This is a genomic window from Sphingobacterium sp. FBM7-1, from assembly GCF_020687765.1.
Classification (GTDB): domain Bacteria; phylum Bacteroidota; class Bacteroidia; order Sphingobacteriales; family Sphingobacteriaceae; genus Sphingobacterium.
Map to the genome: position 1 here is coordinate 1 of NZ_JAJEWJ010000004.1, position 230,686 is coordinate 230,686.

The 230,686-nt window shown below is 43.1% G+C and carries 215 protein-coding genes, 1 tRNA gene, 1 rRNA gene, 1 pseudogene and 1 riboswitch (1 of these 219 cut by a window edge); of the genes and pseudogenes, 135 read left to right on the forward strand and 83 right to left on the reverse strand.

Features of this window, described 5'->3' with window-relative positions; all coding sequences use genetic code 11:
• The first annotated feature begins 196 nt into the window (after positions 1 to 196).
• The 5 genes from rrf (at position 197) to ybeY (ending at position 4,429) form a co-directional block, all read left to right on the forward strand.
• A 5S ribosomal RNA gene (gene rrf / locus LKO28_RS08475) occupies positions 197 to 308 on the forward strand.
• A gap of 120 nt (positions 309 to 428) precedes the next feature.
• Entirely contained in the window at positions 429 to 2,411 is a 1,983-nt protein-coding gene (dnaG, locus tag LKO28_RS08480; protein ID WP_227694368.1) for a DNA primase, read from the forward strand.
• A 56-nt stretch (positions 2,412 to 2,467) separates the two neighbouring features.
• Complete coding sequence (locus LKO28_RS08485; RefSeq protein ID WP_227694369.1) at positions 2,468 to 3,538, forward strand: glutaminyl-peptide cyclotransferase; 1,071 nt, start codon at positions 2,468 to 2,470, stop codon at positions 3,536 to 3,538.
• Between the two features lie 37 nt (positions 3,539 to 3,575).
• Positions 3,576 to 3,992: a Holliday junction resolvase RuvX gene (gene ruvX / locus LKO28_RS08490; RefSeq protein WP_227694370.1), complete on the forward strand. Its 417-nt coding sequence runs from the start codon at positions 3,576 to 3,578 to the stop codon at positions 3,990 to 3,992.
• Between the two features lie 2 nt (positions 3,993 to 3,994).
• A complete protein-coding gene (gene ybeY / locus LKO28_RS08495; protein ID WP_227694371.1) occupies positions 3,995 to 4,429 on the forward strand; it encodes an rRNA maturation RNase YbeY in 435 nt (144 codons plus the stop codon).
• Positions 4,430 to 4,490: 61 nt separating this feature from the next.
• On the opposite strand, the gene LKO28_RS08500 is transcribed toward ybeY, so the two are convergent.
• Positions 4,491 to 4,910, reverse strand: coding sequence for a nucleoside-diphosphate kinase (locus tag LKO28_RS08500; RefSeq protein WP_227694372.1), 420 nt, complete (start codon positions 4,908 to 4,910; stop codon positions 4,491 to 4,493).
• Between the two features lie 317 nt (positions 4,911 to 5,227).
• On the opposite strand from LKO28_RS08500, the gene LKO28_RS08505 reads away from it, so the two are divergent.
• From LKO28_RS08505 to LKO28_RS08535, 7 genes are all read left to right on the forward strand, one after another.
• The gene (locus LKO28_RS08505) at positions 5,228 to 6,130 is read left to right on the forward strand and encodes a sulfite exporter TauE/SafE family protein (protein WP_227694373.1); all 903 of its coding nucleotides are present in this window, start codon (positions 5,228 to 5,230) and stop codon (positions 6,128 to 6,130) included.
• Positions 6,131 to 6,565: 435 nt separating this feature from the next.
• A complete protein-coding gene (locus LKO28_RS08510) occupies positions 6,566 to 9,157 on the forward strand; it encodes a TonB-dependent receptor (RefSeq protein WP_227694374.1) in 2,592 nt (863 codons plus the stop codon).
• A 44-nt stretch (positions 9,158 to 9,201) separates the two neighbouring features.
• Positions 9,202 to 9,624, forward strand: a complete 423-nt coding sequence (locus LKO28_RS08515; RefSeq protein WP_227694375.1) for a hypothetical protein — start codon at positions 9,202 to 9,204, stop codon at positions 9,622 to 9,624.
• A gap of 43 nt (positions 9,625 to 9,667) precedes the next feature.
• Positions 9,668 to 10,738: a formylglycine-generating enzyme family protein gene (locus LKO28_RS08520; RefSeq protein WP_227694376.1), complete on the forward strand. Its 1,071-nt coding sequence runs from the start codon at positions 9,668 to 9,670 to the stop codon at positions 10,736 to 10,738.
• A gap of 9 nt (positions 10,739 to 10,747) precedes the next feature.
• Positions 10,748 to 12,181 (forward strand): phytoene desaturase family protein, encoded by a 1,434-nt coding sequence (locus LKO28_RS08525; RefSeq protein WP_227694377.1) that lies wholly within the window; start codon positions 10,748 to 10,750, stop codon positions 12,179 to 12,181.
• The gene (locus tag LKO28_RS08530) at positions 12,178 to 13,092 is read left to right on the forward strand and encodes an epimerase (RefSeq protein WP_227694378.1); all 915 of its coding nucleotides are present in this window, start codon (positions 12,178 to 12,180) and stop codon (positions 13,090 to 13,092) included. Before LKO28_RS08525 ends, LKO28_RS08530 begins: the two co-directional genes overlap by 4 nt.
• A 45-nt stretch (positions 13,093 to 13,137) precedes the next feature.
• On the forward strand, positions 13,138 to 14,394 hold the full coding sequence (locus LKO28_RS08535) for a YeiH family protein (protein WP_227694379.1): 1,257 nt from the start codon (positions 13,138 to 13,140) through the stop codon (positions 14,392 to 14,394).
• A gap of 521 nt (positions 14,395 to 14,915) precedes the next feature.
• Here LKO28_RS08535 and LKO28_RS08540 read toward each other — a convergent pair.
• Positions 14,916 to 15,653, reverse strand: a complete 738-nt coding sequence (locus tag LKO28_RS08540) for a hypothetical protein (RefSeq protein WP_227694380.1) — start codon at positions 15,651 to 15,653, stop codon at positions 14,916 to 14,918.
• A 958-nt stretch (positions 15,654 to 16,611) separates the two neighbouring features.
• Here LKO28_RS08540 and LKO28_RS08545 point away from each other — a divergent pair.
• Both LKO28_RS08545 and LKO28_RS08550 read left to right on the forward strand, forming a co-directional pair.
• Positions 16,612 to 17,160: an RNA polymerase sigma factor gene (locus tag LKO28_RS08545; protein WP_227694381.1), complete on the forward strand. Its 549-nt coding sequence runs from the start codon at positions 16,612 to 16,614 to the stop codon at positions 17,158 to 17,160.
• Entirely contained in the window at positions 17,150 to 17,791 is a 642-nt protein-coding gene (locus tag LKO28_RS08550; protein WP_227694382.1) for a hypothetical protein, read from the forward strand. Before LKO28_RS08545 ends, LKO28_RS08550 begins: the two co-directional genes overlap by 11 nt.
• A gap of 852 nt (positions 17,792 to 18,643) precedes the next feature.
• Here LKO28_RS08550 and LKO28_RS08555 read toward each other — a convergent pair.
• On the reverse strand, positions 18,644 to 19,018 hold the full coding sequence (locus tag LKO28_RS08555; RefSeq protein ID WP_227694383.1) for a DUF3127 domain-containing protein: 375 nt from the start codon (positions 19,016 to 19,018) through the stop codon (positions 18,644 to 18,646).
• Between the two features lie 70 nt (positions 19,019 to 19,088).
• On the opposite strand from LKO28_RS08555, the gene LKO28_RS08560 reads away from it, so the two are divergent.
• The 5 genes from LKO28_RS08560 to LKO28_RS08580 are packed head-to-tail and all read left to right on the forward strand — an operon-like array spanning position 19,089 to position 23,580.
• Positions 19,089 to 20,420 carry a class I SAM-dependent RNA methyltransferase gene (locus LKO28_RS08560; RefSeq protein ID WP_227694626.1) on the forward strand — a complete coding sequence of 444 codons (1,332 nt, stop codon included), beginning with the start codon at positions 19,089 to 19,091 and terminating at the stop codon, positions 20,418 to 20,420.
• On the forward strand, positions 20,413 to 21,066 hold the full coding sequence (locus tag LKO28_RS08565; protein ID WP_227694384.1) for an HD domain-containing protein: 654 nt from the start codon (positions 20,413 to 20,415) through the stop codon (positions 21,064 to 21,066). Before LKO28_RS08560 ends, LKO28_RS08565 begins: the two co-directional genes overlap by 8 nt.
• 53 nt (positions 21,067 to 21,119) lie before the next feature.
• Positions 21,120 to 21,881, forward strand: a complete 762-nt coding sequence (locus LKO28_RS08570) for a glycerophosphodiester phosphodiesterase family protein (RefSeq protein WP_227694385.1) — start codon at positions 21,120 to 21,122, stop codon at positions 21,879 to 21,881.
• Positions 21,882 to 21,887: 6 nt separating this feature from the next.
• Positions 21,888 to 22,727, forward strand: coding sequence for a phosphodiester glycosidase family protein (locus LKO28_RS08575; RefSeq protein WP_227694386.1), 840 nt, complete (start codon positions 21,888 to 21,890; stop codon positions 22,725 to 22,727).
• A gap of 16 nt (positions 22,728 to 22,743) precedes the next feature.
• On the forward strand, positions 22,744 to 23,580 hold the full coding sequence (locus LKO28_RS08580; protein WP_227694387.1) for an endonuclease/exonuclease/phosphatase family protein: 837 nt from the start codon (positions 22,744 to 22,746) through the stop codon (positions 23,578 to 23,580).
• Positions 23,581 to 23,604: 24 nt separating this feature from the next.
• Here the strand turns inward: LKO28_RS08580 and LKO28_RS08585 are convergent, their stop codons facing one another.
• Complete coding sequence (locus LKO28_RS08585) at positions 23,605 to 24,462, reverse strand: M23 family metallopeptidase (protein WP_227694388.1); 858 nt, start codon at positions 24,460 to 24,462, stop codon at positions 23,605 to 23,607.
• A gap of 205 nt (positions 24,463 to 24,667) precedes the next feature.
• Here LKO28_RS08585 and mutY point away from each other — a divergent pair, with 205 nt between their 5' ends.
• The 22 genes from mutY to LKO28_RS08695 all read left to right on the forward strand — a co-directional run bounded on the left by mutY (position 24,668) and on the right by LKO28_RS08695 (position 48,954).
• A complete protein-coding gene (gene mutY / locus LKO28_RS08590) occupies positions 24,668 to 25,735 on the forward strand; it encodes an A/G-specific adenine glycosylase (RefSeq protein WP_227694389.1) in 1,068 nt (355 codons plus the stop codon).
• An 82-nt stretch (positions 25,736 to 25,817) separates the two neighbouring features.
• Positions 25,818 to 26,261 carry a single-stranded DNA-binding protein gene (locus tag LKO28_RS08595; RefSeq protein WP_227694390.1) on the forward strand — a complete coding sequence of 148 codons (444 nt, stop codon included), beginning with the start codon at positions 25,818 to 25,820 and terminating at the stop codon, positions 26,259 to 26,261.
• Between the two features lie 92 nt (positions 26,262 to 26,353).
• Positions 26,354 to 27,391: a phenylalanine--tRNA ligase subunit alpha gene (pheS, locus tag LKO28_RS08600; protein ID WP_227694391.1), complete on the forward strand. Its 1,038-nt coding sequence runs from the start codon at positions 26,354 to 26,356 to the stop codon at positions 27,389 to 27,391.
• 14 nt (positions 27,392 to 27,405) lie between these two features.
• Positions 27,406 to 27,987 carry a TetR/AcrR family transcriptional regulator gene (locus LKO28_RS08605; protein ID WP_227694392.1) on the forward strand — a complete coding sequence of 194 codons (582 nt, stop codon included), beginning with the start codon at positions 27,406 to 27,408 and terminating at the stop codon, positions 27,985 to 27,987.
• A gap of 785 nt (positions 27,988 to 28,772) precedes the next feature.
• On the forward strand, positions 28,773 to 30,185 hold the full coding sequence (gene rlmD, locus LKO28_RS08610; protein WP_227694393.1) for a 23S rRNA (uracil(1939)-C(5))-methyltransferase RlmD: 1,413 nt from the start codon (positions 28,773 to 28,775) through the stop codon (positions 30,183 to 30,185).
• Positions 30,186 to 30,200: 15 nt separating this feature from the next.
• Positions 30,201 to 30,593 carry a hypothetical protein gene (locus LKO28_RS08615; protein ID WP_227694394.1) on the forward strand — a complete coding sequence of 131 codons (393 nt, stop codon included), beginning with the start codon at positions 30,201 to 30,203 and terminating at the stop codon, positions 30,591 to 30,593.
• A 64-nt stretch (positions 30,594 to 30,657) separates the two neighbouring features.
• Entirely contained in the window at positions 30,658 to 31,422 is a 765-nt protein-coding gene (locus LKO28_RS08620; RefSeq protein ID WP_227694395.1) for a hypothetical protein, read from the forward strand.
• Between the two features lie 96 nt (positions 31,423 to 31,518).
• Entirely contained in the window at positions 31,519 to 32,208 is a 690-nt protein-coding gene (locus LKO28_RS08625; protein WP_227694396.1) for an OmpA family protein, read from the forward strand.
• A 131-nt stretch (positions 32,209 to 32,339) separates the two neighbouring features.
• Entirely contained in the window at positions 32,340 to 33,773 is a 1,434-nt protein-coding gene (gene miaB / locus LKO28_RS08630) for a tRNA (N6-isopentenyl adenosine(37)-C2)-methylthiotransferase MiaB (RefSeq protein ID WP_227694397.1), read from the forward strand.
• 11 nt (positions 33,774 to 33,784) lie between these two features.
• A complete protein-coding gene (locus LKO28_RS08635) occupies positions 33,785 to 35,044 on the forward strand; it encodes a sigma-54 interaction domain-containing protein (protein ID WP_227694398.1) in 1,260 nt (419 codons plus the stop codon).
• Positions 35,044 to 35,574, forward strand: a complete 531-nt coding sequence (locus LKO28_RS08640; RefSeq protein ID WP_227694399.1) for an LptE family protein — start codon at positions 35,044 to 35,046, stop codon at positions 35,572 to 35,574. The genes LKO28_RS08635 and LKO28_RS08640 overlap by 1 nt, the downstream gene beginning before the upstream one ends.
• Before the next feature lie 5 nt (positions 35,575 to 35,579).
• Positions 35,580 to 36,647 carry a hypothetical protein gene (locus LKO28_RS08645; protein ID WP_227694400.1) on the forward strand — a complete coding sequence of 356 codons (1,068 nt, stop codon included), beginning with the start codon at positions 35,580 to 35,582 and terminating at the stop codon, positions 36,645 to 36,647.
• A 12-nt stretch (positions 36,648 to 36,659) separates the two neighbouring features.
• Entirely contained in the window at positions 36,660 to 37,031 is a 372-nt protein-coding gene (secG, locus tag LKO28_RS08650) for a preprotein translocase subunit SecG (protein ID WP_227694401.1), read from the forward strand.
• 207 nt (positions 37,032 to 37,238) lie between these two features.
• A complete protein-coding gene (groES, locus tag LKO28_RS08655; RefSeq protein ID WP_227694402.1) occupies positions 37,239 to 37,514 on the forward strand; it encodes a co-chaperone GroES in 276 nt (91 codons plus the stop codon).
• A 73-nt stretch (positions 37,515 to 37,587) separates the two neighbouring features.
• Entirely contained in the window at positions 37,588 to 39,228 is a 1,641-nt protein-coding gene (groL, locus tag LKO28_RS08660) for a chaperonin GroEL (protein WP_227694403.1), read from the forward strand.
• 231 nt (positions 39,229 to 39,459) lie between these two features.
• On the forward strand, positions 39,460 to 40,929 hold the full coding sequence (locus tag LKO28_RS08665; RefSeq protein WP_227694404.1) for an ATP-binding protein: 1,470 nt from the start codon (positions 39,460 to 39,462) through the stop codon (positions 40,927 to 40,929).
• Positions 40,930 to 40,935: 6 nt separating this feature from the next.
• Positions 40,936 to 44,532, forward strand: a complete 3,597-nt coding sequence (locus LKO28_RS08670; protein ID WP_227694405.1) for a response regulator — start codon at positions 40,936 to 40,938, stop codon at positions 44,530 to 44,532.
• 20 nt (positions 44,533 to 44,552) lie between these two features.
• Complete coding sequence (locus tag LKO28_RS08675) at positions 44,553 to 44,924, forward strand: response regulator (RefSeq protein WP_227694406.1); 372 nt, start codon at positions 44,553 to 44,555, stop codon at positions 44,922 to 44,924.
• Positions 44,925 to 45,749: a CheR family methyltransferase gene (locus LKO28_RS08680; RefSeq protein ID WP_227694407.1), complete on the forward strand. Its 825-nt coding sequence runs from the start codon at positions 44,925 to 44,927 to the stop codon at positions 45,747 to 45,749.
• Positions 45,750 to 45,753: 4 nt separating this feature from the next.
• The gene (locus LKO28_RS08685; RefSeq protein ID WP_227694408.1) at positions 45,754 to 46,332 is read left to right on the forward strand and encodes a chemotaxis protein CheB; all 579 of its coding nucleotides are present in this window, start codon (positions 45,754 to 45,756) and stop codon (positions 46,330 to 46,332) included.
• Between the two features lie 16 nt (positions 46,333 to 46,348).
• Entirely contained in the window at positions 46,349 to 46,717 is a 369-nt protein-coding gene (locus LKO28_RS08690; protein WP_227694409.1) for a response regulator, read from the forward strand.
• Positions 46,718 to 46,740: 23 nt separating this feature from the next.
• Positions 46,741 to 48,954: a mechanosensitive ion channel family protein gene (locus tag LKO28_RS08695; protein ID WP_227694410.1), complete on the forward strand. Its 2,214-nt coding sequence runs from the start codon at positions 46,741 to 46,743 to the stop codon at positions 48,952 to 48,954.
• A gap of 383 nt (positions 48,955 to 49,337) precedes the next feature.
• Here LKO28_RS08695 and LKO28_RS08700 read toward each other — a convergent pair whose 3' ends face one another.
• Positions 49,338 to 49,745, reverse strand: coding sequence for a hypothetical protein (locus LKO28_RS08700; RefSeq protein WP_227694411.1), 408 nt, complete (start codon positions 49,743 to 49,745; stop codon positions 49,338 to 49,340).
• Between the two features lie 432 nt (positions 49,746 to 50,177).
• Here LKO28_RS08700 and LKO28_RS08705 point away from each other — a divergent pair, with 432 nt between their 5' ends.
• Positions 50,178 to 50,420 carry a hypothetical protein gene (locus LKO28_RS08705; protein WP_227694412.1) on the forward strand — a complete coding sequence of 81 codons (243 nt, stop codon included), beginning with the start codon at positions 50,178 to 50,180 and terminating at the stop codon, positions 50,418 to 50,420.
• Between the two features lie 88 nt (positions 50,421 to 50,508).
• The gene (locus LKO28_RS08710) at positions 50,509 to 50,754 is read left to right on the forward strand and encodes a hypothetical protein (protein ID WP_227694413.1); all 246 of its coding nucleotides are present in this window, start codon (positions 50,509 to 50,511) and stop codon (positions 50,752 to 50,754) included.
• A 26-nt stretch (positions 50,755 to 50,780) separates the two neighbouring features.
• Here LKO28_RS08710 and LKO28_RS08715 read toward each other — a convergent pair whose 3' ends face one another.
• Complete coding sequence (locus LKO28_RS08715; RefSeq protein WP_227694414.1) at positions 50,781 to 53,024, reverse strand: inorganic phosphate transporter; 2,244 nt, start codon at positions 53,022 to 53,024, stop codon at positions 50,781 to 50,783.
• A gap of 220 nt (positions 53,025 to 53,244) precedes the next feature.
• Here LKO28_RS08715 and LKO28_RS15580 point away from each other — a divergent pair, with 220 nt between their 5' ends.
• On the forward strand, positions 53,245 to 53,427 hold the full coding sequence (locus LKO28_RS15580; protein ID WP_227694415.1) for a Na+/H+ antiporter NhaA: 183 nt from the start codon (positions 53,245 to 53,247) through the stop codon (positions 53,425 to 53,427).
• Here the strand turns inward: LKO28_RS15580 and LKO28_RS08725 are convergent.
• Positions 53,350 to 54,192, reverse strand: coding sequence for a universal stress protein (locus tag LKO28_RS08725; protein WP_227694416.1), 843 nt, complete (start codon positions 54,190 to 54,192; stop codon positions 53,350 to 53,352). The two genes, LKO28_RS15580 and LKO28_RS08725, sit on opposite strands and share 78 nt — an antisense overlap.
• A 380-nt stretch (positions 54,193 to 54,572) precedes the next feature.
• On the opposite strand from LKO28_RS08725, the gene LKO28_RS08730 reads away from it, so the two are divergent.
• The 11 genes from LKO28_RS08730 to LKO28_RS08770 all read left to right on the forward strand — a co-directional run bounded on the left by LKO28_RS08730 (position 54,573) and on the right by LKO28_RS08770 (position 63,524).
• Positions 54,573 to 54,728, forward strand: a complete 156-nt coding sequence (locus LKO28_RS08730; RefSeq protein ID WP_227694417.1) for a hypothetical protein — start codon at positions 54,573 to 54,575, stop codon at positions 54,726 to 54,728.
• Positions 54,729 to 54,818: 90 nt separating this feature from the next.
• Positions 54,819 to 54,953 carry a hypothetical protein gene (locus LKO28_RS15445; protein ID WP_262906058.1) on the forward strand — a complete coding sequence of 45 codons (135 nt, stop codon included), beginning with the start codon at positions 54,819 to 54,821 and terminating at the stop codon, positions 54,951 to 54,953.
• Positions 54,954 to 55,049: 96 nt separating this feature from the next.
• On the forward strand, positions 55,050 to 56,333 hold the full coding sequence (locus tag LKO28_RS08735) for a dicarboxylate/amino acid:cation symporter (protein ID WP_227694418.1): 1,284 nt from the start codon (positions 55,050 to 55,052) through the stop codon (positions 56,331 to 56,333).
• 190 nt (positions 56,334 to 56,523) lie between these two features.
• A complete protein-coding gene (locus tag LKO28_RS08740; protein ID WP_227694419.1) occupies positions 56,524 to 57,648 on the forward strand; it encodes a Re/Si-specific NAD(P)(+) transhydrogenase subunit alpha in 1,125 nt (374 codons plus the stop codon).
• A 16-nt stretch (positions 57,649 to 57,664) separates the two neighbouring features.
• Complete coding sequence (locus LKO28_RS08745; RefSeq protein WP_227694420.1) at positions 57,665 to 57,952, forward strand: NAD(P) transhydrogenase subunit alpha; 288 nt, start codon at positions 57,665 to 57,667, stop codon at positions 57,950 to 57,952.
• 17 nt (positions 57,953 to 57,969) lie between these two features.
• Entirely contained in the window at positions 57,970 to 59,361 is a 1,392-nt protein-coding gene (locus LKO28_RS08750; RefSeq protein WP_227694421.1) for an NAD(P)(+) transhydrogenase (Re/Si-specific) subunit beta, read from the forward strand.
• A 280-nt stretch (positions 59,362 to 59,641) separates the two neighbouring features.
• Positions 59,642 to 59,932 (forward strand): hypothetical protein, encoded by a 291-nt coding sequence (locus LKO28_RS15585; protein ID WP_411028038.1) that lies wholly within the window; start codon positions 59,642 to 59,644, stop codon positions 59,930 to 59,932.
• A gap of 87 nt (positions 59,933 to 60,019) precedes the next feature.
• Positions 60,020 to 60,850 (forward strand): helix-turn-helix domain-containing protein, encoded by an 831-nt coding sequence (locus tag LKO28_RS08755; RefSeq protein WP_227694422.1) that lies wholly within the window; start codon positions 60,020 to 60,022, stop codon positions 60,848 to 60,850.
• Between the two features lie 93 nt (positions 60,851 to 60,943).
• On the forward strand, positions 60,944 to 61,735 hold the full coding sequence (locus tag LKO28_RS08760; protein ID WP_227694423.1) for a glucose 1-dehydrogenase: 792 nt from the start codon (positions 60,944 to 60,946) through the stop codon (positions 61,733 to 61,735).
• 29 nt (positions 61,736 to 61,764) lie between these two features.
• Positions 61,765 to 62,637, forward strand: a complete 873-nt coding sequence (gene ygiD / locus LKO28_RS08765; protein ID WP_227694424.1) for a 4,5-DOPA dioxygenase extradiol — start codon at positions 61,765 to 61,767, stop codon at positions 62,635 to 62,637.
• Positions 62,638 to 62,678: 41 nt separating this feature from the next.
• Entirely contained in the window at positions 62,679 to 63,524 is an 846-nt protein-coding gene (locus LKO28_RS08770) for an SDR family oxidoreductase (RefSeq protein WP_227694425.1), read from the forward strand.
• Positions 63,525 to 63,740: 216 nt separating this feature from the next.
• On the opposite strand, the gene LKO28_RS08775 is transcribed toward LKO28_RS08770, so the two are convergent.
• Positions 63,741 to 64,328, reverse strand: a complete 588-nt coding sequence (locus LKO28_RS08775) for a DUF4202 domain-containing protein (protein WP_227694426.1) — start codon at positions 64,326 to 64,328, stop codon at positions 63,741 to 63,743.
• A gap of 369 nt (positions 64,329 to 64,697) precedes the next feature.
• Between LKO28_RS08775 and nhaA the strand changes: the two genes are divergently transcribed.
• From nhaA to LKO28_RS08795, 4 genes are read left to right on the forward strand one after another with little or no spacing between them, the layout of a single operon-like run.
• Entirely contained in the window at positions 64,698 to 65,876 is a 1,179-nt protein-coding gene (nhaA, locus tag LKO28_RS08780; protein WP_227694427.1) for a Na+/H+ antiporter NhaA, read from the forward strand.
• A gap of 1 nt (position 65,877) precedes the next feature.
• Positions 65,878 to 66,354 carry a dicarboxylate/amino acid:cation symporter gene (locus LKO28_RS08785; protein ID WP_227694428.1) on the forward strand — a complete coding sequence of 159 codons (477 nt, stop codon included), beginning with the start codon at positions 65,878 to 65,880 and terminating at the stop codon, positions 66,352 to 66,354.
• Positions 66,355 to 66,361: 7 nt separating this feature from the next.
• A complete protein-coding gene (locus LKO28_RS08790; protein ID WP_227694429.1) occupies positions 66,362 to 66,613 on the forward strand; it encodes a hypothetical protein in 252 nt (83 codons plus the stop codon).
• Positions 66,610 to 66,999: a hypothetical protein gene (locus tag LKO28_RS08795; protein ID WP_227694430.1), complete on the forward strand. Its 390-nt coding sequence runs from the start codon at positions 66,610 to 66,612 to the stop codon at positions 66,997 to 66,999. Before LKO28_RS08790 ends, LKO28_RS08795 begins: the two co-directional genes overlap by 4 nt.
• Before the next feature lie 45 nt (positions 67,000 to 67,044).
• Here LKO28_RS08795 and LKO28_RS08800 read toward each other — a convergent pair whose 3' ends face one another.
• Positions 67,045 to 68,478 (reverse strand): alanine/glycine:cation symporter family protein, encoded by a 1,434-nt coding sequence (locus LKO28_RS08800; RefSeq protein WP_227694431.1) that lies wholly within the window; start codon positions 68,476 to 68,478, stop codon positions 67,045 to 67,047.
• A 273-nt stretch (positions 68,479 to 68,751) separates the two neighbouring features.
• On the opposite strand from LKO28_RS08800, the gene putP reads away from it, so the two are divergent.
• Entirely contained in the window at positions 68,752 to 70,257 is a 1,506-nt protein-coding gene (gene putP / locus LKO28_RS08805; protein ID WP_227694432.1) for a sodium/proline symporter PutP, read from the forward strand.
• Between the two features lie 128 nt (positions 70,258 to 70,385).
• Here putP and LKO28_RS08810 read toward each other — a convergent pair.
• The 5 genes from LKO28_RS08810 to LKO28_RS08830 all read right to left on the reverse strand — a co-directional run bounded on the left by LKO28_RS08810 (position 70,386) and on the right by LKO28_RS08830 (position 74,603).
• Positions 70,386 to 70,457 (reverse strand) — tRNA-Glu (locus LKO28_RS08810).
• A 92-nt stretch (positions 70,458 to 70,549) separates the two neighbouring features.
• Positions 70,550 to 71,275 carry a hypothetical protein gene (locus LKO28_RS08815; RefSeq protein WP_227694433.1) on the reverse strand — a complete coding sequence of 242 codons (726 nt, stop codon included), beginning with the start codon at positions 71,273 to 71,275 and terminating at the stop codon, positions 70,550 to 70,552.
• 36 nt (positions 71,276 to 71,311) lie between these two features.
• Positions 71,312 to 71,803 (reverse strand): 6,7-dimethyl-8-ribityllumazine synthase, encoded by a 492-nt coding sequence (ribH, locus tag LKO28_RS08820; protein WP_227694434.1) that lies wholly within the window; start codon positions 71,801 to 71,803, stop codon positions 71,312 to 71,314.
• 73 nt (positions 71,804 to 71,876) lie between these two features.
• Positions 71,877 to 72,548: a tetratricopeptide repeat protein gene (locus LKO28_RS08825; RefSeq protein WP_227694435.1), complete on the reverse strand. Its 672-nt coding sequence runs from the start codon at positions 72,546 to 72,548 to the stop codon at positions 71,877 to 71,879.
• Between the two features lie 129 nt (positions 72,549 to 72,677).
• On the reverse strand, positions 72,678 to 74,603 hold the full coding sequence (locus tag LKO28_RS08830; protein ID WP_227694436.1) for a polysaccharide biosynthesis protein: 1,926 nt from the start codon (positions 74,601 to 74,603) through the stop codon (positions 72,678 to 72,680).
• 118 nt (positions 74,604 to 74,721) lie between these two features.
• On the opposite strand from LKO28_RS08830, the gene LKO28_RS08835 reads away from it, so the two are divergent.
• Both LKO28_RS08835 and LKO28_RS08840 read left to right on the forward strand, forming a co-directional pair.
• Complete coding sequence (locus LKO28_RS08835; RefSeq protein WP_227694437.1) at positions 74,722 to 75,933, forward strand: alanine dehydrogenase; 1,212 nt, start codon at positions 74,722 to 74,724, stop codon at positions 75,931 to 75,933.
• Positions 75,934 to 75,936: 3 nt separating this feature from the next.
• Positions 75,937 to 76,773, forward strand: a complete 837-nt coding sequence (locus LKO28_RS08840; protein ID WP_227694438.1) for an alpha/beta hydrolase — start codon at positions 75,937 to 75,939, stop codon at positions 76,771 to 76,773.
• Here the strand turns inward: LKO28_RS08840 and LKO28_RS08845 are convergent.
• The 4 genes from LKO28_RS08845 to LKO28_RS08860 form a co-directional block, all read right to left on the reverse strand.
• A complete protein-coding gene (locus LKO28_RS08845; RefSeq protein WP_227694439.1) occupies positions 76,754 to 77,821 on the reverse strand; it encodes an ABC transporter ATP-binding protein in 1,068 nt (355 codons plus the stop codon). The two genes, LKO28_RS08840 and LKO28_RS08845, sit on opposite strands and share 20 nt — an antisense overlap.
• A 67-nt stretch (positions 77,822 to 77,888) precedes the next feature.
• Complete coding sequence (locus tag LKO28_RS08850) at positions 77,889 to 78,677, reverse strand: outer membrane beta-barrel protein (protein WP_227694440.1); 789 nt, start codon at positions 78,675 to 78,677, stop codon at positions 77,889 to 77,891.
• Positions 78,678 to 78,699: 22 nt separating this feature from the next.
• Positions 78,700 to 79,110, reverse strand: coding sequence for a tRNA (adenosine(37)-N6)-threonylcarbamoyltransferase complex ATPase subunit type 1 TsaE (tsaE, locus tag LKO28_RS08855; protein ID WP_227694441.1), 411 nt, complete (start codon positions 79,108 to 79,110; stop codon positions 78,700 to 78,702).
• 10 nt (positions 79,111 to 79,120) lie between these two features.
• The gene (locus LKO28_RS08860) at positions 79,121 to 80,674 is read right to left on the reverse strand and encodes a bifunctional response regulator/alkaline phosphatase family protein (RefSeq protein WP_227694627.1); all 1,554 of its coding nucleotides are present in this window, start codon (positions 80,672 to 80,674) and stop codon (positions 79,121 to 79,123) included.
• A gap of 331 nt (positions 80,675 to 81,005) precedes the next feature.
• Between LKO28_RS08860 and LKO28_RS08865 the strand changes: the two genes are divergently transcribed.
• From LKO28_RS08865 to LKO28_RS08895, 7 genes are all read left to right on the forward strand, one after another.
• Positions 81,006 to 82,271 (forward strand): HD domain-containing protein, encoded by a 1,266-nt coding sequence (locus LKO28_RS08865; protein WP_227694442.1) that lies wholly within the window; start codon positions 81,006 to 81,008, stop codon positions 82,269 to 82,271.
• 21 nt (positions 82,272 to 82,292) lie between these two features.
• Entirely contained in the window at positions 82,293 to 83,336 is a 1,044-nt protein-coding gene (gene lpxD, locus LKO28_RS08870; protein ID WP_227694443.1) for a UDP-3-O-(3-hydroxymyristoyl)glucosamine N-acyltransferase, read from the forward strand.
• A gap of 23 nt (positions 83,337 to 83,359) precedes the next feature.
• Positions 83,360 to 84,757 (forward strand): bifunctional UDP-3-O-[3-hydroxymyristoyl] N-acetylglucosamine deacetylase/3-hydroxyacyl-ACP dehydratase, encoded by a 1,398-nt coding sequence (locus LKO28_RS08875; RefSeq protein WP_227694444.1) that lies wholly within the window; start codon positions 83,360 to 83,362, stop codon positions 84,755 to 84,757.
• Position 84,758: 1 nt separating this feature from the next.
• Positions 84,759 to 85,553 carry an acyl-ACP--UDP-N-acetylglucosamine O-acyltransferase gene (gene lpxA, locus LKO28_RS08880; protein ID WP_227694445.1) on the forward strand — a complete coding sequence of 265 codons (795 nt, stop codon included), beginning with the start codon at positions 84,759 to 84,761 and terminating at the stop codon, positions 85,551 to 85,553.
• A 12-nt stretch (positions 85,554 to 85,565) separates the two neighbouring features.
• Positions 85,566 to 86,189 (forward strand): ATP-binding cassette domain-containing protein, encoded by a 624-nt coding sequence (locus LKO28_RS08885; RefSeq protein WP_227694446.1) that lies wholly within the window; start codon positions 85,566 to 85,568, stop codon positions 86,187 to 86,189.
• 71 nt (positions 86,190 to 86,260) lie between these two features.
• Positions 86,261 to 86,821: an elongation factor P gene (gene efp / locus LKO28_RS08890; RefSeq protein ID WP_227694447.1), complete on the forward strand. Its 561-nt coding sequence runs from the start codon at positions 86,261 to 86,263 to the stop codon at positions 86,819 to 86,821.
• 43 nt (positions 86,822 to 86,864) lie between these two features.
• Positions 86,865 to 87,437, forward strand: coding sequence for a 5-formyltetrahydrofolate cyclo-ligase (locus tag LKO28_RS08895; protein ID WP_227694448.1), 573 nt, complete (start codon positions 86,865 to 86,867; stop codon positions 87,435 to 87,437).
• A 21-nt stretch (positions 87,438 to 87,458) separates the two neighbouring features.
• Here the strand turns inward: LKO28_RS08895 and LKO28_RS08900 are convergent, their stop codons facing one another.
• Together LKO28_RS08900 and LKO28_RS08905 are read right to left on the reverse strand one after the other, a co-directional pair.
• Positions 87,459 to 88,754 carry an HAD-IB family phosphatase gene (locus tag LKO28_RS08900; RefSeq protein WP_227694449.1) on the reverse strand — a complete coding sequence of 432 codons (1,296 nt, stop codon included), beginning with the start codon at positions 88,752 to 88,754 and terminating at the stop codon, positions 87,459 to 87,461.
• Entirely contained in the window at positions 88,751 to 89,725 is a 975-nt protein-coding gene (locus tag LKO28_RS08905; RefSeq protein ID WP_227694450.1) for an SDR family NAD(P)-dependent oxidoreductase, read from the reverse strand. Before LKO28_RS08905 ends, LKO28_RS08900 begins: the two co-directional genes overlap by 4 nt.
• A 168-nt stretch (positions 89,726 to 89,893) precedes the next feature.
• On the opposite strand from LKO28_RS08905, the gene LKO28_RS08910 reads away from it, so the two are divergent.
• Together LKO28_RS08910 and rmuC are read left to right on the forward strand one after the other, a co-directional pair.
• Positions 89,894 to 91,081 carry a formimidoylglutamase gene (locus LKO28_RS08910; RefSeq protein ID WP_227694451.1) on the forward strand — a complete coding sequence of 396 codons (1,188 nt, stop codon included), beginning with the start codon at positions 89,894 to 89,896 and terminating at the stop codon, positions 91,079 to 91,081.
• A gap of 10 nt (positions 91,082 to 91,091) precedes the next feature.
• Positions 91,092 to 92,411, forward strand: coding sequence for a DNA recombination protein RmuC (gene rmuC / locus LKO28_RS08915; RefSeq protein WP_227694452.1), 1,320 nt, complete (start codon positions 91,092 to 91,094; stop codon positions 92,409 to 92,411).
• Between the two features lie 9 nt (positions 92,412 to 92,420).
• Here the strand turns inward: rmuC and LKO28_RS08920 are convergent, their stop codons facing one another.
• The 3 genes from LKO28_RS08920 to LKO28_RS08930 form a co-directional block, all read right to left on the reverse strand.
• On the reverse strand, positions 92,421 to 92,747 hold the full coding sequence (locus LKO28_RS08920) for a nucleotide pyrophosphohydrolase (RefSeq protein ID WP_227694453.1): 327 nt from the start codon (positions 92,745 to 92,747) through the stop codon (positions 92,421 to 92,423).
• The gene (gene dtd / locus LKO28_RS08925) at positions 92,747 to 93,199 is read right to left on the reverse strand and encodes a D-aminoacyl-tRNA deacylase (protein WP_227694454.1); all 453 of its coding nucleotides are present in this window, start codon (positions 93,197 to 93,199) and stop codon (positions 92,747 to 92,749) included. The genes LKO28_RS08920 and dtd overlap by 1 nt, the downstream gene beginning before the upstream one ends.
• A gap of 80 nt (positions 93,200 to 93,279) precedes the next feature.
• Positions 93,280 to 95,661: a TonB-dependent receptor gene (locus LKO28_RS08930; RefSeq protein ID WP_227694455.1), complete on the reverse strand. Its 2,382-nt coding sequence runs from the start codon at positions 95,659 to 95,661 to the stop codon at positions 93,280 to 93,282.
• 54 nt (positions 95,662 to 95,715) lie between these two features.
• Positions 95,716 to 95,841, reverse strand: a riboswitch (TPP riboswitch).
• 88 nt (positions 95,842 to 95,929) lie between these two features.
• Between LKO28_RS08930 and LKO28_RS08935 the strand changes: the two genes are divergently transcribed.
• From LKO28_RS08935 to LKO28_RS08945, 3 genes are all read left to right on the forward strand, one after another.
• Complete coding sequence (locus LKO28_RS08935; RefSeq protein WP_227694456.1) at positions 95,930 to 97,099, forward strand: amidohydrolase family protein; 1,170 nt, start codon at positions 95,930 to 95,932, stop codon at positions 97,097 to 97,099.
• An 84-nt stretch (positions 97,100 to 97,183) separates the two neighbouring features.
• The gene (locus tag LKO28_RS08940; protein WP_317206623.1) at positions 97,184 to 97,465 is read left to right on the forward strand and encodes an acylphosphatase; all 282 of its coding nucleotides are present in this window, start codon (positions 97,184 to 97,186) and stop codon (positions 97,463 to 97,465) included.
• Between the two features lie 5 nt (positions 97,466 to 97,470).
• The gene (locus LKO28_RS08945) at positions 97,471 to 98,976 is read left to right on the forward strand and encodes a polysaccharide biosynthesis C-terminal domain-containing protein (protein WP_227694457.1); all 1,506 of its coding nucleotides are present in this window, start codon (positions 97,471 to 97,473) and stop codon (positions 98,974 to 98,976) included.
• Between the two features lie 31 nt (positions 98,977 to 99,007).
• Here LKO28_RS08945 and dusB read toward each other — a convergent pair whose 3' ends face one another.
• On the reverse strand, positions 99,008 to 100,006 hold the full coding sequence (dusB, locus tag LKO28_RS08950) for a tRNA dihydrouridine synthase DusB (protein ID WP_227694458.1): 999 nt from the start codon (positions 100,004 to 100,006) through the stop codon (positions 99,008 to 99,010).
• 117 nt (positions 100,007 to 100,123) lie between these two features.
• Here dusB and LKO28_RS08955 point away from each other — a divergent pair, with 117 nt between their 5' ends.
• From LKO28_RS08955 to LKO28_RS08965, 3 genes are all read left to right on the forward strand, one after another.
• Complete coding sequence (locus LKO28_RS08955) at positions 100,124 to 101,020, forward strand: DUF4271 domain-containing protein (RefSeq protein WP_227694459.1); 897 nt, start codon at positions 100,124 to 100,126, stop codon at positions 101,018 to 101,020.
• Positions 101,021 to 101,030: 10 nt separating this feature from the next.
• Entirely contained in the window at positions 101,031 to 101,798 is a 768-nt protein-coding gene (locus LKO28_RS08960; RefSeq protein ID WP_227694460.1) for a uroporphyrinogen-III synthase, read from the forward strand.
• A gap of 145 nt (positions 101,799 to 101,943) precedes the next feature.
• A complete protein-coding gene (locus tag LKO28_RS08965) occupies positions 101,944 to 102,816 on the forward strand; it encodes a cupin-like domain-containing protein (RefSeq protein WP_227694461.1) in 873 nt (290 codons plus the stop codon).
• A 35-nt stretch (positions 102,817 to 102,851) separates the two neighbouring features.
• Here the strand turns inward: LKO28_RS08965 and trpC are convergent, their stop codons facing one another.
• The 4 genes from trpC to trmD all read right to left on the reverse strand — a co-directional run bounded on the left by trpC (position 102,852) and on the right by trmD (position 106,746).
• Positions 102,852 to 103,634 carry an indole-3-glycerol phosphate synthase TrpC gene (trpC, locus tag LKO28_RS08970; RefSeq protein WP_227694462.1) on the reverse strand — a complete coding sequence of 261 codons (783 nt, stop codon included), beginning with the start codon at positions 103,632 to 103,634 and terminating at the stop codon, positions 102,852 to 102,854.
• A 174-nt stretch (positions 103,635 to 103,808) separates the two neighbouring features.
• On the reverse strand, positions 103,809 to 104,381 hold the full coding sequence (locus tag LKO28_RS08975) for an anthranilate synthase component II (protein ID WP_227694463.1): 573 nt from the start codon (positions 104,379 to 104,381) through the stop codon (positions 103,809 to 103,811).
• A 6-nt stretch (positions 104,382 to 104,387) separates the two neighbouring features.
• Positions 104,388 to 105,791 carry an anthranilate synthase component I family protein gene (locus tag LKO28_RS08980; protein WP_227694464.1) on the reverse strand — a complete coding sequence of 468 codons (1,404 nt, stop codon included), beginning with the start codon at positions 105,789 to 105,791 and terminating at the stop codon, positions 104,388 to 104,390.
• A gap of 277 nt (positions 105,792 to 106,068) precedes the next feature.
• Positions 106,069 to 106,746, reverse strand: a complete 678-nt coding sequence (trmD, locus tag LKO28_RS08985; protein ID WP_227694465.1) for a tRNA (guanosine(37)-N1)-methyltransferase TrmD — start codon at positions 106,744 to 106,746, stop codon at positions 106,069 to 106,071.
• A gap of 607 nt (positions 106,747 to 107,353) precedes the next feature.
• Between trmD and LKO28_RS08990 the strand changes: the two genes are divergently transcribed.
• From LKO28_RS08990 to LKO28_RS09000, 3 genes are read left to right on the forward strand one after another with little or no spacing between them, the layout of a single operon-like run.
• Positions 107,354 to 110,485, forward strand: a complete 3,132-nt coding sequence (locus LKO28_RS08990; protein ID WP_227694466.1) for a SusC/RagA family TonB-linked outer membrane protein — start codon at positions 107,354 to 107,356, stop codon at positions 110,483 to 110,485.
• A gap of 12 nt (positions 110,486 to 110,497) precedes the next feature.
• Positions 110,498 to 111,973 carry a SusD/RagB family nutrient-binding outer membrane lipoprotein gene (locus LKO28_RS08995; protein ID WP_227694467.1) on the forward strand — a complete coding sequence of 492 codons (1,476 nt, stop codon included), beginning with the start codon at positions 110,498 to 110,500 and terminating at the stop codon, positions 111,971 to 111,973.
• Between the two features lie 50 nt (positions 111,974 to 112,023).
• Positions 112,024 to 112,497, forward strand: a complete 474-nt coding sequence (locus LKO28_RS09000) for a hypothetical protein (RefSeq protein ID WP_227694468.1) — start codon at positions 112,024 to 112,026, stop codon at positions 112,495 to 112,497.
• A 384-nt stretch (positions 112,498 to 112,881) separates the two neighbouring features.
• Here LKO28_RS09000 and LKO28_RS09005 read toward each other — a convergent pair.
• Positions 112,882 to 114,047, reverse strand: a protein-coding gene (locus LKO28_RS09005) for an IS3 family transposase (RefSeq protein WP_227694469.1) whose coding sequence is annotated in 2 segments (ribosomal slippage) — positions 112,882 to 113,792 and positions 113,792 to 114,047 — 1,167 coding nt in all. Because the reading frame shifts where the segments join, the coding sequence is not laid out codon by codon here.
• Positions 114,048 to 114,117: 70 nt separating this feature from the next.
• Here LKO28_RS09005 and tnpC point away from each other — a divergent pair.
• Positions 114,118 to 114,771 (forward strand): annotated as a pseudogene (tnpC, locus tag LKO28_RS09010) (IS66 family transposase); the annotation flags it as partial.
• 59 nt (positions 114,772 to 114,830) lie between these two features.
• Here the strand turns inward: tnpC and LKO28_RS09015 are convergent.
• On the reverse strand, positions 114,831 to 116,135 hold the full coding sequence (locus LKO28_RS09015) for a hypothetical protein (protein ID WP_227694470.1): 1,305 nt from the start codon (positions 116,133 to 116,135) through the stop codon (positions 114,831 to 114,833).
• 380 nt (positions 116,136 to 116,515) lie between these two features.
• On the opposite strand from LKO28_RS09015, the gene LKO28_RS09020 reads away from it, so the two are divergent.
• The 8 genes from LKO28_RS09020 (at position 116,516) to LKO28_RS09055 (ending at position 129,081) form a co-directional block, all read left to right on the forward strand.
• Positions 116,516 to 117,958, forward strand: a complete 1,443-nt coding sequence (locus tag LKO28_RS09020) for a sialate O-acetylesterase (protein ID WP_227694471.1) — start codon at positions 116,516 to 116,518, stop codon at positions 117,956 to 117,958.
• 184 nt (positions 117,959 to 118,142) lie between these two features.
• Complete coding sequence (locus LKO28_RS09025; RefSeq protein WP_227694472.1) at positions 118,143 to 119,525, forward strand: glycoside hydrolase family 28 protein; 1,383 nt, start codon at positions 118,143 to 118,145, stop codon at positions 119,523 to 119,525.
• Between the two features lies 1 nt (position 119,526).
• Complete coding sequence (locus tag LKO28_RS09030; RefSeq protein ID WP_227694473.1) at positions 119,527 to 121,926, forward strand: glycosyl hydrolase 115 family protein; 2,400 nt, start codon at positions 119,527 to 119,529, stop codon at positions 121,924 to 121,926.
• A gap of 120 nt (positions 121,927 to 122,046) precedes the next feature.
• On the forward strand, positions 122,047 to 123,822 hold the full coding sequence (locus tag LKO28_RS09035) for an aminopeptidase P family protein (protein WP_227694474.1): 1,776 nt from the start codon (positions 122,047 to 122,049) through the stop codon (positions 123,820 to 123,822).
• Positions 123,823 to 123,849: 27 nt separating this feature from the next.
• Positions 123,850 to 125,034 (forward strand): acyltransferase family protein, encoded by a 1,185-nt coding sequence (locus LKO28_RS09040; protein ID WP_227694475.1) that lies wholly within the window; start codon positions 123,850 to 123,852, stop codon positions 125,032 to 125,034.
• 77 nt (positions 125,035 to 125,111) lie between these two features.
• A complete protein-coding gene (gene rpsO, locus LKO28_RS09045; protein WP_227694476.1) occupies positions 125,112 to 125,393 on the forward strand; it encodes a 30S ribosomal protein S15 in 282 nt (93 codons plus the stop codon).
• Between the two features lie 478 nt (positions 125,394 to 125,871).
• Positions 125,872 to 128,058, forward strand: coding sequence for a polyribonucleotide nucleotidyltransferase (gene pnp / locus LKO28_RS09050; protein WP_227694477.1), 2,187 nt, complete (start codon positions 125,872 to 125,874; stop codon positions 128,056 to 128,058).
• 126 nt (positions 128,059 to 128,184) lie between these two features.
• Entirely contained in the window at positions 128,185 to 129,081 is an 897-nt protein-coding gene (locus tag LKO28_RS09055; protein ID WP_227694478.1) for a hypothetical protein, read from the forward strand.
• Between the two features lie 38 nt (positions 129,082 to 129,119).
• Here the strand turns inward: LKO28_RS09055 and LKO28_RS09060 are convergent, their stop codons facing one another.
• Entirely contained in the window at positions 129,120 to 129,452 is a 333-nt protein-coding gene (locus tag LKO28_RS09060; RefSeq protein WP_227694479.1) for a DUF493 domain-containing protein, read from the reverse strand.
• 74 nt (positions 129,453 to 129,526) lie between these two features.
• Here LKO28_RS09060 and LKO28_RS09065 point away from each other — a divergent pair, with 74 nt between their 5' ends.
• Complete coding sequence (locus LKO28_RS09065; protein ID WP_227694480.1) at positions 129,527 to 130,531, forward strand: LacI family DNA-binding transcriptional regulator; 1,005 nt, start codon at positions 129,527 to 129,529, stop codon at positions 130,529 to 130,531.
• Here the strand turns inward: LKO28_RS09065 and LKO28_RS09070 are convergent.
• Positions 130,521 to 130,898: a methionine-R-sulfoxide reductase gene (locus tag LKO28_RS09070; RefSeq protein WP_411028037.1), complete on the reverse strand. Its 378-nt coding sequence runs from the start codon at positions 130,896 to 130,898 to the stop codon at positions 130,521 to 130,523. The two genes, LKO28_RS09065 and LKO28_RS09070, sit on opposite strands and share 11 nt — an antisense overlap.
• Positions 130,899 to 131,292: 394 nt before the next feature.
• Between LKO28_RS09070 and LKO28_RS09075 the strand changes: the two genes are divergently transcribed.
• From LKO28_RS09075 to LKO28_RS09150, 16 genes are all read left to right on the forward strand, one after another.
• Entirely contained in the window at positions 131,293 to 132,576 is a 1,284-nt protein-coding gene (locus tag LKO28_RS09075) for a cytochrome c3 family protein (protein ID WP_227694482.1), read from the forward strand.
• Positions 132,577 to 132,615: 39 nt separating this feature from the next.
• Positions 132,616 to 135,630 (forward strand): TAT-variant-translocated molybdopterin oxidoreductase, encoded by a 3,015-nt coding sequence (locus LKO28_RS09080; protein ID WP_227694483.1) that lies wholly within the window; start codon positions 132,616 to 132,618, stop codon positions 135,628 to 135,630.
• A 28-nt stretch (positions 135,631 to 135,658) separates the two neighbouring features.
• On the forward strand, positions 135,659 to 137,143 hold the full coding sequence (nrfD, locus tag LKO28_RS09085; RefSeq protein WP_227694484.1) for an NrfD/PsrC family molybdoenzyme membrane anchor subunit: 1,485 nt from the start codon (positions 135,659 to 135,661) through the stop codon (positions 137,141 to 137,143).
• A 6-nt stretch (positions 137,144 to 137,149) separates the two neighbouring features.
• Entirely contained in the window at positions 137,150 to 137,686 is a 537-nt protein-coding gene (locus tag LKO28_RS09090) for a DUF3341 domain-containing protein (protein WP_227694485.1), read from the forward strand.
• The gene (locus tag LKO28_RS09095) at positions 137,679 to 138,308 is read left to right on the forward strand and encodes a cytochrome c (RefSeq protein ID WP_317206624.1); all 630 of its coding nucleotides are present in this window, start codon (positions 137,679 to 137,681) and stop codon (positions 138,306 to 138,308) included. The genes LKO28_RS09090 and LKO28_RS09095 overlap by 8 nt, the downstream gene beginning before the upstream one ends.
• A 19-nt stretch (positions 138,309 to 138,327) precedes the next feature.
• Positions 138,328 to 139,563: a quinol:cytochrome C oxidoreductase gene (locus LKO28_RS09100; protein ID WP_227694487.1), complete on the forward strand. Its 1,236-nt coding sequence runs from the start codon at positions 138,328 to 138,330 to the stop codon at positions 139,561 to 139,563.
• Between the two features lie 45 nt (positions 139,564 to 139,608).
• Positions 139,609 to 140,964, forward strand: a complete 1,356-nt coding sequence (locus LKO28_RS09105) for a cytochrome c oxidase subunit II (RefSeq protein WP_227694488.1) — start codon at positions 139,609 to 139,611, stop codon at positions 140,962 to 140,964.
• A 27-nt stretch (positions 140,965 to 140,991) separates the two neighbouring features.
• Complete coding sequence (locus LKO28_RS09110; protein WP_227694489.1) at positions 140,992 to 142,869, forward strand: cbb3-type cytochrome c oxidase subunit I; 1,878 nt, start codon at positions 140,992 to 140,994, stop codon at positions 142,867 to 142,869.
• Positions 142,870 to 142,911: 42 nt separating this feature from the next.
• Positions 142,912 to 143,955 (forward strand): COX15/CtaA family protein, encoded by a 1,044-nt coding sequence (locus tag LKO28_RS09115; RefSeq protein ID WP_227694490.1) that lies wholly within the window; start codon positions 142,912 to 142,914, stop codon positions 143,953 to 143,955.
• A 69-nt stretch (positions 143,956 to 144,024) separates the two neighbouring features.
• Complete coding sequence (gene cyoE, locus LKO28_RS09120; protein WP_227694491.1) at positions 144,025 to 144,933, forward strand: heme o synthase; 909 nt, start codon at positions 144,025 to 144,027, stop codon at positions 144,931 to 144,933.
• The gene (locus LKO28_RS09125; protein ID WP_227694492.1) at positions 144,934 to 145,521 is read left to right on the forward strand and encodes a heme-copper oxidase subunit III; all 588 of its coding nucleotides are present in this window, start codon (positions 144,934 to 144,936) and stop codon (positions 145,519 to 145,521) included.
• A gap of 9 nt (positions 145,522 to 145,530) precedes the next feature.
• On the forward strand, positions 145,531 to 146,268 hold the full coding sequence (locus tag LKO28_RS09130; protein WP_227694493.1) for a cytochrome c oxidase subunit 3: 738 nt from the start codon (positions 145,531 to 145,533) through the stop codon (positions 146,266 to 146,268).
• 32 nt (positions 146,269 to 146,300) lie between these two features.
• Entirely contained in the window at positions 146,301 to 146,681 is a 381-nt protein-coding gene (locus LKO28_RS09135) for a cytochrome C oxidase subunit IV family protein (RefSeq protein WP_227694494.1), read from the forward strand.
• A gap of 22 nt (positions 146,682 to 146,703) precedes the next feature.
• Positions 146,704 to 147,423: a photosynthetic protein synthase I gene (locus LKO28_RS09140; RefSeq protein ID WP_227694495.1), complete on the forward strand. Its 720-nt coding sequence runs from the start codon at positions 146,704 to 146,706 to the stop codon at positions 147,421 to 147,423.
• A gap of 11 nt (positions 147,424 to 147,434) precedes the next feature.
• Positions 147,435 to 147,971, forward strand: a complete 537-nt coding sequence (locus tag LKO28_RS09145; RefSeq protein ID WP_227694496.1) for a DUF420 domain-containing protein — start codon at positions 147,435 to 147,437, stop codon at positions 147,969 to 147,971.
• 23 nt (positions 147,972 to 147,994) lie between these two features.
• Positions 147,995 to 148,462, forward strand: a complete 468-nt coding sequence (locus LKO28_RS09150) for an ABC transporter ATPase (protein WP_227694497.1) — start codon at positions 147,995 to 147,997, stop codon at positions 148,460 to 148,462.
• 51 nt (positions 148,463 to 148,513) lie between these two features.
• On the opposite strand, the gene LKO28_RS09155 is transcribed toward LKO28_RS09150, so the two are convergent.
• On the reverse strand, positions 148,514 to 149,416 hold the full coding sequence (locus LKO28_RS09155) for an LD-carboxypeptidase (RefSeq protein WP_227694498.1): 903 nt from the start codon (positions 149,414 to 149,416) through the stop codon (positions 148,514 to 148,516).
• A 208-nt stretch (positions 149,417 to 149,624) separates the two neighbouring features.
• Here LKO28_RS09155 and metG point away from each other — a divergent pair, with 208 nt between their 5' ends.
• Complete coding sequence (metG, locus tag LKO28_RS09160; RefSeq protein ID WP_411028039.1) at positions 149,625 to 151,688, forward strand: methionine--tRNA ligase; 2,064 nt, start codon at positions 149,625 to 149,627, stop codon at positions 151,686 to 151,688.
• Positions 151,689 to 151,742: 54 nt separating this feature from the next.
• Here the strand turns inward: metG and brnQ are convergent, their stop codons facing one another.
• Genes brnQ through LKO28_RS09180 form a run of 4 tightly spaced genes read right to left on the reverse strand, consistent with a single transcriptional unit; the run spans position 151,743 to position 155,280 of the window.
• Positions 151,743 to 153,035, reverse strand: a complete 1,293-nt coding sequence (gene brnQ / locus LKO28_RS09165) for a branched-chain amino acid transport system II carrier protein (RefSeq protein ID WP_227694500.1) — start codon at positions 153,033 to 153,035, stop codon at positions 151,743 to 151,745.
• A 9-nt stretch (positions 153,036 to 153,044) separates the two neighbouring features.
• Complete coding sequence (gene folP, locus LKO28_RS09170; protein WP_227694501.1) at positions 153,045 to 153,884, reverse strand: dihydropteroate synthase; 840 nt, start codon at positions 153,882 to 153,884, stop codon at positions 153,045 to 153,047.
• A complete protein-coding gene (locus LKO28_RS09175; RefSeq protein ID WP_227694502.1) occupies positions 153,881 to 154,459 on the reverse strand; it encodes an L-threonylcarbamoyladenylate synthase in 579 nt (192 codons plus the stop codon). The genes folP and LKO28_RS09175 overlap by 4 nt, the downstream gene beginning before the upstream one ends.
• Entirely contained in the window at positions 154,459 to 155,280 is an 822-nt protein-coding gene (locus LKO28_RS09180) for a 2,3,4,5-tetrahydropyridine-2,6-dicarboxylate N-succinyltransferase (RefSeq protein WP_227694503.1), read from the reverse strand. The genes LKO28_RS09175 and LKO28_RS09180 overlap by 1 nt, the downstream gene beginning before the upstream one ends.
• A 145-nt stretch (positions 155,281 to 155,425) precedes the next feature.
• Between LKO28_RS09180 and LKO28_RS09185 the strand changes: the two genes are divergently transcribed.
• Positions 155,426 to 155,827, forward strand: a complete 402-nt coding sequence (locus tag LKO28_RS09185; protein ID WP_227694504.1) for an RNA-binding S4 domain-containing protein — start codon at positions 155,426 to 155,428, stop codon at positions 155,825 to 155,827.
• On the opposite strand, the gene mtgA is transcribed toward LKO28_RS09185, so the two are convergent.
• Positions 155,824 to 156,555, reverse strand: a complete 732-nt coding sequence (gene mtgA, locus LKO28_RS09190; protein WP_262906059.1) for a monofunctional biosynthetic peptidoglycan transglycosylase — start codon at positions 156,553 to 156,555, stop codon at positions 155,824 to 155,826. The two genes, LKO28_RS09185 and mtgA, sit on opposite strands and share 4 nt — an antisense overlap.
• Before the next feature lie 111 nt (positions 156,556 to 156,666).
• On the opposite strand from mtgA, the gene mutS reads away from it, so the two are divergent.
• The 3 genes from mutS to LKO28_RS09205 all read left to right on the forward strand — a co-directional run bounded on the left by mutS (position 156,667) and on the right by LKO28_RS09205 (position 161,083).
• Complete coding sequence (mutS, locus tag LKO28_RS09195; protein ID WP_227694505.1) at positions 156,667 to 159,273, forward strand: DNA mismatch repair protein MutS; 2,607 nt, start codon at positions 156,667 to 156,669, stop codon at positions 159,271 to 159,273.
• A gap of 606 nt (positions 159,274 to 159,879) precedes the next feature.
• Complete coding sequence (locus LKO28_RS09200; RefSeq protein WP_227694506.1) at positions 159,880 to 160,587, forward strand: tRNA1(Val) (adenine(37)-N6)-methyltransferase; 708 nt, start codon at positions 159,880 to 159,882, stop codon at positions 160,585 to 160,587.
• Position 160,588: 1 nt separating this feature from the next.
• Positions 160,589 to 161,083: a metallophosphoesterase family protein gene (locus LKO28_RS09205; protein WP_227694507.1), complete on the forward strand. Its 495-nt coding sequence runs from the start codon at positions 160,589 to 160,591 to the stop codon at positions 161,081 to 161,083.
• Between the two features lie 12 nt (positions 161,084 to 161,095).
• On the opposite strand, the gene LKO28_RS09210 is transcribed toward LKO28_RS09205, so the two are convergent.
• The 22 genes from LKO28_RS09210 to LKO28_RS09315 all read right to left on the reverse strand — a co-directional run bounded on the left by LKO28_RS09210 (position 161,096) and on the right by LKO28_RS09315 (position 185,276).
• A complete protein-coding gene (locus LKO28_RS09210) occupies positions 161,096 to 161,431 on the reverse strand; it encodes a MerR family transcriptional regulator (protein ID WP_227694508.1) in 336 nt (111 codons plus the stop codon).
• 119 nt (positions 161,432 to 161,550) lie between these two features.
• A complete protein-coding gene (locus LKO28_RS09215) occupies positions 161,551 to 162,471 on the reverse strand; it encodes a formylglycine-generating enzyme family protein (protein WP_227694509.1) in 921 nt (306 codons plus the stop codon).
• Positions 162,472 to 162,590: 119 nt separating this feature from the next.
• Positions 162,591 to 163,604 (reverse strand): hypothetical protein, encoded by a 1,014-nt coding sequence (locus tag LKO28_RS09220; RefSeq protein ID WP_227694510.1) that lies wholly within the window; start codon positions 163,602 to 163,604, stop codon positions 162,591 to 162,593.
• Between the two features lie 2 nt (positions 163,605 to 163,606).
• On the reverse strand, positions 163,607 to 163,942 hold the full coding sequence (locus LKO28_RS09225; RefSeq protein ID WP_227694511.1) for a hypothetical protein: 336 nt from the start codon (positions 163,940 to 163,942) through the stop codon (positions 163,607 to 163,609).
• 29 nt (positions 163,943 to 163,971) lie between these two features.
• Entirely contained in the window at positions 163,972 to 164,859 is an 888-nt protein-coding gene (locus tag LKO28_RS09230) for a hypothetical protein (RefSeq protein WP_227694512.1), read from the reverse strand.
• 21 nt (positions 164,860 to 164,880) lie between these two features.
• Entirely contained in the window at positions 164,881 to 165,534 is a 654-nt protein-coding gene (locus LKO28_RS09235) for a hypothetical protein (protein WP_227694513.1), read from the reverse strand.
• Between the two features lie 26 nt (positions 165,535 to 165,560).
• Positions 165,561 to 166,946 carry a hypothetical protein gene (locus LKO28_RS09240; protein WP_227694514.1) on the reverse strand — a complete coding sequence of 462 codons (1,386 nt, stop codon included), beginning with the start codon at positions 166,944 to 166,946 and terminating at the stop codon, positions 165,561 to 165,563.
• Between the two features lie 54 nt (positions 166,947 to 167,000).
• On the reverse strand, positions 167,001 to 168,485 hold the full coding sequence (locus LKO28_RS09245; RefSeq protein WP_227694515.1) for a WG repeat-containing protein: 1,485 nt from the start codon (positions 168,483 to 168,485) through the stop codon (positions 167,001 to 167,003).
• Positions 168,482 to 169,162 (reverse strand): OmpA family protein, encoded by a 681-nt coding sequence (locus LKO28_RS09250; RefSeq protein WP_227694516.1) that lies wholly within the window; start codon positions 169,160 to 169,162, stop codon positions 168,482 to 168,484. The genes LKO28_RS09245 and LKO28_RS09250 overlap by 4 nt, the downstream gene beginning before the upstream one ends.
• Before the next feature lie 54 nt (positions 169,163 to 169,216).
• Positions 169,217 to 169,387, reverse strand: coding sequence for a hypothetical protein (locus LKO28_RS09255; protein WP_227694517.1), 171 nt, complete (start codon positions 169,385 to 169,387; stop codon positions 169,217 to 169,219).
• 23 nt (positions 169,388 to 169,410) lie between these two features.
• Complete coding sequence (locus LKO28_RS09260) at positions 169,411 to 170,712, reverse strand: hypothetical protein (RefSeq protein WP_227694518.1); 1,302 nt, start codon at positions 170,710 to 170,712, stop codon at positions 169,411 to 169,413.
• Between the two features lie 61 nt (positions 170,713 to 170,773).
• A complete protein-coding gene (locus tag LKO28_RS09265) occupies positions 170,774 to 172,726 on the reverse strand; it encodes a tetratricopeptide repeat protein (RefSeq protein ID WP_227694519.1) in 1,953 nt (650 codons plus the stop codon).
• A 94-nt stretch (positions 172,727 to 172,820) separates the two neighbouring features.
• Positions 172,821 to 175,625, reverse strand: a complete 2,805-nt coding sequence (locus LKO28_RS09270; RefSeq protein ID WP_227694520.1) for a hypothetical protein — start codon at positions 175,623 to 175,625, stop codon at positions 172,821 to 172,823.
• Positions 175,626 to 175,628: 3 nt separating this feature from the next.
• Complete coding sequence (locus tag LKO28_RS09275) at positions 175,629 to 176,117, reverse strand: hypothetical protein (protein WP_227694521.1); 489 nt, start codon at positions 176,115 to 176,117, stop codon at positions 175,629 to 175,631.
• Between the two features lie 20 nt (positions 176,118 to 176,137).
• Positions 176,138 to 177,559, reverse strand: a complete 1,422-nt coding sequence (locus LKO28_RS09280) for a tetratricopeptide repeat protein (RefSeq protein ID WP_227694522.1) — start codon at positions 177,557 to 177,559, stop codon at positions 176,138 to 176,140.
• A 103-nt stretch (positions 177,560 to 177,662) separates the two neighbouring features.
• Positions 177,663 to 179,189: an Hsp70 family protein gene (locus LKO28_RS09285; protein ID WP_227694523.1), complete on the reverse strand. Its 1,527-nt coding sequence runs from the start codon at positions 179,187 to 179,189 to the stop codon at positions 177,663 to 177,665.
• Positions 179,186 to 180,883 carry a hypothetical protein gene (locus LKO28_RS09290; protein WP_227694524.1) on the reverse strand — a complete coding sequence of 566 codons (1,698 nt, stop codon included), beginning with the start codon at positions 180,881 to 180,883 and terminating at the stop codon, positions 179,186 to 179,188. The genes LKO28_RS09285 and LKO28_RS09290 overlap by 4 nt, the downstream gene beginning before the upstream one ends.
• 70 nt (positions 180,884 to 180,953) lie before the next feature.
• Entirely contained in the window at positions 180,954 to 181,997 is a 1,044-nt protein-coding gene (locus tag LKO28_RS09295) for a hypothetical protein (protein WP_227694525.1), read from the reverse strand.
• Positions 181,998 to 182,049: 52 nt separating this feature from the next.
• A complete protein-coding gene (locus LKO28_RS09300) occupies positions 182,050 to 182,784 on the reverse strand; it encodes a hypothetical protein (RefSeq protein WP_227694526.1) in 735 nt (244 codons plus the stop codon).
• 350 nt (positions 182,785 to 183,134) lie between these two features.
• Positions 183,135 to 184,025: a hypothetical protein gene (locus tag LKO28_RS09305; protein ID WP_227694527.1), complete on the reverse strand. Its 891-nt coding sequence runs from the start codon at positions 184,023 to 184,025 to the stop codon at positions 183,135 to 183,137.
• 49 nt (positions 184,026 to 184,074) lie between these two features.
• On the reverse strand, positions 184,075 to 184,866 hold the full coding sequence (locus LKO28_RS09310; protein WP_227694528.1) for a DUF3575 domain-containing protein: 792 nt from the start codon (positions 184,864 to 184,866) through the stop codon (positions 184,075 to 184,077).
• A 14-nt stretch (positions 184,867 to 184,880) separates the two neighbouring features.
• Positions 184,881 to 185,276 carry a hypothetical protein gene (locus LKO28_RS09315; RefSeq protein ID WP_227694529.1) on the reverse strand — a complete coding sequence of 132 codons (396 nt, stop codon included), beginning with the start codon at positions 185,274 to 185,276 and terminating at the stop codon, positions 184,881 to 184,883.
• 375 nt (positions 185,277 to 185,651) lie between these two features.
• Between LKO28_RS09315 and LKO28_RS09320 the strand changes: the two genes are divergently transcribed.
• From LKO28_RS09320 to LKO28_RS09340, 5 genes are all read left to right on the forward strand, one after another.
• Positions 185,652 to 186,632, forward strand: a complete 981-nt coding sequence (locus tag LKO28_RS09320; RefSeq protein ID WP_227694530.1) for a deoxyhypusine synthase family protein — start codon at positions 185,652 to 185,654, stop codon at positions 186,630 to 186,632.
• Between the two features lie 66 nt (positions 186,633 to 186,698).
• Positions 186,699 to 187,226 carry a hypothetical protein gene (locus LKO28_RS09325; RefSeq protein WP_227694531.1) on the forward strand — a complete coding sequence of 176 codons (528 nt, stop codon included), beginning with the start codon at positions 186,699 to 186,701 and terminating at the stop codon, positions 187,224 to 187,226.
• Positions 187,227 to 187,253: 27 nt separating this feature from the next.
• Complete coding sequence (locus LKO28_RS09330; protein ID WP_227694532.1) at positions 187,254 to 187,832, forward strand: non-canonical purine NTP diphosphatase; 579 nt, start codon at positions 187,254 to 187,256, stop codon at positions 187,830 to 187,832.
• 262 nt (positions 187,833 to 188,094) lie between these two features.
• Positions 188,095 to 188,274, forward strand: a complete 180-nt coding sequence (locus LKO28_RS09335) for a hypothetical protein (protein ID WP_227694533.1) — start codon at positions 188,095 to 188,097, stop codon at positions 188,272 to 188,274.
• A 21-nt stretch (positions 188,275 to 188,295) separates the two neighbouring features.
• On the forward strand, positions 188,296 to 188,586 hold the full coding sequence (locus LKO28_RS09340; RefSeq protein ID WP_227694534.1) for a helix-turn-helix domain-containing protein: 291 nt from the start codon (positions 188,296 to 188,298) through the stop codon (positions 188,584 to 188,586).
• Positions 188,587 to 188,844: 258 nt separating this feature from the next.
• Here LKO28_RS09340 and LKO28_RS09345 read toward each other — a convergent pair whose 3' ends face one another.
• Positions 188,845 to 189,102, reverse strand: a complete 258-nt coding sequence (locus tag LKO28_RS09345; RefSeq protein WP_227694535.1) for a hypothetical protein — start codon at positions 189,100 to 189,102, stop codon at positions 188,845 to 188,847.
• Positions 189,103 to 189,333: 231 nt separating this feature from the next.
• Here LKO28_RS09345 and LKO28_RS09350 point away from each other — a divergent pair, with 231 nt between their 5' ends.
• Complete coding sequence (locus LKO28_RS09350) at positions 189,334 to 189,651, forward strand: DUF1778 domain-containing protein (RefSeq protein ID WP_227694536.1); 318 nt, start codon at positions 189,334 to 189,336, stop codon at positions 189,649 to 189,651.
• 40 nt (positions 189,652 to 189,691) lie between these two features.
• Here the strand turns inward: LKO28_RS09350 and LKO28_RS09355 are convergent, their stop codons facing one another.
• Positions 189,692 to 192,121, reverse strand: coding sequence for an OstA-like protein (locus LKO28_RS09355; protein ID WP_227694537.1), 2,430 nt, complete (start codon positions 192,119 to 192,121; stop codon positions 189,692 to 189,694).
• Between the two features lie 434 nt (positions 192,122 to 192,555).
• Here LKO28_RS09355 and tilS point away from each other — a divergent pair, with 434 nt between their 5' ends.
• The 5 genes from tilS to LKO28_RS09380 all read left to right on the forward strand — a co-directional run bounded on the left by tilS (position 192,556) and on the right by LKO28_RS09380 (position 196,224).
• Entirely contained in the window at positions 192,556 to 193,890 is a 1,335-nt protein-coding gene (gene tilS / locus LKO28_RS09360) for a tRNA lysidine(34) synthetase TilS (RefSeq protein WP_227694538.1), read from the forward strand.
• A gap of 5 nt (positions 193,891 to 193,895) precedes the next feature.
• Positions 193,896 to 194,387 carry a hypothetical protein gene (locus LKO28_RS09365; RefSeq protein ID WP_227694539.1) on the forward strand — a complete coding sequence of 164 codons (492 nt, stop codon included), beginning with the start codon at positions 193,896 to 193,898 and terminating at the stop codon, positions 194,385 to 194,387.
• An 88-nt stretch (positions 194,388 to 194,475) separates the two neighbouring features.
• Positions 194,476 to 194,796 carry a DUF4834 family protein gene (locus LKO28_RS09370; RefSeq protein ID WP_227694540.1) on the forward strand — a complete coding sequence of 107 codons (321 nt, stop codon included), beginning with the start codon at positions 194,476 to 194,478 and terminating at the stop codon, positions 194,794 to 194,796.
• Positions 194,797 to 194,813: 17 nt separating this feature from the next.
• Positions 194,814 to 195,917 (forward strand): DNA replication/repair protein RecF, encoded by a 1,104-nt coding sequence (recF, locus tag LKO28_RS09375; RefSeq protein WP_227694541.1) that lies wholly within the window; start codon positions 194,814 to 194,816, stop codon positions 195,915 to 195,917.
• A complete protein-coding gene (locus tag LKO28_RS09380) occupies positions 195,910 to 196,224 on the forward strand; it encodes a DUF721 domain-containing protein (RefSeq protein WP_227694542.1) in 315 nt (104 codons plus the stop codon). The genes recF and LKO28_RS09380 overlap by 8 nt, the downstream gene beginning before the upstream one ends.
• On the opposite strand, the gene LKO28_RS09385 is transcribed toward LKO28_RS09380, so the two are convergent.
• From LKO28_RS09385 to sucC, 3 genes are all read right to left on the reverse strand, one after another.
• Positions 196,219 to 196,839 carry an L-threonylcarbamoyladenylate synthase gene (locus LKO28_RS09385; RefSeq protein WP_227694543.1) on the reverse strand — a complete coding sequence of 207 codons (621 nt, stop codon included), beginning with the start codon at positions 196,837 to 196,839 and terminating at the stop codon, positions 196,219 to 196,221. The two genes, LKO28_RS09380 and LKO28_RS09385, sit on opposite strands and share 6 nt — an antisense overlap.
• A gap of 69 nt (positions 196,840 to 196,908) precedes the next feature.
• A complete protein-coding gene (gene asnS, locus LKO28_RS09390) occupies positions 196,909 to 198,354 on the reverse strand; it encodes an asparagine--tRNA ligase (protein ID WP_227694544.1) in 1,446 nt (481 codons plus the stop codon).
• A gap of 966 nt (positions 198,355 to 199,320) precedes the next feature.
• Entirely contained in the window at positions 199,321 to 200,514 is a 1,194-nt protein-coding gene (gene sucC / locus LKO28_RS09395) for an ADP-forming succinate--CoA ligase subunit beta (RefSeq protein ID WP_227694545.1), read from the reverse strand.
• A gap of 81 nt (positions 200,515 to 200,595) precedes the next feature.
• On the opposite strand from sucC, the gene LKO28_RS09400 reads away from it, so the two are divergent.
• From LKO28_RS09400 to LKO28_RS09410, 3 genes are read left to right on the forward strand one after another with little or no spacing between them, the layout of a single operon-like run.
• Positions 200,596 to 201,246 (forward strand): ABC transporter ATP-binding protein, encoded by a 651-nt coding sequence (locus LKO28_RS09400; RefSeq protein WP_411028040.1) that lies wholly within the window; start codon positions 200,596 to 200,598, stop codon positions 201,244 to 201,246.
• A 9-nt stretch (positions 201,247 to 201,255) separates the two neighbouring features.
• Positions 201,256 to 201,717 (forward strand): hypothetical protein, encoded by a 462-nt coding sequence (locus LKO28_RS09405; RefSeq protein ID WP_227694547.1) that lies wholly within the window; start codon positions 201,256 to 201,258, stop codon positions 201,715 to 201,717.
• On the forward strand, positions 201,718 to 202,269 hold the full coding sequence (locus LKO28_RS09410) for an HAD hydrolase-like protein (RefSeq protein ID WP_227694548.1): 552 nt from the start codon (positions 201,718 to 201,720) through the stop codon (positions 202,267 to 202,269).
• 46 nt (positions 202,270 to 202,315) lie between these two features.
• On the opposite strand, the gene lpdA (LKO28_RS09415) is transcribed toward LKO28_RS09410, so the two are convergent.
• Complete coding sequence (gene lpdA / locus LKO28_RS09415) at positions 202,316 to 203,704, reverse strand: dihydrolipoyl dehydrogenase (protein ID WP_227694549.1); 1,389 nt, start codon at positions 203,702 to 203,704, stop codon at positions 202,316 to 202,318.
• 274 nt (positions 203,705 to 203,978) lie between these two features.
• On the opposite strand from lpdA (LKO28_RS09415), the gene LKO28_RS09420 reads away from it, so the two are divergent.
• Entirely contained in the window at positions 203,979 to 204,287 is a 309-nt protein-coding gene (locus tag LKO28_RS09420) for a DUF3817 domain-containing protein (protein WP_227694550.1), read from the forward strand.
• 2 nt (positions 204,288 to 204,289) lie between these two features.
• Here LKO28_RS09420 and LKO28_RS09425 read toward each other — a convergent pair whose 3' ends face one another.
• From LKO28_RS09425 to LKO28_RS09440, 4 genes are all read right to left on the reverse strand, one after another.
• Positions 204,290 to 204,694: an acyl-CoA thioesterase gene (locus LKO28_RS09425; RefSeq protein WP_227694551.1), complete on the reverse strand. Its 405-nt coding sequence runs from the start codon at positions 204,692 to 204,694 to the stop codon at positions 204,290 to 204,292.
• Positions 204,695 to 204,754: 60 nt separating this feature from the next.
• Positions 204,755 to 206,161, reverse strand: a complete 1,407-nt coding sequence (lpdA, locus tag LKO28_RS09430) for a dihydrolipoyl dehydrogenase (protein ID WP_227694552.1) — start codon at positions 206,159 to 206,161, stop codon at positions 204,755 to 204,757.
• Between the two features lie 148 nt (positions 206,162 to 206,309).
• A complete protein-coding gene (locus LKO28_RS09435) occupies positions 206,310 to 206,846 on the reverse strand; it encodes a plastocyanin/azurin family copper-binding protein (protein WP_227694553.1) in 537 nt (178 codons plus the stop codon).
• 75 nt (positions 206,847 to 206,921) lie between these two features.
• Positions 206,922 to 208,526 (reverse strand): response regulator, encoded by a 1,605-nt coding sequence (locus LKO28_RS09440; RefSeq protein WP_227694554.1) that lies wholly within the window; start codon positions 208,524 to 208,526, stop codon positions 206,922 to 206,924.
• A 257-nt stretch (positions 208,527 to 208,783) separates the two neighbouring features.
• On the opposite strand from LKO28_RS09440, the gene floA reads away from it, so the two are divergent.
• From floA to LKO28_RS09455, 3 genes are all read left to right on the forward strand, one after another.
• On the forward strand, positions 208,784 to 209,767 hold the full coding sequence (floA, locus tag LKO28_RS09445; protein WP_227694555.1) for a flotillin-like protein FloA: 984 nt from the start codon (positions 208,784 to 208,786) through the stop codon (positions 209,765 to 209,767).
• A gap of 276 nt (positions 209,768 to 210,043) precedes the next feature.
• Positions 210,044 to 210,562 (forward strand): KdsC family phosphatase, encoded by a 519-nt coding sequence (locus LKO28_RS09450; RefSeq protein ID WP_227694556.1) that lies wholly within the window; start codon positions 210,044 to 210,046, stop codon positions 210,560 to 210,562.
• On the forward strand, positions 210,563 to 211,144 hold the full coding sequence (locus tag LKO28_RS09455) for a Maf family protein (RefSeq protein WP_227694557.1): 582 nt from the start codon (positions 210,563 to 210,565) through the stop codon (positions 211,142 to 211,144).
• Between the two features lie 24 nt (positions 211,145 to 211,168).
• On the opposite strand, the gene LKO28_RS09460 is transcribed toward LKO28_RS09455, so the two are convergent.
• From LKO28_RS09460 to LKO28_RS09510, 11 genes are all read right to left on the reverse strand, one after another.
• Positions 211,169 to 213,736 (reverse strand): TonB-dependent receptor domain-containing protein, encoded by a 2,568-nt coding sequence (locus LKO28_RS09460; protein WP_227694558.1) that lies wholly within the window; start codon positions 213,734 to 213,736, stop codon positions 211,169 to 211,171.
• A 102-nt stretch (positions 213,737 to 213,838) separates the two neighbouring features.
• Entirely contained in the window at positions 213,839 to 214,222 is a 384-nt protein-coding gene (locus tag LKO28_RS09465; RefSeq protein ID WP_227694559.1) for a hypothetical protein, read from the reverse strand.
• 350 nt (positions 214,223 to 214,572) lie between these two features.
• On the reverse strand, positions 214,573 to 215,346 hold the full coding sequence (gene trpA, locus LKO28_RS09470; RefSeq protein ID WP_227694560.1) for a tryptophan synthase subunit alpha: 774 nt from the start codon (positions 215,344 to 215,346) through the stop codon (positions 214,573 to 214,575).
• 5 nt (positions 215,347 to 215,351) lie between these two features.
• On the reverse strand, positions 215,352 to 216,536 hold the full coding sequence (gene trpB / locus LKO28_RS09475) for a tryptophan synthase subunit beta (protein ID WP_227694561.1): 1,185 nt from the start codon (positions 216,534 to 216,536) through the stop codon (positions 215,352 to 215,354).
• Positions 216,529 to 217,149, reverse strand: coding sequence for a phosphoribosylanthranilate isomerase (locus LKO28_RS09480; protein WP_227694562.1), 621 nt, complete (start codon positions 217,147 to 217,149; stop codon positions 216,529 to 216,531). Before LKO28_RS09480 ends, trpB begins: the two co-directional genes overlap by 8 nt.
• 1 nt (position 217,150) lies before the next feature.
• Positions 217,151 to 218,140, reverse strand: a complete 990-nt coding sequence (gene trpD / locus LKO28_RS09485; RefSeq protein WP_227694563.1) for an anthranilate phosphoribosyltransferase — start codon at positions 218,138 to 218,140, stop codon at positions 217,151 to 217,153.
• 297 nt (positions 218,141 to 218,437) lie between these two features.
• Positions 218,438 to 218,896, reverse strand: coding sequence for a hypothetical protein (locus LKO28_RS09490; protein WP_227694564.1), 459 nt, complete (start codon positions 218,894 to 218,896; stop codon positions 218,438 to 218,440).
• A gap of 60 nt (positions 218,897 to 218,956) precedes the next feature.
• Positions 218,957 to 219,178, reverse strand: a complete 222-nt coding sequence (locus LKO28_RS09495; protein ID WP_017258669.1) for a DUF2795 domain-containing protein — start codon at positions 219,176 to 219,178, stop codon at positions 218,957 to 218,959.
• A 120-nt stretch (positions 219,179 to 219,298) separates the two neighbouring features.
• Positions 219,299 to 220,057: an ABC transporter ATP-binding protein gene (locus tag LKO28_RS09500; RefSeq protein ID WP_317206625.1), complete on the reverse strand. Its 759-nt coding sequence runs from the start codon at positions 220,055 to 220,057 to the stop codon at positions 219,299 to 219,301.
• Positions 220,058 to 220,090: 33 nt separating this feature from the next.
• Positions 220,091 to 220,831 carry a lysophospholipid acyltransferase family protein gene (locus tag LKO28_RS09505; protein ID WP_227694565.1) on the reverse strand — a complete coding sequence of 247 codons (741 nt, stop codon included), beginning with the start codon at positions 220,829 to 220,831 and terminating at the stop codon, positions 220,091 to 220,093.
• A gap of 51 nt (positions 220,832 to 220,882) precedes the next feature.
• Positions 220,883 to 222,253, reverse strand: coding sequence for a dipeptidase (locus LKO28_RS09510; RefSeq protein ID WP_227694566.1), 1,371 nt, complete (start codon positions 222,251 to 222,253; stop codon positions 220,883 to 220,885).
• A gap of 156 nt (positions 222,254 to 222,409) precedes the next feature.
• Here LKO28_RS09510 and LKO28_RS09515 point away from each other — a divergent pair, with 156 nt between their 5' ends.
• Entirely contained in the window at positions 222,410 to 225,175 is a 2,766-nt protein-coding gene (locus LKO28_RS09515; RefSeq protein ID WP_227694567.1) for an outer membrane beta-barrel protein, read from the forward strand.
• Entirely contained in the window at positions 225,175 to 225,966 is a 792-nt protein-coding gene (locus LKO28_RS09520; RefSeq protein WP_227694568.1) for a GLPGLI family protein, read from the forward strand. Before LKO28_RS09515 ends, LKO28_RS09520 begins: the two co-directional genes overlap by 1 nt.
• 72 nt (positions 225,967 to 226,038) lie before the next feature.
• On the opposite strand, the gene LKO28_RS09525 is transcribed toward LKO28_RS09520, so the two are convergent.
• Together LKO28_RS09525 and LKO28_RS09530 are read right to left on the reverse strand one after the other, a co-directional pair.
• Positions 226,039 to 226,218 (reverse strand): histone H1, encoded by a 180-nt coding sequence (locus tag LKO28_RS09525; RefSeq protein ID WP_227694569.1) that lies wholly within the window; start codon positions 226,216 to 226,218, stop codon positions 226,039 to 226,041.
• A 132-nt stretch (positions 226,219 to 226,350) separates the two neighbouring features.
• The gene (locus LKO28_RS09530) at positions 226,351 to 228,489 is read right to left on the reverse strand and encodes a S46 family peptidase (RefSeq protein WP_227694570.1); all 2,139 of its coding nucleotides are present in this window, start codon (positions 228,487 to 228,489) and stop codon (positions 226,351 to 226,353) included.
• Positions 228,490 to 228,659: 170 nt separating this feature from the next.
• Between LKO28_RS09530 and LKO28_RS09535 the strand changes: the two genes are divergently transcribed.
• The 4 genes in view from LKO28_RS09535 to LKO28_RS09550 are tightly spaced (at most 36 nt apart) and all read left to right on the forward strand, a layout consistent with a single transcriptional unit that may run on beyond the window.
• Positions 228,660 to 229,988 carry a DEAD/DEAH box helicase gene (locus LKO28_RS09535; protein ID WP_227694571.1) on the forward strand — a complete coding sequence of 443 codons (1,329 nt, stop codon included), beginning with the start codon at positions 228,660 to 228,662 and terminating at the stop codon, positions 229,986 to 229,988.
• Positions 229,989 to 229,994: 6 nt separating this feature from the next.
• The gene (locus LKO28_RS09540; protein ID WP_227694572.1) at positions 229,995 to 230,234 is read left to right on the forward strand and encodes a hypothetical protein; all 240 of its coding nucleotides are present in this window, start codon (positions 229,995 to 229,997) and stop codon (positions 230,232 to 230,234) included.
• Positions 230,235 to 230,270: 36 nt separating this feature from the next.
• Positions 230,271 to 230,621: a gliding motility protein GldC gene (gene gldC, locus LKO28_RS09545; protein WP_227694573.1), complete on the forward strand. Its 351-nt coding sequence runs from the start codon at positions 230,271 to 230,273 to the stop codon at positions 230,619 to 230,621.
• Positions 230,618 to 230,686, forward strand: partial view of an EVE domain-containing protein gene (locus tag LKO28_RS09550; protein WP_227694574.1) — the 5' portion only. It continues 339 nt past the right edge of the window; 69 of the gene's 408 nt are visible here — the first part of the coding sequence; it begins with the start codon at positions 230,618 to 230,620; the stop codon falls past the right edge of the window. The genes gldC and LKO28_RS09550 overlap by 4 nt, the downstream gene beginning before the upstream one ends.

The following is a 230,686-nucleotide window of genomic DNA, read 5'->3' on the forward strand; positions in this document are numbered from 1 at the left end:
TACTACGTTGATAGGCCACAGGTGTACAGGTAGAGATACCATAGCCGAGTGGTACTAATAGCCCGAAGCTTTCCGCGCCGGAAGATCCGCTGTCCTCTTTTATGTATTTCTTTTCTATACCTTTATATGTCATTTATGCCGGAAGCATGCTGCCAATAGGTAGGTTGTGTATATATTTTTAATCCGGTGACGATATTCAGGTGCCTATATCGGCGGTGTCTACCTCTTCCCATTCCGAACAGAGCAGTCAAGCCCGCCAGAGCCGATGGTACTGCCGTAACAGGTGGGAGAGTAGGTCGGCGCCAAATTTTATAACGAGCCCCTGCAGGTAACTGCAGGGGCTTTTTTTTGTCTGCTAACCCTTTCATCTACTCGATACTAATCATTACCTTTGTTAGATTATCACGTTGTCATTTTAAGCAGGTTTTATGATAAAAAGGGAGACAATTGAGAGGGTTTTGGATGCAGCTAGGATAGATGAAGTGGTAGGCGACTTCGTCGATCTAAAAAAGCGCGGAACTTCCCTCCTCGGTAATTGTCCTTTTCATAATGAAAAGACACCGTCTTTTCATGTGTCAGTTTCTAAAGGTATTTATAAATGCTTTGGTTGTGGTGTGGGGGGAGATTCGCTCAAATTCATTATGGAATTGGAGAAGTATTCTTATCCCGAGGCAATAAGGTATTTAGCCGATAAATATGGTGTTGCTGTAGAAGAAGTGGAGCGTTCACCTGCTCAGCTAGCGGCTCAGGATAAACGGGAAAGTTTATATGTACTAAGCAACTGGGCAAGTAAATATTTTAAAGAACAGCTTTGGGATACGGATTCAGGGAGGAGTATAGCTTTATCTTACTTTAAAGAACGGGGTTATACAGATGATATTATCAAAAAATTTGACTTAGGTTATTCTCCTGATCAATGGACTGCACTATCGGATGATGCAATCAAAGATGGTTTTCAGAAAGAGTACTTGAAAGAAATTGGGTTGGCTATCGAGCGAGATGACGGTAGCGTATATGATCGATTTCGAGGACGAGTAATCTTTCCGATTCATAATCTTACAGGTCGTGTTATTGGTTTCGGTGGACGTACGTTGAAAACCGAGAAAGCGGTTCCGAAGTATGTCAACTCGCCTGAAAGTGATATATACCATAAATCTGAGGTTTTATATGGTCTTCATTTCGGAAAGAAAGCTATAAAAGACCAGGATGTTTGCTATTTAGTAGAAGGGTATGCAGACCTGCTATCGATGCACCAGGCGGGGGTAGAAAATGTTGTTTCTTCTTCCGGGACGTCGTTGACATCGGGTCAGATTCGCCTCATTTCTCGCTTTACAACCAACGTAGTTATTTTATATGATGGGGATGCTGCGGGCATCAAAGCTTCTCTGCGAGGGACAGATATGTTGCTGCAAGAAGGGCTCAATGTAAAGGTAGTTTTGTTTCCAGATGGGATAGATCCAGATTCTTATGTGCAGATGCATGGCTCGACGGCATTCAAAGCCTATGTTGCTCAAGAGCAAGAAGATTTTATTTTTTACAAAACCAATATTTTATTAAAAGATACGAATGGCGATCCAATTAAACGCGCAGACGTTATTCGAGAAGTTGTTGAGAGTATTGCGCTGATACCTGATGAAATAAAAGTTTCAGTCTTTCTTCAACAATGTTCAGGTTTACTAGATATTGATGAGCGTATTTTGTTGACGGAACTTAATAAAATACGGCTAAAAAAAATTAAAGCACACGATAGGAAAGAACAACAGGCTTCTAAAAATTTAAATGACCCAGCCCCCGACGAGTTGCCGCCTGCAGATCTGTTTTTACTCGACGAAGAGCGGACGAAATTACAACCTTCGACAGAGGGGCCGGCGGTGATAACGGCAGATGTCTTACAAGAGAGAGAAATTGTTCGTGTTTTATTGAATTACGGAGGAGATCTTGCCGAATGGGAAGGTCAGGGTGATGTTCCTATAGCACCCTTTCTTTTAAATGCATTGGACGACATTAGTTTTGAGGATAGAGCTAGTGCCTTTATAGTCGACATCTTTAAGCAAAAAGTTGAACATTTTGAGATTCCCGATATAAAATATTTTTTTTCGCATGAAGATCCCGAGATACAGGATTTAGCTATAACATGTGTCACTACGCCTTATGAGCTTAGTCCCAATTGGAATGATGAAAAGCGGAAAATATACGTCCGAGGTGAACGGGAGCATCTGAAGGAGCTCACTATGCAGGCTATTTATCGGATAAAAAAACGCAAGATAGAGAAAGAGATGATCAAGATAAGAGAGGATTTAAAAGTCATATCGGGCGAGGATGATATAGAAATCTTACTAGCGAAATATCAAAAACTAAAAGATGCAGAGAAGCTGTTAGGAGTTTATCTCGGAAATATTATCGTCAAATAAACCAACGAGGGCGTATCGATTAATTTCAGTAAATTTACGTCGCAAATACGAGAAAGATGAGATTGAAAATACATAATATTTTAGTTTTTGTAGCATTCACTGTTGTTCTAATGGTTGGCTGTAAATCCCAGAAAGGCAAATTCGCCTTTTTTTCGCCGACCTCGGGTGAAATCATAGTTTTGGGTGAAAAAGTCGCTGTACGCATGCAGTTTCCCGATAATGCCCTCGATTCTGTTATATACTCGATTGATGGGCGTGTTGTAGAAAGAAAGAAAGATACCACGCAAATTTGGTTAGATACGGAAGTAATTGGTCTTGGCGCGCGTAATTTAGTTGCTAAACTGTATCGAGCAGGGAAGGAGGAAGTTGCTTTCAGTAATGTAACCATCTTACCGGAATCTCCCAAGCAATATATGTTTGAGGTAATTAATGAATATCCGCATGATATAACAGCATTTACACAAGGGTTGGAATTTGAGAACGGATTTCTATACGAATCAACCGGCGCGGGGAGCGGTCTCGTAACCTCCTTAAGAAAGGTAGATCTTGTCAGCGGGGAAGTTTTACAGAAGAAGGAGATTACAGGGTCGGATGCGTCTGGCGAGCCTTATTTTGGAGAGGGGATGACCATAGTAGGCGATAAGATTGTAATGTTAACGTGGAGGAACAACTTAGGCTATGTTTTCGATAAAAATACTTTCGAGCAGGCAACCATATTTAATTACCAACAAAGCAAGGAGGGGTGGGGAATATGTTATGATGGGGAACGGCTCCTAAAAACAGACGGTTCCAATAAAATATATTTTCTAGATCCTAATACTTATCAGGAATTAGGTTTTATTCCGGTATACGACCATAACGGCGCTGTTGATTATTTAAACGAGCTAGAATATATCGATGGGAAACTATATGCCAATATATATGGAAAGGATATCGTCGTCATCATTAATCCTAAAACCGGCGCCGTCGAAGGTCAGATAAATTTTGTAGGATTGTATAAAAATTCTAAAAGACAGGCGGTAGATGAAGAAATGAACGGTATTGCATATGATCGAGTGGGAAAGCGTCTTTTTGTTACGGGTAAGCAATGGAACAAACTTTACGAAGTAAAAATAGTAGAGCGTTAAACTAGCAACACGTCTTTTCCGTGTAAGATAGATAGATATGCGAATAGTAGCTTTTGATTACGGGACGAAAAGGATAGGCATCGCGGTGACCGATCCTATGAAGCTGATTGCAACTCCTCTAGCGACGGTTCATCCGAAAGATATCTGGACTTTTTTAGATAATTACATTAAAGACGAGGATGTAGAGACATTTGTAGTAGGTAAGCCTTTGCAAATGGATGGCACGGCTTCGCAATCAGCCCAACATATAGTCGGTTTCATCCGTAAGCTAAAGAAAGTTTATCCTGGGATTCAAATCATCGAAATTGACGAGCGGTTTACGTCGAAGATAGCCTCTCGGGTTATAGCAGAAAGTGGATTGAAAAAAAGCAAGCGCCAAGAAAAGGGGTTGGTTGATAGTGTAGCGGCAACCATTATTTTACAAACTTATATGGAAATTAAAACATCGATGTAACAATGGCATTAAGGGATATTTCATTTTTTAACGAAGACGTTGATTACAAAATTAAGGATAAGCAAAAATTAAGACAATGGATCGCCTCTACGGTTGCGAATGAAGGAGGAGGTCGCGTCGGAGAACTGAATTTTATTTTCTGTTCAGATGCGTATTTGTTAGAGATCAATAAAAAGTATCTCGACCATGATACCTATACCGATATTGTGACGTTTGATTCTTCTGAAAAGGACGGAGTAATTGCTGGAGATATTTTTATATCTATTGACCGAACAAAGGAGAACGCAAGCAAATTTGACGTCTCCGAACGGGATGAATTACATCGCGTCATTATACATGGCGTATTACACCTGTGCGGCTATTTGGATAAGAAAAAAGAGGATAAAGCGCTGATGACGGAAAAGGAGAATGAATATCTAAGCCGTCGGACATTTTAAGAGGGCGTTTTAAGGAGATAACCGTGTATAGAAAATGGGTTATCCCCTTTAGTACTTGGTATTAAAATCTCTCAAACTGAGAAAAGAAAAAGTTACCTTCGATTTCTGCGTTCTCATCAGAGTCCGATCCGTGTACAGCATTCGCATCAATAGATTTTGCATATTTATTGCGAATCGTTCCTTCTGCTGCTTCCGCAGGATTAGTTGCACCGATTAATTTTCGGAAATCTTCTACCGCATTATCTTTCTCCAAGATCGCTGCCACGATAGGACCAGAGGTCATAAAATTAACCAAATCAGCATAAAAAGGTCTTTCTTTATGTACGGCATAAAAATTTCCAGCGGTTTCTTTATTGAGGTGGATGTATTTCATCCCAACAATTTTAAAGCCGTCTGCAATAATGTCGTTGAGGATAGCACCGATGTGGCCATTTGCAACTGCGTCTGGCTTGATCATCGTAAAAGTTCTGTTAGTCGCCATAGTGATAGTTTTTTGTGCAAACTTACATAAAAACACACTGATGTGCAATACAGCACTAAGCTTGTAATGCGCTGCCCCAAAAGAAATTTAAACCACAAACAAATGTTCTTAGAGGCAAATAACATCTTCATGTGCGGATAACTTAGGCGACGGTCTATGAACTGACAGTCATTCCTCTCAGTACCCAAGGACGGATTTTTTTGTAAAAAAAAATCTATATATCTGATAGACTTTATGTGGAATGTTTTTATATTTGCACAGTCATTGCGGGAACTGGCGTGAAGGCATTATAAAAAATAGAGTAAACAGAACAACAAATGGAGAAAGCAATCGCAGTTTTAAGATTATATAATGTGAGCAAAAAAATTACATTAAAACACGTGGGCTGGGCTATTATAGCGCTCAAACTTGCAATTGCATGTTATTTTGTTTACCTTTTGGTAGTAGGCTTTAGTTCCAATGCCTTCGAATTTGGCGAGCGGTTTCTCTGGTTTATTTTAGCCGGTTTTGTAGCTCAACTTATTGACGGCGCCCTCGGAATGGCATATGGGGTTAGTTGTACAAGTTTGCTGCTTTGGTTAGGTATTCCGCCAAAGTTTGCTTCTGCCAGCGTCCACACATCCGAGATCTTTACAACTGGTGTTTCTGGTCTATCGCATATTCGTTTTGATAATATTGATAAAAAATTATTTTTTCGTATTGTAATTACAGGAAGCATCGGCGCAGTTATCGGTGCTTATTTTATTTCAGATATCTTTGATGGTGAAATTGTAAAGCCCTTTATATCATTCTATTTACTTTTATTAGGGGTGTATTTGCTCTATAAAGCATTTAAAAAGCAGAAACAGAAGCCAAAGAAAATTAAAAACACCCCGTTATTAGCATTTGTTGGGGGTTTATTAGATGCGATCGGAGGCGGTGGATGGGGGCCCATAGTAACCTCTAATCTATTAAGTCGTGGAAACAGTCCACGGCACACGATTGGTACGGTTAATACCGCAGAGTTTTTCGTGACCTACTTTGCCACTGCAGTGTTTATTTTTGTATTAGGTGTCCAACATTTAGAAATTGTTTTAGGACTAATCCTTGGTGGTGTGGTAGCAGCTCCATTAGGAGCTTATATAGCATCGCGGATTAACCAGCGCCTACTTTTGATTATGGTGGGGGTGTTGGTAGTTCTTACTTCCGGTTGGGGTATTTATGCAGCTCTTTGGCTATAATCCGACCGGATCATAGCATAAAATATCATATGTATTTCTAGAAGAATAGGCTGTATGTGTCTGGTTTTTAATGACATGTCTTGTCAATCTTGTTTTTTAAAAATTAAATCTACTAAGCTTATAGACTTTATATAAAATATTTATATATTTGTGCAGTTCGTTTCAATTGGCGTTGGCAACGATAGTATGAAAACTAAAAAACAAATGATATTAATGAAACAAAACAGACTAAATTTAGACCTCCAAATCGCTTTAGGACAACATCTCGAATACTATACCATCTCAGGGAATATTCGAATGTGTGATTATTAATACTCCCTCTCTATAAAACACAGAAAGGGAAACAACGACGTTTCCCTTCCGTGTTCAATAAGTAAAGTACAAGTTCAATTGGCGTTGGCACTTGTTAGTATTCACTATTAAACACCCGAAAATATGAAAAATTATGGAGTATTACGGTACTCAGCCGTTTTATTGTTGGTTTTACTGTCTCAACAAACCCTATTCGCACAGGCTCAGTCACAGCCCATTATTAATGCTACGTTAGAAGGCGTTGTCGTTGATTCACTCACCAAAGAACCTATCGAGGGGGCCACTATTCAACTTGAGGCTGTTACCCATAGCGTCCGTACAGATAGAAGCGGTAAATTTGTGTTTGTTACCGGTCAGAAATTGCCACTTACCTTGAACATCTCGGTTGTAGGTTACCAAACAAAAAAAATTGTTGCACTTACCTCACCCACTATCATCGAATTATCTGCTAAACAGGAAACCCTAGATCAAGTGGTCGTTACGTCGCGCAGGCGGAGAGAACAACTTCAGGATGTGCCTATTCCTGTCTCGATTGTACGCGCGAGTACTATAGAAGATGCCGGCGCATTTAATGTATCTCGAATTAAGGAGATCGTTCCCACCGTGCAGTTATACTCGTCCAATCCTCGAAATACCACCTTAAATATAAGAGGATTAGGGTCTACATACGGCCTTACCAATGACGGTATAGATCCCGGTGTAGGTTTCTATTTAGATGGGGTCTATCTCGCTCGTCCCGCTGCCACAGCTTTGGATTTTATTGATATTGAGCAGATTGAGGTGTTACGAGGTCCTCAAGGAACGCTATTCGGTAAAAACACCACCTCGGGAGCATTTAACATTACCTCTCGTCAACCGGAGTTTAATCCAAGTGCTAATTTTGAGTTGAGTTATGGAAACTACGGTTATATACAAGGCAAAGCTTCTTTAACCGGTCCGCTGATCAATGATAAATTAGCGGCTCGTGTTTCTTTCTCCGGCACACAACGAGATGGCACATTATACAATGTTTATTCCGATCGACAGATTAACGATATCAATAACCTAGGCGTCAGAGGACAATTATTGTTTACACCGAATTCCGATTTAAAGATATCCCTCGCAGGGGACATGACGGCCCAACGTCCGAATGGATACGGATGGGGTATTGCCGGTGTGGTTCAAAATCAGCGATCAGACTACAGACAGTTTAATAATATTATACAGGACCTAGGTTACGAAATTCCGTATAAGAGTGCTTTCGAACGAAACGTGGATTTGGATACTCGTTCCAAAGCAGACAACGAATTAGGCGGTGTTTCTTTAAATGTAGATTATAAAATTGGAAACGGGACGCTGACCTCTACCTCCGCATGGCGTTACTGGAATTGGGTGCCGCTTAATGATAGAGATTATTTAGGCGTTCCGGCCTATACCGTCTCAGCAGGAAACTCTGTACATGATCAATGGTCGCAAGAATTTAGATATTCAGGCAATATCAGCGAAAAAGTGAGTGCGGTAATGGGTGTGTTTGGATTATGGCAGGATTTAAGAACCGATCCCGTGCATACGGAGGAGGCGGGCGATGCACTTTGGCGTTTCCAACAAAGCAATTCCACACAATCACAATGGGCACCGGGTCTGATAGATCGGGTAGGAATTCGTACAAAGTATGGAATTAAAAGCACTAGCTTGGCTGTGTTCTCTCAATTCGATTGGGCCATTACGCCAGCATTACACCTGTTGCCTGGCCTGCGGTATAACTACGATAAAAAAGTAGCTCATTATGATCGTCAGAAGTACATAGAGAATGATATCACCTATACGCCAGAACAGTTTGCTGCTGTCAATAGTATTTATACAGACCAAACATTCGACGTCGATGCGGATGCCGGAAACCTATCTGGACAGTTATCTTTGCAATACAAGTTTAATCCACAGTACAACGTCTATGCAACCTATTCGAAGAGTTATAAACCTATTGGTATCAATGTAGGCGGATTACCTGTTATAGAAGGCAGGGTAGCGACCGAATTGGCCGAAGTAAAACCTGAATCCGTAAATCACGTAGAGTTTGGTGTAAAAACTAGCCCAAGCCGAACTTCTTTCCTCAATCTAACCTTATATCAAACGAATATTAAAGATTATCAGATACAGGTACAGACCCCGGACCCAGGCGTGAACAGAGGCTACCTGGCAAACGCAGAAAAAGTACGCGTACAGGGTGTCGAACTAGACGGAAGTGTACGCCCATGGGATTTCTTACGCTTAAATGGAGCGCTGGCCTATACCGACGGTAAATATATATCTTTCACTAACGCACCAGTCCCGTTGGAGGAAGTAGGCGGCGCTGAAGCTTTTAAAGATGTTTCGGGCGGTGAATTGCCAGGCATATCCAAATGGTCCTGGTCATTAGCAAGCGAATTAACAGCAAAAGGGCGTCTATTGGGGTTACCGGGTAATTACTTTTTAGGGGCAGATCTATTCTATCGGTCAAAATTTTCGTCCAGCTCTTCTCCGTCGCAATACTTAAATATTGATGCTTATACCTTACTACATGCGCGCGTCGGATTCCGTGCAGCTACCGGCGTGACGGTGATCGTATGGGGTAGAAACCTCACAGATAAAGATTATTACGAACAATTACTCGCTGCACCCGGGAATTTTGGACAATACGCGGGAGTAGTCGGCGATCCACTAACTTATGGTGTCACCCTGCGGTACAATCTCCGGTAACAGCTCCCAGATAAACTATATCATTCAAATGACAAGCACCGACTTTGTATGAGTTGGCAAAAGCGCCCTATCCGAAAACTTATGAAGGGTTGACCGCTAATACCTTACCAGGGAAAAGCTTATTGCCCGTTTTGGCCGGAGAACAAGAAGTCATTGACCGACCTGAAGGTTTGTTTTGGGAGCGGGCTGGTAATCGAGCGGCGCGTGTCGGAAAATGGAAACTGGTGTCGACTTGGCCATCTTATGCCTGGGAATTGTACGATCTGGAAAAAGATCCGGCGGAAACCACAAATATTGCCAAAAATAATCACGAAATTGTGTCTCAGCTTTCGCAGGCTTATTTTAAATGGGCCGCAACAAACGGCGTCGTTGATTTCGCAGAACTGGAAGCGGTGGAGCCCGAGTCGATGAAAGCATTTCGGAAAAGCAAAGAGCAAGAAGTCCCAGCTCCTGCATTTGGATTGTAAGTAGCTAGTCCGATTGGTTCTTGACACCTTAAGTCGCAAAAAAATGATGAAAATAATGAGCTTGTCGCTGTTTAAAATTGTCCTACTGTCTGTGCCGTTGCTCGGCACAGGCCTAGGTGTATTTTCACAACAATTACCGGTTTGCTGTTCGGAAGGCGTGACGTCACGCGCTATGCTGTTTGCGCCGAAGCAGGGGGAACAGACGGGTAGCGATACATCAAAGATGGTGTTTGTCAAAGGCGGTACTTTTGTTTTGGGCTCTTCCCGTTTAGCGGATGCACAACCTGTACACGAAGTATCTATAAGTGACTTCTGGATAGACGAGCACGAGGTAACCAATGCCCAGTTTGCTGCCTTTGTGAAGGCGACAGGCTATCTGACCGTAGCCGAACGCGAACTAAATCCGGCAGATTATCCGGGCGTTGATCCGGATTTATTGGTGCCGGGCTCCGCCGTGTTCTCTCCGCCGCACCACGTACAGGGTTTACATAATTATATACAATGGTGGCAATACGTTGCAGGCGCATCGTGGAAGCATCCGGAAGGGCCGGGCAGTACGCTTGCCGGACGTGAAAACCATCCCGTGGTCCATGTGGCCTATGAAGATGCAGCAGCGTATGCAAAATGGGCGGGTAAGCGGCTGCCTACGGAAGCCGAGTGGGAGTATGCCGCGAAAGGAGGAACGCATATCTATGCGGTATATTATTGGGGAGACACCTTAAAAAAAGATGGGGCATGGCAAGCTAATATTTTTCAAGGAACATTTCCAACAACCAACAGCAAGGAAGATGGTTTCGAAGGTACGGCTCCGGTTAAAACCTTTCCCCCAAACGGCTACGATCTTTATGATATGGCAGGAAATGTCTGGGAATGGTGTTCGGATTACTATCAGCCCAGCTATAATACACAAGATCGCTCGAATCCAAAAGGACCTTCTTCGGCTTACGATCCCCAAGAACCCGGGCAAGTTAAACGCGTGCAACGAGGGGGATCATTTCTGTGCAATGATCAATACTGTGAGCGATACAAAGCGGGGGCTCGTGGCAAAGGTGAAGTGAATAGTCCGACAAACAACGTAGGATTTCGTTGCGTTAAAGATGTACATTTAGAATGATTTCTAGCTATGAAAAGATACGACGCCATTATAGTCGGCTCCGGTCCGAACGGATTTGCGGCAGCGATTACGCTACAGCAACAAGGGCTTTCCACCTTAATTGTCGAAGGCGCAGATACGATCGGCGGAGGGACGCGTACCAAAGCGTTGACCCTGCCGGGCTTTAAACACGATGTTTGTTCGGCCATCCACCCAATGGCTATGGCTTCGCCTTTTATGCGGACGCTGCCCTTACAAGAATACGGTTTGGAATTCATGCATGCATCTTATCCGGTAGCCCATCCTTTAGATAATGGCGAGGCAGCGGTCTTGCATACCAGTATGGACGAAACTGCAGCAGCATTAGGGGTGGATGCACGGTTTTATAAGAAATTGATCCAGCCTATTGTTGAGCGATGGGAAAGTTTGGCACTAGACACCATGGGCCCCTTGCGTTTTCCCGATCATCCCTTGGATTTGGCTAGCTTTGGATTAAAAGCATTGAAGCCGGCTAGCTGGACAGCTGCGCAGTTTAAGACCGAAAAGGCAAAAGCCCTATGGGCGGGGATGGCGGCCCATGGTATACAACCCTTGTCTAACTGGGCCACTTCCGCCATCGGATTGGTCTTGATGGCTGTGGGGCACCGGTATGGCTGGCCAATTCCCAAAGGAGGATCCCAATCCATTGCCGATGCGCTGGCAGCTTATTACGTTTCCCTAGGTGGAGAAATAAGAACGAGCATGTGGGTAGCGGATGTAGCGCAGTTGCCCGAGCACCAAATCTTGGTGCTTAATATGGGGCCACGCCAGATCCGGCAATTACGAGGTACGGGGCTTTCCGAAGCGTATAAAAAAGCCTTGGGACGATACAAACACGGTATGGGAGTTTTTAAAATTGACTGGGCATTGTCCGATCCGACCCCCTTTCAAGATATCCGCTGCCAGCAAGCAGCTACCGTGCATCTCGGTAATACATTTGCCGAAATTGCGCGTTACGAACAGCAGACCCATCACCGCGGTGGTGTACACGCACCCTTTGTATTGTTTTCCCAACCAAGTCTATTTGACAAAAGCAGAGCGCCGGAAAATAAACACACCGGATGGGCTTATTGCCATGTTCCGAATGGAACGACTGAAGATTTTACGAGTCTTATAGAGAATCAGGTCGAGCGTTTTGCGCCAGGTTTTAAAGATACCATTATAGAACGGCATACCTTTAGCCCGAAAGGGATGGAAGCTTATAATCCAAATTACGTAGGTGGCGATATTAACGGGGGCCTGATGGATATCTACCAACTGTATACCCGACCTACGCGCTCGCTTACCCCTTACCGGACATCGAATAAACAGGTGTACATCGCTTCCTCTTCTACACCGCCAGGTGGTGGGGTACATGGGATGGCTGGCTTTCATGCCGCCCGTTTAATTTTAAAGGATCATTTCAATATAGCCATAGCATTATGAAAAAGATTGTGCTGGCCGGGGGATCCGGTCATTTAGGGACACTGTTGAAGCATGCATATGTGAAGGCGGGATGGGAAGTGGTGATCTTATCCAGGCAACGCGAAAAGAAAGAGGTCCAAGTAAGCTATGTGGTTTGGGATGGCGAACATCTCGGAACGTGGGTCCATGCGCTAGAAGATGCCGATGCGGTTATTAATTTAAGCGGAAAAAGCATACAATGTCGCTTTACATCAAAAAATAGAGCTTTGCTCGAAGACTCTCGGATTTTGCCAACCCGCGCCCTTGCCAACGCCATATCCGCCTGTAATAAGCCGCCAAGGTTGTGGATCAATTTCTCGGGTATATCGATATTTTCTGGATTAGACGGATGTCAGGACGAAGCCAGTACAACCGTCGGAACAGGCTATCTGGCCCAATTAACGCAACGCTGGGAAAGTGCTTTTACGGCAGTTGATCTCCCCGATACCCAGCAAGTTGTACTTCGTGTTAGCCCGGTATTATCACCACAATGGGGAATGTTGTCGGAGCTATTGCCCTTGACTAAACGCGGGCTCGGTGGCCAAGTGGCGGATGGTGGCCAATACGTCAGCTGGATCCATCAAGAGGATTTCGTACGGATGGTGCAATGGATAGTCGAACGAGCTCATCCCAGTCAGATTTATCATGCGTGCAGCCCCTATCCGGTTACGAATGCTGCCTTTATGAAGGCGCTCCGCAAAACGGTGGGTGTTTCTTTTGGCCTGCCGCTTCCCCGCTTACTCGCGCACGTAGGTGCGTTTGTCAAAGGCGTCGACCCCGGTATGTTGCTCGATAGTGTACCCGCTACTACAATATTTACACGCAATGAGCGATTTAATTTTGGCTTTTCGCATATAGAAGAAGCCTTGGCTGACCTCTTGAAAAAAAGATAATGCTTATATTGGCTATCATTAGCAAACAACCTTAACTATATTAATATGTCATCTTCTAAATCACGTGTGATGATTAGCGAAGACTGGGTGGTCGTGATCTTAGGGCTAGCCATTATTTTCTTAGCGCTTTTTGGGGTTATTATACCTAAACCAAGTTTTTCTTGGGACAGTACGGACGTCCTTTTTTCGCAGGTATTAGCTGTCGAAAACCTCCAGATCATCGGTGGACAATTTGTGCTGGTATTCGCTGCTGCGCTCCTAGGTGCCCTATTATTGGGAAAGCCCCTGAAGCCTTTACTATTTGTTTTTCCTTTCATTTTTGTATGGACGATCTTCGCGCTGATTTTAGCCGGCAACAGCAGTATACGAGATTACAACCTGGAAGCGGTTATATTCAGCTTAGGTATCGGGTTGCTGATTAGTAACTGTTTTAAGCTGGCCACTTGGTTTAAAGAAGCCTTATCAACGGAATTGTATGTCAAGATAGGCCTGGTGCTATTGGGCACAACGGTTATTTTCGGCAACATCATCACGGCTGGTGCGTTGGGTCTAATCCAGGCGACGGTGGTGGTCTTCGCTGTCTGGTACTTTGCATTTTGGCTCTGCAAAAAGCTTAAAATTGATCAGGAAATGGCGTTGATGCTTTCCTCGGCGGTTTCGATTTGTGGCGTTTCGGCCGCGATTGCCACCTCAGGAGCTATAAAAGGAGACGCAAAGAAACTTTCTTATGTCGTTTCTCTTGTTTTGATTACCGCCATACCGATGATGATTTTTATGCCCTATCTCGCGGAATGGATGGGCTTATCGCAGGAGGTTACCGGAGCTTGGCTAGGCGGGAGTATTGACACCACCGGAGCCGTGGTGGCTTCTGGATCCTTGGTGGGGGATAAGGCTTTAGAGATCAGTACAATTGTTAAGTTTTCTCAAAACGTATTGCTCGGTATTGCGGCTTTTGCGATCAGTATTTACTGGACGTATTCGCATTCCAAAAGCGCTGCGCATGCGGAAAAACCAACCGTAAAAGTTATTTGGGAACGGTTTCCGAAATTTGTCATCGGGTTTGTGTTTGCCTCGCTCTTATTCTCTTTTCTTATTAGCCCAGCGCAGGTCGATAGTGTAAAGGCAGAATTGAAAAGTATACAGGGCTTGTGGTTTGCTTTAGCATTTACGTCCATCGGTCTGGAAACGAATTTCAAAGAGTTATTTGTACATAATAACAAAAAGCCGCTCTATGCTTTTTTAATCGCACAGGGATTTAATATTATCGTGACCTTGATTATTGCTTTAATTTTGTTCGGGTAGGTTAGCATGCTCCACGGTTAATCGGCAACCGTTTTTCTGTGCATATTTTTTTGGCGAAAATATACCCCATTGAGAAAAGCCATTTTAACCGAGAAAACACCCTTTAAAGTTGTTTTAGCATTGTTTTTACGCTCGTTTTTTCGAAATAAGAAAAGTCTTTTTCACCAACAAATGATCTTTATTCCCCAACAAATCGTTCTTAATCCGGAAATAAAGTTCGTAAGCACCAACAAATGATCTTTATTCCCCAACAAATCGTTCTTAATCCGGAAATAAAGTTCGTAAGTACCAATAAATGATCTTTATTCCCCAACAAATCGTTCTTAATCCGGAAATAAAGTTCGTAAGCACCAACAAATGATCTTTATTCCCCAACAAATCATTCTTAATCTGGAAATAAGGTTCGTAAGCACTAACAAATGACTTTGATTCCCCAACAGATCGTTCTTAATCTGGTAATAGGGTTCTTAAGTGCTAACGGATGAACTTTATTCCCTAACCCTTTAATCATATGAAATCACTTATGCAATGTTACATGCGCCTACAAGACTTGCTGGATGAAGGGCTTTAGAATTAATTAATATATCCCTGCCTCGGTCATTATTAAAATACAAGACCGATAATCCAACAAAAATTACGCATCCCCTGAACGGAGTGCAATCCACTGCTATACGCTCAGCTTCATGCCAACCTTCCCACTGCTTGCAATTAATTTCTATTTCTGAATACGAGACTATATGAGTTGCTGCTTTGACGAAATCGATACCCATTGCATTTATGACAACAATCATCTTGCCGGCAGTGTCAAGAAATTTGATATCACGATCTTTTTTAAACCTCGGAATTTCTATAGCGAGTAAGTTGTTCTCGTTCAGGAATAATTCGATGTCAAAATTGAGGTAATCTTGCGTATTACTTTTTTCATTGAATTGGAAGTTGGCCAAACGATGCAGTTTACCGTGTTGAAGAGACATTTTACCCGGTACTTGGTCGGGGTTTGCCCTCATCGCGCGCAATATTTGTCCATTAAGTCGACTCACCATGTTGCTATCGTATAAGTCTAGGTGGGTGTCCGATAAGCCCGCGCGTACAAGGCCTCCAGCATTGCTGGCCCGTCCAAAGTCGGTCGAGGCCTTTTTAGTTGCAACCGTCTGTTTAAATTTACGGGGTCTCGACTGTAGAATTTGTTGATTTCCAATTTTTCGTGCGACGACGTTTCCAACTAAACCTCGAAGGGCACCATTTGCTGCTATTTTCATAATCGTGAAATTAATAAATCAAGTTATTGAAAATCAAATAAATATGAATTTTTTCGAAATTTGAAAATCGTGTTCGAGTGCTTTTGTCATTTTCGTAATGTCTTTTCGAGAAGGCATTACCATTTTTGCAACGGTTTGTAACAAGGCTACGTTGATGTAGAGGGAGATCATCCAAGGACAAATAACTTTCTCACCAAACTAGGAGCAACTTGCCACTGAAAAAGTTGTATATAGCATGGTAGCACGGTGCATGCAGATGTCAAGCGGAAATAGGTGGAATTATGACGTAGTTAACGTGGACTCAACATGGACTCATGGGGAATTTGGGGATAAGTTGGTGGCTTGTTATACACCGTCTAAAGCAAACCCTCTTCGATACATTTTTTTAGTAAGGCTTTGATATATTTGTTGCTCCGTCACTTAAATTCATCGGTGCAGATGAAATATTGAATATACGTTCCGGAGTAAATGTCGCTATTACCAAAGAGGATAAATCTAAAGTAAATATCGGGTTGATAGTTAATTTTAAGAATGTTACTGAACCCTTCAAGGATGCTGTGGACAGACAAAATAGAATAGTTCCAGGATTATTAATAGGTATCCCTATTCCTAACATAAAGTAATAAACTCACTGCTGGCACACAAAGCCCTCTTGTGTCTTGTGTGTCATATTAAAAATGTCTCTAATTAGCGGCTTCTCCGGATAATAATATTGCTAAACTTGCCTTCCTGTGGCAATGGTTACGTTTCAGAAGGCTTGCGTGAGGTTGATTTCTGTTTAGAACGGGTGGAATATTTGTCTATTTTGGCGATGGGGGAGATTTAAAAGGTACGACAAAGTAAAAAAACGCACGAAGATTTGCGTTAACGGTCGACAAAAAGGTTTTGTTGGACGATTGCCGCGGAAAAATTTATGGAATTTGCTATCTTTCAGCATCCTTTTATTGGATAGCAGTGTATGGACGAAAAGGAACAACTCGTATATTATAAGCAGACGGGCAATTTGCAGGTATTGGGGCAACTATATGCGCCTTATATGTCCTTGCTATACGGGGTGTGTTTTAAATATTTCCAAGACCAGGCCGCGAGTCAAGACGCGGTTATGCAGATCTTTGAGCAACTAGTACAGAAGCTTCGTATACACGAGGTGGATAATTTCAAAAGTTGGTTGTATGTGTTTGCTCGAAATTATTGCTTGATGGAACTTCGAAAACAGAAAGGCAAACAGCATGTGGGTCTGGAAGATCATCTGTCAGAAAGTGATCAGAAGCTTGCAAGCAACGAAGAAAGTAGGTGGACGGATGATGATTTTGAGAAGGTGCACGACTGTCTGAACACACTTTCGCCAGAACAGGCCGTCTGTATACGGTTATTCTATTTGGAGCAAAAATGCTATAAAGATATTGCAGAAGAGACCCAGTATGATTTGAATAAAGTAAAGAGTTATATCCAGAACGGGAAGAGAAACTTGAGAATTTGTATGGAGAGCAGGAAACATGGAAAATAATTATCAACTGTCTAGGATACATAATTACATCCACGGCTTGATGAGTCGGGAGGAGATGCATACTTTGGAACGGGAAGCGCTGGAAGACCCCTTCTTGCACGATGCCATTGATGGCTATAAGATGCAGCAAGGCGTCGACGTGAAATCCTTAAGTCTATTACAGCAGCGGCTCGAAAGGCGTATAGCGGAGCATGCGCAGCGCAAGAATAAATTTTACTTTAGTTGGCAGCGTCTAGCTGTTGGGATGGTCGCTGCAGTGATGTTTATCGCCGTTTGTACGCTCTTGTTACTTCGCCATTTTCCTACCCAAAAGCCAGCTAGCATGACGGAAGTCGAATTGATGGATGATAGCCTTACGCAGACTGTCGTGCACCCCTTACCTGGCGGTGATGCATTGCCCCTGGGCGGCTGGGAGGCATTTTCTACGTTTGTTTCGCAACATTATTCCGGTAAAAATCCAGAAAAGCACCTAAAGGTACGCTTTGACGTAGGGCCGGAGGGACGTCCGTATAATATAGAACCACAGGTATCTGCGAATCAACCCATCTATAAGGAAATAATACAAGTCTTAGAAAATGGTCCGAAATGGGAAGGAAAAGTAGGACGTATTGAGATTGTGTTTCCAGAATGATTTTTCATTGTACTTTTTTTTCCGCAAAAAAAGTACACAAAAAAACTCGTCGCTTCGAATGTTTTACATTTTGGATAGTGCTGGGGAGGGTTAGTGCAGTTGTAAAACATCCGCATGCGACCCTCAAGGTTAAGGAGGGGTGGTACAAATGTATGCGTGTTAATTCTTTTTTACCTCAAAAAAGAAACAAAAAAATCGTCGCTTCGAATGTTTTACATTTTGGATAGTGCTGGGGGAGGGTTAGTGCAGTTGTAAAACATTCGGATGCGACCCTAAAGGTTAAGGAGGGATGGTGCAAATGTATGCGTGTTAATTCTTCTTTACCTCAAAAAAGAAACAAAAAAATCGTCGCTTCGAATGTTTTACATTTTGGATAGTGCTGGGGGAGGGTTAGTGCAGTTGTAAAACATTCGGATGCGACCCTAAAGGTTAAGGAGGGATGGTGCAAATGTATAGCGTGTTAATAAAGGATAGTGTAATTCTATGACGCGTAATCTAAAAGCGATTAATAATCGATAGCGGTTAAGCGGGTTTAATCGGCCTTATATGGTTTTGCGGCCATTTTTCAGCAGGTTATTCCGTTAAAACAGCATAATGTCTGAACGAAGTGAGTTTTATACTTTAGGAATAGACAAGGGAAAATAGCAAAACAATATCCAGCCTTGAGTTATGGATTTGTGTTTATTTTGGCATCCATGAGCTCACTTCATTCGGTTTTTTGCTTCGTTTTTTGTGTCAAGACAAAAAATGAAGAAGAAGTATTTTATCAAGAAAAAAGGGAAAGAAAGAACAACTTATAACAAAAAAACAGCCCCGTATGGGGCTGTCTCCTTATTTTATACTTTTTAAAACTTAAAAAGGTAAATCGTCGTCATCGGCTCCCGAAGAGGAGATATCTACAGGAGGCATATCCATATGTCCAGGGCTAGAAGCGGCTTGTGCTGTATTTGCCAGTTTGGTCACTCTCCAGGCCACTAAGGAATTGAAGTAAGTGGTCACCCCTTCTTTATTTGTCCATGGACGGCCACGTAGGTTAAACGAAACTTCAATATCATCGCCTACCGCTAAGTTATCAAATATACTAACGCGATCCTGTGTCGCTTCAAAACGAATGTACTCTACAAATTGTGGGTTTTCTGCGTAAGCAACGATCAAGTCTCTTTTCTTAAAAGATTCCGTAACCTGTTGCGTAGCGCCTATCTCATGAACTTTTCCTCTTATTTCCATATCAAAACGTATTAAACTGTAAAATTACGCATTTTTTGCTAAGCAGAATAAGTAACTTTGCAAAAAGATGATGGAAGTTTTCAACACCCCCAATAAAGTAATTATCACCTGCAACAAACGCTTGTCACCTTATTTGGTGCAAGAAGTAGAAGCACTGGGCTTTAAGATTGTCCGGGCCTTTAATACAGGTGTAGAGCTTAACGCCTCTATAAATCAATGTGTCCGATTGAATTTGAACTTGCGTATAGCGAGCCAAGTACTATACGAGATAAAGTCATTTCGTGCGGCGAATGCCGATGAGCTTTATAAGGCATTGGTAACGGTTGCCTGGGAAGAACTTCTGCCGGTTGATGGCTATTTTTCTGTTACATCAAACGTGCATAACGAAACCATTACCACGCCGCTATTTGCTAATGTTAAGGTTAAGGATGCTATTGTAGATCGTATCAAGGATAAAAAAGGAGTAAGGCCCAATACGGGACCCGAGTTGAGCCACGCCGTTATCCACCTGCATTGGATAGACGATAGAGCCGAGATTTTTATCGATACTTCCGGTGAAACACTTGCTAAGCACGGCTATCGGAAACATCCGGGCAAAGCTCCTATGCTAGAAGCCTTGGCCACCGCGACGATCATGGCTACGCAATGGGATGGGCGCTCACCATTCATCAACCCCATGTGCGGTTCGGGAACACTGGCTATTGAGGCCGCATTACTGGCACAAAAACGTGCGCCGGGCTTACAAAGGATGAATTATGCTTTTATGCACCTCATTGGCTATGAGGAGGAGGTGTTTTTTGAAGAACGTCGCCGGTTGAAGGAGTTGACGGATAAGAAGAATACGCCAGCTATTGTGGCGTCGGATATATCCGACGTGGCCATAGAGATTGCAAAATCGAATGCAAAAACGGCAGGCGTAGAGCATTTGATTACGTTCGAAATCGGCGATTTTGCCACGACGACGATTCCGGAAGGAAACGGTGTTATCATGTTTAATCCCGAATATGGGGAGCGTCTTGGAGTACATACCAAACTCGAGGCTACCTATAAGCGCATAGGGGACTTTATGAAACAGGAATGCAAGGGATACCGGGGTTATATTTTTACTGGAAATCTTGATCTGGCAAAAAAGATAGGTCTGCAGGCATCCCGTAGGTTTGAATTTTTTACTGGAAAGCTGGACTGCCGCTTATTGCAATACGAACTATATGAAGGTTCTAGAGAGCGGCCGGCTGCTGCGACGACGACTACTTCGCGGAGCTTAGCCAGTGTTCGGCAGAACCCTTCCGAAGAGAGAGCAGCCGAAAGAACGTCCGAACGTGATACAGAGAGCGGGATCGATAGACCTACCGGAAATAAAATACATAAACTTATCCGGAGACGGGATCGGGGGAATGAATAAACCGGATATCATAGCGCGCACAGCTGAATTCGTACAGGAAAAGTTAAAAAATGCGGAAGCCGGGCACGACTGGTGGCATATCCAGCGTGTGTGGAATAACACGAAGCTGATTCTAGAAACGGAAGATGCCGATGCACTGGTTTGTGAACTTACCGCCTTGCTGCATGATATTGCCGATAGCAAGTTCTATGATGGCGATGAGCAAATCGGTCCGCGTATAGCCGGGGAATTTTTGCAAGGCACAGGGTTGGACAAAGATCGGATAGAACATGTGCAGCGGATCATATTCAATATGTCTTATAAAGCATCTTTGGGGCAAGTTGATTTCCATTCTAAAGAATTAGAGATTGTACAAGATGCGGATCGTTTGGATGCTATCGGAGCGATTGGTATCGCGCGTGCCTTTCACTACGGTGGTTTCAAAAATCGAGAAATATATAACCCGGCTATTCCGCCGCAACAACAGTTGAGTAAAGAAGCCTATAAAAATACGACCGCACCCACCATCAATCACTTTTATGAAAAACTATTGCTTTTGCGTGCTCAGATGAACACGGATACTGCGAAGAAGATAGCCGAGACACGTCATCATTTTATGGAATCATTTTTGCAGCAATTTTATAACGAATGGGACGGAAAAAGCTGATTTAACATGAGGTTAATATACGTTGGGTATATTCGTGGAAGTTAAATATAGATATGAAACCAACATTAGTAATCCTTACCTTATTAACGGTTATGCACGTGGGCGCTATGGCCCAATCAGAAATGATCGCGCATCGCGGATCCTGGAAAAACACCAAAGTACCTCAAAATTCACTCGCGTCCTTACATAAAGCCATAGAACAAAAAGCTTGGGGTACAGAGTTTGATGTACATTTAACAAAAGATGATGTATTAGTCGTGACCCATGATCAGGACTTTTACGGAATAGACATAGCGACCTCAACTTACCAAGAATTGCTTGTTAAGAAACATCCCAATGGCGAAAGTATCCCTACCGCAGAGGAATATCTAAGGGAAGGACTGAAGCAGAAAAAGACCAAGTTGATCTATGAACTTAAAACGAATAAGCTTGGCACAGAAAGGACATTGAAGGCGGCGGAACTGACGGTGGCTTTGGTAAAGAGGCTGAAAGCCGAAAAGCAAGTGGAATATATCGCATTTAGTTATGACGCTTGTTTGAAATTGAAAGAGCTGGATAAGAAAGCAAAAGTTCATTATCTCAATGGTGATAAATCTCCACAGGAAATAAAAGCAGCGGGTTTAAGCGGGCTGGATTACCATCTGTCGGTTTATAAGAAACATCCAGCGTGGATCGGAGATGCAAAGAAATTACGACTTAAAACCAATGTATGGACGGTGAATCGGGAGGATGATATGCATTATTTTATTGACCAAAAGATTGATTACATCACGACGGATGAACCGGAGTTGCTCAACCGTATTCTAAATAAATAATAGTCAATGTATCATTTAAGAACAGCTGTCTTAGCTTGTATTTTCTTTTTCGTTACGGCCGCGTTTGCGCAGGATAACCAAGATTCCATAGCGGTTGTTACCAAAAGCTGGAAAAAAACCAAAGTAAAAAAAGGGATCGTCTGGAAACAAGGGCACTTTGATAATCTTTTTGATAGCGAACAAGAGATCAATTATGTAGAGATCGACCTTAAAAAGAACTTGAAAAAGCTTTACATGGCGGCGGAACCTTCGACGTTAAAACCTACTTCGCAATTGGCGCTGGAACACCAGGCGTTGGTAGCTGTTAACGGTGGTTTCTTTGATATGAAACACGGCGGTGCAACTGATTTTATACAGGTAGATCATAAAGTTATTAATCGTACGCGACAAAAAACGGATCGTGGTAATGCGCTGTTCTTACTGTCGGGAGAAGAAATAAAGGTCAAAGCGGCGACAGATACCTTGTATGAAGCCGAAAATTATCCGAACGTCATTCTTTCTGGTCCGTTGCTTGTTGTGGATGGGAAACCCTATCCGTTAACCAAAAATGCGTTCAACGACAATAGACATCCGCGTACAGCTATTGCATTGACTGGAGATCATAAATTACTGCTATTTGTTGTCGATGGACGGAGTAAATCGGCGCATGGTATGAACCTTCACGAGCTGTCGAATATATTACGGTGGTTGGGAGCGAAAGAGGCAATGAACCTGGATGGTGGTGGAAGTTCGACTTTGTATATAAAAGGAGCGACCGAGAATGGCGTGGTAAACTATCCATCCGATAATAAACTGTTCGATCATGAAGGTGAACGTGCTGTCGCCAACATTATTTATGTCAGATAATATTAATTTATATAGTATGAAACGACTTTGTTTAGCCATATTACTGCTTGTAGGATTTTCCTATATCTTGTCAGCGCAGGAGCTAACCGTAGCTTCTTTCAATATACGTCTCAAAACTACCGCAGATGTAGGGAATTTATGGGAAGACCGAAAGCAGGCCGTCACTGATCTAATCCAGTTTCATGAATTTGATATTTTTGGCATCCAAGAAGGTTTTTATGAACAGGTGCAGGATATGAAACAGCAACTGCTCGGGTTTGATTATGTAGGCGTCGGACGCGATGATGGTGCTCAAAAAGGGGAGTACTCGGCGATATTTTACAACCAACACCGATTTAAATTAATAAAGGACGGTACGTTTTGGCTTTCCCCTACCGATACCCAGCGCCCTAACAGAGGTTGGGATGCTGCATTGCCCCGAGTTTGTACATGGGCTGTATTTGAAGATAATAAAAATGGGAAGCAGTTTATCTTTATGAATACACATTTCGATCATATCGGTGTCGTGGCACGTCGCGAAAGTGCAAAGCTCATTTTGGAAAGAGCGGAGGACTTAGCCACAGGGCTACCGATTATTTTGACCGGAGATTTTAATATCGATGAAACGAATGAAGCTTATTTTACATTAGCAAAAAGCGGTATCGTACAGGATGCTTATGATCTCGCAAAAATAGTATACGAGCCTAATTCATCGTTTAACGCCTGGGGAAAGGGGCTTAAACCCAAACAGCGTATTGATCATATCTTTCTTACGAAACCATTTAGCGTCCGTAAATACGGGATCTTAACCGATACGTATATGGGAAAATTTCCTTCGGATCATTTTCCCGTTGTCAGTGTATTGCAATGGTAAAGTATACCGGCTAAAATAAAAATCCTACAATGAAAAATAGGTAGAAGGATTGAGTTTCCGGTTGTTCAAGAGCACTTCGTAATGTAAATGAGGCCCTGTGCTTCGTCCGGTGCTACCCAGTAAACCTACAATATCGCCGGCTTCTACATATTGTCCCTTTTTAACCCGTGTGCGGGTCAGGTGTGCGTACCGCGTTTCATATCCATTTCTGTGTTTGACCATGACCACATACCCATATGCACCTTTCCAGCCTGCAAAAGTAACTCTGCCTTTGGCGGTGGTTTTTATAGGGTCACCGGTTCTGCCTTTCAAGTCTACACCATGATGCATTTCCCGACCGCGGTTTGTAAAAGGATTGCGACGGTAGCCATAGGATGAGGTAATCCGTCCGGGGTGCGGACGACCTAATGGTAAACCATCGAGTTTAGCTTCCAAGTCCGCGAGTTGTTTTTTATAAAAAGTGGAAAGCTCTACCAGATCATCTTCTCCCTTTTCAATGGGGCCTCCCATATTGGGATTCATTTTTATTTCCTTCAGGCCTCTTTTTTTCATTTTCTGGTTGATGCGATCAATGGCGCTATCAATAGAATGAAAGGATTTCTTGATCTCTTCTGTGGTGAGCTGATTGTTGAACTCATCGAGTTCTAATAAGCGGTTTTCAGCCTTGAGCTTATTTAATTTTTGATCGTAAACCTTTATGTATTTTTCAGATGTGCGTTGTTTAACAACATAAGCCACAGATGATACCGTTATTGCGGTGAGCGCAATAAAGCAACCTAGGACTTTTTTCCAATGTGCGACGACAAACGTAGGTACTTGCATTCTCTTGGTGGACGTACCGTCTGGTTCGACGAATAGCACGGCGGTTTTTTTCTTTAGCATGAGCGTCAATAATAAAAACTTTTATGATACGAAGGACAAAGGTAATGTATCGAGCTAGTTGTGGTCAAACTTTAACATTTTTTAAGAAACTTTTAACGCTAAACGGTGTTCTAGTGGCGTTGCTCAAAATTAATGTAACAAACGATGGGAATAGCTGCTTTTAAATAGGTCACCTAACTTATCGAAAAAATAACCAACTTTGTGCATGTCTTTCGCTGTAAAACTGATGCAATGGTATGGTGAGCACGGTCGGGACCTGCCGTGGAGAGCTACACAGAATCCTTATATTATATGGCTTTCGGAGATTATCCTGCAACAGACTCGTGTCGAACAAGGCAGGCCGTATTTTTATCGCTTTGTGGATGCGTTTCCCAATGTGGCAGCTTTTGCCGAGGCCAACGAAGAGGATATCCTTCGGCTGTGGCAAGGTTTGGGGTATTATTCGCGCGCCCGCAACATGCATAGGGCTGCGCAGATGGTGATGCAAGATTTTCAGGGAATATTTCCGACGCGGTATGAGGAGGTTATTCGCCTTCCTGGGGTCGGAGAATATACCGCTGCCGCAATTGCTTCTTTTTCGGCAAATGAGCCGAAGGCAGTAGTAGACGGGAATGTTTACCGGGTGTTAGCGCGGTATTTGGGCATAAAAGAACCGATCAATACTTCAACAGGAAAAAAGCTCTTCGCTAGGCTAGCACAGGAGATGCTGGATATCCATAATCCAGGAGCTTATAATCAAGCTATTATGGATTTTGGTGCTTTACAGTGTAAACCCAAAAAACCGCTATGCGAGGCATGTGTTTTTCGGTTAGACTGTCGTGCATTACGGGAAAATAACGTAGAAGTGCTACCGGTCAAGTTAAAGGGAAAAGGGAGTCGAAATCGTTATTTTCATTATTTTATTGTGCGCGAAGCTGACCGGATGTTGATGGCTAAGCGTGGACAGGGAGATGTCTGGACAAGCTTGTATGAATTCCCTATGATAGAAACGGCAGCGGATGTATCCGTACCCGAGTTAATGATAAATCCCGATTTTACCGAATATTTTGAAGAGAATACTATTTTGAAAGTCGTGGACAAACCGGTGAAACAGGTTCTGAGTCATCAAAACATTTACGCCCGTTTTTATATTGTTAGCGAAGCAGGGATGGTAAAGGCGAAAAAAAAGGAGTGGGATTACCATTATTATGAAAAAATAGATAAATTAGCTAAACATAAACTTATATTCTCTTTTCTGGAAAAAAACGGTCATCTCATCTCGGCGACGTTCTAGGGTGAAATTATTGGTGTTCTTTCTAAACGTAGCGTGTATAGGGTCGTGAATTTACAATTGATTACTCCTAAATTATTAAAGTATGGCAAGTGTTAATAAAGTGATTTTAGTTGGGCATTTGGGGAAAGATCCCGAAGTTCGATATTTAGATAACAATGTGTCTGTGTGTAGCTTCCCTTTTGCTACTTCGGAGACCTATACAAAAGATGGCGTACGGGTTAAACACACCGAATGGCATAATATTGTGATGTGGCGTAATCTGGCGGAGATGGCGGTTAAATATCTTCAAAAAGGAAAACTGGCCTATATTGAAGGACGTTTGCGTACCCGAAATTATGAAGATAAAGAGGGGACACGTCGTTATGTCACGGAAATCGTAGGAGAGAGTTTTAAATTATTAGGTAGACCTTCTGACTTTGGACAAACCGGAAAGACGACAGCGGCGGATGAAGAAAAAAATGACGAAAAAGAAGAAGAGGTCGATTTTACCGAAAACAATGACGATACAGACGGTTTACCGTTTTAACGGCTCATTTGTAGGGTGGAAGGGCGTCTACGCCGTTGGATTTTGCGGTTATACGTTGTAATATTTTAATATTTTGCTGTATCTTTGGCACTATGTTGCAGGAGAAGATTAAGCAGTTTACAGCAGAAATAAAATCGTTTGTACCCGCCTCGGCCGCGGACGTCGAAAATTTCAAGTTAAAGTTTTTGGTGACCAAAGGTGTCGTTAAGGCATTGTTTGAAGAGTTTAAAACCGTCTCCGTCGAAGAAAAACGTACGTTGGGCAAGGTTTTGAATGAATTTAAGCAACTCGCTGAAAGTACCTATAACAGCGCGCAGGCCCAGTTTGCGCAGGTGGGAAAGAAACTAGAGCGTGAGGAAGGCGACTTAACGCTTCCTGGGGAGGGGTTCCAGCTGGGATCAAGGCATCCCCTTTCACTGGTTCGAAAGGAAATTGTAGAAATCTTTAAGAAGCTTGGTTTTATCGTTGCCGAAGGGCCGGAAATCGAGGATGATTGGCATAACTTCTCTGCACTTAATTTTCCTCCTGAGCACCCCGCACGAGATATGCAGGATACTTTTTTCGTAGAGAAAAAGACAGGTAATGATATTGCTTTACGTACGCATACTTCTTCGGTTCAAGTACGGATGATGGAAATGGGCAAACCGCCGTTTCGTGCAATCATGCCGGGACGTGTATATCGAAACGAAGCCATATCTGCACGGGCGCACTGCTTTTTTCATCAGATCGAAGGTTTGTATGTAGACGAAAATGTTTCTTTCGCTGACTTGAAACAGACCTTGTTCCATTTCGTACAGGAATTGTATGGAGAGGGGACCAAAGTGCGTTTTCGCCCATCGTATTTCCCTTTTACAGAACCCTCGGCTGAAATGGACATCTCTTGTACCATATGCAAGGGCGATGGTTGTCAATTATGTAAACAATCCGGTTGGGTGGAGATTTTAGGTTGCGGTATGGTGGATCCGAATGTTTTGGAAAATTGTGGTATTGATAGCAAAAAGTATACGGGTTTTGCATTCGGTATGGGAATTGAACGGGTTACAAACTTGAAATACGAAATCCGGGATTTACGCTTGTTCTCTGAGAATGACGTTCGGTTTTTATCCCAGTTTGAGACAGAGCTCGTATAATCTCCGAAGTCTATATGGAGTCTGATCTGGTCATATTATCAATAAAAAAGTCGGCACGCGAACTTTTTAGACGCTACGGATATAACAAAACCAGCGTAAATGAACTGGCAAAACAAGCCCGCATTGCGAAAGCGACTTTTTATAAGCATTTTGCCAGCAAAGAACTTATCCTCCACGCGGTATTGATGGATTATATCCGGGAAAACGTAGAGGATATCCTGAATAAGAATATTCGAGAGAAAGATCTTTCGACTTTTCTGGCCAACACCATCCTTCGGGTAAGTCGCGTGACTTACACCGTGTGTAATGAGTTTGTAGGATGGGAATTTATACGGGAATCCGCCAACGCGCAGGAATATCTGAAAACACTCTCCGATGACTTGGAATTTTTATTACTTAGCTCTTTCATACAAAACGAAACGATAGCCCTCACCGTACCCGAAGAAAGACTCACTTTTCTCATCAAGTCTAGTAAAAATATTGTGTTCTCCTTTGCTTTTACGGCGGTGACCGATGCCGATGTGCGTAAAAATTTCATTTCTTTTCAGAAAGAAATTCTTCCATATCTGGTACAAGCGACATTGCTAGAGTCGTAGTTTTTTCTTTCCCTTTTTTCTTGATAAAAAAAGGAACAAAAAATCAAGGCTTAATATAGTTTTGCTATTTTTCATCGTCTATTCCTAAACCGTTCTTCTTCATTTTTTCCTTGATGAAAAAACGAAGCAAAAAAATCAAGGCTTAATATAGTTTTGCTATTTTTCATCGTCTATTCCTAAACAGCATAAAACTCACTTCGTTCAGACATTATGCTGTTTTTAACGGAATAGCCTGCTGAAAAATGGCCGCAAAACCATATAAGGCCGATTTAATCCGCATCATCGCTTTTTATTACTGCTCGCGTTTATTTCCGCATATGTACGGTCCCTCCTTAACCTCTTGGGTCGCATCCAGATATTTGAGGTCTGTAGGAACTCTCCTTAGTACTATCCCATCCTCTCAAATATCTGAAGCGACGATTTTTTTCGTACTTTTTTCTAAAAAAAGTACAACTCTGTTCAGACATTATGCTGTTTTTAACGGAATAGCCTGCTGAAAAATGGCCGCAAAACCATATAAGGCCGATTTAATCCGCATCATCGCTTTTTATTACTGCTCGCGTCTATTGACGCATATGTACAGTCCCCCCTTAACCTTCAGGGTCGCATCCAGATATTTGAGGTGTGTAGAAACTCATCCTTAGTACTATCCATTATCTCAAATATCTGAAGCGACGAGTTTAGGGACAAGTGTTTGTTTTTTAGTGTCCCTGAGCTCCCTCCGGTCGGTTTGGTTCTTTTCACGGGGAAAAGAACAAACAAAAATCTGTATTTTTGCCCCCATTATGGGTAGAAGAATTCCACAAGACAAGCGGTCGATATCTGATGTGCATATTATCGATATAGCGGAAGAGGGTAAAGGAGTGGCTAAGCACGACGATTTGGTGCTGTTCATCGAGCAAGCGGTTCCGGGCGATATAGCCGATGTAGAGTTGTATCGGAAAAAGAAAAATTTTGCGGAAGGACGCTTGGTGGCGTTAAAGAAGCCTTCTAAGCATCGGGTAGAACCGTTTTGTCCGCATTTCGGTGTTTGTGGTGGCTGCAAGTGGCAGCATATGGATTATAGTGCGCAGTTGTTGTTTAAGCAGCAATATGTCGCAAATGCACTCCAACGCTTGGGTAAAGTCGATGTTTCTGCTATGGAGCCCATTCTGGCTTCAGCGGAGACAGCATATTATAGAAATAAACTGGAATTTACGTTTTCTAACAAACGATGGTTGACTTCCGTGGATGAAGAGGTGCAGCCGGATGATCTGCATGCCCTTGGGTTTCACGTGCCGGGTAGGTTCGATAAAATCTTAGACATTGATCATTGTTTTCTGCAACAGGATCCGTCCAACAGTATTCGGAATGCCGTCCGTTCTTTTGCGGTTGCGCAGGGTATATCGTTTTATGATCTGCGCGCACACGAAGGTGCGCTGCGTAACCTGATTATTCGTACATCTTCCACCGGGGAGGTGATGGTGATTGTCGTTTTTGCCTATCCGGAAGAGGGGCAGGTAGAAGCGCTGATGAATTATGTTAATGAACAGTTTCCAACGCTTACGTCGCTGCTTTATATCATTAACCAGAAACGTAACGACACGATTTTCGATCAGGACATCCATACTTTTAGTGGACGCGACTTTATTTATGAGGAGATGGAAGGGTTGAAATTCAAAGTAGGTCCCAAGTCGTTTTATCAAACGAACTCTACCCAAGCTTACGAACTGTACAAGATAACGCGCGAGTTTGCTGGATTGAAAGGCGATGAACGGGTTTATGATTTATATACCGGAGCCGGAACGATAGCCAACTTCGTGGCCCGTGACGCTAAGGAAGTGGTCGGCGTTGAGTATGTGCCATCTGCAATTGAAGACGCAAAAATCAATTCGCAAATCAATGGAATTGGTAATACTAAGTTCTATGCGGGCGATATGAAGGATGTGCTGACGGCAGATTTCGTACGCGAGCATGGGCGACCGGATGTGGTCATTACCGATCCACCGCGTGCAGGAATGCACGCCGATGTCGTGAAACGTATTTTGGAAATGGAAGCAGAAAAAGTAGTGTATGTAAGTTGTAATGCGGCGACACAAGCACGTGATTTAGCTTTATTGCAGGAGAAGTATAAGGTGGTGCGCATTAAGCCGGTGGATATGTTTCCACATACGCAACATGTAGAAAACGTGGTGCTTTTGGAGCTGCATACGGAATAATTTAATAATCGAATTATGGACATTGAAGATTTAATGGGAAGAGCGGGGTCTGCCGAGGATCCTACAGCAAATAGCCCGCTTAAAAGCTTAAAAGTTGATCTGGATTTTTATAGCGATTCCATCAAAGAAGTAGCTGCCGAATTGATAGCCGAGGGCTATACGTTGTATCCTATTTTTATAGCGCACCAGCATGAAGTTCATATAGGTGAAATGCTGTTAAATAGGGACGAATTAAATACACAGTGGTCTATACATGTGAGTTCGTTTGAGGAATTCGTGGATCGTGGCCTTATTAAAGAAGACCGTAAAGCACATTTTATTAAGCATTTTAAGAATACGAACGAATACATGTGTGTATTCGTTGTGGTGCCAGAAGGGGCAAACTTTGTTTTCTATCCGTATAATTAGGTTTTCGCTCGATTTAGAACTTTTTAACATTGGTTAGTCTAAATGTTTAACTACATTTATGTGGATGTATAGAGCTAGTAGATATATAGGGATACTGGTAAGCGGTATTCTTTTGCTGCTGACAGGATCGACCGGTACATACGCGCAGCAAGCGAGTGGCGTCTCCGGTATTGTAGTCGAAAAGGGGGGGAGCTCGCGGCTTTCTGATGTAAACGTAGTAAACCTACGAACAAAAAAGAGGACCCAGACCAATACCTTTGGTGTGTTTATCATCGAAGCATCGGTGGGGGACAGTTTATCGTTATCCAAAACAGGTTTTGGCCCCGTAAAGACCGTGTTGCATACGACCGAAGATATACTCATAGAGATGCAGGCGGGTTTGACTATCGAGACTGTTGTGGTAAGCCGGATGAGTAAAGAGGCCGAAATGCGCGATATGCTGGACGACTACCGCAAAAAGGGTGTTTATAATGGAGGAAATAATACGGTGGGCACGTATATAGGGAGTCCCGCAACAGCCTTGTATAATTTATTTGGGCGCGACGCTAAAAATGCGCGGCGATTTGCTAATTTGATGGATCGGGAACTGGACGAAAGTCAGGTAGACCGGGTTTTTAACAAAACTACCGTTAGTGCGCTAGTTGATTTGGAGGGCGACGAGCTGCAGTCGTTTATTGATATTTATCGTCCCTCATATAGTATGGTTAAAAACTGGGGCCAATACGATTTTATGCATTATGTGAAGCGCTCGTATGAAGCCTGGGATAGAAATGGGCGTCCTCGTTCGGAACGTTTACCAAAGCTGGAAATTCCCCCGCAGGAACGTTAATATCTTTATTTTTAGTGAATTAACGGATTTCGCGATATTTTGGCATCTGCTTTGTTTAAAGTAAACTAATTAATGTAAAAATAGAAATAATAAGTTATGAAAGTTAATAGAAAAATAGCTGTATATGGCTTGTCAGTAGCCACATCAGTAATGTTGTTTACGGGTTGTGCTGCGATACAAAACACGAGTAATACAACTAAAGGAGCTGCTATCGGAACGGCTGCAGGAGCAGGTTTAGGCGCGTTGATCGGCGGTAAAGCCGGGAATACTGCGGTGGGTGCTATTGCTGGTGCAGCTATCGGCGGTGTAGCCGGAGGATTGATCGGTAAAAAGATGGATAGACAGGCGAAGGAAATCGAGAATACCGTAGCCGGTGCGGAGGTTATTAAAGCCGACGAAGGTATCATCGTGAAATTTGATGAAGGTATTTTATTTGATTTCAACAGTTCGACCCTAAAATCTGCTGCGAAGACTAATATAGCGAAGCTCGTAGAAACATTGAATAAGGAACCTGGTACGAATATTTTAGTGGTTGGTCATACCGATAACGTCGGATCATTGGCTGCAAACCAGAAAGTTTCGGAATCACGTGCTGCCGCGGTAAGATCTTATGCTGTGTCGCAAGGGTTGAGTGGGTCGCGTATAAAAACAGAAGGTAAAAATTATTCGGAACCGATTGCTTCCAACGATACGAATGAAGGGCGTGCAGAGAACCGCCGCGTGGAAATTGTAATTGTTGCGGGTGACGATATGATTAAAGAAGCGCAAGCCGAAGCTGGAAACTAGTCATTTGTTTTTTTGTGTACGTACAAATGGAGAGCGCTGTTCAAGATGAACAGCGCTTTTTTTATATGCCCTGCCAAACTGTCATCAGTTTAAGTTTTTATTCTTAACTTTGTAGTCTTTTAGTTGATGCTATGATCGAATTACAACACACGACAAAAACACACGATGAGTCTCGCCAAGGTGAAGCTTTGGATATGCGGCCCACAGGACAATCTACCGGTAGAAAACTATATATTGAAAGCTATGGTTGTCAGATGAATTTCTCTGATAGTGAGATTGTTGCTTCCATTCTTGTGGATCGCGGTTTTGAAACCACCAAAGATTATAAGGAAGCGGATGTGGTGTTTATCAATACTTGCTCTATCCGTGAAAATGCAGAACAGCGCGTGCGGAATAGGTTGAAGGAGTTTGAATCCGCAAAAGCGAAGAATCCTGGTATGGTAGTCGGTGTTTTAGGCTGTATGGCGGAGCGATTGAAAGCAAAATTCTTGGAAGAGGAAAAATTGGTTGATGTTGTTGTTGGGCCGGATGCATACCGCGACCTTCCCAATCTGATTGAAAAGGTTGATGATGGAAGTAAGGCGGTGAACGTTTTACTCTCTCGTGAGGAAACCTATGCGGACATTAGCCCCGTACGCTTGAATTCGAATGGTATTTCGGCATTCATTTCTATTATGCGTGGCTGTGATAACATGTGTTCTTTTTGTGTAGTTCCTTTCACACGCGGAAGAGAACGAAGCCGCGATTGTGGTTCTGTCGTAAAAGAAGCGCAAGAGTTGTTTAATGCGGGCTATAGGGAAGTTACGCTACTTGGGCAAAATGTCGATTCTTATAAGTATACAAAGCCTGTAGCCGAGGGAGAAGCGCCTGAGCCGGCGGTGAACTTCGCACAGCTTTTGGCGATGGTTGCGGAAGTGAGTCCGGAACTTCGGGTGCGTTTCTCGACCTCACATCCCAAAGATATTACGGATGAGGTGTTGCACACGATGGCTCGTTACGAAAATATATGTAAATACATACATCTTCCGGTGCAGTCGGGAAGTTCACGGGTGTTGGAATTAATGAACCGTACTTATGACCGGGAGTGGTATATGGATAGGGTGGATGCCATCCGTCGTATTATTCCGATGTGTGGGATTTCTACTGACGTGATTACGGGTTTCTGCACGGAAACAGAAGAAGAACATCAGGAAACACTTTCGATGATGGACTACGTAAAATACGATTTTGCCTATATGTTTGCTTATTCTGAGCGACCAGGAACCTTGGCAGCTAAACGTTACGAGGATGATGTGCCCGAAGAGGTGAAAAAAAGACGTCTGACGGAGGTGGTAAATAAACAGCAGGAACACAGTCTTTATCGCTTGCAGAATTTCGTGGGTAAGGTTCAAAAAGTGCTTATTGAAGGATTTTCAAAACGCTCTGATGCGGACTATTGTGGACGAAATGATCAAAATACGATGGTTGTTTTTCCGGTCGATGAGCGTTTCAAGCCGGGACAATATGTAGAGGTGTTAGCGGAACGCTGTACATCCGCAACGTTGATTGGTAGGATTGTAACATAAAGTGCGGTTAGATGGATATTCAAGATATTAAAAATAGATTTGGAATCATCGGTAACTCGCCTTTGCTGAATCGTGCTATTGATGTTGCCTGGCAAGTGGCTCCCACGGATATATCGGTATTGATACAGGGTGAAAGCGGTGCCGGGAAAGAAGTTTTTTCCCATATTATCCACCAATTAAGCGCGAGAAAACATGGTGCTTTTATTGCTGTAAACTGTGGTGCGATTCCAGAGGGTACCATAGATTCTGAATTGTTTGGGCATGAGAAGGGATCTTTTACCGGAGCGCACGAAGCTCGGAAAGGATATTTTGAGGTCGTAGACGGTGGAACGATATTCTTGGATGAAGTGGGAGAGCTTCCACTGGGAACGCAAGCGCGTTTGTTACGGGTGCTGGAAACAGGAGAATATATTCGTGTGGGTTCGTCAAAAGTGCAAAAAACAAATGTTAGGGTCGTTGCCGCGACGAATGTTGACGTATATGAGGCTGTAAAAAAAGGTAAGTTTAGGGAAGATTTGTATTATCGCTTAAATACGGTTCCGTTAAGGATTCCGTCCTTGCGGGAGCGAAAGGAAGATGTCAATCTGCTTTTTCGGAAGTTCATTGTTGATTTTTCGGATAAATACCGATCACCGGGTGTGCAACTGACGCCGGATGCGCAAGAAATGCTCATGAATTATAGTTGGCCTGGAAATGTAAGGCAGTTAAAAAATATTGCAGAGCAGATTGCGGTGTTGGAAAAAGAGCGTGTAGTAGATGCTGCGATCTTATCCAAATACTTGCCGGTGGAACAATCGATGTCTTCGTTGCCTGTCTTTGTAAAAGATACCGGAAAAGAAGATTTTTCAGAGCGGGATTTATTGTATAAGGTTCTTTTTGATATGAAAAAGGATATGGTCGATCTGAAAAAATTAGTCGTAGAACTTCTGAAAGAAGGGGTGACGCCGGGGACGTATGAGCAAAATTCTCCTTATATCAATCAACTATACAATGAAGTCAAGCCTTCGGCCGGATATTTAGGCGAAGAAAGGACGCATCCAACGCTGACAATTCATAATCCGAATCAGGCTGCGAAGGGTAATGACTATATGTCCTACGATGCACAAGATGCGGAAGAAGTAGAAGAATCCCTTTCGCTCGTGGAAAAGGAATCCGATTTAATCAAGAAGGCCCTCAAAAAACATAAAGGGAAACGTAAAGCGGCTGCTCGCGAATTAGGTATCTCCGAGCGTACATTGTATAGAAAAATTAAGGATTTAAATTTAGATTGATGGATACCAAAAAAATGAGCTTTAGGTATATTTATCCTTTATTTGCTGTTGTGATCGGTTTCTTATTGAATGGCTGTGGGGTTAACTATAGTTTTACAGGTGGATCTATTCCTGAAAATATGAAAACGGTACATGTGGCTTATTTTGAAAATATCGCGCCAATGGTTTACCAAACGTTAGGTCAGAATTTTACAGAAGGACTAAAGGAACGTATCCGGAACCAATCCAGATTGAGTCAGGTCAACGGCGAAGCAGACGCCATGTTCGAGGGTGTTATCACGGGCTACGATATTGCACCAGCAGCTGTAGAGGCCAATACAGACCGCGCTGCCTTAAACCGGTTGACCATTACGGTTAAGGTAAAATATACAAACCGTTTGGATGACACAGGGGATAGCGATTTTGAACAGTCCTTTTCACAATTTAGAGAGTTTGCTGGTATGATACAGGGGCAGGAAGAAAATCTGACCCGGGAAATAATCAATTTGTTAACAGAGGATATTTACAATAGAGCATTTGCTAACTGGTAAGAATTATGGAAAATCAGCCGTCGCCACTTATGCACTTATATCACCAAGCTTTGGTTAATCCAAAAGGTGTTGCTTTGATCGACTTTGAGAAATTGCTTGCTCGGTACCCTTATTCGCAACCCTTATACTTTGCTTTAGAAAGACGTCGTTTCTTGGATAATCAATCCGCTAATCCGATAGGTAGCCGAGCTGTTTTATTAGCAGGAAATGCTGGCTGGCTGGCGGAATATGTCCGATCGCCGATAGAAGAAGTGCCTGTGATTGAAGTTGAGGACGATGATTATGTGCCTTACGAAGATATTGAGACTTCCTCAGATGCGGAGAGGGAGCATCCTTTAGAAGAAGAAAGTTTAGCGGGAGAAGAAAGCAAGCAAACCGAGGAACGCCCAGAGGTGGTCGCAACGGCAGCAGATGAGGAAACCGAAGATAAAGATGTTTTAGAAACCTTGGTTCAAGAGGGAATTGGCGGGGGCGATTACTTTGCTTTACACAATCAAGAAGTAAATTCGGAACAGCCGGAAGCGGAAGCGTATGCGCAAGAAGATATCAGTCTTTACAATGATGAGTTAATGCCCTATAGCTTTCGCTGGTGGTTGCATAAAACCCGACTAGAACATGCAGATACGTATCAACCCTTTTCCAGCCCGGTACTTCCGGTGGCCAATAAATCATCATTTGATCCTGTTGAATTGGATCGTGTCATTCTGGATCAACAGATTCGGGAGCATATTATTCATCTCCAAAAGCCCGAAGATAAACTGAGCGACGAAGTTAAACATCGGGAGGCGGCATCGCAGGGGCCAAATAAAATCACGGAGGTGATCGAACGATTTATTCGAGAAGAACCGCAGATACAGCCACCACAACCCGAAAATCTGAATGTAGAAAACAAAGCGAGAAAGAGTTCCGAAGAGCAGTTTGATCTTGTAACAGAGACCCTGGCAGGGATTTATAGTGACCAAGCCATGTACGTGAAGGCGATAGAAGTCTATAAAAAATTAATTTTGAGATTTCCAGAAAAAAAATCGTATTTTGCGACCCGAATTAAGGAGTTGGAAGAAAAATTATATTAACAACATAAAACAATGCAAACATTTTTAATCGTCCTGATCATATTGGCAAGTGCTTTATTGGGATTTATCGTATTGATTCAAAACCCCAAAGGAGGGGGCTTGGCATCAGGGTTCGCAGGTAGCTCAAATTTAATGGGTGTACAACGTACTGGTGATTTTTTAGAAAAGGGAACATGGGGCTTGGCAATTGCATTGATGGTATTTTGTTTAGCAATGAATATTTTGGGACCTTCGACAGGAGGAAGACCAGGTGGTTTAGGGGATCAGATTGATGCGCCGGCGCAAACTTCGCCGCTTAACCTTAACCCGAATCCGGCCTCGCAGGGAGTTGCACCGACAGTAGAGTCTCCTGTTTCGACGGCGCCTGCTGATAGTGCAAATTAAGATAATTTGTTCTGTATGATATTTGATGACCCCACAGTAAGCTGTGGGGTTTTTTGTTGAAATGCTGTCTTGTTTAGCTGACAGGCTGGCACGGAGCAGTGAAAAAATGGCAACAATTTCACTGTTTTTCTATTTGGCATAGTTGGTGATAGGGAAATAACAGAGTTTAAAATTAAATATCAAATAATAAAAATAAACGAGATAATTATGGCATTAAGTATTAAACCTATCGGAGACAGAGTTGTCGTAGAGGCAGCTCCAGCAGAGGAAAAGACAGCATCAGGAATCTACATTCCGGACACCGCAAAAGAAAAACCTTCGCAAGGTACTATTGTTGCAGTCGGATCGGGTAAACCAGAGGAACCCCTAACTGTTCAAGTAGGCGATAAAGTTTTATACGGCAAATATGCCGGTACAGAGATTACCTACGAAGGCAAAGAGTATTTGATCATGCGTGAATCTGATATTTACGCGGTCCTGTAAATCAAAGGATAAGAGCAATATTAAAAGAGGAGTTAGTAGATTGTACTTTAACGACTAAATACGAATTAAAAAAATGGCAAAACAAGTAAGATATAACGTAGAAGCACGTGACGCACTGAAAAAAGGTGTAGACAGTTTAGCAAATGCAGTAAAAGTAACTTTAGGTCCTAAAGGGCGTAACGTAATTATTGAGAAAAAATTTGGTTCTCCAGCAATTACTAAAGACGGTGTTACCGTGGCCAAAGAAATCGAATTGAAAGATGCTTTGGAAAATATGGGGGCACAAATGGTAAAAGAAGTTGCTTCAAAAACAGCTGATCAGGCTGGTGATGGTACAACGACTGCTACTGTTCTTGCGCAAGCCATTATTGCACCAGGATTAAAATCTGTTGCAGCAGGCGCTAACCCAATGGATTTGAAACGTGGTATCGATAAAGCTGTTGCGGCTGTTGTGGCAAACTTAAGAACGCAGTCACAAGAAGTAGGTGCTGACAACAATAAAATCAAACAAGTAGCTACGATCTCTGCCAATAATGATGATGTTATCGGTTCGTTGATTGCAGAAGCAATGGAGAAAGTAGGAAACGATGGCGTTATTACGGTAGAAGAAGCAAAAGGTACCGAGACAGAGGTGAAAACAGTGGAAGGTATGCAGTTCGACCGAGGTTACTTGTCTCCGTATTTCGTGACTAACTCTGATAAAATGGAGGCAGAGTTAGAAAGTCCTTATATCTTGATTTACGATAAGAAAATCAGCAACATGAAAGAATTGCTGCCGATTTTGGAAAAACAAGTACAAACAGGAAAACCGCTACTGATTATCGCTGAAGATTTAGATGGTGAAGCATTGGCTACATTAGTGGTTAACAAAATTCGCGGTTCCCTGAAAGTAGCAGCGGTTAAAGCGCCTGGTTTCGGAGATCGTCGTAAAGCGATGTTAGAAGATATTGCGATCTTAACCGGTGGTACTGTTATTTCGGAAGAAAGAGGCTACAAATTAGAAAATGCGGAACTTTCTTATCTTGGTCAAGCAGAAAAAGTTGTTATTGACAAAGATAATACAACCATTATCAATGGTTCAGGTAACGCAGAAGATATCAAAGCTCGCGTTGCGCAGATCCGTTCACAAATTGAAACGACTACTTCAGATTACGACCGTGAGAAGTTGCAGGAGCGTTTAGCAAAATTGTCTGGCGGAGTTGCGGTACTTTATGTGGGAGCAACTACAGAAGTAGAGATGAAAGAGAAAAAAGATCGTGTAGACGATGCTTTACATGCGACTCGGGCAGCGGTTGAAGAAGGAATCGTTGCTGGTGGCGGTGTTGCTTTCATTCGTGCTACTGCAGCATTAGCAGATGTTAAAGGCGTCAACGAAGATGAGACGATTGGTATTGATATCATCAAGCGTGCGATCGAGGAGCCTTTGCGTCAAATCTGTAACAACGCAGGTATTGAAGGTGCGGTAGTTGTACAGAAAGTAAAAGAAGGTACAGCAGACTTCGGCTATAACGCGCGGACTGATGTATACGAAAACTTGATTGGTGCCGGTGTAATCGATCCAACAAAAGTTTCTCGTGTAGCGCTGGAAAATGCGGCTTCCGTAGCATCTATGCTATTAACAACAGAATGTGTATTAGCGGATGAGCCAGAAGAAGGCGGCGCGGCTGCTGCTGGTGTCCCTCCAATGGGAGGCGGTATGCCAGGCATGATGTAAGGGTTTCCTTTAAATATATAAAAGGCTTCAGAGAACTTTCTGAAGCCTTTTTTGTTTATAGACAGGTGAAAAGTCGTATATATTTCCGTTATAAAGATGATGGCTGCGGAGCATGGGAGGTGTTTATTGTATATGCAGAGGTGATTATATTGCATATAAAAATAAATTTATTTAGGTTTATAGCTATTAATAGAATAGGCACATCAAAATATTGATCCTAAAAAAGAATGCATGATTCTAATCGTTGACGACCAAATAGAAAATATATATTCGTTAGAAAAGCTCTTAAAATCGAAGGGGTTCGACGTTGACTCCGCTCTTTCGGGGGAAGACGCACTTAAAAAAGTACTAAAGAATGATTATGCTCTGATTATCCTCGATGTGCAAATGCCCGGAATCGATGGCTTTGAGGTTGCCGAAACCTTATCCGGCTACAGCAAAACCAAGGAAGTGCCGATCATATTTTTGTCTGCTGTGAATACAGATAAAAAATTTATAACCAAAGGGTACGCTTCGGGCGGGATAGATTATATTACCAAGCCGTTAGATCCTGATATTTTGATGTTGAAGGTGAAAACTTTCTATCGGCTATATGAACAGACCCTAGCGCTTAACGACGCTCAAAAGATATTGGAAACGGAAATTGAGATAAGAAAAAAAGCACAACAGGAACTGAAAGATAAAGTTGAACATCTACATACCACCCTGGAAAGTTTGCCACAAATTGCTTTTACGGCTGATGCCCGTGGCAATATTACGTTCGTTAACAAAAGATGGTATAATTTTTCTCGCTGTCCCGAAACGTTCCCCGAAGTACATCCAGATGATACCTGCATCAAAAAGGTATGGAAACACTGCATCGAAAATAGCCAGCCGTTAGAGTTAGAGGTGCGCATAAAGGAACTGAAATCCGGGCTTTTCTGTTTTCACCTTTTGCGTATTATTCCTGTAAAAGATAAAGCCGTTATACGGAGTTGGGTGGGGACCTTCACGGATATACATGAGCAAAAAGAAGAAGAACGTAAGAAAGATGAATTTCTGAGTATCGCAAGCCACGAACTAAAAACTCCGTTGACGAGTATTAAGGCTTACATCCAATTATTAGAACGTATGCCCGATGTGAACAAGGAGAGTAAATTTGCTACATATATAAGCCGGGCACAAAACCAAGTGAATAAATTGGATAGTCTCATCGCAGATCTGCTGGATATTTCCAAGATTGAGAACGGGAAACTGAAGGTAAATAAGAAGCCGTTCGATATAGAAGCACTGCTGGTGAGCGCGATCGAAACGATTTACTATACCCATAGCCATATCAACGTCAAAATCGAGCGCGAAGGCGAAGTGATTGCACAGCAGGTTAACGGTGATGCGTTCCGCATTGAACAAGTACTGATCAATTTTCTGACAAATGCCATAAAATATTCTCCTGACAGCGAAAAGGTAGTGGTGCATACCAAGGCGAAAGGAGATCACCTCTATATTTCGGTGCAGGATTTCGGCATCGGTATTCCCGAACACAAAAAAAATAATATTTTTACCAAGTTCTATCGTGTGGAAGAATCATCTGTGAAATTTCAGGGGCTGGGTATTGGTCTGTATATCTGTGCAGAGATTATTAAACAACATAACGGAACATATGGCATAGAAAGTTCTTCCTTGCAAGGGACAACGTTTTATTTCACGATACCATTTAACTAAATTAATATGTCAAAAAAACTCGTTCGGAAGCTACAGGTTGGATTTGGGTTTTCGTTGCTCGTGTTGCTGATAAGCGCAGCTGCGTCTTACATTAGTATCCAGACACAAATGAGTAACCGGAGTAAGGTAATAAAAACGCAGCAGACGATAAACGCCGTTAATCAGATTCTGATCGATTTACAGAATGCAGAGACCGGGCAACGTGGATATCTTTTGACGGGCGAAACGGCCTTTTTAGCCCCATATTACCAAAGTCAAACTTCGCTGCCATCTTCCTTGTCTGAAACGCGGGATTTAGCACAAGGCGTACCCGATCAGGCTCGTCGTATAGACAGTATCGCCGATTTGGTAAATACACGACTGAAAACTTTAGAGGCGCTTGTTGATTTGAAAAAAGCAGGCGGATCTCCTACAGTCGAACAATTGGAAAGCGGTAAATTCTACATGGATAGTTGCCGCACGATTATTGAACGTTTTGTAGCGGAGGAAGCTGATAAACTGGGTGTCAATGCAGCTAAAATGCAACAAAATTCGGGGCTAACTTCTTTTTTTATCGTTTTCGCCGCTATGGTTTCGCTCATTGTTACCGTTTTGTTTTACCTGCAAATTCGTAACGAGTTTCGTCGACGAGAGAAAATGCAACAGCAGCTTCGCGAAAAAGACGAGGATACTACGCATCGTTTAAATATCATACATAATATGGCCGAACAGATTGCTGCCGGCGATTATACGGTTAGGCTAGACGATAAGGAAAGAGATACATTGGGATACATTGCTTCTTCTTTGAATGGGATGGCCCTGGCATTGGAGGAGTCTTTTGGCAAGCTTCATGATAACGAATGGCGACAGACCGGCTTGGCGAAAATAAACGATATCTTGGCAGGTAATAAGACAGAGGAGGCCGTGGCTAATGACGCATTGGAGCTGCTTGTGTCTTATACGGAATGTGTGAACGGAGCCTTCTATATATGGGATAAAGGACGCTTGGGGCTCGCGGCCTATTATGGGTTAGAAAGCCATATGAAAAAAGAATATCAGCCTGGCGAAGGAATCGTCGGGCAGGTGTTTAAGGACAAACGCGTTAAATTGCTAGAAAATGTTGGTGATGAGGAATTTGTTGTTAGTTTCTCGTCGGGACAAATTAAAGTCAACCATCTTTTATGGTTGCCGTTGATGCTAAAAGGACAGTGTTTTGGAGTCATAGAATTGGGTAGTGTCGTGCCGTTTGAGAAATTGGATCAGGAATTTTATAGAGAGGCTTGTTATAATATTTCGCTAGAAGTATTAGCGGCTAAAGGAAGAAAGCAAATCCAGACTCTACTTGAAGAAACGCAAGCACAGGCAGAGGAACTGCAAACGCAGCATGCCGAACTAGAAAATCTGAATACGGAGTTGGAAGCGCAGGCACAAAAGCTACAAGCTTCCGAAGAAGAGCTCCGTGTGCAGCAGGAAGAGCTCATGCAGTCTAATCAGGAGCTAGAAGAACGATCGAAACTATTGGAAGAAAAGAATCAACTTATTGCCGAACGAAATTTGGATATCCAGAAGAAAGCTGAAGAACTTGCGTTGAGCACAAAATATAAATCCGAATTTCTTGCCAATATGTCACACGAGCTTCGGACCCCATTAAATTCGATTTTGTTATTATCCCGATTGATGGTCGAGAATGTCGACGATAACTTGACGGAAGACCAGATCGAATCGGCTAAAGTTATACAGAGTTCGGGCTCCAGTTTATTGAGTCTCATTGACGAAATTTTGGATCTCTCAAAAATAGAGGCCGGCAAGATGGAGCTGGAGTACGAACACATGGCTTTGACGGATTTGAGAAATGATCTATTGAATCTTTTTATGCCGATCGTGGACGAAAAGGGGCTTGCCTTGAAGGTGGAGATAGAGGAAGGCGTATCCGCTTATGTGGAGACGGATAAGTTGCGAGTAGAGCAGGTATTGCGCAATCTTCTTTCTAATGCTATTAAGTTTACACCGAAAGGTAAAGTCGCCTTGTCAATCACACAACAACCGCTGAATCCCGATTATATACAATTTATTGTTAAAGACACTGGAATTGGAATCAGTCCCGAAAGCCAGAAAATAATATTTGAAGCTTTCCAACAGGCAGATGGTTCTACACGACGCAAGTTTGGCGGAACCGGATTAGGTCTGGCAATCAGCCGTGAAATTGCCCGATTATTAGGGGGAGAGATTAAATTAAGTAGTACGCCGGGTGAAGGCAGTACGTTTAATTTTATAATTCCTGTTAGGAAACCTTCTGGCTCCTTGATGCCGCCAGCAGATATACTTGTAGAAAATATTGCGCAGGAGGTGGAAGAAATGACCGCGCTCGTTTCGGAGGCCCCTTCTTCATTAGCTGTTGCCAATATTCCCGAAGAGGTAGAAGATGATCGTCATGATATTAAACCGGGTGATAAAATTATTCTCATTGTTGAAGATGATACACCTTTTGCCGAAATATTGCTGAAATATGCGCGCCAAAGCGGCTATAAAGGTATTATTATTGTGAGGGGAGACTGGGCAACAGAGGCGGCAGAGAAATATCAGCCATTGGCGATTCTATTGGATATACAGCTGCCTGTGAGAGATGGCTGGCAAGTAATGGATGAGATTAAGAATAACCCGAAAACCAGACATATTCCGGTACACATTATGTCGTCATTAGAAGTGAAGCGGGAGAGCTTGTCTAAAGGAGCCATAGATTTTATCAATAAGCCGATTGCTTTGGAGCAGATGAGGCAAATGTTCAGTAAGATAGAAGATGCGCTTACCCAGAATCCGAAAAAAGTATTGATCGTCGAAGAAAATCCTAAACATGCTACGGCATTATCTTATTTTCTAAGTAATTTTAACATCGCGTCGGAAATCAGAAGCAATGTGGAAGACAGCATTCGGGCGTTAGCATCCGATAATGTTAATTGTGTGATCTTAGATATGGGTGTGCCGGACGATACAGGGTATGAAACTTTAGAGGCTATTAAGCAAAAAGAAGGTCTAGAGAACTTACCTATCATTATTTTTACCGGAAAAAATTTATCACAAGCCGAAGAACGTAGAATAAAACAGTATGCAGATTCGATTGTTGTAAAAACGGCACATTCTTTTCAACGTATTTTGGATGAGGTGGGGTTGTTCCTTCATTTGGTAGAAGAAAGTAATCTGGAACCTGAAAAAAGAAAGACCAATAAGCTTGGATCTCTCAACGAGGTGCTTAATGGGAAAACGGTTCTGATTGCAGACGATGATGTAAGAAATATTTTTTCCTTGACAAAAACATTGGAACAATATCAAATGGACGTGATTTCAGCCATAGATGGAAAAGAGGCGTTGCAACAATTGGAAAAGCATCCGAAGACATCGATTATCCTCATGGACATGATGATGCCTGAAATGGACGGTTATGAAACGATCAGACAGATTAGGAATATGCATGATTACGCGAAGCTACCCATCATAGCCGTAACAGCGAAAGCGATGACGGGCGATCGAGAGAAATGTATCAAGGCGGGAGCGTCGGATTATATTTCCAAACCGGTCGATAAAGATCAGTTATTATCCCTGTTGAGGGTTTGGTTATATGAGAACTAAGATTAGTACTTAATATGGTGATGGAAACGCAAAAGATAATCTTGCTTATCGATGACGATATCCGGAATATTTTCGCTTTGGAATTAACATTGAAAGCTCGAAAATACAGATTTTTGTCAGCTCAAAATGCTACGGAAGGTTTGCAACTCTTGCAACGCAACTCGGACATCGGTTTGGTTTTGTTGGATATGATGATGCCGGAAATGGATGGTTATGAGGCTATACAGCGGATCCGGAGCTCGGATAAATACGGGCATGTTCCGATCGTCGCAGTTACGGCGAATGCAATGAATGGCGACAGAGAGAAATGCCTGGCGGCTGGAGCGGATAGTTATGTCGCGAAGCCTATTGATGTAGATCGGTTAATGAATGTTATTGAGGAGTTATTATAGATGATCGAGTTGGATATCGTGAAAAACGACGATATGGAAATGTTGTTAAAAGATATTTCTCATTTGTACGGTTATGATTTTACCCAGTATAGTAAGGCGTCTTTGAAAAGACGTCTCAACAGGATATGTATGCTGGATAAATTCACAAGTTTTGCGGAATTAAGGTATAGGCTCATTCATGACGGAGCTTATCTGTCCCGCTTTATTGAGGAAATAACCGTCAACGTGACCGAGATGTTTAGGGATCCCCATTTCTATGCCACATTACGCCATCATATTTTACCTGTATTGAGAACATATCCGTTTATTCGTATTTGGGTGGCAGGATGTTCGACCGGAGAGGAGGCATATTCATTGGCGATATTGCTGAAGGAGACCGATTTATTTGATAAAACGCTGATTTATGCGACGGATATCAATCCTAGCGTGCTCGAAAAGGCCTCTAAAGGTATTTTCCCGCTAAACCAAATGAAGCAATATTCCAGAAATTATATTTTATCCGGCGGGAAACGTGACTTTTCTTCTTACTACATGTCGATGTATGATGTGGTAAAGTTTAATTCCGATCTAAGTAGCAAAATGATTTTTTCTACACATAATTTGGTGTCGGATTCTTCCTTTAACGAATTTCAGCTTATTTTGTGCAGGAATGTCCTTATTTATTTTGATAAAGACCTTCAAAACAAAGTGTTTAAGCTTTTTGACGATAGTCTTCAGCCATTTGGGTTTTTAGCTTTAGGAGCCAAAGAGACGCTTCGGTTTTCCAATGTGGAACATCGCTATAAACAGTGGAACGAGGATAAGATTTGGAAGAAAATATCCTAGTGTAATGGAAAATAGAAAGACGACGGAGATTTTATTGATAGGAGGCTCTGCGGGCAGCATCAGCGTTCTTTTAGAGGTATTGCCTCAACTTCAGGATCATCTTTCTTTTCCCTTGGTCGTGGTGGTGCACCGTACATCACATCCGGAAAGTATGCTGGAAGAACTGCTGCGGTTCCGTAGCCGTCTTCCCGTAGAGGAAGTCTACGACAAGATGACGTTGAAAGATGCGTGTATTTACTTGGTACCAGCGGATTATCATCTTTTATTCGAAAACAAGCGGATGGTATCATTGGATTGCTCTGAAAAGGTCAATTATTCAAGACCATCTATTGATGTTACCTTTCAGTCTGCTGCGCAGATATTTGAGGAGCATACAGCTGCCTTATTGCTATCGGGCGCTAATGCGGACGGCTTAGAGGGATTGCGCTGTATAGCCGAAAAGCAGGGTGACGTGCTTGTGCAAGACCCGGAAACAGCCGAAATCGCTTATATGCCGCGACAGGCTATTCTTAATTTACAGGTTGATGCTGTTTTGAAGCCGAATGAAATGGCTCCTTTTATCAACCATTTAAGTACACAATAATTAACTTTATCAAACTATGAAGAATAAAACCATACTGGTATTCGATGACGATACAAATATTTTGGATGTTTTTACAATTGTTCTTGAGGCCTCGGGCTACCATGTGGAGATTTCCGAAACCTCACATAATATTTTGGAACGGGTCAAAGAAGTAAACCCGGATATGATCATTATGGATAATTGGATCCCGAATATTGGAGGCGTAAAAGCCACGCAGATACTGAAGAGTGAGTCCGCTTTTAAACATATACCCGTCATTTATTGTTCGGCGAACAACGATGTAAGTTTACTTGCAGAACAGGCCGGAGCGGATGCCTACTTAGCCAAACCATTTGATTTGGATGAATTGGAGAGTACCGTGGCGGACTTGCTTCGAAACACTTGAGCCGTATACGGTGTTCTATCAGTATGATTAAGACAGAGAAGAATAGAAAGTCGTTGCAATGGCTGCTCTGGCTCTTCGTATTGTTGCTATACAGTCCTAGCCAGGCTATGGTCCAAACCCAAGATTCCATTCTTTCCCCTTCGCAACAATCCGTTTGGAAAGAAAGGCAGGCGCAGGTGCTGTATTGGAAAGAGGTGCAGGACAGCATTTCAACAACGCTAGACAATATCAAAAAGAACTTCTTGTTCGATCGCGATACGCCGGACTCCACCGGCTTAGACAGTGCTTTGGTTTTTTTAGTCGCAAAAAAGAAAGATATCGCACAGTATATTTACGACATCAAGACGGCTAGATCGACCTGGGTGTCGTCGCCTAGGCAGACGGAAGCCGAAGAGGACAGTCTGGTTATGGAGGGATTGTTGGAGCCAGATTCTACTGAAAATAGAATGAAAGGTTTGGTAGATACCTTACCACAACTTGTTCGAGGTTATGAAAGATTGATCGGCGATGTTGTTTATTTAGAAAGATTGATCGGTAGCCAACGAGTGGAAATGGCGATAACTGATGTAGATTCTGGATCCGTGTCAATGCATCCTTTTCGGCGGCAGATGGTAAGGGCTGTGCAGACCAACTTGGGAAAAGACGGTTCTTCTTCCGATTTTTTTGACTACCCGGCATGGAGTAGCCGACTCTTTTTAATCCTGATAAGCGTACTTTATTTTTATTGGATGTACAAACTGGGTCGGAAAACAGAACAGGAGAACGAAGAATTTCGGCTGTATCGGAATGAACCGTTGTGGATTCCATTCCTAAAGGCCTCGATATTCTTCTTGGTATTATTGCCTTTTTCCTCCTTTTCCGTACCTGTCCTTATTCTCGAGAGCAGTTATTTTCTCGTTTTTGTTTTTCTTTACATCATTCTTTACAACGAGCTTTCGGCCTTTAAACGTAAAGTATTAGGACTAGTTTTCGTTTCCTACGTCATCCTGATAATAGCAAATCTTTTTCTGTCGACACCATGGTGGACGAAGGCTTTGGCTATACTGGCTAACATCTTCAGTATTGCTGTTGTTTGGTCTATGGGCCGCCGCATAGATGTCGATAATCCGATAGGATATATCCACCGCTATGCCCGATGGATGATTGTGTTAGGGCATCTCCTCGCCATTGTATTGACGATATCTGGATATATCGGCTTTGCACGAATGTGGGGGTTGGCGGCAGGTATTGCGCTGCTACAGGTTATTGCATTACGTGCCGTACGCGAAATGTTACTACACGATATCGAACTTCAATATGAAAAGGCGAAGCCGGAAACTTTATTTCGGCGATTCGATCTGAAGCGGGTGTTGCTCAGTTTTGAGCGCTTGTTCCGGTTTTGCTCTGCGGTGTTGATTGTGCTGGTACTGTTAAACAATTTTCACCTCGTTCGTGAAGCAAACTCTTTATTGGAACGCTTGCTCATGACAGAACACAAAATCGGTGGTATTACGTTTAAATATGGAAATCTTTTGCTTGCCGTTGCGGTGATCTGGTTGGCAAATTGGTTCCAGAAAAATCTAAAAAATCTGTTGGACGATACGTCGCCGAGAGGCGAGATGCAGGTGCGAAAGATGACCTTATTCCCCCTGTTCAGACTGCTGATCGTCGTCGTCGGTTTTTTGATCGGTATTAGCATACTGGGGCTTGGTTTAGATAAATTGACGGTTATTATTGGAGCATTAAGTGTGGGGATAGGTTTAGGACTACAGAATATCATCAATAATTTTGTGTCGGGTGTTATTCTGGTTTTCGAAAAGCCGTTCAAGATCGGTGACTACGTAGAACTCGCGGACAAAAAAGGACAGGTGATGGAGATTGGTATTCGCTCCAGTACGTTGCTGACCGACGAGGGATCACGCGTTATTATCCCCAATGGTGACCTGCTCTCGGGCCGACTTGTCAATTGGACATTTAGAGATGCGGATATTCGCGTAAACTTGAAACTAACAGTAGACAGTACCGTTCCGATTGAGCAAATTAAGAAAGAATTGAAGACCAGGCTAACGAGCTTCGAAGAGATTGACCGATCGATCCCAGTAAAAATATTTACAAAGGAAATCACGGCGGATAACTATCAACTAAGTATTCAAGTGGGCGTTCAACATGTTCGTTATATTGAACGTTTTCGGAGCCAGTTTTTAGAGTCCTTTAAAAAAGATATGGACGTACGAGGAGTCAATGTTTCTTCAAGTTAAGGGATACGGTCACGCTGAGTTGGCTGGAAGATGTTTGTGTTTAAAACGAAACAGCAATACTGGATCGTGCTCGATATAAATAAGCGGAAGTTTCCGTTGTGCGGGTGGTAATATTCGTTCCTGGTCGATAAGATAATTTTCATCGCATTGCTAAAGAACGATGTCAAATGTAATGTTTTTGACTTCCTGTGCCGGTATCTCTATAACGTTCGGGCCAAAGGGGTAAGTATTTCGCCTCCCCACATAACGGTCGCTGCGCTTTTCGACGTAAGGTATATAAATATCGTAATCTCCCAGCGCCAGATATTATAAATAGGCTCCGTGGATATGCCATGTAAAAATTCTAAGAGGTTGTTGGCCCGTTATTTTGTTTCTCCTTATTGTTAAATGAACTGTGAATGATCTCTTCCCATCGGGTTTGTTCCCGGTTCGACAACAGGGTCACGATCGATATTGGGTTCGGGAGTAGAGAGCTCGTTAATTTCGGGCTCGGCATCCGGATTGATTTCGTCAATCTCCGGATTAGGTGCCTCAAGCGGGTCGATGTCTGGCTGCTCGTTTGGTTGGTTTTCATCTATTTCATCCAATTCCGGCTCTTCCCGTTCCAATGGTTCTACATCAGGTTGTTCTGGTGGTAGATTCTCAATGCGCTCCCCCTCGTCAGGCAGATTTTCCTCGCCCGGTACGTCTCCTTCACGATTTGGAGTAGCAGGGTCGGTTGTCGGGTCAACTAATGCAAAAGCCAGGATCGGACCTCGTCCTTTCGTAGCAAAAATGTTTTTCGTTTTCATGATATTTTCTATATTGATGTATTAATCGAACATTTCCAAACTCATTAAGTTGCAGCGATAAATACCCGAAAACTGAAATAAATACCTTACATCTAATTCGTGCTCATTAAATAAAAAGACCCGCCGGTGTGGGTTGTATCATTAACTTATCGTTTTTTATTTTTCTTCCTTTAAGGGGAAAAGAGGGATCACTGATTTTTTGATATTGCTTACTAACGCTTCGACGGAATAACTTCACAGAAAAATACGAATGTACGTCAGAGATACGTGTCCTAGCGGAGCAAAATACCCTTATTTAGTTTTGAGCCAACTATTTCGAGGTTCAATCCTTTTATTATGAAAGACATACATCATGATTTGGAAGATATAAGGATAGATCATGTAAATGTAAACAGGGAATAAGTAATAATGGTTTCATTAAACAAGAACAACATGGAAAATTTAGAGAAAAACGTTCATGCAAAAGAAGGAGAAATGACGAAAGAAATTGAGAGCAAGACCGCACAAGTACCCTCAAAAGTATATTTGTGTGTAGCACTTACCGCTATGGCGGCTTCTGCTACCTTAAAATGTATGGGACATAAGCACACCGCCTTGTTTGTAGGGCAATGGGTTGCTCCTTTTCTGCTTTTTGGCATTTACAATAAAATTGTAAAGACACAAGGACACGATTAAGTTCAAGTTAAGAAATAGAAAGGCCGTTCCTGTTTTTGGAATGGCCGTTAATAAGGATTCTGTCGAAACATTATAAAAATAAACAACTATGGCAACTAAAATCGAAAACGAAAAAATCGGTCTAGGCGAAAAAAAGAAAAAAAAGGAAGGGGATACCTATAAGGAACTCGGGTCGGTCATCGAAAAGACAGAGCGCACCAAAGACGGCGATGGAGAAGCTGGCGTAGACCCGCAGGCAGAGCAGCTGAATGACACGCCTAACGATCCAACAGACCGCCCATTGGAACGGCGGAAATCCACGGATAATCGAAATGTACAAAATCAAAAAGAGTAGTGGAAAAACTTTCCCCTATTATAAATTTAATTATTCTCAAAACGGCCGTAAAGCTTGCCGATCCGGAATAATACTGCTTGGATATCACGACTTTGTAGAAACAGGCCAGTTTGTAATAGGGCTTGCTTACTTCCTGTATTATCGCGACGGATAATATTTAACTGCTTTTCGAAATTCGTATTGATGTAATCTCGGATTTGGTTACGCGTCGTTCGCAGTTCATTTATATTCGGTGTTTGCTCTGTTTTCAATTCTTCTACGAGCTGTAAGAAAAACGCTTGCATCATTACATTCAGCGTATCTACAATCGTGGTAAACTTTGGATGTAAGGGTTGGTGTAGATTCTCAAAATATTGTAAGCTCTCGATACTCAAAGCATTGGCCGACTGAATCAAGTCTTGCAATAAGTCAGTGCTATGAACGACAACTTCGGAGGTTTTTTGATCGGTTGCATTAAGCTCCCGGATAGCCCGAAGGCTTTTCCGCTTGAGTTTATTTGTATACTTATGTAACTCTTTGAGCTCCTCATTGGTTTGCTTCAGCAAATGAATGTTATTATCGCTGATACCATTAAGGATCTGACGGTACTGCTGAGCCAAATCAATCACGAAAGCTACCGTCATTTTCTTGCTGCGCACATAGACATCCAGATCTTCGCCATCTAGCAAACTGAGCTTAGTTTTCTCGGATTTCGCTTTTTTCTCTTTCTTCGCAAAGTTAATGTGGGAGATGATAACATACGTGAGAACCGCAGCCATAAGAATCAATGCCCCCACCATGCCGCCTTTATAGATGATCAGTGCGAAAATAGCGGAGACACTGAAAGCGATCAACGCCGTTATAAACCATCCGCCGATTACGCTGAGCACGCCCGTTACACGATAAACTGCTGATTCGCGGCCCCAGGCCTTATCGGCCAATGACGTTCCCATTGCCACCATAAAAGTAACATAGGTCGTTGATAAAGGTAGTTTTTTAGAAGTTGCCCAAGCGATCAGCAAGCTGGCCAAAACCAAGTTCGTAGAAGCGCGGACTAGATCAAACGCTGGTGCATCTCCTGCTACCTGCGTCGCTTGCCTTAGTTTTTCCTTTTCAAAGCTAATGTTATAGCGACGTCTTACATTTTTGGGCACAAAAGCCGAAAAAATATTTCCCAGTAAAAATGAAGTACGGACCACACTTCGTGAGACAGCATTGGGTCTGAATTTATCGTCTTCCTCGTCGTTTTGACTACTGAGATTAACCTCTGTTTCGGTTACTTTTCGAGCTTTGGAACTCAACCAGATAGTACCCGCCATTAACAGGCCGGCCAGTGCTAGCATATAAGTGGGAACAACCACATCGCTACTGGCCAGGAATGTTTGGTATAGTTGGTCCGCAGGCACTCCACTTCCAAGCCAATTTTGATAGGCTATAAGTCCAGAGATTGGAACTCCGATAAAGTTCACCAAGTCGTTCCCGGCAAATGCCATGGCCAGCGAAAACGTGCCTGCCAGGACCACGATTTTTAGCGGGTTGACATCAAATAGCCGCTGTAATAACAAGCACAAGAGCGTGAAAAACGCGAAAATACAAAACAGTACAAGCGCGGTGTTGTCTAGGACCCAAGTAATTAAGTTTGGATTAAAAAGCGTGGTCCCTTTCATCCCCTTGATCAATAAAAAATATACGATAGCGGTGATCCCGAACCCGGAAAATATAGCTCCGAACTGTGCTAAGCGCTTTTCATATTGAAAAGAAAACACCATGCGAGACAGGTATTGTACGAGCACGCCGGTGGTAAACGCAATAAGAATAGAAAGAAATATGCCGGAAATAATTGAAAAAGTACTTTCTATATTGATATATTGCAGGCTGTGGGCGATTGGATCGTTGCTTTCAATAGTTAACAATAGACCTGTCATCCAGGCGGCACCAAGCAGTTCAAACACAATGGAGACTGTAGTGGACGTAGGCAAACCGAGGGAGTTGAATACGTCCAGAAGTACAATATCCGTCAACATAACGGCCAGAAAAATCCACAATACCTTGTCGAACGTGAAAAATTCGGGATGGAAAATTCCTTTTCGGGCGATTTCCATCATTCCACTAGAGAAAAACGCTCCTATCAAGATGCCGAGGGCAGCAAGGGCGAGGATCGTGCGGAAAGAGGCTACCCGGCTGCCAATCGCAGAATTCAGGAAATTTACAGCATCGTTACTAACGCCGACAATCAAGTCGCCAATTGCCAGAACGAGCAATACAATAATCAAAAAAAGATACCAATCCATTACTGTCAGATTAAACGCACAAAACTGCAAATTTTAGGTTAATTTACCATTTTTTTTATATTAAATAATTGTTAACTAAATATTATTTTGGCGATTCCGGCGACTACAAAAAATAGCGGTGAGTCTCCATTGCTCAAATTGGAACACGCTCTTCCTACACCGGTAACATCGTGCCGCTTTTTGCGCTGGCGAACACCGCCATCCGTTTTGAGGACTCATTTTGGGGAAGCCGATCGGTATTTTCTTGATGACTAAACTTGCTATTGCGTCAGGTATCTGCTCCAAGCCTCAAGGCGCTTCTTGGCGACATATTTTAGATGGGACGTCATTCAACGCCGCCAGTCAGCAAAACGGGTGTCTTAGGATTGAGAATAATAGCTCTTGCAAGGCTTTTATGAAATAGCTTTTCAAAAAAGTTTCTTCCACCAATAAGCGTAAGTAATGTAAGGTCTGCCTGCAGCCGATCGAGGATTTCATTGACCGAATCTACATTTTCCTGCACGTGGACTAATTCCGACGAAAGATCATCAAAATCGACTTTTGTAGTTAGCATTTCTTGCCATTCTTTTAACTCCGCAAGATCCGCGTCGGTAGGGCGCCCGTTCTCATGGATGTGTACCAATGTGCAAGATATAGGGGCAGATTTACCTAGCAGAGACTGAAGGCTGCGAAGGGTGTTCACATCCTTTTTTTGATAGTCAGTGAAGAACACGACCTTATTCAATCTAAACGGTTTTGCATATTCTGGGACGATCAGCATCGGTTGTGCAATATGTTTGGCTAAGTCGTATGTATTACTTCCTAAAACGTCAGTGCGCATGCCAGATGCTCCACGAGTTCCCATGATCACCATACAAACGTTGTTTTGGGCAATATAGTTGTCGACACCGTCTAGAAGACTACTTTTGACAATACCTGTCGTAATGTTTACGCTGTAATCATTGCCTAGTTTCTCTGTAAAGTCGGCCAATCCTTTTTCGGCTCCGAGACGTGCTCGCTGTTCGTCGGTTTGGTTGGCCAACGGGCTCTGGAAAGCGGAAGTAAATGGTCGGTATGCATGGAGAATATGGATGTCCACGTGCATATTTTGAGCTAGCTCTAAAGCGTAATAAGTAGCGGTCAAGGAATTATTCGAAAAATCTGTAGGAACCAAAATAATTTGTCTCATGTTCAATAAGTTTAGTAAGGACTGACCGTTGGGTCAATGGTCTCGTTCTTTCAAATGTACAAAGCCTTCGTGGTTTTGACAAGGGTTACGTCGTTATTCCATATTTTTCGGACATACCTCCGCATTTGAAAATAATCTGTAACTATTTTTTTTAACAAGTTATCTTTTTTGTTTATATGTTCCGGTTGATGTGATTATTGGCCTACAGGTCGTTATATTTTTTTATCGCTTTACCGTGATATCGCTTTCCCCTTGAGTAATTATTGCATTCGATGTGGGCATATATAAATCAGAATAGCATTATCTTTCTTTTTATTGCACCGTAATTTTATATACATCCAAGTTTTGGCATTTCTCTTTTGGAGGGATGCTAAAAGTCCATGCGGAGAGGTGAGCTGACCTCCGGCGCTTTTCTCAATTATATAGTCGTCGCCCCTCGCCTACGTGTCTATACGGAAGTAGCGAAGGATGCGATTACGCTTCCCGTCTTTTTTGAAAATCGCTTTCATGAAAAGAGCCAGATATTAAAATTATAGCAGCAGGAGGTTTGTCGGGCATGCTCGTAGGTGCCGGAACAGTGCTACTTTGGGTGTATTTATCCCCATGATTATAAAAACGTATATGAGATGATACCTGCATTTACATTAAGCTTTTTAACGACAGTTGTTGTGTCTTTACTGACCAAACCTGTTCCCAAAGAAGTTGAGCAGGAATATGACCAAATGAAGAGAATAACCGCAGATCGGGGGGAGGAGATCTAAGAGCCGAGACAGGAAATTTATTTTCCTAATTCGGGATGATGCACTATATTTGGGGCGTTCAGATAGACCGTAACAGGTTATATAGACCCTAATATAATGAAAAAAATAGCTTTACACTGGCAGATATTGATAGGTATCTTAGCGGGGATATTAGTTGGGATATTGTGCGTTCAATTTGACGCTGGTACCGCATTTGCGGTTGATTGGATCAAACCTTTCGGAACGATTTTTATCAACTTGTTGAAATTAATAGCTATCCCACTTATTATCGTGTCTTTAATTAAAGGTATTTCTGACTTAGTGGATGTAACCCAACTGTCTAGCCTCGGAATACGTACACTATGCTTTTATGTTGCTACCACGATAATTGCTGTGATGTTAGGTCTGGGCCTTGTTAATCTTATCAATCCAGGAGGTTTTATTTCCGAAGATACCCGGAAGGAAATGCTGGTATCGTTTGGTGGAGAGGTGCAGCAAAAAGTCGATGAGGTGGAGAAACTCGAAGAGGCTAGAGGTCCTTTACAAGCCCTTGTGGATATTGTCCCAGAGAACATTTTTGAATCAGCATCCGCTAACAGTAACATGCTCCAGATTATATTTTTTAGCATCATTTTCGGTGTCGCAATGATTATGCTTCCCTTTAATCAAGTGGAGGCATTTAAAAAGGTGCTGGATGCAGGCAATGCTATCGTACTTAAGATCGTTGATTTGATTATGCTAGCTGCTCCTTATGGCGTATTTTCCCTGATGGTTACACTGGTTGCGGAAGCGCCTTCTTTTGATGTCTTTAAAGCTCTAGGAGCTTATTCGCTTACGGTTATACTAGGATTAGTAACGCTCGTCTATCTCGTATATTCCTTGTTTTTGTATTTCTTTGGAAAGATGAAGCCACAGAAGTTCTTCAAAGCAATTTTCCCAGCTCAATTACTTGGTTTCTCGACTAGCTCAAGCGCTGCGACGTTGCCTGTTACCATGGACTGCGTGGAGAACAACTTAGGAGTTCGGAAGGATGTTGTCAGTTTCGTCCTCCCTATAGGGGCTACCATTAATATGGATGGGACTTGCCTTTATCAAGCGGTAGCCGCTATTTTTATCGCTCAAGTAATGGGATACGACCTTACAACGAGCCAACAATTAAGCGTCATACTTACGGCTACACTAGCGTCAATCGGTTCGGCGGCAGTTCCGGGAGCAGGTCTGCTCATGTTGGTCATCGTCTTGGAGTCAATCGGCGTCAGTCCCGCGGGTATCGCATTAATATTCGCGGTAGACAGACCCTTAGATATGCTGCGAACATCAACTAATATTACAGGCGATGCTTTAGTAGCCGTAATTATGAATCGATTTAGCCCTCGCAATGGTAGAAAACCTGCTTCATAAAGACGCATAAACCGCAGCTCGATAGTTGCAATGGTAATTTTTCATTAAATAGGCGTTTGGATGATGGTTATTTCATTTATTTAGCCTTTTTATTTTTAAGGTATTAATTATTTGTCCTATCTTTAGCGAATTTGTATTTTTTTTAAAAACAAAAAGCATTTGTTGTCATAATTTATAAGCTAAAAAAATAATGATTTTAGGAGTACTAACAGAAACTAAAATAAACGAGCGTCGGGTGGCACTTAGTCCGGAGATAGTTAAGTTGCTCGTTAAAAAAGGATTTCAAGTCCAGGTCGAAAGTGGAGCTGGGTTAGGTTCCAACTTCGCTGACGACGATTATAAGTCGGCGGGAGCGCAGGTGGTTTCAAAAGTAGAAGTCTTTAATTCGGACGTCATTCTCAAAGTGAATGCACCGACTATGGAAGAAGCGTCCCAATACAAACAGCAGGCGGTTAGTATTTCTTTGCTGTATGCTTACACCCAACCCCAGTTACTTGAAGTACTGAACGCGCGTCAAATAACATCGTTCGCAATGGATGCGGTACCCCGGATCTCGCGGGCACAAAAGATGGATGCACTTAGTTCGCAGGCAAATTTAGCAGGTTACAAAGCGGTGATAATGGGCGCAAATGCACTGGGGAAAATATTTCCATTGATGATGACTGCAGCAGGAACAATCACGCCGGCAAAGGTACTTATTTTTGGAGCGGGAGTAGCGGGGCTACAAGCGATCGCCACAGCTAAACGTTTGGGAGCGGTTGTCGAAGTATCTGATGTGCGTCCAGAGACAAAAGAGCAAGTAGAATCTCTCGGAGGACGTTTCCTAACCGTGGAATCGACCGAAGAAGTTAAGACAGAGGGGGGCTATGCGAAGGAAGTCTCTCCGGAATTCTTAGCCAAACAACAACAATTGATTAAGGATAAAATAAAAGATGCAGATCTCGTTATTACTACGGCATTGGTGATGGGTAAGCGGTCCCCGATTTTGGTAACGGAAGAAATGGTAAAGTCGATGAAACCGGGTTCTGTCATTGTGGATATGGCTGTGGAATCCGGAGGTAATTGTGAGCTTTCAGAACTCAATCAAACAGTCGAGAAACACGGTGTGACGATTATTGGTGAAGCCAATATTCCGTCGCTATTGCCGATAAATGCTAGCCAGTTGTATGCCACCAATTTAAGTGCGCTCCTTTTCCATTTAGCCGATAAAGAAGGCTTCAAATGGGAAATGGATGAAGAAATAACCAAGGGAGCTTTAATTACCCATAAAGGGGAATTGGTTCATGAGTTTACAAAATCTATTTTATCTAAATAATAAAAACACATAAGTTATGTCTGCTGAAAGTTTTATAATTCTATTGTATATATTGATATTAGCCAGTTATTTAGGCTTTGAGTTAATTAATAAAGTACCACCGACCCTTCATACGCCGCTGATGTCTGGTTCCAACGCCATTTCAGGGATCGCTATTGTGGGAGCGATTATCGCTTGTAATGAGCTTGGTTATTTCACCGTAAGTAAATGGCTGGGAATGTTAGCCCTTATGCTAGCGACTATAAATGTGGTAGGAGGTTATGCCGTAACAGACAGAATGCTCAAAATGTTCAAGAAAAAATAAAGATAGAAAGATAGAAAATGAATATCATTATACAAATATCGTATCTCGTTGCCTCCGTGTTATTTATCATAGGCATCAAAATGTTAGGTCGTACTAAAACGGCACGCAAAGGAAACATCGTTTCATCGGTGGGGATGTTTATCGCTATACTCGCAACGGTCATTCAGGTCGAAGCAATTTCTTTAATCGACATTTTTATCTGTATCCTTATTGGATCTGTGATCGGGATCATCATCGCTATCAAGGTGCAAATGACGAAGATCCCGGAAATGGTTGCCTTATTTAACGGTTTTGGCGGATTGGCTTCCCTCTCCGTTGCATTCTCCGATTTTTGGTTTAACACACAGATTCGTGGTGTAGATGTGGATATGATTACCGGAATTAGTGTTGCCTTGAGTATCCTTATCGGAGGGATCACGTTCACGGGTTCACTCGTCGCGTTTATGAAGCTTAACGGTAGTATATCGGGACGGGCAATCGTGTTTAGCGGTCAACATCTTATCAACCTGATCTTGTTACTGCTCGCTATTGCCATTACGGTCTTCGCATTGACTGATTTCGCAAACCCGACTTATATAATTGTACTGGGGGTAATAGCATTAGCTTTGGGGCTACTGGTGGTTATTCCAATTGGTGGAGCAGATATGCCCGTGGTGATTTCCCTATTGAACTCTTATTCAGGTATGGCAGCTTGTGCTACTGGTTTTGTCTTGAACAATAACGTGCTTATTGTATCTGGAGCACTAGTCGGGGCGTCGGGAATTATCCTAACACAGATCATGTGTAAAGCGATGAACCGTTCCTTAGCGAATGTACTGCTCGGAGGATTCGGACAAACTTCAGCTGGTGGTGCCGCAGCCGCTGACGGACCACAGATCGTCGTGAAAGAAGTTGGTGTGGAAGAAGCTGCTCAAATTTTTGATTCAGTTTCGTCTTTGATTATCGTTCCTGGTTATGGAATGGCCGTGGCACAGGCGCAACACACCATTCGTGAACTAAGTGAGTTGTGTGAGAAAAAGGGCATAAATGTGCGTTTTGCTATCCATCCGGTTGCGGGTAGGATGCCGGGGCATATGAACGTACTTTTGGCAGAGGCCAATGTGTCTTATGATAAACTGATCGAGATGGATGAGATTAACGATGATTTCGCCAATACGGATCTGGTGTTTGTTGTGGGAGCCAACGACGTTGTAAACCCGGCGGCAAAGACAAATCCAAGTAGCCCGATCTTTGGTATGCCAGTTCTGAACGTAGAAAAAGCACAAACGGTTATTGTGAGCAAAAGAAGCATGGGTAAGGGGTATGCCGGTATTGAGAATGAGCTTTTCGGTGCAGACAATTGTCTCATGTTATTTGGCGATGCCAAGCAGACTATTACCAAGTTGGTTGGTGAAATAAAGGAATTATAATTCCTTCTCGTAACCCAGTTTAAAGACTAAAGTTCCCGACATTCGATTTCGGGAACTTTTTTATGACCTAATTTCCCATATTCTGCCGCTTAATCTGGATTGTACGCGTTCTCGGGGATAAAGCCACCGGTCTACATAAAAAACGAACTAAACGCTGTTTTTTTGTGTAAACAGCACCTCAGACCGGTGTGCTCAGCAAAGCTTGCTTTTTCCGACGGATTAATATAAAAGGGATTGAAACAGTTATTAGCATAAAAAAAACGACGTTTGAATTTGTATCATCCTTTTACAGACTATCGGCGAATTTTTTGTTGTACGAAACTATGGCATTGCTGCCGTATTCATTACTATGCTAACGATTTTCTTAGCAGAGCCTAATATTGCTTTAACAGAGCATTCTCATGTTCTTATCAAAACTCGGCTTGTCAACGAATTGATCGGCAGTTCTATTGGTGCACTAGGAGGTTGGATGCTTTACCATGAAAAAATACACTTTTTCACGAAACGGCAAATGAGGATAACGAAGGTAGCTGTTAAAAAGATAATAGCGGGAAGGAAAATAAAGTGCTAACTTTAACGAATGAGTTAAAACACCATTTTTTGACAGGTGAGCTTCTAGCGTGACAGTGTGGTAAATACGAAGCGATGATTTTTTTCGATGATAGAAACTTTTAAAATATTTCGGGTTAATACAGATGACGCACAAAAAATCATCGTATCGGAAAATGAACCGCATCATCATAGTTTTGAAGAACTTATCATCGGTACAGAAGGGCAGTTAGAACACTTTATCGATTTTAAGTCCACGGTCCTCCATGCCCCATTTGTGAGTTTCGTGACCCGGGGAAAAGTACATCGCGTTAAGCCCGTTATGAACGACGGGAAATGCGAAATGTGGGCTATTCGTTTCAAAAGTGAATTTATTCCTGAAACAACGTTTCAGCTATACTCCCTATACCACGACAACGCGAGCATGGAACTGCCTGCAGACAACCGTTTCTGCAGACTGGCCACGCTTTGCGAAATGATGAGCGAAGAAATGGAGCAGTCTGCGCCCGACTATGCGATCATCCGCCAGCTTTTAGAAACCATTTTTACGATGATAGAGTCTGAGCGGAGGAAGTTGCAGTCTGGTGAGGAAGAGCAGCTAACATCACATAGCATTACCTTTAAAAGTTTCTTGAGCATTTTAGAAGAAAATTTTCGTCGGAATGTAGGCGTGGCCTATTATGCCGAAAAGCTGTTTATGTCTTCTCGAAACCTAAATAATATTTGCCATCAGATTCTTCAACAAAGTGTCTCGGCGATTATTGAAACACGAAAACTGATTGAAGCCAAGAATCTGCTGTCTACTACGGATAAAACCATCTCCGAAATTGGTTTTGAATTGGGCTACAATGAAAAAGCCTATTTTACGCACGTGTTTAAAAAGAAGACCGGACAAACCCCAACAGCGTTCCGTAGGGAGATGGAACGCCTTATTTCCTAAAAGTACAACTCCTTTTCTGAATACTGTTACCGCTTCCGCGGCTATCGGTGGTATCTTTGTTTTATATCATTTAACCTTTTAAAATTAATTAAGATGAAACAATTCGAAAATAAAACAATTATTATCACTGGAGCAGCGATGGGTTTAGGTCTTGCCGCTGCAAAAGAGTTGGCTTCACGTGGAGCCAATCTAGCACTAGTCGATTATAATACCGAGGCATTGGACAAAGCCAAACAAGAAATCCATGCGGAATTTGTTGATGTTAAGGTTATTACTGTTACTGCTGACGTCTCGAACGAAGAGGCTGTGAAAAATTATGTTGCCGAAACGGTGAAAACCTTCGGTAGTATAGACGGGCTATATAATAATGCCGGTATTGAAGGTAAGCAGACCGGGATGACAGCATATGATGTCGAGATGTTTAAAAAAGTGATAGACATTAATCTGATGGGGGTTTACTACGGAATGCGTTATGTCATTCCGGTGATGAAAAAACAACAATACGGACGTATTGTTAATGTAGCCTCCGTAGGAGGGATCCGAGGCGTGTTGAATCAAATACCTTACGTCGCTAGTAAACATGCCGTATCGGGTATGACTAAAAATGCAGCCCTCGAACACGGACGAGATGGCATCAATACCAATGCTATTGCACCAGGAGCCATTCTTACCCCGATGGTGGCAGAAGCGTTCCGTCAGGTAAACCCTGACGATCCGAAAGCAGCAGAGACAGAATACGCGCAACGCAACCCGATTAAGAGATTAGGTCTGCCCGATGAAGTAGCTAAGGTAGTCACTTTTTTATTGAGCGAGGATGCATCCTATGTAAACGGACAGACCATCGCGATAGACGGTGGTGAATCTAATATTTACGGAAACTCGTAATTCAATCCAGGGTATATTAACAGTGAGGAGTGAATTTTTTAAGGAGCTGGGCAATTTTGCCTGCATGGGGAGAAGTAATGACATTAAAAGATTTAAATAAAATAACATCCGAATTTAATAATACGGTGAAAATGCCGGCGCTTTTTTTAGGTCATGGCAGCCCTATGAATGCCATTGAGGAGAATGAATTTGTGGAAGGATTTCGGAAGATCGCTGCGGAAATCCCTAAACCCAGCGCTATTCTTTGTGTGTCGGCTCACTGGGAAACAAGGGGTACGTTTGTTACAGCAATGGAGAATCCGCCAACTATACATGATTTCGGCGGGTTCCCGAGAGAATTGTTTGCCGTAGAGTATCCGGCAATGGGTAGCCCCGACTTAGCGTACGAAGCAAAATCGATCATCACAAAGACCGAGGTGGGTTTAGATGACAAATGGGGGTTAGACCATGGGGCATGGTCGGTGATCCGACACATGTATCCTGAGGCGGACATTCCCGTCATTCAGCTGAGTTTAGATTATTATCAAAATGCCCAATATCATTATGAGTTGGCAAGGGAACTGCGATCACTCCGTGAGAAAGGGGTGCTAATTATTGGAAGTGGCAATATGGTACACAATCTTCGGATGGTCGCATGGCAGCAGTTGAATGACACTTTCGGATTTGACTGGGCGATCGAAGCAAATGAAAAAATGAAGCATTTTATTCTGAACGACGACCATAAATCTTTGATTGATTACGATAAGCAAGGTAAGGCTTTTGATTTAGCTATCCCTACCCCGGAGCATTATATGCCTTTGCTGTATGCTTTAGCGGTGAAAGATCAGCGTGAGCAAGCTACCTTATTTAACGACAAGGCCGTCGGAGGATCTTTAACGATGACTTCGTTAAAGATTGGCTAATCGTAAGCTTTAGGTATACTTTAAATAAAAAATAAAAAAATATGAAAATAGGAATTACAGGAGCTACTGGGCAATTAGGCCGTTTGGTAGTGGAAAAATTAAAGCAGCGAGTCGACACGGAGAATTTAGTGGCATTGGTTCGTTCGCCGGATAAAGCATCTGATTTAAATATCGAGGCAAGGCCATTTGATTACACTAAATCCGCAGCACTTTCAGATAGCCTGCAAGATGTTGATCATTTGTTGTTGATCTCAGGAAGCGAGATCGGCCAGCGCAAAATACAACACCAAAACATTATTGAGGCGGCTCAAGCAGCAGGCGTGAAATGGATTGTATATACAAGCTTACTCCATGCAGATACGTCGTCCTTGAGTTTGGCCGAAGAACATGTTGAAACCGAAAAAATGTTAAAAGAGTCTGGGATTCCCCATACGATTTTAAGAAACGGATGGTATACAGAAAACTATACGGGTTCGATTCCGGCTGCGGTGGCCGCGGGCGCATTCATCGGTAGCGCTGGAGATGGAAAGATTTCATCCGCTACTCGTTCGGATTTTGCTGAAGCTGCAGCCGTCGTATTAGTAGGTGAGGGGCATGTCGGAAAAGTATACGAGCTCGCAGGGGATGAGGCTTATACACTAAAGGATTTGGCGGCAGAGATGTCTAAGCAGGTGGGGAAAACGATTCCTTATAACAATCTGTCAGAAGCCGAATATGCCGATACATTGACGTCAATGGGGCTGCCTGAAGGCTTAGCAAAAGCATTTGCAAGTTTTGATACTGGAGCCGCCCAAGATGACTTGTTTAATGATGGCAAAGTGCTCTCCCAATTGATCGGAAGACCAACCACATCACTGTCCGAAGCGGTAAAAGCCGCTTTGGTTTAATATCAATTACTGCATATTCAACGATCATGAAAAAACGCTGTAAAATAAAATTTGCAGCGTTTTAAGTAAGTTTATTTCTCTATCACACGAATATGCTTTTTCGATATTATTAAGATCGTGGGTGATGATAACTCTTATGGATTTCCACTTAATATGGATAGTGGTCCCGTCCGCGCAGCCGGGCGAACCAACCGATCTCCTATTTCGGGAATGCGTCTAACCTTCCAACGCTTTGTTTAGTAAAAGTGTTCCTTTCTTCGTAAAATTAAGCGTTAAAGCGACTTTTTTTCCCTGATCGGTCATCTTACCCCATGTTTTTCTTAGAATATTGACAATCTTCTCATCCGAATGCTTCGCAATGAGGTCGTCATATTGAAACTCCAAAAAAACTAAACAAAGCGCATCTTCTATCGTTTGTACCTCCGAATCGATTTTCAGTTTTCTCTTCAAAATAATATCCTGAACGCGATCAATAGTATCACTGTCGTACCCTACAACGGTCAAAATGTCCGCTGCTTTTTGTGCGTGAAATCGAGATAAATCACTTCGCCATTTGAGATATCCCACCCTTCCGTCGGGGTACGCCGAGCGAGGTACTTCCCATCTTCCAATGTGCTGGGAGCGAGATGCTAGCAATAAAGCTTCACTGGCATGCGGATTAAGTGTTGTAACCCAACCATACAGCTTAATCGCGAAGAAATAAGTCGATGGTTCAGCGTGTCCGTCTGTTTTAAAAATATTCGGATCACGGCGATTGTATTCATCGAAAAGAGAAAATGCTTTATTTAATTTAACTATGTCCATAACTAAGAAAGTCTTCTGTGTCTAAATATAAGACTTTATATAGAATTGTGCATAAAATGGTGTGCTGGCACAATGACCTCTCCCCTTAAGACAGGAGCATTTAAAAGTAGAGAATTCGTTTATCCTCCCAAGACCAATATAAATATCAAAGCCGTATTCGGTTTCTTCATCATAACAATGATTTTAAGTGTCAACAACTTATAAAATTCAGCTAATTTAATGTTTTCAATATAAAGGTCACGGCTATTTGATAGAAAATTGATGGAAACATCTGTAAAACGACTGTTTTGGCAATGATATACGATTTTCCTTTTCTAATCTATTTGGTTATATTATCTTTGAAACTTGTCACCTTTTACGGAACTAGTTATGCTGAAAATCCTCAAAAATTTTACTGATTCACCGACAAGCGGCGGGATAATCCTGTTTATATGTGTGCTTATTTCTTTGACTATTGCCAACTCTCCGCTCGGTGCTACATTTGAAAATATACTGAACACACCGCTGGGGTTTGAGACAGCTTCGGTACATTTACGATATACGACTGCGCTCTGGATAAACGACGGCCTAATGGCTATCTTTTTCCTTTTGGTCGGACTGGAGATAAAAAGAGAATTGGTGAGTGGGGAACTGTCTACTCCCCGACAGGCCCTTCTCCCGATATTTTGCGCCTTCGGCGGAGCCATCATACCTGCTGGTATATACTTTGCCGTCAATCAAGGGACGGAAACCGTCAGTGGCTGGGGAATCCCTATGGCAACAGATATCGCATTTGCCCTGGCCGTGATTGCCATGCTGGGCAGACGTGTCCCAGCCTCCCTAAAAGTATTTTTGGCGGCCCTGGCGATTGTGGACGATCTCATCGCCATTCTTATTATCGCCATTTTCTATTCGGCAGAGCTTCACACCATATATCTTGGCTACGCTGCGGCTATATTGGCGCTGCTCTTCATTTTTAATAAGTTAGGTATCCGGTCATTGATCTTCTATCTCATTCCCGGACTTTTTATCTGGTATTTTGTCCATCATTCGGGCATCCATGCGACTATTGCGGGCGTACTGACGGCCATGACCATCCCACTTGCTACCAAAGGGCAGCAGGAACCACCACTACTAAAACTCGAGCATGCCCTTGTCACGCCCGTAAACTTTTTGATCGTTCCCTTGTTTGCTTTAGCTAATACAGCTATCCGTTTTGAAGAGGGTATGCTGGAGGGGTTGATTTCACCTTTGGGGATAGGGATCATTGTAGGGCTTATGCTGGGTAAACCTGTTGGCGTTTACCTGATGACCAAACTGGCAATCCTGTTGCGTATCGGTTCTATGCCGGAGGGAGCATCCTGGGCACAGATTATCGGCGTAGGTCTTTTGGCGGGTATCGGGTTTACCATGTCTATATTTATTGCCCTGCTGTCCTTTTCGGACAATCTGCTTATCGCCGAGGCAAAATTCTCCATACTGGTCGCTTCGCTCCTTTCGGGTGTAACGGGTTATATCCTGTTAAGCCGAGTCGCGCCACCATCAAACGATAACGAAAAAAAGACATAGGATGAAGAAGATAGCGTTACACTGGCAGATATTGATCGGTATTGTAGGAGGTATCCTCTTGGGGCTATTATGTGTCCAGTTTACAGGCGGAAAACAATTTGTCATCGACTGGATCAAACCCTTTGGAACGATTTTTATCAACCTGCTTAAACTGATTGCTATTCCGCTGATCAGCGTATCGCTGATCAAGGGTGTATCCGATCTCAAGGATACCGCCCAACTTTCTGGCCTTGGCCTGCGTACCTTCGGTATGTATATACTGACGACCGTTGTCGCAGTCACCATCGGTCTTGGACTGGTCAACCTCATGCAGCCCGGTAGCTTTATTTCCGAAAAGACCCGACAGGAAATGTTACAATCTTTTGGGCGCGAAGTTCAGGCGAAGGTAGATGAGGCAACCGGGGTACAGCAGACCAGAGGTCCTTTACAGCCCCTTATCGCTATCGTGCCGGAACTTCCGGAAAATGACGGTGCTTAAAGAAAAAATGGAAGGAAACGGAAATACCAATAAGGATAGCCGGCACGAACCAAAGAAACGAACGGCGACGGATGAGATAAAGGAAACCATCTCGTCTGCATACAGGAAATTGGAAAATTGGATCCGTCCCAAGAAAGGGCAGCCCCTCTTCTTGCAGATCGTTATGTTTATTCTGAAACTACCTGTTCTTTTGCTCTTATTGTTGCTGTCTCCGGTGCTGCTGGTCGTGCTGTTGCTCGTTTTTCTGATTGCGCTATGAAATTGGGACAGAAGTCAGCCATCCTTTTTACTATATGTGCATTTCTGTTCATACTCCACCAATACCTGCAGAAAATAGCCGGCATTTCACTTTCCCTGGCCGATAGCTATCTCGATCCGCTACTGTGCATGCCGATCCTACTGCACCTTATTGTCTTGGAACGGAAGCTATTCCATCGGAGAACAGAATATACCTTATCCCTTTCCCATATCGTAGGATACGTTCTGCTGGTGTCGATCTTGTGCGAAATAGTGTTCCCTCTCTGGAACGAAAAAATGACGGCCGATCCGTGGGATATTGCCTGTTACGCGCTGGGCGGCTTCATTTACGTGGCCGTTGCTACTCGGTATCTTCGGAAGTCAGCAGGACAGGCGTATGGGGATTGAGGACAATGATACATATCCGGGACACCAGGGCAGTCTAGGGGCAGATTATTTTTTCCGGTTCCAGAAATCCATATGGCGGAAATTATATTTTGAACTGTCGAATACGGGGTCTATTCCTTCGCGTCTCTGCATTTCATAGTCTTTCAGTAGTACCAGCACCCTCTTGTGCAGGAAGATAATGGCAATGACGTTCAGCCACGCCATAATGCCCACACCTATATCCCCTAACGTCCATGCCGATTCCGCCGTGGATATACAACCCATATATACCGATGCAAGAATAAGCAGGCGTAATGCCCATATCAGCAGTTTATTCCGGCTGGTTCGCATTACGAAACTGACATTGGTCTCGGCAATATAATAATACGCCATGATCGTCGTAAAGGCAAAAAAGAAAAGGGCAATCGCCACAAAACTATCGCCTATCATTGGAAAATGCCTTGCTACGGCAAGTTGCGTATATTCCGGTCCTGCCTGTATTTTCTCTCCTAGATTCTGGACAAGGAAACCTCCGTCGGGATCTGCGACGTTAAACTGCCCCGTGAACAGGATCATGAACGCTGTTGCCGTACAAACAAAAAGGGTGTCCACATAAACGGAAAACCCTTGCACCAGTCCCTGCTTGATAGGATGGCTTACCGCTGCTGCCGATGCGGCATGGGGCGCTGTTCCCTGTCCGGCCTCGTTGCTGTAAATGCCACGCTTTACGCCCCAAGAAATAGCCATACCGATAATACCGCCAAATGCTGATTCGGTATTAAAGGCAGCATTGAATATCAGGGCAATGACATCGGGGATCTGGTGGAAATTGAGTGCCATAATTACTATGGCCATCAAGATATAAGCTCCTGCCATAAACGGTACGACATATTCGGCTACGAGGCTTATACGCTTGACGCCTCCTATGATGATAAACGCCAGAAGTAACACCAGCACAATGGCTATGATATGGTGCGAGATACCGAAAGAAGAGTGGACGGCCAGCGAAATACTGTTGCTCTGCACGCTTGGCAAAAGAAAACCGGCACTTATAATCGTGACAACGGCAAAAGTCCACGCAAAGATTTTGGAACGGAGTCCTTTTAGGATATAGAATGCGGGGCCACCGCGGTACTGTCCATCTTTCACTTCTTTGTACATCTGTCCGAGGGATGCCTCAATGATGGCGGACGAACTGCCGAGAAAAGCAATTGTCCACATCCAGAATACCGCTCCGGGACCGCCCATGCCGATAGCCGTCGCTACACCCGCAATATTACCGGTACCGACCCGTCCGGATATCGCCAGGGCGAAGGCCTGGAATGAAGATATTCCCCTTTTTGAACTGCTGCCCGTGAACAGGAGCTGAACCATGTGCCGAAGATAGCGCAGCTGTGGAAAGCGAAAACGTAAGGTGAAATAGATTCCTGCGAGAAGGCAGAGATAAACGAGGGCATCGCTCCAGACGATGTTATAGATCTGGTCTATGAATTGCTGCATCTAATGGTATTTGGTTTCAGTCGAACTAAGGTAGGAAAAAACGGGCACTAAAACACAGGTTATAGAACAGGTCTATCTGTTTTTGTGAATACTATACCTTTTGTTTATACCTAAACGATACCACGCCTTCCGGTCATGTCAGGTATAATTTTTTTTATACCTTTACCCGAACCGCTTGCACAAGATGTGACCTTTAATCCCCTAATTATATTTTTGTTCACGTTTTGTGGAAGTAGGTTTTTATTTCATAAAACACACTAAAAAACAATGCCCATGAATATTTATGAGTTGATTTCTATTGGTTTATATGTATTGATCATGATTATGATAGGTATCTACGGATACCGAAAATCGACAAGTAACTCCGAAGAATTTCTGATCGGTGGACGCAAGATGGGACCCTTCGTGACCGCCCTGTCCGCCGGGGCATCCGATATGAGCGGATGGCTTCTGATGGGGCTTCCGGGTGCCATGTACATGATGGGGCTATCGGGTTCATGGCTCGCCATCGGGCTTACCACCGGCGCGTTCCTGAACTACCTTATCGTGGCGCCGCGCCTGCGGGTGTATACCGAAGTTGCAAAAAATGCCATAACGCTGCCTGTCTTCTTTGAAAACCGCTTCCGTGATAAGTCGCAGCTATTGAAGCTGGTATCTTCCGTCTTTATCCTGGTATTCTTTACCCTATACACTTCTGCCGGGATGGTTTCGGGCGGAAGGTTGTTCGAATCGGCTTTTGGGATGGATTACAGCATCGGCCTCTGGGTTACATCGCTGGTGGTGGTATTCTATACATTCATCGGTGGTTTCATGGCCGTAAGCCTGACGGATGCCGTGCAGGGAACGATCATGGTTATAGCGCTGTTGCTGATACCCACCGTTGTTATTTTTCAATTGGGCGGTATAGGGGAAACGGTGGATACCATCTATACCAAGGATACCAATTATATGGACATGCTACGGGGAACTACCGCGATATCCATTGTCTCTCTATTGGCCTGGGGACTGGGGTATTTCGGTCAGCCGCATATCCTCGTCCGCTTTATGGCGATCGATAGCGTAAAGGACATTAAAAAAGCCAGACGTGTGGGCATGACCTGGATGATCGGAACTGTTCTGGGCTCCCTGCTCCTCGGTTTTTTCGGGATTGCCTACCTCCAGCGGTTTGACACGGATACCATGTTGAAATTTGATGCCTCGCAGGAACTTTCCGAAACGATATTCATATACCTGTCCAAAGCGCTTTTCCATCCGCTCATCGGTGGATTTTTGCTTTCCGCTATCCTGGCGGCAGTGATGAGTACGATATCTTCGCAGCTTCTGGTGACCTCCAGTTCGATGACAGAGGATATCTATAAAACGTTTTTCAACAAACATGCTACTGCCAAAAATATGCTCATCATGAGCCGTATATCGGTGCTTGTGGTAGCCGTGGTAGCCTTCCTGTTGGCACTGGATCCACAGGAAAGTATCCTGGGGCTTGTTGGCAATGCATGGGCGGGGTTTGGAGCGGCCTTTGGCCCGCTCGTTATCCTTTCATTGCTTTGGAAGCGTACAACAGCAATGGGTGCACTGAGCGGCATGCTGGTGGGCGGAGCCACGGTACTGTTATGGGTTTATGTACCGCATGCATATAAAGAAGTCTATGAGATTATTCCCGGCTTTTTACTGAGTTTTCTAACCACCGTGGTGGTCTCTTTGATGACCGGACGTGTCTCAGGAGAGGTCGAAGGAGAATTTGAAGAGGTGCGGGAGATCGTCGGGCGCGAAAACAGATAATAAATGGATCACCGAACGACTCAATTTTTACTGGGAAAAATTGAAAGATCTGTAGATACCGATAAAATGAAAAACGCTGTAAAATATTTAATTTACAGCGTTTTAGTATGTTTTGATCTCAAGATCTGTAGCCCGTAGGGGAATCGAACCCCTGTTTCAAGAATGAAAATCTTGCGTCCTAACCCCTAGACGAACGGGCCGTTTTTGTGTTTCGGTGTGCAAATATAGAAATGATTATTTAATATGCAAAATAAAAGAAGAAAAACAGCCCGTCTTATCCTTAATAATACTATTAAAGGGTCGAAAACCTTGTTTCTTCCATTTCGGTGAAGACTGCTACTGTCGGAAATAAAAAACTTTTATTGCTATCTGCTAAGTTTTTAAAACCCGTTGGTAAAAACAATCCGCCGCCCGTATCCTTATAATCATTTACCACATAGGTGTTCCCATCTTTGTCGATAAACTGCCTGATCCATCCCGTTTCCCTATTGAACAATACTTCCCCAGACAATCCGCTTTCTAACTGAAAAGGTAACGACTGCAATTTTTCGGCGTTGAATATCTTGGATGATGTTTTTCCCGTCTTTGTTGCAGGCTGTTCAATTAATGCAGGCAAAAAGAGGAAAGTAGCGTCCTTTTTGAATTGCGTATTGATTTTGTTGAAAAGCTCTAAGACTTCCGTATCGATCTGTTTTATTTCAACACCGTTAACAAAGAATTTCGTTAATTTTTCTGTTTTAAAGTTAAATAGGGAAACAATCTGTTCACCGTCGTTAGATTTTCCTTCGAAACGAGCTTGTCCAGATTTTCGATTGATAAGGAACTTGCGGCTGTCTTGAAAGGGTCTAAGATCGTTTCCGTTTGCGGTAAAGAGAATATAGTTTGTATTGTCCCATTTATCTTTGCCCCCCATCCCCTTTAATAGTATTTCCCCGGCTTCCGGCCCCGCCTGTGCCCGCAAAGCGGTATGCGATAGGGAAAGGATACCGATAATAATTGCTATTAGGAATGTTCTCATAGTCGACCTCCAATTTTAAAACTGAAGCCAAATACCTTACTTGTATTTTTTACCGATCAGTGCCATTTGAATGGCAGTAATGGCGGCTTCTTCTCCCTTGTTTCCATGCTTCCCTCCAGCCCGATCCAAGGCTTGCTCCAGATTGTCTGTAGTTAATACGCCGAAAATAACAGGTTTATTATGTTTTAATGCAGCATTCGCCAGACCATGGCCTACGGCGTCACAGATAAAGTCAAAATGCCGGGTTTCACCTTGAATAACACAGCCCAGACAGATGACGGCGTCAAATGAGTTGTCGCGAAGTACAATGTCGGCGCCCGAAATTAATTCATAACTACCCGGAACTTGAATGATATCCATATCCTCTTCTAGGACACCGTGTTGTTGTAGGCCTCTTACGGCACCATCTAACAAAGCTCCCGTAACTTGGGCGTTCCATTGTGAAACGACGATTGCGAATTTTAATCCTTCCGCGTTGCCTACTTCAATATGTGAGAAGTCTGACAGATTCTTCATGCTACTAGACATGGGGCAAAGATATATAAAAAAGGCTGCTTATAAAAAATAAGCAGCCCACGTCTCTTAATAATAAGCTATATCTTTATTGCTGTTTCGCTTGTGCACGCGCGATAAGACCATCTATCAAGTTAGCCTCAGGGCTATTCGGGTATGCCGTTTTAATAGACTGGTAAGTTTCCTCCGCATTTTTGAAATCCTCCAATGCTTCATACACCAAGCCTAATTTTTTAAGGAATAGAGGTGTCGTATAGGTGTTTTTACTTTTTTGTGCTGCTTTTTTATAGTGATCTGCAGCACTTTTGTAGTCTTTAGATTCGGAGTATGCATCTCCGATTAAACCCGTAACCAAAGGGTCTAAGATTTCACTTCCCGTATCCGAGTATTTTTGAAGATATTTTATAGCTTCTTGGAAATTGCCCTGGCGAAGGTATAGACCGCCTAAGTAAGCATTAGCAATGTTCGCTGATTTTGTGTTAGAATACTCTTCCGCAATTTCTTTAAAGCCGAGAAAAGAGCCATCGCCTTCAATAGCTTTAGCCTGTAGGGAATCAATTGCAGCATATTCTTCTGCTTTATATAATTGATTGGCTGCTTTTTCTGCACGAGGAGCTAGGTAGAGTCGTTGATAACCTAAATACAGTAAAATCAAAAGGATAATACCACCCACGATGAAGGTGATGCTTTTTTGGTTGTCCTGAAAAAAAGAACCTGATAGTTTTTTAGGTTCAGTTTGATTTACGTTTTTATTTGACATTTGTTATTAGCGTATAATAAATATGGAACGCAAAATTACACTTTTAAAATTTTAATACAAGTTTTCCGCTGTATTTTACTTTTCTTTTCTCAGCAATGTCGTATAGTTCATTCAAGTCGCAAATTTTCTTTACCCATTCGTCGTAGAAGGAACCTCGTCGTCCAGCTGCTCGTAGATAGAGTTTTGACTCTTGAATTCCGGCACCATGACTTTCATCTGACGAACAACCTCTATGTTACTGTTTGTCTTCGTCTTTGCTGATAAGGCGGCGATATGCTCCCTCACCATAGCGAAGTCGTTTTCGCGAACCTTTGCAATCATAATTTTTTGGTGATGCGTTGGTAGCGTGTTTTCAAGATCGTTGAGCAACTCTTCATATAGCTTTTCGCCCGGCCGGAGTCCCGTAAACTTAATGTCAATATCCTGATACGGAATGAAACCAGAAAGTTTAATCATTTTTTCCGCCAGATCAACGATTTTCACTGATTTTCCCATGTCGAATACAAATATCTCTCCGCCGTTCCCCATGCATCCCGCTTCGATCACCAATTGGCAGGCTTCAGGAATGGTCATGAAATAGCGCGTGATTTCCGGATGCGTTACCGTAACTGGCCCACCTTTCTCGATTTGCTCTCGGAAACGTGGAATAACCGATCCGTTTGATCCTAGTACGTTCCCAAAACGTGTGGTAATGAACCGGGTTTTCGATTGCGGGTGATTTTCCTCCAAATTGTTGTTCATTGCTTGCACATACATTTCGGCTATACGCTTGGTAGCTCCCATAACGTTAGTAGGATTGACCGCCTTGTCTGTCGATACGAAAACAAATTTTGACACCTCGAATTCAACCGACAAATTAGCCAATGTATACGTGCCGAAGACATTTGTCCTTACCCCCTCAATGGGGTGGTTTTCCATCATCGGAACATGCTTATAGGCCGCTGCGTGATATACATATTGCGGTTTGAACGTCTCAAATAAGATGCGCATGCGTTCCTCATTTTTTACGTCAGCGATGAAAGATTGGTATGCTTGGCTCTTGAACCGATCTTGCAAGTCTAGGTGCAAGTTATGCAGCGGCGACTCCGCCTGATCACATAAAATAATAAGCTGCGGTTCGAAATACCCCAGCTGTTTTGCAATCTCACTTCCGATAGACCCTGCGGCCCCGGTTACAAGAATACGTTTGCCTCGTAGTTGTTTGGAAAGCGTGTCGTTTTTCAACTTAATCGGTGCCCGCTCCAACAAATCTTCTATTTTCACCTTTTTTATCTGTGTCGGCGATACCGTGCCATTGATAATTTCGCTCACCGGAGGGAGTGTGAGCACGTTTATTTTCTGTTCAAGACAGAGATCAATGACTTGGCTCTTTTTTTCCGTACTAATTCGGTGGGAGGCAAAAATCAATTCGTCAATAGCTAGCTTATCGACGAGGCGAACCAGATCTCTGGAAGCGTAAATTTTAATACCATCAATGTATTTGTCGATTTTAGTATCATCATCGTCCAGATACGCGACAATATATTTGTTCGACTTAAGATCGTGATCAAAAGTACGTTTTACGGCTATTCCTAAATCGCCGGCGCCGTATACAATGAGGTTCTTTTTGTCGGACGATTTTGTTTTGTTGTATTGAAAAAATATTTTAATCAAAGTCCGATACGTCGTCAAACCTGTAAAGGCAAACAAACTGTATACGATGATGACATTGGTAGGGATAATCGCCGGGATATTGGACGCAATCATAATCAACTTGATCGCGAACAGCATAATAATATTAAAGAGTAAGGTTGATAAAATCCGAATCGAATCCACCGCACTCGTATATCGGACGATGCCCGAGTAGAGTTTAAAAATTAGAAAAGATAGGGAAGTAACTCCTAAACAATAAATCAGTTTGATTGCAAAACTTGGCGTAGCATAGGCCAATATGTCAAAGGAATGGAATATGCCGTATGCAAATACAAAAGCAATAGCCGCAATGGCCAAGTCAAAGATAAAAATGGTCCATCGAGGAACGATACCAATTTGATTAAAAACAGGAAACTTTTGCATTGAATGTTTTTTACATAGGTTGTAAAAATAGGAAAAAAAGTGGATTTATGAATCTTATTGCCTAAATATCAAGAATAATAGCTAAATTCACTTTTGATAAAATTGATCAGATTCTAACATGAGCGATATGTCAAAAATTGCCCACAAGGCGATATTTCAGCCGCAGGAAGCGCTAGCGACCGTAAGCAAAAGTCGACACGCACTAAAAATCGGCGTGCCGAAAGAAATATCTTTTCAGGAGAAGCGGATAGCATTAACGCCGTTATCCGTCGCACTACTCGTCGAATACGGACATGAGATCGTAATTGAAACAGGAGCGGGTGAAGCCTCCAATTTTTTGGATACGCATTACAGCGAACAGGGCGCCAGAATCAGTCCTGATAGACAGGAGATATTTGAATGTGATATTGTCGTTAAAATTGCAAGCCCAACGCTAGAAGAAGTAGGTATGATGAAAAATAAGCAGGTTCTGCTATCCTCTCATCAGCCGTCGCTCATGAAGTTAGCCGTATTGCAAGCGTTAATGCGAAAGCAAATTACCGCCGTATCTTATGAGTATCTCCAGGACGAAGGAGGCCATTTAACTGTCGTACGCGCGATGAGTGAAATTGTGGGCGCAACCTCGGTACTTATAGCGGCCGAATACCTGAGTAATATCTTCGACGGCAAAGGATTGATGCTAGGGGGTATAACAGGTGTTCCCCCCACAGAAATGGTGATTATTGGGGCTGGCACAGTAGGCGAATATGCCGCGCGCGCGGCTATTGCGCTCGGCGCGCAGGTTAAAGTATTTGATAGCTCTGTTTTTCGGTTACGTCGCTTACAAAATAACGTCGGCAGCCGGGTATTTACGTCCGTTATACAGCCCATTGTATTAAACAAAGCCGTACGTTCCTGTGACGTTGTTATCGGTGCATTACGGGCTAAGAACGGCCGTTCGCCCTGTATTATCTCGGAAGATACTGTCGCCAAAATGAAACCGAATGCGGTTCTGATCGATGTCAGCATTGATCAAGGTGGTTGTTTTGAAACTTCGGAGGTGACTACCCACGATAGACCGGTATTTCGCAAATATGACGTGATACATTATTGCGTACCCAATATTGCCTCTCGTGTGGCGCGGACCGCGACTTATGCCCTTACCAATATTATGACCCCCTTACTTCTCCAGATAGGAGAATGTGGCGGTATGAATAATATGATCTGGTCCGATAAATGTATTCGTAGCGCCGTTTACCTGTATCAAGGCATGTTGACGAATAAAGACATGGCAGAAAAATTTAATTTGCCTTCGAAGGATTTGGATTTAATTATCGTAGCTAATCAATAGAAAATGAAATTTATTTATTCTATACTATTTGTGGTGTTATTAAATTATTATTCGCTGGCACAAGAAAAAGTGAAATTATATGCCGAAATTCCCAATGCAACAAAATCTGCAGAAGACCTAGGAGAGGAAAATGTTCCTGTTTTATATAAATATGAGTTGCCCAGCGCGAAGCAAGCGATACTGGTGATTCCTGGTGGAGGATATTCTCATGTAGCGATTAATCACGAAGGACATGAAATAGCCAAAGCATTTAATGAACAAGGTTATAGTGCGTTTGTATTATATTATCGCCTACCTAAAGATGAGTATATGAAAGTCCGAAAAATAGGGCCTTTACAAGATGCACAACGTGGTATACAATATATTAAAGAGCATTACGATTTCGACAAGGTTGGCGTGATCGGGTTTTCCGCAGGGGGCCATTTGGCAGCATCCTTATCAAATCATTTTGATGATGTGAAAATTGACAACAAGAATGCCACCGATTTAGCACCTGATTTTTCGGTATTGGTCTATCCCGTTATCTCCATGGAGGATGACATTACACACCAAGGATCTAAGAAGAACCTGATCGGGGCGCAGCCCGAATCAGCAGACCTGTTATACTATTCGCTGGAAAAGCAGGTGTCCGACAAAACGCCACCGACGTTCTTAGTACATGCCGAGGATGATAAAGGCGTGCCTATTGCAAATTCCTTGCGATATAAGGAGGCTTTGGATAAGGCGGGTGTGGCTAACGAAATATTTATCTACCCCACTGGCGGTCATGGCTTCGGTTTGCACAATAAGCTCGATGCTAGAAAATGGGCGGAAGTCATGTTTACCTGGTTGGACAATTAGGCGTATCGAATTTAATATGTTTTAAAATATCCACATTTACTTTGGTGCCCATAGAAATAGGGGCTAGAGGGTGTAAAATTGCATGCAGCGTAACTTGTCCATCGTGCAATACCAGTTCCTCATAGAAACCACGAAAACGGATATCTTTCACATAAAATGTTCCCTTTGGGTTTTCCGTAAAAATGACATCTTCCTGATGGATGCCGATCGCGTTTGCTGACGATATGCCTAGATGCGCTGCCTCATTGGAAGATAAGATATTGCTTTTGGCCAGAAGCTGCGCGGTATAAGCGTGGGTAGGATGATAATAAAGTGCGGTGGGAGTTCCCTGTTCCATGATCTGTGCATTTTTCATTACGATTAACTCGTCGGCCATGGCCAGAACCTCTGTCGGATCATGGGAAACTAACACGATGGTGAGGCCGGTATCTTCCACAATCTGTCGCATATCTTGCTGCAGGGCATCGCGAAAAGCGGCGTCCACTTGATTGAATGGCTCATCCATGAGTAGCACTTCCGGTTCGTTAACTAAGGCCCGGGCTATCGCCACGCGCTGTTTCTCGCCGCCACTTAAATCGGCAACCCGTTGCTGGGCGAGATGGTGAATCTTCAATCGCTCGAGCGTTTCACGTGTTTTAGACTCCTTTAGCGAAAGGTTGGTGTTGGGTAATTGCGAGGCAATATTATCCCAGACTTTTGCATATAAATTGAGATCGTCAAACCCTTGAGACACCAACCGCATAGCGTCGTGTCCTGGGATTAGTTTGTCTTTACGCGTCGGAACCAACCATCCCCGATACCGTACCTCTCCCGAAGTAGGTTCCAATAAACCATAAATAAGTTTTAGTAACGTCGTTTTCCCACTTCCCGACTCGCCGATGATCGCCGTAATCTGCCCCTCTCGAATCCCGAAATCCACGTTATTAACGGCGATGACATCTTGCTTTGCTGAGAAAATCAAAGAAAGAGATTCACCGTATATCAAGGGTATCCCTACTTTTTGTTGGTCCGCCGGAACATATTGACAGGAAGAACTTTGTTGCGCCATAGAAAATCGATCCTAAATAAGATGCAAAAGTACGAAAAAGAACCCAGCCTTTCGCTTTACGGCAACCTTAGAACCCTAAGGTCAGTCCGAATGTAAAATTATTTAAATTCTTCTGGGCCGGACTTTTTTCGAACATGTCGTTTAGGTAATATTTGGCGAATACCCCCATTGATCTGTATCCTACCCGGGCGAAGGCTCCATATTGAAAACGTGCCAAGTTATAATTGTCTTTAAACTTTTGTTTGCCCTGGTCGTCGCTTTTCAGGCGTTGTGTTCCTTTTAATAAGATTCCCGTCATGGCTCCAAAAGCAATTTTAGGTCGGTGACCGCGTTGATTTTTGCGGCCGCGCCACTCGAAACTTAAGGGGATACGAAGATAGGTAGAGGTTAGTATATTTTTCTTGTAGGTGATATCGGACAGACGATAACTAAGAGGCGTTGACTCGGCGTCGAGAATCACGTCACTTTTTAACCGAAGGTAATTCCATTCAAATCCGGCAGATGCATACACTTTGAAGGCATCGTTAAAACGGATACCAATCTGAGCAATGTCAAAACCGAAATTAGAGGCTTTTTTGATCTCTAAAAATTGATTTTCTTCCCCCATTTTAAAGCTTCCGTTATCCACGAGACGTGAGAAACCCCAATCTATCCGCGTAAAAGTTAGTCCGCCAAATACTCGGGGATACGTGATTTCTTCGCCTCGGTAGTCGTAATCTTTTTTCCCTAAGGTTGGTTCCAGTGTTAATTTTCGGGCAGTAGTGTCCTGACTTCCCTTGTTTTGGGCATGGACTTCCGGTATCCACAAAAGGATAGTCGCCCATAAAACACCGATATATACTAAGTTTATCTTCATAATTGTCATCTTTTGTGCGTTTTTATTCCACATCAATGCTCCTGCGGGTGGGAGACAACACCGTAAGTGTAATCCGCCGGGCGTCTTCCGGAATCAAATTAGGGATTTTCTCTGGCCATTCGACGAAACAATACGCATCCGCATAAAAATAATCCTCATAGCCCATGTCTAACGCCTCTTCCTCTTGTTCCAGCCGATAAAAGTCGAAATGATATATAGGGCCACGCGGCGAGGAATATTCATTAACGAGCGAGAATGTTGGGCTACTGGTGCTGTCCGAAACTGCTAAAGCGCGGCAAAAAGCATTGACGAGGGTTGTTTTACCGGCACCCATATCGCCATACAATAAAAAAAATCGGTCATTTGGAAAGTGCAAGAGTATTTCCTTTGCAGCCGCATCAATTTCATGAAGATTGTTTACAGTAATGTTCATATCAAAGACATTATTTAGGTGTGTAAACTGCGTATGGGATAATCATTTCTTCTAGTGAGATGCCCCCGTGTTGAAATGTGTCGTTATAATAGTTGGCAAAGTGGTTGTAATTGTTTGGGTATACAAAAAAATAGTCATCCTTAGCAAATACAAATGCGGAACTTACATGAAGTTTCGGAAGCTGCGCATCATGAGGGTTCTTAATGACAAATACTTCCTTGCCTTTGTAATTCAAATTTCGACCTTGTTTGTACCGTAAATTGGTGTTGGTATTACGATCTCCGATAATCTTGCTGGGTTTCTTCACCCGTATCGTACCATGATCTGTGGTAACAATAATGCGCACGTTTCTTTGCGATAACCATTTTAGCGTGTCTAGTAAAGGGGAGTGTTCAAACCAAGATAACGTTAGCGAACGGTATGCGCTCTCGTCATTGGCCAGTTCCCGAATCATTGCCATATCGGTTCGCGCATGAGAGAGCATGTCTACGAAGTTGTAGACCAGTACGTTCAGGTCATTTTGCATGAGGTTATTCAACGAATCCACCACATCTCTCCCTTGAGATAAGGTTAATATCTTATGATACGAATGTTTTAAGTCACGACGATATATACGATTGATCTGATCCGCTAAAAACTTATCTTCGTATAAATTCTTTCCTCCCTCGTCATCGTCGTTTTGCCAAAAATCGGGAAATCTTTTTTCCATCTCCAATGGTGTTAAACCACTGAAAATAGCGTTTCGAGCATATTGGGTCGCTGTCGGCAAAATACTATAATAGGCATCTTCCTCTTCCAGTCTGTAGTAATCCGTTATGATTTCGTTAATTACTTTCCATTGATCATAACGCAAATTATCGATTAAGAAAAAGAACGTAGGCCGTTCCTTGTCGAGTTTGGGAAAGACCTTGGTTTTAAAAAGTTGATGGGATTGTACCGGGCCTTCCGCCTTATTCTGTATCCAGTCGAGGTAATTCTTTTCGACGAACTTGGAAAATAGGGTGTTTGCATCGGCTTTTTGCATGGTAAGAATCTCGTGCATACCCGCGTCTTCCAGTTTTTGCAAAGAGAGTTCCCAATAGATCAATTTTCGATAAGCAGCCACCCATTCTTTGTCATCAAGATCATCGTTGATGGTCATACCCAAATTTCGAAACTCTTGTTGGTAAGCCATAGAAGTTTTCTCGCTGACCAGACGTTTGTTCTCGGTAAATTTTTTTATGGTTAAAAGGATTTGTTTGGGATTGACCGGTTTTATCAGGTAATCGTCAATTTTGGAACCAATGGCATCTTCCATCAGATGCTCTTCTTCGTTCTTCGTTACCAATACTGTAGGGATGGTGGGGTTAATTGTTTTCAATATGACCAACGTTTCCAGCCCCGTTTTTCCAGGCATATTCTCGTCGAGGAAGACCAAGTCAAAAGGTTCATTCTGAAAAGCTTCCACGGCGTCATTGCCGTTATTCACCGTTTTGACACGATATCCTCGCTCTTCTAATAATAAAATATGCGGTCTTAAAAAATCGATTTCATCATCAGCCCACAGGATGTGTATCTTCTGCATCATTATATTTAACATTAATTAACTTCATTCTCCTTATCTTTGCGCTTAATTTAGACATTCGAAACGCTTCAGCACAACGAAAAACGACGGAGGGAGAACTACTATGTCGGGTAGAAAAAACTTATCCTCGTGTGTCTCAAACATAGACAAAATGCTTTGCATTCACGAACCGAATATTAAATGAGTTCATGCATACTTTTAAAAATAAGCAAAAATGCATAATGCCAAAGAAAAAAATATCATGAGTAATTCATTTTTATATACAAAAAAAGCGTAGCGCACGCTTTTCTGTAGGAGAATTTAAACAAAAAATTAACATCATAACATAAAGTTGAATAAGAAAAAGATAATTAACGACCCTGTATACGGATTTGCAACTATTCCGTCGGCTTTCATTTTTGACCTTATTCAACACCCTTATCTTCAGCGTCTTCGCTTCATTAAACAGGTGAGCATGACGCATTTGGTGTATCCCGGGGCCCTTCATACACGCTTTCAACATGCGGTCGGGGCCATGCATCTCATGTCATTAGCCATTGATACACTTCGGAGTAAAAAAGTATCGATCAGCCCGGAAGAGGAAGAGGCGGTACTAATCGCAATTTTGCTGCACGATATTGGCCACGGGCCATTTTCGCATTCCTTAGAGCATACACTTATTGAAGGGGTGTCTCACGAGATGCTGTCCTCCTTGTTGATGGATAAGCTGAATGAAGAGTTTGGAGGCAAGTTATCCTTAGCCATCACAATTTTTAACGACCAATATCCTCGAAAGTTTTTTCATCAATTAGTATCCAGCCAGTTGGATATGGATCGTATGGATTATCTCAACCGGGATAGTTTTTTTACCGGCGTATCCGAAGGGGTTATTTCTTTTGACCGTATTATCACGATGCTGAATGTAGAACAGGGAGAGCTGGTGGTGGAAGCCAAAGGCATTTATTCGGTTGAAAAGTTTTTAATCGCACGTCGTCTGATGTACTGGCAAGTTTATTTACATAAAACCGTCGTCGGAGCGGAACAAATGCTCCTTAAGATTTTGTACCGGGCGAAAGAGCTGTCCGCGCAGGGACACAATCTATTTGCAACACGGGCGTTACGCCATTTTTTAACAAATAAAATTAGTCATCATAATTTCCTGGAGGACGAACGTCATCTAGACTGGTTTACACAGTTAGATGATACGGATATCCTATCGGCGTTAAAAGAATGGGTATACGAAGACGATAAAATTCTAGGTACGCTATGTCGGAAACTGATGAATAGAGACTTATTGCGAACCGAACTTCGAAATACTCCTTTTTTAGAAACGGAAATAGCAGCGGTACGAGACAAAGTAAAAACATATTTTGAGCTCGACGACAGCGAAGTTGATTATTTTGTATATACGCAGGTGGTACAAAACAGTGCGTATGATGTACAACATAGCACCATTAAAATCATTAACAACAGAGGTCACGTTCAAGATATTACAGAAGCTTCCGACGTTTCTAATTTAGAAGCGTTGGCCAAGCGTGTGGTCAAGTTTGCCCTTTCCTATCCCAAGGAAATAGGGCATCCATTGGATGAGGGCGATAATTCCTTAAAAAGTAATTAAGAAAAAGTATACATTTGTAAGATGCAATTTACTGCAAATCAAATAGCAACATTATTAAACGGATACGTAGAAGGCGATCCCGATGTTCTTGTGAATCAATTAGCTAAGATTGAAGAAGGGAAAGAAGGGGCGTTAGCTTTTTTGTCCAATCCGAAATACGAGCACTTCCTTTACGAGACAAAGGCGTCTGCCGTGATTATCAATCAAGATTTTCAATTGGTTAAGCCGGTTGAAACTAGTCTTATTCGCGTAAAAGATGCCTATTCAGCTTTTTCAGAACTCTTGCGTATTTATGATCAGCTCCGGAATGAGCGTAGCGGAATAGAACAGCCGTCCTTTCTGCATGAGTCGGCACGGGTTGGAGAAGATCTGTATTTAGGCGCATTCTCCTATATTGGACGCGACGTAGTCATTGGCGATCAGGTGAAGATATATCCGCAAGTTTACATTGGGGACGGCGTTACGATCGGAAATAATACGGTGATTTATCCCGGCGTTAGGATTTATTATGATAGTAAAATCGGCGATCATGTAATTCTACATAGCGGTGTCATTATAGGAAGTGATGGCTTTGGTTTTGCACCTCAAAATGACGGTAGCTATGCGAAAGTACCTCAAATTGGTAACGTTATTATTGAGAACAATGTGGAGGTAGGTGCAAATACGGTTATAGACCGAGCTACGTTAGGCTCTACCATTATTCGCCAAGGGGTGAAATTGGATAATCTGATACAGATTGCGCATAATGTGGAGATCGGCGCTAACACCGTTGCCGCTGCACAAACGGGCATTTCGGGAAGTACCAAGATTGGAGAAAACGTCGTTTTGGGTGGTCAAGTAGGCGTCGTGGGACATATCCAAGTAGCGGCTGGATCACAAATCCAAGCACAGTCTGGGGTTAATCGATCCATCGGTCTGGAAAATAAAAAATGGGGTGGTACACCTGCTATGCCCTATAATAGCAACCTGCGGTCGCACGTAATCTACGGTAAATTGCCTGCGTTAGAGCAACGTGTTGCAGAACTCGAAGCGCGCCTTAAAGCGCTGGATAATGAAAATCGATAAATTTCCTAAATAGAATGTTAGATATGAATGTAAAACAGAGGACGATACAAACTGAAATATCCATTTCAGGCATCGGACTGCACACGGGCAAAGCTGTGAACATGACGATAAAACCTGCGCCGGAATTTCATTGGTATAAATTTAAAAGAGTGGATCTGGAAGGGGAGCCAATCGTAGCCGTCGATGCGGATAATGTATCCGACACTTCTCGCGGGACGACCATCTCCCAAAATGGTGCAGCAATTAGTACGATCGAACATTTAATGGCTGCATTAGTCGGATTACAAATTGATAACGTCCTCATCGAAATAGACGGCCCTGAAGTCCCGATTTTAGATGGCAGCTCCCGGATTTTCGTCGAGAAATTATTGGAAGCCGGTTTTGTAGATCAAGAGGCCGACCGCGATTACTACGAAATCCAGGACAATATCGTCTATGTAGAAAAGGATCGAAAAGTAGAGATTATAGCGATGCCATTGGATGGCTATCGTTTGACTTGTATGATCGATTTTAACTCACCAGTACTGGGGAGCCAGCACGCTTCCATTAGTAATATAACCGAATTTCAAAGTGAAATATCCAGTTCTCGCACCTTCTGTTTTTTACATGAGTTGGAGAGTTTGGTGAATCACAACTTAATCAAAGGAGGCGATTTATCCAACGCTATCGTGATTGTGGATAAAGAGGTGAGCAAAGAAGAGTTAGATAAATTATCGGGTTTATTTAATAAGACGGTAGAAGTTGCCAGTGAGGGGATTTTAGATAATATTCAATTGCGTTATCAAAATGAACCTGCTCGACATAAACTGCTGGATATGATTGGCGATCTAGCCTTAGTCGGACGCCCGCTTAAAGGACACATCATGGCAGCCCGTCCTGGACATGCTGCTAATGCAGCTTTTGCCAAAAAGATAAAAGCACAAATAAAAAAAGAAAAGAATCGTAAAAATTTAAAAGTTTACGATCCCAACATGACACCCGTCTACGATACGGTACAAATCATGAAGATATTGCCGCATCGCCAACCAATGTTGATGATCGATAAAATTTTGGAGTTGTCCGAAACACACGTCGTGGGATTAAAAAATGTCACGATGAACGAAGATATTTTCATGGGGCATTTTCCAGAAGCACCTGTATTCCCAGGAGTATTGCAGATTGAAGCGATGGCACAGACCGGGGGGATTTTAGTTTTAAATACCGTTCCCGATCCAGAAAATTGGCTGACGTTGTTCCTAAAAATAGAAAACGCTCGTTTTAAGAATCAGGTAACGCCAGGTGATACGATTATTTTCAGCTGCGAGCTGCTAGAACCCATTCGTCGAGGAATTGCTCGGATGAAAGGCGTAGGCGTTGTCGGTGACAAGGTAGTAAGTGAAGCGGAGCTTATGGCTCAAATAGTAAAAGTTAAAGGTAATTAGCATGATACAACCGTTATCATACATCCATCCAGAAGCTAAGATAGCTCAAAATGTGGTGGTGGAACCATTCTCCACCATCGATCGGGATGTAGAAATTGGTGAGGGCACATGGATAGGATCCAATGTCACCATCATGAATGGGGCCCGCATTGGGAAGAACTGTCGTATCTTTCCGGGAGCCGTTATCTCCGGCGAGCCACAAGATTTGAAGTTTGAAGGAGAGGTTACTACAGCCGAGATTGGTGACAACACGACCATTCGGGAATGTGTAACCATCAACCGCGGGACAAAAGACAGGTACAAGACCGTCATTGGGAAAAATTGTCTTATTCAAGCCTATAGTCATATCGCCCATGATTGTTTTGTGGGCGATCATTGCATATTCTCTAACTCCAGTACATTAGCTGGGCATATTACCGTAGGCGATTATGTCGTCTTAGCGGGGATGGTTGCGGTACATCAATTTTGTAAGATCGGTTCGCATGCTTTTGTAACAGGCGGAACCTTAGTAAGAAAGGATGTACCTCCCTTTATTAAAGCTGCACGGGAACCTATTTCCTATGCAGGTATTAATTCTGTGGGCCTGCGCCGTCGTGGTTTTAGCGCAGAACAGATTACCGAAATCCAAGGTATTTATCGGATATTATTCGTGCAACACCGTAATCTGACCAAAGCGTTGGATTTGGTGGAGGCTGAATTTACCCCGACCGAATTGCGGGATGAGATATTGTCTTTTGTACGTAATTCTAACCGAGGTGTTATTAAAGGTTTTAATCACGGAAGATCTTCACTTTAAATAAAGCGATTATTGAGTATAATTTTACAAGACTTAGGTAGGCGGTATAATAGAGAATGGATTTTTAGACATTTAGATTATAGCCTCTCTTTCGGAAAAAAATATGCCATACTCGGGCCGAATGGCTCGGGGAAATCTACTTTGCTGAAAGTGATCTCGGGAAGTCTTGCGCCGAGCCAGGGAAAAATTGACTATGTGGATACAAACATGCAGCCGATTCAACCTGAAAATGTTTTTCAAGAGTTGGCCATAGCTGCACCCTATATGGAACTGATCGAGGAGTTTACCTTGCGGGAACTAATTGCGTTTCATTTTAAATTCAAATCGTTTCTTCCCGGATTCGATGCGGAAGGGATTGTTCAACTATTAGGGATGGAGAAATCCCTAGATAAAGAAGTTCGTTTTTTTTCATCAGGCATGAAACAGCGGGTTAAACTCGCATTGGCCTGTTGTTCATCCAGTAGCGTGGTGTTACTGGATGAACCAATGAGTAATTTGGATACCGCCGGCGAAGACTGGTATTTAACGTTGATCGAACGTACTATACAAGCCGACCGGCTGTTGATTATTGGCTCTAATCAAGAAAAAGAATATGCTTTTTGCGACGAGCATATACAGATCATGTCTTACAAGTAAGCTGGAATTTACTGCTTTTAAAAGAGGCCGATATTTTGTATTTTTGCTATACTAAAATCAAATAAATTGTTATGGCCAAAGCATCTGAAGTAAAATCAGGAAATATACTTCGTTTTAATGGAGAACTCGTTACCGTAGAAGAGTATATTCACCGTACACCCGGAAACTTACGCGCATTTTATCAGGCGCGTATGCGGAATGTTCGTACAGGGAAGTTGGTAGAATACCGCTTTAGAACGGACGAAGAGGTAGAGATTGCCCGTGTAGAAACCAACGATTATCAATATTTATATGACGATGCAGATTTCTTCGTCGTGATGGATAATACAACTTACGAACAATTTAATATCCCAAAAGCTTTATTTGGTGGGGCAGCACAATTTTTGAAAGAAGGTATGAATGTGTTGGTCGCGTTCGAAAGTGAAGAGCCTATTATGGCCAGCTTACCCGCTTCTGTAGAGTTAGAAATAACCTATACTGAGCCGGCAGTGAAAGGAGACACTTCCACAAACGCGCTGAAAAACGCTACCGTGGAAACAGGTGTAGAGATCCGCGTACCTTTATTTATCAATCAAGGAGACAAAGTAAAAGTAGATACCCGCACGGGTGATTATATCGAGCGCGTAAAATAAGTGTCGCGCTTGTGGCTGGCTTATGGCCGCATTACAATCGGTAATGACAAAAGCGGAACTACGTATAGCATATAAGCAGAAGCGAAGCCAGCTTGCAGCTGCGCAGGTTAGTTCGTTTAATGCGGGAATATTGCAGGAACTTTTCCAATTTAACTGGGAGGACACGGGCTTTCTGCACACGTTTTTGCCGGCCACGAAACTCAATGAACCGGATATGTGGTCATTCATAACCGATATCCGGATCCATTATCCGACGCTCCATATCGTCGTTAGCCGCTCCGAGCCCAAAGACTATTCCATGCAACATTTTCTGTTAGAAGAGCATATTGTGCTCATAGAAAATGCTTGGGGAATTGTAGAGCCCATTGCGGGCGAACCTATAGCCGAAACAGCATTGGATGTCGTGTTGGTCCCTCTATTAATTGCGGATAAAGACGGTAATCGAGTGGGATACGGGAAAGGATTTTACGATCGTTTTTTAGCAAAATGCCGCCCTGATTGTAAAAAAATAGGGATCTCATTTTTCGATCCCGTTGAGAAAATTGATGATGTAGATTCGTTGGACGTACCGTTAGATATATTGGTAACGCCCCGCTCCACCATAAGGTTTATATAGCGGGGCAACCTATCACCGTCCTTACTTATACAATATCCTAAATTTTATGGTATTGTCAATCTGTTTTAATTGTTTCAGCACATTTTTGTCATAGGCAGTATGGATATCGGTAACGGCGTAGCCCATGTCACCTTTCGTCATCAGAAATTGAGAGATGATGTTAATGTTATTTTCCGCATAAACCTTATTGATTTGTGCCATGATACCTGGTACATTCCTGTGAATATGTAGAAGTCGGTGTGCTTGTGTGAGGCGCGGTAAGATAAGATTTGGAAAATTGCGACTCATGTACGTATCGCCATTATTGATAAAGTCGGCCATACGCTTCGGAATGAACTCGGCGTTTCGTTTCTTATATTTTTTATCATCAAACACGACGATGCCTTTTTCGGTACAGATATTTTTGTTTACGAAACCCTGTACGTCCCCTAAGTATCCGATAGTCTTTAATTTGTCCGCTTGTGCGAGCTGCTCGTCTTCAACACGTATACCATCGCCCAATAAAAGCAAGCCTACGTCTTTGGTATACTTATCTTCAAAAGTTTCTTTTACACGGACTGAAAAACCGTCTCGTTTCAAAAGATGTACAGCAATTTCCGGCACATCCCCCACGATAAGACATAGAATACGGTTTTTTGGATAGGAGATGGCCCGCGGCAGGTCATTCACATACAGAAACTCGTCAAAACTAGGGGTGATGTGATCTGCTTTTTCCGTCACGCTTTTGCGCGAAATGTTTTCCGTGAAGGCGAAGAATTTTTCAATCAGCCCTGATTCCTTCAGCTGGAAGTCTGAATACCCATCGCCGATACCGAATATTCTGCCGTCTAATTTGAGCTCTTTCAGCAGTTTAACCTTTCCACCCTCGTCCGAAAGCGGATTGTTCTCGTCATACCCGATAATATTGCCCTCCTCATCAAACTTGAATGTATTGGCATATATGTTTTCCTTTTGTATGTGGTATGGCGTCACGACAGGCGTAATGAATTCCTTAAATCCACCGGATACAATCAGTGCGGTATCTTTATTCTCTTTGAAAAACTCTTTGTTCCGACCAAAGGAACGTGAAACTTTCTTTTTCAGCTGGGAGACTAGTTTATCCAGGTGGCTTTTGTTTGCGTTTAGCAATTGTACACGGCCCGTTAGACTTTCCCGGAAGGAAATCTTTCCTTCCATGGCAAGGTTGGTGTAATCTTCGATCTGTTGATAGATTTTATCTCTATCTGGATGGTTCTCTAAGGATATTCTTGCTAATTCATCCAAAGCTTCGACTTGCGTAAATGTGCTATCGAAATCGATGATGTAATAATTCTTCATTTATAAGATTTAAATTCAATACTCATTTCTTTCAATGTGCTATTCAGTGGTTTAAAACGGTACCCCGTAGCATCGTACAGCTTTTGGTTGGAATAAGCTAAAAAAGCCGCGGCAGCTTTTGCACTTTCCCGCGTCAATACCGGCCGGCCGCCTTTAAAAAAGGCCATTATTTTGGCTGCCCTCCACGCAAAGCTCAACATAAAGGGTCGTGCTTTAATCGTTGGAGCTGGTTTGTCCAGTAGTTTGGCGATACGCTCCAGCAAGAGCTTGTTGCTAATGTTTTCGCTATTGAGTACGAAGCGTTCACCGCGAATAGCACGGTTATTCATTAATAGGATCATGATTTTGGCGACATCTTCCACATCGACAATACCAACGGTTCCGGGTGGATAGACTTTGATTCCCTTTTTAACAAGATCGAAGATCGCTCCAGCGGCTTTTTTACCTGGGCCTACGCCCATAATGACTGATGGATTAACGATAACCGCGTCCAAACCTTCCATAATACCTCGCCATACTTCCATTTCACTTTCGTATTTAGAAAGGGCATATTTAGAATGGTCTGCACCTTCGTCCCATTTACTTTGTTCAGAAATCAATTCACCCGTTTTTGGCGAACCTAGCGCGGCGATAGAACTGACGTGTACCAAGCGCGCCCCGTGCTCTAAGCAAAGGTTAACGATGTGTTTGGTACCCTCAATATTGGTGTGTAGCATACGCGCCCAATCCGCTTTTTGATAAGATATTTGAGCCGCACAATGGTACACGGCTGTTATCCCTTTGAAAGCATCGGCTAAGGCAAAATAATCTGTTATGTCGGCGGGAAACCATTCCACCAGTGAAGAGGAGCGCAGAAGTTCGGGGACTTCTGACTGTTCGCGCTTAATGGCGACTACAGCATGACCCTCATCGATTAAATATTTAATCAATGTAGATCCCAAAAAACCGGTTCCTCCTGTTACTAATATCACGGTGTCAAGTTGTCGCTGAAATTGTGCCGCTCAAAGATAACCTATTGATTACGGGTTTGCAAGTGCAGGAAAGAGGAAACTTTCACTTTTGGCTTCGGGTTTATTGATGTTTTGTTTACTTTTAAGGCATCAATAACCCCTCGAGGTTTTTACCTTTACTTTATTAGTATGTCTTTAGTTGATTTCTTTACCCCAATCATCGTGCAGGACTTTTGTTCTGGAACCGATTTTTATAACTCGCAATTCGGAAAAATTATAGCGGCTTATGAAGAATCGTTTCCGGACTTACAAGACGCTGAAAAAAAGCCGCATATCGCGTTAATAGGCGTGGAAGAGGAGCGGGCGTCCGTTCATAACGGCGGGGCCAAGAAATCTCCAAATGCGGTACGGAAGCATTTCTATAATCTCTATCAAGGAGATTATGAGGTGCGCATGGCGGATCTAGGCAATATTCAAGCAGGAGCTACGATACAAGATACCTATGCCGCGTTGAGGACGGTTGTCGAAGAATTGGTGAAGCAAGACATATTACCGATCATCATCGGAGGCGGACAGGATCTTACTTATGCCCAATATAGAGGCTATGAAGGTTTGGAACAACGTGTCGAGGTCGCCGTCATTGATGCGCGGTTCGATCTCGATCAAGATCACGTGGAAAATCCACCACTGAACTCCCACACCTATCTCAATCACATCGTCTTACATCAGCCCGATTATCTTTTTAACCTGAGTAATCTTGCTTATCAGACTTACTTAGTGAGCAAGGAGTCTATTAATATGTATGATAAGCTCTTTTTTAATACCATGCGTATTGGTATGATGGCCGGTAAACTTGACCAAGCGGAGCCCTTAATTCGTGCTGCAGATATGGTTAGCGTTGATATAGGTGCCATCCGGGCTTCCGAAGCACCGGGGAACGCAAATGCCAACCCAAATGGATTGTATGGAGATGAAGCTTGTCAATTAGCCCGTTATGCCGGCATGTCCGACAAATGTTCGTCGATCGGATTTTATGAATATAATCCTACTTTCGATCCCATGGGTCATACAGGGAGTTTGGTCGCGCAGATGATTTGGTGTTTTATCGATGGATTCTATAGCCGAAAAAATGATACCCCCGTTATTCCTAAATCGGCTTATATCGTTTATCGGACCACCCTCGAAAACGAAGAATATGAAATGGTTTTTGTCAAAAGTAAGAAATCTGATCGTTGGTGGATGCAGGTGCCTTATTTTGGTTCCCGATCAGTAAATGAGCGCTATCACTGGGTGCCTTGCCGTTATGAAGACTACCAGCAGGCGGTAGGCGGGGATATGCCTGACCTCTGGTGGAAAACCCATCAAAAATTGCAGTAAAACCAACGTAATGGATATATTTTTACTCCTGCTGATTATTGTCTTGTTCGCTGCTGTCATCGGAGCGTTTTGGTTACAATCGCAAAAAGCGCCCAAACATGTTCATCGGCAAATAGAAGCAGAAAAGAATACGGCTGTTATTGAGCTGGCCAAGGTGCAGGAAAGAGAGCGGTTGCTGGAGCAAGCAAAAGTGGAACTCGAACAGGCATTGGACAGGGAGCGCCGTGAACGCTCAGCGGTTGAGCGGACACTAGAAAGCACCCATGCGTACCTGCAGGCCCAGCAAGAGAAATATCAAGTACAACAGGAAGAGATAAAGCAATTGCGTAAGCAATTTTACTTGGAATTTCAGCAGATGGCCAATACTATCTTGGAGGAAAAAACCCAGAAGTTTACCGCCGTCAATCAACAGCATTTAGACCAGTTGCTCACGCCTTTAAAAGAAAAGATCAAAACATTCGAAGAAAAGGTCGATCGAACCTATCAACAGGAAGCAGCGGAACGTAACGTCTTGAAAGGTGTGGTAGAACAATTGATGCAGCAGAGTATGTTGATCAAAGATGAGGCAAATAACCTGACCAAAGCGTTGAAGGGTGATAGCAAAAAGCAAGGGGCATGGGGGGAAATCATCTTGGAGCGTGTACTAGAGCGTTCGGGTTTGTTGAAAGATCAAGAATACCGCTTGCAGGCCGTGTTTGAAGATGATCATAGTCGGAAAGTGCCGGACGCTATTATCTTGCTTCCTGAAGACAAGCATCTGGTTGTGGATTCCAAAGTGTCCTTGACCGCCTACGAACGATGGGTGAATGCAAGTGAAGACGCCGAACAGGTGCAGCACTTACGTCAGCATGTGCATTCCATTGAATCCCATATTCGTCAGCTATCGGCTAAGAATTATCACGATTTATATGGTATCCACTCACCCGATTTTGTGTTGTTGTTTATGCCGATCGAATCGGCATTGAGCTTAGCTGTTCGGGAAAAACCAGAGTTGTTTTCCGACGCTTGGGATAGGAAAGTCGTTATCGTAGGGCCGTCCACGCTATTGGCGACACTCCGTACGATAGCAAGTGTGTGGGTGCAAGAGCGGCAAAATCGGAATGTCCTGGAGATTGCAAAAGAAGCAGGGATGCTCTACGACAAATTTGTCGGCTTTTTAAACGATATGCAGCAATTAGAAAACCACCTTTCACGTGCCACTGAAAAGCATCAAGAAGCCATGCGGAAGCTCTCTTCAGGATCGGGAAATGTGATTAAGAAAGTAGAAAATCTAAAACAACTGGGGGCGAAAGCAAATAAACAGATCGATCCAAAATATCTTTCCTCTTAAAGGTAGAAGCTAGCGTAACTTTTCGTTGTTTTTATGTCGATCCGCGTCCCGGATAGACTTCTTTTCTAAGTTTTTTTGAAGCGCATCCGTTAAATCGATGCCCGTTTGATTGGCAAGACAGATCAGCACAAACAATACATCCGCCATCTCGTCAGCAAGATTGACAGCCTTATCCGATTTTTTGAACGATTGTTCCCCATATTGCCGAGCCATTATCCGCGCTACTTCGCCTACCTCTTCCATCAGCATGGCGGTATTCGTCAACTCGTTAAAATAGCGCACGCCTGTACTGTTAATCCATTTGTCAACAATGTCTTGTGCTTCTTTGATTGTCATTATTTATTTGCTTTAGTATCCAAAATAATGGTGACTGGACCATCATTGCGCAAATCAATTTTCATGTCTGCACCAAAAACGCCTAGCGCCACCTGTTTTTCGAGCAGTGTAGTTAGCCGCTTGCCCATCAGCTGGTATAAAGGTTCCGCTTTGTCAGGCTTTGCGGCTTCGATAAAAGAAGGGCGATTCCCCTTCTTCGTCTGCGCGATCAACGTAAATTGAGATATAAGAAGGATGTTGCCGCCTATATCCCGCACAGATTTATTCATTAAGCCCGCCTCGTCCGAAAAAACACGCAGGTTGACGAGTTTTTGCGCCAACCATTCCAGCTCTTTTTCCGTGTCATCTTCCGCAATACCCAATAATACCAATAGACCATCCTTGATCGCTCCGGTACAGATATCATCTACGGTACATGACGCCTGAGTAACCCGTTGTACAACTGCTCGCATGCCGCAAATTAAAGATTATTTTGGAATAATAGAAAGGGCAGCCCTATGAGACTGCCCTGTAAACTATCTGTCAAAAAAGTTTAGAACCTAATATTTAAGCCCAGTAAGAAATTTGTCTCCGCCTGTGGAAAATAGGCATTACCATAAAGACGCGTGCCGGTGGGCGTAATCCCGCCGTACGTATAGCCGTGGGATTCATATTTCTCATTGAAAATATTGTTAACCGCTAAGTTCGCATCGATATTCTCCAAGCCCAGCAACGAAAAGTTATAGCGTAAGCGGAGATTGTTCACGAAGAACGGATCCACACTTCTTTCGGTCGATTGGGTGTTGTCTAGGAATTGTCTGGACACGTATTTGCTGGCCAAACTGAATTCCAATGACGGTATAGGTGCGTATGCAAATTCGTTGGACAAGATTACGGACGGAGAAAATGAAATCGTGGTTGATGGGTAATGTTGTACTACCTGAGGTTCGTCGAGTTCTGTCCAATCTTCATCCATTACCGTAAGGTATTCTGTGTAGTTTTTTATTTTATTTTCGCTGATACCTGCAGTGGCTTTCCATCTAAATTGTTTCGATAGCTGCCATGCGCCGTCCAGCTCCACCCCGATGCGGTAGCTATTGGGTACATTTTCGCGTATAGACGCTCCTACATCATTAATCTCACCGGTTTTAATGAGTTGGTCTTTATAGAACATACCGTATATATTGGCACCAATATTCAACGATTCTCCGCGTAGTCGGTATCCGGCCTCAATATTATGCATGCGCTCCGCTTTCGGTCGTGCATTGGGTGAAGAATCCACATAGTCGTCGCGAACCGGTTCCTTATTACCGAATGCGTACGATGCGTAGACACTAGTCTTCGGCGACAGCAAGTAGGTAGTCCCAATCTTCGGATTGAAAAAATGGTGTTTCACGTTTACGTCCGCGAGCTCCAGATTATGGTTGTACCCTTCGAACGTGTAGTCCACAAACCGATACTGCAGGTCCGTGTACAGCCGCAGGGCGCCAAAGCTTGCATTCCATTTTCCGTATACATTCACGTCATTTTTGTCCGCGTCGTTGAAATAGTATTTGTCACCAAGCTGACTATCCGATGCGTATTGTGCCCAAATTACTTCACCATAATGGTCGCCTCGGTATTGGTTCGCGCCTCCGCCAAAAATAAGGTTATGATTATCGTTCAGTTGATGATTTACCGAGAATACCGTTCCATAAAAATGATTGTCTAGCCAACGACGACGGATGAGATCCGTGGTATTAATGGTGGTGCCACCGATTTCAATAGGAGCTAAGCCATAGCGGTTAAAGGATTCTCCATCCTTGTATTCCTCGTAGTAACCAGCCCCCCGCGTATAATGCAACGCCATATTAAGGGTCGTCCGGTCCGATGCAAAATAGTTATAATGAAGATGATGGTGTGTTTGCGTGTAATTGTCCGTCTGGTTCTCGTATGTAAATCCGTTATAACGACGGTTAATATCCAACATCTCTTCGGGCACCCCATCCCAAGCTTGGTAAGTTTTCTCTTTTCCCGAAAATACCGTAGCCTTCAAATGGTGCTTTTCGCCGTAGTAACCTGCGTCCACGTAAAATGATTTTAAATCGGAGGTAGCCCGATCGATATATCCATCCGAGCTAATCCGCGATAAGCGCGCATTAAAAGCAAATTTATTGGGCATTAATCCCGAACCGACTTTAATCGTGTTTTTCCAGGTGTTATAAGACCCCCCGCTGTTATTGAGTTCTGCGTAGGGATTACGTTCCAACACATCCGATTGGATGTTGAGCGAGGCACCAAAGGCACCCGCACCGTTGGTCGAAGTTCCTATACCCCGTTGGATCTGAATGCTCTCTGCGCTCGACGCAAAATCAGGTAGGTTTACAAAAAACGATCCCATACTTTCGGCGTCATTTAAAGGAATGCCATTCAGCGTGACATTGATACGCTGGTTGTCCGATCCACGAATCGTTAAATTCGTATAACCAACTCCTGCACCCGCATCCGACCCAATAACCACAGAAGGTGTCTGGTCCAGAAGATAGGGGATATCCTGTGCAAGGTTGCCTCGCGTGATATCTTCTTTGTTGAGATTTTTGTAAGTGGTCGCGGCGTTATCCGCGGCACGTGTCGCAATCACTTGAACTTCATCTGCCATTCTGGTCTCCAAATGCAATACCACCGTTATGTCGCCCTGCCCGTCAGGCAATACGTTTCTCTGAAAAGCGGTATATCCTACATAGCGCACCTGTAAGGAGCTCGTTTTGGGTTTTAGGCCCGTAAAGGTAGCCCTACCTTGTGCGTCACTAATGGTGGTGTTTCCTTGTAAGACAACCGTTGCTCCCGGCAAGGGGTTTCGCGCTGCGTCGAAGACGCGCACAGTGAATGGAGTCTGCCCAACAGCAAAGAATGCCCCGAAAAGCAGCACGAGGGTCATCAATCCATTTTTTACCATAAAAAAATTATTAAACTAAGTTAAACTTTCTATTGCCAAGGGGTTAGCAGTAGCTTATTATTTAACTAACCTTCCCTACGCCAGCATTATCTGGATCAGGTGCGTTTCGCGTTAACGCGAAACTGGGTATAATCTCAGCCCGTTTTTGTGTTTAAACCAAACAAGGCACCCCTTACGATAAGAGCAAAAGTAAAGATAAATTTCATTTAATCAAATTATGGCTTAATATTTGATTAAATATGGATAACAAATTATTTCAATTAGTTAAATGAGGTATATTTCAGCAAGTATTGTTGTTCCTGTGAAAGGTAGCTTCATCAGACAGGGTGTCGTTGCTATTGATGAAACCGGCACCGTTAGGGGCGTCTATGAAGAAACGGATCGGGCCGTATCGGGTATAGAAAAAGAGTTTTACGACGGTGTATTAATTCCTGGATTTGTAAATGCCCACTGTCATGTGGAGTTGTCGCATATGGCAGGTAAAACAAAAAAGGGCACAGGGTTGCCTCGTTTTTTGGCGGATGTCATGAAGATGCGAGCAGCCGATGAAAAAGATATTTTAGCACAGATCGATGCGGCAGACGAGTTGATGTATAATAATGGTATTCAGGTTGTAGGAGACCATGTGAATACGGCACTGTCCGCAAAAATGAAAGCCAAAAGTCGCATAAAGTATCACACTTTTGTGGAAATAATGGCCATGGCGAAGGAAGATATACAGCCTCGCGTGGACAAAGCCCGTGATGTGGAATTCTATTTTGATACCAGTCATGCATCCATTACACCGCATGCGCCTTATTCCTGTTCAAAAGAGTTGTTTAAAGCGATCCGAAAGTTGGTGAGTGATGACAATATTCTCAGTATCCATAACCAAGAGAGTGAAGAAGAGAATAAGCTTTATCGGTATAGGGAAGGGGAATTTTTGGATTTTTATGAGGAGATGGGCATTGACGCGAGTTCGTTCAAAGCGCAAGCGAGGAACTCCATTCAATCCTATTTAGGACATTTGCCTAAAAACAATCCCCTGATATTGGTACACAATATCCATATGTCTTTAAAAGACGTGGACTTTATCGAACGATTGGGCAGAGACGCCTATTTTTGTGTGTGTCCAAAATCAAATCTCTATATAGAGGGGACATTACCTAAAATACTCAATTTTGTGCCTAACCCCAAAAGAATGATCGTGGGTACCGACAGTCTGGCATCGAATGATACGTTGGATATTCTGGCGGAATTGAAAGTAATTTCCGCACATACCAATCAGTTAGACTTCTTGCAGATCTTGCCTTGGGCAACGATTAATGGTGCCGAAGCATTAGGTGTCGCCCACCAGTTTGGCTCTATAGAAGTGGGTAAGACTCCCGGCCTACTGTTGTTAGAAGGAATGAATAATTTGCGTCTGACGGAAAAAGTGACCTTGAAACGGATCGTGTAGTGTTCCTCTAAACCGTACACGTCGGCGCGAATTTTTTGCGCCGACGTTCGCGAATACAGCGCATTTTATCTAAGTTTGCTCTTAATGATGAAACATCTACGTATTACGGTTACAGGCAAAGTACAAGGCGTATCTTATCGAGCAACTTGTAAAGCCGTCGCTGATCAGCTTGGCGTAAAAGGATTTGTGATGAATCAACCCGACGGCTCGGTTTATTTAGAGGCCGAAGGCGATTCTTTTGCCGTGGACACGTTATTGGAATTTTGTCAGGATGGACCTGATAACGCTGAAGTGATGGAGGTAAGTGTTGTTGAGGACGCGTTAAGGGGTTTTAAGAATTTTGAAGTCGTAAAAAAGAAAAAATAACCACAGTGTCTTCCGTCAAAAAATTTGTGAGCGATACGGTGATTTATGGTTTTACAACCATTGTTTCCCGGATGATCAGTTTTTTGATGACACCGCTGTATCTTCGCAAGTTTAAGGACGCGGCCGTATACGGGGTGTACTCCAATCTTTACGCCTCGGTTTCTATGCTGAATGCTATACTGGCTTTTGGTATGGAGACGACCTATTTTCGCTTCTTACAGAAAGTTGATCCCCAGGACCGAGGGCGGGTATTCAATAATAGCTTTATCGTGACCCTATTTACCGCGGCGCTATTGTTAATTTCTATTTTCATCTTTATAGATCCCATAGCTGCCTGGTTCGCCAACGGTGATCGTCCGGAAGAATATGCGCGGTACATCCGGTACTTTATATTTATTTTAGTTGCCGACGCCCTGGCCGTAGTACCTTTTGCCAAATTAAGAGCACAAGGACGTCCTATTCGCTATAGCTATCTGAAGTTTTTTAATATTTTTGTTATCCTTCTTTCCAATTTATTTTTTCTCGTTTATTTACCCGCTTGGATAAAAACTTCTGCTTTTTGGGCCGATTTCGCCACAGGTTGGTTTCAAGAAGGATGGATCGGCTACGTGTTTCTTTCAAACCTGCTGGCGAGTGTACTAACCCTATGTTTGTTGCTACCCGAAATATTAACGTTACAATTGCGCGTCGACAAGCCGCTGATGAAAAGCATGCTGGCTTATAGTCTTCCTATTTTAGTGGCGAATATATCCTTTATTATCAATGAAAATCTGGATAAGATACTTTTTCCGAAATTATTACCCGGCGAAGCGGGAAAGACGGACCTGGGTATCTATGCAGCGGTCACCAAGCTGGCCGTGTTCTTGAGCCTATTTGTTACGGCTTTTCGCTTAGGTGCGGAACCCTTCTTTTTTTCTTACGCTAAAAACGAAAATGCATCACGCACCTACGCCCGGATCATGGAATTTTTTGTGATTGTAATGGTCTTGGTTATGGTGGGAATTACGGTTAACCTAGATTGGCTGAAATATTTTATTAAAGGAAACGAGCTGCAGCCAGACGTCTATTGGACGGGACTTAAAGTTGTACCTTTTATCCTATTTAATTTTGTCCTGTTGGGTATCTATATGAATCTATCCGTTTGGTATAAACTGACAGACCAGACCCGATTTGCCTTGTATATATCCTTAGTGGGCGCGTTGGCAACTATTGGGCTCAATATTGTCCTCATTCCAGTTTTTTCCTATGTTGGAGCCGTGGCTACCACTTCCGTAGCCTATTTCATTATGATCGGGCTATCTCTTTATTGGGGGCAGAAATATTATCCCATACCTTATCACTTCCTTAAAATTGTACTTTATTTGGTCGTGAGCCTCGGGATTTCGCTAATCAGCTTCTTTATTTTTGATAGTAATTTCTGGATAGGCAACGGGATGCTGCTGTTGTTTGCTGTGGTGATCCTGTTTTTGGAAAGGAAACAGCTACAATCCCTACTTGCAAGGCGGAAATAATTTGAAATTAGGCATTTGGAGCGTACCGTCCTTACAAGAAGATGCCTTCTGCAAAACGTTCCTTAATCTCTTCCAGTACCTCTAAAATCTCCTGATGACTACCTAAACCAACTAATTTCGTGCGATATTCTTTGAAATTCGGTATACCCTTGAAATAGTTTGCGTAATGGCGGCGCATTTCGAAAACCCCCGTTTTATCGCCCTTCCATTCAATAGATTTAATTAAATGGGTTTTGCATACCTCCACCCGCTCGTCGATGGTAGGGCCTTCTAATCGTTCTCCCGTTTCAAAAAAATGTTTGACTTCGCGGAAAATCCATGGGTATCCAATGGACGCTCTTCCGATCATAATACCATCTACCTCATATTCCATGCGCCAGGCAGCGGCTTTTTCGACCGAATCAATATCGCCGTTTCCAAAAATGGGAATATGTATGCGGGGATTACGTTTTACATCCCTGATCATGCTCCAGTCGGCCTGACCTTTATACATCTGTGCCCGGGTACGGCCATGGATGGATAAGGCTTTGATACCTACATCTTGTAGCCGTTCAGCCACCTCATAAACATTCTTCGTATTATCATCCCAGCCGAGACGGGTTTTTACGGTGACCGGAAGATGTGTCGCATCGACCACGGCTTTGGTCATGGCCACCATCTTATCGATATCCTGCAAAAGGCTGGCGCCGGCGCCCCGGCAAGCTACATTCTTCACCGGACAGCCGTAATTGATGTCAATTAAATCAGGCGCTGCTAAGGTGCATATCTCGGCAGATTGGCGCATACTTTCGATGTCCGAGCCAAAAATCTGTATACCGATCGGTCGTTCGTATTCAAAGATGTCGAGCTTTTGTTTGGATTTGGCTGCATCTCGAATCAACCCTTCCGAAGAAATAAACTCCGTATACATCATGTCCACCCCATTTTGCTTACACACGTAGCGGAATGGTGGGTCACTGACGTCCTCCATGGGCGCTAGCAATAGCGGAAATTTACCCAAATCAATATGCTCACCTATCTTAACAGTCATCTTGATGATTTTTTGCAAAAATACGGAAATTTTTCGTCATCATTTTTTCTTGATCAAAACGAAGTAAAAAAAGGGAAAGTTTATACTAACTTTACGCCGGAATAAGCATATTTTCGGATGTATCTATTGAAGCATATTTTTCTTGGTAGTATCCTGTGTTTGCTGATCAGCACCGCATGGGGGCAGGAGGCGAACATAGCGGAGGTTGACACATTCGATTACGTATTCCTTTCAGCGGATCGTCCGCATCAGCTGGCAGCGCAGTTTCTGACTGAAATCGAACAGCGCAGCGTAAATCCGATAGCCTTTTTGGACTATATGGAGGCCAAAAGAGGGCCCCGCGATAGCCTATCGTATGGGGTAGGTGATATGAAGGTAGAACGACCGGTTTGGATATTGTTGGTCGTCTTTCTATTATTTCTTGCCGTAGCGCTGGTGCGTCTTGCCTTTCCGGCAGACTTTAGCATGATCGTGCAAGCCTACTACGACGAGCGGACGTTACAACAAGTCAGTAAAGAAAATAGTATGCTGACATCCTGGCCCTATGTGTTTCTCTACCTTATATTCAGCCTGGCTCTCGGACTTTTTATTGTGCTTATTGAATCCTCCTTTGAGCGTTTGATGGTGCTGAGCTGGGAAAACTATATGCGAACCGCGTTACTGGTCGCGCTGCTGTTTATCATTAAAATACTCCTTATCCGTTTTATTTCATTCGTATTCGAAATAGATCGTTTAGTAAGAGAATACGTGGCTGTACTTTACCTCGTTTATTTCAACAGTATGCTTTTTTTAATGCCTTTTCTGTTGACGGCTACCCTCGCTCCCGCATCGTATTTTAAGATTCTGTTAATTTTGTTCGGTGCGCTGGTGTCTATCTTGTTTATTTATAGGTTTTTGAGAACTGCGTTCCGCCTTTTCGGAAATCTAAAGTTTTCAATTTTTTATTTAATTCTGTATCTTTGCGCACTTGAAGTAGCGCCGATTATGATATTGGTTAGAACATTGAGCAATTAAAAAATTGAATATGCAAGTAGAAGAAGCAAGAGCCAAGAAGGTAAAAAGTATTTTAGTTACCTTGCCTAAACCTGAAAATGACAAATCTCCGTATTTTGCCCTAGCAGACAAATATAATTTAAAACTGGATTTTCGAGGGTTCATTCATGTAGAAGGCGTTCCGGCAAAAGATGTGCGGAAAGATAAAATCAATTTTGCAGATTTTACAGCGGTTATTTTTACGAGTAAAAATGCGGTGGATCATTTCTTCCGTGTTTGTGAAGAAATGCGTTATGAAGTGCCGGCCGATATGAAATATTTCTGCATATCCGAGGCAATAGCGCTTTACTTGCAAAAGTACATTCAATATCGTAAACGTAAGATATTCTTTGGTAAACAAACCGCTAAAGATTTGGAAGACGTATTGGCTAAGCATGCGAAAGAAAGATTTCTTTTCCCTTGTTCGGATGTGGCTAATGAAGAAACCCAAAAGTGGTTGCAAGATAACGGCTTCAACTTTACGCCAGCGGTACTTTTCCGTACGGTAATCAGCGATATCCAAGACCTAGAAAACGTTTTTTATGATGTGATCGTTTTCTTCAGTCCTTCAAGCGTACAGTCACTGTTCGAGAATTTCCCGGATTTTAAACAGAAAGATACCCGAATAGCCGCCTTCGGCGCTACCACGCAGCAAGAGCTGCTCAATCACGACTTAATTTTAGATATACCTGCACCTACGCCGGAAGCGCCAAGCATGACGATGGCGGTAGAGCAGTACATTAAGCAGGTGAATAAATAACGTCAATAATGACGTTAATCATTTCTTATTTACCATAATTCTACTTAATTTGCTCCTTAATAGCTGTGCCGTAAAATTGAATTTGTCTTACGGCAATAAAAGGATATTTTTTAAGTTTGTAAATAGTTGTTAAGCGTGAAAACTTGTGAAACTAAAACCAGTAAATAGTATATCAGGGATCGCTCCAAAAGATTTTGTTCGGGATTATCTCAACAAAGGACAGCCAGTGATCATCAAGGACTTTATCAGCAAGGAGAGCCCCTGTTGGCAAAAATGGAGTTATGACTATTTCAAAGAAATAGCCGGAAACGAGCAGATTGACGTATATGGACGCGAAGAAGAATCGCAAAACCATGCTGCCAGCCCACCAGTGGGTAGAATGAGTTTTGGAGAATATCTCGATAAAATTAGTACAGAGCCGACCGAGTTGCGCCTGTTTCTTTTTAATTTGATGAAACTGAGACCGGAATTAAAAAAAGACGTTATTTACAATGATGTGACTGGTGGCAAAGTTTTGCAGTGGCTTCCTTATATGTTTTTTGGGGGAGAAGGTTCCGCCACGCGTAACCATTTTGACATCGACATGTCGCATGTCTTTATATCGCAGTTTCAAGGTGTAAAGCGGATTTGGCTCTTTCCAAATGATCAATCTGACTTAATGTATAAGTTGCCTTATAACTTTCATAGCATTGCCAACTTGAAAACAAGCAGCCCGGATGAGTATCCTGCATTAAAATTGTTAGCCGGTTACGAAGCCGTTATCCAAGCTGGCGATACCCTTTATATGCCCGCAGGTTGGTGGCACTATATACAATACGAAACCGAAGGGTACTCTATTTCTGTCCGTGCTTTAGCCAATTCACTGAGCGAGAAGATAAAAGGGGCTAGAAACCTGTTTGTTACTCGCTACTTTGATGATACCATGCGAAAATTGTTCAAGGATAAGTGGCTGGATTATAAAATCAAAACAGCTCAAAAACGTGCCGAGAAAGGTATACGTAAACGGGTTAAAAATTAATATTCAATTGTAAAAGGCATCTCATAAGATGCCTTTTACAATTGACTTATAAATTCTTTTATGGCCCTGCCCGGATCTTCGGTTTTCATGAAATTTTCACCGATCAGAAATCCTTGAAAGCCTGCATTGCGTAAAGCTTGGATCGTTTTTGGATCTGATATGCCACTCTCCGAGACCTTGATATAGCTGTCCGGAATTTGTTTCACCAGATCGTAAGAATGATTTAAGTCGACCACGAAATCCTTCAGGTTACGGTTATTTACCCCGATAGCGTCGATGCTTTCGAAGAAACTCCGTTGTAGTTCTTCTTCATTATGTACTTCCAGCAATACATTTAGTCCCAACGATTTCGCGTAATCTGCATAGGTCTCTATTTCTTCGCTATCCAAACAAGCCGCTATCAAGAGGATGATATCCGCACCATAGGCTTTTGCTTCCGCTATCTGGTATACATCTATAATAAATTCCTTACGCAGCAAAGGGATTTGTAGCACCGCTCTTGCCGCTTCCAGATCCGATAAGGAGCCCTGGAAGAAGTCGCTGTCCGTTAGTACCGATATGGCCGAAGCACCAGCATCCTGATAGGAACGAACCACCTCCTGAACCGTCGATGTGCCGTTGATAAGCCCTTTAGACGGTGAAGCGCGCTTATATTCCGCGATGATGCCCGTCCGTTCCGGATCCAATATCGATTCTTTTAACGAATAACAAGTCCTGTCGAAGAGGGGGTATCGCTCTAGTTCTTCCAACGAAACCCGCTGTTTAGCCTCCGCCACCTCTATTTTCTTCTTTTCAATTATTTTATCTAGTATAGTCATAAATCATCATCTTTACCATTTTTGAAACTATGCTTCCATTTGCACTATTCCTAATTAACATTAAATGTCGCATCCGGAACTTTGGTAACTGTAGAAACTCATCCTTAGTACTATTCCTTATACCAAAAATCCGAAGCGACGAGTTTTGCTACACTTTTGCGGTCAAAAGTGTAATTAAGACAACCAATTCGCTATCAGTTTCTTTCCGTTGGTCGTCAATACGGATTCGGGATGGAATTGCACACTACGCACATCATACGTGGCGTGACGCATTGCCATGATAACGCCATCAGGATCTAGTGCCGTCACGTGTAAGCATTCGGGGACATCCTCTTTGGATACTGCCCAAGAATGGTAGCGTCCAATTTTAGAGTCCTTCGGAAAATCCTGAAAAAGTTTTTCTGTTTCATCCGTAATAACGATATCTGTGGCTATCCCATGTAAGGGTTTAGGCATATTGTATAAAGTACCTCCGAACACCTCAGCGATAGCTTGCTGCCCGAGACAAATCCCTAGAATGCGCTTAGAAGGTGCGTACCGACGGATTACATCCATCAATAGACCCGCTTCCTCTGGTATGCCCGGCCCAGGAGAGAGTAATATGCTGTCAAATGGTGCCACGTCGTCCAGTTCGAACTTATCGTTCCTCCACACGGTATATTCCTGGCCTAATTCCTGTAATAGATGTACGAGGTTGTAAGTGAATGAGTCGTAATTATCGATTACTAATATCTTGTTGTTATTCATTTTATATTATAACGTTTCTGCAATTTCTAGGGCACGGCGTAAAGCCGCAATTTTATTATTCACTTCCTGTAGCTCCTTTTCCGGGTCAGAATCTAGTACGATGCCGGCACCCGCTTGGTAATGCAGCACATTTCGTTTACTCAAAAACGAACGGATCATGATAGCATGATTAAAGTCACCGTTGAAACCCATGTAACCAATAGCGCCTGAGTAATAAGAACGCTGCAAACCTTCGTAGCGATCGATCAAGGTAAGGGCTTTGTGTTTAGGAGCGCCGGACAATGTGCCCGCCGGATAGGTGTCGCCTACTACATCGAAAGGGTTAGCCGTTGGATGGAGTTTGCCCGAAACTTGAGAAACCAAATGGATGATATGGGAATAATATTGCGCTTCTTTGTAGGATTTTACTTTCACATCGGTACAGTGGCGGCTTAAGTCATTACGCGCTAAATCCACTAACATCACGTGTTCTGCCGATTCTTTAGGGTCATTTTTCAGTTCTTCCGCAATCATTTCGTCTTTTTCCATATCGCCCGTACGTTTGAACGTGCCGGCGATGGGATAAATGGTCGCTTCTCCCTTTTTAATGGTAAGTTGTGCTTCTGGCGAAGAGCCAAACAACTTGAAATCGCCATAATCGAAGTAGAATAGGTATGGCGAGGGGTTAATGGAGCGCAGGGCGCGATATACATTAAATTCATCGCCTGCAAAGGGTGTAGAAAAAGCACGTGAAGGCACAATCTGGAATACATCCCCTCGGCGTATATGCTGCTTCATTTTATCAACCAAGTTCCGGAAGTCTTCATCCGTCATGTTTGAATCCTCTCCACCTTGGCGTTTAAAATGATATTCAGGGAAGTTTTTGTTCTGTATTAAATATTCCAATCTATCCAGGTCAGATGATTCGCCACCTAACAAATTTTCGAAAATATAAAGTTGATTTCGGAAATGGTCTATCGCGATTACATACCGATAGACGTGGTATTGCATAAAAGGAATTTCACGTGCCGGATGCGTACCTGCGGTTAATTTGATGTCCTCAAAGTGCTCGATAGTGTCAAAAGTGAAATAGCCGAAGAGCCCCGACGAAATTACATTTACACCTTCTATGGGCTGCTGCGAGAAATTTTGGCGAAATGCGGACACCTCTTCACGAAGATTGATTTCGTGGGCATTTTTATAAACGGGTTCCGCGCCAGGCTCTACGATACGAAGCTGCTCTTTATTAAGCGTGATGCCTGCAATCGGTTCGCAGCAAATATAGCTGATGTTATTGTCGCGACTGTGGTATTCCGAACTTTCCAATAATAAACTGTTGGGGAACGTGTCCCGTAGTCGGAGATAGATACTTACCGGTGTCGTTGTGTCAGCGAGTATCTTTCTGTAATTTGTTTTCAGTGCATATTTCATATCTGTTGCAAGTTACATAGTAAATTTTTATTTCTATACTGCCATCTCTCCAAACGAAAAAAGCCCGACGTTTTATGGCCGGGCTTACTTTCAAAATGGTTTTGGTTGATTATGAATATCTTTCATTACATGCCAAACGCATCCCCGACGTTGTTCACCTCGGGCCACCACCAGTTTGTATGTAACTTTTTCATGATCATTTGTGTGAAGCAAATTTATGAATATTTTTTATTCAGCAAACTTTTTTTGATAAAAAAATAAAAAAAGCAGACTAAACTTAATCATTTAGCAAATCTGGACGCCTTTCTTCCGTCCGTATTAGTTGTTGTTCGTACCGCCAGGCGGAGATTTTCGCTTCATGTCCGCTAAGCAGTACCTCGGGCACACGGTGTCCGCGCCACTCTGCTGGCCGGGTATAAATAGGAGCGTCTAACAAACCGTCTTGAAATGAATCGGTGAGTGCAGAAGTTTCGTCGGACAGAACACCTGGTATCAGCCGCACGACGGCGTCGACTAAAATGGCTGCCGGGAGTTCTCCGCCAGAAAGTACATAATCCCCGATGGAAATTTCCTTCGTTACGAATACATCACGAATGCGCTGATCAATTCCCTTGTAATGACCGCAGAGGATAATCACATTCTCAATAGAGGATAGCGTATTTGCGATCTCTTGATTGAGTGTTTGACCATCTGGTGTCATATAAATAACCTCGTCATATGAACGCTCTTTCTGCAATTTTTCAATACATGCGGCGAAAGGTTCTATTTGCATGACCATACCCGATCCACCCCCATAGGGATAATCGTCTACAGATTTATGCTTGTTTGTCGCATAATCCCGTAAGTTGTGGATGTGAATGTCCACGAGACCTTTGTGCTGTGCACGTTGTAAGATAGAATGTGCAAAAGGGCTTTCTAATAAGCCAGGTAAAACCGTAATAATATCAAAGCGCATAGTGCAAAGATAAGTTTTACATTCTTTTACGGCACAAAATCTTCCTTTATATTATGTTCTTTTTTCATAGTATCGTGCTTCGTTTTATCCCTATTCATCAATGCCTTTGCAGAATTTAATTTTGATATATAAGATTTATGCTGGTTATTAATTTGGTTAGTTTATTTTCTAATTTGCAGGCTTTTGCCTTATTTCTTAAACGAGTGTCAGTAATTGGGGGAGTTTTTTTGAAAAGTTGCAAGAACAAAGTTATTTTTTTATGTTTGCACAGTTTAACAATTTTTAACACAGTAGGAGGCAATATTGGGGCTTTTTGCCTTATTAAAAAAGTGAAAATAATAATTAACTAAACAAGGAATACACAAAAGTGGACGAGGCAGGAGGTGAATCGAAGTGTTTTTTTGTTAAATGGTTGCGGTTTTATACGGGATTCTAGACGGTATATTTACTTAGCTTACACAAATCTCAGTTTGTATAATTTCATGAATTCGACATACAATTCTTTTCATATTAAAATCTCGTCAACCAAACAAAGGGGACTGCAGCTTTGTTATTCATCTGTACTAACAAGAACAATCAACAAATTAAATAACTAAACAACACAAACATGAAACAAAAATTACTCAGTTTAATTTTTGTGCTAACGTGCCTAATAGGCGTATCGTTCGCACAAAATCGACAAGTGAGTGGTGTGGTAACGTCGGCAAGCGATGGAAGCCCTTTAGCGGGCGTTTCTGTAGCGGTCGTAGGTACTTCTAGCGCCACTCAGACCGATGGAGACGGTAATTATTCTATTAATGTCGCTACAGATGCGACATTGGCGTTTTCGTACATTGGTTATGTAAGCCAACGCGTTCCGGTAAACAACCGCTCGACTATTAATATCAGTCTAGTGGCTGATGAAACTTCTTTGGAGGAGGTTGTGGTGACAGCTCAAGGGATCGAAAGGACTGCTCGATCAATTGGTTATGCTACACAAAATGTATCTGGAGAAAACTTGCAGCAGCGTTCTGAACCTAATGTATTAAATGCCTTGCAGGGAAAAGTAGCTGGGGTAAATATTTCAAGTTCTTCTGGACAACCCGGTTCTTCGACAAACATTAACATTCGGGGTATTACGTCTTTTGGAGGTAATAACCAACCCTTGATTGTGGTTGATGGTATTATTTTCAGTAATGATACAGATAACAGCCAAAACTCCTTATTTGGTTCGCAACCGTCTAACCGTTTGAACGATATACCGCCAGATAATATTGAGTCGATCAACGTATTGAAAGGACCCGCTGCGTCTGCATTGTATGGATCAAGAGCTTCGGCTGGGGTTTTAATGATCACCACGAAAAGTGGAAAAGGAATGGGCGGAAAAACAGAAGTGACGTTGAGTTCTTCAACAAACTTTCAGAATGTAGCTTATCTTCCTAAATTCCAATCTTCGTATGGACAAGGATCTCAAAATATTTATAATAATCAGAGTTCTTTATCATGGGGGCCAAAATTTGGTACGATGCCAACGGTAATTGAAGGTGGTTCAGGAAGGGAAGTGCCTTACCAAGCATACCCGAATAATATGCGCGACTTTTATCAAACAGGGGCGTTCTATCAAAATTCCGTTAATTTAGCTGGTGGAAACGAAGACCATAACTTTACTGCTGGGGTGTCGAGTACATTACAAAATGGTGTGGTAAGAGAAAGTGATTTTAATCGTCATACAGTAAACGTCGGCGGTAATTCCAAATTACAGAATGGAATTAAAATAGGAGGGTCCATTACCTATGGTAAAACAAAACAAAAAGGGTCAACCATGGGTAACGGTGGTAGTGCTTTTGGTCAGATTACCCGTATTCCGGTTAGTTATGATCTCATGGGTACACCGATATACGATGATGCCGGAAATGGTTTGTATTATAACCCAGCACAAAATCACCCGCTTTGGAGTGTAGAAAATGAATTCTTTACGTCAAATGTAGACCGTGTTTTCGGAAACTTGAATATAGGTTACGATTTTACCGATTGGTTGAATGTATCGTACCGGGTGACTGGAGATACTTATTTTGATTCCCGTAAACAGGTTTTACGTAACGGTGCAGCTCGTGCTCCTCAAGGAGCTATTGATGAAGACCAGCGCTTCAGATCAGAGTTGAATGGTGATTTAATGGTTAGAGCTACAAAAAATGATCTCTTTGTGGAAGGCTTAAATGCTAACTTGTTATTAGGTCAGAATATTAACCAGCGTAACTATAAAGAATCAGGGGTCGTGGCAAGTTCGTTAACAATTCCTGGTTTTGATAATGTGAGCAATGCCGGTGTGTTTACAGGGTCATATGCTAATACGGAACAAAGACGATTAATAGGACATTACGCGCAACTTAGCTTGGGCTACAATGATTACCTGTTTTTGGAATTAACCGGACGCGCAGATAAATCATCTACGTTGCCGACAGAAAACAATACGTACTTTTATCCTTCCGCATCGGCAAGCTTTGTACCTACAGAAGTGTGGGATGTTTTGAAATCAGATGTGTTATCTTTTGCCAAAGTTAGAGTGAATGCTGCTCGTGTAGGTCGTGATGCGGATCCTTACTTACTAAACTCGGTATTCGTTACATCATCTTACGGTAATAATACGGCGAGCATTGAATTTCCTATTTCTGTGGGTGGTTCAAGTATTACAGGTTTCCAAAGAAGTTCAAGAATTGGTAATCCTAATTTGAAACCAGAATTTGTTACTTCTTATGAAGTGGGTGCACAACTAGGTTTTTTCAATAACCGTTTAGATTTGGATTTTACGTATTTTAATACGAAAAGTACAAGCCAAATTTTTAATGTAGCGGTTGCGAACGCTTCCGGGTTTGATACACAGACGTCGAATATTGGTGAGATGACCAATAAGGGTATTGAAGTAATGTTAAGCGGTTATCCAGTAAGAACCAACGATTTCAGTTGGAATGTAAACTTCAACTTTACACGTATTAGAAATAACGTCGTTGCTATCTTTGGAGAAGAGCCGGTAGGAGGTGATTTGCTAACTAGTACAGTGATTCCGGCAGTTAATTATTTTGGTGGCATTACACCTTCTATTGCAGAAGGTTATCCTTATGGTGTCATAGTAGGTGCGAAGAATGTTAGAAATGAAAATGGCGATTTGTTGATAAACCCTACCACTGGTCTTTTTGTGCCGGCTTTGCCAAATGAAGTGATCGCTAATCCACAAAAAGATTATTCATTGGGTATTAACAACACATTCACTTATAAAGGAATAAGTGTCGGAGCATTATTCGATATTAATAAAGGTGGTCAGATTTTCTCTATGGGACAGGTGGATTTGAGAAGTGGTGGTGCACTAGCTGTGACGGAAGCTGATCGTGACCAACCGCGGATATTACCGGGAGTGATTGACAACGGCGATGGTACCTACAGAAAAAACGATATTCAAATATCGGCGCAAAGTTATTGGCAAGGTTTAGGAGGGATTGCGTCTGAAGCTGCTGTATTTGACGCGACTTCATATCGTTTGAGAGAGCTTACTGTAAATTATTCCCTACCGCAAAGCGTATTGGGAAACAGCCCATTTGGACAGGTATCTGTCGGCTTTAGTGGTAGAAACCTGTGGATGTTTGCCCCTGGATTTCCTACTGACCCAGAAATAAATACCCAAGGGGCGGGAAATGCGCAAGGTATGGATTTGAATGGTATTCCAACTACACGCAGTTATGGTTTTAACATACGTGCAACATTTTAAGAATTTAGAACAATGAAGAGTTTGAAAAAGAATATAATCAAGATTTCACTCCTAACTTTGGCAAGCTTTGCTTTTGTGGGGTGTAATAAATTTTTGGATATCAATGATACTCCAAATGATCCTTTGGAAGTACCGTCTTCAACGTTGCTGCCAACCGCTTTAGCGGGTACGGCATTTGCGAACAATAATGAATTGAATCGCTTTGCGTCTACGATTATGAGTGTGACGGCAGGGGCAGGAGGAAGCCCACAGGATTACGACCGTTATATTATCAATGGCGATGATTTTGGAAACCAGTGGCGGTTTGAACTATATGGAGGTGCATTGGTTAATTATCAGAGCCTTATAGAGACAGCTGAAGCTACAGGTGGCCCTGCTTATGCGGGTATTGCAAAAATTATGCAAGCCTTGACTTTTGCTATGACAACGGATATATGGGGCGATGTTCCTTATTCAGATGCTTTAAAGGGTGAGGGACAAGCAACCCCCGTATTAGATTCGCAACGAGATATCTATATGGGTAATAGTGAGGCGAATATAAAAAGTCTCTTTGATTTAGTTAAAGAGGGGCTTGCTGATTTAGATCAGGAAAGTGCCGATTCTCCCGGAAGTGATGATATTGTCTACGGTGGAGATATCGCAAAATGGAAGCGTGCAGGCAATTCGCTGCTCCTAAAATTGGCGATACAGATCAGCTTGGTAGAGCCTGCAAAGGCGACCAGCATCATCAACGAAGTTTTGGCAAACAACGAATATATTAATGCCAACAGTGCAAATTTGTCTGTTAGGTTTGGTGGACAAGTAGGTAGTCAAGCTCCTATATGGACGCTGACGCACAATTCACTTTTCCAAAATGAGTTGTTGATTAGCACACGTTTTGTGGACAGGCTAAACACAACAAATGATCCGAGATTACCTATTTTTGTAACACGAAATGACGGTCAGTATGTAACTGCAGATAATGGTTTTGGAGGAGTATTTCCACCTATTGGTACGCGTTCGGTGTATAATAACTATGCAACGGGCGTCGACGGTGTAGGCCCGGTTCGTTTGTTAACATACGCACAGACATGTTTTATTCTGGCAGAGGCTGTGGTACGGTTAGGTGTTTCTGGAGATGCACAAGCCTTATATGAGGAAGGTATAAGAGCCTCTATGACGGAAGCAGGAGTTTCAGCCGATGACATTAATGATTACTTCGCTGATAATGCGTCTGTAGTTACTTTGAGTGGTTCAAATGACAGTCAAATTGAACAAATCATTACACAAAAATACATTTCCTTGTTTGCAAATGGATTGGAGCAATGGAACGATTGGAGAAGAACGGGTTATCCAGACTTAGCTCCCCACCAGAACGCAGGAGGTATCGATGGTACCCGACCTGTCAGAGCAGTATATTTGAGTTCAGAAGTTCAACGAAACCCTAACATGCCTCAAGGTAGTGCGATTCCGCAATCGAACGTGAAGGTATGGTGGGATGTTAATTAATAAAAGACAATACGATGAGAAAATTATTCACAATATTAGTTACATCTTTAATGATGGTTTTGGTCTCTTGTGAGAAAGATTACAATGAGTTCTATTCCGACAACCATCCGGATGTGCCGGTAACCTATCAAGAAGCAACGTCGCACGGTTTTAATCCTTATATTGAGGTGCCTTTATCCACAGGTAATTTCACACTTACCTTGACGATTCCTGAAAATTCGGGAAGAAGTATAAAAGAGATTCGTAAGGTACTCGGTGGCTCGACGAGCATTAATGCTGGAGGTTTAAGTGCTGCGAATTTTGTTAATTATATTAGTAATCCGATTGCAGGCAACGGTAGAACAGCAGTTTTTAGTTCTTCGATATCTGAATTTAGAAGCAAGAATGCAGCTAATGAGAAATTAGTAGCTGATTTTGAGGCTTCTTCTAGTAGCAGATTGGAAATAGCTTTTATGTTTCAAGTTATATTGGATAATGACCAAACAGTTATTCCGGTTCAGGCTAGAGTTTGGATTAACAAATAAAGAATCCGAAAAAAACGGATTCTATATGGATAAAAAGTAGACAGTTCATTTTGGACTGTCTATTTTTTTTGCATTCTGCTGCATGGAAGACAATTATTATAGGGTGAAAGTCCCCGGCATAGGTCATTACAGGTGGAAGTGTTAGCCCGCCGGAATACGCCAGTCAAACTAAATTACATGCTCAGCATCACAGATTAATCATTTGTGTTTATAAAAAAAGAAAATCCCGGGCGTATGTTCGGGATTTCTCTTTTTCATTACGTAATTGTTGATCTATTCACTTCCCACTCCCCCTACTGGTCTTTCATTAAGACAGGTTATAGGTTTGAATATTGTCACATTTTTCTCTATTGACTGGAATTGCAATAGAAAAGTAGAGACATTTTATGCAGCTTCAGTTCTATGTTTCCTCATTTCATTTTCCGCTTGTACTGGAGTTCTGTAATCCAGCGCAGAATGCCTTCTTTTTCTATTGTACCATACCTCTATATATTCGAATATTTCAAGTTTTGCCTGTGCTTTGGTTTCAAATTTTCTATGATATACCATTTCCGTTTTCAGTGTCTTGAAGAAACTTTCGGCAATCGCATTGTCCCAGCAATTTCCCTTTCTGCTCATACTTTGCAGTACAGGTAATCCCTTTAAACATCTACGGAATTCATGACTGGCATATTGGACCCCCCTGTCACTGTGAAAAATAAGTTCCTTCTCCGGGGGTCTGTTCTTTATGGCCATTTTCCATGCGTCCACAACGGTGGAAGTGGTGCCCATGCTATTATCCATACTCCAGCCGACAATTTTTCGGTCTGCCAGATCCATGATCACGGTGAGGTAAAGCCATCCCTCACCGGTTCTGATATAGGTAATATCACTTACCCATTTCTCACCCGGTCCCGTCGTACTGAAATCACCTCGCAACAAGTTTGCACTCACCGGATAAAGATGGTTAGAGTTAGTCGTTACCCTATATTTCCGTTTCATAATACTTTTTATGCCGTTTCTTCCCATCAACCTCGCGATGCGTGGGCGTGAGACCTTTATGCCGTCAGCATTCAGTTCTTTAGTGATCCGTGGGCTACCATATCGCCCTTTACTCATAGAATACACTTCTTTGAGTTTGGTCAGTAGCTCTGAATTCTGTTGCTCCCAGAACCCTACCGGATCTTGTACCCACTTATAATAGGAACTGCTGCTGACCCCAAAAACTGAAGACATCTTCTCAACGGGATAGATCGATTTATGCTCGGCTATAAATCTGTATATCCCCCGTCTCCCTTGGAGAAGATGCCGACTGCCTTTTTTAGGATATCCCGTTCCAGCTCAGCATTCTTTAGCGCCTTTTTCAACCTTCTAATCTCCATTTGCTCCTCGCTAAGGCCAGCTATGTCCATCATAATCTTCCCTCCATTGAACTCCGGCTTGTTGCGCCACTTGCTTAAAAGCGAAGGGTCAAGATTCAACTCTTCGGCGGCTTCTTTTACGGAACCCTTTAGTTTAGATAGCTCAACGGTCATCTTTTTGAATTCATCGTCAAATGATCTATGTTTCATATCAGTCAAATTTAAAGTTACTCTTTTAAATCTGCTCTATAAATGTCTCTACTTAAAGGTAGCAACTCCACTGGGCACTTTCAAAGGTTATCTCCAGACGGACGGATATGCCGTGTATGAAAAGTATGGCAAGAAAAAAGAGGTCACCCACCTGGCCTGTTGGGCACACGCACGCCGTGAGTTTGAAAAGGCATTGGACAATGATCGCCCGAGAGCTGAAAGGCCACTTCTGATGATACAGGAACTCTATAAAGTAGAGCGCAGGGTAAAAGAAGAACAACTGTCCGCTGATCGGATAAAGGAACTGCGATGGGAGGAATCGCTGCCGGTCATCAACGAAATGGGCAAATGGATCTTTGAAGAGATCAAAAACACCTTGCCCAAAAGCCAGATCGGAAAGGCCATGGCCTATGCCTACGCACGTTGGGATGCGCTGTCAGCGTATCTATACGATGGAAACCTACAGATCGATAATAACCTTGTCGAGAATGCCATCCGTCCAATTGCGCTGGGACGAAAAAACTATCTCTTGGCGGGAAGTCATGAGGCAGCACAAAGATCGGCAATGATCTATTCGTTCTTTGCCATTTGCAAAAAGCATGATGTGAACCCGTACCAATGGCTGAAATACACCTTGGAGAATATCATGTCAATCAACCACAAAAACTTAAAAGATCTCTACCCGCAGAACTTTAAGAATAATCTTCAGGAATCAAACATGTAGTTCGTCGGGCGGATACGTTATATGTGCTGATTGGGAGTAGTATCCCACGAGTATGTAAACTACCGATTAGGAGCATTAATTAAGTGTTTCTGCATAAAACGAATAAATATGTCGTAATCCTCGGGTAGCACCGTGTGACCTCCTTTGTGCATGTAATACCCCAAGGTGTTTAACAAGTTTGTGTTTCCAGCCTCTGGCAGGGTTGTTCTGCCTAAGCCTGCTTTGCCGAATAGACGATAAACAGGCTCCGCAGCCAGCGCCGCAAGGAACTCCCCTTTGGGGTCAGAGAAATAATCTTCATTGCCCGTTTGTAGTAGTAACGGACGCGGTGCTACCAGTGCGATTAACATATGACTGTCCATGGGTAACTCCGCTACACGGTCCGCAAAACCATGATAGTTGGCGGCAAATTGATAGAAGTATCGCGATGTATCCGTAATATGTTTGATGGTTTCGCCATAATTCCGCCGGCTCAATGCGGCACCTGATTCGCCCGATATACTGGGTATGATCAAGGCAAAGCGCTTGTCGCGAGCCCCTGTCCAGAGAACTGTTTTACCGAGTCTCGATGCTCCATTTAATGCAATACGTTTGGCATCAATATCCGCATCCGTTTCAAAATAATCCATTACCCGGCTTAACCCCCAGCTCCATGCCGAGATAGCGCCCCACTCGTCAGCAGCCGGAAATGATGTGCCCGGTTTTAGATATTGACTTCGAATCCCATGACGTATCCCTTTCTTAAAATCAGGTTCAATGTCGCCGTAGTAAACGGTGGCATATCCAAATCCAGCATCGATAAATTTTTCAACATCGATCTTGCTGAAATGAGAATTCGTTTGTACGACTTTTTGACCGTCTATCCAAGCTAACCCTGGTTTAACGGCAGGATCATCTACGGCCATGGCATTCGTCACAAAGGAAAGCGTAAGGAATAACGGTGAGGGTTTCCCTGAATGGACGGGAAGATAGACCAGCAGATTCATTTTATGGTCTGCCGTATCTTTTGTTAGATAGATGGTTATTTGTTTCCGAAGGGCTTTATTATTAAATGCAGAACCAGTCTCAACGATTTTATAAGACATCGCTGCTGGCGGACCAGGCACTTTGCCAAATTGGAGTTCCTCAAATAGTGTTAACAGTTCGGGCCTCCGTTGGTTGATCCAGGTAATCGTATCGTCGACGACCTTTCCATTCGCTAATCGTAAGGGATCGGGTAGGGTATAGTTCCCCACGAGTGCTTCATCGTAATTAACGGGCGTCTTCGCTACGGTGGTAGGCATATTGGGCCTTGTTTGACTATATACCGGCTTCAATATCGATACGAAGATGAGTGTGAAGAGGAAGTTGTTTAAGTGTTTCATAGATGGTTTCATCTTATGGAAATTTCAGTTTCTCTTTGTCTATCAACTGAAAGACTGTATTTTTTGTTTTAGCGTAATAAAAGTACGTGTTTTTGAACCAATTATACTTATCTTGTTCTCTTGTGAGAATAATTTCAGATTTTCTTTCTTCCGCGTTCAAGTGAGCGTTTTAAATAATTACAATACCTTTAAATTTAAATTTTATGATGATTAAAAAGTACTTGTTGTGTGTTGCGTTACACCACTAGGTGCTATTGAAGAGGATGACGGTACTTTTACGGTTTTGTATACCGCGAAATATACGCAGGGCGATAAATATTTTTTTGGTATAGGACGCTGTGTATTGGCATGGAAATAACCTTTAATAGACAATAATAATTATGGTAAAGTATATCTATTACAGATGTATCATTTGGCTGATGATTTTGTCAGCTACCGGCTTGCAAGCACAAATAATTCTACCGAAAATTTTTAACGAACATATGGTGCTCCAACAGGGGAAGAAAGTACCTGTTTGGGGAACCGCCGCGCCGGGTGCAGCAATTACCGTACATTTTCAGGAACAGGTAAAACCAGCGATTGCGGATGAGCAGGGTCGCTGGTCGGTTCAGCTAGACGAACTTACCGCTAGTAAAGAACCAAATCAACTCGTTGTACAGAGTCTAAAAGACAAAGTGACGTTTCGAGATGTATTGATCGGTGAAGTTTGGCTTGTCTCGGGGCAATCCAATATGGAGTATTCCATGCATAACCATCCGCAGTATGCGAAGCCGAAAAAAGGAGATCCTGATCTGTTGGAGAAAGCGTTTAAAGCGGCAAATGACCCGCTGATCCGTGTGCTGTATGTCGAGAAACACTTAAAAAGTGACGTACTTCCTACCAATGGTTGGCAGAAAGTATCTCCCGCTGCTTTAGCGCCAGTTTCGGCGATTGGGTATTTTTATGCGAAAGCACTCGTTGATAGCCTAGATGTTCCTGTAGGCATTATTTCTTCTTCTTGGGGAGGCACCTCTATAGAAACCTGGACGCCCTCGGAAGCTTATGCTGCTTCGTCCGTATTTGGTTCGCAGTTGGAAGGAGAACAATTGCATGGGGAAACGGTTGGTATACGGTATAACAAAATGATTGCGCCGCTCGCTCCTTATAGTTTGCGCGGCTTCTTGTGGTATCAGGGAGAAACTAATCTCATTCGCGGAGATATCGGGAATTACGCAGACAAAAAAAAGGTGTTGATTGAAGCGTGGCGGAAAAGCTGGGAGGATGATACGCTACCCTTTTATTATGTGCAGCTCGCTCCTTATAGTTATTCCCAGCGGCGTAATGATGCAGTAGTAAATACATGGGAGGCGCTTCCTAAATTTTGGGAAGTGCAATATGATTGTTTAGCTATTCCTTATACCGGTATGGTGAGTACGACGGATTTGGTCGATGATGTCAAAGATATTCACCCCTCGTACAAATGGATTATAGCAGAAAGATTAGCGCGTTTGGCGCTCGCAAAAGATTACGGGTACGAAGGCTTGCCTTATAACGGACCAACTTTCAAAAAAATGACCGTAGCGGACGACCATATCCTGTTAACATTCGATCATGCAGCAGAGGGATTATTTACACCGAATGGTGAGGATCCGACCTGGTTTGTAATTAAGCATAAGTCGGGCAATTATCAAAAAGCGAAAGCGCGGATTGAAGGAAATACCGTGGTGATCCAACGTGAAAAACATCATCTTCCGGTTGTGCGTTTCGCGTGGGATGAACTGGCGATGCCTAACCTATATAATAAAGCGGGCTTGCCAGCGTTGCCTTTCCGAACGGATAAGTAGATGGGTGAACATTAATTGTGGGCGCCAGCCTCACAATTAACATGTACGGAGTAGTTGTACATTTTCTACGAATCGAAAACAATGATAGCCGAAAAGATGTCAGGTGACTACAGGTTGCCGCCGACATCGTAAAGCGCTACCTTAGAAAATGCTGACAATAAATCAAACAATAAAAAGATATCAAATGAAACGAAACATAGCTCTGCTAACCTTTGCTTTAAGTTTATTATTCATGAGCATCGAGGGAGTTGCGCAGCATGTCCAAAAGAATGCGTCCATCACGCACAAATCGGTGCGTGTGGAGGCACCTTTTAAGATGCCGACAATCAATAAGCCTGATTTTGCACAGGTAGCAGATTTTGTCATTACGGATTACGGAGCTGAGCCGGGAGATAAAGAAAAAAACGCAGTTGCTATCGAAAAAGCAATCGCAGCGGCAACGGTAGCTGGCGGAAATGTAATTGTTCCGGCGGGTGAGTGGCATACGAAAAAGATCCATTTGAAGAGTAATGTTAACCTGCATCTTTCGGAAGGAGCGGTATTGTTATTCTCGCCTGATCCGCAGGATTATCTTCCGGCGGTGTTTACGACTTGGGAAGGACTGGAGTGTTATAATTACTCTCCGTTGATCTACGCGTTTGAAGCTAAAAATGTAGCGATCACCGGAAAGGGGGAGGTGCGGGCAGATATCAGCCAATGGCGGAAGTGGTTTCCTCGTCCTTCGGCTCATATGGAGAGCATCAAGCGTTTGTATAATTGGGCACAGGACCGTGTGCCGGTTGAGGAACGCAATATGGTGAATGATACGTCGAATATGCGTCCGCAATTTATCCAATTCAACCGTTGTGAAAATGTATTGGTGGAGGATATCAAGATTCGTAATAGTCCTTTTTGGACGTTACACCTTTATCTATCCAAAGATATCGTGGTGCGGGGTATTGATGTGTATGCGCACGGGCACAATAATGACGGTATCGATCCGGAAATGAGCCAAAATGTGCTGATCGAAAACTGTACGTTTGACCAAGGTGACGATGCTATAGCGATCAAGTCGGGCAGAAATCCGGAAGGATGGCGATTAAAAACACCGTCCAAAAATATAGTGGTGCGGAATTGTTTTGTAAAGGATGGACACCAGTTGGTTGCTATCGGTAGTGAACTATCGGGTGGGATCGAAAATATCTATGTAGAGAATTGTAAAGTCGCAGATGACAACGAGAAGCTGATGCATCTGTTGTTTATCAAAACCAATGAGCGGATGGGGGGCTACGTAAAAAATGTGTATCTCAAAAATATCGAGGCGAATGCTATCCGGGAAGGGATTTTAGGCATAGATACGGATGTCTTATATCAGTGGCGTACATTGGTGCCGACCGTTGTTCGGAAACTGACACCTGTGGAGGGTATCTATCTCGAAGATGTTCAGGCTAAGGAAGCGAAATTTGTGGCTAAAATCAATGGAAATGCGGATTTGCCCGTCAAAAACATCCGTTTAAAAAATGTGACATTGACCGATGCTTCGGAAGAAAGGGTCCAAACAAAAAATGTAGAAAAATTAGTCTTATAAGATGAAGAAAATTAATGTAGCACTGACGTTGCTTGTAAGCAGTTTATGGACGGCTTCGAGTGCCCAGGTGACTTTCCAAGCCGCGCAGGATCTCTCGGTACGACTATTGGATGAAAAGCCTGAGCAGGTGGTTAGTACGGCATTTGACTTATTCGAAAAAGATTATCGGGCTGTGTTTTCTGCAGCGGTCTCGGAAAGCCACGACGCAAAGGTGGTGGTTGGTACGGTAGGACAAATGTCTGCGAATGATCCGGCTATTTCGACGGAATGGCTGAAGCAATTAACGGGCGTACATGAGGGGTTTCTGATACAGGAGAAAGATCAAAAAATATACATACTAGGAAGTGATAAGCGGGGGACGGCCTATGGTTTGCTGGAATTGTCGCGCCTTATCGGCGTATCTCCTTGGGAGTGGTGGGCGGATGTGACCATTGAAAGCAAACAGGAACAGGTTTTTCAGAAAGGATTTACGTTGTTTCAGTCGCCATCGGTTAAATACAGAGGGATATTTTTCAATGATGAAGATTGGGGATTGACGCCGTGGAGTGCGAATAATTATGAGCCCGATGCCCAGCTTATTCCGGGTATCGATTCGGAGAAGATCGGGAAGATGCAGACGATTGGTCCAAAGACTTATTCGAAAGTCTTTGAGCTTTTATTGCGTTTGCGGGCGAATACGATATGGCCTGCGATGCATGAAGTAACGGTGCCGTTTTATTTTGTAGAAGGCAATCGGGAAGCTGCTGAAAAATATGGGATTTATATTAGTTCTACGCATTGTGAACCCTTAGCGCGAAATAGTGCGACCGAATGGGATATCGTGGGCTCTGGAAGCTATAATTACTTAACGAACAAAGCGAATATCCTGAGCTATTGGGAGGACCGGCTAAAAGAATTGGGCAACTCCGACAATATTTTTACGATGGGCATGCGCGGTAAGCATGACGGAAAAATGGAAGGGGTGAAGACCACGGATGAATATAAGGATGCCCTAAACGTGGTTATTAAAGACCAGACCGCACTGTTAAAAAAGCATATCAACCCAGATCCTTCCCAAATCCCACAAGTGGTTATTCCCTATAAGGAAATCCTTGACGTGTATCGGGCGGGCCTGGAGGTGCCGGATTACATGACTTTGATGTGGTGTGACGATAACTATGGGTATGTTACTCATTTTCCAGATGAACAGGAGCGTATGCGTTCCGGCGGCAATGGGGTCTATTATCATATCTCTTATTGGGGCAGGCCGCATGACTATTTATGGATAACGACGCAACATCCAGCCTTATTGTATAGGCAAATGAAGTTGTCCTACGATAAAGGAGCAAAGGATATGTGGATATTAAATGTAGGCGATCTTAAGCCGGGAGAATATCTGACCGAGCTCTTTTTAGATATGGCTTGGGATATCGACGCGATATCCAATGATAAGGCGGGGTTGGATCAGCATTTACAACAATGGTTTGCACGTGCTTTTGGCGAACGAGATGCGGAAGAAGTTCGGTCTATCATGAACGAATATTATCGACTCGCTTATATTCGTAAGCCGGAGTTTATGGGGAATACCCGTACAGAGGAGCGCGATCCGGTGTCTAAAATGGTGAAGGATTTACCATGGAGCGAACAAAGAATTCGACACCGGTTGTCGGCTTACGAGGAGTTGGCTGCTCGGGTAAATAAGTTGGCTAAACAAGTTTCTTCGCATCGAAGAGAGGCTTGGTTTCAATTGGTGGAATATCCTGTATTAGGCGCTGCCGAAATGAACAAGAAGCATCTTTATGCGACGTTGGCACGCCACGGTAAAGGGGAATGGAACAAAAGTGACGCGGCTTACGACGCTATCGTGGACTTAACCGACCGATACAACCGTTTGTCGGGGGGTAAATGGCAAGGTATAATGGATCATCGCCCGCGTCGTTTGGAGGTATTTGATAAAGTTAAGCGTACGGTTGCTACAGAACCTTTGCCGACAGATATAAAACCGCTTCATGTTTTTAACGGTGACGATTTTAACGTTCTGCAAGGACAACAGCCGTTAGCGCATGGTTTAGGTTATGAAAGTGCAGCTATTTCGATCCCGCAAGGATCGGTCGTTGGTTATGAAATGGCGCGCGGTGAGATAGATGCTGTGACGGTGCAGGTTGCTTTAGCACCAAATCATCCGGTAGCAGGGAATACGATCCGTTATGCGATTTCGATAAACAAGGGGCAAGAAAAGATCGTAGATTACCGTACCCATGGACGGAGTGAGGAGTGGAAAGAAAACGTTTTGAATAACCAGGCGATTCGGACCACATCTTTTGGGGTGCCAGAAAAAGAAGAGAAATTCACGATTTATATTAAAGCTTTAGATGAAGGGGTGGTTCTTGATCAAATAAAAGTACTGCCCGCTGAATTGTAAAGCTTCGATGGTTACTACAAAGCTTCGGTGGTTACTACGGTTTAAAAAGCGTCTGCTGAAGAAATTTTGGCGATTTCATTGCATATTTTTAACTTGCACGAATACCAGAATTATTTTAGTATGTCGTATAAAGAGCGCTTGACGGCTATCCGGAGAGAAATGAAATTGCAAGGGATTGATGCTTATATAATTCCTTCATCAGACCCACATATTAGTGAATACCTACCCGAGCGATACAAATGTATTGCTTGGGCTTCGGGTTTTACAGGTTCAGCAGGTACATTAGTGATTACGCCTGATTTTGCTGGCTTGTGGACCGATGCCCGTTATTTTGTTCAGGCGAATGAACAATTAAACGGAACAGGTTTTGAATTAGTGAAGCTAAAAACGCAAGGGAAAGCGGAATATGCGACTTGGTTAGCGGAAAGGCTTTCTGCAGGCAGCCGTGTGGCATTTGATGGCTTTTTGGCCTCAGTAGCCGTAGCACAGGCGGTTGAGGAAGTGCTTCTTCCGTTAGATATCCTAGTAGATGGACATGTCGATATTTTAGATGCGATTTGGGGAGACCGCCCTACGTTGCCCGTATCGCCGGCATTTTTACTGGATGACGCCGTTACGGGAGAGACAACCAGCGGTAAACTAACTCGCGTACGTGAAACGCTGCGGGCGAAGCGGGTCGGCGCGCATTTAGTTTCGTCTTTAGATGACCTGGCATGGTTATTAAATATTAGGGGAAATGATGTGCCGTGTAATCCGGTAGTACTCGGTTTTGTGCTTTTAGAGGAGACGCAAACCACCTTGTTTATTGAGCCTAGTAAACTCACAGAAGGCGATAAGGCGGTTTTGGCGCAGGCCGAGGTACGGGTTAAACCTTATGAAGAAGCTTTCCAAGCCATTTTATCGTTGAAAGCAGGGGCGATTTTATTAGATCCAAAACGGACTTGCTTTGCCATGTATGATGCGGTTCCAAAATCCATAAAGATAATCGAAGATATTAACCCATCGACACACCTGAAGGCTATAAAGAACGATGTAGAGATCGCGCATACCCGAAATGTTATGGTTAAAGATGGGGTCGCGATGACCCGCTTTTTTAAATGGGTGGAGGAAGAGGTGCAACATGGACAACTGACCGAGATAGGGATTGCCGATAAGCTACAGGAGATACGTGCACAAGGCGATGGCTTTGTCGATATTTCGTTTGACACCATCGCGGGTTATCGAGCCCATGGTGCTTTGCCGCATTATAAGGCTACCGAAGAAAGTGATGCGGTATTGAAGCCGGCTGGTTTGCTTCTAGTGGACTCCGGGGGGCAGTATAAAGATGGTACGACAGACATTACGCGGGTGGTGTCGTTAGGTAATATTGCGGCAGCAGAAAAAACAGACTATACGCTTGTTTTGAAAGCGATGATTGAAGGCTCCCTGCTGATATTCCCGAAAGGAACCCGAGGGTATCAGATCGATGCCGTTACGCGGCGTCCACTCTGGGAAACGGGGCGTAATTACGGGCATGGAACTGGCCATGGAGTTGGCTTTTTTCTTAATGTGCACGAAGGCCCACATGTGTTAAATCCTACAAATATCGATATTCCGATAGCGGAAGGAATGATCTCTTCTATCGAACCGGGATTATACCGGGAAGGTGAATATGGGATACGTATCGAAAACCTGGTTTTGAGTAAGGCTTTCGAATCTACTCAATTTGGTGATTTTATGCATTTCGAAACATTGACGATCTGTTATATAGCGACGGATTTGATTGATAAATCGCTATTGGACGATAAGCATGTGCAATGGTTGAATGCATACAATGCCTGGGTGTTTGAAAAGTTGGAGCCCTACTTGGCCGCCGAAGAAGCGCGCTGGCTGAAAGCGAAGACGATGGGAATATAGCCCTTTTAGGAGCAGAAAAATACGATTATGGTCGCAAATCAACGTTATTATTCCTTAGACGTGTTCCGAGGTGCAACGGTAGCACTGATGATTTTAGTCAATAATCCCGGCACATGGGCTTATATGTTTGCTCCCTTAAAACACGCGGCATGGCACGGCTGTACACCCACAGATCTTGTTTTTCCTTTCTTTTTGTTTGCGGTAGGAAATGCCATGGCTTTTGTGATGCCGAAGCTTCAAGATGCGGGGCAGGCGGTGTTTTGGCGAAAGGTTTTGAAAAGAACGATTTTGATTTTTGTTATTGGATTGTTTTTAAATTGGTGGCCTTTTGTGCATTGGGTAGGAGATGAGCTACGTTTTCGTGCCTGGGTAGATCCGGATAATGCAGCGCATGGTGTCCGTATCTTCGGGGTTTTGCAGCGCATCGCGGTGTCTTATTTTTTTGCCGCTGTTTTAGTCTATTTCTTTAAGCCTAAAAGCGTAATTTATATTTCTTTTATAGTCCTGCTGGTATATTGGGGGCTTTGTGCTTTTTTAGGTCAAGGCGATCCTTATTCGCTGGAGGGTTGGTTCGGTACGGCTATCGATAAGCAGGTGCTTGGGGTGGCGCACCTGTATAAGGGGGAAGGGGTGCCGTTTGATCCGGAAGGTCTAATGAGCACGATACCGGCTATCGTGCAGGTCGTGTTTGGTTATTTGGTGGGCCTATTTATCCGACAACAGGGAAAGGTGTCTCCAGATTTTAGGTTTTTATCCGGCTTATTGGTAACGGGCTTTCTCTTAGTGGTATTAGGGTGGATTTGGTCGCTAGGGTTTCCGATTAATAAGAAAATATGGACAAGCTCTTATGTACTTTATACGACCGGCTTGGGTATACTAACCTTAGGCAGCATGATTTGGTTCTTGGAGATACAGGGAATAAAAAATGGCGTAACGAAGTTCTTTGATGTCTTCGGTAAAAATCCACTTTTCATTTTTGTACTCAGTGGTCTATTGCCCCGATTTTTAACCTTGTTTCGTATTCCCGACGGAATGAATACCGAAGGCGACCCTCAATATTTAACCGCACTATCTTGGTTTTATAAATATGTGTGTGCGAAAATTCCCGGGCCGCCAGAACTAGGCTCGTTGGTTTATTCTCTTTGTTTTTTGGCGCTAATGTGGGCGCTCTGTTACGTGTTAGATAAGAAAAAGGTTTATGTTAAAGTGTAAAGCAGTGCGCGTTTTCATTTTTTAATTTCTATCTTTGTGCTCAATTAATTTTTTTAACGCTTTAATATTATTCAAGAATGTATTTAAGTAAAGAATACAAAGCTGATATCTTCGCTGAATTTGCAGGAGCAGCAACAAACACCGGTTCTACAGAAGGACAGGTAGCTTTATTCACTAAAAGAATTGCTCACTTAACGGAGCATTTGAAAAAAAACAGAAAAGATTTTAACACACAGCGTTCGCTACAATTATTGGTAGGTAAACGCCGTTCATTATTAGCTTATCTGCACAAAAAAGATATCGAGCGTTACCGTGCTATTATCAAAGCATTAGGTTTGCGTGATATCATTAAAAAATAAGCTTTTAGTTGATCAACAAGAAAAGGCCATTTGCGAAGAGTAAATGGCCTTTTCTCGTTAATATCATATTTTATGTCGCTCAAGCCGCGACGGGGCTTTCCCACTTTTGACCGCAAAAGTGGAGCAAAACTCGTCGCTTCGGATGTTTGACAGGGAGGGATTGTACTAAGGATGGACTTCTACAATTGTCAAACATCCGGATGCGACCTAAAAAAGTTAAGGGTGAGACAATACAATTGCATGATCCCCTCTCTAACACGAAAATGTCGCATCCAGATTTTTGAGGTCTGTAGAAATTTATTCTTAGTACTACCCATTATCTCAAATATCTGAAGCGACGACGTTTTTGCTTCTTTTTCAGGGGGAAAAAGAAGACAAAAAAAAGTATTACATTTGTAAGAATTTTAAAGGTCTATAAATAAGATGGTATACGAAAGAATAATAAAAAGATGAACCCGTATACCGAAATGAATTACGAATGAGTTATAACGAAAAGAAAGTTTCGATCGACTTGGGCAATGGATTAGCTCCGATCGAGTTGTCTACTGGTAAGCTGGCTAAACAAGCTGACGGATCTGTAGTGTTAAAGCAGGGAGATACGATGTTGTTGGCAACAGTTGTCTCGGCAAAAGAACCAAAAGACGGAGTGGATTTCCTTCCGCTATCTGTTGATTATCAAGAAAAATATGCAGCGACAGGTCGTATTCCTGGCGGATTTCTGCGTCGGGAAGCTAGATTGTCCGACTATGAAGTGTTAATCTCTCGCTTAGTGGATCGTGCCTTGCGTCCGTTATTTCCAGATACCTATCACGCGGATACTCAAGTGGCGATTTCTTTAATCTCTGCTGATAAAGATATTATGCCTGATGCCTTGGCCGGTTTGGCGGCGTCGGCAGCGATTGCCGTTTCGGATATCCCTTTCAATGGACCTATTTCAGAGGTTCGTGTAGCTAAGATTGACGGACAGTTGGTAATCAATCCCACCTTGTCGGGATTACAAAATGCTACATTAGAGTATATCGTAGCGGGTTCTGCACAAGACATTGTTATGGTGGAAGGAGAATCTAAAGAAGTTTCCGAAGCAGAATTGGTAGAAGCTATAGCATTCGCACACGAGGCTATTAAAAAACAAGTTGCAGCGCAGATCGAGCTAGCGAACTTGGTAGGTGCAACGACAAAGCGTGACGCTAATCACGAGCCTTCAAATCTAGACTTGCGTGCTGCGGTGTTCGCAGCTACCTATGACAAGGTATATGCTATTGCCAAATCGGGCTCTACGAAACATGAGCGTACGGAGCAATTTTCGGCAATAGGCGAGCAGTTTTTTGCAACATTGGGAGAGGAAATCGATGAAGAAACTGCGTTTTTAGCAAAAAAATATTATCATGACGTTCAATACGATGCAGTCCGTAATTTAGTGTTGGACGAAGGTATTCGTTTGGATGGTCGTGATGTGCGCACCGTTCGACCAATATGGTCTGAGGTGGATTACTTGCCAGCAGCACATGGGTCGGCTGTTTTCACGCGTGGAGAGACACAGTCGTTAACATCAGTTACGCTTGGAGCAAAAGATGATGAGCAAATGATCGATGGTGCATTCATTCATGGGTATAATAAGTTTATTTTACATTATAATTTCCCGGCTTTTTCTACAGGTGAGGTGCGTCCTAACCGTGGTCCAGGTCGTCGGGAGGTAGGGCATGGTAACTTGGCGATGCGTTCGTTGAAGCAAGTGCTTCCTGCTGATAACGAAAATCCTTATACAATCCGTGTAGTATCTGATATTTTAGAATCCAATGGATCTTCTTCGATGGCTACGGTTTGTGCAGGTACGCTGGCATTGATGGATGCTGGTGTGAAGCTGAAAGCGCCAGTTTCGGGGATTGCTATGGGGCTTATTACAGATGAAAAAACAGGAAAATATGCTATTCTTTCGGATATCTTAGGAGACGAAGATCATTTAGGTGATATGGATTTTAAGGTAACCGGTACGGAAAAAGGTATTGTGGCTTGTCAGATGGATTTAAAAATCAACGGTCTGAAATGGGAGGTGTTGACACAAGCGTTAGATCAAGCAAAAGAAGCGCGTTTACACATCTTGGGCGAAATGCAGAAAACGCTTGCTGTACCGCGTGAAGATTATAAACCACATGCGCCTCGTATCGTTTCTTTCAGTATCGATAAAGAATTTATTGGTGCGATTATCGGGCCTGGTGGGAAGATTATTCAGGAAATGCAACGCGAGACAGAAACTACAATCTCTATCGAAGAGGTTGATGGAAAAGGTATCGTGCAGGTATTTGCGGAAAATAAAGCCGCTATTGATGCTGCAGTTTCTCGTATTAAAGCGATTGTAGCGAAGCCAGAAGTAGGTGAGATCTACGAGGGGAAAGTGAAGTCGATTATGCCTTTTGGTGCGTTTGTAGAAATTATGCCAGGTAAAGATGGTCTATTGCACATTTCTGAAATAGAATGGAGACGCTTGGAAACGATGGATGGCGTGTTGAAGGAAGGTGATATCGTTAAAGTGAAACTATTAGATATCGACAAGCAAGGTAAGTTGAAACTATCACGTAAAGTTTTATTGCCTCGCCCGCCGCGCGAAGACAAACCTAAGCAAGAGCAAAAAGGTGACGCTCCAGCGAAGGACGAATCTCAAGGATAGACTTGTAGTTGATTATAAAAAGCCTGCTTTGTGAAAAAAGCAGGCTTTTTTATGGAATAAACTTCTTTACAACATCATTGAGATATGAGAAGATATGTGTTACCCGTGTTTTTAATTATATTGCTCATGGAGACATCATGGATATGTAAAGCGCAGGATTTTAAATCCCTCTATGTCGATTTACTCAAAAAAGAGTTGCGGGTACTGCCTTATAAGGATTTTACGCTTTCGTATACCTTGTCATACGACTCTTTACAAAAGCGGTATATTTTTCAAGCTCCTCAGCTGTATATGGATTCTGTTGCCAATGTCAGGCTCTTACGTAAGATGAATGAATTGCCTAGAGCGACAACGACATCGTACGGAGGGACTATTAATTTTGATAATTATACTGACCATATTTTTATAAGTTCCGAGGCCGAAGGTGCAGACAAAATATTTGTTACTATGGAGGTATTGACGGAGCCGAGAGGTGGTATAAAACGTTTTATACAAAGGTGGGGGGACTATTTAGATTCTTTAAAAACCATCGGCGAATTTGATGAGACAGGTGTACCATCTGAAAGTTATGTTTCTCTGCATGTCAACGTGGATGGTTCGTTGGTTTCTCGGGATACTTCAAAAATCGGGATATTACTTCGGCAGTTTATTCAAAAGGAACCGCCTTGGACGCCCGGGATTATGAGCGGACAACCCGTCTTACAATTGGTAGAAATGCAGGTGCCCTCATCGAAGTGGAATTATGGCGCTTTAAATTATAGACGGTATAGTGGGCTTGAAAAGCGTATATATATCCGGGGTAGAGAAACTATTGTTTGTTATAGCGCGGTGATACCTAAACTAAATGGGGTGCGAACACTGTTGTCAGCTGTGTATGATCAAGGTAGCTATGTCGCGCCCGTTTTTCATAAAGGGCCGCTAGACGAGTTGCAGGAATTGTGGGAATTTTTGGATAAAGGACAAGTAAAAGCAACATACCGTCCCTATGCTCATCGAATATATTTTTATACGTTGGAAAAATAACAGAATGGCTGCCAATTTGGCGGCCATTTCTTGTTTTGTTACAGCATGATAACCGATTTTATCTTCGAGACCTTTTTATAGTAATCAATGACTTCTTCGGCATTGTTTACGAATGTCTCCACGGTAATGGATGTGTATTTTCCGCCTGACGAAGTTTTGTCGGAGAACTTTGTGCTGCCATGTGTAAATAGCTCTTTTACTTCTTCTTGTGCGTTGGTGTCTGCTTTGACGATAAATTTAAACGTATACATCAAAGGGAATTTTTCGACGGAATTAAGTTTTTCGCGAAAATTATCGTAGAAATCTGTTGCATTATTACTTCCATCATCTGGAAGATCCTGGATGCGGATATCGTTATTAAACTCGCTCATTATTTTCTCCTTTATCGCATTATTATCAATAAGTATACCATTACCTGACTTTTTTTAGTAGATTGGAATCCATTATGGCAACGAAGAAGCGGATTTCGATTAAAGATATTGCAAAAGCGGCTGGAACTTCTATTACCACGGTATCCTTCATTTTAAATGGGAAAGCGAAGGAGCGAAGAATTAGTGATGCGGTGAATAAACGGGTATTGGATTACGTTCGCCGGATGGGTTATAAGCCTAGTCAGTTTGTCAGGAATGGAGCGGCCAACCAGACAAAGGTATTAGCGTTACTCGTTGACGATATACATCATCCGTTCTTTTCTGAGGTGGGGGAACATATGGAGCGAGTGGCTTCCGAAAGAGGTTATCAAGTTGTGTATAGCAATACAGGGACTAAAACGGAGAAGATCGATCAGCTTGTAAAGCTTTGGATGGATAAAGAAGTGGATGGCATTTGTATGGTTCCTTCGGAAGATTTAAGCGAGGCACTTTCGAAGATAAAGAAGCAGCATGTTCCTACGGTTTTCGTCGATAGTTTTATTCCTGACGTCAATATTCCTTATGTAGTTTCTGATCATAGAAAAGGGGCGTACGACGCAACGGTACATTTGTTAGCAACGGGGAGTAAGCGCGTAGGGCTAATTTCTTTATATTCTAATCGGGTGCAAATGCGCGCTCGGCAGGACGGATATATGGATGCAATGGATGAGTCTCAAAAACAATCGTTTATTAGAAAGCTAAATATCGAGGATCCCGATAATACGATAGGAGAGGAAATTGTAGCGTTTATCGTGGAGAATAAACTGGAAGCTGTATTGTTTGCTGATCATTATTTGGCCATACACGGGCTGAAAGCTATCAAAGAACAGGCGATAGATATACCCCGGATCGTTGCGTTTGATGACCATGTGTTATTTGCTTTGCATACTCCTGCCATTTCCGTAGTAACCCAAGATACGGCACAAATCGCTGGTGCGGTCATGGATATGTTGACCGCAAGAATCGATGGTAAGGTGAGTGAAAACTCCGGGCTGATTGTTCCGTATGTGTTAATCGCGCGCGAATCCTCTATTTCTTAGCGGGTACGAATTTCATGGACAAGGAATTTACACAGTGTCTGGTGTTTTTAGGGGTGAATCTTTCGCCTTCGAAAACGTGGCCTAGGTGTGCGTCACAGTTGTTACAGAGGATTTCGACTCGACGTCCGTCTGCATCGAGCACACGTTTAACGGCCCCTGGAATTTCATCGTCGAAACTTGGCCAGCCACAGTGTGATTCAAATTTGTCGTTGGAACGGTACAAAGGTGTATCACACCTTTTACAGATATAGGTTCCTTCTTCATGATTATTGAGCAATTCACCGGTAAAAGGTCGTTCTGTACCTTTATGTACGATGACGTATTCTTCTTCCGACGTGAGTTTATTGTATTTTGTGCTGTCGTTCATAGTTTTATATGTTGATGTTTGTTTCGTTTGCGATACCGATGCTTGTCCACAAGCTTGCAGTGCAGCTATAAAAATCAATGGGAATATCCGGTAAGCAAACATGAAATCTAAGTTCGGGAAGTTTAGTCAGATAATTGTTTGCAATATGTCAAGAATTTGCATTTCCTGAGAGCTTGGAAATCAATTATCGATCTTTTCGATGTGTTCACATATGTGTTTTAAACGCGATTTTGGCAATTATTTAGAATTGTTTTAAATTGATAATTTGCGTCATTAAATTGTCAGGGATTGCTTAAATAGTTATACTTTTGTGCATTGTTTGGAGGGTTTAAACCACTTAGACGAGTGTTTTTAAAAGTTTTATATCATAAATAAATAGTATAAAGTGCTTAATATGAGAAATATCTCATCCGTTTTGGGAAGACTTGCAAAGTCGGTGTCGGTTGGTCTGATGCTGGTTTTTGCCGTTACAATGGCGCATGCGCAGGATGTTAAAGAAGGGGAAACCCTTTTCAAATCGAAATGTACGACTTGTCACAGTGTGACGAGGGATATGGTGGGGCCTGCGTTGGCGGGAATGTCGGAGAGACATTCGGAAGAATGGTTGGTAGCATGGATCAAGAACTCACAAGCGATGATTGCTTCTGGGGATGAGGTTGCTGTTCAGCTTTTCAATGATTGGAACAAGTTGGTGATGACCTCTTTTACGGATTTGTCTGATGATCAAATCAAGAGTATTATTGCTTATGTTGATGCGGAAGAAGCTAAGGCTGCAGCTGGTCCGGCTGAGGGTTCGGCTGGAGGAGCGGCTGGAGCGCAATCAAGTGATGCTAATTTGTTGATGATTCTTGGTTTAGTGGCTATTGTCGTGTTGTCGATTATCGTCATTATCGTCTTGAATCGTGTGATTCGTACCTTAGAAAAGGTTGTTGCGAATAATCAAGCGGCGATAGCGGCTGCACAGGCTGAGAATCAGGGTTATGAGGAAGGGCGTTTTGGTAAGTTTGCTCGTGCTTTCGTTCGAAATAAGAAATTGGTTGGCTTTGCTGTGTTGATGTTTGTGGCCTTTTTGGGTGTTTGGGGTTGGAATGCGATGTGGAATGTGGGGGTGCATACAGGGTATCAGCCGGTGCAGCCTATTAAGTTTTCGCATCAGATTCACGCGGGAGTTAATCAGATTGAATGTCAATACTGTCATGGTGGGGCGTATAAATCAAAGAACGCGTCCATTCCTTCGGCTAACGTTTGTATGAACTGTCATAACACCGTTACTGCTGCCGATCAGTATGATGGAGAGACTTCTCCGGAAATTGCGAAAATTTATAAGGCATTAGATTATGATCCGGCTACAAGAGAGTATGGCGATAATCCAAAGCCTATCGAGTGGGTTAGAATTCATAATTTACCGGACTTTGCGTACTTCAATCACTCGCAGCACGTAACGGTTGCAGGTGTGGAATGTCAGACTTGTCACGGGCCGATAGAATCGATGGAAGAAGTTTATCAATATTCTCCGTTGACGATGAAGTGGTGTGTGGATTGTCACAAGACCACGGAAGTGAATACGAATAATGAATATTACGATCAGTTGATCGAGGCACACGAGAAATTGAAAAAAGGTGAGAAGATGACTGCTGCGATGATCGGTGGTCTGGAGTGTGGTAAGTGTCACTATTAATAAATAATTTAAAAATACGCAATCTTATATACAGCTTAAATGGATAGCAATAAAAAATATTGGAAAGGTTTGGAAGAATTGCAACAAACACCTGCTTTCATGGAAAGTAATAAAGGTGAGTTTGCTGAACCTATTCCTGTAGAAGATGTATTAAATGAAGCAGGCTTAAGCACGAGAACACCCCGTCGTGACTTTTTGAAAGCTTTGGGATTCGGTTTAGGGGCTGTAACCTTGGCAGCGTGTAATCGTACACCTGTCCATAAAGCAGTGCCATATGTAATCAAACCAGAGGAAGTAACACCGGGTATTCCGAATTATTACGCTTCTTCTTTTAATGGTCAGAGTGTATTGGTAAGAACCCGTGAGGGGCGTCCGATTTCTCTTGCTGCAAATCCAAATTCTATTGGATTAAATCAGGGTACAGATGCAACTGCAGCTGCTATAGTTTTGGATTTGTACGATATGTCCAAATTGCAAAACCCGCAATTGGATGGTAAAGATGTAGATTGGTCTACATTAGATGCAACGGTAATAGATGCATTAAATAAAGCTGCGGCAGCAGGCAAGCAAATTGCAATTGTATCAAATACGGTAAATAGCCCATCGGCATTGGCTGCTATTGCGGCATTTGCAGCTAAATATCCAACGGCAGCACATGTGCAGGTTGATGCGGTGTCGTACAGTGGTATAATAGAAGCCAATAGAGCAAGCTTTGGAAAGGCTGTTATTCCTTCTTACCATTTAGCAAATGCAAATGTTGTGGTTTCTGTGGCTGCTGACTTTTTAGGCTCTTGGCTGGCAGGTGAAGAACACACACAAGATTATATTCAAAATCGTGACCATAAATCGTTGAAGAATGGTAAAATGTCACGTCATATCCAATTTGAATCTGGGTTGAGTATGACCGGTTCTAATGCGGATGTGCGTATTGCTATTAAACCTTCAGAGGAAGGTGCGGTGTTGGTTTCTTTATACAATGCGATTACTGGGCAATCTTTAGCTGGTGGCGTTGCTAATAAAAAAGCACAGACGGCGATCGTTTTGGCAGCAAAAGAGTTGACAAATAACAGAGGTAATGCCGTTGTGGTTGCCGGCTCTAATGATGTCAATATTCAACTTTTGGCGAATGCGATCAACAGTGCTTTGGGAGCTTACGGTGCGATTATCGATTTAGATAATTACTCGAAGCAGTATCAAGGTTCCGATGCTGCATTCCAACAATTCTTGTCTGCAGCAGCAGCAGGACAAGTTGGTGCGGCTCTCTTCTTGAACAGCAACCCTGTTTATGATTACTTCAAAGCGGAAGATGTAAGCAATGCACTTGCTAAAATAGATTTCACGCTTTCTTTTGCTGATCGTGCTGATGAAACAGCATCTACCTTGAAAGCTATTGCTCCAGCTTCTAGCTTCTTAGAGTCGTGGGGCGATGCTTCTGCAAAAGAAGGTTATTATACCATTGTTCAGCCAACTATCAACCCCGTGTTCAATACGCGTCAAGCGGAGCAAAGCTTGTTGGTTTGGGCAGGTGACAATACGAATATCTACGATTTCGTACGGAAAAATTGGGAAGAAAATATCCTTGCAGGTACAGGGAAATCATGGAATGATGTTTTACAAACGGGTTTTATTTACAAAGGCTCGTCGGTAGGATCTTCCTATACGGCTAATGTCGATGCAAATGCGGTAGCAAGCGCTATCGGTGCAGCTTCTAAAGCTATCGTTGGCGATTTCGAATTGAAATTGTACGAATCAACAGGGATGCGTGATGGTCGTTACGCGAACAACGCGTTCTTGCAAGAGTTACCTGATCCTGTTTCTAAAGTAACTTGGGACAACTACGCTGCACTGAATCCACGTGATGCTGAACAGCTTGGTCTAGGCGAAAACGGTAAGGTAACGGTAGAAGCAAATGGCTATTCGGTAGAGCTACCTGTTGTGTGGCAACCGGGTCAGGCTTTAGGTACGGTTTCTATCGCTGTTGGTTATGGTCGTACAAAAGTAGGTAAAGCGGGGAATAATGTAGGACAGAATGCTTATCCATTTGCACGTTTGGTGAATGGTACGGTTCAGTTTGAAACAAAAGCTACGGTTGCTAAAGCGGGTGGAACCTATGAATTAGCACAAACGCAAACACACCATACCATCGAGGGACGTAACATTGTTCGGGAGACAACGTTTGCCAAATATTTGCAAGATCCAAATTCAGAATCTGGTCGTTTCGCAGACTCGCATAAAACATACGATCTGTGGAATAAGTTTGAGTCACCTGGCCACAAGTGGGTCATGGCGATTGACTTAAATGCTTGTACAGGATGTGGGTCGTGTATTGTCGCTTGTAGCGTGGAAAACAACGTTCCAGTTGTAGGTAGAGATGAGGTTCGTCGTCGTCGTGAGATGCACTGGTTGCGTATTGACCGCTATTACACCTTGGAACAAGAAGATGGTTCGAAACTAACGAAGGAAAAAGAAATTGCGAAAGCAACAGATTACGATTACGAGAATGTAACGGTTGTTCACCAACCGATGTTATGTCAGCATTGTGATCATGCTCCTTGTGAGACGGTTTGTCCGGTATTGGCAACTGTACACTCCTCTGAAGGACTTAACCATATGGCTTATAACCGTTGTTTCGGTACGCGTTATTGCGCGAACAACTGTCCATATAAAGTACGTCGTTTCAACTGGTTTAACTATTGGAATGACGCTCGCTTCGACAATTACTTGAATAGCGAATTTACACAATTGGTCTTAAATCCGGATGTAACTGCCCGTACACGTGGGGTTATGGAGAAATGTTCGATGTGTATCCAACGTATTCAAGGGGGTAAATTGCAAGCGAAGATGGAAAATCGTAAGTTGAAAGACGGCGATGTTAAAATGGCCTGTCAAGAAGCTTGTTCAGCAAATGCTATCATCTTTGGTGATGTTAATGATCCGGAATCTGAGGTTTCAAAAGCTTTACGTAACGAACGCGTTTATTACGTATTGGAGGAAATCAACGTTCAACCGAACATTGGTTATATGACGAAAGTTAGAAACACCTTTGAAGCATAATTTTATTCTAATCTGAAATAAAACAACTATGTCATCGCATAACGAATCAATATTAAGAGAACCATTAGTAACCGGCAAGGATATCACTTATGCTAAAGTGACGGATGATATCTTGCTTCCGGTTGAAAATAAACCAAACAAAGCTTGGTGGATCGGTTTTATCGTAGCCGCTCTAGGAGCTCTGTTGTGGGTAGTGAGTGTCGGATATACCTTTTGGACAGGGATCGGCGCTTGGGGTCTGAATAAAACTGTAGGTTGGGCATGGGATATCACCGACTTTGTATGGTGGGTAGGTATCGGTCACGCCGGAACGTTAATTTCAGCCGTATTATTACTTTTTCGCCAGAACTGGCGTAATTCTATTAACCGTTCTGCGGAAGCGATGACGATCTTCGCCGTTATTTGTGCGGCGACCTACGTTGTTGCACACATGGGACGTCCGTGGTTAGCGTATTGGATTTTCCCTTTGCCAAATCAGTTTGGATCATTATGGGTAAATTTCAACTCGCCGTTAGTATGGGATGCATTTGCTATTTCTACGTATTTTACGGTGTCCTTAGTTTTCTGGTATTGTGGTCTTTTACCGGATATTGCAACGGTACGTGACCGTGCGACAGGAGTTAAGCAGAAAGTTTATAAGGTTTTATCTTTCGGATGGAACGGTTCTGTTAAAACATGGCAGCGCTTTGAGATTGTCTCTTTGATCCTTGCCGGTATTTCTACACCATTGGTACTTTCCGTCCACACCATTGTATCTATGGACTTTGCTACGTCCGTGATCCCGGGTTGGCATACGACCATTTTCCCGCCGTATTTCGTTGCGGGGGCGATTTTCTCTGGATTTGCGATGGTACAGACGCTTTTGTTGATTCTCCGTAAGGTGATGAACTTCGAGAATTATATTACGATGTTCCACATTGAATCCATGAACAAGATCATTATGGTGACGGGTTCTATCGTGGGTATCGCTTATTTAACAGAGTTATTTATCGCTTGGTATTCTGGTTCCGAATATGAAATGTATGCGTTTGCTAACCGTATTGCCGGTCCTTACGCATGGGCATATTGGGCCATGATGACGTGTAACGTTATCTCACCTCAATTATTCTGGTTTAAGAAGATTCGTACGAGCATCCCGATTTCATGGGTGCTGTCTATCGTTGTAAACATCGGAATGTGGTTTGAGCGTTTCGTAATTATCGTAACCTCTTTACATCGCGATTACTTGCCTTCTTCTTGGGCAATGTTCTACCCAACTTGGGTTGATGTAGGTATTTTCGTAGGATCAATTGGGCTATTCTTTACATTGTTCTTATTATTCTTACGCTTCTTACCAGGTATTGCTATTGCAGAGGTGAAATTGTTGTTGAAATCTGCAAGTTTACAACAGAAGATGAAGTTGGCGCAAGAGGGAGCTTTCCCAGACGAACAAGTGAAGTTCTTCCAAGACTCCTTAACGAAATATGATTCGGTTTCGGAAGAAGATATAAAGGCATTAGACGTTAGAAAATAATAAGCAATGAGCAACACAAAATATATATTAGGTAGTTTTGCCGATCCCGATGAAATGATGCACGGTATCGACAAGTTGCAGGCAAACAATATCGGCATATATGATTGTTTTACGCCGATGCCTATTCACGGAATTGAGGATAAGTTAGGGGTAAAGCCATCTCGTTTACCTATTGCGGCATTTTGTTTTGGCGCTTTGGGTACTTGTTTAGGATTTAGCTTATTGTATTACACCATGGCGTATGATTGGCCAATGAATATTGGAGGTAAGCCTTCTTTGTCGTTGCCGAACTTTGTACCCGTAACGTTTGAGGTAACCATTTTACTTTGTGCGTTAGGTATGGTAGCAACGTTCTTTTTTCGCAATCATCTGTTCCCTGGACGTGCACCTCGCGTAATGGATGTAAGAGCCTCAGATGATCGTTTTATTATTGCAATCGATGCTCGTGAGAATACGGACCACACGCTAATAGAGTCTTTGTTAAAAGATGCCGGTGCGGTTGAAGTTAAATACAATGAAAGAAAATATGTTAGCTATGAATAAGAAGAATTTTCTTGGATCTGTATGTGCTGCCCTTGCCTTAGTGGCAGTAGTGTCCAGCTGTGGCGACGGGAAGACGCGTAGCACAGGGTGGGAATTCTCGAGAAATATGTATGATCCGATCGCTTATAATCCGGATCAGCCGAATAATAATTTTGAAAATAAAATGACCGCGCAACTTCCACCGGAGAATACGACTCCAATCGGTTTTGAGCGATTTGAGTTTGATAATTCGATAGAAGAGTACGAACGTGCTGGATTAGAATTGACCAATCCATTGACGGTTACGGAAGAGAATTTAGCGAAAGGCGATGCTTTGTATCATACGTATTGTGCTGTATGTCACGGTAAAGACGGTAAAGGTGACGGGCCGATTACAAAAGACCGTTCAATAACAGATTCAAAAGGTACGCGTGCATTAGAAAACTTTCCTCCTCCGCCATCGTATCAAAAATCAGACGGTGCGAATTCATCTCGTGGTGGCGCGATGAGCGAGCTTTCTGAAGGGAAGATATACCATACGATTTATTATGGACATAACTCTATGGGATCGCATGCGTCGCAGTTGTCGCCAGAGGAACGTTGGCAGGTGGTTATGTACGTACAGGAATTACAAAAAAAATAATCTAACATCAATATAGTAAATGGGAACTCACAATCATCATCACGATTATAATTTCGGCGAAAAATTTCAATTCGCTGGTATCGCTAAGATACTCAGCTTGGTTGGAATTGCTGTAGGAGTGGTAGCCATCGCTATCGGACTTCTATCAAGTGACCATATTATGGTTGAACGTACATACGCTAACCTATTATTGATGGGTTATTATTTCACTTGTGTATGTGCTGCGGGTGCATTTTTCTTAGCCTTACAATTTGTTACGCAATCGGGCTGGTCAGCAGGTTTGATTCGTATTCCGCAGGCCATGGCTAGCGTATTGCCAATAGCGGCGGTTATCTTATTTGTCATTGTTGGTTTAGGCTTATTCACCCATAATTTATATCACCATTGGCATGCTGATGGTCTAATGGATGAAAACAGTCCAAATTACGACGCTTTGGTCGCCGGAAAACAGGCATTTTTGAATGTTCCGGGATTTTTAATCCGTCAAATCCTATTCATGGGATCGTATAGTATATTTGCTTTTATTTTGGCAAAATTGTCTTACCAAGAAGATCTGGAAGGTGGATTAAATTCTTACAAAAAGAGTTTTAAATTATCAGCACTGTTTTTAGTTATTTTTGGATTTACCACACCTATATGGTCTTTCGACACCGTGATGTCATTAGAGGCTCACTGGTTCTCCACGATGTTTGGATGGTATAATTTTGCTGCCATGTGGGTAAGTGGATTGGCTACGATTATCATTATCATAATCTTGGTGAAGAAAGCCGGATATTTGTCTTGGGTGAATGAGAACCACCTGCACGATTTAGGGAAGCTTTTGTTTGGTTTCTCTATCTTTTGGACGTATGTCTGGTTCGCTCAGTTTATGTTAATTTGGTATTCGAATATTCCGGAAGAAACGGTATATTTTTATAAGCGTTGGGAACCTGAATACAAACCTTGGTTTTGGTTGAATATTATAATTAACTTTGTCGCTCCATTGTTGCTTTTGGTGGATAGAAGTAGAATAAGAAGCTCAAGTGCGCTCCTATTTACGGCTATATTGTTATTGTGCGGACACTGGTTAGATTATTACATTATGATTATGCCGGGTACTGTAGAAAGTCATCGTGGGTTTGGATTTATCGAGATAGGAACAGCGATCGGTTTCGTCGGGTTGTTTACATTCCTTGTGATGAGTAAATTAAGCAAACATCCATTAGCTCCGAAAAATCATCCATTTTTGGAGGAGAGTTTACATCATCAAATATAGTTTCTAATCATTGCATAATAATACGTTTAAACGTTTTAATAAGAAATGAAATTCAAAATTAATAACAGATTCAGAACCGTGTTGGGATGCTTACTAGCCGTAGGGTTATTCTTCTCTACACCGAGTTTAGCTTTTCAACAAGATTCATTAGCTCAAGAAACCCAAGTTTCTACCGCTACAGATACAGTTGGAGAGGGCGCGGCTAGTCCAGCTGCAACCGAGGAGGTAGCGGATACGGTATCCGCAGCAGGTGGAGAAGCTGCGGCAGCCACAACGACATCGACGACGGCTTCTTCGTCTTCTTCATCCGCTAGTGCAGCAGATGAAGGGACACAAATCGATCCACAGGTCTACAAAAATATGACGTATTACATTTTATTGTTTTTGATCATATGTACCGTTGTTGCTATCGTTGGTAAAGTCTTGTCAATTTACGAGTTGACTCGGAAAATGAATGGAAAATATAATCCGTTTGCAAACAACACTTTGCAATCGGTTTTATTCCTTGTTTTCTTGGTTGGATTCTTCGCCATGCTATATTATGGCTATGCGGTTTGGGGTAGCTGGGCTTGGAGAGATGCGGCAACAGAGCATGGTAAGGACATTGATACCATGTTTATCGTTACAACAGTGATTATTACGATTGTATTAGTCGTCATTCACCTGTTGTTGCTTTCCTTCCCATACATCTATAGAATGCGGTCTTCAGAATCGCGTGCATATTATTACCCACATAATGATACGATAGAGAAGATTTGGACAATCGTTCCGGCGGTTGTATTGACTGTTTTAGTGCTTTTCGGATTCTTTACATGGAGATCGATTACCAACGTACCAGAAGAATTACAGAAATCCGCTATTCAAATCGAGGTTTTAGGGGAGCAGTTCCAATGGCAAGTGCGTTACCCAGGTAATGACGGCGAGTTCGGTAAACGTAACTATAAGTTGACTACTCCGATGAACTCCTACGGTATAGATTTCGCGGATAAGCGTGCTTGGGACGATATACAGGGCTCCGATATTGTGATCCCGGTTAATAAATCCGTTCGTTTCCACATCATTTCTAAAGATATTATTCATTCCTTTTACATTCCTGACTTTAGGGTTCAGATTAATGCGGTACCGGGAATGACCAACTATTTCCAGTTTACACCGACAATAACGACCGAGGAAATGCGTGAGAAAATGAATGATCCCAAGTATCACTTTGTTATGTTATGTAACAAAATATGTGGTTCAGGACATTATAACATGCAAAAGAATGTAGTTGTAGTAACAGAGGAGGAGTATAAGGAGTGGTTGAGTACACAGGGGAAATATTTTACTGAAGATTTGCAGAAAGAGTTTGCTTCGGCAAGTTCAGACGACGCGAAGGAACTCGCTACAGCTTCATTAAACTAATTGAAATAAGATAACTATTAAACGAATATGTCAAGTACAGTTATATCGCACGGCGCAGCGCATCATGACGCACATGATCATCATCAAGAGACTTTCCTGACGAAATACGTCTTTAGTCAGGATCATAAGATGATTGCAAAGCAATTTTTGATCACAGGTATTGTGATGGCGGTCTTCGCTATGATGCTTTCTATCTTGTTCCGTATCCAATTAGCTTGGCCGGATACAGATTTTCCAATTTTAGAGGTCTTCTTAGGCAAATGGGCTGAAGGAGGACGTATCAAACCAGATTTTTTCTTATCGCTGGTGACTATTCACGGTACGATGATGGTATTCTTCGTATTGACAGCAGGCTTATCAGGTACTTTTAGCAACCTTTTGATTCCATATCAATTGGGAGCACGTGATATGGCGTCGCCTTTTATGAACATGTTGTCGTATTGGTTCTTTTTAACAGCTTGTGTTATTATGACGGCATCTTTCTTTGTCGAAAGTGGACCAGCGGCTGCGGGATGGACCATTTATCCTCCGCTTTCGTCAGTGCCAACCTCTATTGCAGGATCTGGATTGGGGATGACCTTGTGGTTAATCAGTATGGCGTTGTTTATTATCTCTCAGGTATTAGGGGGGGTTAACTATATCAGTACAATTTTGAACATGCGTACCAAAGGTATGGACCTTTGGAAAATGCCATTGACAATTTGGTCATTTTTCTTGACTGCGATTGTTGGTTTGTTGTCGTTCCCGGTGTTGGTTTCGGCGGTTGTTCTATTGTTTTTTGATCGTTCTGTAGGTACATCATTCTACTTGTCGGACCTAGTTGTTCAAGGTGAAATCTTACCAAACGAGGGTGGATCTCCTATTTTATTCCAGCACTTGTTCTGGTTCTTAGGTCACCCAGAAGTATATATTGTTGTAATGCCAGCAATGGGTCTTACCTCGGAAATTATCTCAACAAACTCGCGTAAACCGATATTTGGTTACCATGCGATGGTTTACTCTTTGGTGGGTATTACCGTATTATCGTTTATCGTTTGGGGTCACCACATGTTCGTAACGGGTATGAACCCATTTTTAGGAGGTGTATTTATGATCACCACCTTGATCATTGCGGTACCATCTGCGGTTAAAGCCTTTAATTATACCGCCACCCTTTGGCGAGGTAATATACGGTTTACACCAGCCATGATGTTTGCGATCGGAATGGTTTCGTTTTTCGTTTCAGGTGGTGTGACCGGTTTATACGTGGGTAACGCTGCGTTAGATATTAACTTGCATGATACCTATTTTGTTGTTGCCCACTTCCACTTAGTAATGGGATCGGCTTCGATATTTGGTATGTTGGCAGGGGTTTACCATTGGTATCCGAAAATGTTTGGTCGTATGATGGATACGAAATTGGGTTATCTACATTTTTGGATTACGTTTATTTGTGCGTACTTGGTATTCTTCCCGATGCACTTTATGGGGATTGATGGGGTTCCGCGTCGTTATTATACGTTTACAGCATTCCCTTTCATGGACAAATGGTTCTCGGTTAACTTGCTGATTACATGGGCAGCTATTGTAGCCGCTTTAGCACAAGTTGCCTTCTTGTGGAACTTCTTCGCTTCTATCTGGAAAGGAAAGAAAGCAACACAGAATCCTTGGGCCGCCAATACATTGGAATGGACGACTCCGGTAGAACATATTCATGGAAACTGGCCTGGTGAGATTCCTACGGTTTACCGTTGGCCTTACGATTATAGTAAGCCTGGACACGATACAGATTTTATTCCACAACATATTCCGTATTCGGAAACAATGAGCTCTAACTTGCCACACGATTTCGAAGGTAATGAAGAAGCTATTCGTATACAAAATGAATGGAACAAAGCAAACAATAGAGAAGTAATAGAGGGTTAGGTTCAATAGATAACGAAATAGAAACAGGGCGGAGATAGCATTATGTATCCTGATACGGAGAAACGGTTCATCAGAACAAATAGGATCACAATATTTGTTTTATTCCTTGTGATTCTTGCAGGAGGAGTCGTTAGAAGTACAGGTTCAGGAATGGGCTGTCCGGATTGGCCTAAATGTTTTAATCGCATTATCCCGCCCACTGATGTGTCGCAATTGCCCGAGGGCTATGAGCAGCATTATATCGATGGGCGGGTTCAAAAGAACCAGCGATTTGCAAAAATTGTTTCGTTTTTTGGTTATCCTGAAATGGCCGACAAAATACGACACGATGAATCGATCTTACAACATGAGGAATTTAACGCCGCCAAAACATGGACGGAGTATATTAATCGGTTAGTAGGAGTAGCTGTCGGCTTCTGTCTGTTATTTTCGGCTATATTTTCCCTAACGTATCGGAAAGGTAAGCCAGCCATTGTTTGGTGGAGTGTTCTGAATGTAGTCATGGTAATTATTCAAGCTTGGTTGGGTTCTATTGTAGTGTCCACAAACTTGATGCCTTGGATCATTACCGTACACATGTTGCTCGCGTTGATTATTGTAGCCATTAGTATTTATACGTTTTATCTGGCTACGACGTTGCGGAATAAAAGTATTCTGATTAATCATCGCTTCGATTTGTTGAAAGGCATTGCCGTGTTTTTACTTTTGCTAACCGTCGTACAGGTTGTATATGGCACAGAAGTTCGGGAGGCAATCGATCATTTGAATGACGAAGGCGTTGCTAGGCAAGACTGGATTTCCAGTATAGGAACGTCTTACGATATACACAGAATATTGGCTTATGTATCACTAGGTGGAACAGTGTTGTTGTTTTTTCTGGTGAAAAATAAGTTTAGTTCATTGACATTACAAAGTAAATACGCCTGGATTATATTGATCTTGGTTAGTATCCAGATGCTATCCGGAATTATTCTAGCTCGTTTCGATGTGCCGGCGGTGGCCCAGACTACACACTTGGTTGTCGCTAGCTTGTTCTTTGGTGCGCAGTATTATTTAATGCTATTAATGACAAAATTGAAACGATAGTATGAACAAAGTTGTAGACATTTGTGGTTCTAATACATTGTTCATTTTTAGAAGAGGATATAATTTTTCATGAAGCAGTTTATCTCTGATTTCGGTAAATTAGTTAAGCTTAGGTTGAATTTGACAGTGGTCTTTTCAGCTTCTATTTCTTTTTTGATTGGTGCTAATCAACAGGGAGATATAATCTGGATGAACTGGCTAATTTTGACCATCGGTGGTTTTATGATTACGGGATCAGCAAATGGATTTAACGAGATTATCGAAAGAGATCTCGATAAGTTAATGGTTCGCACACAAGATAGGCCATTGCCTGCAGGTCGGATGACTACTGGGCAAGCCTTGGTGTTGAGTTTGTTTATGGGGCTTTTCGGAACCCTGCTACTCTTACACTTGAATTTTTTGGCAGGCCTGTTATCCGTATTCGCCATTATTCTATACGCGTTCGTATATACCCCGATAAAGCAGAAATCGCCTATTGCCGTTTTTGTAGGGGCGTTTCCGGGAGCTTTACCACCTTTAATTGGCTATTACGCCGCTTTTGAGTCGGCCGGCTTTGGTTTCGCCTATGCAGCAGTGAGTGAGGCAGCTATCGTCATAACGCCTTGGGTTTTGTTCCTGATTCAGTTTTTTTGGCAGTTTCCACATTTTTGGGCGATTGCTTGGGTGGCAGACGAGGATTATAAGCGAGCAGGATTTCGTTTATTGCCGACAACCAAAAAGGATACTATTTCTGCGTGGATGATTTTTATATCTGCTGTGCTGATGATCCCGGTAGGTATGTTACCGATGTATTACGGATTTGGCGGATGGGTATTTACGATAGTGTCGGTGTTAGGTGGTCTGTTGTTTGCTTATTATGGGTGGAAACATGTACAGGAGCGGACAGAAGCCACGGCAAAAAAAGTAATGTTTACATCGTTTTTTTATTTGCCATTAACACAGTTGGTTTTGTTATTTGATTTTATTCCTTTGAAATAGATGGAACGTACGGAGGATTATACAACGGAAGAAGTAATGCAGTCAAGAAAGGCTAGAAAGTTTAATCTTTGGCTGGGAATGATTGGGATGTTTATGATGTTTGCTGCATTATCGAGCGGTTTCATCGTATACACGGCTAGTGGTGTAGATAAAGGAATAAAGACAATACTACCAAACACATTTATCTATAGCACAATAGTGATTGTCGCCAGCAGTTTGATACTACATTTGGGGTATCGGGCGACAAAGTTAGAGCAGTTTGGTAAACAGAAATTGTATCTGTTGCTCACCATTGTTTTGGGTGTGGTTTTCTTCGTGTTGCAGCTAGACGCATGGTCGGTGCTCACGGAGAGAGGTGTTTATTTTGTAAATAATAATGCTTCGCAATCGTTCATATATGTATTTACAGGAATGCACTTAGCACATATTATTGCGGGCTTGATCGTATTGGTTAGATGTTTATGGGGGGCTTTAAAGCCGATCCCTTATCCGGATAACTTATTCCGCATGAACTTAGCCGCTATTTTTTGGCATTTTCTCGATCTTTTATGGATTTATATTTATGTTTTCTTACTTTTGAATCAATAATAGTAAAAAATGAGTACAACAACTGTATCGCAATTGGATAAGGTGAAAGATGGCCCATGGAATGGAGGAAGGTCACCTTGGAACTTAGAGTATGGAAAGATCATGATGTGGTTTTTCTTGGTATCGGATACCTTTACATTTTCAGCATTCCTGATCGTTTATGGCGCTCAAAAATTTGCGCAGCCTACATGGATTGATGCGGATAAGGTTTTCCAATCTATTCCGGGTATTGCCGAATCTGGCCAACCGTTGGTCTTTGTCGGGATCATGACATTTATTTTGATTATGTCTTCGGTGACGATGGTTTTAGCCGTGGATGCAGGGCATCGGAATAAGAAGAATGAAGTGGTAAAATGGATGCTCTGGACTATTTTAGGTGGTTTGTGTTTCATAGGCTGTCAAGCTATTGAGTGGAGCCACTTGCATCATCAAGGATTTTGGTTTGGTACAACACCAGCGACTGGTTTGGAAGGTGAGGCTGTAGCGGAGGCTCTTGCGCCTTATTTCACGAAAGATATCGCCTACACGGCAGCTTTGCAGTTTGCGAATATGTTTTTTACCATTACGGGTTTCCACGGGCTACACGTATCCATCGGTATATTGTTAAATATTATTGTTTTATTCAAAACGCTGAACAATACATTCGAAAGAAGTGGTTCTTATTTAATGGTGGAGAAAGTTGGTCTATACTGGCACTTTGTGGATTTGGTCTGGGTGTTCGTGTTTACGTTCTTCTATTTGATTTAATTGTTTAGATATATAAAATAAGAGATATAGAAATGTCACATCATAACGAAAATATTGCGGCTACACACGGCCATGAAGAGCACGGAGGCATGGATAAAGCAGGAATCTGGAAAGTTTTCTTTATCCTCTTGGCACTTACTGCACTTGAATTCTTAATCGCCTTAGGCTTTGTACACCACTGGGGAATGATTGAAAAAGGAATTGTGCTGAATATTGTGTATATCGTTCTAACCTTGGCAAAAGCTTATTATATCGTAGCTTACTTCATGCACCTTAAATTTGAGAAATCAGGCTTTATTGTATGTTGTAGTGTTGGGTTGATTCTCATTGTATATTTTATCGTGTTGGTACTGATTGAAGGAGACTATTTATTGGATGCATTTCAATCGCACCCAGTTTTCCCTAATAATTAGTGCGTAACGAATCAAGAAATGAATGGGTAAGCGTACTCAAGTAAATAAAGGAAAAATAATTATCCTGGCATTGATATTACTCTTGCCAGGATTTTTATATATAGCCGTCAATAGATTTGGCTCCAATGAATATGTCCGATTACCCGTATTCGGGGAAAAGCAGTTAAGTGGAGAGACGAAACGAAATTGGGGTAGGGAGTATCCCGATACAGTTTTCCATACGGCGAAGGAGATAGTTTTCAACAATGCTGCGGGAGCCGAAGTCATATTTCCGGCAGCAGATACCTGTGTGAGCGTAGTACATCTTTTTTACACGCGTGACGAAGCTTTCTCCCGCCTAATGTTAGATTACGTCGATGCATTAGCAACTCGTTTCCAAGGGAATCCACTGATCAACTTTTATTCCATTTCAGTGGACAGCACAGAAACAGCCGCCTCTTTAACGTCGTTCGTTCGTCCCTATGGGGACATGACCGCAAAGAAATGGGCGGTGGTGTTCAACCCTGCTACGGATATTTTCAGTTACAGCAGAGAACAATTACTCATTGATGCCATGGTTGATCCCGCCGATTCCAGTCGGTTTCTCATTAGTAATCGGTTGGTATTATTGGATTCGAAGCGTCGTATACGTGGTTTTTACGACATCAGTCAGAAAGGTGAGGTGGATCGATTGGAGGATGAGTTGAAGCTGCTGTCCGTTGAAGAAATTCGTAATAGGTCGTTAAAAGTAGAAAAAAAATAAGGTAAATCGGTATGATGACAGCTGAGGAGAAAAAATATAAAAAGTGGATTATTACACTTTCTATCATTATTCCGTTAGTGGTAGCGATGCTATTTGGGGTAAATTTAAGAAAGCTAGGTTACGATGTAGAACCGCTTACATTTTTGCCGCCGATTTATGCAACAATCAACGGGGTAACGGCTTTGCTTTTGGTTATCGCGGTCTCTGCTGTAAAAAGAGGAAACCGGAAGTTACACGAAAACTTGATTAAAGTATGTATGGCTTGTTCGGTCGCATTCCTCTTAATGTATGTGGCTTATCACATGACTTCCGAATCTACTCCTTATGGCGGAGAGGGCATCATCAGGTATGTGTATTTTGTTATACTCATCAGTCATATCCTTTTATCCATTATCATTATACCTTTTGTTTTATTTACTTTTGTAAGAGGCATTGCCGGAGCGTATGAGCGGCATAAAAAGCTGGCGCGTATTACATATCCCATGTGGTTGTATGTGGCCGTAACGGGTGTGGTTGTTTATTTAATGATTTCACCATATTATGCTTAAGCACATCAATAGGAGGAATGGATATGAAAAGAGTCTGGATTTATCAGAGTAATCGTTTTTTAAAAGTCGAGGAAGTATATAAAGCCGAACAGATCCTACAGGCATTTGTGGAGCAGTGGACTGCTCATGGCAACCAGTTAGCTGGATCGTTTGAGATCCGACATCGGCTGTTCATATTCCTGATCGTGGACGAAGAGAAAGCGATGGTTACCGGTTGCTCTATCGACAAATCGGTACACCTCTTGAAAGAGATAGAACAAGCATTGGGCATCACTTTATTTGATCGTTTACAACTGGCTTATCGCGCTGGCGGTAGGAATGATATCATCCAGCTTGCATCTCAGGAAGAATTTAGAAACTTGCTCGAAACAGGAGCCCTAGACCCCGAGAAGCTTATTGTTTTTAACAATACATTAACTGCTGCAGAAGATATCGATACCAAATGGGAAGTGCCGATACAAGACAGCTGGCATGCTAGAGTGTTTCTGTAATAAGTTATTATTTTATAATCGAGAATGGTATGCCTTGAAAGCTTACCATTTTTATTTTAAATAATGCAGGGAAGTTTGTTCGTTTTTCACAGTGAGTTGCACCTGTTTTCCTAAGATCATACTGTGGTTGTCTGCTATATGACCAGCAGGGAAATGGAAGCAAACGGGGAAATCATATTCCGCTACATGATCCATCACGATTTCTTCAAACCGCTGGCCAAAAGGCGGATTACTGTCTTGTAAAGCCGTAAAACCTCCGACAATTAATCCTTGCAGTTTGGATAGTTTATTGGCTCGTTTAAGCGTCCATAGCATACGGTCAATATTATAATGTTTTTCACCCACATCTTCGATAAAAAGAATTTTGTCGTCATATTTTCCGTCAGAAGGTGACGCTAAAATACTGTGTAAGATCGCCAGATTCCCACCTATGAGGCGTCCTTCTCCCGTACCAGCGCGATTTGGAAAAATAGTTTGTTTATATATGAGATCAGTGTTTTCGCCGAAAAGGGCTGATCTAAGGGAGCTGAGTGCGGCTTGTGAGCTTTCCTCAAAAGACTTGGGCATCTGTCCATGTATACTGCAAACGCCGACTTGGTTATGCAAGTGGCTATGAAGTACAGTGATATCGCTAAAACCTATTATCCATTTCGGACATTTGCTAAATTGGCTAAAATCCAACTGATCGATAATCCGGACGGTCCCGTAACCGCCTCGGGCAGCGAAAATAGCTTTAATCTCCGGATCATCAAGTGCCGTTTGTAAATCCTGTCGGCGAAGTTCATCCGTTCCCGCAAATTGGTGAAATTGGGAAGTCACGCTATTTCCTACTGCTACACGAAGCCCCCAATCTCCTAAAATACGGAGGGCCACGTCAATATCGCCTTTGATATAACTTGCGGGACAAACAATGGCTACTTTGTCTCCTTTTTTAAGAAATGCTGGTGTATTCATCCGCGGGACTTATTTTTATGGCGTAGAACGTTCGTATATCATTCTCCTTTTTTTTATGGTCATTTATGCAGGTTTCCTGCCGCGTCTTATTATTATAAGCGCAATTTGAGTTATCTTTGCCAAAGAAACAAGTTTTCGTCAGTTTATTTTCTTGTTTTTTTTAATCTTAATCTTTGTTTTCATTTTTTAAAATCATTATAAATTGAATATCTTATCTAAAAATCGATTTACGATAACCTCGGCTTTGCCTTACGCCAATGGCCCTTTACATATCGGGCATCTTGCCGGCGCGTATGTCCCGGCTGATATTTTTGCACGTTTTCTCCGCCTGAACCATAAAGATGTGGTATTTGTCTGTGGATCGGACGAACATGGCGCGGCTATCACCATCAAAGCAAAGAAAGAAGGAATAACGCCACAGGAGATTATTGATAAGTACAATCAGCAGATTAAGGAAAGCTTTGAAGAGTTTGGTATTGGTTTCGACATCTACCACCGTACCTCAGAAAAGGTACACCATGCGCTCTCTCAGGAGTTCTTTATGAACTTATATGAAAAGGGAGAGTTTATAGAAAAATTTTCAGAACAGTATTACGATGAGGAATATCATCAGTTCTTGGCTGATCGTTATATTGTGGGTACCTGTCCGCACTGTCATAATGAAGGTGCCTATGGCGATCAATGCGAAAAATGCGGGACTTCGCTGAATCCAACAGACCTTATCCATCCGAAATCTACCTTAAGCGGCAAAACACCCGTGTTGCGAGAAACCAAACACTGGTATCTTCCGTTGGACAAGTATCAGCCTTGGTTGGAAAGTTGGTTGATTGAAGGAAAGAAGGGCGTGTTAAAATCCAATGTGTTCGGTCAGTGCCAATCTTGGTTGAAATCAGGTCTACAACCGCGTTCCATGACCCGTGACTTAGACTGGGGGGTCGACGTCCCGCTCGAAGAGGCTGCAGGTAAAAAACTGTATGTTTGGTTGGATGCACCCATCGGTTATATTTCAGCGACGAAGCAATGGGCCTTAGACAATGGCCAAGATTGGGAGCAATACTGGAAGAAGCAAGCGGACCCCGAGGACAATTCGACCTTGATCCACTTTATCGGAAAGGATAATATTGTATTTCACTGTATCACTTTCCCGGCTATTTTGCACGCACATGGGGAGTATATACTGCCAGAAAACGTGCCGGCTAATGAGTTTTTGAACTTAGAAGGCGATAAATTGTCTACCTCGCGTAACCATGCAGTATGGTTGCACGAATACCTGGCCGAATTTCCAGGAAAGCAAGATGAGTTGCGTTATGTACTGACGTCCATTTTACCAGAGACTTCAGATAGTGAGTTTACCTGGAAAGATTTTCAAGCACGCGTTAACAATGAGTTGGTCGCGATCTTGGGTAATTTTGTGAACCGGGTCATGGTACTTTCCCATAAGTATTTTGAAGGCCAGGTTGCGTTAGGCGATTCCTTCACGGAAGAAGACCAAGCTAGTTTGGACGCATTGGCGAGTTATTCGCCGCTTATCAACCAAAGTATAGCACATTATCGTTTCCGGGAAGCGTTGACGCATTTTATGAACGTAGCGCGTTTAGGAAATAAATACCTGGCTGACGAAGAACCATGGAAGGTTTATAAGGAAAATCCGGAGCGTGTTAAAACGGTGCTGTATGTCGCCTCGCAGATCGTAGCCAACCTCGCTGTTCTCGCACAACCTTTTTTACCGAAAACAGCTAAGAAGTTGTTTGATATGTTAGAATTAGCGCAGCAAGATTGGTCACATGCCGGACAGTCAAACCTTATTCCAGAAGGACATGTATTGGGTGAGCCTCAATTATTGTTTGAGAAAATCACCGATGAGCAAGTAGCGTTTCAATTGCAAAAGCTGGAAGAAGCAAAAGCAAAGAATGCCGCTGCAGCTACGGAAGTGGAATCGGCAAAAGCTAATATTAGTTACGACGATTTTCTAAAAATGGACATCCGTATCGGAACCATATTGGAAGCCGAAAAAGTGGCTAAGACCAAAAAGTTATTAAAGCTGACAATCGATACAGGAATCGATAAACGGACGGTGGTATCGGGTATTGCGGAATTCTTTAATCCGGAGGATATCGTTGGTCAGCAGGTATCTGTCCTCGTAAATCTTGAACCCCGTACGATCAAAGGCATTACCTCTCAAGGGATGATTTTGATGGCAGAAGATGCGGACGGGAGACTCGACTTTGTGAGCCCAACGACCACGATAAAAGCCGGTAGTTCGGTACGGTAATCCGACCAATAGCAAAAAGAAAAAGGCTGAGGCATCAACCCTACCGTTGAGCCCTCAGCCTTTTTTTATAGTTAATTTATCTGCCAAAACACCAATAGTGAAAAATACCAACGACGGTACTACCCAACCTAGCTCGTAAGAAAATAACGGAATGTGGTTGAGTGTAGCCAAGGTGTCGGCCTGTAAAAGGTCGAATATTTTGAGGATATTAAAGGTCGCGATGACAGTAGAGGCGATCATAGCCCATACATAGGGAAGTTTGGATTTTACGAAAGCTCCAAAGATCACAATATACAATACGAGCGTCATCACAATGGGATATACAAAAGCGAGTGGCGGATACGCAAACTGGATAATATTGTCTACGCCCGTAACAGAAAGGAGTCCTGCGATGACACAGGAAATCGTCACCAGTAGTTTATAGTCTAATTTACCCTTGGTGAGTTTGCTAAAGAACGAACCGAATGCCGACGTTAATGCAATGGCGGTTGTTAAGCAAGCTAAAGCGATACAGATCGCAATAGCCAATGCGCCGCTGGATCCTAGTATGCTGTGGGAAATATGGATTAAGAGCTCAGACCGGCTGATGTTGGTGTTTTCTACACCGGAGGTTGCACCTAGATAAATAAGTCCGCCGTAGATAAATAATAAACAAATAGCGGCGAGTATCCCCGACGCAATAACCACCTTATTTTTTAGTGCGACGGTCGTATATCCTTTTGCTTTAGCGGCTGAAATAATGATGCCGGCAAATATCACTGAGGCTAACACATCCAACGTTTGGTAGCCTTCAATAAAGCCTAGTGTGAAGGAATCCGACACCGGAAGAATATCCTGCTGTGGAATTGCAATCGGGTTGGCTATGCCCATGCCGATTAGAATCACCAATACGACCAAGAGAACAGGGGTTAGGATATTTCCTACAAGATCGACGACTTTCGAAGGAACGATCGAAAATAACCAGGTGACGACAAAAAATGCGACCGATGTCCATATCGGGTTGCTGTCTGGAAAGGAGGGGAGTATACCCACTTCGAAAGTGGTCGCGGCAGTCCTAGGTATGGCGATTAACGGACCAACACAGATCATGATGATGGAGCCTAGAACAGGGGCTATATACTTGTTTATCCGTTCTCCGAGATCATTGAAGTGATCACCTGAATTTGTTACGGACAGCACACCAAAGAAAGGCAGTAAGATACCACTCAACCCAAAAGCAAGGATCGTGATCCAGATATGGTGGCCTACCTGGACACCGATATAAGGCGGAAGTAACAAATTACCAGCTCCAAAAAACATCGCAAATAAAGCGAAACCTATGGTGGTAATATCTTTTAACTTTTTCAAAATATATTGTTAAAATAATAAGTCAACTAACTGCTTGGCTTCTTTTACATCGTGCACGCGGAGCAATTGAACACCTTTTGCAAGCAATAATGTGTTTAAGGCAATCGTTCCGGTCAATGCCTCTTGTGGCGTAATGCCTAGTTTTTTGTAAATCATTGATTTTCGGGAAATGCCGCCTAAAATGGGCAGTCCGAAATAGTGCAGTTCATCCACGCGATGAAGGAGCTCATAATTTTGTTCGATTGTTTTGGAAAATCCGAAACCGGGGTCGAGGATGATATCTTTTACCCCCAAGGCTCGCAATGCAGCAACCTTTTCACCCAGCGCAGTAGCCACATCTATGGCAATGTCATCGTATTCCGTTAGGGTCTGCATGTTTTCTGGTGTGCCACGCATATGCATTAGGATGTATGGCACCTGCAGCCGCGCTACCGTAGCAAACATATCCTCGTCCAGTGAGCCTCCAGAAATGTCGTTAATGAGGTGCACACCTGCTTGGACGCAGGCTTTTGCAACGTTTGCACGAAAAGTATCGATAGATAAGATCAGATCAGGGTACCGTTTGACCAATTCGTGTATCACCGGTAAGGCCCGATTTATTTCCTCGTCCGGTGATATAACAGCTGCACCCGGCCGCGAAGAATAAGCACCAATGTCTATGATATCTACGCCATCCGAAAGTAGTTGTTCCGCTTTTCTGAGTGCGTGATCGAGATCGTTATGCCTTCCTCCATCAAAGAATGAATCCGGTGTGACGTTAAGAATCCCCATAATCAGCGGTTTTTCAAAAGTAATCAACCGTCCTTGTGCCTGGATGGATTGGGCTGCTGTGGTTTGCAAATACTTCATTTGCGTAAAAATTCAAATTTACCACTAGGGTCCAACTTCATCACCGTGGATGATTTGTTATTTCTGTTGCCCTGACGACCGTATTCAACAATGTAATCCATTCCGGCCTTTACCTGTTCAGAAATTTCGTCAAAATAGGCAGGGGATACATCTCCACTGATGTTTGCAGAAGTAGACACAATCGGTTTACGAAATCGCTGTAATAACTGCTCACAGAAAGGATGGCGAACAATCCGGATCCCAATGCTGCCATCAGCGGCGATCACATTCGGCGCGAGATTCTTAGCTTTGGAATATACGATAGTGAGCGGTGTTTCCGTATATTCGATCAGGTCGTAAGCAACTTCGGGTATATCGTTGACGTAGCTCGCCAGTTGGTTGTCGTTATGGAGCAAAACGATAAGGCTTTTTTGCGGATTGCGCCCTTTCAGCGCGAAGACTTTTTCGACAGCCTCGGCGTTGGTAGCATCGCAACCGATTCCCCATATGGTATCGGTTGGATAAAGAATAAGCCCCCCGTTTTTCAGCGTTTCAAGCGCTTTATTCAGATCGTCTCTCTGTACCGTGCCTTCCATTAAACTGCTACGTTATGTTCGCGTAATGCGTCGTTTAACGAGGTTTTCTTGTCGGTAGACTCTTTGCGTTGGCCGATGATCAACGCACAGGGCACTTGATACTGACCAGCAGGAAATGTTTTTGTATAAGAGCCTGGGATAACAACCGAACGGGCGGGAACGTAACCCTTGTATTCTACCGGCTCATCTCCCGATACATCGATGATTTTTGTGGATGCAGTCAACACGACATTAGCACCTAAAACGGCTTCTTTTTCAACGCGAATACCTTCTACCACAATAGCACGCGATCCTACAAATACGTTATCTTCAATAATAACCGGTGCAGCTTGTATAGGTTCAAGGACACCGCCGATACCCACTCCTCCACTCAAATGCACATGTTTGCCGATTTGTGCGCAGGAACCTACGGTAGCCCAAGTGTCTACCATCGTTCCTTCATCTACGTAGGCACCGATGTTTACGTAAGACGGCATCATGATTACACCTTTTGAGAGATAGGCACCATACCGGGCACTCGCTCCCGGAACCACCCGTACACCGAGCGATTTATAATCGGTTTTCAGTTCCATTTTATCGTGGTAAACAAATGGACTATTTTGAATCTCTTTCATTTCCTGTAGGGGGAAATAAAGAATAACTGCTTTTTTTATCCACTCGTTTACATGCCAGCGGCTTCCTATCGGTTCCGCTACACGTAATTCCCCTTTGTCAAGTTGATCAATTATTACTTTTACAGCCTCATAGTGTTCTTTATAATCTAATAATTGTCGGTTTTCCCAAGCGTCTTCGACTAGTGTCTGTAATTTATGTAAGTCCATACTATTGTTTCTATTATGAAATGAAAAGGTTGAATACGAGCGTATGCATGACGTTTAGATTCCACGAACCGAATGCGGTGGCGTTGATTCATGTCATGAATGACAAATATAAATAATCTTGCTCGAAAAGTCTTATTTTTGTCCTATGGCAGAAACGGAAAAATTACGGATAGATAAATACTTGTGGGCCATCCGTATATTCAAGACACGCAGCTTGGCGACAGAGGCTTGCAAGGCAGGTCGTGTGAAACTTAATGGTCAGAATGTGAAACCATCTTACATCGTCAAAGTAGGGGAAACCTATTCGGTTCAGAAAGGTATAGAGCGCAAGGTTATCCATGTAACCGGATTGTTGGAGCGGCGTACAGACGCCAAGACAGCGGTACAGTTTTATGAAGACCAAACACCGGAAGAGGAAACCTATGCCTTCAAGTCCACATTCCACGCCCCGGTGCTGAAGCGGGATCGAGGTACAGGTCGGCCAACAAAAAAGGATCGTCGCGAAATCGACGACTTGAAATCAGATTGGTGGGAGGATGAAGGCTAGGGGATACGATAATGCCCCATATACCGTACAATATTATTCGCCCTTCGGTTAACATAAGCAGAGGGGCGCTTTGCATCCCACTTTTGCGGGCTGGGCAAAATAGCAATAATCAAAGCGGCCTCTTTTCGGGTTAAGCTTTTGCCTGATTTGTGAAAATAATAATGTGCAGCAGCCTCGGCACCGTAGACTCCTTGCCCCATTTCAATTACATTGAGGTAGACCTCCAAAATCCTTTTTTTGCTCCAAAGCGCTTCGATCAATACCGTAAAATAGGCTTCTAATCCTTTTCGAAACCACGAACGTTCTGGCCAGAGAAAAACGTTTTTTGCCACCTGCTGACTGATCGTACTTCCACCTCGTAAGGATTTTCCAGACTGATTTCTTTCCATCGCTTCTTGAATAGCTTTCGTGTCGAAGCCGTTGTGTGTCAGGAAATAGGCGTCTTCTCCCGCGATCGCGGCGCGCTTCAGGTTGTCCGACAGGTCTTCATAATCGAGCCATTTTTTATCAATTTTCCATTCTTTACCCGCTGCTTTTCTTTCGAATGCCCGTTTGATTTGAAGATAGGTAAAAGGTGGGTTTATGAAAATGAGTAATAATACCCAGATGATGGTGAGCCCGAAAAAACCCATAACCAGCCGTAGCGACCACTTTTTGAGAAGCGTCTTCCCCGGCGATTGTTTTTTTCCTCTTGTATTCTTTTTTGTTGACGACCTTTTGATTGCCATTGCTTCGTGAGTTCGATATGCAAAACTAGAGAATTTTATCAATATCTTATCCCCTTGTCAAATCATATCATTTCCCTTATTTTTACGGTTCATTAAAAAATCATAAGACCATTGGCAAAAGCGAAGAAACAGACACCTTTAATGCAGCAATATAACACCATCAAGGCGAAATATCCTGGAGCGTTGTTGCTATTTCGGGTAGGCGACTTTTACGAGACTTTCGGGGAAGATGCCGTGAAGGCGGCCGGCATTTTAGGGATTGTACTCACGAAGCGTGGAAACGGAACGGAATCAGAAACGGCATTGGCAGGTTTTCCACACCATTCGCTAGAAACCTATCTACCGAAGCTGGTGCGTGCAGGGCAGCGCGTCGCCATTTGCGACCAGTTGGAAGATCCCAAGCAGACCAAAACTATTGTCAAAAGAGGGGTAACGGAGCTCGTCACGCCGGGAGTTTCTTATAATGATAACATTGTACAGCAAAAAGCGAATAATTACCTCGCCTCAATTTTTAATGAAAAAGGACAGTATGGCGTCGCTTTTTTAGATATTTCGACCGGAGAGTTTTTGGTAGCGCAAGGAAACGCAAGCTATGTAGATAAGCTTTTGCAGGGTTTTAAGCCGACGGAGATTATCCTGCCTAAAAAGCAATATAAAGATTTTTTAGAACAGTTCGGTAGCCAGTATTATACTTACACGCTGGACGAGTGGCCGTATACCGGTGATTATGCTACGGAGACTTTACTTCGGCATTTTGAGGTAAAATCTATGAAGGGCTACGGGATCGACCGAATGCCTTTGGGTATGGTGGCGGCAGGTGTATCCCTACATTATCTCAACGAGACAGAACATCGTAACCTACAACATATTTCCAACATTTCTCGCATCGAGGAAGACCATTATATGTGGTTGGATCGTTTTACTATCCGTAATTTGGAACTCATCGGTTCCACAAATGAAAATGCCACAACCCTTGTTGATATTCTCGACGAAACGTCCTCACCCATGGGTGCACGTCTGTTAAAACGATGGATGGTGATGCCGTTGAAAGATCTGAAATCTATCAATGAGCGCTTACATGTCGTGTCGTATTTTTATGATCATCGGGATTTGCGCGACGAACTTATCCGCGAAATAAAACAGGTAGGAGACTTGGAGCGTCTAATTTCTAAAATTGGTCTCCAAAAAGCCAATCCGCGGGAAATCAATCAATTGAAGCGGGCATTGCATGTCGTCGAGAAACTTAAGGCGTTGACCGATCAGGAAGCGTCGGAAGCGCTGCGAACTATTTCTGAACAGCTCGACAGCTGTCCTATTATCCGCGATAAGATGGAACGTACATTGCACGCCGAGCCGCCCGTGCTGTTGAGTAAGGGGAATGTGATCGCAGATGGGGTAGACGAAGAATTAGACAAGTTGCGTAAGGTAGCCTTCGGAGGGAAGGATTACCTATTGGAAATTCAAAGGCGTGAATCCGAAGCGACGGGAATCCCTTCTTTAAAGATTGCATTTAATAACGTGTTTGGATACTATCTGGAAGTAACGAACACCCATAAAGATAAGGTGCCGGCTTCCTGGGTACGAAAACAAACCTTGGTGAACGCGGAGCGTTATATTACGGAAGAACTAAAAGAATACGAAGAGCAGATATTGGGTGCGGAGGAAAAAATGCAAGCCATTGAGAACCGTATTTACGCCGAACTGTTGTTCGATATAGCAGCTTACATCAAACCTATTCAGCGCAACGCGCAATTAATAGCCAAGCTGGACGTATTGCTGAACTTCGCCCTTATTGCGGAAAAAAACCATTACGTCAAGCCACAGCTTAGCGAAGGAAAAGTGCTGGATATTAAGGGAGGACGACATCCGGTTATCGAAAAACATTTACCGATCGGAGAAGATTATATTACAAATGATACCCTGTTAGATCCCGAAACGCAACAGATCATCATCATCACGGGACCCAACATGGCGGGTAAATCGGCATTGCTGCGGCAGACAGGTTTGATTGTGTTGATGGCTCAAATCGGTTCTTTTGTTCCGGCAAAGGAAGCCTCGCTCGGATTGATCGATAAAATTTTTACGCGCGTCGGCGCATCGGATAATCTGTCTTCGGGTGAATCTACATTCATGGTTGAAATGAATGAAACGGCCAGTATAATGAATAACTTATCCGACAGGTCGTTGATCTTATTGGATGAAATCGGACGTGGAACAAGCACCTACGACGGGATATCCATCGCTTGGGCTATTGCGGAATTTCTGCATAACCATCCGGTTGCTCGAGCTAAAACTCTTTTTGCCACCCACTATCACGAGCTCAATGAGCTCACCAACTCCATGCCGCGCATCAAGAACTTCAATGTGACGGTTAAGGAGATGAATAATAAGGTGATTTTTCTACGCAAACTCGTTCCGGGTGGATCCGCGCATAGTTTCGGTATCCACGTAGCAAAATTGGCCGGAATGCCGCCCAAACTCATCGGTCGGGCTAATGAAATTTTGAAACGGCTGGAGCAGGAACGTACCGGCGGCGAACAAATCAAGGACAGCATGCGTAAAATACAGAAGCAAGCCTATCAGTTACAGATGTTTGCCATCGATGATCCGGTATTGGAAAAGATACGGGACATGTTGAACAATCTGGATGTAAATACGTTGACGCCGGTGGAAGCGCTCATGAAACTAGATGAGATACAGCGGTTACTAAAGAATTAGGTTTTCTTTTTCTCCGCGAAAAAGAAACAAAAAGCTCGTCGCTACGAATGTTTTACATTAGGGATAGTGCTAAGGATGGGTTGGTGCAGTTGTAAAACATTCGGATGCGACATTGAAGGTTAAAAGGGGATGGTGCAGCCTCGTATAGCGTGTTATTTTTTGTGCTGTTTCGAATGTTTTCTACTCGGAAGATACTGATGAGTTTGTATAGTTGTAAAACATTCGGATGCGACATTGAAGGTTAACTTTTCAGGTCGCATGTGGATATTTGAGGTTTGTAGAAGTGTCCTTTTTGCACGACAAATCTTCTCAAATATCCAAAGCGACGATTTTTATGTTCCTTTTTCTAAAAAAGGAACATAAAAACTACTTTTGTCCCATGTGTTCCGTTTTTCATTTTAATTTAAAACATCCGATTCGATATTTTAAATAGCAAGGGTGGAACAGTATTGTTGCACCATCCCTCCCTTAACTTTTCAGGTCGCATGTGGGTATTTGAGGTTTGTAGAAATACGCTTTTTGCACGACAAATCTTCTCAAATATCCAAAGCGACGATTTTTGCGTTCCTTTTTCTAAAAAAGGAACATAAAAACTACTTTTGTCTCATGCGTTCCGTTTTTCATTTTAAACAGTTTGAGGTAGACCAGGGCAATTGTGCGATGAAAATCAATACCGATGGGGTTTTGTTGGGAAGTTCGACTTTTTTTTCCGAAGCGAAGCGCATATTGGATATCGGTACGGGTACGGGCGTTATTGCGTTGATGTTGGCGCAAAGCCATCCTAACGCGCACGTGGATGCGGTCGAAATCGAGGAAGACGCTTGGCGGCAGGCTGGTATTAATTTTCGAAACTCGGAATTTACAGAACGTTTAGCCGTGCACCTAGGTTCGTTCGAGCATTTCCAGCCCGAGTTCGCCTACGATTTGATTGTATCGAATCCTCCTTTTTATACGAATTCGCTACATAATCCTGATAAACGTAGGCGCTTGGCGAAACACACCGATATATCGTTTTTTGAGAAATTGTTTTCGTTTGTTTCGCAGTATTTAACAGATGATGGGCAGCTGAAACTGATCCTTCCTACGGGACTGGCTGATATTGAAATCGCACCGATTCTATCGCATTATAAGTTATATGTGCAAACCGAGATGGCTATATCGTCTTTTGCTGAGGAACCACCTATTCGGAAAATATGGGGAATTGGAAAGAAAGTAGTGCCTTTAGAAAAGCACACTTTTGATATCTATGCCGCACGAGGTGTTTATACCGACGCCTATAAAGAATTGTTACAACCCTATTTTTTAGCTTTTTGAAATGACGAAAATTGGACTGATTTCCGATACGCATGGTTTTTTGGACGACGCCGTTTTCAAATATTTCGACCAATGTGACGAGATATGGCATGCGGGAGATTTCGGATCTCTGGCGATAGTCGATGCATTAACAGTTTTTAAACCTTTTAGGGGAGTATGGGGTAATATCGATGGAAAAGATATACGTTTGGCCTGTCCGGAGCATCAACGTTTTGCTTGTGAAGGCGTGGACGTATGGATGACACATATCGGGGGCTATCCCGGGCGATATGCTATTCAAGTGAAACCTGAAATTGACCGTAATCCCCCCAAACTTTTTATCTGTGGGCATTCTCATATTTTAAAGGTACAATTTGATCCCAAGCTCGCATTATTGCATCTTAATCCCGGCGCTGCCGGTAAACAGGGCTGGCATAAGGTGCGCACCTTAATGCGTTTCGATATTAACGGCGATAAAATTGAAAATCTGGAGGTAATCGAATTGGGGAACCGCTAGTGTCGCAATTGTTTATAGATTATCGCGAACTTCGAGTAAGAATTTTTTTAATCGTTCCAAAGAATCAATCACCCGCTGATTCTCTTTTACCTCATTTTTATTCGCACGGATATAGTCTCTTGCACCCTGCAAGGTATAACCTTTATCCTTCACCAAGTTGAAAATGATTTTGAGATTGGCAATATCCTCTGGCGTGAAAAGGCGATTCCCCTTTTTGTTCTTTTTGGGTTGTATAATATCAAACTCCCGCTCATAAAAGCGTATCTGTGATGCATTTACACCAAACATGGTGGTCACTTCACCCATGGTATAGTATAGCTTGTTTATTTCACGTTCTTTGTACGGCATATCTTCCGAGAATTTGTAACCTTAACAAATATACAATTTTATATCAAAGGATAATAAAATTGGTCAACTCCCGTAAGAGATAGGATTATATGGCAAGTTGCCGCTATCGGGTATTTTTCCTACTGGTATCGCACTACACGAAATCCGATACTGAAATCTCTTGTATCTCTTTGCCAGGACGCCGTGCTGTTCCACTGGCATTGTGCAAAATGGCTGTCCCAGCTTCCTCCGGCTGCGGTATGTTGTTTATCTTCCTGCTTCCCATCGACCCATTCCCACACATTGCCCTGCATATCGTACAAACCAAACCGGTTAGGCAATTTTTGCCCGACGGGTTTTGTACTCTCACCGGCATTTTCACCCCACCAGGCAATATCATCCAATATACCTTCTTCCGGGCTGTCCAGCGCGGCATATTGCCAGACGTGCAATGGCGGCAGGTCATAGTGATGCCGCGTCGTTTGGTTTAGCCAACGCACATAATTTTTGGCTTCCTGCCAGGTGATGCCGACGATCGGGTGGTCGGCATGCCAGCCCCAGGGTGGAGCGGGTGGCATGGGTTCCTGCTGAGCTTCGCAATAGGTGCGGTACTGCTGCACGGTAACCGGATACATACCGAGCCATGCCGGACTGGCTTTGATTTCCGGCATAGGCACCATCTCTGGATAGCGCCTGTCAGATTTTTGTTTGCGAATGGTGAAATCGAGCATGCTGTCGCTGTCCTGCAAAGCCTGTCGCACGTGCAGGGCATCCCGATGGTGGGCGAGGGGAAAGGTTATTGTTTGGCGTTCTTCTGTACCTGTCGGCTTCCCATGGAAGTCGTCTTGTATCGTAACTTTCAGCGGTCTGTGAAAGGTCAGTACCAGCGCCACAGCGGTATCCCGCAGCACAATGTCCATCGCTTGGATTTGGGTCAGCTTAACATCATAAACGGCATATTTGCTGTTTTGCTCTTGGATAAGGGTAAAGCGATCGGGAAACATGGCGTTGGCAAACCTAAAATATTGCGTGTAGTAGGAGGGGTGGACAAGCTCTGTCAAGCGGTTCTCTAAAAAAAATCTGATGGAGCTTGACGGCTGCGCATAGCCGATGCTGCTCAGCAGGCAGAGTAAAAGACCGGGTAGTATATTCTTTAGAGGGGTATTAATGCGCTTTTGTCTCATATATTTTCTTTTTCTAATAAGGTAGCATTAGCTATATACAATGCAAAGTAAGGGCTTTCCATATCGGCTTTCTTCATCACGATATAGAACGGCTTGTCGAAGATGAGTCTTTTGGGCACGGGTGTGTGTGCCGGAGGAAAAGCACCATCGTTGACGATAATTTCTGCCTCGGTTTTCATGCTAACGCCATGCTCATTCAGCTCAAACGCAATCTGCTGGGTAGCATCGGCAATGGTATATTTCTGCTGTCTGACGAAAAATTCAGCTTTTAAAAACTGTTGGAACTGATGGTGCTGATCAAAGTTTACCTTCGGGATAACGACTTCGTCCAGGTCGGTTAGTTGATGACGCCAGTCGTTACCTTCGTGTCGGCAAGCGGCTACCAGATCGGAATACATCTGCTGGAAGGTGCTGTATGCCGAGTCCGCCTTGAAGAGAAAGAGCTCGTGCTCTTGCTGCGGCGGGGTAAGGCGCAGGATAAAACGATTGTCATCGCGGTATGCTGCGATATGGAGCTGGTTGATATAGGCCGGATTCTGAAATCCTCGGGTACCGAAGGCGTTGACGATGATGTCGTCAAAAGGAAGCCCTTGCGGAAAATCCTCAAAAGAGGGAATAAACGAGAGGTTTACCTCCTGCTTGGTTTTTACATGAAGAAACTGTCCGCGCCGGGTGATATCCCGTTCATAATCGTCTTCGTCCAATGTGCTTTCCACTGTTTCGCTAACGTCTAGCATACGGAGATCGGCGGATTTCGTATGTACGCCATCCAATAGGTTGAGTTCTTTGCGGACAGCCTGCCAGGCCAGCGGTAAGCTCGCGGCATACACGGCGTTCCGGCCTGTTGGAAGCTCCTGCTGCATGGTAGGTCCAAAGTATAGGTCGACGCTATCTGGCGTGGCTGCATAAACGGTTTGATTGATAGGGGACGATTGGCATCCGATGGTCAGCAGGCTAAGCAGTACGCACAGCTTGATCAAGTATGTTTTTATATCGAATAGAGTGTCCATGTCTATCTCCTTTCTTTTATTTCGATAACCAGGCTGTCTTCACCGACAACCCACCTGTAATGTCTGCCTGATTCGCCTACATAATATAGGGAGCCTACTTCCTGCTTTGTACCCGCTTTGTAGGTGCTGATTGTAAACGGACGACCGGGACCATAGGTTTCGTATGCTCGTTGTTCGCCGGCCCGTAGGGTACACAAGGGGTGTGTATCCCGACCTTCGCCATAGTCACAGCCATGGTCTGCCCCAGCCAAGGTAATGTCGAAATCGTATGCATTATGTACATGTATGGTAAAAGGGGGGATACCATCTCTCTTGCAGCTTTGAATAGCTAATAACATATATAAAATCCCGATATAAAAAGAAGCTTTCATTTTTCTCCTCCAACAAACCCGGCCAACCACTCGACAGCCAGTTTAGTGCCTGTTTCGTTCAGCAAAAAAGCGACCGTCTGCTGGATGCTGGCCAGTGTCAGCTGCTGATCTCCATTTTGTATTATACTGCCGGTTAGTTGCGGGTATGTTCCTTCGACACCAAGCGTTATCCGCGGAATGGCTACCCGGTCATATGGTGTCCAACTGTAACGCCATAGACGATCCGGGACGGTCATGTCGGCGCGGCCGTGCTGAATTTCGTCTTGCTGATCGGCATACATAGCGGCTAGCGTCGGGTATTTTTTATCAGTCCGGTAGAGCAGTACTTGTTGCGAACGATCGGTAGGGAGCAAGCCGAGGATAAAGTGATCGTTGTCTCGGTATCGGTGGATTTCCAGTTTATGCCGTAGCTGATGAAAGGAATAATTGCTCATGCCAAAGGCGCGGACAGGTATGTTCTCAAATACCATCTTGTATAAGAAGGTTTCAAAATGTGGTTCAAAACGGAGGCTGACATCGAGGGAGGCGGTCAGAAATAGCTTGTCGCCTTTCTGATGGATGACGGATTGAAACTGTTTTGTATGGATCGTGTTGTGGTCGACCGCATGGGCGAGCCGGTTGAAGGCTTGAGATGGCTCATCGGTATTTACTGTTTTTCCGAATTGCTGTTCCACGGATGGCCAGACGAGTGGAAGGCTGGCGTACACGGCATTTTTGCCGGGCTCAATCGCTTGTTGCATGGTTGATAACCATAGCGTATGAGGATAACTTGCCGGCGGTAAGGTAGCCGGCAGCTGTTGGAGCCGGCTTTTTGTTGTGACACCGCAGGATACGGCGACAGTAACAGTAGCAATGAGCATGACAAGTAATGTCTTTCGTTTCATATCAACACCTCCTATATATAACTAACGGCCTTCTACGGGACAGCCCTGTGTAAACTGGTCAATATCCGGCCCGACTATAAATCCACGGGCTTTCAGATAAGTATCGTTCAAGGGCAAATGCTCGTCAAAAACCAACAGATGGATATTACCCCGGTTGCAGATAAAGAACGCAAATCGCCCGGTCGCATCCACCCAGAAGATATACTCCGGCAGCTCGGGGTCCAGCCGGCTCAGCCAAAAGAATGCAGCGATCAGGCGTTCCATCTCCACTACCGGGACAGACAGCGCTTCTGAATAGGTGTCTGTTCCCGTTAAGCTGTGCAGGATGTCGCGTGCTTCCAGTATTCTGGCATCATCGTGTTGTGGATGGCCATATAGACTATACCTATGGCTTGCCAACAGCAGTAGGCTATCGCAGTGAAGATCGCTCAATACGTTTTGCAGGGCTTTGGTCAACGTTGCCGGATAGCTAATGATATCGTCATGCGCCCAGGTGATGATGTAATTGCCGGCATAATCCATGGGAGTCGCTTCCAATGCCAGCGCATCATAAGCCGGATCGTTCGGGTCGTTATATTCCGGGTCAAAAAACTGCTGCTGAAAATCGGCTATCAGCGAAGCGATGACAGGGTGGGTTTCAAATACCTGTTTTCGGGTGATCGTTAGCGTGTTCATGATACGTTCTTTTTTCCTTTTGCTGTTTACTCCGTTTCCACAGGAGGTTGTTTGCTTTTGTCCGCTTCCGTTCCGGGAGATGCAGGCTTTTGCTCCTGTTCGGTAACGGGCGGATTCTCTTTTTTAACTGTGTTGCTTTTGGGTACCACTCTTTTGACTATGGCCGGTTTGCTGCTCTCCGTTTCTGTTTTGATGGAGACGACTTCTTTTTTTACGGCTTGTGCTGCCGGATTTGTAGCGGTGTTGTTCGCTACGGGTTTCCGGGCATCTTTTATTTTTCGTATTTCCTGTATAAGCTCGTCCTTTTCTTTCTGGGATGCGCTAACAAGACGCATACCTTCGCTGATTTCTTTGGGCTCGCTATTGACGAACAGGTCAATACCCGTGAACTCTCCTTTTGCATTGATGCTGAAAATATTCTGATAGGGGAATACGTATTTTTGGCCTCCGTCCAGTTTTTCCAGCTGAATATTCGCTTTGCCCACGTTGATATCATACCCCGGTAAGTGCTTTTGCAATATTGCTTTGATTTTCTCCTGAGGGGATGGTTGCGGCATTGCCGGTTCTTCTTCTGTTTGTTGCGAAACGGCTGTTGGTGTTTCTGTTATTTCAGGTTGAGCTGAGCTACGGGCTACGTTCGTTGCAGAAGACTGGGTTGTTTCCACTTCTACATGGGTCGTAACATTGTCATCCGGTTTGCCGTTATCGTCTCCGTCTGTGCCGGAACCTCTACCTATCCAGATACCGATCGCCAGAAGTGCGATGGCAACAATGCTCAGGATACCGTAGATGCGTTTGTTGACCGGTTTGGATACGGTATTTGCCGCATAAACCGGTTCATCGATATCTTCCACTTCAAGTTTTCCGACGGGATCAACCTCCTCTATGGCAACGGCTTCTTCTTGCTGCTCAGCCAGCATCTGGCTCGCCAATAGATAGTTGATGGCCACATGGAGAGAGGTCTCTGCACGGGCAATCTCCTGTCGGTAGGGCTCTTTGGAGGCTTCGAGCCCGACCTGCTCGATGGCTTCTTCCAGCTCTGTAACATATTGTGTGTAGCGCTGCTCGGCCAGTGCCGGACTGTCCTGTGGGTACAATGCGAAGAATGCCAGTGCTTCATCGGTTGTTAGGGTATCGTCACTTCCGATGGAGTCTCCGTTTTCTTCTACATAACCTTTACCGAGGGAGAGCAAGGCACCCATATCCGCGATAATAGGATTGTCCGTAGCAACTTTATAGGCTTGTTCTAATTCCCGTAAATGCTGCTCATGCACGGTTTTCATCCCGTCGGTGAGCGTGCGGTCGTGTTGCACGTCACTCTGCGTATATCGTGCGGCAAAACGCATACGTATGGTTTCGATGTCGGCATCTTCCGGCAACGAAAGGTTTTTGAAAGCTTGTTCTTTAGTCATTTTTTTACCTTTTCACCATTTATCATTAACTCCTAGTTTCTGATCTTCAGTATCTTAATCTGGACAATCATCCACACATTTACCCTGTTTGTTTATATAGAATGTTTTTCCATTTAAATTTACTTTTGCACTTCCTTTGTAAAAATATTCTGCGTCATCATATTGAAAAGGAATAACGACATGTCCTGTTGTATCAATATATCCCCAGAAGTTACCCAACTTAACAGCAGCAAGGCCATCGTCTTGGAAATGAACAGCAGCATCATACTTGAAAGGTACAACTGTTTTATTGTTTCTATTAACAAATCCCCACTTACCGTCTTTCATTACACAGATTAGCCCTTCTTTGGAAATAAGTGTTCCCCAAGCATCCGTATGAAAGCTATCGTAGTTTATGGGTAAAATCTTATCTCCATTCGAACTAAAAAAGCCTATTTTATTATTTACTTTTACTTCATAAAAACCAGAAGAAAAGCTTCTCACGCCATTACCACGTGTTAACGTCTTTGATATATTTCCTGTTTTATCAATAAAACCCCATGTTTCTTTGTTCATCTGAACAAATGCTTCTCCACCAGAAAATGCACCAGCCAGTTCATAACTTATTGGTATCGTAGTCGTTCCTCGTGAATCCATGTATCCCCATTTTCCTCCTGACAAATATTTGGCTCCGATGTTAACGGCGACTAAGCCCTCTGAAAAAGAACCTATATTATCGTATTTTAAAGGAATGACTATATTTCCTTCCTTATCTACAAAACCATATTTGGAATTTACACTTACTTTCGCTACTCCATCGGTAAAATCCCAAACGTTATCATACTTGTCTCTCCAGTTTGTATTCGTGATGATTTGAGGTTTGTCACCAAGATTGAGGTCAGATGGGACAGAAGTTTCTTTTTCCGCTGTTTGTTCCATCGTCTTTTTACTGATTTGGGCTAGGGAATCTTTTGCTGCCTGCGCAAAGATGCCCTCGGGGTATTCTTCGAGATAGAGTTGATAGGCTGCTTCATTGTTGCCAGCTGATGCACTTTGCCACATGATAGAATCCTGATGGACATCTGTATTCGCAATTATCGGATTTTCATTGTGATTGGATAAAAAATAAGCTCCCGCCAAAACAACGATAGCCCCTGCGACTATACCAACAAATAATCCTGTCTTGTTTTTTTGTTGGGCAGGAGGCGACACATCAACGACGGGTGCATGCTCTTGTTCTTTCTTCTGGTGTGGTGACGGCGGGGGAGATGCTTGCTGTTGTGATACTTGTGTTTTCGCTTCGTCTCCCGTTGGATCGAATGTTTTTTCGGTATGCGGAAGCGAACCGGAATCATCCATGCCCGCACTTTCGTTCAGCATGGCATAAGCTTCTTCCAACTCCATCAAATGCGCTTGTAACTTCTGCCGCATATCTTCCCGAAAGGCGCCATCGATCTGCACTTGAAATTGGTTGTGCATCCGCTGGAACTTCTGCCGCACTACCTGTAGGTCGGTACCTACTGGTAGTTCTAGTTTTTCGTATGCTTGTTCTTTGGTCATTTTTGTAGCTTTTGCATGTTATCTGCCATCTCTTTGACAATGTCGTTATTCTCGGGAAAAAGAGCTCCGTGCAGATTGAACTGCACGCGCGAAGCAAGCCGTGTCAGTTCCTCGGAAAACTCTCCGTTGTCGTCCTCTTGATCCCTTTTACGAATGTCTATTTCCAATCGGTTATTATTAGTATAGCAATCCGCTTCCGTCTCGTCAAAACACCTACGGTAGCTGCTTACCAGACCCTGCACCAGCAGGTTTTTTGATGAAATGCCTTGATTAATGAGATACATACGGATAGCGTTGCCCCGGTTTTTGGAATAGACGAGCGCGTCAGTATCCGTTTGTCCGGATTCATAGCTATGTACGCGGATGTTATATTGATAAGCCCCATCGTATTCCCTCATAATCTGTATGATTTGGTCCAGCGCGCGGATAGAAGCAGTAGGCAATACGGTGCTGTCGTATTGAAAACGAATCGCTTCGGCAAAATGGTTTAGCTTTTCGCGGAGTTCCTGTAGCTTCGGATCGGGTTCCTGTGAGCTTTTCGCTTCCGTGCTTCCATGCGGGTGGGGGAGCAGACTACTTTTTGCGATAACCGTGCTACTGAAAAACAATACGGCAAATATCAGATAGCTGCATAACGTGAAGGATTTTCTTCTTGATTTGTATGTTTTTCTATTCATCCTCTTTTTGTTTTTATTGAATAACGTTAATGATCCATATACTTCTTAATATGCTTACGGTGGTTCGTTGCAATATGCTTTGTAGCGGTACCAGGCATCTTCTAATCTTTGCCAATATTCCATGATACTCCCCGGGATGACCTGCATGGTTGTCGATACCGAGGTGCTAGCGAGCGCAAAGATTAGCCATAGGGTTTGGAGGAGAATGAGAAACGGTGTTTTCATATTCATTGATATACTGACCCTCTTTAATTTAATATGTTATTTATTTTGTCTTTTAGGTCTGTAAGATCAACTTTAGTGATTTTAATATTATGAAAATTACCGGTTTTCTCCCATAGACTTGCTTTGTGTTGATGACCAAACTCTTTTATTTCCTGTACTATACTCTCCCATTCTTTAAATTCTACAGTAGTGAAATCACCAGTGGACTCGCTACATTGTAATTTTAATGGGCTTGAGTAGAAAGTCTTTGACAAATCACTGCTATTGATGGTAGCTTCGCCGTGGATAGTAACATGGTATTTATCCGGGGAATAATTAGCTCCTGTTATTTCTAAAGGAATGCCATTGGATTTAATCTGGGCTATATTCGAGGAAGTGGTGTTATATCCCGTGATAACTAAATTAATAAGACCTCCTTGAATCATGGTGCCTAGTGCTTTATAAACAGTCCGGAATTCCAGATAGCCCGAAAACCCGTCTTGATTGGAAAAATAGACCTTGTGATCGCGATATCTGTTGGGATTTATACTTCTCACGGTTTTCTTCGGTTGATTAGGGGCACTTGTCTGATTGTCAAGTATACGCTTTTGTTGTTGGGTGAGCCGACGAGCGGCTTCCTCGTCTGCTTGCTGTTGTGCTTTTTTCGATAATTCCGCTGCTTTGGCGATTGCCCGTTCGTTGATGCGGGCGAGTGAGTCTTTCGCTGCCTGAGCAAAGATGCCATCGGGGTATTGGTCAAGGTAGTGTTGATAGATTGCTTCGTTGTTGTCGACCAAAGTACTTTGCCACATCATAGAATCTTGGCGTGCGACAGCGGTTGTCGTTGTGGGATTCTCTACCACTTCGCTCCGGTTGTTTATAAAGTATGCTATTCCCAAGATAGCGGCCACCCCTGCAGCTATACCAAGCAACAGCCCGGTATTGCTTTTTTTCTTTTCCGAAGATGTGTTGTAAACGGGTGGTGCGTGCTCTTGTGGTTGTTCTTTCTCCTGTCGTGGTGGCGGAGGAGGAGGGGCTTGCTGCTGTTCTTTCGGCGCGTGCTGTTGCGATGTTTGCGTTTTTGTTTCGTTTCCCGTTTGATCGAATGTCTTCTCAGTACGTGGCAGGGAAGCGGAATCGTCCATGCTTTTGCTCTCATTCAATACCGCATAAGCCTCTTTCAGCTCCTCGAGCTGTTGCTCTTTACGCTTCCGCATGGCTTCGTTGAATGCACCATCAATCTGCACTTGGAAATCGTTGTGCATCTGCTGGAACTTCTGCCGGACTACCTGTAAGTCTGTACCTACCGGTAACTCTAATTTTTCGTATGCTTGTTCTCTTGTCATTTTTTGGATATTGGAGATTAGAAATTGGAGAGTGGAAATTTCTAATCTCTATTTTCTATTATTAAGAACCCGTGTATCCTTTCTTCTTAGCGATAGCAAAATATTCATTTGCTTTTTCGGTGTCTTGAACTATACCATGACCACCTTCTCGGTAAATCTGGCCTAATCGATATTCCGGAAAACCATTGTTCAAACCGAATTCAAGTGATTTTAACAAGTATTTTTCGGCCTGTATATAATCGACATCGACACCAAAACCACCGAAGTACATAAAACCCAAGTTAGCTGCCGCCGATCTCTCTTTTTTATCAAAGGCGATGAGCCATAATCTTTTTGCTTCTGCGTAGCCGCCACCACCACATCTACCTGCAAAATAATGGAGCTGTCCAAGCCTAAAGTATGCGTAACCGTCCTGTCCTAAATCGATTCCTTTTTGGTAAAGTTCTTTAGCCCTACAATAATCCTTTGTTTCTTTTTCGATATCATAGCCTAAGTCAGTTAAACGCTCAGCAGACCACTTATTGCCGCTCTTCGCCGCTTGCGTATAAAATTTTTCTGCTTGCTGGAAATCTTTGTCCATTCCCAATCCGTAATGATAAGCTCTTCCCATGCTCGCTTGTGCCGATGTATTTCCCTGAGCAGCAGATTTTCTATACCACTTGACGGCTTCGCTCTCACTTTTGGTGACACCCTTGCCATCTCTGTACATATTACCCAAGTTATTTTGTGCAATGTCTAACCCTTGATTAGCAGCTTTAGTATACCACTTTACAGCTTCGGCTTCGTCTTTTGTGATGCCCTTGCCGTCTCTGTACATTACACCGAGATTGTTTTGCGCATGTACATAACCCTGATCGGCTGCTTTTCTGTACCATTTGACAGCCTCACTGTCGCTCTTACTGACACCAAGACCATTTTCGTATTTTAAAGCTAGATTGTATTGCGCATTAGTATTTCCTTGGTTGGCGGACTTTGTGTACCACGGAATACAGGCTTTATATCGTTCTAACCAATCATAAGCTCTAGCGATATGCAGTTGAAAGATAGCGTTCCCATGATAAGCAGGATACCTATCGATCATCTGGATAACTTCCTTATAACGTTTCAACCCATGTAGCGCTCCGGCCAAATAAGGCACCGCATTGGTATCCCCGGCGTTTAGAGCTTCACGCAGCTTAGCCTCCGCTTGCTTGTATTGTTCCTTGTCCACTAGTTTTCTCCCCTCTTGGATCAGTGCTTTGGTATGGGCAGAAGATGAAGCCTTAGTAGCAAGTTCTGTTTTTTGCAGTTCCGGATCGGCGGCGGTCACAATGGCGTGTTCCTTCGCTTCTTCTACGATGGTCGCGGCGTAATCTGCACCTTTCAACTGCGTCAATGAATCGGTAGCCGTTTGTGCGAAGATTCCCTGTGGATATTGTTTAAGGTAATGTGCGTAGGAAGTGGCATTGCCACCTGCCAATGCGGCTTCCCAAGCGGTAGAATCTTGACGGGGGTCGGCTGTAACGGTTGAAGGAACAGTACTTCCCGAGCGATTGGACAGAAAATAGAATCCGGCCAATACCACGATAACCGCGGCAGCAATACCGATAAACAGCCCGGCATTGCTTTTACGTTTTGCAGGTGGCGGCGTGTAAGCCGGTGGTGCCTGCTCTTGTGGTTGTTCTTTTTCCGCTCGTGGTGGGGGCGGGGGAGGTGCTTGCTGCGGTTGCGGCTCTTTCAGCGCGTTCTGCTGCTGTGCTGTTTGTTTTTTCGCTTCGCCTCCGGTTTGATCGAACGTTTTTTCCGTACGGGGTAGGGAAGCCGAATCGTCCATACCCCTGCTTTCGTTCAACACGGCGTAGGCTTCTTTCAGCTCTTCGAGTTGCTGCTCCTTACGCTGTTTTAGTTCAACGTTAAAAGCACCGTCGATCTGCACCTGGAAATCGTTGTGCATCTGTTGGAATTTCTGACGGACTACCTGTAAGTCTGTACCTACCGGTAGTTCTAGTTTTTCGTATGCTTGTTCTTTTGTCATAGTTGTCATTGCCTATTGAATAATTGACAGTTTTTGTATAGTTTGTTGTTTATTAACATTATGGTCTACATTTTTGGTAACTAATCACACAGTCCTAATCTCTTTCTTTTTTCCAAAAAGTAAGCAGGGGCATATCGAGGAATACCCCGGCCGAGAACCTGCCAGGATTCCACTGATAGCCTGCATTGAATGCTAACGGTAATTTTCCAAATGAACCATAGGAAACATGAAGTCCAGGGGATAATATGCGCTCAAACTGCACCACGTCTTCTTGGTCTTCCTGCGTTCCAAGCAGACGATAGTTAATCACATTACCAATGTCGATGACACTCCCCATAACAGATAGCGATTGTCCTCTACCAAGACTCATGGTATATTCGAGGCCGGTCGGCGCAATGATGGCTCCCGTACTCCCCTTTTGTTCTCCTTTTAAATAAATATTAGCACCTATCCCAGCATAGGCCGTCAACATCATCGATCGCGAATGAATACGTTTTGTCCGGTAGCTGGCAGGCGGCATAGCATAGTTGGCAATGATGTTCTTGACGTCGCTAGAATTTTGGGCGACCGATACTTCCCCCGCTATATACATGAGGTCATGCGCCAGATCGACGGTACGTGTATCCAACCGTACATCGGAGTGTTTCGTCATTTTCTTGAGTTCGGGTACGATAAAGAGCATAGCCTGAACATAAGCTCCTTCTTTTAACATAAACCAAGCATCGACACTTTTTCGCGCACTTCGGGTCAATTGGTCGATACGCAGTTTATAGCCATACGATGACATGTCGTCCCCTTCCGGAATCTGTGTCAGCGAAATATCATACAAGATATCATTGCCGACCAGAAGCAGTTCGGCGATATGGTTGATCACGTCGTTGAAGAGGCTTTTTTGATAGAGCCGGTATCCCTGGTAATCCGATTGAGGAAGGGTGGCCATCAGCCTTTGCAAGTTGGTTACCTGTTGCTTGCCCAGACGGTAGCTGTGGTAAACTTTCTGTACCTTTTTTGCAGCCTCCTCCATCTTGACCCTACCGACCAATGTCGGGTCGATAGCAAATGCTACGAACATCTTGGAAAGCAACTCAATCGTTTCGTTATCTTCGTAAATGGTTGCGAGGTCATACTTCTGCAAATACCCGATCAATTGCGTGGTGAACAATAGTCCCTGACGGATGTTGATTTTGTCATGCGTACCGGCATTGGCAAAGGCATATTTGCTGACCTGTTGGCTCAGATACTCAAAAGAACGCTCAAGGTCTCCGGTATTCATCAACCGGTCAAAAAGGTCCATAAACATCAGCAAAGTATATATGCCTTCGGATACAGGATGCTGCTGATCATGATCGAAATAATGTTTAAGAGAATTGGGTAACCGTTGCAGATCCCGCTGAAAGGCCGCCTTGAGCGTAGCCATATCCGGAAAGCTTTGGCGATCATCCATCAATTCGCCGACATGGGCAAACAGCACATCCTTGATAAAACAAAGGTAATTGTCCGGATAATTTTCACAATTGTGGTCAGTAAATACCTGATCGTTTAGGTTTTCTAAAAAGGCGTACACGGCTTCTTGTTTTGCACGGTCGATGACGTAGTCCGTGAAACCGAGAATAAGGGCTTGTTCCATATTCTGTGTCATCTGCTTGCGCACGGTGGTATTCAAAGAGGTGAGATCTCCTGCTGTAAAACCTTGTGTCATGTAGATACCCGAAAGGCTTTTGACGGGGAAGGTATTCTTACTTTCTTCTATTGTAGTAATGATCTTCTCTTCCATGTTTTTCTGGATTTCTGGCAGATACGCATTGTCTGGTGATATGGCTAATGTGCCCACAAGTGTCTTGATTTCCTTGATACTGTCGTTAGTGCTTACTTTTTTTCCTTGAAGGAGTGTATATAGCCGTTCAAGGCGACTTATTGTCGATTTGAGGCTTGCGTTGTCCATACCACCCTGTTTGCCGCTTGACAGGATAGCTGACATGCCGTTTTCGCTAGGTTTATAACCCCCAAGTTTTGCCAAGCTATAAATTTGTTGTATTATCAAGGCGGCCTCTACGGTATCTTGGATTTTCGTCGGCGTTGATGGCGATAGTATAGACCAAGTTGCCTCCTGGACAAAATGGTCAAATGCTTTGCTGATATTCGCCGAGTCGATACGTCCCTCTTTGGACTGTAGCCAAAAGAGGTGACTGTTGGTCGCAAAGTAAGCGTGCTCCAAGGCCGTGCGGTTGCGCAAACTATCCAGCACAGGAATGTTGTTGGTGTAAGTAGGCGAAGCCTGTATCACATAAAGATTATTCTTCGTACGCAATTGTATGGACTGGATGAGGCGGGAAAGATAGTTTTTATAGCCTGCGAGATCCGTAATAGGATCGGGAGCGTTTGCCTGTTTGTCTGTTAACGACTTTTCGGCAATATTGCCGCTACCAAAATTCACATCCCTATCGTCCAATAGCCCATCTGTAAAGATAAATACGCCTACAGATTCGGATCGGTTTGTGTCCGTTCGTACCGCCTGCTGTATAGCCTCCAATGCGGTGTGTATATGGCTGTACCGCTGACTTCGGCTGCCGCTGGTTTTATCAATAAACCCTTGGGTGGACGGATTGTCGCTGTGTGCGTCAAAGGGATTGTACCGCATACTGTCTGTAGTCGACGCGTCGCCACCAAACCCAAAGAACTCAAAAATAATTGGTGAGGTCAGTTTTTTATCTTCCCGGTTGATTTTGAGCAGGCGCTCGGCCATCTGTTGAAGATTGTGGGTATTATCGTGTATGCCTATACTACCCGATTGGTCGTAAGCGACATAGAATTTGACGATGTCGGTTGACTGCGCCTTGGTGGGGATGGCCTGTGTCAGCAGGAAGCAGCAGCATGCTATGGCTTGATAGATCTGTTTCATGGCTTAGCGGTGTTTCGTGTCGTCGATCAATGTAGCACCTTTCTGCCTAGCATAGCGTTTCAACAGGTTGAGGAACTGCATACTCTCGTGATTTGAGGCATCTTTTAGTACCATCGCTTGTCGTTGGTAATCGGCTTTTTCGGCTTCTTTTCCGACCACATAGATTTCCCCCTTTCTGTAGCTGATATTGGCGATACATTTCCAAGGTATCTTTAACGTGTCACGGCGGACAGTCTGGAAATAGATGGCTGTGTTATCGAATCGTACTTTAGAATTACTTACTTTAGAATTTTTTACATAACGTGCATCCCAACGTACCGCTTGGATTTGTATGGTGTCTAATTGTAGTAAATCAGAAAGATTTTTTTCGTGTTTTTGCGAATGGTGGGTCTTGTTTTTGGCTTTTTGTGCTGTTGTCTCTCCAAAGTAGCTAAATATAATTAGCAGGAAGCAGCATGACCTAATGAATAAAGGGTGATAATATAATTTCATAACATGATGTGGTTTTAAAGTTAATAATCTGTTATCCCCCTTCTTTTTAAATTACTAATCGCGGTTTGGTGTCCTTGTTTTGCGGCTTTCTCAAACCATTTGATGGCTTCGGTTTCGTCTTTAGTAACTCCTAAGCCCTCAGCGTACATTGCCCCTAGATCGTTCTGAGATGTTAGGTGCCCTTGGTCAGCAGCTTTTCGGAACCATTTGACCGCTTGAGTGTAATCTTGTGTTACCCCACGACCCACACGGTACATAGTGCCCAAATTGTGTTGTGCAGCGGCATTTCCTTGATCGGCTGCTTTACGGTACCATTTAATGGCTTCAGTCTCATTTTTGGTAACGCCCACTCCGTTAGAATAGTTCCATCCGGCATTGTATTGCGAATTAGCGTTTCCCTGATTCGCTGCTTTAAGATACCAACTATGTGCTTGCTTCTTATCTTGTTGTACTCCAAGACCTTCGTCGTACATCCAGCCTAAACGGTTTTGTGCAACTGGGTGTCCTTGTTCTGCAGCAGGGCGGATGAATTTGAGGGATTCGGTGTAGTTTTTATTGTTGTAGAGTGCATCCCCTTTTTGGTATAATGCGTTAGCATCCATATTGGCAGGGGGTATGGTTTGTTCAGCTGGTTTTGATACTGCGGCTTGTTCCTTTTTCTCCCGCTCCAACTGCTCGATACGTGCTTGTTGTTCGGCTAATTTACGCGCGGCGGCATCGTCCTGTTGATTCGCTGGCTGTGCCTGTGCCGGAGGGGTGTCCTGCGGTTGGGATGGTGTAGTTCCGCTGCTCGCCATTTTGATACTCCCGAGCGAATCTTTGGCGGCCTGTGCAAAGATGCCCTCGGGATATTGCTTGAGGTAATGCAGATAGGTAGCTTCACTGTTCCCGGCCAATGCGGCTTCCCAAGCGATAGAGTCTTGATGCGGATCTGCTGTTGCTGTTGAAGGAACGGGACTTCTCGAGCGATTGGACAGAAAATAGAATCCGGCTAGTATTACAATGACGGCGGCAGCGATACCGATAAACAACCCCGCATTGCTTTTATTTTTTGCAGGAGGTGTCGTGTAAACGGGTGGCGCTTGTTCCTTCGGCTGTTCCCTTTCCGGCCGTGGTGGCGGGGGAGGAGCTTGCTGCTGTTCTTTCGGTGCGCTATCCTGCTGCGTTGTTTGTTTTTTCGCTTCGCCTCCCGTTTGGTCGAACGTTTTCTCTGTACGGGGCAGGGAAGCGGAATCATCCATGCCCCTGCTTTCGTTCAACACGGCGTAGGCTTCTTTCAGTTCTTCGAGTTGCTGCTCCTTGCGTTGTCTCATGCCTTCATTAAAAGCCCCGTCGATCTGCACTTGAAAATCGTTGTGCATCTGCTGGAATTTCTGACGGACTACCTGTAAGTCTGTACCTACCGGTAGCTCTAATTTTTCATATGCTTGTTCTTTGGTCATAGTTGTCAGTGATTAGTAATCAGTGGACAGTAGTCAGTTTCTATATAGTTTTTTATTTAAACATCATGGTTGTCATTAACCATTAACAATCAATCATTAACAATTAAATAACATTATTAATAAACGCTTTCTGCACTAACTTCTTCTGTGTGGCAAGGTAATTGGCGCCCATGCCTTCCTTGCCGAAGGTTTTTTCCAGTTCACGGCCTGTTCGCGGATCATAGGCTTGCAGTACCACGACACTATCTTCGGTATATTCCAATGTGATTTCGATCGGATAGTTCGCTTCGTTGCTCGGCAACGGACCGACATTGAGTATCCCCATGGTCTTGACATCGTTGTCTTCGATAAACTGAACTAGCTCGATGCGCATTTTACCCTCGTTGTTCGGGCCTGTGTAGTACGTCTTTTTTACTTTGAGTGGGATCGGCCTGTTTTTCGGGATGATAATATCTAGAATGGTACGTCCGCTTTCGGAGTCGATGGCCCGTACCGCCAGGTTGTATCCCGTAACCCCTTTGAGCTCGGAGGGCATATCCGTGTTGCCGGGCTGGTCTTTGCCGGACAGCATTCGGGCGTAGATGGCTGCACCATAGACGACTGCTTTCATCGGGTCCTGGAAACGGATTTTGTCGGCCAGCTTTGGCATCGTGGCTTTGATGTGTTGCTGCACGAAAGGCACCATCGACGAGCCACCCACCAAAAGAAGTACATCGACGTCTTCTTCGCGGAGATTGGCCGAGGAGATGCAGCGGCGCAAGATTTTGAGTGTGCGATCCACATGGGTGCTGATAGCACGTTCAAACTCTTTGCGGGAGATGAACACTTCGATGTTGTCATCGCCCAACAGGCACATCCGGCTGATGTATTGTACGCCCGGACTGGACAGCTCGATCTTGACCTCTTCAGAGAATACGCGAAGTTGCTGTGCTTTCCGGCCGGAAAACTCGATGGGTCTGCCTAACGACTTTTCAAATTGCTGGTATACGATATTGGCGATGGCTTCATCAAATTCTTTACCGCCAAGATCGGTCAAACCATCCTTGCTGAGGACATTAAATGTCCGGTCGCTCATATTCAGTATGGTGGCGTCAAAGGTGCCGCCGCCCAGATCGTATACCAATATATTTTGTTCGGTGGCTTTATTGCTGAGGCCATAGTGCATGGCCGCCGCTACGGGTTCTTCGACGAGCCCCAGCACGGGCAAGTCGATCATGGCGGCCGCATGCAATACCGATTTACGCTGGGCATCGCTGAAATGGGCGGGAATGGTGATGACAGCCCCCTCCACGGTGTTGGATGCGTAGATCTCCGCATCGTATTTGATTTTTTTGAGCACAAGAGCCGCCACACTTTCTGGATACCATACATCACCCTGACCGTCCATGTGCAGGGTTTTATTGTCGCCGAGATAGCGTTTGAAAAAGCGGATCACGCCTAGGTCGGGGTTCTGCTCCAGCATGTGCATGACCGACTGTCCGACAAAGGCGTTGTTGCCATTGATGTGCAGTATGCTGGGCGTGTACAGTACATTCTTGTCAGAGTTGTCCGGCAGCAATACCGGCTGATGATCCAGATTGAGTGTCGCGCCGAGCGAATAGGTGGTTCCTAAGTCTATTCCAATAATCATAATTGCTGTAGCTGTTGTTGGTATTGGTGCATCAGTTCGCCCTTAAACTGGGCGAGTGAGCGGTCATACGTATCTTTATTTTTCAAAACACTCTGGTGGCTGCGCTCCCGTTGCTCCAGCCCTTGGATACGGCGTTGTACCGACCGTTGTGCTTGTTGTATTTTGTCCTTGTGCTGTTCGGCCGCCTGGGCGAAAACCACCTCCAACGTGTTGACCAACTGGTTGAGTTCCTCACGCAGAGCACCGATGATTTCCCGCTGCCACTCGTCGGTGACTTTTCGGATCATGCCTTTTGTTTCCGCGAGTAGGCTCTCGCGCATACGGTTCAGTTCGGTATCGTAATCATGGGCTTTGCGAGCTTTGGTGTTTTGTAAGAATTTGTAAAAACTATATACCGCGATGGGTATCAAAATCAAACCAATCAGCCACATGTATTGTGTTAAAACTTTGAGAGCCGGGATAAACCGGGAGATTAAGAATAAGGACATCACGCCCATAAAGGGTGCTGTCGCTGCCCGCATATAATCCGAAAATTGCAGTTGTTTCTTTTCTGTTTCATACTTCTGCGTAAATTGCACATACTCGGCGATATTAGCTTCAAGTCGAGAGAGGTTGATCTGTATTTGAGGTGTATACGAAAATTCGATGCGGTGCTCCTTTAACTTTTTACCCAGGTCGGTGCTTTCCTGTTTAATAAACTCTTTGAATGCAAAAATATCCTGTTCGATCTGCATCCGTAGTCCCTGAAACACCATGCGCGCCAGTGTGTCCTGTGTGCCGGCAGGTAAGGTCATGCGGATATTGCCGGCGAAATTCTCTTCCTGTAGGTGATCGACCTGTTGGATGAGGTTCTCGACCTGGGCCATCAGGGAATTGGGGCTGTGGCGCTGACCAAGGCGGATAAGACGATCCTGTATGCCGCGTTCGCATTCGGAGAAATCACGTTGCAATCCCCCTTTTAGTTGTTGGAACAAGTCCCGCAGGTTGAGTTTCTCTTCCTGCTTCACACTGTTGATGTCCTGTTGGGCGTTAAATTTCTTGGTTTTGATGTCTTTTTCCTGCTGCCAAATGAATTGATAAAACGATTCGGAAATCTTTTCCAGTCCTTGTAGGAGGCGCGTGGCATGTGCCAGTGGTAATATGTTTTTAAGGGGCCCCGATTCCAATAATAAGGACAGGTTTTCGGGTAATTGTGCTGGGTGTAGTGCCTGCACCTGGAGTTGTGGCGCGGCCTGCATAAAATTCTCCTCGGCATGATTGAGAAAGAATACAATGCCGTTTTCGGCATCGAGGCGTAACAAGATCGGTTCGACTTCATCTTCGGTCGGTGGTTCGGAAGCAAACCAGCAGACGAGCTTCAAACAAGGAGCAAGATTGGATGTGCTTCGTACCGGAATGTGTGCCGAGTTGTACACCGTGATCCGGTAGGTCGCGATATCGCTCCGCAGGATATGCAGATATTGGTAGCGGTGTGCAGCATCATTCAGCTGCAACGGCAGGTTCCTGCCCTCTTCGGGTATAATCTGTAAGAAATCCAATAACCGATAAAGTTGTTCCTCTTTCGGCATATCGAGCAAAAGGATTTCAACGGGGTATTCGGAGGTAGGCGTCGCCTGTTGTTCCAAAAGCTGGAGATGGTCACTCAAATGGTGTCCCATCTCCATGCCCGGGTAGCTGCGCATTAGATCCTGCATGCCCCGTGTTGCTTTATGGAAGCGGTCTGAAAAAATAGTGGATACAGCCAAAACGTTGGTTTAATTTGGGTTAAAACATAAAACTACCACCTCCGGAAGAGGATGCCGATGAACGGATTGACTCGATTTCGGAAAGGATACTTTGCGCCTCTGAACGGATCGATTCGACTTCGCTTTTTACGCTTTCTGCTTCGCTTTTACTGCTGTTGATTTCGGAGATTAAGCTTTCTGCATCGCCTTGTAGTCGTTGTATTTCACTTTTCAGGCTTTCGGACTCTTGTCTTAACGATTCGATCTCTTGCTTCAGCGAATCTGATTCATCACGCAGTTGCTGATTCTCATCGCGTAATGCGGTACTTTCGTCGCGTAGCGTAGTAGATTCATCTCTAAGCATGGTTGACTCATCACGTAACGTTGTACTTTCGTCACGAAGTGCTGTGGATTCGTCTCTCAATGCTGTGGATTCGTCTCTCAATGCTGTGCTTTCGTCGCGAAGTGTTGTGGATTCGTCTCTTAACGCGGTTGACTCATCGCGTAATGTCGTACTTTCGTCGCGAAGTGCTGTGGATTCATCTCTTAATGTGGTTGACTCATCACGCAAGGCTGTACTTTCGTCGCGAAGTGTTGTGGATTCGTCTCTTAACGCGGTTGACTCATCGCGTAATGTCGTACTTTCGTCGCGAAGTGCTGTGGATTCATCTCTTAATGTGGTTGACTCATCACGCAAGGCTGTACTTTCGTCGCGAAGTGTTGTGGATTCATCTCTGAGCGTGGTTGACTCATCACGCAAGGCTGTACTTTCGTCGCGCAGGGTAGTGGATTCATCTCTAAGTGCAGTTGACTCATCGCGTAAAGCGGTACTTTCGTCACGTAGAGCAGTACTTTCATCGCGCAAGGTGGATGTCTCGTCACGGAAAGCGGCGGCTTGTGTCTGGCTTTCTTGCGCATCCGTTGCGAAACCTTCGATCTGCTGTGCCGTTTCCTGCGCGTGTTGATATTGTGAAGTGATTTCTTCAGTTAGCCCCTGGGCAGTAGAAGATTTTTCGATTAATTCATCCAACGTGCCTCCGGCAGTGGAGAGGATGTCATTTAATTGATCTGCTGTGTAGTCCATGATATGTATTTTTTTGATATATAAAGATGGAGTTATTTATGTTTTTCTATTTTTAAACGGATTTTACCAGCGAAGAGAATACCTGCATTTTGTATTGTAATGAAAGCGATAGTTCCGGCGAGGGCAACATGCCCAATAAGGATAATAGTTCATCTTCAAAAGTTGTATTCTCCTGGATATATTGCGCTAATGTCTCGTCGTCGATGAACGATAGGTCGTCCGTTGGTTCCGCTGCTGGCGAAGCATTGCGCTGTGCTGCGTTCAACATGTCGCCTTTTTCTACTGTACTCAGGTGGTTATAGGCGGCCCAGGATATACCCGCGGCACCCAATACAAGAGCCGCCGTTAAAAGCGTCCGCTTTCCGAGTGTTGGATTCGGTTCTAAATAGGCTTTGTTTTTCTGTAGCACGTCCATTTGGGGTTTTAGTGCAGATGCCTGTTCGGGCTGGCTTTGGCGGAGCTCGTCAAAGCGTTTGTTTACTTTATCCCAATCTGCTGTTTCGTTCAGGCCGACGGACTTTAATGCTTCTTTCGTTTGGTGTACGTTGGCGTTTTCCTGGCTCAGCCGTTCGGAGAAAGCCCGGTAGGCGGTGTCCAACCGTCTTAGCTTTTGTTCCTGTTGTGCTTTTTGGCTACTGTCCTTTGCTGCATCGATGGCTGTCTTTAAGACTTGTGCCTGCTTTTCGTAAGCTTTTTTGATTTCAGGCCACTTACTGGAAAGCGGCAGATTCAGTTGGTTGAAGAGGTTGTCTTCACTCAGCTTTTTTGATAAAGGTAAACTGCTCATGCTCTTTTCTTTTTTTTAAGGTCTTCTTTTTTGAAGCGCTTTATCGGTTAATTGTTTTTAATGCCCGTTAGTTATGTATAATAGATATGTTATTCATAAGATGGTTTAATATTTAATGGTTATAAATAATGATCTTTTTTTTAAAAGTATTAAATTATTAATTAACACCAAAAGCTGAATAGAATTTTTATGTTCATATTCAGCTTATATGGTTAATATGGTGTTTTGTTGTGTCTGTGTTTTTTTACTTCAATTTCTTTGTTAAAATTTATGGCTTTGGCTCGTTCAATAAATACCCATTAGTAAGTATTTCTGTCCCTTGTTCCACGCGCGGTCAACAAACACCCTTTTTACAATACTACCAGATTCCACCGCGTCCCGTTTTCTAAGGTTGCCCGAAGCTGTGCGGCTGTCAGCTCCACGATGTTTATTTCCGAAGAATGGCCATCGATACCGGTAAAGACAATAACCCGCTGTTGCCTGTCTTTCCACCTCCAGGTATAGATGTCGGATTCCAGGTTTACGCTGGTGATAATCTCTCTGCTTGCCCCTGTCTCCGGATCTACCGAAGTGCTGGACTGAAAGTTTAAGTACCGCATCAGCATGGTTCCCGATGATGTGAACTGTAGGCCTTGATCTTGTGGCTTGAAACCGTGATTTTCGAAGATTTTCTTGTTGGCTTGGTCAAAATCGGCCCAAGCAGAAAAACCCCATTTGCGGGCAAGTAATGTGGTATTTTCACTACTGTCTACGGATGCTATGTATTGTGCAGATAGCTGCTGTTGCCGATTACCTTGAAGATAGGTTAAGGTAAACGTGAAACTTTCGTCCGAAATGCTGGTGATCGTAATCCGTATGATATCATCCAGGGTAATGGTCTTCCCGTCTGCACTGATGGTGAATGAGCCAAATAGCTTTGTTGAGGAGCTGCCGGAAGTTTGCGCCTTGATGGCGGAATGGCTCCGCGCTTGCAACGATAGCCTCGCCTGCGGTGCGAACGAAGTGCCCACCTCAATCACATAGGTGTTTCCATCCAAAAACTCGATGCTCCGTACATCATCTCCTTCGGAGATCTGCCATTTCCCATTGATCCTGGTTTCAGCGTCCTGCCGGTTTTCAGGTAACTGTTCTTCTGTTTCATCGATAATAGTATCTCCGTGATTATCTTTCGAACAAGAAAGAGCTAGGAAAGAAATGCTCATCATGAGCATCATGAATCGTATAAATGTTCTAGATTTCATCTTTATATCTTTTTATTTTTTGTCGTGTTTATTTCTGTTTATCGAGATGTTAAAATCGGTATCCGATAGATAACCCCGTTCGAATACCTGCCCAAGGGCTGCGTAAAACGTTAATATCTGCACCATCAGGGCGTACTTCTGATTCGATCTTGATACCTACCGGTAAGTCTTCCAGATCTACTTTTAGTTCGTCCAGACTTTCGCGTAAGGATGCCTGTTCGTCGCTATCGAGTGCCATCTTTCCGGATACTTTCCCTTTGGCACTTCCGTACCCTGGCCCTATAATTCGCCAATCTAAGTAGATGTTTTTGGATAGTTTGAAATGGGTTCCCAACGACAGTCCGGCGGTAAACGACTGTATACTTCCATTTAGGGGGATGGTTTCTGTACGGCTATAAATATCTGTGTTCGCATCATCTATATCGACATCAAAATCGAAAGGAAGTGTGGCATTATAGCTGGCGTATTTCACATAAGGAGCGACGTAAAAACCTCTAAATGGCCCTCGTTTGGAAACATAGAAACGTGCCTCCGGCGTGATAGAGAAATTGGAGCTCTTGAAGTTATCGATGAGATCGTTCAACTCCTCATCATCCACGATATCTTTTACCGTAGAACCGAAGGGTATTCCCTTTTTGGGGCGCAGACTGAGTGCTGCCCCCACGCTGATGCGGTCGGTCAATAGGCGTTCATATTCAAAGGCGAATTTTCCGCCCAAAAGAGGGAGGACGTTAAACTTGACTATGTTTTGGCCTTCTGTAGAAGGCAGGGTTTGGGCAACCGCTTCTATCGGAGGCAGCGCCAATGCCACAAGGATGGCAATAAATAATTGTTTAGTCATTATATATGGTTATTTTATCTTATTCGTTCAAAGGTTGTATCCGAATTATGTTCGCCATAAGCATCTGCTTGACGAAACATGGTTTTTAGCGTGTTCCCTGTCAAAGAATACGTATATTCCGTATTCATCAATATCAGTTTACTTCCATTGGTCGAATAGATACCCTCTGAACGGGCTCCATCTTCATCGATAACAATGCAGGTATAATCTTCATTTAAAGTAATCGAGAGTCCGCTAGAATTTTCCACGCCATCATAAGGTTTTCGCTCGCGAACACCATCTTCATTCTCTCCCCAGCTCCATCCCCATCTTCTGGCAGATCTCATAATCCACACCCCCGCGAGATCATTTTCCCTAATTTCATACGACGCGTGTATGGTTTGGACAACGGTCGGGGTTGTCCTTTTCACAGGCAGCGAAGGCCAAGAAGCAGAGCGCAAGCCAATTTGTTTTTAAAAGTAATTTCTTCATAATATTTAATCGTAGATTATTAGTAGCCTTCTTTAAAGATTAACAAACTTTACCCTTGCAAACTTACAACGGGATAATAAAACTTGAAATACCCACTATTGGGTATTTTTACGGAAAATCCTAATTTTGTATATGTATATATTTACTTGGATAATAGGAACACAAGAAATTATCATCCTTTCGATTCTGATCTTAATTTTGGTCTTTTTTGTAATCGTTTTTAGTCGCCTCCTCCGCCGGAAATGATCGTTGCCGATGGCATGACTATCCCTATAAAATCCTTACCTTTGTTTAAGAATAGAAAATTTGAAACTATGAGTACACAAAAAGGTCCTATTTCTCAGTTTCTGGAGAAAAATTACTTGCATTTCAATGCGGCTGCTTTAGTAGATGCGGCTAAGGGATATGAAACACACCTGTTGGAAGGTGGAAAGATGTTAATCTCTTTAGGCGGTGCAATGAGTACGGCCGAGTTGGGAATTTCGCTGGCAGAGATGATTCGTCAGGATAAAGTGCATATCATTTCTTGTACGGGTGCCAACCTGGAAGAGGATGTTATGAATCTCGTGGCTCATTCACATTATAAACGCGTACCAAATTATAGAGATTTGACGCCGGAGCAAGAACGGGAATTGCTAGATCAGCACTATAACCGCGTAACGGATACTTGTATTCCGGAAGAAGAAGCCTTTCGTCGCCTACAAAAACACCTAGAAGATGTGTGGCATGCGGCAGAAGAAAAAGGCGAACGCTATTTACCGCATGAGTTTTTGTATCAGGTCGTTAATTCGGGCGTGTTGGAGCAGTATTACGAAATTGATCCGAAAAACTCTTGGATCGTGGCTGCAGCAGAGAAAAACCTGCCGATCGTCTGTCCGGGATGGGAAGATTCCACGACCGGAAATATCTTTGCATCGAATGTTATTAAAGGTAACCTGAAAGCGAGCACCGTGAAGTCTGGGATCGAATATATGATCTATCTTACAGAATGGTACCGCGCGAACTCCGACGGTAAAGGAGTAGGCTTCTTTCAAATAGCCGGCGGTATATCGGGAGACTTCCCCATCTGTGTCGTGCCGATGATGTATCAGGATTTGGAGTGGACAGATGTACCTTTCTGGTCTTATTTCTGCCAAATTTCTGATTCTACGACCTCCTATGGTTCGTATTCAGGCGCTGTGCCAAACGAAAAAATTACCTGGGGTAAGTTGGATGTAGACACACCGAAGTTTGTGGTGGAATCTGACGCGACTATCGTTGCTCCTTTGATTTTCTCTTATGTTTTAGGACATTAAGCATCTTAATATGTTACAGGCGAATAGGGAAGGAAATATACCTATCCGCCTGTAACTCGCTTAAATATGAGTCAGCTAATTACAAATAATCCCATCGCACTTCAGGCACTTTTGTCCGAAACCCTTTTTGTTCCCAAAGAAACGGAAACACGCCTAGCATCGCAGGCTCCAGTGGCGGATGACACTAGCGCCATGGAAACGGAGGAGTTTATTTATCAAGGCGATAAATCTACCGGGATTTTATTTATTCTGCGGTATCCAGATTTCCCGTATTTTTCGCCGCAGGCTGAAGAAGCGTTTGTGAAAACGATAGGGGCTTTACAGCTGACGAAGGAAAATGTAGCGGTCGTCAACCTCGCCAATCCCCATAACCCCAATGATTTTAAGCGAATCATGCAGTTTTTTCAGCCTACTAAGATTACTTTACTCGGCGTAGAACCTATTTCGTTGAAGCTCCCAGAGATCGCGCATAACTCCTATATGAAAGGTCGTGTAGCCACCGTGTTCCATACGTTTAGCTTCGAGGAAATGTTTGCTGATGTGCAAAAGAAGCGGTTATTCTGGAATGAATTTAAAACATTTATCGGCTCATAAATTTAGCATACGTCAAAAACATAGCGCATGGAATTAGTATTTGCAACGAACAATGCACATAAGCTGGAAGAGGTGCAAGCCATTATTGGTGATAGATTTACCATAAAGTCGTTGACCGATATTGGCTGTTCGGACGATATTCCGGAAACGGGTGTCACCTTTGAAGAAAATGCGCAGCAAAAGACCGCTTATCTTGTGGCGCATTACGGACTAAATTGTTTTGGTGACGATTCTGGGCTGGAAGTCGATGCACTCAATAAGGAGCCTGGTGTCTATTCGGCACGTTACTCCGGTTCACGTGATATGGAAAAGAATATTGATCTGGTATTATCTAGGTTGAGCGGGGAGGTAGCCCGAACAGCACGGTTCCGTACGGTGATTTCACTTTCTCTAAACAACCAACAATACTTCTTCGAAGGCGCTATCGAAGGGCAAATTATCCATGAACGTCGAGGCACGGGAGGATTCGGTTACGATCCTATATTTATTCCAGAGGGCTACGATAAAACGTTTGCCGAAATGACTTCCGACGAGAAAAATCAAATTAGCCATCGGGCTATTGCGGTAGGGAAGCTTGCTGCGTTTCTGAAAGCGAATCAGGGCTGACTTGGGGATTTAATTTCGCGTGATAAGCCATAGATATACTTCCTTTTTAAGTCAGATGATAAAATTCGAACGCCATCCAGATTAGCTTGCTTAGAAAAAGTAATTTATTCTTCCCTTAAGGTAGGTTACTTTGCGTACTGGAATTGCAAATTAAAATAGGGGACTTTTTTATGGTGCCAATCTATCTTTTTCTAGCAGTATCTCTTTCTGTGTTACCCTATTTTTTCTTGAGCTTAGTTCTTATTACGACGATCGTGGGCGTATGATCCAGAGCGCGGCACAGAACCACCTGGGTACGGGGGCCACGGACTATGTGACCAATACCTATAACTCTCCAGTCAAATGTAGCAATTCCAGTGGGCAGGAGAACCTGACCTTGCCGAAGGGCAACCGCCAAGCGTTTCCCGATTTCTTTGCTTTTGTGGATAGTAACATATTATAATAACTTAAATAAATTAACGGTATGAAAAACGGTAAATGTGTACAGTGTGCAGTGATGCTGTCTATTTTGAAAGCGTTGGATATTGATGTCGGGACACCGGCTGAATGTGATGAAAAGCCGAATGTAAGCGAATTGGAAGGGCTATTATCGCGAAAGGAAGTGATGAGTTTGTTGAACATCGCGAAATGCACCTATACGCGATGGATTGAACAGGGGATCTTAGTTCCCAGAATATTTGGCAAACGACATTTCTTTTCAGAAGCAGATCTTGGTCGTGCGATGAAAGAGAGTATTCGTAAAGGTAAACGATGATAAAACGGCGACCTTGTTCGTTGTTTTAGGGTAAGGGGAAATATCCATATTGGGGTGTTTCCCCTTCGTTTTGCCGTCCTTCCGTACGATTTCGCCGGACATCCTAACAATTTCGTTGCCCTTCCCAGGCATTCTTCCGCCCTACAAAGTCATCGGGATGGCCAACCAGGACGCACTTCCGTCCATCCGGGTCACACTTCCGTCCTTCCAAGCCTCACGGATGGGCATGCCGATCAAATAGCTGCCCATCTGGCTCGTTTATCCGTTGTTTTCGCCCATGCTCCGGCCATGGAAAATGACACGGGTGTACACCCGTCTTAAACAGATGTCCTTCCGTACCCTTTGGTTGTCCGTCCGCTGCAAATTTCCGTTCGTCCAAGTCTCACGGATGGGCAACCCTGTCGAACTTCTGTCCATCCAGCTCACTTTTCCATTCGGCGAAGTCATACTTCCGTCCGGCAAAGTGACGCATCCGTCCGGGAGAATGAGGACATCATTGTCCTCATTAGGGCTCATTAGTCCTCAAATGTCCTCATCTGTCCTCATTTTCCGTCAAAATTTTCGGACTCGGGACACCTTTGTTTCACAGCGAGGGAATGGGCCCTGCTGCTAAAAGCAAAATGTTATGAACATTAAACAACAAGCATTGGGCGGTTTCACCAATTTATTCTATTCATAACAACATTTATAATATTTTTATGTGTACGATATATTTACGTACACTTGTATTGTAGAATACATTTTATCATGGCAACATTAATAAATGATCGTATTGACATCCGTATTAGTAAGGAAAACAAAGACCTTATAAAATATGCTGCTGAAATAAGTGGTTTTAAGACCGTTTCTGAGTTTATTGTTTCTTTGGCTAAAAATGAAGCTAAGAGAATCATAGAAGAAGAAACTAAACTTCTTAAGTCAATGGACGATAAGGGTCTCTTTGTAGAAACTTTACTGAATCCTCCTGCTCCAAATAAGGCTTTAAAATCAGCCTTAGATAATTATGACGATTTATTAAATTCATCAAATCCGCATGATTTCGACAGTTTTAGGAAAAAATCATAACCGGAAAAGTTTTACTTGTGGTATAGATGAATTACATGTATTATGGCGCGCTAGATATCTCTTCTGCTTCTCCGTTGGTTATAGGAGCATCCTCTTCTTCTAGGACTGACGTTTCTTCTTTTTCCGCTGGACTGACGGTTTCTTCGAAGTCTTCTACGATATCATCGGTAATTTCAGTAGAACTTTCGTCGGCAGCACTTTCCGTAGGAGCTGCCGGTTTTTCGACTTCTCGTTTCCGATTCATCATATCCTCTTTCGATTTGGGTCGGTCTTGGGGCCGCCAGACGAATCCGGGTAAGACTTCGTTTTCTTGTGTTACTTGGCTGAATGGGTAAAGCTTTTGGTCGACTTTTCGAATCGTGATGTAATCAATAATTTTATTGCCATCCATTTTAATTTTGATACGGGCGCCGCGATCGTGGAACATTTCCGTGATTCGCTTCGTCTTGTCGTTGGTAGCAAAGGTCAAATTTTCCGCATTCCCATCTACGTAGAGCCGATCGATCGAATTGTTTGCGAAAAATGCGGTGATCTTTCGTCCTTTAAGTTGGTTGAACTTGACGGTATCCAATACGGCATTGACCATAAAGGCGTTGTTAACCAATAAGGCGTTATCTAACCGCTGGTTTTGGATTTGCATATAAATCGTATCCGAGGATATCTGAGATCCTTCGGCCCAAATCATAGGTCGGCCCATAAATCGAAACATCGAATCGGCCATCCCGTAATAAACGGAATCGGCGACAGCCTGCAAATCAGATTTAAATAATCGAACATTATAATAGGCTTTTACAATACGCGTGCGCGCGGTGTCTAGATAGGCTTGGTTTGTGGTGTCCTTGAAGGTGGTATCCGGCGTTTGCGCAACGGTAATCGCTTTATTGATCAAGCTGTCTGCGGTTGTTGCAACCGGGATCACGGCCTCTTGTCGCAAGATAGAATCTTGTCGCATGCTTCGCGTAATATCTGTCCGAGCGGGTTCATTAATAGCCGCTGTTTTTTTTGGCGAAGCAAGCGGACTCACCTTTTTTGCTGGGGTTGGGCTCACGATAGGGTCTTGCTCGCTGGTGGTTTCAAGGGGAGGGGTATGGACGCTGTCTATCGGGATACTGTCCAGTTTTATATCCTCCATTAAAGTGTCTATAGAGACATCATTGCTGCGGTCGTTAATCGAGTCGGCTGCTGCAATCAGTGTTTCTTCCGTGTCAAGATCTGGGTCGTCGGATCCGTATTCTTCTTCATCGTCTCCGTAGTCGACATCGTCGTATACTTCTATTTCTCCGCCGTCTCGGTTCAGCTTAAGATCCAAGGCCTGATAGTCGCGCAACATAATCATCCGAGAATAGAGCGTGTCGGCCGTCATATAAACCGAATCTACGTTTGCGGTATCCCGCGGGAAAGCCGTTTGCGTGGAGTCCGTAGCGGTTAATAGCTCGCTATCGGCCGTGGTATTGCTCTCCTCTTGTGGGAGTGTTTCTTCTTTGAGATGCTCTTCCTCTAACTGCCGCTCGTCGGGTGGCGCAGCTATTTCTTGTTCGGTGTCTACGGAATCTGTTGGAGCAACCATCACGCTATCTGGAGGGGTGGAAGTGGAGTCGTTTTCTACTACCATGGTAATAAGCGGTTTGTCTGTCATGGTGATGGATTCATCCGCTTGATTATAGAGGCCATATCCGCCGTAAGCATAAAATTTATCCAAAGTGTCGACAAATACGACATTTCGATAAGCTTTTCCGAGACCGGTCGCCCTATCGTAATAAAGACTGTCACCCTTTAGAAAACGGGTGCCTTCCGTGTAAAGATTGTTTTTCGAAAAGTTGGCAACCCCCGTTTCGGTGTTATAATTGCCTTTCTCGGTATAAAGATTCTCACCGCTATTCCCTTTGATATTCGTCGGCCCGAAGAAATACGTCATGCGTTGGGTCGAGTTATAACGCATGGTATCGGTGTAGATTTTTACATCAGGTGTACGCACCACTACTTGATTGCGAAAATAAGCATCTTGGGTGCTCTCAAAATAATAGGCATTGCGGGAGGTAATCGTATCCGCCTTGGAGATAATCCTGCCTCCACCCGTGTAGTTGCCGATTTTGTCACGCATCTTATAAATAAGATGATTTGTTGTTAAGACCGAATTATTGTCTACCATACGGACATTATTGGTTAATGTCGCGATTTGGGGAGCGGCGTCATAATGAAGCCGGTCTGCATAAATAATCGTTCCTGAGGGTTGCGTAATCACGACATTCCCAAAGGCTTCGAAGAATTGTCGACCAACCTCGTCCTCATAGATAATACCACTGTCTGCCGACAAGGTATTCCCTTTGTGCGCATAAACAGGTTGAATACTGCTAAATCCCTGTTGATCGATAATGGTACTATATCTCGACGATATAAGACGTAGCTCTTCCTGGGCGAACAAGGAAGTGAACCCAAGTAGGCTAAAAACAAGTATAATACAGTATTTCACAAAGGCAAAAATAGCTATTTATCTTCTTTTATCCATGAGTGTCTATTTATAGTTGTATGGATGAGCACTTCGTGGTTTCCCGTGAAAAAGAAGCAAAACCGAACAAAGTGAGCTCATGGACACCAAAATGAGCACTTGTCCATAAACCTCGCCGCTTCGAATGTTTTATATTTGGGATAGTACTAAGGATGAGTTTGTACAGTTATAAAACCCAGCATCGAGAATAGTTCGGATGCAGCATTAGCATTTAAGAATGGGATAATACAATTGCATGAACCCTTCTTTAACTTTTTAGGTCGCATCCAGATATTTGAGGTCTGTAGACACCCATCCTTAGCACGATCTCTTTTTCTCAAATATCTGAAGCGACGCTTTTTTGCACAACTTTTTTCTAAAAAAAGTTGTATAAGAAAAACATCTATTAACTTTGATCTATGGATTTGGTCAGTCGCTTTCAATGCTATGTAAAAGAAACCCTGGGTATACAGAAGGATGATAAGCTGTTGCTGGCCGTTAGTGGTGGTCGGGATTCGATGTTGATGGCGCACCTTTTTTTGGTTAGCGGCTATGCGTGTTTTTTGGCACATTGTAACTTCCATTTACGGGAGGGTGATGCTGATTTGGATGAGGAACTGGTAAAAGCATTCGCCCTACAACACGGGGTGCCTTTTTTTGTGCAGCATTTCCAAACGACCCATTACGCGCAGCAATATGGTCTGTCCACACAGATGGCAGCGCGGGAGTTGCGTTACGCCTGGTTTGAAGAGCTTCGTGTCCAGCAGGGGGCACAATGGGTCGCAATTGCACAGCATCAGGATGACCATATTGAAACGGTTTTGCTGAATCTGACAAGAGGAACAGGCTTGCAGGGTTTGCAAGGTATTTTACCGAAACGGGATAGGGTTATTAGGCCGCTATTGTTTTTATCGTCTGCAGAGGTAACGCGTTCCGTACAGCAATTAAATATTCCTTTCCGCGACGACCAATCAAATTTTTCTACGAAATATGCACGAAACAAAGTGCGCTTGGAAATTATGCCTAGGTTTCGAGAGATTAATCCAGAATTCGATCAGGTTATGGCGGCAAACATCGTGCATTTTCAAGAAACCTACGAATTACTGCAGTCTTTCATTTTACCTATTCGCGAAGAGCTTTTTATAAGGGAGGGTGATTTGATTCGGGTGAGGCGGTCTAAAATGGAATCTTATATTTCTCGCCTACCGATATTATTTGAGCTGTTCAAGCCTTATGGCTTTGCGAAGAATATTTTGGCTGATCTGCAAGCCCATTGGGAAAGTGAACCCGGGAAAGTTTTCCATTCGCCCGGATATGAACTATGGTTGGATCGAGACGATCTTTTGCTGAAGAGGAAAGAGGAAAATCCTGCAATGTCTGCTCGTCTGGAAATATCGACGGGCACGCGGTGTTTTTCTTTTGCAGACAATCAGTTTGAAATGACAGTGACGGATGCTGTGACGCTCTGTCGCGCGGAAAATGTGTTACAGGTGGATATAGGGAAATTGCAATTTCCGTTGCTGATGCGTTTTTGGGAAGTGGGTGATTATTTTTGCCCGATAGGGATGGGGGGAAAGCGAAAAAAATTAAGTGACTACTTTGTGCAAAGGAAGATAGGACGATATGATAAAAAACGGATTCCAATTTTAGTGAACGGGAATGGGGATATTATTTGGATTGTAGGGTATCGGGCAGATAATCGATACCGTATGACGGAAAGTACAAAAAAAGTCGTTACTTTAGTTTGTAAATAAAAGCAATGAGTGGGAACTATCTTTTTCTAGAAAAGCAATATTTGGGACGCGATGCTACCTGGATTAGCGTGCGGATGATTTTGGCTTTATTTTGTTTCATAGCTTATTATTTGAACCTAGAGAATTTGCCGTCTCGGCAGCTCTTTTTTATCGTTGGCACAGGGGTGATCATTGTTTCGGTTATCATGATTTACATGGTTCATTATAAAACCACCGTAGAGGGTAAGTTTTTGATATTAAGTGGGCTTTGGTCATCCAAGTTGGTTAAAATCGACCTGTATAATATTGCTAAGGTAGAATTAAGACCCTATAGTTCTTTTGTCGTCAACAACCCGGTTTATAACTTGCATAAAGGAGGGAAAATTCGTTTTTATTCGGGCGGTAAAGATGCGGTGTGGCTAACCGACAAAGAAGGATTGGTGTATATCATCGGTTCACATCGGGCGGAGGAATTGGCCCGGGCGGTGATGGAAGCGAAGCGGAAATTGAATGCTTAAATTTTGTTAAGATCGCTGATGCTGACATTCTGTTGACGGTGAGAAAAGAATAAAATTGCTAAATTTGATAAAAACGTAGAAAAAATACATGGAATTACTTAAAATACTTGCGATATTTTTGCTTGTCTTTTATGGATTAAAATATCTATTTCGTCTGCTGATGCCTTTTGCTTTGCGCAAAATGACAGAGCGTCTCATGCATAAGGCCCAACAACAGCAACAGTCAGCAGGAGGACGGCGGGCATATTATTATACTACTGGAGGTGGTCCTTTTGATCAATTTAAGCAACAAACGCCTCCCAAGACAGAAGGGGAAGTTCGGGTAGATTATGTGCCACAGGATGAGTCTAAACCAAAGAAGGGAACAGAGACTGCCGGTGAGTTTATCGACTTCGAAGAAGTGAAATAATCGTTGAGATTTACGGCATGTGGTTGAAACAACTTTCTGTTTTCAATTTTAAGAATTATACAGAATCTTCTTTGGAATTTCTGCCGCAGATAAATGCATTTGCCGGCGCAAATGGGGCGGGAAAGACCAATCTGCTGGATGCCATCCATTACCTCGCTTTATGTAAATCTTATTTTAACCCAATAGATTCCCAGCATATCAAGAAAGGGTTTGACTGGTTTATTGTGCAGGGAGAATTTGAACGCGACCAGATACCTGATGTTATCTCGTGCAGTCTGAAGAAAAATCAAAAAAAGCAGTTTAAAAAAAATAAAAAGGACTATCAACGTTTAGCCGATCATATTGGTTTGTTTCCGTTGGTCATGATTTCTCCGAATGATACGGTTATTGTGACGGAAGGGAGCGAAGAACGTCGTAAGTTCATGGACAACGTTATTTCTCAAACGGATAATCATTATCTGGACATTCTTATTCAATACAACAAAATTCTTTTGCAACGAAATACGCTGTTGAAGCAGGTGAAGGAAAAGGGCGTATTGGATTTAGGTCTGTTAGACATTTTAAATTTGCAGTTGGTTGAGGTAGGGGAACAGATCTTCGAAAGGAGGAAGCTGTTTATGGAGGAATTCTTGCCCGAATTTACGCGATACTACGCTTTTTTAACCGATGGAGCGGAGGAGGTTTCGTTGATGTACGAGTCACCTTTAATGGGGAAAGATTTCGAAAGGTTACTACTGGATAACTTAGAGAAGGACCGACTATTGGAACGTACTTCACAGGGGATTCATAAAGACGACCTATTGTTTGCCATCCATGATGGTATGGCACTTAAAAAATTCGGTTCACAAGGCCAACAAAAATCATTTCTCATCGCGCTCAAATTGGCACAATATAGCTTTCTCCGAAATAAAAAGAAATATAAGCCTTTGCTCTTATTGGATGATATCTTTGATAAGTTGGATGTGTATAGAACCAGAAAGCTGATGCAGCTCGTTTCAGATGACGAATTTGGGCAAATTTTTATTACGGATACAGATGCGGCGAGAATAAAAGAAATTTTTGATGAAATAGCACAACCAATTCGTATTTTTGAGGTAAAAGGGGGATCAATACATGTATAAGAAGAAATTAGATGAAATTCCGACCAGAGATGATGTTGGGATTAAGGAGGTTGTTGAAAAATGGATTGAAACCTATCGTTTACGCGCTAAATACGATGAGTCTTCTATCGTCAAAGCATGGCCCGATATTATAGGAAAAGCTATTGCCAATCGTACACAGCGAATTTATATTCACGATAAAAAATTATTTGTCAAGGTAGAGTCTGCTGTGATCAAGAATGAACTCGCGATGATGCGCCGTCAGATTATCGGTCGGGTGAATGAATACGTAGGACACGTGATCGTAGAAGAATTCGTTATCCTATAAAAAGGCTTCGAGATCGCCTTTTCCTTCCCGTATCACGTCAAACTCTCCGGAAGTAAGATCCACGACGGTAGACGCGACGTTATCGCCATATCCGCCATCAATGACCAGGTCTACCAAGTCTTGATATTTTTCATAAATCAGTTCGGGATCGGTAGAATATTCGATAATGTCGTCTTCATCCCGTATGGAAGAAGTCACAATGGGATTGCCAAGCTCTTTGACGATTTCTCGTACAATATTATTGTCGGGGACACGTATACCCACCGTTTTCTTTTTTGTGCTCAATAGTTTCGGTACTTGGCTGCTGGCATTAAATATAAAGGTGAATGGACCCGGTAGCGCTTTTTTCAATATACGAAACACAGCTGTATCAAAAGGCTTGGTGTATTGCGCGATGTCGGTTAAATCGTAACAAATAAAAGATAGGTTAGATTTTTCTGGTTTAAGTCCTCTGATTTTACATACACGTTCGATGGCTTTCTGATTGGTGATATCACAGCCTATCCCATATACGGTATCGGTAGGGTAGATGATAACACCTCCTTTTTTTAGGATATCTACCGCTTGTTCGATAAATCTAGCATTTGGGTTTTCTTCGTGTATTCTTAAAAGCATCTTAAATAAATAAAGTATTAAAAGTAAAACCGCCGAAAGTTGAAAAAGTTCGGCGGTTTGTTTCGTTTACTAAAACTCAGCGTTTTTCGGTGTCCTTGGAAATGGAATAACGTCCCGGATATTGGTCATCCCGGTTACAAACAAGACCAAACGTTCGAAACCTACCCCGAAACCGGAGTGTGGGGCGGACCCGAATCGACGGGTGTCTAAAAACCAGTCCATTTCTTCCTCTGGAATGCCGACCTCCGCCATGCGGGTCAACAATTTTTCCAAATTTTCTTCCCGTTGCGAACCGCCAACCATCTCGCCGATGCCCGGAAATAGAATGTCCATCGCACGTACGGTATGGCGACCCTGTTCGTCTGGCGCGTTCTGTTTCATGTAAAATGACTTGATCTCGCGTGGATAATCCGTTAGAATCACCGGTTTTTTATAGTGTTTTTCTACGAGATAGCGTTCGTGCTCCGACTGTAGATCTGCTCCCCAGTCATCGATGAGATATTTAAACTGTTTTTTCTGATTGGGCTTACTACGCTTTAGGATTTCTATTGCTTCCGTATAAGTGACGCGTTCAAAGTCGTTCTCGATAACGAAGTTCAGCTTTTCAACGAGATTCATCGCTGACCGCTCGTTTTGTGGTTTAGATTTTTCTTCTTCTAATGAGCGGTTTTTTAACAACTCAATCTCTTCGGAACAAGTCGCTAAGGCATATTGGATAACATATTTGAGTAGATCCTCCGCGAGATCCATATTGTCTTCGAGCTCATAGAAAGCCATCTCTGGTTCAATCATCCAAAACTCCGCTAAGTGGCGTGTCGTATTGGAGTTTTCTGCCCGGAAAGTGGGGCCAAAGGTATAAATGTTTCCGAGCGCCATAGCTGCCAGCTCGCCTTCTAATTGACCCGATACGGTAAGATTTGTCTGTTTCCCAAAAAAGTCCTCTTTATAATCAATCTCACCTGTTTCGTTCTTTGGGGGATTCTTCAAATCTAAGGTTGTGACTTGGAACATCTCGCCAGCACCCTCGGCATCAGAACCGGTAATGATAGGCGTGTGCATGTACACAAAATCGCGTTCGTTAAAGAATTTATGGACGGCAAATGCTAAGGCATTGCGCACTTTGAATATCGCATTAAATGTACCTGTGCGAAAACGTAAGTGTGCGATTTCGCGCAAAAACTCTAGGCTGTGTTTTTTCGGCTGTAGGGGATATTTTTCGGGATCTGAATCACCTAAAACGGTTAGTTCATTCACTTTAATTTCTACGCGCTGCCCTTTACCTAAAGATTCCACAAGCTGACCTTTTACCCGTATTGCTGCACCGGTTGTCACGCGCTTCAGTAGCGCCTCATCGGTGTGTTCGAAATCTACGACGGCTTGGATATTGTTGATAGAAGATCCGTCATTAATAGCGATAAATTGATTGTTACGGAAAGTACGTACCCATCCTTTTACAATGATTTCTTTGCCGAATTCTTCTGACTTTAATAATTCTTTTATCCGTGTGTGTTCCATTTTATCAATATTTTATTTATTCCCCTTTTTTCTTGACAAAAAGATTCTCTTCATTTTTTCCTTGATGAAAATATCTCTTCATTTTTTCCTTGATGAAAATATCTCGTCATTTTCTAATGAAAATATCTCTTCATTTTTTCCTTGATGAAAAAACGAAGCAAAAAAATCAAGGCTTAGTATTTTTTCGCTACCTTTACTTGTCTATTCCTAAACAAAATAAACTCGCTGTCGCTCAGACAAATTTTGTTTTTAACGGAATAGTCTGCGTAAAGCTGGCCGCGAAAAAATACAAGGCCGTTTTCATCCGCTTAATCGCTGTTTGCTATTGATCGCGTTGGCTTCCGCTTAAACGGTGCTCGGGGAAGCGCCTGTCTCACTCCTAAACTACAGGGTGCTACGCTCTGCACGATCCCCTCCTAACCTCTAATGTCGCCTCAAATTTTGTGTTACGGGCTGCACGATCCCCTCCTTAACCTCTAATGTCGCATCCAGATTTTGTGCCACACATAGCGCATCCTTGTTAACTTCTAATGTCGCCTCAAATTTTGTGTTACGGGCTGCACGATCTCTTCCTTAACCTCTAATGTCGCATCCAGATTTTGTGCCACACATAGCGCATCCTTGTTAACTTCTAATGTCGCCTCAAATTTTGTGTTACGGGCTGCACGATCTCTTCCTTAACCTCTAATGTCGCATCCAGATTTTGTGCCACACATAGCGCATCCTTGTTAACTTCTAATGTCGCCTCAAATTTTGTGTTACGGGCTGCACGATCTCTTCCTTAACCTCTAATGTCGCATCCGGATGTTTTACAACTGCACAAATCCATCCTTAGTACTATCCCAGATGTAAAACATCCGAAGCGACGATTTTTTCGTTCTTTTTTCTAAAAAAAGAACATAAAAAAAAATTAATAAAAAAAACCGGTTTTCGAAAGGAAACCGGCTTTTTATAATATACCTCTTATTATCCTTTCAGCACTTTCGTTACCAATTCTGCTGCTTCTTTTAATAAGATAGCAGAGTAAACCTGTAGGCCGGATTCGTCAATTAATTTTTTAGCTTCTTCAGCATTTGTTCCTTGAAGACGAACGATGATAGGTACTGGAATATTTCCAATTTCTTGATAAGCATCGATTACACCTTGTGCTACGCGGTCACAACGTACGATACCACCGAAAATATTAATCAAAATAGCTTTTACGTTCGGGTCTTTTAAGATGATGTTAAAACCGGCTTTTACGGTTTCCGCATTTGCAGTACCACCTACGTCAAGGAAGTTAGCTGGTTCACCGCCGGCAAGTTTGATGATGTCCATGGTCGCCATGGCTAAACCGGCACCGTTCACCATACAACCTACGTTACCATCTAATTTTACATAGTTTAAGTTGGATTCTCCTGCTTCGACCTCTGTAGGATCTTCTTCTGCGAGGTCTCGCAAAGCTGCATAATCTGCATGACGGTATAGCGCGTTTTCGTCGAAATTAACTTTTGCGTCTACCGCAAGGATTTTGTCATCCGACGTTTTTAATACTGGATTAATCTCGAACAACGATGCGTCAATCGTATCATATGCTTTGTACAAAGCAGCGATGAATTTTACCATTGCCTTGTGTGCAGCACCAGATAACCCTAGGTTGAAGGCGATTTTACGGGCTTGAAAACCTTGTAAACCTGCTTTAGGATCAATCTCTTCTTTGAAAATCAAGTGTGGTGTTTTTTCGGCTACTTCTTCAATATCCATACCGCCTTCGGTAGAATACATGATGATGTTCCGTCCTGTTGCACGGTCTAGTAAAACAGAAACATAAAATTCTTTGATTTCATTCTCTCCAGGATAGTATACATCCTGTGCCACCAAAACTTTGCTTACTTTTTTTCCTTCCGGACCTGTTTGAGGCGTAACCAATTGCATGCCGATAATGTCCGTTGCACGTTGCAATACTTCATCGTGGTTTTTTGCCAGCTTCACACCGCCACCTTTACCGCGGCCACCTGCATGGATTTGAGCTTTTACAACAACCCAGTCCGAATTAAGATCTTGTTTCAAAGTCTGTGCGGCTTCAACAGCCTGCTCGGGAGTTTCTGCAAGGATTCCTTCTTGAACGCTTACGCCAAAACTTTTAAGTATTTCTTTTGCTTGATATTCGTGAATGTTCATCTTAAAAAATTTGTCGTAAAATTATGGTTTTTAAATGGAAAGGGCAAGTAATTATTTTTTCTTTGTTACCTTCGCACTATGATATTGGAAGCAGTCCAGATATATAAGTCCTTCGGCCAGCTGCCGATTTTACGGGGCGTAGATTTGTCGGTGGAAAAAGGCGAAATTGTTTCCATCGTCGGGGCATCCGGAGCTGGGAAAAGTACGTTATTACATATCGTTGGTACGTTGGACAGACCCGATAAGGGGCAGATTACTATCGCTGGTACAGACATAAGCGCTTTGAACGAAAAAAAAATGAGTTTATTCCGGAACAAGCATATCGGTTTTGTGTTCCAGTTTCATCATTTGCTGCCCGAATTTACGGCGCTCGAAAATGTATGCATTCCAGCGTTTATTAACCGTACCGGAAAAAAGGAAGCAGAGCGACGCGGGATGGAACTTTTGGAACGACTCGGTGTCGCGCATCGCGCGCAGCACAAGCCCGGGGAAATGTCAGGAGGCGAGCAACAACGTGTTTCCGTAGCACGCGCATTAATCAACCAACCGGCTCTTATCTTAGCAGATGAACCCTCTGGTAATCTTGACTCGGAAAATGCGGCTTCGTTGCACCAATTGTTTTTCGAGCTACGGGCGTCTCTCGGACAAACTTTTATTATCGTGACACACAATGAGGAACTGGCTAATATCTCGGATAGAACGGTTCATATGCGTGACGGACAGATTCTTTGATTATACAGGATGGAAACTATTTTAATCACTTACGGTACCCGGCCTTTTGCGCAGCGTGTGGGTAGGATGTTATCGTCGCATTACCAGCTGGCTTATGCTAGTTCGGAGCCATTCCCTGAAATATTACAAAAGCAGCATTATCATCGTATTCCTACCGGGTCAAATCCTACGTTTGCACATGAGGTGTTAAAGCTCTGTTTAGATAAGGGCTGTCACATGGTGCTGCCCTTGGGGAAAATAGAGTTGCGACCGCTGCATGAAGCGCGAATTTTATTCGAAGAATATGGTATCACCGTGTTGATGCCGGACGACGTCGCGAGCTATTTTTACGTAGGAGATCCATCGGAAGAGGTGCGTATAGTTCAGGCAGGAAAAGATGTTTTGACGGATGCGGTAGTATGCAAAAGCGATTTTTCGGGAGCAGGTATATTGTCTGACTCGGGTGAAAACCCGCTATTGTGTGTGGTTTAGATGATGCAGCACGAAACTTTTTCTTTTGACTACTCCGCATACGTTTTTGAAATTGACGACGTATTATATCCTAAGCAAGATTACTTGTTGCAGGTTTATTATTTATTTGCCAATTTCGTGGAATATACGGAAGGACGATCCTTGGCTAAAGATATGATCGGTTTTATGAAGGAGGCTTTAGAAAAGATCGGAGAAGAGGAGGTGCTAGCCGAAACCTTCGCCCATTTTGGTTTGCCCGACAACTATCGGGAAAACTTTGAGCGCCTGAAAGCCAATGCACACCTTCCTTTAAAACTTATTTTGAAAGATAGTACCAAAAATTTAATACAGACTTTATTCGAAAGGAAAAAGCAAGTGGGTATTCTTACGGATGGGAACCCGGTAGAGCAATTAAATAAGCTCAAACACATCGATTGGCAAGAATTAACATCGTTTTTGCCTTCATTGAAGGTGTTTTTTATTCAGGAACTGCGGTTTCGTAATATCCAGCCTATCGATTTTCTCAAAGAGGAGTATCGGCTTTCGGCAGACGAAATTATGATTGTAAAATAAGAGAGCGGGGCATTAACCTCGCTCTCTTATTTTACAATGCTATTTGTTATAAATGGATAACTTCATCATAGGCTGCGGCGGCAGCTTCCATGATCGCTTCACTCATCGTAGGATGCGGGTGGATAGCTTTGATCATTTCGTGTCCTGTAGTTTCTAGTTTTCTGGCAACCACAATCTCTGCAATCATTTCCGTCACGTTGGCGCCTATCATGTGTGCTCCGAGAAGCTCACCATATTTCGCGTCGAAAATCAATTTGATAAATCCATCTTTCGCACCTGCTGCCGAGGCTTTGCCGGAAGCCGAGAAGGGGAATTTACCCACCTTAAGTTCATAGCCAGCTTCTTTAGCCGCTTTTTCGGTATAACCCACAGAGGCGACTTCTGGAGAGCAATATGTACAGCCCGGAATATTGTTGTAATCGATAGGTTCTACGTGTAGGCCTTTGATTTTCTCCACACAAGTTATTCCTTCGGCCGAAGCGACGTGAGCGAGAGCTTGCCCCTTTACAATATCGCCGATGGCATAAACGCCATCGATATTTGTTTTGTAAAAATCGTCGACCAACACGCGGCCTTTATCTGTTTTTACGCCTACTTCTTCTAAGCCTAAATTTTCGATGTTAGGACTAATACCCACCGCCGAAAGAACAATTTCTGCTTCAAGCGTTTCTGTGCCTTTTGCGGTTTTGATCGAAACTTTCGATAAATCACCTTTGGTATCTACCGATTGTACTTCCGATTTCGTCATAATCTCGATACCCACTTTCTTGAGTGATTTTTCGAGTTGCTTGGAAACTTCTTCGTCTTCCACCGGAACAATTCTATCCATGAATTCTACGATCGTAACTTTAGTGCCCATGGCATTGTAGAAATAAGCGAATTCCACGCCGATCGCACCAGACCCTACTACAACCATTGATTTAGGCTGTTTAGGAAGATTCATTGCTTGACGGTAACCAATAATTTTCTTGCCGTCCTGTGGTAAGTTAGGAAGTTCACGTGAGCGGGCACCGGTTGCCAATATAGTATGTTTGGCCGTGTACTCTTTTGTCGATCCGTCTGCACCCTTGACGTCTATTTTACCGCCTTTTTTAATTTTAGCAGTACCCATAATGACATCAATTTTGTTCTTTTTCATCAAGAACTGGATGCCTTTGCTCATGCCATCTGCTACACCACGACTGCGTTTTACAACAGCCCCAAAGTCTGCTTCTCCTCCTTGCACTTTAATGCCATATTCTTCAGCATGATTTAAATACTCAAATACTTGCGCACTTTTTAAAAGTGCTTTGGTCGGGATACAGCCCCAGTTTAGACAGATGCCTCCTAATGCTTCCCGTTCTATGATCGCTGTTTTAAAACCCAATTGAGACGCACGGATGGCAGCAACATATCCTCCTGGGCCACTACCGATTACTATGATATCGTAGTTCATAATGTGTATTTGTTTTGTAACGTATTCATCACACAATGTGTATTCCGAGTACGCATTTAATTTAAATTTTTTTCTAGTATAAAGACGCTGCTTGTTTAGCAAACGTTCCAAAAATACATATTTTTTTCCTTATCAAACAACGCTTTTCTGGCTTTCGCTAATAGAGAATTGGCGATATCCTTAGTAACATGTCAGTATTTGGTCAATAGATGATAAAAATTGAGCGCGAATAAGCTTTTGACTGTATGTTTGTGAAAACTTTTAATCGTTCACTATGTTACGGATTTTTCAGCAAATAGCCTTGTGGGAAGCTGTTTCCACCGTTATCCTTTTTTTTGTGGCCATGCCGCTTAAATATCTGGCCGATATACCGGAGGCCGTCAGAATAGCCGGTTCTATCCACGGGTTTTTAGTCGTGCTGTTTGTCATTCTTCTGGTGATGTGCTGGAATGAGTATAAATGGCCTTTTAGTCGCGTGATGAAATATTTTTTTGCGTCGTTGATTCCGATCGTATCCTTTTGGATAGAGCGCGACGTTAAGCGCCAGATCCACGCTCAAAAGACAACGGGTACTTCACTTTAGTCTTATTGCTTATCCGGAAAGGAGTCTATGCTCATGTAAGCATAGGTAATCTCTGTCTTTCCGTGGGGTAGAGGATTGCCGTCCTCGTCCAGATTGACGAATACAAGTTTGTCGATCGAAAGTATGGTTTTTCGGGTAATCTTGTTGCGGACTTCACACCGCATGGTGATGGATGTTGTGCCGAAATGTGTTGCCGTGATGCCCATTTCTATAATATCGCCTTGTTTAGCAGAACTTACAAAATTGATTTCGGAAATGTATTTCGTTACAACATGAGGATTGCCCAATTGTACAATTGCATAGATTACCGCTTCTTCATCTATCCAACTTAACAACCTGCCACCGAATAGGGAGCCATTGGGATTTAGATCTTCCGGTTTTATCCATTTTCTAGTGTGAAAATTCATAATGTTAATCATTAATTGAAAAAGGCAAGATAATCATCTTGCCTTTTATGCTATACTATATTAAGCATGAATTGCTCGGTTTGCCGTAGCTGCTAGCGCTGCTTCTTTAATTGCTTCCGTAAATGTCGGATGGGCATGGCATATTCTGCCGATATCTTCTGCCGACGCACGATATTCCATCGCCACAACGGCTTCTGCAATCATATCTGCTGCGCGAGGTCCGATCATATGTACACCTAACACCTCATCGGTCTGGGCATCTGCTAATACCTTAATAAAACCATCTGTGTCTCCAGAGGCTTTCGCACGGCCGGATGCTTTAAACGAAAATGAGCCGCTCTTATATTTTACACCTGCTTCTTTCAGTTGCTCTTCTGTTTTGCCTACGGAGGCTACTTCTGGCCAGGTGTATACCACGCCGGGTATCAGGTTATAGTCGATATGTGGTTTTTGACCGACAATATGCTCGGCTACATACACGCCTTCATCCTCTGCTTTGTGAGCGAGCATAGCTCCTTTGATGACGTCTCCGATGGCGTAAACACCCTCAACTGCTGTCTCTAAATGTTGATTTACAGGGATTTTATTTCCGCGCTCTTCGGTTTTGATGCCGATATTCTCTAAACCTAAGCCTGCTGTATAAGCGGTTCTTCCGACAGCGACAATGCAGTAATCACCCTCGATGTTGACGACTTCTCCTTTTTGATTCTCTGCGGTTACGTTAACTTTTTTCCCTTTTGTGGAAGCACCGGTTACTTTATGTCCCAAAAAGAATTCTACACCTAAGTTTTTCTTTAATACTCGCTGTAGTTCTTTTCCTAGGCCCCCGTCCATGGTGCCTATAATAGATTTCTCAAACTCCACAACCGATACCTTTGCGCCAAGCCTCGCGTATACGGATCCTAATTCCAGACCGATAACTCCACCGCCGATAACAATAAGATGTTTAGGAACTTCTTGTAGATTAAGAGCTTCCGTAGAGGTGATAATGCGCTTTTTGTCAATAGGTAAAAAGGGGAGTGCGGTAGGTTTAGAGCCGGTCGCAATAATCACGTTTTTTGCTTTTAACTCTGTCGAACTACCATCGTTTTTGGTGACTTTGATGGTGTTTTTGTCGACAAAAGAACCTAAACCTTCATAACTGTCTATTTTATTTTTCTTAAAAAGAAACGTAATACCAGCCGTATTTTGCGAAATTACCTCATTCTTACGCTCCATCATCTTTTTGATATCAATTTTGAGGTCGTTCAAACTGATACCATGTGCTCCAAAATTATGAGCCGCATTGTGATAATGCTCGGAACTGTCTAATAAGGCTTTAGAAGGGATACAACCCACGTTGAGACATGTGCCTCCAAAAGTGCTATATTTCTCGATTACAGCTGTTTTTAGTCCAAGCTGAGCGCAGCGAATAGCACTTACATATCCACCAGGACCACTTCCTATAACGATTACGTCGTATTGCATAAAAATAGTATTGTAGTTTCGACCTCAAAGTTAATGATTTAAATAAATTTCAAGGTATTTAATACGTAAAATAAAGTGGCCGCATGCGGGTGACGAAAAAAGCACTTACCCCGGTAAGTGCTTTCTATGCTGTTTACGTTCGTTTAGCTTATTCTGCTACGATTTTACCTTGCATTACCCCAAAGTGTCCAGGGAAACTACAGATATAGGTGTATACGCCCTTCTCCAGCGTGAAGGTAATTTGATCTTCTTCGCCCGGGCCAAGCAATTTTGTGTGTGCAACCACGGAGCTTAGAGAAGTTTTCGGGATATAATCGTTGTCCGCTGCGCCTACAGCTTCCGCGCCAAAAGTAGCTACATCAACGCCTGGCGCCAATACTACTAAATTATGCCCCATTGACTCTTTGGGTAATTCACCTACATTTTTGAGGGTTAGCTGAATTTCTTCGCCCGCTTTTACGCGCAATAGTTCTGTGCTAAACTTCATTTGGTCATTACCTTCCACAACAGGTTGGTTGGAGAGCTCCACATTTTCAATACCAGGTACTGTTTCGGTAGAAGCAGCTCCGGCAGCAGCTGTAGATGTTTCTTCTGTTGTAGCCGATGTGTTATTATTTTCTGAACCACCACAAGCCGCGAACGACAATGCCATGGCAATCGCTGGGAAAACAAATAATTTTTTCATTGTAAAGAAAGTTAAATATAAATTATGTGTATGCTTTTAAACAAATTTAACCAATATTCTTTTATAATCAAGATTTTATGGCCTTTTTGAGATTAGCGTGGCAATTTTCTGATATAGATCGTTAGGATCAAAAGGTTTGCCTATTACGCTATCTGCGCCCGCTTCGTAGGCAGCCGCTTGCTCATGTGGTAATACAGATGCAGAAATTGTAATAATAGGTGTCGCGGCTTTTCGAGGGTTCAGATTCGTTTTGATCGCTTGTATGGCTTCAAATCCGGACATGATGGGCATATGGGTGTCCATCATGATGAGTTGGTAGTCTTGCTGCTCGAGGTATTCTAGGGCCACGCGCCCGTTTTTTACCACATCGACTTCACACCCCCAGCCCTTTAATATGTGCTGGAGCATAAAGCTGTTCAATTCATTATCTTCGGCTATAAGAATTCGTACATTTTCGAATTTTTGAGGGGACGGTGTCGCTCCTTCATCCATCATTTCTTGTTGTTTAAAGTTGTCTACTTTCTCAAAGGTGGCTTGGAACGAAAATGCCGAACCCACCCCATAGGTACTTTCCACGCCTATTTTTCCATGTAATAAATCCGCCAATCGTTTTACGATCGCTAGCCCGAGGCCAGTCCCTCCATGTTTTTTTGTGATGCTATCGTCACCTTGTTCGAAGGCGAGAAATATCTTTTCCAACGCCTCCGGTTTGATGCCGATCCCAGTGTCTGTGACGGTAAATCGAATGGTACAACGGTAGTCCATTTGTTGGATGACACTTACCGCTAAGGTGATCTTTCCGGTTTCGGTGAATTTCAGTGCGTTGGAGGTGAAGTTGTCTATGATTTGCTGGACACGTATAGCGGAACTTTTTATGTACGCAGGAAGTTGGGGGTCTATGATGGTTTCAAAGGCAATGTTTTTGGAGGAGGCCTTTATTTTAAATAGCTTCGCGATATCCAACAATTTTTCGCGGATAGAAAAGGTCTCATATTCTATTTTCATCATTCCCGAATCAATCTTTGAAATATCAAGAATGTCGTCAATAATGAGTAATAATGAGTTTGAAGCACTGTCTAAGCGATTTATCCATTCGCGTTGCTGATGATTTAGGGGCGTCTTTCGGAGAACGTGTAGAATACCTACAATGCCGTTGATAGGGGTTCGGATTTCGTGGCTCACATTTGCCAAGAAGCTTTCCTTAACTTTACGAGCTTCTTCCGTTTCTTTTTTTGCTAGAAGCAACTGTTTTTGCAATTCTTCCAGTGCGACGTTCTTTTCTTTAATCTCCTCTTGTATTTGGGTCTGACGGGCTATAGAGGTGATTTTTGCAAGGGTTATTTCCGGATCGAGCGGTTTGTAAAGGTAATCCACTGCTCCGCTTTTCAGCCCTTTAAGTAGGTCCTTGTCGTCTTTGGAATCCGCGGTTACCATAATCGCCGTGATATGGCTCGTTTGGGAATTTGATTTTAATAGCGAAATGAATTCAAACCCGTCTATTTCAGGCATGTGCACGTCTACTAATGCGATGGCAATATCATCTTGCCAGCAAATTTTCAGCGCTTCGGTCGGATTGGTGGAGCCGATGATCCGGACGTCTTCTAGCGTCGAAAGCAATGCCGACAAACTGATGATGTTTTCCTCCTTGTCATCTAAAATAAGAAGATTAACATGCTTCATACTGATTTATTTTAGCCGTTGAAATACGATATGATTTTCATTACACTGTATTCCGCATCTACTTATTTTTCAGATAAGTTTGCTACTTACAAAAGTAATAATTGACGGATAGAAAGATATAAAAGGAGAAAATAAATTTTGTGGGTTGTTTTTGTGAACAGGGTGCGAGGCTAAATGTGGCAATCTATTATCACTTAGCTTGCGGAAAATGTAAAAATAAATAATATCTTTAATGAATTACTAAAAGAATATAACGTATGGAACCAGAAATTAGCTTAATTTTAATTATCGTTGGAGGCGTTGTCGCCTTTTTCGTATTGATCTATCTATTACCCGTTAATCTGTGGTTTACAGCGCAACTTTCCAATGTAAGGATTAGTCTTCTGAATTTGGTGTTAATGCGTTTGCGGAAGGTTCCGCCTTCCTTGGTGACCAATGCGATGATCACCTCCACGAAAGCTGGATTACACATCTCTACAAACGAAATTGAAACACATTATCTCGCCGGGGGTAACGTCAATAAGGTGATCAAGGCACTTATTTCGGCAGATAAAGCAAATATTCCGCTTGATTTTAAACTAGCTACTGCTATCGACCTTGCCGGCCGGGATGTTTTTGATGCGGTGCAACTTTCGGTGAACCCACAGGTCATCAATACTCCGCCTGTTGCGGCTGTCGCAAAGGATGGTATACAGCTGATTGCGAAGGCAAGAGTGACGGTACGGGCCAATATTAACCAACTGGTTGGTGGAGCAGGAGAGGAAACGATATTGGCGCGGGTAGGAGAGGGAATTGTGACGACCATTGGTTCTTCCACGAACCATAAAGAGGTATTGGAAAACCCTGACCGCATTTCCAAGACGGTTCTTTCTAAAGGGTTGGATTCGGGAACAGCCTTTGAAATCCTATCTATCGATATTGCGGATATTGATATCGGGGAGAATGTGGGCGCAAAATTACAAACTGATCAAGCGGAAGCGGATTTAAAGGTGGCAAATGCCCGGGCGGAGGAGCGTCGTGCGATGGCGGTAGCTAACGAACAGGAAATGCGCGCCAAAGCACAAGAGGCTAAAGCCAAAGTGATTGAAGCCGAATCGCAGGTTCCATTGGCGATGGCAGAGGCTTTTCGAAGCGGAAACTTGGGTTTGATGGATTACTATAGAATGCAGAATATGCAAGCGGACACCGATATGCGTACGTCGATTTCTAAACCTAATCCAGGTGAAAAAGGAAAGTCATAGCTAAAGGATAAAGAAGTTGTTCTTAAAACAAAACCCTGACGATGGGCGCCAGGGTTTGCTACTAACCAATTATAAACCTAAATTATGAAAAGACAATTTTAATGCTGTAATCGTTAAGTGTCTTGATTTGCTCAATGATTACAATACAAAAGTACATCGAAAAATAGGATTTGTCAAGCTTATTCAGCTTATAGTTGTGTTTGCAATCAATATGTGACAAACTTTTGATGATGTGTCATTTTTAGATAAATTTTTGACTGTTATTAATTAATAAATATGGTGCTACGCGCATTTGCAAATATTAAATTGCTGTTTTTGGATGTTGATGGGGTGCTTACAGATGGGACTGTTCTGGTTACGGAACAAGGTGAGCAGTTGCGGAGCTTTTCTATTAAAGATGGGTACGCTATACAGTTAGCTGTAAAACGAGGGCTTCATATTGTTATTATTAGTGGTGGGAAATCAAATGGCGTGTTACATCGTCTTAATGGGCTTGGCGTAACGGCTGTGTTTTTAGACGTAGCCGATAAATTGACAATGATGCAAGAGGTGGTTCGTCGTTATCAGGTCACTTGGTCGGAGACCGCGTTTATGGGAGACGATATCCCAGATTTAGCCTGTTTAAAGCAAGTTGGGTTGCCGCTGTGTCCGCAAGACGCAGTGGAAGAGATAAAAGCGGTGTCCGATTATGTCTCACCGAAGAGGGGCGGAGAGGGGTGTGTGAGAGATGTCATCGAAAAGATGTTGAAACTACAACATAAATGGTATGATGACGATAATATAAAAAGTGTATAAATGTTAATAGAAAGGTTCAAAAATATCCCCATCATCTTAGGGTCTCAATCGCCTCGGCGAAAAGAGCTGCTCGCGAAATTGGGGTTTGATTTCGAAGTTGTGGTTAAAGAAACGGATGAAAATTTTGATGCGCAACAATCACCGCAGGAGATCGTAGAACATATAGCGGTTAATAAGGTTAAAGCTTTTGATAATGTCGCGTTTAGCGATAAACTCGTGATTACGGCAGATACGGTTGTCGTGTGTGGAACGGATATCTTAGGCAAACCCCGTGATGCAGCGGAGGCGTTTGAGATGTTAAATAGATTACAAGGAGGCAGCCATAAGGTGCTGACGGCTGTAGCTTTGCAATATCAGGGAGAATTACGCGCTTTTGTGGAAGAGACTGCGGTAACATTTTATTCCCTATCTGCAGCAGAAATCCATTATTATATCGATCGTCATCGGCCTTTTGATAAAGCAGGTTCGTACGGTATCCAAGAGTGGATTGGGTTTATAGGGATAAGATCCATTACCGGGAGTTACGAAAATGTAGTGGGGCTCCCTACCGCAAGATTGTATCAGGAAATGAAAAGAATATAGGGAGCAAAATCGCTCCCTATATTTTTATTTAATGGTATATCGAACGCCGGTGTAGAACATTCTTCCGGTTATCGGACCCCAAAGTAAGTTGGTGTCAAAGTGATTGCCAAACGGCTCTTCAAATGCCAGGATAGGGTTTTTCTGATAGAAGTTCGTTAAATTTTCTCCCCCCAGATATATCGTAAAGTTTTTTTCTGCGCCAAAGCTTTTGCTAATTTGGGCATTCATGGTAACATAGGCATCCGAATAGCTAGCTAATTGATAGGCAGTAGGGTTGTCTGCTGTAGATGGAAGACGTTTCTCGCCCACTACATTTAAAGTATAGTCGAAACTCCACCCACTGTGTAAGTTGTAGGCCATATTCAGGAATCCTCTATGTTTTGCAGTCAATGGTTTTTGTAAACGGCCTTCGCGATAGTCCGTTTTTACATCCAATAATCTATACGCCAGTCTGGTTTCGAAATGCGGAAGCGGCATAACTCTAAATTCGGCTTGCAAACTATTGGAGTAGGATTTACCGTCTAGGTTATAGAAGGATACTGCTCTGGGATTCTCCCAGTCTATGATGACTTGATTTTGGAAATTGTTATGGAATAGTTCGAGGGATATACCGGACTCTCTGCCGAATAATCGAAAATCCTGATCAACCGTAAACCCCGTATTCCAAGATACTTCTGGTTTTAGTCCATAAGCTGTACCATTTTGATGAGCGAGTTGTCCGTAATCGATCGCACGGCTAGAAGCGAATATACCGAGATTTTCGGCAAAAATATTTGCGGTACGCTGTCCTCTCCCGGTACTCAACCGGAAAGTGGTTGTGCTTCCAGGTGCATAACGCAGCACCGCTCTTGGAGTTGTAAACCAGCCGTAAATCGAGTTGTAATCTTGTCGAAGTCCTAAAACAGCATCAAACTTTTCGTTCGGTGTATAGGTGTATTCTAAAAATGCCCCCGAAACGGTTTCCGTTCTATCGAAAACGTGTTGCAAGATGTTTTCGTTGTACTTATCATAAGATACGGATAGTCCCGCTCTATATTTGTGTTGAACGTTTCCGATAACATCCTGGTAGAGTAAGTTGGCGTATCCGCTATTCTGTTCATTGTCGTATGTTGTTAAGCCGAAGAAACTATTTTGACGAAAATGGGATCCCGATAGTTGTAAACCGATGCTGCGCAGTTTATTGCTTGGAAATACATAACCAATTTTAGCAAAACCTTCTACACGGTCAATGTCGAATCCTAATCCATAATGATTGGTCGTTAATCTATCCGTTTTTTTATCGAAGTCGATTTCTCCACCTGTCCGGTCATCACTCAAATATTTAATGCCGAACTGAGCGATTAATCCTTTTCCATCTTCATAATGCCACCTGTTTATGCCAGAAAAAGTGTTGCCAACAGGCATATCTCTGTAGCCATTGTTGCTGAAATTCATGTTTTTGTTGTACATGAAATTGTCATGTAACAAGAGGCCAACCGACCATTTATCGTTTAGCTTTTGCGCTAGATTTAGATTAACATCCGTACGTCCCATGTTGTTGGCATAGGCATTGAAATACAGGCGGTCTGTTTGGCTTGGTTTTTTCAATTCTACGTTGATCTGTCCGGACATACTCTCAAAGCCATTGGCGACTGAACCCATACCTTTGCTGATTTGTATAGCTTCAATCCAAGGGCCTGCCATACTATTTAATCCCAGCGGAGACGCGAATCCGCGAGGGCCGGGCAGGTTCTCGACCGTTAATTGGGTATAGATGCCGCTTAAACCTAATAGTTGCACTTGTTTTGCACCCGTTACCGCATCGCTCGCTACGACGTCGACGGAGGCATTTGTTTCGAAACTTTCGCTCAGGTCGCAACAAGCGGCTTTAAATAACTCGCGTGCAGTTATTGTTTCCACGCGGTTAGCATTCAACTTATCGACATAGGCTGTACGTTGCCTTCTGGAGACCACCACTTCTCCTAAGATATTATCCTTCGCGCGGATAACCAATATCTCGTGTAGATTTTTGACTTCGATCGTATCTGGCTGCATGCCCGAATAACTCACGACGAGGTGTTTAGCACCGCTTTGATGTTTGATATCAAACACCCCCTCTCCGTTACTTTGGATTTGTGTAGTAGGATTTTCTAGCCAGCGCACGTTTACCCCAGCAATGGGTGTCAGATCTCCGCGGTTATTTTCTTGAACCACTACGCCGCGGATGATATGTTCATGATCGTGATGCGTTGCTTCTTGATCATCGGCTTTTTCTTCGCCAAGCCGGTCGTATAAACAGCATTCGTGTAGGGTCTCGTATACTTCTTGTTCCGCTCTCACCTCATCGGTATCGTGTCCTGCGTCGGCAATAGCTTGTTTAATATTTCTATCGGAAGTGATATCGGGGTTGAAAACCACGGTTGCGAGACCATCCCGCGTATTCCATATGGCTTGTGAAACACCATTTATTTTTGCCGCTTTTTCAATGCGCTGTTTACACATGGCACAGTTTCCGGCCACTTCAAAGGTTATTGTACGTTCTTGCTGTGCGAAACTGACCGCGTACATGCTGATGAAAAATAACGTAATAAGCCCTTTATATATTCGTTTCATGTTTTATCTTTATTTGATTACTGTTAAATGAAGGATATTCACATTCCTATTGTTTCGTTTCAAAGGAATGATAACACATTTTTTAATGCATTAACAGAAAAATCAAATTCGGAAATTACAATGGAGCAGATAAGTTGGAGCCGTCCGAGTGCTAAGTAAATATTGATCCGACCTGGACGGTTGTGTTTTTAACTCATCGAAATACGGCTGGAGAACCGCTAACCAAATTATCGAAAGCGTAGCAGGAGATAATAGGGTGAGGTTAAAAGAAGAAGTTGTGCTTTCCACTTCTTCCTGTCCTTTCGTGAGATCGATTTTGATGTCTTTGCAACAATTATCGGCTTCTATGTCACAAGCATGGGGCGAAACTTGTACTTTTTCATCTCCATGTTGTGCACAAACAGGACAATTTTGATGGTGGTTTTCAACATCTTCTGCTAACATCACAAATGAGCCGGCATGACACTGATGCATGTATACAGTCATTCCTGTACACGTCAAGGTGTAAAAGAATAATATAATGCTGGACAGGATCGCTCTCATGACATACAAAGATACTAAAGATATTTTAGCTGCGGTAAATGTGTTGTAAAAAAAAGAGGTTAAACTATTGGATGTAAGTAAAGAAGATATTAATTTTATAAGCTCATAAGCTAATCGATATGGAACAATTATTAACCGAACCTCGGGTTCTTCTTTTTTTAGCAATATCGTTATTGATTATTGCAGTGGGTATTTTTAAAATATACTCCAGACTACTGCGAGAGCTGTAAGATTTTCTCTTATGCCTGTCTGGAGCCATAAGTCGGACAGGCATAAGAGCGATAAAAAAAGCCTTATGGATTTTTGATACTTTGGATAAACGGAATGATGTTTTCCATAGCATTCTCCTCTTTCAGTAAACGTACAAAAGCACTGCCAATAATAGCTCCTTTCGCGTAAGTTGTCGCCTTCTGGAAGGTATGCTTATCCGAAATACCAAAACCGATCACTAATGGATTCGTTAAATTCATATCTTTCAAGCGTTGAAAATATTGTTCTGCTTGTTCACCTACCTCTAGGTTTTTACCGGTGGTAGCATTGGAGGAAAGTACATAGATAAAACTGTTGGAAAGCTGGTCTATTTTCTTGATCCGTTCTGGCGAAGTTTGTGGCGTAACTAGAAAAATGTTGCTAATGCCGTAGCGCTCGAATATTTCTTGATAGAGCTCTTCGTATTCGTACATGGGTAAGTCGGGTATTATAGCACCGTTTACCCCAACTTCCTGGCAAGATTTGCAAAAGTTTTCGACGCCGTATTGTAAGACTGTATTAAAATATCCCATCATAAAAACGGGAATGCTCACCTTTGATCTTAAGGTTTGTAGTTGTTGAAAAAGCAGTTGGAGTGTCATTCCATTTTTCAGGGCTACTTCTGAACTATGCTGAATCACCGGCCCGTCGGCTACCGGATCCGAATAAGGGAAGCCAATCTCAAGGAAGTCCGCCCCGGCTTGTTCTAGTTTTTCTGCGATAGCTAGGGTACTGTCTAAATGGGGATATCCTGCCGTATAATAGATGGATAGCAGTTCTTTTGATGTGTCGTTTTTAAGAGTATCTTCTACTTGCATGATGTTTAGAATCCAAAATATTTCATATAGTTGTCTAAGTCCTTGTCGCCACGACCCGATAAACAGATCACTACATTCTCATGGCCTTGAAACTTCATTTTTTCTAAATAGGCGAGGGCGTGTGAGCTTTCTATCGCCGGAATTATACCTTCCAATTTGGTGAGTAACAAGCCGGCCTGCATGGCTTCGTCATCGGTAATGCTGACGTATTTTCCGCGGCCGCTTTTATATAGCCATGCATGCTGCGGTCCTATCCCTGGGTAATCTAGCCCGGCAGAAATGGAATAAGGCTCCACGACTTGTCCGTCGTCCGTTTGCATCAGGATCGAGCGGCTACCGTGTAGCACACCTTCTTGGCCCAAAGCTGTTGTCGCGGCAGATTCACCGCTGTTAACTCCTTGTCCGGCAGCCTCCACCGCAATCAGTTGGACGTTTTCATCCTCCAGAAAATGATAAAACATTCCTGCCGCATTCGAACCGCCTCCTACACAAGCGAGCACATAGTCGGGTAAACTATTGCCAGTTTTCTCGGCTAATTGTTTTTTTGCTTCTTCTGATATGATGGATTGGAAACGGGCTACTAAATCGGGGTAAGGATGTGGCCCTACTACCGAGCCGATAATATAATGGGTGTCGACGGGGTTGTTTATCCAGTCCCGTAAGGCTTCATTTGTGGCATCTTTCAGTGTTTTACTCCCAGATTGTGCAGCGACTACGGTGGCTCCCATCATTTTCATGCGCGCCACATTGGGAGCTTGTCGCTGGATATCAATCTCCCCCATATATACCACACATTCCAATCCTTTGAGCGCACAAACGGTGGCTGTAGCTACGCCGTGTTGGCCTGCACCCGTTTCCGCGATAATCCTTTTTTTACCTAATCGTTCGGCTAATAAGATCTGTCCGATCGTATTATTGATCTTATGCGCTCCGGTATGATTTAGATCTTCCCGTTTAAGAAAGATATTTGCGCCGTATCGTGCCGACAAACGTTTCGCCAGATATAGCGGTGAAGGACGCCCAACATAATCTTTAAGCAGATCCTGAAATTCTTGTTGAAAGCTCTCCTCTTGCATGATCTCCAGGTATTTTTTTTGGAGTTCCTCCACATTGGGGTACAACATCTCGGGGATGTAAGCGCCACCAAACGGGCCATAATATCCTTTTTCGTTAACTTGATATTTACTCATGTCTGATTATTTTCAATGCTTGCTGTATTTTTTCAATGTCTTTTAATCCGGGTTGCACCTCGAATTTTGAGTTGATGTCTAGACCAATCATGCGTTCATCGTCCAGTGCTAGTGCTTGGGGAAGATTTACGAGATCCAGCCCGCCGCTTAGGAAATAGGGAATGTCATAAGGATAGGCTTTTAACAAATCCCAGTCGAAAACACGTCCGGTTCCGCCATGTTGTGGACTGTTGGTGTCAAAGAGGAAGTAATCGATAACGCCTACATAGGGCTCCAATGTTTTCCATGCGGTATCTGGATCGATTCCGAACGCTTTGATGACTTCAATCTGCGGTGTTTTTACTTTTTCGCAAAATGTAGGGGTCTCCCGTCCGTGTAATTGTACGGCTTGCAGTCCTTGTGCAATGCGCTCCTCAATAATTGTTTTCTCCGCATTCACGAATACACCGGTTTTTTGTATAGCATCGGGAATTGTGACAGGCGGTAGGCTAGGCGTGTAGCGAGCAGACTTTTCATAAAAGATGAACCCCATGTAATCGATGGGTAGCAACGCGAGTGCCTGGATGTTTTTGGGCTCGCGCATACCACATACTTTTATTTTTAACTTTTTCATGTTAAGCCGAAATCAATTTATGCAAACTTTGGAGCGCCTTTTTTCCAAAAAGTGAAGATTCTGCTTCATAATAACAATCGCCAAAAGTTTTTTCCGGATGTATGGTCTTAATCGCAAAGGCGGCGTTAGTCAATACCACATTGTTTTGTTTTTCATTTCCCTCACCCCCGATTATACGACGAAAAATAGCCGCAGCTTCTTCTACGGTATCGCCACCGGCTAAGTCTGCTGGAACCAATGGCGAAAAACCTAGATCTTCTACTTTGATGTATTTTTCTCCTTGATTATCGATGATTTTAAAATCACCGGTAAGGGATATTTCATCGTAGCCATCTAACGCATGGATGACACTATATTGTTTGTTGGTTTTTTGATAGAGGTAATTATACAGTCGTGCAAGCTCCAAGCTAAACACGCCGACTGCTTGGAATTTGGGGTTGGCTGGATTCGTGAGCGGACCCAACATGTTAAAAAATGTCTTGACGCCGAGTGCTTTACGTATCGGGGCTACCGTTTTCATCGCAGGGTGGAAAAGTGGGGCATGCAAAAAGCAGATGCCGGCTTCATCCAGTTGCCGTTGCAGTTTATCAAAGTCATTGGTAAACGTGTAGCCCAGATATTCCATCACATTGGAGGAACCACATCCCGAGGAAACGCCCACATTACCATGCTTAGCAACGTGGTACCCTGCTCCGGCCACGACAAAGGACGCTAAGGTAGAAATGTTAAAGGTGTTTTTTCCGTCTCCACCGGTACCACATAAATCAATCAGATCGTAACCCGGAAATTCGACTTTGCGGCAAAGGTCATACATCGCGTTACGAAAGCCACTAAGTTCTTCCACGCGTATGCTTCGCATGCCGTAGGTCGTCATAAAGGCGGCGATTTGATGCGAGTCATATTTTCCGGTAGCAATATTAGTGAGGATGTTATATGCTTCTTCCGTTGTAAAGGTTTTATATTCAAATAAATGAGCGAGTATATTTTTCATGCAATTCAAAAAAACAAAAGTCTATAAAAAAGGGCTTGCCTAATCTTTAGGCAAGCCCACTATCTTTTGATGTAAAATTTCAAGCAATAGGTTTTTGCCACAACATTAACTGCTGTGCCACCACCCTGCGCTATTTACATTACCAAAATTCATCTAATTATCTTTCCTTAAAGGCTAAGGAGAACCTCACGGCTCTCGGTTACATTTTTATTACTATACAATAGCAAATGTCTACTATTTGTTAATCAAATGCAAGAAAAAATGTGAAAATTATCGACAAGCACGCTGGGCGTAGGATTAATACGTCACGAAATGCGCTTTATCTCCCTTCGAGACAAGGGTGAACGATGCGATTTTATCTTTGGCTATATAAACCGCTAGCATTTGACGATTTTTGTAACGTAAGAAATACATTTTTTCTGTTGGTTTTCCCTCCGGGTCAATGTCACGCGTATCACGCCGGGACAACGCTTGGAAAGGGATATAAGCAATCTCATTTAAGTTCTTCGGCTGAAGATTAATGCGTATCTCTTCAATACTAGCTTCTAAATAATCGTATTCTTCATCGGTGCTGGTTCGTTCTAGCAATACGTGTTTGCTGAGGATGATATCAGGACGTTGCGTAGCATCAGCGATATCAGCGATAAATGCTTTGATTAGATCAATATCCTCTTGCGTGGTATTTTCAAGGGTTTGCGCGTTGACATGTTGTGAAACAAAACAGAACAGCAAAAAACCCGATATTATTTTTAACATAAAAAGCCTGCTTTTTAGGTAAGACAGCTTTTTAAAGAGAAGGATTAATACCTTCTCTTTTTAATACTCGTCTTCGTTAAAGAAGAAATCGTCTTTTGTTGGATAGTCCGGCCAAATCTCTTCAATGTTTTCGTAGGGTTCTCCGTCATCCTCCAGCGCCTGCAGGTTCTCAATGACCTCAACTGGAGCCCCTGAACGAATACCATAGTCAATTAACTCGTCCTTGGTTGCTGGCCATGGTGCGTCTTCCAAATGTGAAGCAAGTTCTAGTGTCCAATACATATCTACTAATTAAGTGAATCCCTTTTTTCGCAAAAATAACATTATTATCCACTAAATCAAGTCAGACGATTGTTATTTAAAATTTTATAATGTAAATAATTGGATAGCAGGTCAATAAAATTATATATTTTCAAAATCCTTGCCTTTTTCGTTTAGCGCATTTAATCTAGGATGTACCGATTTGATGTCGGGGTTGGCATAATCGTCCTCGATCAAACCATCGCGCATACGAACGATACGATGCGCATGTTGCGCGATGTCCTCTTCGTGTGTGACGAGGATGATCGTGTTTCCCTTGGCGTGGATATCTTCCATCAATCCCATTATTTCAATAGAGGTTTTTGTATCTAGGTTACCGGTTGGCTCGTCCGCCAAAATGATAGCGGGGTCGTTAATCAAGGCGCGTGCTACCGCTACCCGTTGCCGCTGTCCACCAGACAACTCATTCGGCTTATGGTCTACCCGATTGCCAAGTCCTACGTTTTCCAAAGCCTGTAATGCCTTTTCTTCTCGTTTCTTTTTACCATACCCTGCGTAAACTAGGGGAAGCGCGACGTTTTCTAGTGCAGAATTTCTAGGCAAGAGGTTGAACGTCTGGAACACAAAGCCGATCTCTTTGTTGCGGACTTCCGCAAGTTCGTTCTCACTCATTTCAGACACGTTTATGTCGTTAAGTACATATTGTCCTTTGGTCGGCGTATCCAAACAGCCTAAAATATTCATCAACGTTGATTTCCCCGAGCCAGACGGCCCCATCAGCGCCACAAATTCGCCTTTTTTTATGTTTAGAGAAACGGATTTGAGTGCGTGTATTTTTTCCGTTCCAATGATGTATTCTCTTCCAATATCTTCTATCTGAATCAGGTAATGCTCTTCCATTCCTATTGTTTTAACGTGGGGATAAGTTACAATTTATTTGTTACAGATCGTCCATGCTTCTTTCATTTTATGATACACCTCAGTTTCCAGAGATAGGGAGGCGTCTGGTTTATTGGTAATTGGAAAAATGGGCGCTAGTATTTTAACTTGGATAACTCCGGGTCTGGATCCAAAAGTTTTTCCGTCATCCCATAGCAACTGCCAGGCATTTTGAATAACGACTGGAAGGATGGCCGTGTTATTTTCGTAGGCCATTCGGAATGCGCCAGATTTAAAAGAATGCAATACAGGAGGGTAGTTGTCGTCAATTTTCCCTTCGGGAAAAACCGCTAACGATTTACCATCTTTTAGAAGTTCGCAGGAGCGTTGATAGGCTTTAAACGCCGAAATCTTACTCTCGCGTTTGATCGGAATATCAATGGTTTGGAAAAATAAGCGCGTGACGGGGTTTTGAAGAAGCTCTATTTTTCCTAAGAAGGAAAAGGGAGATTTGCATAGGTAATTTAAAACAGTAATGTCCAGGAAAGAGGTATGGTTGGCGCAAAGCACGTAGTTTTTAGACCAGTCAATCGGAGTTTCGTAATTGACCTGGATCCGGATGCCCACCACATATAAACTTGCAAGGCTAATCCATTTTCGAAATGCGACTAATTTGTTGTAATGTTTTGTGGGATCTTTTGCGTAATAGCGTAGCCATGGATAGCCTAAAAAAAAGAAAAATAGGACAGCGGTAAAATATATGTACAGATGTATTTTTCTCAATAACCTGGTCATAGTTAATAAATAGAGACGCCTTTGAAAAAGCGTCTCTACAATAATAAGTTATTATTTGCTTAATTCAGCATAGTATTTAAAGAATAACGGAATCGTCTCAATGCCTTTCAAGTAATTCGCAATATCGTATTTTTCATTAGGTGAGTGTAAATTATCACTATCTAATCCAAAGCCCAACAAAACCGTTTTTACGTGTAGCTCTTTTTCGAATAAAGCAACGATGGGAATAGAGCCGCCACCACGCGTCGGTATAGGCTTCTTATTAAAGGCCTCTTCCAGTGCTTTTTCAGCTGCCAGGTAGGCAATACTATCGGTCGGTGTCACGACGGGTTCGCCTCCGTGATGCGGAGTTACCTTGACTTTTACGTAGGGAGGAGCTATGCCCTCAAAATGAGTTTTGAAGAGTTGAGTTATTTTTTCGGAATTTTGATTAGGAACCAAACGCATCGATATTTTAGCGTAGGCTTTAGAAGGTAATACTGTTTTTGCCCCTTCGCCGATATAACCGCCCCACAGACCATTCACTTCCAAGGTTGGGCGGATGCCGGTACGTTCAATCGTTGTATAACCTTTTCCCCCCCAAACCTCATCTACACCTAAATCTGTTTTGTAAGCTTCTATATCAAATGGAGCCTTATTCAAAGCCTCTCGCTCTTTTTGACTCAATTCAACCACATCATCATAAAAGCCGGGGATAGCAATGTGGTTGTTTTCATCATGTAAGGATGCTATAAGTTTGGCAAGAATCGTTGCGGGATTCGCTATAGCGCCACCATAAACTCCCGAATGTAAATCGCGATTCGGTCCCGTTACTTCTACTTCTACATAAGAAAGTCCACGTAATCCCGTTTCCAAAGAAGGTTGTTCTAAACTGATCATGGACGTATCTGATATCACGATAACATCATTTTTCAAGCGCTCCTTATTCGCTTTTACAAAAGCACCTAAATTAGACGAACCCACTTCTTCCTCACCTTCGATCATAAATTTGACGTTACACGATAAGGCGTTGTTTTTCGTCATGTATTCAAAAGCTTTGATATGCATATAGAATTGTCCCTTATCGTCGGCAGCTCCTCTTGCATAAATTTTTCCATTGCGGATAGTAGGTTCGAAAGGCGGGGTATCCCATAATTCCAACGGATCGGCCGGCTGCACATCATAATGTCCGTACACTAAAACGGTCGGCAAAGAAGGATCCACGATTTTTTCTCCGTAAACAATAGGATTTCCGGCTGTCGGGCATACTTCTACGTTATTTGCACCGGCCTCTTTCAGTTTTTCCGCAACGAAGTTGGCGGTTTTCAGGATGTCGTCTTTATATTTAGAATCGGCGCTTATGGATGGGAAGCGCAATAACGCGAATAATTCTTCTAAAAATCTATCCTTGTTTGATTGGATATATTCATTTACTGTCAGCATAATGTTGTGTTTTTGCAAAGTTACCTAATTTTTTACCAATCTTAACTCTATGACACCGCGTAAAAAAATGCTAAAGAATTCTATTATATGTGAATTTTTGCAGATTTTATTTAGCTTTGATCAAACTTTATTTTGTGAAAATTAGCTGCCAATTTGATGAAAATACTACCTGTCCTACTTTTTGTATACTCCCTGTTTCTACATTTTAATTACTTATATGCGCAGACGGAAATTAGGGGTCGGGTATTGGACGAAGCAGACCAAACCGCGCTGACGAATGCGACGATTATGCTGTTACAGGCGAAAGATTCTATACTAGTTGGGCATACTAGGGCAGGGGAAGATGGCCAGTTCAAACTCGCCACGACGGATACCATACCTTATTTACTTCTTGTAAGTTATCCTAAGTACGGTGATTATTATAAACAACTGGAGGGTGGAGGCGAGGCGCATTTGGGCGATATCAAATTGACTAGCGTTAGTCATCTCCTGGAAGAGGTTATTGTAACGGGTAGAATCCCGGTGGTCATCAAAGGGGATACAACGGAATATGATGCATCAAGTTTCGTGGTGGAGAAAAACGCGAAAGTAGAAGATTTATTAAAGGTGCTGCCCGGTATTTCGGTAGACGCCGACGGAAAAATAACTGCCCAGGGAAAGACTGTTGAGAAAGTATTGGTGGATGGCGAGGAGTTTTTTGGCGATGATCCGACGCTTGTGACGCGTAATATTCGTTCGGATATGGTGGATAAAGTGCAGTTATATGAAAAAAAATCAGAAGAAGCGGAACGGACGGGGGTAGACGATGGAGAACGCATACAAACGCTCAATGTAAAGCTAAAAGAGGACGCCAAAAAAGGGATGTTTGGGAAAGTAGAGGGAGCAGGGGGAACGGATGATTTTTATCTAGGGAAACTTGCGCTCAATAAATTCAACGGTAGTCAGAAAATTGGCGCTTATCTTATGGGAGCTAATGATGGTAATATCAGCTTAAATTGGCAGGAAGCCGAGAAATTTGGTATGTCGACGATGGAAACTGGGGTGACAGATGGTGGTGAGATGTATTTTTACTCCTCGGGTGATAGTTTCGATCGGTGGGATGGTAAAGGCCGCCCTCAAGCATTGAGCACGGGTGTAAGTTTCTTGGATGCTTGGAAAGAAAATAAACATAAGCTGAACGGGAGTTATAAATATGGCATGATTCAAAATGAGGTAGGGGAGAGCACCCTATCGAGAAATAGTTTGCCGAATGATGAAGAATTGAACACGTCCAGCACCTCCAATCGGGAGACGGACGCCCGCAGGCATCGTTTTAACACGAAATACGACCTGAAAATCGATTCCCTGACGACACTTACACTAAATTTATCTGCATCAAAAGGTAGATCAGAATCTAATAGCCATACCACCGCCTCATCTTGGAACCAGGTTGGAGAGATGATAAATCAAAATGAAAGAGCGGAAAGTTCCGTGTCTGACAATACGGACTTAAATTACCGTGGCTATCTTACGAGGCGCTTCAAAAAAACGGGGCGTTCTATCTCTTTCCGGTTTGGTGGGAACGTGAGTGATAATAAAGGTACTGGCTTTTTAAATTCAACCCTTAACACGTATGATGAAGAAGGAAATATGCTAAAGGATACGACCGATCAGCTAAAAGAAATGAATCGCCAATCAAATAGTATATCTAGCTCATTGACTTATACCGAGCCGATTACATCTAAACTGAACTCTTCTGTTGGATATGAATACAATAGCTCCCGTGCGCATGCGATCAACAACTCTTTCAACTATGATGGTAACGGGACGTACACGGATTTCGATAACGAGTTCAGTAGCGATTTTAATTTCAATACCGTTAGACATGCCGTAAACCTTGCGTTGAATTACAAACTGGAAAAGTTTGAAGCGAATTTTACGAACAACTTTCGGAGCGACGATATGTTTCAACAAAATAACTATGAGGACCTGCGGGCGAACCGCGACTTTTTTACCTACAACCCTTCGGCGCGGTTACGTTATAATCTTAAGGGAAATAGAAGAATCGGGTTCCATTATAACCATTCCAACAGCCTTCCTTCGCTGTCGCAGATCCAACCACTTCGGCAGAATCAAGATCCATTAAATATCGTTGTCGGGAATGAAGATTTGACTCCCGCACGCAACGACCGTTATAATATGTATTACAGCAACTATAATATGATGAAGGGCACCAATTTATATGTTGATATGGAGTGGGGACAAACTAGGAACGCGATCCAACAGAATGTAATGATCGAAAATGGCGTGCGGACTTTATTTTATGAAAATTTGGATGGATACGTAACCAATAATGGGCGGATATGGTTGGGTGGCGGTTTTGATGTTAGTAAGAAAATGCAGTTGAAAGCACGTATTTCCGGAGATGGAAGTTACAACAATTATTACAATTATATAAATGCTCAATTAAATGAGAATACGAACTATAATTACGCTTTGGGCTTGAACCTTTCCAAGAATACAACCAAGAAGATCGATTTCAACATCGGATTCCATCCAGGTTGGCGGCTGATGGAAACTTCGCTGCAACCCGAATTAAATAGTTCCGGGTTTGTTTACCGTACTAATGTTTGGTACTCCTGGAAGTTGCCGTGGAAACTGAGTTTATATGGCGATATGTCGTATAATTATGAGGCGCCAACGAAAGCACTTAATGAGAAGTTTGAGCTTTTGTTGTTCAAACCAGGGGTGTCCAAGAAGTTTTTAAAAGACGAAAGCCTTGTCGTGGATATCTACGTCAACGATATTTTTAACCAAAATAAGGGTTTTAGAAGATTTCAATCTGGCAGTATGATTTCACAAAATACATATAATACGATATCGCGGTATTTCATGTTCAAAGTCAGCTGGGATTTTACGTCCATGAAAGGAGGAAAAGAATAATGAAAATAGGAATTTATCTCATACTGGTGGTTGTGTCCATTTTTGCCGCAGGTACAACCAACGCACAGCACGCATATTTCCCGACAGAAGGTACTATTCTTTACGATAAGACGGTACATGTCAAGAATCTGTTGAAGAGGCACATTTCCAGTTTAAAAGATGATGATTTTAGTAAGAAATATTATCAGGAAATGGTCGATAGGGTTTCTGAAACCGCGGTATTGAAAAAGAAAGTTTCCTTTCGAGGGACAGAAATGAGTTTGGAGAGTGTAAAAGAAACGTATGATCCTTTTCTTACCAATCTACTAAAATCGGGCTTGCTGGATTATCAACAGACACTCTATCAGGATTTTTCAAAATCCGTTTCCAAATCGACCTTTGAATTAGGTGGATCATCTGTGCTCATCCAAGACTCGCTACTTCAGGTCAAGTGGAAGATAACGAACGAGTACCGCAATATAGCGGGATATGATTGTCGGAGAGCAAATGGGGTAACGCTGGACTCTGTATATGTCGTTGCTTTCTATACAGATCAGATTCCATTGTCTGCCGGACCGGGTACTGTACATGGTCTTCCTGGAATGATTCTGGGTCTAGTTGTACCGGAACAGCATTTCAATATTTACGCTACCGATGTTAAGTTTGCCTCCCCAGAGATAAAAACAGTCGCGGTTAGAAAAAGAGATCAACCTATGACGCGGCTAGAAGCGCGTAGTCGGTTTAGGGATATTTTTGGGCGTTGGATGAGTGATCAACAGTTTAATCTACTGTTGGCGGGCATGTTTTTATAAATGTGAATTACGATATAAAAAAGAGGCAGTCTAAAATAGACTGCCTCTTTTTGCCGGCGAAAAGCCAAAAGACTATTTCTCGGAATTTTTCTTCGCCGTAACTTCGTTACGAATTTCTTGAGCTAGGGTTTTGATTTCTTGAAGGCCTTTACGTACACGTGTTCCCGCAGCAGAATTACCGTTGTTAAAGAACTTATCTGCATCTGCTTCGATAGATGCTACTAAATCTTTCAGTTTGTTGTAGTTTTCCATTTTTTTAAAAATAAATTAGTTTTTATGAATATTATATTTTAAGCTTATTATAAATACAAGCTAAATATACAAAAACAACGTTTTAAAGCACAATTTTTGTATTAAAATCGAAAAATAAATTTCGTTTAACAATTATTCCACAATTTTCAGCTCGTTCATGATGTGCTGCGCATCGGCAAATTTATCAATGACGAACAACACATAACGGATGTCGACAGAGATGGTGCGCTGCAACACCGGATCAAAGATTACGTCGCCCGCCATGGCTTCGATGTTCCCATCAAAAGCTAAACCGATGAGTTCTCCATTCCCGTTTAATACCGGTGATCCCGAATTACCACCGGTAATATCCTGATCACTCAGGAAATTTACCGGCATATATCCTGCTTTGTCCGCATATCGTCCGTAGTCTTTTGCTTCGTATAAATCTATTAAACGTTTTGGAAGATCAAACTCCTCGTCGCCCGGCTGATATTTTGCAATTGTACCTTTTAATGTCGTGTAGTTATTGATTTTGGCATCATTACTTGGATCTTTGGGAAGCGCCCGGATGGTTCCATAAGTTAATCGCAAGGTAGAGTTGGCATCCGGATAGTACTTGCCGTTTGGATTTGCTTCCAATGTACCCGCAATATACTTACGATAAGCAGACTGAAATTTGTCGTCTAACAGTTCGATTTCCGGTGTACGCTCACGGTATTTGTCCAGTAACGCACTAGAAAGCTGGTATAGCGGATCTTGGTCTATCACTTCTGTAGCCGGATTAGCTAAAAAAGAACGTAGCTTGTCCGCTGATGCAAAAATACTTTGGTCAAAAGCCGTTTGAATTTCTGTTTTGAAATTGCCGTTATTTTTGGTAGCTAATTCTTGTATGTATGGAGCAATATTACCCGCTTTTGCTGCATAAAGGTTCAGTTCGTCAGACAGGACATCAACCTCTAGGGGGAGATATAGGTTTTCAAATGTTTCTGTGATGGCACTTTCTAGGCGCGGGCGTCTATCGGCGCGTTCTTTTTCGTTGGCAGCGGCGTACTGTTTTAAAGCGTTTCCAAGACTATAGGGGAGCGGTGCAAACGTCGAGGAGCGAAGCATACCGATCAGATAATTATCGTGTTTCGCTTTTTCATTGGTCGCGGCATAATACGCATTGATATCATCAAGTACATGTCCATACTTAGTCCGATTGGCCTTTTTGTTTGCCCATTTTTGGAATTTTCTTTCCTGTTTTCGTTTGCTCGCAGCAGTACGGTGTTTCGTTAGCGCATCAATCATGCCCTGACGGTTTTTCCAATAGTTTGCCACACTGGAGTAGGTCGAAGCATAATTTAATTTTACCGCTTGGTCATTGTCCATGTGTTTTTTCATCGCATCCATCCCTACTTTGGAGGCCTCTACCCAGGCGGGGTACGCATATTGCACATTTTGGTCAATTCCTGCCGCAGGCATCCAACGGTTTGTACGCCCCGGGTAACCTAAAATCATCGAGAAGTCGCCTTCTTGGAAGCCTTTAATGCTGATCGGTAAGAAATGCCGAGGTGTTAGCGGGACATTATCTTCGGAATAAGGAGCAGGGTTGCCTTCTTTATCTGCATACACGCGAAAAACCGAAAAATCGCCGGTGTGCCGAGGCCATTCCCAGTTATCGGTGTCTCCACCAAATTTCCCAATGCTGTTAGGAGGGGTTCCTACTAAACGTACATCGGTATAATCTTGATAAACGAAGTAATAATATTCGTTGCCGTTGTAGAAGGATTTTACGGAAACAATATATTTGCCGTCTTCACTATTTTCTTGTTCGATTTTTGCGATTTCTTGATTGACGATCTTTTCTCGCTCTTTTTCACTCATCTGATCATTCACCAGATTCAATATACGCTGCGTAACATCGTCCATCCGGACAAAGAACCGTACATACAAGGATTTTGGTTTCAACTCTTCTGCTAGCGATTTCGCCCAAAAACCATCTGTTAGGTAATCATTTTCCGGTGAGGAGAGTTCTGCAATTGCTCCGTAGCCACAATGGTGATTCGTAAATACGAGTCCTTTCCCCGAAACGATTTCCGCTGTACAGCCTCCATTAAATTGCACGATGGCATCCTTCAAGGAGGAATTATTGATGCTATATATTTCTTCGGCTGTCAGTTTCAGCCCTTTTTTTTGCATGTCCGCTTCATTCAAGCGTTTTAGATGCATTAAAAACCACATTCCCTCATCGGCGAACGTAGTCATACTCACAGCCGTGAGTACTATGAAAATCCAAATTTTCTTCATATCCAACCAGTTTTTGATAGGCAAAGTTGGCGTATTTATCGTAAACTAGCAAGCAGCAATTTATTCTTAAATCTTTTTTTGTAGAGGAGAGAGCCACATCCCGAACGTAGGCAGCTGTAGAAAGCGCCTTTGCCATCAAAAGTGGACGCAGAAATTACTATCTTTGTTCAATGGCATCATTTGAAGATTTCAAGCTCAACAAACAATTGCAGAACGCGATTGCTGAAGCGGGTTATACGGTTCCCACGGAAATTCAACGAAAAGCAATAACACCTATTCTCGCGGGGCAGGATGTTATGGGGATTGCGCAAACGGGCACCGGAAAAACTGCTGCGTTTGTGCTGCCGATGTTGATGAAACTGAAATACGCACAAGGCGAAGATCCACGTGCGTTGATATTGTCCCCGACACGAGAGCTGGCCATGCAAATTGAAGAACATATTCGTTTGTTCTCCACCTCTCTTGATCTGCGCACGGTTGTACTATACGGCGGTTTGGGACCGAAGACGCAAAAGGAGCAATTAGCAAAGGGATGTGATATTATTGTAGCAACCCCGGGGCGCTTCCTCGACCTCTATCTGGACGGAGACATTCATACCAAGTCATTAAAGTTTCTGGTGATGGATGAAGCCGATAAAATGATGGATATGGGTTTTATTGGTAAGATCCACAGGATATTGGAGGTGGTGCCACGCAAGCGGCAAAATCTTCTTTTTTCTGCCACGATGAGCGAGCTCGTTCGCAAGATAGCGGGTGACTTTTTGGCCTTCCCGACAACGATCGAGGTGACTGAACAAGCTACGCCGGCGCAAACGGTAACGCAGACACTTTATGAAGTGCCTAACCTGAAGACCAAGCTCAATCTCCTGCAATACCTTTTGAAAGATGACACATCATTTCATCGCATTATTGTCTTCTGCAAAACAAAGACGGTTGCAGATAACGTTTTCCATTATTTAGAACGAAAATACGGGCAAGAACAAGTAAGGGTTATCCACGCGAATAAGGGGCAGAATACGCGTATAAACTCGATTAACTCCTTTAAGGAGGGAAATATTCGGATCCTAGTGGCCACGGATGTCGCTGCACGTGGTTTGGACGTTTCCAACGTGAGTCATGTGTTTAATTTTGATGTGCCGATCGTTATCGAAGATTATGTACATCGCATTGGACGTACTGGAAGAGCGTACAATAACGGTGATGCCATAACCTTTTGCAATCCGGCTGAAAAGTATTATATCCATAAAATAGAAAAACTGATCCGACAGAAAATACCTGTAACGCCTATTCCGGACGAAGTTTTTCTTGAAAAAACAGACTTTAGAGAAGCCCAGGACATTGCACGTGAAATTGACAGTCAAAAACGGAAGGAGGATCCGGATTTTAAAGGAGCCTTCCACGAGAAGAAGCATACATTGAAAGAGAATTCCCGTCAGAAAAAACCGGGAGGAGGGAAGGTCGGGGCTAAAGGTAAGTCAGCTAAATTTAGAAAGCGATAATTTTGCATGAAACTTACTCCCTTAAATATCACCTTAGCCTGTGTGCTGGTCTGGGTTATCTCCGAGCTAAATTTGGACACCGAAATGACATTCTCATGGGGCTGGTTAATTGCACTATGCGTAATTTTGTCGCTTATAGATTTGGGTTTTCGTATGATTTTTAAAGATTTGAAAAAGCTCTGGTTTACACAAATTGCATTTATACTGGTAGTGGGGATGTTGATGGTGTTGATACGGGTGGTGTAGAAGGTATAAGGAAGTGGTGATAGATAAAATTCAAAAATGAAACAAGCAGAAATAAAACTTAACGTCATATTAGACGAACAGAATGTTCCGGAACGTATTGATTGGTCGTCGACCGATGGAGAGAGCTCCGAAGAGATGCCTTCGAAAGCGATGTTTTTAGCGCTTTGGGATGCGCAATATAAGAACTCTTTACGTATTGATTTGTGGACGAAAGATATGCCATACGATGAAATGAAACGTTTTTTCTACGAGACATTGCAAACGCTAGGCGATTCTTTCCTTCGGGCGGCTGGCGGTGATCCGATGGCGGATAAAGTCATTGGTGATTTACGTGATTATTGCGCTCATTTTGCTGAAAAGATGGAAGTTTTGGAGGAACAAAAATGAACTATTTCTTAGTCAAATCCGAACCGTTTAAATACAGCTGGGAACAATTTAATGAAGACGGAGAG

What these genes read in the sequence shown, in the direction of transcription:
- LKO28_RS09145 (WP_227694496.1), top strand. Translation starts at nt 147,435, where the DNA reads ATGATGACAGCTGAGGAGAAAAAATATAAAAAGTGGATTATTACACTT.
- LKO28_RS09040 (WP_227694475.1), top strand. Translation starts at nt 123,850, where the DNA reads ATGGTCGCAAATCAACGTTATTATTCCTTAGACGTGTTCCGAGGTGCA.
- LKO28_RS08535 (WP_227694379.1), top strand. Translation starts at nt 13,138, where the DNA reads ATGTCATCTTCTAAATCACGTGTGATGATTAGCGAAGACTGGGTGGTC.
- rpsO (WP_227694476.1), top strand. Translation starts at nt 125,112, where the DNA reads ATGTATTTAAGTAAAGAATACAAAGCTGATATCTTCGCTGAATTTGCA.
- LKO28_RS08645 (WP_227694400.1), top strand. Translation starts at nt 35,580, where the DNA reads ATGGAAAATCAGCCGTCGCCACTTATGCACTTATATCACCAAGCTTTG.
- LKO28_RS08505 (WP_227694373.1), top strand. Translation starts at nt 5,228, where the DNA reads ATGGAGAAAGCAATCGCAGTTTTAAGATTATATAATGTGAGCAAAAAA.
- LKO28_RS09535 (WP_227694571.1), top strand. Translation starts at nt 228,660, where the DNA reads ATGGCATCATTTGAAGATTTCAAGCTCAACAAACAATTGCAGAACGCG.
- LKO28_RS08785 (WP_227694428.1), top strand. Translation starts at nt 65,878, where the DNA reads ATGAAGAAGATAGCGTTACACTGGCAGATATTGATCGGTATTGTAGGA.
- LKO28_RS09490 (WP_227694564.1), bottom strand. Translation starts at nt 218,896, where the DNA reads ATGTTAAAAATAATATCGGGTTTTTTGCTGTTCTGTTTTGTTTCACAA.
- lpxD (WP_227694443.1), top strand. Translation starts at nt 82,293, where the DNA reads ATGCAATTTACTGCAAATCAAATAGCAACATTATTAAACGGATACGTA.
- floA (WP_227694555.1), top strand. Translation starts at nt 208,784, where the DNA reads ATGGAACCAGAAATTAGCTTAATTTTAATTATCGTTGGAGGCGTTGTC.
- LKO28_RS09055 (WP_227694478.1), top strand. Translation starts at nt 128,185, where the DNA reads ATGGAGACATCATGGATATGTAAAGCGCAGGATTTTAAATCCCTCTAT.
- LKO28_RS08875 (WP_227694444.1), top strand. Translation starts at nt 83,360, where the DNA reads ATGAATGTAAAACAGAGGACGATACAAACTGAAATATCCATTTCAGGC.
- rmuC (WP_227694452.1), top strand. Translation starts at nt 91,092, where the DNA reads ATGGATATATTTTTACTCCTGCTGATTATTGTCTTGTTCGCTGCTGTC.
- LKO28_RS08715 (WP_227694414.1), bottom strand. Translation starts at nt 53,024, where the DNA reads ATGGATTGGTATCTTTTTTTGATTATTGTATTGCTCGTTCTGGCAATT.
- nrfD (WP_227694484.1), top strand. Translation starts at nt 135,659, where the DNA reads ATGTCATCGCATAACGAATCAATATTAAGAGAACCATTAGTAACCGGC.
- LKO28_RS08775 (WP_227694426.1), bottom strand. Translation starts at nt 64,328, where the DNA reads ATGGACATAGTTAAATTAAATAAAGCATTTTCTCTTTTCGATGAATAC.
- LKO28_RS09180 (WP_227694503.1), bottom strand. Translation starts at nt 155,280, where the DNA reads ATGGACTTACATAAATTACAGACACTAGTCGAAGACGCTTGGGAAAAC.
- LKO28_RS09080 (WP_227694483.1), top strand. Translation starts at nt 132,616, where the DNA reads ATGGATAGCAATAAAAAATATTGGAAAGGTTTGGAAGAATTGCAACAA.
- lpxA (WP_227694445.1), top strand. Translation starts at nt 84,759, where the DNA reads ATGATACAACCGTTATCATACATCCATCCAGAAGCTAAGATAGCTCAA.
- LKO28_RS08990 (WP_227694466.1), top strand. Translation starts at nt 107,354, where the DNA reads ATGAAACAAAAATTACTCAGTTTAATTTTTGTGCTAACGTGCCTAATA.
- LKO28_RS08525 (WP_227694377.1), top strand. Translation starts at nt 10,748, where the DNA reads ATGAAAAGATACGACGCCATTATAGTCGGCTCCGGTCCGAACGGATTT.
- LKO28_RS08995 (WP_227694467.1), top strand. Translation starts at nt 110,498, where the DNA reads ATGAAGAGTTTGAAAAAGAATATAATCAAGATTTCACTCCTAACTTTG.
- LKO28_RS08930 (WP_227694455.1), bottom strand. Translation starts at nt 95,661, where the DNA reads ATGGTAAAAAATGGATTGATGACCCTCGTGCTGCTTTTCGGGGCATTC.
- LKO28_RS08935 (WP_227694456.1), top strand. Translation starts at nt 95,930, where the DNA reads ATGAGGTATATTTCAGCAAGTATTGTTGTTCCTGTGAAAGGTAGCTTC.
- LKO28_RS08615 (WP_227694394.1), top strand. Translation starts at nt 30,201, where the DNA reads ATGGACATTGAAGATTTAATGGGAAGAGCGGGGTCTGCCGAGGATCCT.
- LKO28_RS08740 (WP_227694419.1), top strand. Translation starts at nt 56,524, where the DNA reads ATGATTTTAGGAGTACTAACAGAAACTAAAATAAACGAGCGTCGGGTG.
- LKO28_RS08730 (WP_227694417.1), top strand. Translation starts at nt 54,573, where the DNA reads ATGCGGAGAGGTGAGCTGACCTCCGGCGCTTTTCTCAATTATATAGTC.
- sucC (WP_227694545.1), bottom strand. Translation starts at nt 200,514, where the DNA reads ATGAACATTCACGAATATCAAGCAAAAGAAATACTTAAAAGTTTTGGC.
- LKO28_RS09225 (WP_227694511.1), bottom strand. Translation starts at nt 163,942, where the DNA reads ATGTTATTAGCTATTCAAAGCTGCAAGAGAGATGGTATCCCCCCTTTT.
- LKO28_RS09095 (WP_317206624.1), top strand. Translation starts at nt 137,679, where the DNA reads ATGAATAAGAAGAATTTTCTTGGATCTGTATGTGCTGCCCTTGCCTTA.
- LKO28_RS09240 (WP_227694514.1), bottom strand. Translation starts at nt 166,946, where the DNA reads ATGACTAAAGAACAAGCTTTCAAAAACCTTTCGTTGCCGGAAGATGCC.
- LKO28_RS08575 (WP_227694386.1), top strand. Translation starts at nt 21,888, where the DNA reads ATGTATCATTTAAGAACAGCTGTCTTAGCTTGTATTTTCTTTTTCGTT.
- LKO28_RS09025 (WP_227694472.1), top strand. Translation starts at nt 118,143, where the DNA reads ATGAAACGAAACATAGCTCTGCTAACCTTTGCTTTAAGTTTATTATTC.
- trpD (WP_227694563.1), bottom strand. Translation starts at nt 218,140, where the DNA reads ATGAAAAATATACTCGCTCATTTATTTGAATATAAAACCTTTACAACG.
- LKO28_RS08665 (WP_227694404.1), top strand. Translation starts at nt 39,460, where the DNA reads ATGATTCTAATCGTTGACGACCAAATAGAAAATATATATTCGTTAGAA.
- LKO28_RS09335 (WP_227694533.1), top strand. Translation starts at nt 188,095, where the DNA reads ATGATCCAGAGCGCGGCACAGAACCACCTGGGTACGGGGGCCACGGAC.
- LKO28_RS09110 (WP_227694489.1), top strand. Translation starts at nt 140,992, where the DNA reads ATGTCAAGTACAGTTATATCGCACGGCGCAGCGCATCATGACGCACAT.
- LKO28_RS08980 (WP_227694464.1), bottom strand. Translation starts at nt 105,791, where the DNA reads ATGAAATATGCACTGAAAACAAATTACAGAAAGATACTCGCTGACACA.
- LKO28_RS09330 (WP_227694532.1), top strand. Translation starts at nt 187,254, where the DNA reads ATGGAATTAGTATTTGCAACGAACAATGCACATAAGCTGGAAGAGGTG.
- LKO28_RS09205 (WP_227694507.1), top strand. Translation starts at nt 160,589, where the DNA reads ATGACGAAAATTGGACTGATTTCCGATACGCATGGTTTTTTGGACGAC.
- LKO28_RS09510 (WP_227694566.1), bottom strand. Translation starts at nt 222,253, where the DNA reads ATGCTGACAGTAAATGAATATATCCAATCAAACAAGGATAGATTTTTA.
- LKO28_RS09460 (WP_227694558.1), bottom strand. Translation starts at nt 213,736, where the DNA reads ATGAAACGAATATATAAAGGGCTTATTACGTTATTTTTCATCAGCATG.
- LKO28_RS08835 (WP_227694437.1), top strand. Translation starts at nt 74,722, where the DNA reads ATGAGCGATATGTCAAAAATTGCCCACAAGGCGATATTTCAGCCGCAG.
- LKO28_RS08580 (WP_227694387.1), top strand. Translation starts at nt 22,744, where the DNA reads ATGAAACGACTTTGTTTAGCCATATTACTGCTTGTAGGATTTTCCTAT.
- LKO28_RS08625 (WP_227694396.1), top strand. Translation starts at nt 31,519, where the DNA reads ATGAAAGTTAATAGAAAAATAGCTGTATATGGCTTGTCAGTAGCCACA.
- LKO28_RS08485 (WP_227694369.1), top strand. Translation starts at nt 2,468, where the DNA reads ATGAGATTGAAAATACATAATATTTTAGTTTTTGTAGCATTCACTGTT.
- LKO28_RS09405 (WP_227694547.1), top strand. Translation starts at nt 201,256, where the DNA reads ATGGAAACTATTTTAATCACTTACGGTACCCGGCCTTTTGCGCAGCGT.
- LKO28_RS09540 (WP_227694572.1), top strand. Translation starts at nt 229,995, where the DNA reads ATGAAACTTACTCCCTTAAATATCACCTTAGCCTGTGTGCTGGTCTGG.
- LKO28_RS09495 (WP_017258669.1), bottom strand. Translation starts at nt 219,178, where the DNA reads ATGTATTGGACACTAGAACTTGCTTCACATTTGGAAGACGCACCATGG.
- LKO28_RS09270 (WP_227694520.1), bottom strand. Translation starts at nt 175,625, where the DNA reads ATGAAACAGATCTATCAAGCCATAGCATGCTGCTGCTTCCTGCTGACA.
- LKO28_RS08595 (WP_227694390.1), top strand. Translation starts at nt 25,818, where the DNA reads ATGGCAAGTGTTAATAAAGTGATTTTAGTTGGGCATTTGGGGAAAGAT.
- LKO28_RS08635 (WP_227694398.1), top strand. Translation starts at nt 33,785, where the DNA reads ATGGATATTCAAGATATTAAAAATAGATTTGGAATCATCGGTAACTCG.
- LKO28_RS09350 (WP_227694536.1), top strand. Translation starts at nt 189,334, where the DNA reads ATGGCAACATTAATAAATGATCGTATTGACATCCGTATTAGTAAGGAA.
- LKO28_RS08960 (WP_227694460.1), top strand. Translation starts at nt 101,031, where the DNA reads ATGCAAGTAGAAGAAGCAAGAGCCAAGAAGGTAAAAAGTATTTTAGTT.
- LKO28_RS09020 (WP_227694471.1), top strand. Translation starts at nt 116,516, where the DNA reads ATGGTAAAGTATATCTATTACAGATGTATCATTTGGCTGATGATTTTG.
- LKO28_RS08920 (WP_227694453.1), bottom strand. Translation starts at nt 92,747, where the DNA reads ATGACAATCAAAGAAGCACAAGACATTGTTGACAAATGGATTAACAGT.
- LKO28_RS08605 (WP_227694392.1), top strand. Translation starts at nt 27,406, where the DNA reads ATGGAGTCTGATCTGGTCATATTATCAATAAAAAAGTCGGCACGCGAA.
- LKO28_RS08955 (WP_227694459.1), top strand. Translation starts at nt 100,124, where the DNA reads ATGTATCTATTGAAGCATATTTTTCTTGGTAGTATCCTGTGTTTGCTG.
- LKO28_RS09220 (WP_227694510.1), bottom strand. Translation starts at nt 163,604, where the DNA reads ATGGACACTCTATTCGATATAAAAACATACTTGATCAAGCTGTGCGTA.
- LKO28_RS08690 (WP_227694409.1), top strand. Translation starts at nt 46,349, where the DNA reads ATGAAGAATAAAACCATACTGGTATTCGATGACGATACAAATATTTTG.
- LKO28_RS09030 (WP_227694473.1), top strand. Translation starts at nt 119,527, where the DNA reads ATGAAGAAAATTAATGTAGCACTGACGTTGCTTGTAAGCAGTTTATGG.
- trpB (WP_227694561.1), bottom strand. Translation starts at nt 216,536, where the DNA reads ATGAGTAAATATCAAGTTAACGAAAAAGGATATTATGGCCCGTTTGGT.
- LKO28_RS08745 (WP_227694420.1), top strand. Translation starts at nt 57,665, where the DNA reads ATGTCTGCTGAAAGTTTTATAATTCTATTGTATATATTGATATTAGCC.
- LKO28_RS09280 (WP_227694522.1), bottom strand. Translation starts at nt 177,559, where the DNA reads ATGACCAAAGAACAAGCATATGAAAAATTAGAGCTACCGGTAGGTACA.
- groL (WP_227694403.1), top strand. Translation starts at nt 37,588, where the DNA reads ATGGCAAAACAAGTAAGATATAACGTAGAAGCACGTGACGCACTGAAA.
- LKO28_RS09370 (WP_227694540.1), top strand. Translation starts at nt 194,476, where the DNA reads ATGGAATTACTTAAAATACTTGCGATATTTTTGCTTGTCTTTTATGGA.
- dnaG (WP_227694368.1), top strand. Translation starts at nt 429, where the DNA reads ATGATAAAAAGGGAGACAATTGAGAGGGTTTTGGATGCAGCTAGGATA.
- LKO28_RS09295 (WP_227694525.1), bottom strand. Translation starts at nt 181,997, where the DNA reads ATGGACTACACAGCAGATCAATTAAATGACATCCTCTCCACTGCCGGA.
- LKO28_RS08550 (WP_227694382.1), top strand. Translation starts at nt 17,150, where the DNA reads ATGGAAAATAATTATCAACTGTCTAGGATACATAATTACATCCACGGC.
- LKO28_RS09070 (WP_411028037.1), bottom strand. Translation starts at nt 130,898, where the DNA reads ATGAACGACAGCACAAAATACAATAAACTCACGTCGGAAGAAGAATAC.
- LKO28_RS08500 (WP_227694372.1), bottom strand. Translation starts at nt 4,910, where the DNA reads ATGGCGACTAACAGAACTTTTACGATGATCAAGCCAGACGCAGTTGCA.
- efp (WP_227694447.1), top strand. Translation starts at nt 86,261, where the DNA reads ATGGCCAAAGCATCTGAAGTAAAATCAGGAAATATACTTCGTTTTAAT.
- LKO28_RS09150 (WP_227694497.1), top strand. Translation starts at nt 147,995, where the DNA reads ATGAAAAGAGTCTGGATTTATCAGAGTAATCGTTTTTTAAAAGTCGAG.
- LKO28_RS08840 (WP_227694438.1), top strand. Translation starts at nt 75,937, where the DNA reads ATGAAATTTATTTATTCTATACTATTTGTGGTGTTATTAAATTATTAT.
- lpdA (WP_227694549.1), bottom strand. Translation starts at nt 203,704, where the DNA reads ATGAACTACGATATCATAGTAATCGGTAGTGGCCCAGGAGGATATGTT.
- pheS (WP_227694391.1), top strand. Translation starts at nt 26,354, where the DNA reads ATGTTGCAGGAGAAGATTAAGCAGTTTACAGCAGAAATAAAATCGTTT.
- LKO28_RS08705 (WP_227694412.1), top strand. Translation starts at nt 50,178, where the DNA reads ATGGAAAATTTAGAGAAAAACGTTCATGCAAAAGAAGGAGAAATGACG.
- LKO28_RS09260 (WP_227694518.1), bottom strand. Translation starts at nt 170,712, where the DNA reads ATGACAAGAGAACAAGCATACGAAAAATTAGAGTTACCGGTAGGTACA.
- LKO28_RS09125 (WP_227694492.1), top strand. Translation starts at nt 144,934, where the DNA reads ATGGAACGTACGGAGGATTATACAACGGAAGAAGTAATGCAGTCAAGA.
- cyoE (WP_227694491.1), top strand. Translation starts at nt 144,025, where the DNA reads ATGAAGCAGTTTATCTCTGATTTCGGTAAATTAGTTAAGCTTAGGTTG.
- LKO28_RS09450 (WP_227694556.1), top strand. Translation starts at nt 210,044, where the DNA reads ATGGTGCTACGCGCATTTGCAAATATTAAATTGCTGTTTTTGGATGTT.
- LKO28_RS09210 (WP_227694508.1), bottom strand. Translation starts at nt 161,431, where the DNA reads ATGCCGTACAAAGAACGTGAAATAAACAAGCTATACTATACCATGGGT.
- lpdA (WP_227694552.1), bottom strand. Translation starts at nt 206,161, where the DNA reads ATGCAATACGACGTAATCGTTATAGGAAGTGGTCCTGGTGGATATGTA.
- LKO28_RS08560 (WP_227694626.1), top strand. Translation starts at nt 19,089, where the DNA reads ATGGAAGTTTTCAACACCCCCAATAAAGTAATTATCACCTGCAACAAA.
- LKO28_RS08570 (WP_227694385.1), top strand. Translation starts at nt 21,120, where the DNA reads ATGAAACCAACATTAGTAATCCTTACCTTATTAACGGTTATGCACGTG.
- LKO28_RS09130 (WP_227694493.1), top strand. Translation starts at nt 145,531, where the DNA reads ATGAGTACAACAACTGTATCGCAATTGGATAAGGTGAAAGATGGCCCA.
- LKO28_RS08685 (WP_227694408.1), top strand. Translation starts at nt 45,754, where the DNA reads ATGGAAAATAGAAAGACGACGGAGATTTTATTGATAGGAGGCTCTGCG.
- LKO28_RS08530 (WP_227694378.1), top strand. Translation starts at nt 12,178, where the DNA reads ATGAAAAAGATTGTGCTGGCCGGGGGATCCGGTCATTTAGGGACACTG.
- LKO28_RS09105 (WP_227694488.1), top strand. Translation starts at nt 139,609, where the DNA reads ATGAAATTCAAAATTAATAACAGATTCAGAACCGTGTTGGGATGCTTA.
- LKO28_RS09440 (WP_227694554.1), bottom strand. Translation starts at nt 208,526, where the DNA reads ATGAAGCATGTTAATCTTCTTATTTTAGATGACAAGGAGGAAAACATC.
- trmD (WP_227694465.1), bottom strand. Translation starts at nt 106,746, where the DNA reads ATGCGCTTTGATATTATTACGGTTTTACCTGGCTTATTAGAAAGCCCT.
- LKO28_RS09175 (WP_227694502.1), bottom strand. Translation starts at nt 154,459, where the DNA reads ATGGAAGGCACGGTACAGAGAGACGATCTGAATAAAGCGCTTGAAACG.
- trpA (WP_227694560.1), bottom strand. Translation starts at nt 215,346, where the DNA reads ATGCAAGTAGAAGATACTCTTAAAAACGACACATCAAAAGAACTGCTA.
- LKO28_RS09380 (WP_227694542.1), top strand. Translation starts at nt 195,910, where the DNA reads ATGTATAAGAAGAAATTAGATGAAATTCCGACCAGAGATGATGTTGGG.
- LKO28_RS08790 (WP_227694429.1), top strand. Translation starts at nt 66,362, where the DNA reads ATGGAAGGAAACGGAAATACCAATAAGGATAGCCGGCACGAACCAAAG.
- LKO28_RS08755 (WP_227694422.1), top strand. Translation starts at nt 60,020, where the DNA reads ATGATAGAAACTTTTAAAATATTTCGGGTTAATACAGATGACGCACAA.
- ruvX (WP_227694370.1), top strand. Translation starts at nt 3,576, where the DNA reads ATGCGAATAGTAGCTTTTGATTACGGGACGAAAAGGATAGGCATCGCG.
- LKO28_RS09465 (WP_227694559.1), bottom strand. Translation starts at nt 214,222, where the DNA reads ATGACTGTATACATGCATCAGTGTCATGCCGGCTCATTTGTGATGTTA.
- LKO28_RS08815 (WP_227694433.1), bottom strand. Translation starts at nt 71,275, where the DNA reads ATGAGAACATTCCTAATAGCAATTATTATCGGTATCCTTTCCCTATCG.
- LKO28_RS08760 (WP_227694423.1), top strand. Translation starts at nt 60,944, where the DNA reads ATGAAACAATTCGAAAATAAAACAATTATTATCACTGGAGCAGCGATG.
- ybeY (WP_227694371.1), top strand. Translation starts at nt 3,995, where the DNA reads ATGGCATTAAGGGATATTTCATTTTTTAACGAAGACGTTGATTACAAA.
- LKO28_RS09255 (WP_227694517.1), bottom strand. Translation starts at nt 169,387, where the DNA reads ATGAAAACACCGTTTCTCATTCTCCTCCAAACCCTATGGCTAATCTTT.
- LKO28_RS09265 (WP_227694519.1), bottom strand. Translation starts at nt 172,726, where the DNA reads ATGACAAAAGAACAAGCATACGAAAAACTAGAACTACCGGTAGGTACA.
- LKO28_RS09425 (WP_227694551.1), bottom strand. Translation starts at nt 204,694, where the DNA reads ATGAATTTTCACACTAGAAAATGGATAAAACCGGAAGATCTAAATCCC.
- folP (WP_227694501.1), bottom strand. Translation starts at nt 153,884, where the DNA reads ATGAAGTATTTGCAAACCACAGCAGCCCAATCCATCCAGGCACAAGGA.
- mtgA (WP_262906059.1), bottom strand. Translation starts at nt 156,555, where the DNA reads ATGGCAATCAAAAGGTCGTCAACAAAAAAGAATACAAGAGGAAAAAAA.
- LKO28_RS08670 (WP_227694405.1), top strand. Translation starts at nt 40,936, where the DNA reads ATGTCAAAAAAACTCGTTCGGAAGCTACAGGTTGGATTTGGGTTTTCG.
- LKO28_RS08510 (WP_227694374.1), top strand. Translation starts at nt 6,566, where the DNA reads ATGAAAAATTATGGAGTATTACGGTACTCAGCCGTTTTATTGTTGGTT.
- tsaE (WP_227694441.1), bottom strand. Translation starts at nt 79,110, where the DNA reads ATGAACATTACTGTAAACAATCTTCATGAAATTGATGCGGCTGCAAAG.
- LKO28_RS09140 (WP_227694495.1), top strand. Translation starts at nt 146,704, where the DNA reads ATGGGTAAGCGTACTCAAGTAAATAAAGGAAAAATAATTATCCTGGCA.
- miaB (WP_227694397.1), top strand. Translation starts at nt 32,340, where the DNA reads ATGATCGAATTACAACACACGACAAAAACACACGATGAGTCTCGCCAA.
- LKO28_RS09385 (WP_227694543.1), bottom strand. Translation starts at nt 196,839, where the DNA reads ATGCTTTTAAGAATACACGAAGAAAACCCAAATGCTAGATTTATCGAA.
- LKO28_RS09520 (WP_227694568.1), top strand. Translation starts at nt 225,175, where the DNA reads ATGAAAATAGGAATTTATCTCATACTGGTGGTTGTGTCCATTTTTGCC.
- LKO28_RS08825 (WP_227694435.1), bottom strand. Translation starts at nt 72,548, where the DNA reads ATGTCAAATAAAAACGTAAATCAAACTGAACCTAAAAAACTATCAGGT.
- LKO28_RS08830 (WP_227694436.1), bottom strand. Translation starts at nt 74,603, where the DNA reads ATGCAAAAGTTTCCTGTTTTTAATCAAATTGGTATCGTTCCTCGATGG.
- LKO28_RS08860 (WP_227694627.1), bottom strand. Translation starts at nt 80,674, where the DNA reads ATGCAGAAGATACACATCCTGTGGGCTGATGATGAAATCGATTTTTTA.
- LKO28_RS08545 (WP_227694381.1), top strand. Translation starts at nt 16,612, where the DNA reads ATGGACGAAAAGGAACAACTCGTATATTATAAGCAGACGGGCAATTTG.
- LKO28_RS09305 (WP_227694527.1), bottom strand. Translation starts at nt 184,025, where the DNA reads ATGAAATCTAGAACATTTATACGATTCATGATGCTCATGATGAGCATT.
- LKO28_RS09455 (WP_227694557.1), top strand. Translation starts at nt 210,563, where the DNA reads ATGTTAATAGAAAGGTTCAAAAATATCCCCATCATCTTAGGGTCTCAA.
- LKO28_RS09325 (WP_227694531.1), top strand. Translation starts at nt 186,699, where the DNA reads ATGAGTCAGCTAATTACAAATAATCCCATCGCACTTCAGGCACTTTTG.
- LKO28_RS08700 (WP_227694411.1), bottom strand. Translation starts at nt 49,745, where the DNA reads ATGAAAACGAAAAACATTTTTGCTACGAAAGGACGAGGTCCGATCCTG.
- LKO28_RS08750 (WP_227694421.1), top strand. Translation starts at nt 57,970, where the DNA reads ATGAATATCATTATACAAATATCGTATCTCGTTGCCTCCGTGTTATTT.
- LKO28_RS08680 (WP_227694407.1), top strand. Translation starts at nt 44,925, where the DNA reads ATGATCGAGTTGGATATCGTGAAAAACGACGATATGGAAATGTTGTTA.
- tilS (WP_227694538.1), top strand. Translation starts at nt 192,556, where the DNA reads ATGGATTTGGTCAGTCGCTTTCAATGCTATGTAAAAGAAACCCTGGGT.
- putP (WP_227694432.1), top strand. Translation starts at nt 68,752, where the DNA reads ATGAATATTTATGAGTTGATTTCTATTGGTTTATATGTATTGATCATG.
- LKO28_RS09065 (WP_227694480.1), top strand. Translation starts at nt 129,527, where the DNA reads ATGGCAACGAAGAAGCGGATTTCGATTAAAGATATTGCAAAAGCGGCT.
- LKO28_RS08585 (WP_227694388.1), bottom strand. Translation starts at nt 24,462, where the DNA reads ATGCTAAAGAAAAAAACCGCCGTGCTATTCGTCGAACCAGACGGTACG.
- LKO28_RS09015 (WP_227694470.1), bottom strand. Translation starts at nt 116,135, where the DNA reads ATGAAACACTTAAACAACTTCCTCTTCACACTCATCTTCGTATCGATA.
- LKO28_RS08520 (WP_227694376.1), top strand. Translation starts at nt 9,668, where the DNA reads ATGATGAAAATAATGAGCTTGTCGCTGTTTAAAATTGTCCTACTGTCT.
- LKO28_RS09365 (WP_227694539.1), top strand. Translation starts at nt 193,896, where the DNA reads ATGAGTGGGAACTATCTTTTTCTAGAAAAGCAATATTTGGGACGCGAT.
- ribH (WP_227694434.1), bottom strand. Translation starts at nt 71,803, where the DNA reads ATGTCTAGTAGCATGAAGAATCTGTCAGACTTCTCACATATTGAAGTA.
- trpC (WP_227694462.1), bottom strand. Translation starts at nt 103,634, where the DNA reads ATGACTATACTAGATAAAATAATTGAAAAGAAGAAAATAGAGGTGGCG.
- mutY (WP_227694389.1), top strand. Translation starts at nt 24,668, where the DNA reads ATGTCTTTCGCTGTAAAACTGATGCAATGGTATGGTGAGCACGGTCGG.
- LKO28_RS08540 (WP_227694380.1), bottom strand. Translation starts at nt 15,653, where the DNA reads ATGAAAATAGCAGCAAATGGTGCCCTTCGAGGTTTAGTTGGAAACGTC.
- LKO28_RS09525 (WP_227694569.1), bottom strand. Translation starts at nt 226,218, where the DNA reads ATGGAAAACTACAACAAACTGAAAGATTTAGTAGCATCTATCGAAGCA.
- LKO28_RS08795 (WP_227694430.1), top strand. Translation starts at nt 66,610, where the DNA reads ATGAAATTGGGACAGAAGTCAGCCATCCTTTTTACTATATGTGCATTT.
- LKO28_RS09345 (WP_227694535.1), bottom strand. Translation starts at nt 189,102, where the DNA reads ATGAGCCCTAATGAGGACAATGATGTCCTCATTCTCCCGGACGGATGC.
- LKO28_RS09515 (WP_227694567.1), top strand. Translation starts at nt 222,410, where the DNA reads ATGAAAATACTACCTGTCCTACTTTTTGTATACTCCCTGTTTCTACAT.
- LKO28_RS08555 (WP_227694383.1), bottom strand. Translation starts at nt 19,018, where the DNA reads ATGGAAATAAGAGGAAAAGTTCATGAGATAGGCGCTACGCAACAGGTT.
- LKO28_RS09250 (WP_227694516.1), bottom strand. Translation starts at nt 169,162, where the DNA reads ATGAATAGAAAAACATACAAATCAAGAAGAAAATCCTTCACGTTATGC.
- LKO28_RS08910 (WP_227694451.1), top strand. Translation starts at nt 89,894, where the DNA reads ATGTCTTTAGTTGATTTCTTTACCCCAATCATCGTGCAGGACTTTTGT.
- dtd (WP_227694454.1), bottom strand. Translation starts at nt 93,199, where the DNA reads ATGCGAGCAGTTGTACAACGGGTTACTCAGGCGTCATGTACCGTAGAT.
- gldC (WP_227694573.1), top strand. Translation starts at nt 230,271, where the DNA reads ATGAAACAAGCAGAAATAAAACTTAACGTCATATTAGACGAACAGAAT.
- LKO28_RS09000 (WP_227694468.1), top strand. Translation starts at nt 112,024, where the DNA reads ATGATGGTTTTGGTCTCTTGTGAGAAAGATTACAATGAGTTCTATTCC.
- nhaA (WP_227694427.1), top strand. Translation starts at nt 64,698, where the DNA reads ATGCTGAAAATCCTCAAAAATTTTACTGATTCACCGACAAGCGGCGGG.
- LKO28_RS09435 (WP_227694553.1), bottom strand. Translation starts at nt 206,846, where the DNA reads ATGAAAAAATTATTTGTTTTCCCAGCGATTGCCATGGCATTGTCGTTC.
- LKO28_RS09185 (WP_227694504.1), top strand. Translation starts at nt 155,426, where the DNA reads ATGGCAGAAACGGAAAAATTACGGATAGATAAATACTTGTGGGCCATC.
- LKO28_RS09090 (WP_227694485.1), top strand. Translation starts at nt 137,150, where the DNA reads ATGAGCAACACAAAATATATATTAGGTAGTTTTGCCGATCCCGATGAA.
- LKO28_RS08770 (WP_227694425.1), top strand. Translation starts at nt 62,679, where the DNA reads ATGAAAATAGGAATTACAGGAGCTACTGGGCAATTAGGCCGTTTGGTA.
- LKO28_RS09135 (WP_227694494.1), top strand. Translation starts at nt 146,301, where the DNA reads ATGTCACATCATAACGAAAATATTGCGGCTACACACGGCCATGAAGAG.
- LKO28_RS09115 (WP_227694490.1), top strand. Translation starts at nt 142,912, where the DNA reads ATGTATCCTGATACGGAGAAACGGTTCATCAGAACAAATAGGATCACA.
- LKO28_RS09100 (WP_227694487.1), top strand. Translation starts at nt 138,328, where the DNA reads ATGGGAACTCACAATCATCATCACGATTATAATTTCGGCGAAAAATTT.
- LKO28_RS09420 (WP_227694550.1), top strand. Translation starts at nt 203,979, where the DNA reads ATGTTACGGATTTTTCAGCAAATAGCCTTGTGGGAAGCTGTTTCCACC.
- LKO28_RS09155 (WP_227694498.1), bottom strand. Translation starts at nt 149,416, where the DNA reads ATGAATACACCAGCATTTCTTAAAAAAGGAGACAAAGTAGCCATTGTT.
- LKO28_RS09200 (WP_227694506.1), top strand. Translation starts at nt 159,880, where the DNA reads ATGCGTTCCGTTTTTCATTTTAAACAGTTTGAGGTAGACCAGGGCAAT.
- LKO28_RS09500 (WP_317206625.1), bottom strand. Translation starts at nt 220,057, where the DNA reads ATGGAAGAGCATTACCTGATTCAGATAGAAGATATTGGAAGAGAATAC.
- LKO28_RS08900 (WP_227694449.1), bottom strand. Translation starts at nt 88,754, where the DNA reads ATGAAGAATTATTACATCATCGATTTCGATAGCACATTTACGCAAGTC.
- LKO28_RS09035 (WP_227694474.1), top strand. Translation starts at nt 122,047, where the DNA reads ATGTCGTATAAAGAGCGCTTGACGGCTATCCGGAGAGAAATGAAATTG.
- LKO28_RS08975 (WP_227694463.1), bottom strand. Translation starts at nt 104,381, where the DNA reads ATGAATAACAACAAGATATTAGTAATCGATAATTACGACTCATTCACT.
- LKO28_RS09235 (WP_227694513.1), bottom strand. Translation starts at nt 165,534, where the DNA reads ATGAACACGCTAACGATCACCCGAAAACAGGTATTTGAAACCCACCCT.
- LKO28_RS09245 (WP_227694515.1), bottom strand. Translation starts at nt 168,485, where the DNA reads ATGACCAAAGAACAAGCATACGAAAAACTAGAACTACCAGTAGGTACC.
- LKO28_RS08695 (WP_227694410.1), top strand. Translation starts at nt 46,741, where the DNA reads ATGATTAAGACAGAGAAGAATAGAAAGTCGTTGCAATGGCTGCTCTGG.
- LKO28_RS08845 (WP_227694439.1), bottom strand. Translation starts at nt 77,821, where the DNA reads ATGGCGCAACAAAGTTCTTCCTGTCAATATGTTCCGGCGGACCAACAA.
- LKO28_RS08640 (WP_227694399.1), top strand. Translation starts at nt 35,044, where the DNA reads ATGGATACCAAAAAAATGAGCTTTAGGTATATTTATCCTTTATTTGCT.
- rlmD (WP_227694393.1), top strand. Translation starts at nt 28,773, where the DNA reads ATGGGTAGAAGAATTCCACAAGACAAGCGGTCGATATCTGATGTGCAT.
- LKO28_RS15445 (WP_262906058.1), top strand. Translation starts at nt 54,819, where the DNA reads ATGATACCTGCATTTACATTAAGCTTTTTAACGACAGTTGTTGTGTCT.
- LKO28_RS08800 (WP_227694431.1), bottom strand. Translation starts at nt 68,478, where the DNA reads ATGCAGCAATTCATAGACCAGATCTATAACATCGTCTGGAGCGATGCC.
- LKO28_RS09300 (WP_227694526.1), bottom strand. Translation starts at nt 182,784, where the DNA reads ATGAGCAGTTTACCTTTATCAAAAAAGCTGAGTGAAGACAACCTCTTC.
- LKO28_RS09075 (WP_227694482.1), top strand. Translation starts at nt 131,293, where the DNA reads ATGAGAAATATCTCATCCGTTTTGGGAAGACTTGCAAAGTCGGTGTCG.
- LKO28_RS09530 (WP_227694570.1), bottom strand. Translation starts at nt 228,489, where the DNA reads ATGAAGAAAATTTGGATTTTCATAGTACTCACGGCTGTGAGTATGACT.
- LKO28_RS08620 (WP_227694395.1), top strand. Translation starts at nt 30,658, where the DNA reads ATGTATAGAGCTAGTAGATATATAGGGATACTGGTAAGCGGTATTCTT.
- LKO28_RS08710 (WP_227694413.1), top strand. Translation starts at nt 50,509, where the DNA reads ATGGCAACTAAAATCGAAAACGAAAAAATCGGTCTAGGCGAAAAAAAG.
- LKO28_RS08735 (WP_227694418.1), top strand. Translation starts at nt 55,050, where the DNA reads ATGAAAAAAATAGCTTTACACTGGCAGATATTGATAGGTATCTTAGCG.
- secG (WP_227694401.1), top strand. Translation starts at nt 36,660, where the DNA reads ATGCAAACATTTTTAATCGTCCTGATCATATTGGCAAGTGCTTTATTG.
- LKO28_RS09340 (WP_227694534.1), top strand. Translation starts at nt 188,296, where the DNA reads ATGAAAAACGGTAAATGTGTACAGTGTGCAGTGATGCTGTCTATTTTG.
- LKO28_RS09310 (WP_227694528.1), bottom strand. Translation starts at nt 184,866, where the DNA reads ATGACTAAACAATTATTTATTGCCATCCTTGTGGCATTGGCGCTGCCT.
- LKO28_RS08940 (WP_317206623.1), top strand. Translation starts at nt 97,184, where the DNA reads ATGATGAAACATCTACGTATTACGGTTACAGGCAAAGTACAAGGCGTA.
- LKO28_RS08725 (WP_227694416.1), bottom strand. Translation starts at nt 54,192, where the DNA reads ATGAGACAAATTATTTTGGTTCCTACAGATTTTTCGAATAATTCCTTG.
- LKO28_RS08895 (WP_227694448.1), top strand. Translation starts at nt 86,865, where the DNA reads ATGACAAAAGCGGAACTACGTATAGCATATAAGCAGAAGCGAAGCCAG.
- dusB (WP_227694458.1), bottom strand. Translation starts at nt 100,006, where the DNA reads ATGACTGTTAAGATAGGTGAGCATATTGATTTGGGTAAATTTCCGCTA.
- asnS (WP_227694544.1), bottom strand. Translation starts at nt 198,354, where the DNA reads ATGGAACACACACGGATAAAAGAATTATTAAAGTCAGAAGAATTCGGC.
- LKO28_RS09275 (WP_227694521.1), bottom strand. Translation starts at nt 176,117, where the DNA reads ATGAAATTATATTATCACCCTTTATTCATTAGGTCATGCTGCTTCCTG.
- LKO28_RS08565 (WP_227694384.1), top strand. Translation starts at nt 20,413, where the DNA reads ATGAATAAACCGGATATCATAGCGCGCACAGCTGAATTCGTACAGGAA.
- LKO28_RS09480 (WP_227694562.1), bottom strand. Translation starts at nt 217,149, where the DNA reads ATGAAAAAGTTAAAAATAAAAGTATGTGGTATGCGCGAGCCCAAAAAC.
- LKO28_RS09505 (WP_227694565.1), bottom strand. Translation starts at nt 220,831, where the DNA reads ATGACCAGGTTATTGAGAAAAATACATCTGTACATATATTTTACCGCT.
- recF (WP_227694541.1), top strand. Translation starts at nt 194,814, where the DNA reads ATGTGGTTGAAACAACTTTCTGTTTTCAATTTTAAGAATTATACAGAA.
- LKO28_RS08850 (WP_227694440.1), bottom strand. Translation starts at nt 78,677, where the DNA reads ATGAAGATAAACTTAGTATATATCGGTGTTTTATGGGCGACTATCCTT.
- LKO28_RS09290 (WP_227694524.1), bottom strand. Translation starts at nt 180,883, where the DNA reads ATGCAGGATCTAATGCGCAGCTACCCGGGCATGGAGATGGGACACCAT.
- LKO28_RS09060 (WP_227694479.1), bottom strand. Translation starts at nt 129,452, where the DNA reads ATGAGCGAGTTTAATAACGATATCCGCATCCAGGATCTTCCAGATGAT.
- LKO28_RS09230 (WP_227694512.1), bottom strand. Translation starts at nt 164,859, where the DNA reads ATGAAACGAAAGACATTACTTGTCATGCTCATTGCTACTGTTACTGTC.
- LKO28_RS09410 (WP_227694548.1), top strand. Translation starts at nt 201,718, where the DNA reads ATGATGCAGCACGAAACTTTTTCTTTTGACTACTCCGCATACGTTTTT.
- pnp (WP_227694477.1), top strand. Translation starts at nt 125,872, where the DNA reads ATGAGTTATAACGAAAAGAAAGTTTCGATCGACTTGGGCAATGGATTA.
- LKO28_RS08675 (WP_227694406.1), top strand. Translation starts at nt 44,553, where the DNA reads ATGGAAACGCAAAAGATAATCTTGCTTATCGATGACGATATCCGGAAT.
- LKO28_RS09320 (WP_227694530.1), top strand. Translation starts at nt 185,652, where the DNA reads ATGAGTACACAAAAAGGTCCTATTTCTCAGTTTCTGGAGAAAAATTAC.
- LKO28_RS09285 (WP_227694523.1), bottom strand. Translation starts at nt 179,189, where the DNA reads ATGATTATTGGAATAGACTTAGGAACCACCTATTCGCTCGGCGCGACA.
- groES (WP_227694402.1), top strand. Translation starts at nt 37,239, where the DNA reads ATGGCATTAAGTATTAAACCTATCGGAGACAGAGTTGTCGTAGAGGCA.